208 protein-coding genes, 5 tRNA genes and 2 pseudogenes (1 of these 215 running past the window's edge) are annotated in these 227,856 nt (G+C 72.5%); 70 read left to right on the top strand and 145 right to left on the bottom strand.

Annotated elements, in window-relative coordinates; all coding sequences use genetic code 11:
• Window positions 1-550: the 3' portion of an RDD family protein gene (locus ACFVHB_RS01360; RefSeq protein ID WP_380314160.1), read on the top strand. It extends 197 nt beyond the left edge of the window; 550 of the gene's 747 nt are visible here — the last part of the coding sequence; the start codon falls outside the window, past its left edge; the stop codon is at window positions 548-550.
• Between the two features lie 112 nt (window positions 551-662).
• On the opposite strand, the gene purH is transcribed toward ACFVHB_RS01360, so the two are convergent.
• Window positions 663-2,243: a bifunctional phosphoribosylaminoimidazolecarboxamide formyltransferase/IMP cyclohydrolase gene (gene purH / locus ACFVHB_RS01355; protein ID WP_380314159.1), complete on the bottom strand. Its 1,581-nt coding sequence runs from the start codon at window positions 2,241-2,243 to the stop codon at window positions 663-665.
• On the bottom strand, window positions 2,240-2,899 hold the full coding sequence (gene purN, locus ACFVHB_RS01350) for a phosphoribosylglycinamide formyltransferase (RefSeq protein ID WP_380314158.1): 660 nt from the start codon (window positions 2,897-2,899) through the stop codon (window positions 2,240-2,242). The genes purH and purN overlap by 4 nt, the downstream gene beginning before the upstream one ends.
• A gap of 367 nt (window positions 2,900-3,266) precedes the next feature.
• Here purN and ACFVHB_RS01345 point away from each other — a divergent pair, with 367 nt between their 5' ends.
• Window positions 3,267-3,908: a hypothetical protein gene (locus ACFVHB_RS01345; protein WP_380314157.1), complete on the top strand. Its 642-nt coding sequence runs from the start codon at window positions 3,267-3,269 to the stop codon at window positions 3,906-3,908.
• Window positions 3,909-3,974: 66 nt separating this feature from the next.
• Here the strand turns inward: ACFVHB_RS01345 and ACFVHB_RS01340 are convergent, their stop codons facing one another.
• Window positions 3,975-5,525: a DUF6350 family protein gene (locus tag ACFVHB_RS01340; RefSeq protein ID WP_380314156.1), complete on the bottom strand. Its 1,551-nt coding sequence runs from the start codon at window positions 5,523-5,525 to the stop codon at window positions 3,975-3,977.
• Between the two features lie 135 nt (window positions 5,526-5,660).
• Here ACFVHB_RS01340 and ACFVHB_RS01335 point away from each other — a divergent pair, with 135 nt between their 5' ends.
• On the top strand, window positions 5,661-7,736 hold the full coding sequence (locus ACFVHB_RS01335) for a LuxR C-terminal-related transcriptional regulator (RefSeq protein WP_380314155.1): 2,076 nt from the start codon (window positions 5,661-5,663) through the stop codon (window positions 7,734-7,736).
• A gap of 72 nt (window positions 7,737-7,808) precedes the next feature.
• Here the strand turns inward: ACFVHB_RS01335 and sucD are convergent, their stop codons facing one another.
• The 5 genes from sucD to ACFVHB_RS01310 all read right to left on the bottom strand — a co-directional run bounded on the left by sucD (window position 7,809) and on the right by ACFVHB_RS01310 (window position 14,951).
• Window positions 7,809-8,690, bottom strand: a complete 882-nt coding sequence (gene sucD / locus ACFVHB_RS01330) for a succinate--CoA ligase subunit alpha (protein ID WP_238862938.1) — start codon at window positions 8,688-8,690, stop codon at window positions 7,809-7,811.
• A gap of 19 nt (window positions 8,691-8,709) precedes the next feature.
• Window positions 8,710-9,882 carry an ADP-forming succinate--CoA ligase subunit beta gene (gene sucC / locus ACFVHB_RS01325; RefSeq protein ID WP_380314154.1) on the bottom strand — a complete coding sequence of 391 codons (1,173 nt, stop codon included), beginning with the start codon at window positions 9,880-9,882 and terminating at the stop codon, window positions 8,710-8,712.
• A 406-nt stretch (window positions 9,883-10,288) separates the two neighbouring features.
• On the bottom strand, window positions 10,289-11,464 hold the full coding sequence (locus tag ACFVHB_RS01320) for a VWA domain-containing protein (RefSeq protein ID WP_380314153.1): 1,176 nt from the start codon (window positions 11,462-11,464) through the stop codon (window positions 10,289-10,291).
• A 27-nt stretch (window positions 11,465-11,491) separates the two neighbouring features.
• Window positions 11,492-13,825: a DUF5682 family protein gene (locus tag ACFVHB_RS01315; RefSeq protein WP_380314152.1), complete on the bottom strand. Its 2,334-nt coding sequence runs from the start codon at window positions 13,823-13,825 to the stop codon at window positions 11,492-11,494.
• 43 nt (window positions 13,826-13,868) lie between these two features.
• A complete protein-coding gene (locus ACFVHB_RS01310) occupies window positions 13,869-14,951 on the bottom strand; it encodes an AAA family ATPase (protein WP_380314151.1) in 1,083 nt (360 codons plus the stop codon).
• Between the two features lie 178 nt (window positions 14,952-15,129).
• Between ACFVHB_RS01310 and ACFVHB_RS01305 the strand changes: the two genes are divergently transcribed.
• A complete protein-coding gene (locus ACFVHB_RS01305; RefSeq protein ID WP_380314150.1) occupies window positions 15,130-16,437 on the top strand; it encodes an SWIM zinc finger family protein in 1,308 nt (435 codons plus the stop codon).
• A 38-nt stretch (window positions 16,438-16,475) separates the two neighbouring features.
• Entirely contained in the window at window positions 16,476-18,071 is a 1,596-nt protein-coding gene (locus ACFVHB_RS01300; RefSeq protein WP_380314149.1) for a DUF5691 domain-containing protein, read from the top strand.
• Window positions 18,072-18,147: 76 nt separating this feature from the next.
• On the opposite strand, the gene ACFVHB_RS01295 is transcribed toward ACFVHB_RS01300, so the two are convergent.
• On the bottom strand, window positions 18,148-18,555 hold the full coding sequence (locus tag ACFVHB_RS01295; protein ID WP_380314148.1) for a cobalamin B12-binding domain-containing protein: 408 nt from the start codon (window positions 18,553-18,555) through the stop codon (window positions 18,148-18,150).
• Between the two features lie 313 nt (window positions 18,556-18,868).
• On the opposite strand from ACFVHB_RS01295, the gene ACFVHB_RS01290 reads away from it, so the two are divergent.
• On the top strand, window positions 18,869-19,663 hold the full coding sequence (locus ACFVHB_RS01290) for a M23 family metallopeptidase (protein WP_380314147.1): 795 nt from the start codon (window positions 18,869-18,871) through the stop codon (window positions 19,661-19,663).
• Window positions 19,664-19,679: 16 nt separating this feature from the next.
• Here ACFVHB_RS01290 and pcrA read toward each other — a convergent pair whose 3' ends face one another.
• From pcrA to ACFVHB_RS01275, 3 genes are all read right to left on the bottom strand, one after another.
• Entirely contained in the window at window positions 19,680-22,322 is a 2,643-nt protein-coding gene (gene pcrA / locus ACFVHB_RS01285; protein WP_380314146.1) for a DNA helicase PcrA, read from the bottom strand.
• Window positions 22,323-22,423: 101 nt separating this feature from the next.
• Window positions 22,424-23,101, bottom strand: a complete 678-nt coding sequence (locus ACFVHB_RS01280; protein WP_380314145.1) for a LuxR C-terminal-related transcriptional regulator — start codon at window positions 23,099-23,101, stop codon at window positions 22,424-22,426.
• Entirely contained in the window at window positions 23,094-24,557 is a 1,464-nt protein-coding gene (locus ACFVHB_RS01275) for a PspC domain-containing protein (protein WP_380314144.1), read from the bottom strand. Before ACFVHB_RS01275 ends, ACFVHB_RS01280 begins: the two co-directional genes overlap by 8 nt.
• Before the next feature lie 133 nt (window positions 24,558-24,690).
• On the opposite strand from ACFVHB_RS01275, the gene ACFVHB_RS01270 reads away from it, so the two are divergent.
• Entirely contained in the window at window positions 24,691-26,148 is a 1,458-nt protein-coding gene (locus tag ACFVHB_RS01270; RefSeq protein WP_380314143.1) for a PspC domain-containing protein, read from the top strand.
• Window positions 26,145-26,354: a hypothetical protein gene (locus ACFVHB_RS01265; protein WP_380314142.1), complete on the top strand. Its 210-nt coding sequence runs from the start codon at window positions 26,145-26,147 to the stop codon at window positions 26,352-26,354. The genes ACFVHB_RS01270 and ACFVHB_RS01265 overlap by 4 nt, the downstream gene beginning before the upstream one ends.
• Before the next feature lie 159 nt (window positions 26,355-26,513).
• Here the strand turns inward: ACFVHB_RS01265 and ACFVHB_RS01260 are convergent, their stop codons facing one another.
• From ACFVHB_RS01260 to ACFVHB_RS01230, 7 genes are all read right to left on the bottom strand, one after another.
• Window positions 26,514-27,602 carry a ubiquinol-cytochrome c reductase iron-sulfur subunit gene (locus ACFVHB_RS01260; protein ID WP_380314141.1) on the bottom strand — a complete coding sequence of 363 codons (1,089 nt, stop codon included), beginning with the start codon at window positions 27,600-27,602 and terminating at the stop codon, window positions 26,514-26,516.
• A gap of 196 nt (window positions 27,603-27,798) precedes the next feature.
• Window positions 27,799-29,394, bottom strand: coding sequence for a glutamine-hydrolyzing GMP synthase (gene guaA, locus ACFVHB_RS01255; RefSeq protein ID WP_380314140.1), 1,596 nt, complete (start codon window positions 29,392-29,394; stop codon window positions 27,799-27,801).
• Window positions 29,395-30,465: 1,071 nt separating this feature from the next.
• The gene (locus ACFVHB_RS01250; RefSeq protein WP_380314139.1) at window positions 30,466-32,247 is read right to left on the bottom strand and encodes a hypothetical protein; all 1,782 of its coding nucleotides are present in this window, start codon (window positions 32,245-32,247) and stop codon (window positions 30,466-30,468) included.
• Between the two features lie 120 nt (window positions 32,248-32,367).
• Window positions 32,368-34,185, bottom strand: coding sequence for a GMC oxidoreductase (locus tag ACFVHB_RS01245; protein ID WP_380314138.1), 1,818 nt, complete (start codon window positions 34,183-34,185; stop codon window positions 32,368-32,370).
• Between the two features lie 136 nt (window positions 34,186-34,321).
• A complete protein-coding gene (locus ACFVHB_RS01240; RefSeq protein ID WP_380314137.1) occupies window positions 34,322-35,953 on the bottom strand; it encodes a succinic semialdehyde dehydrogenase in 1,632 nt (543 codons plus the stop codon).
• A 128-nt stretch (window positions 35,954-36,081) separates the two neighbouring features.
• A complete protein-coding gene (locus ACFVHB_RS01235) occupies window positions 36,082-37,803 on the bottom strand; it encodes a protein kinase (protein WP_380314136.1) in 1,722 nt (573 codons plus the stop codon).
• 172 nt (window positions 37,804-37,975) lie between these two features.
• Window positions 37,976-39,070, bottom strand: a complete 1,095-nt coding sequence (locus tag ACFVHB_RS01230) for a protein kinase (protein WP_380314135.1) — start codon at window positions 39,068-39,070, stop codon at window positions 37,976-37,978.
• 58 nt (window positions 39,071-39,128) lie between these two features.
• On the opposite strand from ACFVHB_RS01230, the gene ACFVHB_RS01225 reads away from it, so the two are divergent.
• Complete coding sequence (locus ACFVHB_RS01225) at window positions 39,129-39,665, top strand: SHOCT domain-containing protein (protein ID WP_380314134.1); 537 nt, start codon at window positions 39,129-39,131, stop codon at window positions 39,663-39,665.
• A 29-nt stretch (window positions 39,666-39,694) separates the two neighbouring features.
• Here the strand turns inward: ACFVHB_RS01225 and ACFVHB_RS01220 are convergent, their stop codons facing one another.
• Entirely contained in the window at window positions 39,695-41,671 is a 1,977-nt protein-coding gene (locus ACFVHB_RS01220; RefSeq protein ID WP_380314133.1) for a serine/threonine-protein kinase, read from the bottom strand.
• 253 nt (window positions 41,672-41,924) lie between these two features.
• On the opposite strand from ACFVHB_RS01220, the gene ACFVHB_RS01215 reads away from it, so the two are divergent.
• The gene (locus ACFVHB_RS01215) at window positions 41,925-42,488 is read left to right on the top strand and encodes a hypothetical protein (protein WP_380314132.1); all 564 of its coding nucleotides are present in this window, start codon (window positions 41,925-41,927) and stop codon (window positions 42,486-42,488) included.
• 53 nt (window positions 42,489-42,541) lie between these two features.
• Here the strand turns inward: ACFVHB_RS01215 and ACFVHB_RS01210 are convergent, their stop codons facing one another.
• The 4 genes from ACFVHB_RS01210 to ACFVHB_RS01195 all read right to left on the bottom strand — a co-directional run bounded on the left by ACFVHB_RS01210 (window position 42,542) and on the right by ACFVHB_RS01195 (window position 47,361).
• A complete protein-coding gene (locus ACFVHB_RS01210; RefSeq protein ID WP_380314131.1) occupies window positions 42,542-43,669 on the bottom strand; it encodes a GuaB3 family IMP dehydrogenase-related protein in 1,128 nt (375 codons plus the stop codon).
• Between the two features lie 204 nt (window positions 43,670-43,873).
• On the bottom strand, window positions 43,874-45,391 hold the full coding sequence (guaB, locus tag ACFVHB_RS01205) for an IMP dehydrogenase (RefSeq protein WP_380314130.1): 1,518 nt from the start codon (window positions 45,389-45,391) through the stop codon (window positions 43,874-43,876).
• A 252-nt stretch (window positions 45,392-45,643) separates the two neighbouring features.
• Window positions 45,644-46,228 carry an RNA polymerase sigma factor ShbA gene (shbA, locus tag ACFVHB_RS01200; protein ID WP_380314258.1) on the bottom strand — a complete coding sequence of 195 codons (585 nt, stop codon included), beginning with the start codon at window positions 46,226-46,228 and terminating at the stop codon, window positions 45,644-45,646.
• Between the two features lie 521 nt (window positions 46,229-46,749).
• Window positions 46,750-47,361 carry a response regulator transcription factor gene (locus tag ACFVHB_RS01195; RefSeq protein ID WP_014136228.1) on the bottom strand — a complete coding sequence of 204 codons (612 nt, stop codon included), beginning with the start codon at window positions 47,359-47,361 and terminating at the stop codon, window positions 46,750-46,752.
• A 554-nt stretch (window positions 47,362-47,915) separates the two neighbouring features.
• On the opposite strand from ACFVHB_RS01195, the gene ACFVHB_RS01190 reads away from it, so the two are divergent.
• Window positions 47,916-48,242, top strand: coding sequence for a WhiB family transcriptional regulator (locus tag ACFVHB_RS01190; RefSeq protein ID WP_360187126.1), 327 nt, complete (start codon window positions 47,916-47,918; stop codon window positions 48,240-48,242).
• A 74-nt stretch (window positions 48,243-48,316) separates the two neighbouring features.
• Here the strand turns inward: ACFVHB_RS01190 and ACFVHB_RS01185 are convergent, their stop codons facing one another.
• The 3 genes from ACFVHB_RS01185 to groES form a co-directional block, all read right to left on the bottom strand.
• A complete protein-coding gene (locus ACFVHB_RS01185) occupies window positions 48,317-49,327 on the bottom strand; it encodes a LysR substrate-binding domain-containing protein (protein ID WP_380314129.1) in 1,011 nt (336 codons plus the stop codon).
• A gap of 167 nt (window positions 49,328-49,494) precedes the next feature.
• Window positions 49,495-51,129 carry a chaperonin GroEL gene (gene groL / locus ACFVHB_RS01180; protein WP_380314128.1) on the bottom strand — a complete coding sequence of 545 codons (1,635 nt, stop codon included), beginning with the start codon at window positions 51,127-51,129 and terminating at the stop codon, window positions 49,495-49,497.
• A gap of 116 nt (window positions 51,130-51,245) precedes the next feature.
• Window positions 51,246-51,551: a co-chaperone GroES gene (gene groES / locus ACFVHB_RS01175; RefSeq protein ID WP_014136232.1), complete on the bottom strand. Its 306-nt coding sequence runs from the start codon at window positions 51,549-51,551 to the stop codon at window positions 51,246-51,248.
• A 301-nt stretch (window positions 51,552-51,852) separates the two neighbouring features.
• On the opposite strand from groES, the gene ACFVHB_RS01170 reads away from it, so the two are divergent.
• Window positions 51,853-53,049, top strand: a complete 1,197-nt coding sequence (locus ACFVHB_RS01170) for a methyltransferase domain-containing protein (RefSeq protein ID WP_380314127.1) — start codon at window positions 51,853-51,855, stop codon at window positions 53,047-53,049.
• 24 nt (window positions 53,050-53,073) lie between these two features.
• Here the strand turns inward: ACFVHB_RS01170 and ACFVHB_RS01165 are convergent, their stop codons facing one another.
• From ACFVHB_RS01165 to tsaB, 5 genes are all read right to left on the bottom strand, one after another.
• Complete coding sequence (locus ACFVHB_RS01165; protein WP_380314126.1) at window positions 53,074-53,949, bottom strand: polysaccharide deacetylase family protein; 876 nt, start codon at window positions 53,947-53,949, stop codon at window positions 53,074-53,076.
• 127 nt (window positions 53,950-54,076) lie between these two features.
• Window positions 54,077-54,349, bottom strand: coding sequence for a hypothetical protein (locus ACFVHB_RS01160; RefSeq protein ID WP_380314125.1), 273 nt, complete (start codon window positions 54,347-54,349; stop codon window positions 54,077-54,079).
• A gap of 2 nt (window positions 54,350-54,351) precedes the next feature.
• The gene (gene tsaD, locus ACFVHB_RS01155; protein WP_380314124.1) at window positions 54,352-55,455 is read right to left on the bottom strand and encodes a tRNA (adenosine(37)-N6)-threonylcarbamoyltransferase complex transferase subunit TsaD; all 1,104 of its coding nucleotides are present in this window, start codon (window positions 55,453-55,455) and stop codon (window positions 54,352-54,354) included.
• Window positions 55,448-55,927: a ribosomal protein S18-alanine N-acetyltransferase gene (gene rimI / locus ACFVHB_RS01150; RefSeq protein ID WP_380314257.1), complete on the bottom strand. Its 480-nt coding sequence runs from the start codon at window positions 55,925-55,927 to the stop codon at window positions 55,448-55,450. The genes tsaD and rimI overlap by 8 nt, the downstream gene beginning before the upstream one ends.
• Before the next feature lie 131 nt (window positions 55,928-56,058).
• Window positions 56,059-56,715: a tRNA (adenosine(37)-N6)-threonylcarbamoyltransferase complex dimerization subunit type 1 TsaB gene (gene tsaB, locus ACFVHB_RS01145; protein WP_380314123.1), complete on the bottom strand. Its 657-nt coding sequence runs from the start codon at window positions 56,713-56,715 to the stop codon at window positions 56,059-56,061.
• 289 nt (window positions 56,716-57,004) lie between these two features.
• Here tsaB and ACFVHB_RS01140 point away from each other — a divergent pair, with 289 nt between their 5' ends.
• The gene (locus ACFVHB_RS01140; RefSeq protein ID WP_380314256.1) at window positions 57,005-57,577 is read left to right on the top strand and encodes a hypothetical protein; all 573 of its coding nucleotides are present in this window, start codon (window positions 57,005-57,007) and stop codon (window positions 57,575-57,577) included.
• A gap of 180 nt (window positions 57,578-57,757) precedes the next feature.
• Here ACFVHB_RS01140 and ACFVHB_RS01135 read toward each other — a convergent pair whose 3' ends face one another.
• Together ACFVHB_RS01135 and tsaE are read right to left on the bottom strand one after the other, a co-directional pair.
• On the bottom strand, window positions 57,758-57,967 hold the full coding sequence (locus ACFVHB_RS01135; RefSeq protein WP_380314122.1) for a hypothetical protein: 210 nt from the start codon (window positions 57,965-57,967) through the stop codon (window positions 57,758-57,760).
• A 129-nt stretch (window positions 57,968-58,096) separates the two neighbouring features.
• Window positions 58,097-58,594, bottom strand: a complete 498-nt coding sequence (gene tsaE, locus ACFVHB_RS01130) for a tRNA (adenosine(37)-N6)-threonylcarbamoyltransferase complex ATPase subunit type 1 TsaE (RefSeq protein ID WP_380314121.1) — start codon at window positions 58,592-58,594, stop codon at window positions 58,097-58,099.
• A 304-nt stretch (window positions 58,595-58,898) separates the two neighbouring features.
• Here tsaE and ACFVHB_RS01125 point away from each other — a divergent pair, with 304 nt between their 5' ends.
• Complete coding sequence (locus ACFVHB_RS01125; protein ID WP_380314120.1) at window positions 58,899-59,267, top strand: hypothetical protein; 369 nt, start codon at window positions 58,899-58,901, stop codon at window positions 59,265-59,267.
• 13 nt (window positions 59,268-59,280) lie between these two features.
• Here the strand turns inward: ACFVHB_RS01125 and ACFVHB_RS01120 are convergent, their stop codons facing one another.
• Window positions 59,281-59,682: an Imm7 family immunity protein gene (locus tag ACFVHB_RS01120; RefSeq protein ID WP_380314119.1), complete on the bottom strand. Its 402-nt coding sequence runs from the start codon at window positions 59,680-59,682 to the stop codon at window positions 59,281-59,283.
• Window positions 59,683-60,026: 344 nt separating this feature from the next.
• On the opposite strand from ACFVHB_RS01120, the gene ACFVHB_RS01115 reads away from it, so the two are divergent.
• Window positions 60,027-60,203: an LAETG motif-containing sortase-dependent surface protein gene (locus ACFVHB_RS01115; RefSeq protein WP_380314118.1), complete on the top strand. Its 177-nt coding sequence runs from the start codon at window positions 60,027-60,029 to the stop codon at window positions 60,201-60,203.
• Window positions 60,204-60,279: 76 nt separating this feature from the next.
• On the opposite strand, the gene ACFVHB_RS01110 is transcribed toward ACFVHB_RS01115, so the two are convergent.
• From ACFVHB_RS01110 to ACFVHB_RS01095, 4 genes and pseudogenes are all read right to left on the bottom strand, one after another.
• The gene (locus ACFVHB_RS01110) at window positions 60,280-61,767 is read right to left on the bottom strand and encodes an alpha/beta fold hydrolase (RefSeq protein ID WP_380314117.1); all 1,488 of its coding nucleotides are present in this window, start codon (window positions 61,765-61,767) and stop codon (window positions 60,280-60,282) included.
• 191 nt (window positions 61,768-61,958) lie between these two features.
• Window positions 61,959-63,125, bottom strand: a pseudogene (gene alr / locus ACFVHB_RS01105) (alanine racemase); the annotation flags it as partial.
• 264 nt (window positions 63,126-63,389) lie between these two features.
• Window positions 63,390-64,922 (bottom strand): NAD(P)H-hydrate dehydratase, encoded by a 1,533-nt coding sequence (locus tag ACFVHB_RS01100; protein ID WP_380314116.1) that lies wholly within the window; start codon window positions 64,920-64,922, stop codon window positions 63,390-63,392.
• A 9-nt stretch (window positions 64,923-64,931) separates the two neighbouring features.
• A pseudogene (locus tag ACFVHB_RS01095) lies at window positions 64,932-65,039 on the bottom strand (holo-ACP synthase); the annotation flags it as partial.
• A 122-nt stretch (window positions 65,040-65,161) separates the two neighbouring features.
• Between ACFVHB_RS01095 and ACFVHB_RS01090 the strand changes: the two are divergent.
• Window positions 65,162-65,719 (top strand): Uma2 family endonuclease, encoded by a 558-nt coding sequence (locus ACFVHB_RS01090; protein ID WP_380314115.1) that lies wholly within the window; start codon window positions 65,162-65,164, stop codon window positions 65,717-65,719.
• 115 nt (window positions 65,720-65,834) lie between these two features.
• Here the strand turns inward: ACFVHB_RS01090 and glmS are convergent, their stop codons facing one another.
• Window positions 65,835-67,691, bottom strand: a complete 1,857-nt coding sequence (glmS, locus tag ACFVHB_RS01085; protein ID WP_380314114.1) for a glutamine--fructose-6-phosphate transaminase (isomerizing) — start codon at window positions 67,689-67,691, stop codon at window positions 65,835-65,837.
• 99 nt (window positions 67,692-67,790) lie between these two features.
• Here glmS and coaA point away from each other — a divergent pair, with 99 nt between their 5' ends.
• Entirely contained in the window at window positions 67,791-68,786 is a 996-nt protein-coding gene (coaA, locus tag ACFVHB_RS01080; RefSeq protein WP_380314113.1) for a type I pantothenate kinase, read from the top strand.
• Window positions 68,787-68,923: 137 nt separating this feature from the next.
• Here the strand turns inward: coaA and glmM are convergent, their stop codons facing one another.
• From glmM to rfbB, 41 genes are all read right to left on the bottom strand, one after another.
• Complete coding sequence (gene glmM / locus ACFVHB_RS01075) at window positions 68,924-70,288, bottom strand: phosphoglucosamine mutase (RefSeq protein WP_380314112.1); 1,365 nt, start codon at window positions 70,286-70,288, stop codon at window positions 68,924-68,926.
• Window positions 70,289-70,467: 179 nt separating this feature from the next.
• Window positions 70,468-70,968, bottom strand: coding sequence for a 30S ribosomal protein S9 (rpsI, locus tag ACFVHB_RS01070; protein ID WP_380314111.1), 501 nt, complete (start codon window positions 70,966-70,968; stop codon window positions 70,468-70,470).
• 46 nt (window positions 70,969-71,014) lie between these two features.
• Window positions 71,015-71,458, bottom strand: coding sequence for a 50S ribosomal protein L13 (gene rplM, locus ACFVHB_RS01065; protein ID WP_030263432.1), 444 nt, complete (start codon window positions 71,456-71,458; stop codon window positions 71,015-71,017).
• A gap of 209 nt (window positions 71,459-71,667) precedes the next feature.
• The gene (locus ACFVHB_RS01060; RefSeq protein WP_380314110.1) at window positions 71,668-73,326 is read right to left on the bottom strand and encodes an ABC-F family ATP-binding cassette domain-containing protein; all 1,659 of its coding nucleotides are present in this window, start codon (window positions 73,324-73,326) and stop codon (window positions 71,668-71,670) included.
• Between the two features lie 75 nt (window positions 73,327-73,401).
• Entirely contained in the window at window positions 73,402-74,304 is a 903-nt protein-coding gene (truA, locus tag ACFVHB_RS01055; protein WP_380314109.1) for a tRNA pseudouridine(38-40) synthase TruA, read from the bottom strand.
• An 81-nt stretch (window positions 74,305-74,385) separates the two neighbouring features.
• On the bottom strand, window positions 74,386-74,880 hold the full coding sequence (gene rplQ / locus ACFVHB_RS01050; protein WP_380314108.1) for a 50S ribosomal protein L17: 495 nt from the start codon (window positions 74,878-74,880) through the stop codon (window positions 74,386-74,388).
• 127 nt (window positions 74,881-75,007) lie between these two features.
• Window positions 75,008-76,030 carry a DNA-directed RNA polymerase subunit alpha gene (locus tag ACFVHB_RS01045; RefSeq protein WP_030055844.1) on the bottom strand — a complete coding sequence of 341 codons (1,023 nt, stop codon included), beginning with the start codon at window positions 76,028-76,030 and terminating at the stop codon, window positions 75,008-75,010.
• Window positions 76,031-76,160: 130 nt separating this feature from the next.
• Complete coding sequence (gene rpsK / locus ACFVHB_RS01040) at window positions 76,161-76,568, bottom strand: 30S ribosomal protein S11 (RefSeq protein ID WP_014136257.1); 408 nt, start codon at window positions 76,566-76,568, stop codon at window positions 76,161-76,163.
• A 72-nt stretch (window positions 76,569-76,640) separates the two neighbouring features.
• Window positions 76,641-77,021 (bottom strand): 30S ribosomal protein S13, encoded by a 381-nt coding sequence (gene rpsM / locus ACFVHB_RS01035; protein ID WP_097237495.1) that lies wholly within the window; start codon window positions 77,019-77,021, stop codon window positions 76,641-76,643.
• A 177-nt stretch (window positions 77,022-77,198) separates the two neighbouring features.
• The gene (rpmJ, locus tag ACFVHB_RS01030; RefSeq protein WP_003956441.1) at window positions 77,199-77,312 is read right to left on the bottom strand and encodes a 50S ribosomal protein L36; all 114 of its coding nucleotides are present in this window, start codon (window positions 77,310-77,312) and stop codon (window positions 77,199-77,201) included.
• A gap of 32 nt (window positions 77,313-77,344) precedes the next feature.
• Window positions 77,345-77,566 carry a translation initiation factor IF-1 gene (gene infA / locus ACFVHB_RS01025; RefSeq protein ID WP_003956442.1) on the bottom strand — a complete coding sequence of 74 codons (222 nt, stop codon included), beginning with the start codon at window positions 77,564-77,566 and terminating at the stop codon, window positions 77,345-77,347.
• A 183-nt stretch (window positions 77,567-77,749) separates the two neighbouring features.
• On the bottom strand, window positions 77,750-78,175 hold the full coding sequence (gene mscL, locus ACFVHB_RS01020) for a large conductance mechanosensitive channel protein MscL (RefSeq protein ID WP_380314107.1): 426 nt from the start codon (window positions 78,173-78,175) through the stop codon (window positions 77,750-77,752).
• Window positions 78,176-78,303: 128 nt separating this feature from the next.
• A complete protein-coding gene (gene map, locus ACFVHB_RS01015; RefSeq protein ID WP_380314106.1) occupies window positions 78,304-79,143 on the bottom strand; it encodes a type I methionyl aminopeptidase in 840 nt (279 codons plus the stop codon).
• Window positions 79,144-79,273: 130 nt separating this feature from the next.
• Window positions 79,274-79,927, bottom strand: a complete 654-nt coding sequence (locus ACFVHB_RS01010; protein ID WP_380314105.1) for an adenylate kinase — start codon at window positions 79,925-79,927, stop codon at window positions 79,274-79,276.
• Window positions 79,927-81,237, bottom strand: a complete 1,311-nt coding sequence (secY, locus tag ACFVHB_RS01005; RefSeq protein WP_380314104.1) for a preprotein translocase subunit SecY — start codon at window positions 81,235-81,237, stop codon at window positions 79,927-79,929. The genes ACFVHB_RS01010 and secY overlap by 1 nt, the downstream gene beginning before the upstream one ends.
• 330 nt (window positions 81,238-81,567) lie before the next feature.
• Window positions 81,568-82,020, bottom strand: a complete 453-nt coding sequence (rplO, locus tag ACFVHB_RS01000) for a 50S ribosomal protein L15 (RefSeq protein ID WP_380314103.1) — start codon at window positions 82,018-82,020, stop codon at window positions 81,568-81,570.
• A 2-nt stretch (window positions 82,021-82,022) separates the two neighbouring features.
• Complete coding sequence (gene rpmD / locus ACFVHB_RS00995; protein WP_109451325.1) at window positions 82,023-82,205, bottom strand: 50S ribosomal protein L30; 183 nt, start codon at window positions 82,203-82,205, stop codon at window positions 82,023-82,025.
• Window positions 82,205-82,825 carry a 30S ribosomal protein S5 gene (gene rpsE / locus ACFVHB_RS00990; RefSeq protein WP_380314102.1) on the bottom strand — a complete coding sequence of 207 codons (621 nt, stop codon included), beginning with the start codon at window positions 82,823-82,825 and terminating at the stop codon, window positions 82,205-82,207. Before rpsE ends, rpmD begins: the two co-directional genes overlap by 1 nt.
• A gap of 48 nt (window positions 82,826-82,873) precedes the next feature.
• Window positions 82,874-83,257: a 50S ribosomal protein L18 gene (rplR, locus tag ACFVHB_RS00985; protein ID WP_030280785.1), complete on the bottom strand. Its 384-nt coding sequence runs from the start codon at window positions 83,255-83,257 to the stop codon at window positions 82,874-82,876.
• A gap of 3 nt (window positions 83,258-83,260) precedes the next feature.
• Window positions 83,261-83,800, bottom strand: a complete 540-nt coding sequence (gene rplF, locus ACFVHB_RS00980) for a 50S ribosomal protein L6 (protein WP_380314101.1) — start codon at window positions 83,798-83,800, stop codon at window positions 83,261-83,263.
• Window positions 83,801-83,822: 22 nt separating this feature from the next.
• Window positions 83,823-84,230, bottom strand: coding sequence for a 30S ribosomal protein S8 (rpsH, locus tag ACFVHB_RS00975; RefSeq protein ID WP_238862988.1), 408 nt, complete (start codon window positions 84,228-84,230; stop codon window positions 83,823-83,825).
• 258 nt (window positions 84,231-84,488) lie between these two features.
• On the bottom strand, window positions 84,489-84,674 hold the full coding sequence (locus ACFVHB_RS00970; protein WP_030393303.1) for a type Z 30S ribosomal protein S14: 186 nt from the start codon (window positions 84,672-84,674) through the stop codon (window positions 84,489-84,491).
• 4 nt (window positions 84,675-84,678) lie between these two features.
• Entirely contained in the window at window positions 84,679-85,248 is a 570-nt protein-coding gene (rplE, locus tag ACFVHB_RS00965; protein ID WP_380314100.1) for a 50S ribosomal protein L5, read from the bottom strand.
• Window positions 85,248-85,559 carry a 50S ribosomal protein L24 gene (rplX, locus tag ACFVHB_RS00960; RefSeq protein ID WP_100892787.1) on the bottom strand — a complete coding sequence of 104 codons (312 nt, stop codon included), beginning with the start codon at window positions 85,557-85,559 and terminating at the stop codon, window positions 85,248-85,250. The genes rplE and rplX overlap by 1 nt, the downstream gene beginning before the upstream one ends.
• A 15-nt stretch (window positions 85,560-85,574) precedes the next feature.
• Window positions 85,575-85,946, bottom strand: a complete 372-nt coding sequence (gene rplN / locus ACFVHB_RS00955) for a 50S ribosomal protein L14 (RefSeq protein ID WP_030232481.1) — start codon at window positions 85,944-85,946, stop codon at window positions 85,575-85,577.
• Between the two features lie 102 nt (window positions 85,947-86,048).
• On the bottom strand, window positions 86,049-86,321 hold the full coding sequence (gene rpsQ / locus ACFVHB_RS00950; protein WP_110670527.1) for a 30S ribosomal protein S17: 273 nt from the start codon (window positions 86,319-86,321) through the stop codon (window positions 86,049-86,051).
• Window positions 86,321-86,545: a 50S ribosomal protein L29 gene (gene rpmC / locus ACFVHB_RS00945; RefSeq protein WP_209414070.1), complete on the bottom strand. Its 225-nt coding sequence runs from the start codon at window positions 86,543-86,545 to the stop codon at window positions 86,321-86,323. The genes rpsQ and rpmC overlap by 1 nt, the downstream gene beginning before the upstream one ends.
• Complete coding sequence (gene rplP, locus ACFVHB_RS00940) at window positions 86,545-86,964, bottom strand: 50S ribosomal protein L16 (protein ID WP_030300385.1); 420 nt, start codon at window positions 86,962-86,964, stop codon at window positions 86,545-86,547. The genes rpmC and rplP overlap by 1 nt, the downstream gene beginning before the upstream one ends.
• 5 nt (window positions 86,965-86,969) lie before the next feature.
• Entirely contained in the window at window positions 86,970-87,791 is an 822-nt protein-coding gene (rpsC, locus tag ACFVHB_RS00935) for a 30S ribosomal protein S3 (RefSeq protein WP_209414069.1), read from the bottom strand.
• Window positions 87,791-88,138 carry a 50S ribosomal protein L22 gene (gene rplV / locus ACFVHB_RS00930; protein ID WP_030232471.1) on the bottom strand — a complete coding sequence of 116 codons (348 nt, stop codon included), beginning with the start codon at window positions 88,136-88,138 and terminating at the stop codon, window positions 87,791-87,793. The genes rpsC and rplV overlap by 1 nt, the downstream gene beginning before the upstream one ends.
• A 57-nt stretch (window positions 88,139-88,195) precedes the next feature.
• Complete coding sequence (gene rpsS, locus ACFVHB_RS00925) at window positions 88,196-88,477, bottom strand: 30S ribosomal protein S19 (protein WP_035848164.1); 282 nt, start codon at window positions 88,475-88,477, stop codon at window positions 88,196-88,198.
• Between the two features lie 11 nt (window positions 88,478-88,488).
• Complete coding sequence (gene rplB, locus ACFVHB_RS00920) at window positions 88,489-89,325, bottom strand: 50S ribosomal protein L2 (RefSeq protein ID WP_380314099.1); 837 nt, start codon at window positions 89,323-89,325, stop codon at window positions 88,489-88,491.
• A 46-nt stretch (window positions 89,326-89,371) separates the two neighbouring features.
• Window positions 89,372-89,689: a 50S ribosomal protein L23 gene (rplW, locus tag ACFVHB_RS00915; protein ID WP_030280768.1), complete on the bottom strand. Its 318-nt coding sequence runs from the start codon at window positions 89,687-89,689 to the stop codon at window positions 89,372-89,374.
• A complete protein-coding gene (rplD, locus tag ACFVHB_RS00910) occupies window positions 89,689-90,366 on the bottom strand; it encodes a 50S ribosomal protein L4 (RefSeq protein WP_380314098.1) in 678 nt (225 codons plus the stop codon). The genes rplW and rplD overlap by 1 nt, the downstream gene beginning before the upstream one ends.
• Before the next feature lie 4 nt (window positions 90,367-90,370).
• Entirely contained in the window at window positions 90,371-91,018 is a 648-nt protein-coding gene (gene rplC, locus ACFVHB_RS00905) for a 50S ribosomal protein L3 (RefSeq protein WP_030263524.1), read from the bottom strand.
• 14 nt (window positions 91,019-91,032) lie between these two features.
• Window positions 91,033-91,341 (bottom strand): 30S ribosomal protein S10, encoded by a 309-nt coding sequence (gene rpsJ, locus ACFVHB_RS00900; protein WP_012785157.1) that lies wholly within the window; start codon window positions 91,339-91,341, stop codon window positions 91,033-91,035.
• 491 nt (window positions 91,342-91,832) lie between these two features.
• Complete coding sequence (locus ACFVHB_RS00895) at window positions 91,833-93,647, bottom strand: phospholipid carrier-dependent glycosyltransferase (RefSeq protein ID WP_380314097.1); 1,815 nt, start codon at window positions 93,645-93,647, stop codon at window positions 91,833-91,835.
• 286 nt (window positions 93,648-93,933) lie between these two features.
• The gene (locus ACFVHB_RS00890) at window positions 93,934-94,713 is read right to left on the bottom strand and encodes a glycosyltransferase family 2 protein (protein ID WP_380314096.1); all 780 of its coding nucleotides are present in this window, start codon (window positions 94,711-94,713) and stop codon (window positions 93,934-93,936) included.
• The gene (locus tag ACFVHB_RS00885) at window positions 94,710-95,111 is read right to left on the bottom strand and encodes a DUF2304 family protein (protein WP_380314095.1); all 402 of its coding nucleotides are present in this window, start codon (window positions 95,109-95,111) and stop codon (window positions 94,710-94,712) included. The genes ACFVHB_RS00890 and ACFVHB_RS00885 overlap by 4 nt, the downstream gene beginning before the upstream one ends.
• Before the next feature lie 109 nt (window positions 95,112-95,220).
• Window positions 95,221-96,537, bottom strand: a complete 1,317-nt coding sequence (locus tag ACFVHB_RS00880; RefSeq protein WP_380314094.1) for a lipopolysaccharide biosynthesis protein — start codon at window positions 96,535-96,537, stop codon at window positions 95,221-95,223.
• Entirely contained in the window at window positions 96,534-97,508 is a 975-nt protein-coding gene (gene rfbB, locus ACFVHB_RS00875) for a dTDP-glucose 4,6-dehydratase (RefSeq protein WP_380314093.1), read from the bottom strand. The genes ACFVHB_RS00880 and rfbB overlap by 4 nt, the downstream gene beginning before the upstream one ends.
• An 82-nt stretch (window positions 97,509-97,590) precedes the next feature.
• Here rfbB and rfbA point away from each other — a divergent pair, with 82 nt between their 5' ends.
• The 5 genes from rfbA (at window position 97,591) to ACFVHB_RS00850 (ending at window position 102,377) form a co-directional block, all read left to right on the top strand.
• Window positions 97,591-98,466, top strand: coding sequence for a glucose-1-phosphate thymidylyltransferase RfbA (rfbA, locus tag ACFVHB_RS00870; RefSeq protein WP_380314092.1), 876 nt, complete (start codon window positions 97,591-97,593; stop codon window positions 98,464-98,466).
• Window positions 98,463-99,065 carry a dTDP-4-dehydrorhamnose 3,5-epimerase gene (gene rfbC / locus ACFVHB_RS00865; protein ID WP_380314091.1) on the top strand — a complete coding sequence of 201 codons (603 nt, stop codon included), beginning with the start codon at window positions 98,463-98,465 and terminating at the stop codon, window positions 99,063-99,065. The genes rfbA and rfbC overlap by 4 nt, the downstream gene beginning before the upstream one ends.
• A 167-nt stretch (window positions 99,066-99,232) precedes the next feature.
• On the top strand, window positions 99,233-100,135 hold the full coding sequence (locus ACFVHB_RS00860; protein WP_380314090.1) for a glycosyltransferase family 2 protein: 903 nt from the start codon (window positions 99,233-99,235) through the stop codon (window positions 100,133-100,135).
• Between the two features lie 27 nt (window positions 100,136-100,162).
• Window positions 100,163-101,119 carry an NAD-dependent epimerase/dehydratase family protein gene (locus ACFVHB_RS00855; protein WP_380314089.1) on the top strand — a complete coding sequence of 319 codons (957 nt, stop codon included), beginning with the start codon at window positions 100,163-100,165 and terminating at the stop codon, window positions 101,117-101,119.
• Between the two features lie 49 nt (window positions 101,120-101,168).
• The gene (locus ACFVHB_RS00850; protein WP_380314088.1) at window positions 101,169-102,377 is read left to right on the top strand and encodes an acyltransferase family protein; all 1,209 of its coding nucleotides are present in this window, start codon (window positions 101,169-101,171) and stop codon (window positions 102,375-102,377) included.
• Here ACFVHB_RS00850 and ACFVHB_RS00845 read toward each other — a convergent pair.
• The 9 genes from ACFVHB_RS00845 to ACFVHB_RS00805 form a co-directional block, all read right to left on the bottom strand.
• The gene (locus ACFVHB_RS00845) at window positions 102,367-102,816 is read right to left on the bottom strand and encodes a GtrA family protein (protein WP_380314087.1); all 450 of its coding nucleotides are present in this window, start codon (window positions 102,814-102,816) and stop codon (window positions 102,367-102,369) included. The genes ACFVHB_RS00850 and ACFVHB_RS00845 overlap by 11 nt on opposite strands.
• Window positions 102,817-102,847: 31 nt before the next feature.
• A complete protein-coding gene (locus ACFVHB_RS00840; protein WP_380314086.1) occupies window positions 102,848-105,256 on the bottom strand; it encodes a hypothetical protein in 2,409 nt (802 codons plus the stop codon).
• Window positions 105,257-105,354: 98 nt separating this feature from the next.
• Window positions 105,355-106,368, bottom strand: coding sequence for a glycosyltransferase (locus ACFVHB_RS00835; protein ID WP_380314085.1), 1,014 nt, complete (start codon window positions 106,366-106,368; stop codon window positions 105,355-105,357).
• A gap of 205 nt (window positions 106,369-106,573) precedes the next feature.
• Entirely contained in the window at window positions 106,574-107,767 is a 1,194-nt protein-coding gene (locus tag ACFVHB_RS00830; RefSeq protein WP_380314084.1) for an acyltransferase family protein, read from the bottom strand.
• Between the two features lie 207 nt (window positions 107,768-107,974).
• On the bottom strand, window positions 107,975-109,168 hold the full coding sequence (gene tuf, locus ACFVHB_RS00825; RefSeq protein WP_380314083.1) for an elongation factor Tu: 1,194 nt from the start codon (window positions 109,166-109,168) through the stop codon (window positions 107,975-107,977).
• 234 nt (window positions 109,169-109,402) lie between these two features.
• The gene (gene fusA / locus ACFVHB_RS00820) at window positions 109,403-111,508 is read right to left on the bottom strand and encodes an elongation factor G (protein WP_380314082.1); all 2,106 of its coding nucleotides are present in this window, start codon (window positions 111,506-111,508) and stop codon (window positions 109,403-109,405) included.
• Window positions 111,509-111,547: 39 nt separating this feature from the next.
• A complete protein-coding gene (gene rpsG / locus ACFVHB_RS00815; protein ID WP_030055803.1) occupies window positions 111,548-112,018 on the bottom strand; it encodes a 30S ribosomal protein S7 in 471 nt (156 codons plus the stop codon).
• A gap of 2 nt (window positions 112,019-112,020) precedes the next feature.
• On the bottom strand, window positions 112,021-112,392 hold the full coding sequence (rpsL, locus tag ACFVHB_RS00810) for a 30S ribosomal protein S12 (RefSeq protein WP_014144289.1): 372 nt from the start codon (window positions 112,390-112,392) through the stop codon (window positions 112,021-112,023).
• Between the two features lie 420 nt (window positions 112,393-112,812).
• The gene (locus ACFVHB_RS00805; protein WP_380314081.1) at window positions 112,813-113,439 is read right to left on the bottom strand and encodes a DUF1707 and DUF4190 domain-containing protein; all 627 of its coding nucleotides are present in this window, start codon (window positions 113,437-113,439) and stop codon (window positions 112,813-112,815) included.
• Window positions 113,440-113,687: 248 nt separating this feature from the next.
• On the opposite strand from ACFVHB_RS00805, the gene ACFVHB_RS00800 reads away from it, so the two are divergent.
• From ACFVHB_RS00800 to ACFVHB_RS00785, 4 genes are all read left to right on the top strand, one after another.
• Window positions 113,688-114,554: an ABC transporter ATP-binding protein gene (locus ACFVHB_RS00800; protein WP_380314080.1), complete on the top strand. Its 867-nt coding sequence runs from the start codon at window positions 113,688-113,690 to the stop codon at window positions 114,552-114,554.
• Window positions 114,551-116,200 carry a transporter gene (locus tag ACFVHB_RS00795; protein ID WP_380314079.1) on the top strand — a complete coding sequence of 550 codons (1,650 nt, stop codon included), beginning with the start codon at window positions 114,551-114,553 and terminating at the stop codon, window positions 116,198-116,200. The genes ACFVHB_RS00800 and ACFVHB_RS00795 overlap by 4 nt, the downstream gene beginning before the upstream one ends.
• Window positions 116,201-116,449: 249 nt before the next feature.
• Window positions 116,450-117,754 (top strand): DUF2786 domain-containing protein, encoded by a 1,305-nt coding sequence (locus ACFVHB_RS00790; protein WP_380314078.1) that lies wholly within the window; start codon window positions 116,450-116,452, stop codon window positions 117,752-117,754.
• Between the two features lie 77 nt (window positions 117,755-117,831).
• The gene (locus tag ACFVHB_RS00785) at window positions 117,832-118,932 is read left to right on the top strand and encodes an ADP-ribosylglycohydrolase family protein (RefSeq protein ID WP_380314077.1); all 1,101 of its coding nucleotides are present in this window, start codon (window positions 117,832-117,834) and stop codon (window positions 118,930-118,932) included.
• A gap of 66 nt (window positions 118,933-118,998) precedes the next feature.
• On the opposite strand, the gene ACFVHB_RS00780 is transcribed toward ACFVHB_RS00785, so the two are convergent.
• From ACFVHB_RS00780 to ACFVHB_RS00675, 22 genes are all read right to left on the bottom strand, one after another.
• Window positions 118,999-120,342, bottom strand: a complete 1,344-nt coding sequence (locus tag ACFVHB_RS00780; RefSeq protein ID WP_380314076.1) for a serpin family protein — start codon at window positions 120,340-120,342, stop codon at window positions 118,999-119,001.
• 54 nt (window positions 120,343-120,396) lie between these two features.
• Window positions 120,397-121,395, bottom strand: coding sequence for an ADP-ribosylglycohydrolase family protein (locus tag ACFVHB_RS00775; RefSeq protein ID WP_380314075.1), 999 nt, complete (start codon window positions 121,393-121,395; stop codon window positions 120,397-120,399).
• Between the two features lie 21 nt (window positions 121,396-121,416).
• Window positions 121,417-122,628 (bottom strand): cytochrome P450, encoded by a 1,212-nt coding sequence (locus tag ACFVHB_RS00770; protein WP_380314074.1) that lies wholly within the window; start codon window positions 122,626-122,628, stop codon window positions 121,417-121,419.
• 98 nt (window positions 122,629-122,726) lie between these two features.
• Window positions 122,727-123,467 carry an NAD-dependent deacetylase gene (locus ACFVHB_RS00765; protein WP_380314073.1) on the bottom strand — a complete coding sequence of 247 codons (741 nt, stop codon included), beginning with the start codon at window positions 123,465-123,467 and terminating at the stop codon, window positions 122,727-122,729.
• A 171-nt stretch (window positions 123,468-123,638) separates the two neighbouring features.
• Window positions 123,639-124,274: a hypothetical protein gene (locus ACFVHB_RS00760; protein ID WP_380314072.1), complete on the bottom strand. Its 636-nt coding sequence runs from the start codon at window positions 124,272-124,274 to the stop codon at window positions 123,639-123,641.
• 167 nt (window positions 124,275-124,441) lie between these two features.
• Window positions 124,442-125,122 (bottom strand): response regulator, encoded by a 681-nt coding sequence (locus ACFVHB_RS00755; RefSeq protein ID WP_380314071.1) that lies wholly within the window; start codon window positions 125,120-125,122, stop codon window positions 124,442-124,444.
• Entirely contained in the window at window positions 125,119-126,312 is a 1,194-nt protein-coding gene (locus ACFVHB_RS00750) for a sensor histidine kinase (RefSeq protein WP_380314070.1), read from the bottom strand. The genes ACFVHB_RS00755 and ACFVHB_RS00750 overlap by 4 nt, the downstream gene beginning before the upstream one ends.
• Window positions 126,313-126,394: 82 nt before the next feature.
• The gene (locus ACFVHB_RS00745) at window positions 126,395-127,066 is read right to left on the bottom strand and encodes a DUF4097 family beta strand repeat-containing protein (protein ID WP_380314069.1); all 672 of its coding nucleotides are present in this window, start codon (window positions 127,064-127,066) and stop codon (window positions 126,395-126,397) included.
• Window positions 127,067-127,265: 199 nt separating this feature from the next.
• Window positions 127,266-127,339, bottom strand: a tRNA-Met gene (locus ACFVHB_RS00740).
• Between the two features lie 158 nt (window positions 127,340-127,497).
• Entirely contained in the window at window positions 127,498-131,391 is a 3,894-nt protein-coding gene (locus ACFVHB_RS00735; RefSeq protein WP_380314068.1) for a DNA-directed RNA polymerase subunit beta', read from the bottom strand.
• A 101-nt stretch (window positions 131,392-131,492) separates the two neighbouring features.
• Window positions 131,493-134,969, bottom strand: a complete 3,477-nt coding sequence (gene rpoB / locus ACFVHB_RS00730) for a DNA-directed RNA polymerase subunit beta (RefSeq protein WP_380314067.1) — start codon at window positions 134,967-134,969, stop codon at window positions 131,493-131,495.
• Between the two features lie 737 nt (window positions 134,970-135,706).
• Window positions 135,707-136,090, bottom strand: a complete 384-nt coding sequence (gene rplL, locus ACFVHB_RS00725; protein ID WP_380314066.1) for a 50S ribosomal protein L7/L12 — start codon at window positions 136,088-136,090, stop codon at window positions 135,707-135,709.
• An 88-nt stretch (window positions 136,091-136,178) separates the two neighbouring features.
• The gene (gene rplJ, locus ACFVHB_RS00720; RefSeq protein WP_380314065.1) at window positions 136,179-136,742 is read right to left on the bottom strand and encodes a 50S ribosomal protein L10; all 564 of its coding nucleotides are present in this window, start codon (window positions 136,740-136,742) and stop codon (window positions 136,179-136,181) included.
• 359 nt (window positions 136,743-137,101) lie between these two features.
• Window positions 137,102-137,962 (bottom strand): hypothetical protein, encoded by an 861-nt coding sequence (locus ACFVHB_RS00715; RefSeq protein ID WP_380314064.1) that lies wholly within the window; start codon window positions 137,960-137,962, stop codon window positions 137,102-137,104.
• An 81-nt stretch (window positions 137,963-138,043) separates the two neighbouring features.
• Window positions 138,044-138,988 (bottom strand): hypothetical protein, encoded by a 945-nt coding sequence (locus tag ACFVHB_RS00710; RefSeq protein ID WP_380314063.1) that lies wholly within the window; start codon window positions 138,986-138,988, stop codon window positions 138,044-138,046.
• Between the two features lie 70 nt (window positions 138,989-139,058).
• Complete coding sequence (locus tag ACFVHB_RS00705) at window positions 139,059-139,880, bottom strand: hypothetical protein (RefSeq protein WP_380314062.1); 822 nt, start codon at window positions 139,878-139,880, stop codon at window positions 139,059-139,061.
• Window positions 139,881-139,975: 95 nt separating this feature from the next.
• Window positions 139,976-140,761: a hypothetical protein gene (locus ACFVHB_RS00700; protein WP_380314061.1), complete on the bottom strand. Its 786-nt coding sequence runs from the start codon at window positions 140,759-140,761 to the stop codon at window positions 139,976-139,978.
• Window positions 140,762-140,953: 192 nt separating this feature from the next.
• A complete protein-coding gene (gene rplA, locus ACFVHB_RS00695; protein ID WP_380314060.1) occupies window positions 140,954-141,676 on the bottom strand; it encodes a 50S ribosomal protein L1 in 723 nt (240 codons plus the stop codon).
• A gap of 104 nt (window positions 141,677-141,780) precedes the next feature.
• On the bottom strand, window positions 141,781-142,215 hold the full coding sequence (gene rplK, locus ACFVHB_RS00690) for a 50S ribosomal protein L11 (protein ID WP_153461023.1): 435 nt from the start codon (window positions 142,213-142,215) through the stop codon (window positions 141,781-141,783).
• A gap of 166 nt (window positions 142,216-142,381) precedes the next feature.
• The gene (nusG, locus tag ACFVHB_RS00685) at window positions 142,382-143,275 is read right to left on the bottom strand and encodes a transcription termination/antitermination protein NusG (protein ID WP_380314059.1); all 894 of its coding nucleotides are present in this window, start codon (window positions 143,273-143,275) and stop codon (window positions 142,382-142,384) included.
• Window positions 143,276-143,487: 212 nt separating this feature from the next.
• Window positions 143,488-143,826 carry a preprotein translocase subunit SecE gene (secE, locus tag ACFVHB_RS00680; protein ID WP_380314058.1) on the bottom strand — a complete coding sequence of 113 codons (339 nt, stop codon included), beginning with the start codon at window positions 143,824-143,826 and terminating at the stop codon, window positions 143,488-143,490.
• A gap of 149 nt (window positions 143,827-143,975) precedes the next feature.
• Window positions 143,976-144,048, bottom strand: a tRNA-Trp gene (locus tag ACFVHB_RS00675).
• A 285-nt stretch (window positions 144,049-144,333) separates the two neighbouring features.
• On the opposite strand from ACFVHB_RS00675, the gene ACFVHB_RS00670 reads away from it, so the two are divergent.
• Together ACFVHB_RS00670 and ACFVHB_RS00665 are read left to right on the top strand one after the other, a co-directional pair.
• A complete protein-coding gene (locus ACFVHB_RS00670; protein ID WP_380314057.1) occupies window positions 144,334-145,581 on the top strand; it encodes a pyridoxal phosphate-dependent aminotransferase in 1,248 nt (415 codons plus the stop codon).
• A 96-nt stretch (window positions 145,582-145,677) separates the two neighbouring features.
• The gene (locus ACFVHB_RS00665; protein ID WP_380314056.1) at window positions 145,678-146,721 is read left to right on the top strand and encodes an adenosine deaminase; all 1,044 of its coding nucleotides are present in this window, start codon (window positions 145,678-145,680) and stop codon (window positions 146,719-146,721) included.
• Here the strand turns inward: ACFVHB_RS00665 and ACFVHB_RS00660 are convergent.
• The 6 genes from ACFVHB_RS00660 to ACFVHB_RS00635 form a co-directional block, all read right to left on the bottom strand.
• On the bottom strand, window positions 146,711-147,757 hold the full coding sequence (locus ACFVHB_RS00660) for a UDP-N-acetylmuramate dehydrogenase (RefSeq protein ID WP_380314255.1): 1,047 nt from the start codon (window positions 147,755-147,757) through the stop codon (window positions 146,711-146,713). The genes ACFVHB_RS00665 and ACFVHB_RS00660 overlap by 11 nt on opposite strands.
• A 42-nt stretch (window positions 147,758-147,799) precedes the next feature.
• Window positions 147,800-148,222 (bottom strand): MaoC family dehydratase, encoded by a 423-nt coding sequence (locus ACFVHB_RS00655; protein ID WP_380314055.1) that lies wholly within the window; start codon window positions 148,220-148,222, stop codon window positions 147,800-147,802.
• A 4-nt stretch (window positions 148,223-148,226) separates the two neighbouring features.
• A complete protein-coding gene (locus ACFVHB_RS00650; protein WP_380314054.1) occupies window positions 148,227-148,685 on the bottom strand; it encodes a MaoC family dehydratase N-terminal domain-containing protein in 459 nt (152 codons plus the stop codon).
• A gap of 118 nt (window positions 148,686-148,803) precedes the next feature.
• Window positions 148,804-148,968 carry a 50S ribosomal protein L33 gene (gene rpmG, locus ACFVHB_RS00645; protein WP_006604855.1) on the bottom strand — a complete coding sequence of 55 codons (165 nt, stop codon included), beginning with the start codon at window positions 148,966-148,968 and terminating at the stop codon, window positions 148,804-148,806.
• 83 nt (window positions 148,969-149,051) lie between these two features.
• A tRNA-Met gene (locus ACFVHB_RS00640) sits at window positions 149,052-149,124 on the bottom strand.
• A 43-nt stretch (window positions 149,125-149,167) separates the two neighbouring features.
• Window positions 149,168-149,240: transfer RNA gene (locus tag ACFVHB_RS00635), tRNA-Thr, on the bottom strand.
• 285 nt (window positions 149,241-149,525) lie between these two features.
• Between ACFVHB_RS00635 and ACFVHB_RS00630 the strand changes: the two genes are divergently transcribed.
• Window positions 149,526-150,797, top strand: coding sequence for a hydrolase (locus ACFVHB_RS00630; protein WP_380314053.1), 1,272 nt, complete (start codon window positions 149,526-149,528; stop codon window positions 150,795-150,797).
• Window positions 150,798-150,913: 116 nt separating this feature from the next.
• Here ACFVHB_RS00630 and ACFVHB_RS00625 read toward each other — a convergent pair whose 3' ends face one another.
• From ACFVHB_RS00625 to ACFVHB_RS00595, 7 genes are all read right to left on the bottom strand, one after another.
• Window positions 150,914-151,591, bottom strand: a complete 678-nt coding sequence (locus ACFVHB_RS00625; RefSeq protein ID WP_380314052.1) for a response regulator — start codon at window positions 151,589-151,591, stop codon at window positions 150,914-150,916.
• Complete coding sequence (locus ACFVHB_RS00620) at window positions 151,584-154,145, bottom strand: ATP-binding protein (RefSeq protein WP_380314051.1); 2,562 nt, start codon at window positions 154,143-154,145, stop codon at window positions 151,584-151,586. The genes ACFVHB_RS00625 and ACFVHB_RS00620 overlap by 8 nt, the downstream gene beginning before the upstream one ends.
• 113 nt (window positions 154,146-154,258) lie before the next feature.
• Entirely contained in the window at window positions 154,259-154,888 is a 630-nt protein-coding gene (gene kdpC / locus ACFVHB_RS00615) for a K(+)-transporting ATPase subunit C (protein WP_380314050.1), read from the bottom strand.
• Between the two features lie 24 nt (window positions 154,889-154,912).
• The gene (gene kdpB / locus ACFVHB_RS00610) at window positions 154,913-157,033 is read right to left on the bottom strand and encodes a potassium-transporting ATPase subunit KdpB (RefSeq protein WP_380314049.1); all 2,121 of its coding nucleotides are present in this window, start codon (window positions 157,031-157,033) and stop codon (window positions 154,913-154,915) included.
• Window positions 157,033-158,694 (bottom strand): potassium-transporting ATPase subunit KdpA, encoded by a 1,662-nt coding sequence (kdpA, locus tag ACFVHB_RS00605; protein ID WP_380314048.1) that lies wholly within the window; start codon window positions 158,692-158,694, stop codon window positions 157,033-157,035. Before kdpA ends, kdpB begins: the two co-directional genes overlap by 1 nt.
• 1 nt (window position 158,695) lies before the next feature.
• Window positions 158,696-158,785 (bottom strand): K(+)-transporting ATPase subunit F, encoded by a 90-nt coding sequence (gene kdpF / locus ACFVHB_RS00600; protein WP_097237446.1) that lies wholly within the window; start codon window positions 158,783-158,785, stop codon window positions 158,696-158,698.
• 409 nt (window positions 158,786-159,194) lie between these two features.
• Window positions 159,195-161,189: an APC family permease gene (locus ACFVHB_RS00595; protein ID WP_380314254.1), complete on the bottom strand. Its 1,995-nt coding sequence runs from the start codon at window positions 161,187-161,189 to the stop codon at window positions 159,195-159,197.
• A 545-nt stretch (window positions 161,190-161,734) separates the two neighbouring features.
• Between ACFVHB_RS00595 and ACFVHB_RS00590 the strand changes: the two genes are divergently transcribed.
• On the top strand, window positions 161,735-162,400 hold the full coding sequence (locus ACFVHB_RS00590; protein WP_380314047.1) for an HAD family hydrolase: 666 nt from the start codon (window positions 161,735-161,737) through the stop codon (window positions 162,398-162,400).
• 1,184 nt (window positions 162,401-163,584) lie between these two features.
• On the opposite strand, the gene ACFVHB_RS00585 is transcribed toward ACFVHB_RS00590, so the two are convergent.
• The 4 genes from ACFVHB_RS00585 to ACFVHB_RS00570 all read right to left on the bottom strand — a co-directional run bounded on the left by ACFVHB_RS00585 (window position 163,585) and on the right by ACFVHB_RS00570 (window position 166,319).
• On the bottom strand, window positions 163,585-164,358 hold the full coding sequence (locus ACFVHB_RS00585; RefSeq protein WP_380314046.1) for a hypothetical protein: 774 nt from the start codon (window positions 164,356-164,358) through the stop codon (window positions 163,585-163,587).
• Window positions 164,359-164,604: 246 nt separating this feature from the next.
• Window positions 164,605-165,291, bottom strand: coding sequence for an HAD family hydrolase (locus ACFVHB_RS00580; protein ID WP_380314045.1), 687 nt, complete (start codon window positions 165,289-165,291; stop codon window positions 164,605-164,607).
• Window positions 165,288-165,953 carry a GntR family transcriptional regulator gene (locus ACFVHB_RS00575; RefSeq protein WP_380314044.1) on the bottom strand — a complete coding sequence of 222 codons (666 nt, stop codon included), beginning with the start codon at window positions 165,951-165,953 and terminating at the stop codon, window positions 165,288-165,290. The genes ACFVHB_RS00580 and ACFVHB_RS00575 overlap by 4 nt, the downstream gene beginning before the upstream one ends.
• A 285-nt stretch (window positions 165,954-166,238) precedes the next feature.
• A tRNA-Tyr gene (locus ACFVHB_RS00570) sits at window positions 166,239-166,319 on the bottom strand.
• Between the two features lie 217 nt (window positions 166,320-166,536).
• Here ACFVHB_RS00570 and ACFVHB_RS00565 point away from each other — a divergent pair.
• Window positions 166,537-167,025, top strand: a complete 489-nt coding sequence (locus ACFVHB_RS00565; RefSeq protein WP_380314043.1) for a YajQ family cyclic di-GMP-binding protein — start codon at window positions 166,537-166,539, stop codon at window positions 167,023-167,025.
• Between the two features lie 25 nt (window positions 167,026-167,050).
• On the opposite strand, the gene ACFVHB_RS00560 is transcribed toward ACFVHB_RS00565, so the two are convergent.
• The gene (locus ACFVHB_RS00560) at window positions 167,051-168,370 is read right to left on the bottom strand and encodes a tyrosine-type recombinase/integrase (RefSeq protein WP_380314042.1); all 1,320 of its coding nucleotides are present in this window, start codon (window positions 168,368-168,370) and stop codon (window positions 167,051-167,053) included.
• Between the two features lie 599 nt (window positions 168,371-168,969).
• Between ACFVHB_RS00560 and ACFVHB_RS00555 the strand changes: the two genes are divergently transcribed.
• The 6 genes from ACFVHB_RS00555 (at window position 168,970) to ACFVHB_RS00530 (ending at window position 175,282) form a co-directional block, all read left to right on the top strand.
• Window positions 168,970-169,182 carry a helix-turn-helix transcriptional regulator gene (locus tag ACFVHB_RS00555; RefSeq protein ID WP_380314041.1) on the top strand — a complete coding sequence of 71 codons (213 nt, stop codon included), beginning with the start codon at window positions 168,970-168,972 and terminating at the stop codon, window positions 169,180-169,182.
• Window positions 169,183-169,475: 293 nt separating this feature from the next.
• Window positions 169,476-170,684 (top strand): DUF3631 domain-containing protein, encoded by a 1,209-nt coding sequence (locus ACFVHB_RS00550; protein WP_380314040.1) that lies wholly within the window; start codon window positions 169,476-169,478, stop codon window positions 170,682-170,684.
• Window positions 170,685-170,730: 46 nt separating this feature from the next.
• The gene (locus ACFVHB_RS00545) at window positions 170,731-171,987 is read left to right on the top strand and encodes a DUF2637 domain-containing protein (protein WP_380314039.1); all 1,257 of its coding nucleotides are present in this window, start codon (window positions 170,731-170,733) and stop codon (window positions 171,985-171,987) included.
• Between the two features lie 69 nt (window positions 171,988-172,056).
• Window positions 172,057-172,977 carry a DUF1778 domain-containing protein gene (locus ACFVHB_RS00540; protein ID WP_380314038.1) on the top strand — a complete coding sequence of 307 codons (921 nt, stop codon included), beginning with the start codon at window positions 172,057-172,059 and terminating at the stop codon, window positions 172,975-172,977.
• Entirely contained in the window at window positions 172,967-174,721 is a 1,755-nt protein-coding gene (locus tag ACFVHB_RS00535; protein ID WP_380314037.1) for a relaxase/mobilization nuclease domain-containing protein, read from the top strand. The genes ACFVHB_RS00540 and ACFVHB_RS00535 overlap by 11 nt, the downstream gene beginning before the upstream one ends.
• Before the next feature lie 201 nt (window positions 174,722-174,922).
• Complete coding sequence (locus tag ACFVHB_RS00530; RefSeq protein ID WP_380314036.1) at window positions 174,923-175,282, top strand: hypothetical protein; 360 nt, start codon at window positions 174,923-174,925, stop codon at window positions 175,280-175,282.
• Between the two features lie 216 nt (window positions 175,283-175,498).
• Here ACFVHB_RS00530 and ACFVHB_RS00525 read toward each other — a convergent pair whose 3' ends face one another.
• Entirely contained in the window at window positions 175,499-176,083 is a 585-nt protein-coding gene (locus ACFVHB_RS00525) for a helix-turn-helix domain-containing protein (protein WP_380314035.1), read from the bottom strand.
• Window positions 176,084-176,200: 117 nt separating this feature from the next.
• Here ACFVHB_RS00525 and ACFVHB_RS00520 point away from each other — a divergent pair, with 117 nt between their 5' ends.
• The 3 genes from ACFVHB_RS00520 (at window position 176,201) to ACFVHB_RS00510 (ending at window position 179,226) form a co-directional block, all read left to right on the top strand.
• Window positions 176,201-177,037 carry an EamA family transporter gene (locus ACFVHB_RS00520; RefSeq protein ID WP_380314034.1) on the top strand — a complete coding sequence of 279 codons (837 nt, stop codon included), beginning with the start codon at window positions 176,201-176,203 and terminating at the stop codon, window positions 177,035-177,037.
• Between the two features lie 99 nt (window positions 177,038-177,136).
• On the top strand, window positions 177,137-177,832 hold the full coding sequence (locus ACFVHB_RS00515) for a B3/4 domain-containing protein (protein ID WP_380314033.1): 696 nt from the start codon (window positions 177,137-177,139) through the stop codon (window positions 177,830-177,832).
• A gap of 437 nt (window positions 177,833-178,269) precedes the next feature.
• The gene (locus ACFVHB_RS00510) at window positions 178,270-179,226 is read left to right on the top strand and encodes a hypothetical protein (RefSeq protein ID WP_380314032.1); all 957 of its coding nucleotides are present in this window, start codon (window positions 178,270-178,272) and stop codon (window positions 179,224-179,226) included.
• Between the two features lie 69 nt (window positions 179,227-179,295).
• Here the strand turns inward: ACFVHB_RS00510 and ACFVHB_RS00505 are convergent, their stop codons facing one another.
• A complete protein-coding gene (locus ACFVHB_RS00505; RefSeq protein ID WP_380314031.1) occupies window positions 179,296-180,381 on the bottom strand; it encodes a UDP-N-acetylmuramate dehydrogenase in 1,086 nt (361 codons plus the stop codon).
• A 31-nt stretch (window positions 180,382-180,412) separates the two neighbouring features.
• Complete coding sequence (locus ACFVHB_RS00500; protein WP_380314030.1) at window positions 180,413-181,744, bottom strand: hypothetical protein; 1,332 nt, start codon at window positions 181,742-181,744, stop codon at window positions 180,413-180,415.
• Window positions 181,745-182,052: 308 nt separating this feature from the next.
• Here ACFVHB_RS00500 and ACFVHB_RS00495 point away from each other — a divergent pair, with 308 nt between their 5' ends.
• The 10 genes from ACFVHB_RS00495 to ACFVHB_RS00450 all read left to right on the top strand — a co-directional run bounded on the left by ACFVHB_RS00495 (window position 182,053) and on the right by ACFVHB_RS00450 (window position 190,386).
• Window positions 182,053-182,265 (top strand): hypothetical protein, encoded by a 213-nt coding sequence (locus ACFVHB_RS00495; protein WP_380314029.1) that lies wholly within the window; start codon window positions 182,053-182,055, stop codon window positions 182,263-182,265.
• Between the two features lie 54 nt (window positions 182,266-182,319).
• Window positions 182,320-183,312 (top strand): NAD-dependent epimerase/dehydratase family protein, encoded by a 993-nt coding sequence (locus ACFVHB_RS00490; RefSeq protein ID WP_380314028.1) that lies wholly within the window; start codon window positions 182,320-182,322, stop codon window positions 183,310-183,312.
• 33 nt (window positions 183,313-183,345) lie between these two features.
• Window positions 183,346-184,314, top strand: coding sequence for a thymidylate synthase (locus tag ACFVHB_RS00485; protein WP_380314027.1), 969 nt, complete (start codon window positions 183,346-183,348; stop codon window positions 184,312-184,314).
• 5 nt (window positions 184,315-184,319) lie between these two features.
• Window positions 184,320-186,038, top strand: a complete 1,719-nt coding sequence (locus ACFVHB_RS00480) for a carbamoyltransferase (protein ID WP_380314026.1) — start codon at window positions 184,320-184,322, stop codon at window positions 186,036-186,038.
• The gene (locus ACFVHB_RS00475) at window positions 186,035-187,090 is read left to right on the top strand and encodes a hypothetical protein (protein WP_380314025.1); all 1,056 of its coding nucleotides are present in this window, start codon (window positions 186,035-186,037) and stop codon (window positions 187,088-187,090) included. The genes ACFVHB_RS00480 and ACFVHB_RS00475 overlap by 4 nt, the downstream gene beginning before the upstream one ends.
• Before the next feature lie 78 nt (window positions 187,091-187,168).
• A complete protein-coding gene (locus ACFVHB_RS00470; RefSeq protein ID WP_380314024.1) occupies window positions 187,169-187,678 on the top strand; it encodes a topology modulation protein in 510 nt (169 codons plus the stop codon).
• A gap of 37 nt (window positions 187,679-187,715) precedes the next feature.
• Window positions 187,716-188,516 (top strand): class I SAM-dependent methyltransferase, encoded by an 801-nt coding sequence (locus ACFVHB_RS00465; RefSeq protein ID WP_380314023.1) that lies wholly within the window; start codon window positions 187,716-187,718, stop codon window positions 188,514-188,516.
• A complete protein-coding gene (locus ACFVHB_RS00460) occupies window positions 188,513-189,292 on the top strand; it encodes an aminoglycoside phosphotransferase family protein (RefSeq protein WP_380314022.1) in 780 nt (259 codons plus the stop codon). Before ACFVHB_RS00465 ends, ACFVHB_RS00460 begins: the two co-directional genes overlap by 4 nt.
• Window positions 189,289-189,765: an NUDIX domain-containing protein gene (locus ACFVHB_RS00455; protein WP_380314021.1), complete on the top strand. Its 477-nt coding sequence runs from the start codon at window positions 189,289-189,291 to the stop codon at window positions 189,763-189,765. The genes ACFVHB_RS00460 and ACFVHB_RS00455 overlap by 4 nt, the downstream gene beginning before the upstream one ends.
• A 147-nt stretch (window positions 189,766-189,912) precedes the next feature.
• Window positions 189,913-190,386 (top strand): NUDIX domain-containing protein, encoded by a 474-nt coding sequence (locus ACFVHB_RS00450; protein ID WP_380314020.1) that lies wholly within the window; start codon window positions 189,913-189,915, stop codon window positions 190,384-190,386.
• Window positions 190,387-190,562: 176 nt separating this feature from the next.
• On the opposite strand, the gene ACFVHB_RS00445 is transcribed toward ACFVHB_RS00450, so the two are convergent.
• Entirely contained in the window at window positions 190,563-191,660 is a 1,098-nt protein-coding gene (locus ACFVHB_RS00445) for a hypothetical protein (protein WP_380314019.1), read from the bottom strand.
• Window positions 191,661-192,091: 431 nt separating this feature from the next.
• Here ACFVHB_RS00445 and ACFVHB_RS00440 point away from each other — a divergent pair, with 431 nt between their 5' ends.
• Entirely contained in the window at window positions 192,092-192,799 is a 708-nt protein-coding gene (locus ACFVHB_RS00440; protein WP_380314018.1) for a hypothetical protein, read from the top strand.
• Window positions 192,800-193,090: 291 nt separating this feature from the next.
• On the opposite strand, the gene ACFVHB_RS00435 is transcribed toward ACFVHB_RS00440, so the two are convergent.
• Together ACFVHB_RS00435 and ACFVHB_RS00430 are read right to left on the bottom strand one after the other, a co-directional pair.
• Complete coding sequence (locus tag ACFVHB_RS00435; RefSeq protein WP_380314017.1) at window positions 193,091-193,813, bottom strand: hypothetical protein; 723 nt, start codon at window positions 193,811-193,813, stop codon at window positions 193,091-193,093.
• Between the two features lie 150 nt (window positions 193,814-193,963).
• On the bottom strand, window positions 193,964-194,455 hold the full coding sequence (locus tag ACFVHB_RS00430; protein ID WP_380314016.1) for a hypothetical protein: 492 nt from the start codon (window positions 194,453-194,455) through the stop codon (window positions 193,964-193,966).
• Between the two features lie 541 nt (window positions 194,456-194,996).
• On the opposite strand from ACFVHB_RS00430, the gene ACFVHB_RS00425 reads away from it, so the two are divergent.
• The 4 genes from ACFVHB_RS00425 to mug all read left to right on the top strand — a co-directional run bounded on the left by ACFVHB_RS00425 (window position 194,997) and on the right by mug (window position 199,401).
• A complete protein-coding gene (locus tag ACFVHB_RS00425) occupies window positions 194,997-196,349 on the top strand; it encodes a dipeptidase (RefSeq protein ID WP_380314015.1) in 1,353 nt (450 codons plus the stop codon).
• 79 nt (window positions 196,350-196,428) lie between these two features.
• Window positions 196,429-197,547, top strand: coding sequence for a M24 family metallopeptidase (locus tag ACFVHB_RS00420; RefSeq protein ID WP_380314014.1), 1,119 nt, complete (start codon window positions 196,429-196,431; stop codon window positions 197,545-197,547).
• A gap of 199 nt (window positions 197,548-197,746) precedes the next feature.
• A complete protein-coding gene (locus tag ACFVHB_RS00415; RefSeq protein WP_380314013.1) occupies window positions 197,747-198,742 on the top strand; it encodes a phosphatase PAP2 family protein in 996 nt (331 codons plus the stop codon).
• A 119-nt stretch (window positions 198,743-198,861) separates the two neighbouring features.
• A complete protein-coding gene (gene mug, locus ACFVHB_RS00410) occupies window positions 198,862-199,401 on the top strand; it encodes a G/U mismatch-specific DNA glycosylase (RefSeq protein ID WP_380314253.1) in 540 nt (179 codons plus the stop codon).
• A gap of 213 nt (window positions 199,402-199,614) precedes the next feature.
• Here the strand turns inward: mug and ACFVHB_RS00405 are convergent, their stop codons facing one another.
• Complete coding sequence (locus ACFVHB_RS00405; RefSeq protein WP_380314012.1) at window positions 199,615-200,550, bottom strand: LysR family transcriptional regulator; 936 nt, start codon at window positions 200,548-200,550, stop codon at window positions 199,615-199,617.
• Between the two features lie 34 nt (window positions 200,551-200,584).
• Between ACFVHB_RS00405 and ACFVHB_RS00400 the strand changes: the two genes are divergently transcribed.
• Window positions 200,585-201,694: an NADP-dependent oxidoreductase gene (locus tag ACFVHB_RS00400; protein ID WP_380314011.1), complete on the top strand. Its 1,110-nt coding sequence runs from the start codon at window positions 200,585-200,587 to the stop codon at window positions 201,692-201,694.
• A gap of 122 nt (window positions 201,695-201,816) precedes the next feature.
• The gene (locus ACFVHB_RS00395; protein WP_380314010.1) at window positions 201,817-202,938 is read left to right on the top strand and encodes a DUF5677 domain-containing protein; all 1,122 of its coding nucleotides are present in this window, start codon (window positions 201,817-201,819) and stop codon (window positions 202,936-202,938) included.
• A 56-nt stretch (window positions 202,939-202,994) separates the two neighbouring features.
• Here the strand turns inward: ACFVHB_RS00395 and ACFVHB_RS00390 are convergent, their stop codons facing one another.
• The 6 genes from ACFVHB_RS00390 to ACFVHB_RS00365 all read right to left on the bottom strand — a co-directional run bounded on the left by ACFVHB_RS00390 (window position 202,995) and on the right by ACFVHB_RS00365 (window position 210,382).
• Complete coding sequence (locus ACFVHB_RS00390) at window positions 202,995-203,396, bottom strand: YccF domain-containing protein (RefSeq protein WP_380314009.1); 402 nt, start codon at window positions 203,394-203,396, stop codon at window positions 202,995-202,997.
• 91 nt (window positions 203,397-203,487) lie between these two features.
• Window positions 203,488-204,072: a hypothetical protein gene (locus ACFVHB_RS00385; RefSeq protein ID WP_380314008.1), complete on the bottom strand. Its 585-nt coding sequence runs from the start codon at window positions 204,070-204,072 to the stop codon at window positions 203,488-203,490.
• Entirely contained in the window at window positions 204,069-205,196 is a 1,128-nt protein-coding gene (locus tag ACFVHB_RS00380) for a hypothetical protein (RefSeq protein ID WP_380314007.1), read from the bottom strand. Before ACFVHB_RS00380 ends, ACFVHB_RS00385 begins: the two co-directional genes overlap by 4 nt.
• 74 nt (window positions 205,197-205,270) lie before the next feature.
• Window positions 205,271-208,126 (bottom strand): hypothetical protein, encoded by a 2,856-nt coding sequence (locus ACFVHB_RS00375; RefSeq protein ID WP_380314006.1) that lies wholly within the window; start codon window positions 208,124-208,126, stop codon window positions 205,271-205,273.
• Entirely contained in the window at window positions 208,123-209,217 is a 1,095-nt protein-coding gene (locus ACFVHB_RS00370) for a hypothetical protein (protein ID WP_380314005.1), read from the bottom strand. The genes ACFVHB_RS00375 and ACFVHB_RS00370 overlap by 4 nt, the downstream gene beginning before the upstream one ends.
• Before the next feature lie 73 nt (window positions 209,218-209,290).
• On the bottom strand, window positions 209,291-210,382 hold the full coding sequence (locus ACFVHB_RS00365; RefSeq protein ID WP_380314004.1) for a hypothetical protein: 1,092 nt from the start codon (window positions 210,380-210,382) through the stop codon (window positions 209,291-209,293).
• Window positions 210,383-210,626: 244 nt separating this feature from the next.
• Between ACFVHB_RS00365 and ACFVHB_RS00360 the strand changes: the two genes are divergently transcribed.
• From ACFVHB_RS00360 to ACFVHB_RS00300, 13 genes are all read left to right on the top strand, one after another.
• A complete protein-coding gene (locus tag ACFVHB_RS00360) occupies window positions 210,627-211,508 on the top strand; it encodes a CHAT domain-containing protein (RefSeq protein ID WP_380314003.1) in 882 nt (293 codons plus the stop codon).
• Window positions 211,505-212,170 (top strand): hypothetical protein, encoded by a 666-nt coding sequence (locus tag ACFVHB_RS00355; protein WP_380314002.1) that lies wholly within the window; start codon window positions 211,505-211,507, stop codon window positions 212,168-212,170. Before ACFVHB_RS00360 ends, ACFVHB_RS00355 begins: the two co-directional genes overlap by 4 nt.
• A gap of 1 nt (window position 212,171) precedes the next feature.
• Window positions 212,172-213,206, top strand: coding sequence for a HesA/MoeB/ThiF family protein (locus tag ACFVHB_RS00350; RefSeq protein ID WP_380314001.1), 1,035 nt, complete (start codon window positions 212,172-212,174; stop codon window positions 213,204-213,206).
• Window positions 213,203-214,747: an effector-associated domain EAD1-containing protein gene (locus tag ACFVHB_RS00345; RefSeq protein ID WP_380314000.1), complete on the top strand. Its 1,545-nt coding sequence runs from the start codon at window positions 213,203-213,205 to the stop codon at window positions 214,745-214,747. The genes ACFVHB_RS00350 and ACFVHB_RS00345 overlap by 4 nt, the downstream gene beginning before the upstream one ends.
• Window positions 214,737-215,807 carry a JAB N-terminal domain-containing protein gene (locus ACFVHB_RS00340; RefSeq protein ID WP_380313999.1) on the top strand — a complete coding sequence of 357 codons (1,071 nt, stop codon included), beginning with the start codon at window positions 214,737-214,739 and terminating at the stop codon, window positions 215,805-215,807. Before ACFVHB_RS00345 ends, ACFVHB_RS00340 begins: the two co-directional genes overlap by 11 nt.
• Complete coding sequence (locus ACFVHB_RS00335; RefSeq protein ID WP_380313998.1) at window positions 215,797-216,606, top strand: hypothetical protein; 810 nt, start codon at window positions 215,797-215,799, stop codon at window positions 216,604-216,606. Before ACFVHB_RS00340 ends, ACFVHB_RS00335 begins: the two co-directional genes overlap by 11 nt.
• Window positions 216,603-218,468 carry an AAA family ATPase gene (locus ACFVHB_RS00330; protein WP_380313997.1) on the top strand — a complete coding sequence of 622 codons (1,866 nt, stop codon included), beginning with the start codon at window positions 216,603-216,605 and terminating at the stop codon, window positions 218,466-218,468. Before ACFVHB_RS00335 ends, ACFVHB_RS00330 begins: the two co-directional genes overlap by 4 nt.
• Before the next feature lie 22 nt (window positions 218,469-218,490).
• A complete protein-coding gene (locus ACFVHB_RS00325) occupies window positions 218,491-219,678 on the top strand; it encodes an AAA family ATPase (protein WP_380313996.1) in 1,188 nt (395 codons plus the stop codon).
• Between the two features lie 34 nt (window positions 219,679-219,712).
• Entirely contained in the window at window positions 219,713-220,507 is a 795-nt protein-coding gene (locus tag ACFVHB_RS00320) for a hypothetical protein (protein ID WP_380313995.1), read from the top strand.
• Between the two features lie 4 nt (window positions 220,508-220,511).
• Window positions 220,512-220,775: a hypothetical protein gene (locus ACFVHB_RS00315; RefSeq protein ID WP_380313994.1), complete on the top strand. Its 264-nt coding sequence runs from the start codon at window positions 220,512-220,514 to the stop codon at window positions 220,773-220,775.
• Window positions 220,772-221,428: a hypothetical protein gene (locus tag ACFVHB_RS00310; RefSeq protein ID WP_380313993.1), complete on the top strand. Its 657-nt coding sequence runs from the start codon at window positions 220,772-220,774 to the stop codon at window positions 221,426-221,428. Before ACFVHB_RS00315 ends, ACFVHB_RS00310 begins: the two co-directional genes overlap by 4 nt.
• A gap of 100 nt (window positions 221,429-221,528) precedes the next feature.
• Window positions 221,529-223,184 (top strand): hypothetical protein, encoded by a 1,656-nt coding sequence (locus ACFVHB_RS00305; protein ID WP_380313992.1) that lies wholly within the window; start codon window positions 221,529-221,531, stop codon window positions 223,182-223,184.
• Window positions 223,181-226,336: a WD40 repeat domain-containing protein gene (locus ACFVHB_RS00300; protein WP_380313991.1), complete on the top strand. Its 3,156-nt coding sequence runs from the start codon at window positions 223,181-223,183 to the stop codon at window positions 226,334-226,336. Before ACFVHB_RS00305 ends, ACFVHB_RS00300 begins: the two co-directional genes overlap by 4 nt.
• 111 nt (window positions 226,337-226,447) lie before the next feature.
• On the opposite strand, the gene ACFVHB_RS00295 is transcribed toward ACFVHB_RS00300, so the two are convergent.
• Together ACFVHB_RS00295 and ACFVHB_RS00290 are read right to left on the bottom strand one after the other, a co-directional pair.
• Window positions 226,448-226,693, bottom strand: coding sequence for a radical SAM-modified peptide, FtsH ternary system-associated (locus ACFVHB_RS00295; protein ID WP_380313990.1), 246 nt, complete (start codon window positions 226,691-226,693; stop codon window positions 226,448-226,450).
• A 5-nt stretch (window positions 226,694-226,698) separates the two neighbouring features.
• The gene (locus ACFVHB_RS00290) at window positions 226,699-227,598 is read right to left on the bottom strand and encodes a radical SAM protein (RefSeq protein ID WP_380313989.1); all 900 of its coding nucleotides are present in this window, start codon (window positions 227,596-227,598) and stop codon (window positions 226,699-226,701) included.
• Window positions 227,599-227,856 lie beyond the last annotated feature (258 nt).

Raw genomic sequence — 227,856 nt, 5'->3', positions numbered from 1 at the left:
CTACATCAACATCGCCAACCTGGGCACGGTGAAGATCGCCACCATGGGCCAGCGGTTCCTGGCCCGCCTGATCGACGGCCTCGCGATCGGCGCGGTCATCACGCTCATCATGGCGCTCGGGCTGGCCAGCGCGCTCGGCATCGCCAAGGACCAGAAGGACTGCAGCTCCCTCTTCAGCTACAGCGGCTCCAACTCGGCCTACTACGACTGCGTGCGCGACAACCAGGACGCCGCCAGCGGCTTCTTCGTCACCATGATGGTGATGCTCGGCGTCCTCTCGGTCTTCAACCTGCTGTACGAGTGGCTGATGGTCTCGTTCGCGGGCGCCACGCTCGGCAAGCTGGCCATGGGCCTGCGCGTGGTCAAGGAGAGCGACGGCCAGGTCCCCGGCCTGGGCGGCGGCTTCATCCGCTTCATCATCCCGATCGTCGGCGCGTTCCTCTGCTACATCGGCGCCGCGCTGGTCTACCTGTCCCCGTTCTTCGACAACTCCGGGAAGCTGCAGGGCTGGCACGACCGTGCCGCCGGCACCGTGGTGATCAAGAAGTAACGCACCGGACGCAAGCCGAACGGCCCGGCCCCCCGCGGGGAGCCGGGCCGTTCTGCCGTTCCGTCACACCCGCACCGTCACGGGCGTCACGGGTGCGGGTGGCACGCGGGCGTCAGTGGAAGAAGTGGCGGGTGCCGGTGAAGTACATGGTCACGCCGGCCGCGGCGGCGGCCGCGATCACCTCTTCGTCCCGGATCGAACCACCGGGCTGCACCACGGCCTTGACGCCGCCGTCGATCAGGATCTGCAGGCCGTCCGCGAACGGGAAGAACGCGTCGGAGGCCGCGTACGAGCCCTCGGCCCGCTCGCCGGCCCGCTCGACCGCGAGCTTCGCCGAGTCGACCCGGTTGACCTGGCCCATGCCGACGCCCACCGAGGCGCCGCCCTTGGCCAGCAGGATCGCGTTGGACTTGACGGCCCGGCAGGCCCGCCAGGCGAAGGCCAGCTCGGCCAGCCCCTCCTCGGAGAGCGCCTCACCGGTCGCCAGCGTCCAGGTCGCCGGGTCGTCGCCCTCGGCGTGCACCCGGTCGGCCTCCTGGAGCAGCACGCCGCCGGAGATCGGGCGCAGCTCCTGGCGGTTGGCCGGCGCCTCGGGGGCGAGCAGCACGCGCAGGTTCTTCTTGCGGGCGAGCACCTCGACGGCGCCGTCCTCGTATCCCGGGGCCACCACGACCTCGGTGAAGATCGGGGCGATCTGCTCGGCCAGCTCGACGGTGACCGGGCGGTTGACCGCGATCACGCCGCCGTACGCGGAGACCGGGTCGCACTCGTGCGCCTTGCGGTGCGCCTCGGCGACGTCGGCGCCGGTCGCGATGCCGCACGGGTTGGCGTGCTTGATGATCGCGACGGCCGGCTCGGCGTGGTCGTACGCGGCGCGGCGGGCGGCGTCGGTGTCGACGTAGTTGTTGTACGACATCTCCTTGCCGTGCAGCTGCTCGGCGCCGGCCAGGCCGCCCGTGCCGTCGACGTAGAGCGCGGCGCCCTGGTGCGGGTTCTCGCCGTAGCGCAGCACGTTCTGGCGCTCCCAGGTGGCGCCCAGGAACTCCGGGAACCGCTCGTCGCTCGGCGCGTAGCCGGCCTCGAACCAGGAGGCGACGGCCACGTCGTACGCGGCGGTGTGCGCGAACGCCGCACCGGCCAGGCGCTTGCGGGTGGCCAGGTCGAAGCCGCCCTCCTGGGCGGCCTTCAGCACGTCGCCGTAGCGGGCCGGGTCGACCACGACGGCGACCGACGGGTGGTTCTTGGCGGCGGCGCGGACCATGCTCGGGCCGCCGATGTCGATCTGCTCGACGCACTCGTCCGGGGTGGCGCCGGAGGCGACGGTGGCCTTGAACGGGTAGAGGTTCACCACGACCAGGTCGAAGGGCTCGACGCCCAGCTCGGCCAGCTGCTCGCGGTGCGACTCCAGGCGCAGGTCGGCGAGGACGCCGGCGTGCACGCGCGGGTGCAGCGTCTTCACGCGGCCGTCCAGGCACTCCGGGAAGCCGGTCAGCTCGGAGACCTCGGTCACCGGCACGCCGGCGGCGGCGATCCGGCCGGCGGTGGAGCCGGTGGAGACGATGGCGACCCCGGCGGCGTGCAGGCCCTGGGCCAGCTCCTCCAGACCGGTCTTGTCGTACACGCTGATCAGCGCGCGACGGATCGGACGGACGTTCTCGGAGACGGGGGGCGTGGTGCTGGGGGCGGCGCTCATGCCGGGATCCATACCTTTCGGTCCTCGATGCGGTGACCTTCGCGGGCCAGCCGGCCCACGACGTCGACGAGCAGCTTGCGCTCGACAGTCTTGATGCGCTCGTGCAGCGCTTCGCCGCCATCGGCGTGGTCGGCGTCGACGACCTCGACGACGCCCTGCGCGATGATCGGCCCGGTGTCCACACCGGCGTCGACCAGGTGGACGGTGCAGCCGGTCACCTTCACCCCGTACGCGAGCGCGTCGGTGACGCCGTGGGCGCCGGGGAAGGCGGGCAGCAGTGCGGGGTGGGTGTTGACGATCCGTCCGGCGAAGGCGCCGATGAAGCCGGGGCCGAGGATCTTCATGAAGCCGGCCGTGACCACGAGGTCCGGCTCGTACCCGGCGACGGAGTCGGTCAGCGCACGGTCCCAGTCGGCCCGCGCGGGGTAGTCCTTCACCCGGTGCACGAAGACCGGCAGGCCGGCGCGCTCGGCGCGCTCCAGGCCGGCGATGCCGTCGCGGTCCGCGCCGACGGCGACGATCTCGGCGCCGAAGGCCGGGTCGGCGGTGGCGTCGATCAGCGCCTGCAGGTTGGTGCCGGAGCCGGAGACCAGCACCACCAGGCGGGCCGGTCCGGGCGTGCGGGGCGGGAAGAGCTGAGCGGGGGCGGCGGCCACTGCGCGATTCTCCGTAGGTCGGGCGCCGCCCGCTGGTACGTCCACCGGCGGTGGGGCCACTACGAACGGCAGGTCGAGCGAGGGGGAACACCAGGAGAACCCGCCGCGACGCGGGCCCCGGGGAACCTCTGTGAGCTGCTGACCGTCACCACGATAACGGCTGGTCGGACGGCCTCCGAAACGGCCTGTGGGCGCTACGCGCGTAGTTGAGACGGGGATCTCCCCGGACGCGGGCCGGAGCCCGGGCGGCCCGGACCGGACACCCGCCCGTCCCGGTCCGCGGGCCGCAGGGGTGCCCGCGGGCGGCTGCGGGATCATAGGGTGGCGCGGGCGTCCGCCCCACCGACCGAGAAGGAATGGCTGAACCATGAGCAGCGGTGACGACACCGGCGAGCGCAACCCCTTCGCGCCGCCGCCGGCGGATGCCCCGGACCAGCCGTGGCGGCCGCGCAACCCCGGACCGGCCGGCGGACCGGACGCGCCCGACGGCGAGGGCGGCCAGGACGAGCGCCCGCAGGTCCCGCCGCCGCACCCGTGGAGCCCCGGCTACCAGGGCGGCGGCTGGCACCCCCGGCCGCCGGCCCCGCAGCCGCCCCGGCTCGACCCGAACGACCCCGCCCAGCGCAAGGCCCGCAACGCGGCGCTGGCCGGCATGGCCGCGCTGGTCTGCGCGTTCGCCGCGCTGCACTACGTCGCGCTGTTCGTCGGCGCGCTCGCCATCGTCTGGGGCGTCGGCGCGATGCGCACGCCCCGGCCGGCCGGCGGGCGGACGGCCGCCACCGGTACCGCGCCCGCCGTCGCCGAGCCCAACCCGCTCACCCCGGCGGCGCTCGCCGGCGTGCTCACCGGCGCGATGACGGTGGTCTTCGTGTCCTCTGTGATCGGGCTCAGCCTGTACTACAACGACTACGTCACCTGCGTCCGGGACTCGCTCACCGCCACCGGGGCGGACAACTGCGACAAGCTCGCGCCGAAGTGGTACGTGGACGTCATGAGGAACGGCGAGTAGCCGGCCGGTCCTCGGCCCGGCCGGGGCCGGCTTCTCCGGCTTCTCCGGCTTCTCCGGTTCTGACTCCTACTCCGCGTCCGACTCCGCTTCCGACTCCGCCCCCGCTTCCGCCGCCGGCCGGCCGAGCCGGAGCACCACCGCGTAGGCGCGGGCGCGCAGCAGCAGTGCGCTCCGGCGCGCATGGCCGACGAGCGCCGCGTGCGCGGCCGCGAGGCGGGCGGCGGCGGCGCTCGACGGGAGCAGCGTCCGTGCGGCGGCGCCGGCCGCTTCGTCGGTGCGGGTGGCCTCACCGGTGCCGGTCCGGGCGGGCGCCGACCCGCGCAGCGCCCGGTACCGGGCCAGCAGCGCACCCGGCACGCCCACCGCGGTGACCCAGCCCGCGGCCGCCAGGCCCGTCCGCCACGGCACCGGGCCCAGCTCCGCCATCCGGCCGCGGGCCAGCGCTCCCCCGGACAGCCCGCCGAGCACCGCGGCCGCCGCCCCGGTCAGCAGCGCCGCCGCCAGCACGGCGACGGCCGTCGCCACCGGGTGCCAGGGGGCGGCCGGGCCGTCCCGGTCCCCGCCCTCGCCACCCCCGCGGCCGGCCGCCGCCCGCCCCAGCAGCAGCCCCGGAACCGCCCCGGCCAGCGCCGGCAGCAGGCAGGCCGCCCACCGCCAGCCGCCCGCCCCCGGCTCCGCCACCAGCGCGAACAGCGGGAACTCCGGCATCCGCCCGAGGACCGCTCCGGCGGGCGCCACCGTCGTCCCCGCCCCCACCGCGAACCCCGGCCCCAGCGCGTACGCGGCGCCCCAGACCACCGCGTTCGGCAGCAGCGCCGCGCACAGCAGCAGCAGTCCGGTCACCGCGGCCGGGCCGGCCGTGAGCGCGGCCGTCGCCCGCCCGGTGCCGGCCACCGCGGCCAGCACCGCCGCCACGGCGACCACCAGCGCCCCGGCCCCCAGCAACCCCGCGCCGGCCGCCAGCGCGGCGGTCCGGACCGCCGCCGCACCCCCGTCCGGCCGAGCCCACGGCGGCACCCGGTCCAGCGCCCGGCCGAGCGCCTGCCCGAGGGGCCCGTCGAGCACCTGCTCCAGCACCCGCCACCGAGGTCCCGGCCGGGCCCCGGCCGCCGTCCGGGCCCCGGCCGCCGTCGCGGCGGCGGCCAGCGCTGCCACCACCAGCACGTCCGGCAGCACCCGTGCCCGGAACAGGCCGGCGCCCGAACAGTGCGCCACCACCGCACCCGCCACCGCGCAGTAGCCGCACCACACCGCCGAGGGGCCGCTCCAGCGCGGCCGCAGACCGCGGCGGGCCACCACCCGGCCGCCGGCCCGGTACAGCTGCACCGCCGCCAGCACACCGAGCAGCAGCGGCGTGACCGTCAGCGGGGCCTCCTCGGCTCCGCGCAGCACCGGGGCGCCGTGACCGAGCAGCCAGAGCGCGCCCGCCAGCCGGACGGCCCCCGCCGCACCGTCGTCCGCGTACGGGGTCACCACCCAGAGCCCGAGCACCGGCACGGCGACCACCGCGAGGCCGAGCAGCGCCGTCCGCACTCCGGTGAGCACGTCGGCGAGGACCGACCGGGTGCCCAGTTCCCTCGGCAGTTCCACGATCGGACGGCCCATCAGCTGCGTCATGCGCCTCATGGTGCCAAGGCGACTCGCCATGCTCCGTGAAGAGGCAAACCGCCGTCGTGTCCCAGATTATTGGCTTATGCGCATTTTCAGACCCTGCCTTCCCGCCGCCGTCCCCACCCCCGGCCGGAGCGTCTGATGAGCACGCCGCCGACCGCCGAGCGCCCCACCGGCGCGCCCGCCTCCGCCCCGGCTTCCCCGGCCTCCCCCGCGCCCCCCGGGGAGGGCCGGTCCACGCCGCCGGGCCGCTCCGGGAAGGGCCGGGCCGGACGCGGCCGGACCACCGGGGAACCCGGGGCGGGGCGGGGCGGCGGCCCCACCGCGCCCGCCGCGCCCACCGGCCCGGGCCCGTCCACCGCGCCCGCCGCTCCCACCGGCGCCGGCCGGGACGAGGCGGCCCGGCTGATCCGGCAGCTGACGCCGCGTGAGGCCCAGGCCCTGGCCCACCTCGCGGCCGACCGGGACCTCGACGAGTCCGCGGCCGCACTCGGCGTCACCCCCGCCACCCTGCGCCGCTACCAGCACCGGGCCCTGCGCAAGCTCGGTACCCGGACCCGCACCGAGATCGCCGCCTTCGCCGCCCTGCTGAGCCCCGCTCAGACCGCCCCGGACGGCACCGCCACGCCCGCACCGGACGCCGCCCGCACCGGGGCGCCGGAGCCCCCGGCCGAGCCGGCCCGAGGTGGCGGACGCGCCGCCCGGCCCGGTACCGCGAAACCGGACGGGACGACGCGGCGTCGGAGGACCACGGCCACCCCGGCGCCGGACACCACCGAGGCCCGCCACGCCCGCCCGCGCCGTGCGGTACCGGGGCCGCCGGACGGACACCCCGGCACCACCGCAGCCGCCACCGCCACCACCGCAGCCGCCGCCACCGCCACCGCACCGGACCGGCCGGAGGCCGCCGAACCGGTCGACGGACCGCGCGAGCGCCCTCGGCCGAAGCCCGCGGAGCCGGCTCCGCCGAACGGCCACGCCAAGGCCGCCGCCACGCCGCCCGAGGAACGCACCGGGCCCCCGACGCCCGCCACACCACCCGCCGACCGCCGCCGGCAGCGGGAGAGACCGGCGCCGCCGGACCGCCGCCCGGGCACCCCCGCCGCACCGCCCCCGCAGGGCGGGCGGCCGGGCGGCGGCGCGCCCCGGACGGCCCCCGTCCGGGAGGGCGCCGAGCCCCCGGCCCGGACGGCGGCCCCCGCCTTCGGGGAGCTGTACGAGGCCGCCCACACCCGCCTCGTGCAGCAGGTCTTCCTCCTCACCGCCTGCAAGCACCGCTCCGTGCACTGCGTCCAGCGGGCGTTCGGCGAGGCGCGGCGGCGGTGGGACGAGGTCGCCGTGGAGCCGGATCCGGAGGGCTGGGTACGGGCCCGGGCCTTCGAGGCGGCGCTGTCGCCCTGGCACCGGGGCGGGCCGCGCCGGGCGCACGTCTGGCGGCTGCCGCACCGCCGGATCAAGGTGCGCCCGGCCGACGAGTCGCAGGCGGTGCTGCCGGACCACGACCGACTCACCGACCGCGACCGCGCGCTGCTCAAGGCGCTCAAGCGGCTCTCCCGCCCGCAGCGCCGGGCGCTCGTGCTGCACGACGGCCTGGGGCTGCCCGCCGCCGCGGTGGCCGTCGAGGTGGAGTCGACCGTCGCGGCCGCGGAGGGACGGGTCTGGGCGGCCCGGACGGCGCTGACGCAGTGGGTGCCGGAGCTGGCCGGACCGGATCCGACGGCGGACGGCTTCGCGGACCGGCTGAGCGGGCTGCTGCACCGGGCTGCCGTCCGCGGCTGCCCGCAGCCGCACCGGGCGCCGGTGCCGCTGCTGCGCGCCCGGTACGGGCTGGCCGGCGCGACCCGGACCGGGGCGGCGGCGCTGCTCACGCTGGCGGTCGCGGGGGCCGTGGGGGCGACGCTGGCCGGGGGCGGGCCGAGCGCGCTGTTCCGGCCCGGGGACGACCTGGTCCCGGTGGTCTGCGGCGCGACCGCGAACGGCGCCGCCGTCCCCGCGCCCCCGGATGCCCCGCCGACGGGGGTGCGCAGCCTCTGGTGCAGCCCGACGCCGGGCGTCGAGGCGGTCGTGCTGGACCCGCCACCGCCCCGGCCCGCCCGTCCGGGGGAGCTGCCGGGTGCCGGGCGGGCCGCCGAGGCCCTGCCGCCGCGCGGCCCGGCCGCGACCGGTCCGGTGTCCTGCACCCGTTGGGCCCTGCACCCCTGCGCGACCGACGGCTAGGGCCTGGCCCCGGGGAGAACGCGAGCGCCCCCGCCCGGAGTCCGGGCGGGGGCGCTCGACGAGCGGGTGGCGTCAGCCGATCAGCTCGCGCGCCAGGCGGGCGGTCTCGGACGGCGTCTTGCCGACCTTGACACCGGCGGCCTCCAGGGCCTCCTTCTTCGCCTGGGCGGTGCCCGAGGAGCCGGAGACGATGGCGCCGGCGTGGCCCATGGTCTTGCCCTCGGGGGCGGTGAAGCCCGCGACGTAGCCGACGACCGGCTTGGTGACGTGCTCGGCGATGTAGGCCGCGGCACGCTCCTCGGCGTCGCCGCCGATCTCACCGATCATGACGATGAGCTCGGTCTCCGGGTCCTCCTGGAACGCCTTGAGGGCGTCGATGTGGGTGGTGCCGATGACCGGGTCACCGCCGATGCCCACGGCCGAGGAGAAGCCGATGTCGCGCAGCTCGTACATGAGCTGGTAGGTCAGGGTGCCGGACTTCGAGACCAGACCGATCTTGCCGGAGCTGGTGATGTCGGCCGGGATGATGCCGGCGTTCGACTGTCCGGGGCTGATCAGGCCGGGGCAGTTCGGGCCGATGATCCGGGTCTTGTTGCCCTTCGAACCGGCGTACGCCCAGAAGGCGGCGGTGTCGTGCACCGGGACGCCCTCGGTGATGACGACGGCCAGGCCGATCTCGGCGTCGATGGCCTCGACGACGGCGTCCTTGGTGAACTTCGGCGGCACGAAGATGACGGTGACGTCGGCACCGGTCTTCTCCATGGCCTCGGCGACGGTGCCGAAGACGGGCACCTCGGTGCCGTCGACGTCGACCGTGGTGCCGGCCTTGCGCGGGTTCACGCCGCCGACGATCTGGGTGCCGGAGGCGAGCATGCGGCGGGTGTGCTTCATGCCCTCGGAGCCGGTCATGCCCTGGACGATGACCTTGCTGTCCTTGGTAAGGAAGATAGCCATGGTGTGAAAGTCCCCTTCCTTACTTGTTGGCCAGCTCGGCGGCGCGGTCGGCCGCACCGTCCATGGTGTCCACCTGCTCGACCAGCGGGTGGTTGGCGTCGGTCAGGATCTGACGACCCAGCTCGGCGTTGTTGCCGTCGAGGCGGACGACCAGCGGCTTGGTGACCGCCTCGCCCTTCGACTCGAGCAGGGCCAGCGCCTGGACGATGCCGTTCGCGACGGCGTCGCACGCGGTGATGCCGCCGAAGACGTTGACGAAGACGGCCTTGACGTCCTCGTCGCCGAGGATGATCTCCAGGCCGTTGGCCATCACCTCGGCGGAGGCGCCGCCACCGATGTCGAGGAAGTTGGCGGGCTTGACGCCGCCGTGCTTCTCGCCCGCGTAGGCGACCACGTCGAGGGTGCTCATGACGAGGCCCGCGCCGTTGCCGATGATGCCGACCTGGCCCTCGAGCTTGACGTAGTTCAGGCCCTTGGCCTTCGCCGCCGCCTCGAGCGGGTTGGCGGCGGCCTTGTCCTCGAGCGCCTCGTGCTCGGGCTGACGGAACTCGGCGTTCTCGTCCAGGGAGACCTTGCCGTCGAGCGCGATGATCTTGCCCTCGCCGGACTTGATCAGCGGGTTGACCTCGACGAGGAGGGCGTCCTCCTCGATGAAGACCTTCCACAGCTTCTGCAGGACCTCGGCGACCTGGTCGGCGACCTCGGCCGGGAACTTCGCCGCGGCGACGATCTCGGCGGCCTTCTCCGGGGTGCAGCCCTCGTTGGCGTCGACCGGGATCTTCGCGAGCGCGTCGGGGTTCTGCTCGGCGACGACCTCGATCTCCACGCCGCCCTCGACGCTGGCCATGGCCAGGAAGGTGCGGTTGGTGCGGTCCAGCAGGAACGAGACGTAGTACTCGTCCTTGATGTCCGCGGTCTGGGCCAGCATCACCTTGTGAACGGTGTGGCCCTTGATGTCCATGCCGAGGATCTGCTCGGCCTTGGCGACGGCGTCCGCCGGGTCGGCGGCGAGCTTCACGCCACCGGCCTTGCCTCGGCCACCCACCTTCACCTGAGCCTTGACGACGGCACGGCCGCCGAAGCGCTCGGCGATGGCGCGAGCCGCTTCGGGGGTCTCGATGACATCGCCGTCAAGCACGGGCACGCCGTGCTTGGCGAAGAGGTCCCTCGCCTGGTACTCGAACAGGTCCACGTGTTTGTCCTTGTTCGTGGTCGCGGATTGTGTCTCTACGAGCGTGCCACGGCAGGATCTTCGCTGCGGGTCGTCGGGGCGGTGCGGGTACGCAGAGATACGGCCTTGCGGCCCACACAGCCACGGGCGCACACGTCAATCAACACGCGCGTCACGTCCGTCTGGCAGGTTATCCCCGGACGACGGGAGTGTTTCGCCCGGGACCGGCCCGTCTTGGGTGAGAACCGTCACAGACAGCCTACGGCCGCGGCTCGCCCGGCCGGCCCCGCGGGCGGGCGGATCAGGGCTGCGGGGCGGCCCGGTTCCCCCGTCCGGGTGAACCCGCGGGCCGGGGGTCCACGCGCCTCCGGCCCGCCGGGGGGGTAGCGCTCCGCCTGGGGTCCACGCGCCTCCGGCCCGCCGGGGGTCAGCGCTCCGCCTGCTCCGGCACCGGGATCGGCCGCTTCTCGATCGCCGCCGCCATGATCTCCGGGAACGCGTCGGGGGTGCAGGCGAACGCCGGGGCGCCGAGCGCGGCCAGCGCCGCGGCGTGCGCGTGGTCGTAGGCGGGGGCGCCCTCGTCGGAGAGCGCGAGCAGCGCGATGAACTGGACGCCGGCCGCCTTCATCGCCGCCACCCGCTTGAGCATCTCGTCCCGGATGCCGCCCTCGTAGAGGTCGCTGATCAGCACCACGATCGTCTCGGACGGTCGGGTGATCCTCGACTGGCAGTAGGCGAGCGCCCGGTTGATGTCGGTGCCGCCGCCGAGCTGCGTGGCGAACAGGACGTCCACCGGGTCGGTGAGCTGCTCGGTGAGGTCGACCACCGAGGTGTCGAAGACGACCAGCCGGGTGTCCAGGGACCTCATCGAGGCGAGCACCGCCCCGAACACCGCCGAGTGCACCACCGAGGGGGCCATCGAGCCGGACTGGTCGATGCAGAGGATGACGTCCTTCTTCACCGCGCGCTGGGCCCGGGCGTAGCCGACCAGCCGCTCGGGGACGACGGTGCCGTGCTCGGGCAGGTAGTTCTTCAGGTTGGCCCGGACGGTGCGGTCCCAGTCGATGTCGCGGTGGCGCGGGCGGTTCACCCTGGCGCTGCGGTCCAGCGCGCCGCCCAGGGTGGCCCGGGTGCGGTCGGCGAGCCGGCGCTCCAGCTCGGCGACCACCTTGCCGACCACGGCGCGGGCGGTCTCCCGGGTGGTCTCGGGCAGTGCGTGCTTGAGCGAGAGCAGGGTGCCGACCAGGTGGACGTCGGGCTCGACGGCTTCGAGCATCTCCGGCTCCAGCAGCAGCCGGTCCAGCCCGAGCCGGGTGACGGCGTCCTGCTGCATCAACTGGACGACGGTGGTCGGGAAGTACTCGCGGATGTCGCCCAGCCAGCGCGCCACCTGGGGCGCCGAGCCGCCCAGGCCGGCGCCGCGGCGGCCGGCCCGCCCGGCCCGGCCCTCCTCCGGCGCCCCGCGGTACAGCGCGGCGAGCGCGCCGTCCATCGCGGCGTCCCGGCCGCGCAGCGTGCAGCCGGTGCCGTCCGCCTCGCCGCCGAGCACCAGCCGCCAGCGGCGCAGCCGTTCGTCGGCGGCGGGGGTGGGGGTCACTGCCATTGGATGCTCCTTCTGCACGAGGGGTGGTCAGGTGTCGCGGCGATCGGCCTGTTCGGGGATCCGGGCCGGGACCGCGGGGTGGAGCGGGGCGGCGGGGTGGACCGGGCCGCCCGGCAGGCCCAGCAGGGTGGCGACCACCGGCAGGGCGGCGTCGGCGCGGGCCCGGTCCAGCTCGGGGCCGCCGCGCTCGTCCGCGGCCGGTTCGCCGCCGAGCGGGCCGGCCGCGACCCGGCTGCCGATGGTGCTCCGGACGCCCGCCTCCAGTGCGGAGAAGGTCCGGCGCAGCAGCGGCAGCACGTCGGTGAAGGCCTCGGCCGGTACCGCCGTCAGCCAGCCGTCGAGCAGGCCCAGCAGGCGGGGGTCGTGGAGCAGCAGGGCACCGCCGCCGGTGAGGAAGCCCTCGACCCAGCCGGCCGCGTCCGCCGGGGCGTTGGCGGCCGAGAGGACCAGGCCCATCCGGCGCCCGGCCTCCTCGGAGTCGAGCCGGGCGTCGTCCAGCAGCAGCCGGACGGCACGGCCGCGCAGCAGGCCCGGGACGCCGGTGGCCGGGCCGCCGGCGGGTTCGCGGCGGGCGAGGGACCGAAGGGTGGCGGCCCAGCGGTCGGCGAGGTCGCCGTCCGGGGCCAGCAGACCGATGGCGCCGTGCACCTCGTCCAGGTGACCGCGCATCGCCGCGGCGCCGGCCGCGTCCAGCCCGGTGCAGGCGGGCGGCAGGCCGACGCAGATCCGGTCGGCGAGGCCGGCCGCGACCTCGCCGAGCGCGCCGTGGTCGGTGCCGCGGACGTCGCCGTAGCGCAGCGCGCGGACGAGTGCGGGGAGCGCGCGGGCCAGGTGCGCCACGTCGGTGTCCAGCGCGGCGCGGTCGGCGAGCACCCGCATCACCGCGGGCAGGGCGCCGCCGAGGCCGGCGAGCAGGCAGGTCTCCACCAGGCCGGTGAGCTCGGCGAGTTCCGCCGCGGCCCGCGCCGTGCCGACGGCCTTGCCGGTGGCCGCGTCCTCGACCGTGGTGCCCCACTGGGCCGCCTCGGCGATCCGGACCGCGAACTCGGGCTGCCAACAGAGCCGCCAGCTCTCCCGGAAGGTGCCGGTCGAGTTCACCGCGGACCGGCTGGGCACGCCCCAGTCGATGCCGAGCAGCCGCAGCCGGTGCAACAGCCGGGAGCGGGCCGCGTCGGTCTCCTTGCGCAGGTCCAGGTCGAGCTCGCGCGGTTCGGCGTCCGGCTTCAGGCGCAGTGAGCGCTGCAGCCGGGTGACGTCCCGCTGGAGGGGCACCGCGGGGGCGCCGTCCGGGACCTCGCCCAGCGCGTCGCCGATCACCAGCCGGTCCCGCACCAGGGCCAGGGCGACGTCCGAGCCGTCGCACATCACCGAGCGGACGGCGTCCAGCGTCTCGGTCAGGCCGGCCAGCGGGCGGCCGCGCATCACCGCGAGCGTCCGGGCCAGCCGGACGGACTCGATGACGTGGGCGGAGGAGACCGGGTGGTCCTCGGCCCGGAGCAGCTCGGCCGCCCTGGTCAGCCACTTGGGCAGCGGGTCGCCGGGCTCGGTGAACAGGTGGTGGTACCAGCCCGGGGAGACGATCCCGGCGCCGTAGCCGCTGGCCTGGGCGAGCCGGCGGTGCGTCCACGGCACCCAGGTGATGTCGGTCCTCACCTTCTTCGGCAGGCCGGTCAGCAGCGCCCGGTCGTGCGCGACGGTCGGCATGGCGGCCAGCGCGGGGACGTGGAAGGCGCCGCAGACCACGGCGATCCGCCGGTGCCCGGCCCGCCGGGCGGCCCGGATCTGCTGGCGCATGTACGCCTCCCGCAGGTCGTCCCGCCGGCCGGCGCCGCCGGTCACGCCCTCCTCGCGCAGCGCCGTCATCGCCTCGGCGACCGCGGCGAACGGGGCGAGCGCGTCGGCACCGGGCGAGCGGTGCTCGATGACGTCCTCCCACCAGCGCTCGGGGTCGTCGTGGCCGGCCGCCTCGGCGAGCAGCCCGATCGGATCGGCCGGGTGCTCCGCGCCGGCACCCCCGTCGGCGTCCGCGTCGTCCGGGGCGAGGCCGTAGGCGGCCGGCAGGTCGATGAAGCGCACCGGCAGGCCGGCGTCCAGCGCGTAGCGGATCGCCACCCACTCCGGGGAGAACTCGGCGTACGGCCAGAAGGCGGCCCGGGCCGGGTCGTCCACGGCGTGGGCGAGCAGGGCGACCGGCGGCACCATCTCCTTCTCCGCCGCCAGCCCGACGATCGGGTCGGCCTCCGGCGGGCCCTCGATCAGCACCGCGTCCGGCTTCAACGACTCCAGCGCGGCGGCCACCGCGCGGGCCGAACCGGGGCCGTGGTGCCGGACCCCGAGCAGCGTGACCTCCGACGAACCCATGCGTCCTCCCTCCTCGAACCTCGAACCTCGAACTGCAGTGGAATCAGCGGGCGTTCTCGCGGGCGGCCCGGTAGAAGTCCTTCCAGCCGTCGCGCTCCCGGACCACGCCCTCGACGTACTCGTGCCACACCACCCGGTCGGCCGCCTGGTCCCGGACGACGGCGCCGACCACGCCGGCGGCGACGTCGCCGGCCCGCAGCACGCCGTCCCCGAAGTGCGCGGCCAGTGCCATCCCGTTGGTCACCACCGAGATCGCCTCCGCCGTCGACAGGGTGCCGCTCGGCGACTTGAGCTTCGTCCGGCCGTCGACCGTGACGCCGCTCCGCAGCTCGCGGAAGACGGTGACCACGCGGCGGATCTCCTCGGCGCCGCCGGGCAGTTCGGGCAGCTCCAGCGAGCGGCCGAGCTGGTCGACCCGGCGGGTGACGATGTCGACCTCCTCCTCCAGCGAGCCGGGCAGCGGCAGGACGACGGTGTTGAACCGCCGGCGCAGGGCGCTGGACAGCTCGTTCACGCCGCGGTCCCGGTCGTTGGCGGTGGCGATCAGGTTGAAGCCCCGCACCGCCTGCGTCTCGGCGCCCAACTCCGGTATCGGCAGGGTCTTCTCCGACAGGATGGTGATCAGGCTGTCCTGCACGTCGGCCGGGATGCGGGTCAGCTCCTCGACCCGGGCGATCTTGCCGTCCGCCATCGCCCGCATCAGCGGCGACGGCACCAGCGCCTCCCGGCTCGGCCCGTTGGTGAGCAGCTGCGCGTAGTTCCACCCGTACCGGACGGCCTCCTCCGGAGTGCCGGCCGTGCCCTGCACCAGCAGCGTCGAGTCCCCGCTGATCGCGGCCGCGAGGTGCTCCGACACCCAGGTCTTCGCCGTCCCCGGCACACCGAGCAGCAGCAGCGCCCGGTCCGTCGCCAGCGTGGTCACGGCGACCTCGACGACGCGGCGCGGCCCGATGTACTTGGGCGTGATCACGGTGCCGTCCGGCAGTTCGCCGCCGAGCAGGTAGGTGGCGACGGCCCACGGGGACAGCCGCCAGCGCTCGGGGCGCGGACGGTCGTCGTGCGCGGCCAGTGCGGCCAGCTCGGCGGCGAAGGCGTCCTCCGCGTGCTGTCGCAGAACGTCGGTCATGGAAGGGCTCCTTCGGGTCGGCCGCCGGACACGGCTGTGGCGGGCGGCGAGGTGATCGGGGGGAGCCAGGTCGGCGTCCCGGCCTGCGACGACCACCCTGCACCGGGCCACTGACAATCCTGACCGGACCTCAGTTCGACCACCGGGACTGTCAGTCCCCACGCCTACCGTCGTCGGCATGGAGGAACGCTGGAGCACCGAACACGTCCTGTCCCTGGCGCCCGACGCCGCCTCGCAGAAGGCCGCGGGCAAGCTGTCCTCGCCCGCCCCCTGGTCGGCCACGGGCACCGACGGCAGCGCGCTCTGGGGCGAGTGCAAGGGCAGCGGGAAGACGCCGTACCGCACGGTGGTCGAGCTGGCCGCGCCCGCCTACCAGTGCAGCTGCCCGAGCCGGAAGTTCCCGTGCAAGCACGCGCTCGGGCTGCTGCTGCTCTGGAGCGGCACCCCCGGGGCCGTCCCGGCCGGCGAGCCGACCGACTGGGCGTCGGAGTGGCTCACCGCCCGGCGGGAGCGCGCCGAGCAGCGCGCCGCCAGGCCCGACCCGCCCGCCGACCCGGCCGCCGCCCGCCGGCGCGCCGAGAAGCGTTCCGCCCGGGTCGCGGCGGGCGCCGCCGAGCTGCGGCTGCGGCTGACCGACCGGATCCGCCACGGCCTGGCCGACCAGTCCACCGCCGGCCGCTGGGAGGAGGTCGCCGCCCGCATGGTCGACGCGCAGGCGCCCGGCCTCGCCACGCGCGTCCGCGAGCTCGACGCCACGCCCCAGCACCGCCTCCTGGAGGAGTACGCCATGCTCCACCTGCTCGCCACCGCCGCCACCCGGGTCGACGAACTGCCCGCCCCGCTGGCCGCCACCGTCCGGGCCCGGGTCGGCTACACCACCGACACCGCCGAGCTGCTGGCCGGCCCGACCGTCCGCGACCGCTGGCACGTCCTCGGCAGCCGCGACACCTCGGACGACCGCCTCACCACCCGCCGGGTCTGGCTCCGCGGGGCCAAGACCGGCCGCCCCGCCCTCCTGCTCGCCTTCGGCCGCCCCGGCCAGGCCCCCGACCTCGCCGTGCCCACCGGCCACGTGCTGGAGGCCGAACTCGCCTTCCACCCCGGCGCGCGGCCGCTGCGCGCCGCCCTCGGCACCCGCTACGGCGCCCCCGAGCCCGGCCCCGCCGCGCCGCCGCCCGGCCTCAGCCCCGCCGAGGCCGTCGCCGCGTACGGCACCGCCGTCGCCGACGACCCCTGGCTCGACTCCTGGCCCACCGTCCTCACCGACGTCGTCCCCGTCCTGACGCCCGAGGGCTGGCACCTCACCGACGGCCGGCACACCCTCCCGGTGCGCCGCGCCGCCACCTCCGAGGCGGCCCTGTGGCGGCTCGCCGCCGTCTCCACCGGCCGCCCGCTCACCGTCTTCGGCGAACACGGCCACCAGGGCTTCGCCCCGGTCACCGCCTGGGCCGCCGACCACCGCCCGATCGGCCTCAGCACCCCCTGACACCCGGCCAGCGCCCCCACCACAACTCAGGAGCCCACGTGCCCGACCCCTGGGAGTCCCTCCACACGACCGCCCTCCTGGGCACCGACCGCCGCCCCCTCCCGCCGCCGGACCGGGCCGGCGACTCCCCCGCCCACCAGGCCGTCGACCGCACCGACCCGGCCACCGCCCTGCTCGAACTCGCCGCCCTGGAGACGGTCCGCCGCCGCGCGGGCGCCCTGCCCGCGCCCGCCACCGGGCCGCTCGCCGATCCGGCCCCCGAGGACGGGCGCCCCGAACTCCCCGCCCCCGCCGCCCGGCGGCTCTCGCTGCTGCTCGGCACCCGCGGCAGCGGCGCCGCCGCCACCCTGGCCAACCTCCCCGAGCTGCTGCCGCAGTGGCTCGTCACCGCCCGGGCCCGCGGCCACCGCCCGCCCGCCGTGCTCGTCCCGGCCCTGCTCGACGCCGCCCGCGCCCGCAGCGAGCTGCGCCCCGACGCGGTCGCGCTGGCCGGCCCGCTCGGCCGCTGGCTGGCCGCCCGGAACCCCGACTGGCGCTTCGTGCTGCGCACCACCGCCGAGACCCCCACCGGGGCGGCCGCGCCCGGAGACGACCACCTCTGGCACGAGGGCCTGTTCGCCGAACGGGTCACCCACCTCACCCTGCTCCGCCGCACCGATCCGGCCGCCGGTCTCGCCCTGCTGAGGAGCACCTGGCCCACCGAACGCGCCGAGGACCGCCTGCTCTTCCTGGACGCCCTGCAGGAGGGTCTCTCCCTCGCCGACGAGCCCTTCCTGGAGGCCGCCCTCGGGGACCGCAGCAAGAACGTCCGCGCCACCGCCGCCGAGCTGCTCTCCACGCTCCCCGGCTCGACGCTGGCCGGCCGGATGGCCGAGCGCGCCCGCGCCGCCGTCCGCCTCTCCGAGCGCGGCACCCACCTGCTGGTCACCCCGCCCGCCGAGTGCGACGCGGCCATGCAGCGGGACGGCATACCGCTCAAGTCCCCCACCGGGCGCGGCGAACGGGCCTGGTGGTTCGGCGAGGTGATCGCCGCCGCGCCGCTCCCGCTCTGGCAGGCGTCCACCGGGCTGAGCCCCGACCGGCTGCTCGCCCTGCGGGTCGGCGACAGCATCGACGAGACCGACAGCAGCTGGGCCGACGACCTGCGCGAGGCCTGGGCCAGGGCCGCCGTCCGCCAGCAGGACGCCGAGTGGGCCCGGGCGCTGCTCGGCCCGCCGCCCGCCCCCGCGCCGGACCACCGCCGGGCCCGCCCGCCGCGGGCCACCGGCGCCCCCGCCAAGCTGCTCTCGGTCCTGCCGCCGGAGGAGCGCGCCGCCTGGACGGCCGCGTTCATCGAGGTGCACGGCCTCGGCGAGGCCTTCCAGTTGCTCGGCGCCTGCGCGACCCCGTGGACCCCGCCGCTGTCCACCGCCGTGGTCGCCGCCCTCGCCCGGGCGGCCGCCTCCGGCGCCTACCCGTGGAGCCACAGCGGGGTGCTCGGGATGACGGAGCGCGCGCTCGCCCCGGAGACCGCCGCCGCGGTCGAGGCCCTGGCCGCCGACACCGCGCCCGCCACCGCCTGGGCCGAGACCTTCGCCCGGCTGGCCGGCACGCTGCGCTTCCGCGAGGCGATGCTCGCCGAGCTCGGCGCCTGAGCGCCCCGGGCCCGGTCCCGGAAAACGGCCGGGCCGGTACGGGGGCGTGTCCCCGTACCGGCCCGGTGGCACGTCCTCAGCTCGCGGCGCGCAGGTTCGCCTCGACCCAGGCCACCACGTCCCGGGTCGGCGTGCCCGGGGTGAAGATGTCCGCGACGCCCATCGCCTTGAGCTCGACGATGTCCTCGTCCGGGATGATCCCGCCGCAGAAGACCTTGATGTCCTCCGCCTCGCGCTCCTTCAGCAGCTCCAGCACCCGCGCGCAGAGCGTCATGTGCGCGCCGGAGAGGACCGACAGCCCGATGCCGTCCGCGTCCTCCTGGATCGCGGTGTCGACGATCTGCTCGGGCGTCTGGTGCAGGCCGGTGTAGATGACCTCCATACCGGCGTCGCGCAGGGCGCGCGCGATGACCTTGGCGCCGCGGTCGTGACCGTCGAGCCCGGGCTTGGCGACCACCACACGGATCGGCCCTGACACACCCATCACTGCCTCCTGGACTTCGTCGTCCACCACCCCAGACCTCGTCGGGCACGGGCGCGGTTAACCAGCAATAACAAACCTGAGGGGAGGTTAGCGTCACCCGGCCCCACTGGCCGTGCCGCCCCTCAAGAGGAGGGGAAAATCACAGCTCCACCCCTTGCTACCAGTGGGTATACCCCGGCGGATCCGCCCGCAGCCCGCCGACTCCCCTCTTGACATCCGGACTTTTGTCCGGATGTCGGCGTTGCGGCTACAGTCTCGGCAGTTTTCCCTCGCCCGATGACGTGCCCGAGGCCAACCGAGGAGGCAGCCCCCGATGGCTCCCGACGCCGCCGCCCGCCCGACCCGGGCGGAGCTGCGCCTCGCCGCCCGCGAACAGTCGCGCGCCCAGCGCCGCGGCGCCGCCAAGGCCGCCACCCGGGCGGCGCTGCTGCGCGTCGCCCTGCCCTCGGTGGCCGCGCTCGGGGTGGCCGCGGCGGCCGCCGTCACCGTCCAGGGCGAGGCCGACCAGCAGCGCGCCCAGGCGGCCGGCCTGGTGCCGCGGCAGGCCGCAGCCGCCGACACGCCGGACAACACTCCCGCCCGGGCCGCCGCCCAGCAGGCCCTCGCCACCGGCGACGCCGGCCAGGCCTCCCGCGGCGACGCCCGCGAGCCGCTCTCCGGTGCCCAGCCCGCCGACGCCGCGGCCGCCCAGCCGAGCGCCGAACCGGCCGCGCCGAAGGTGGTCATGCCGGTGGCCCAGCACGGCCTGGGCGAGCTGTTCGGCGAGGCCGGCACCCACTGGGCCAACCGCCACACCGGCATCGACTTCCCGGTGGACGGCGGCTCCCAGGTCATGGCCGTCACCGACGGCACGATCCGCACGCAGTGGAACCCGGCGTACGGCTACATGTCGATACTGAAGATGTCCGACGGCACCGAGGCCTGGTACTGCCACCTGCGGGCGTACAAGGTCCGCAAGGGCCCGGTGAAGCAGGGCGACGTCATCGCCTTCGTCGGCAGCAGCGGCAACAGCACCGGACCGCACCTGCACTTCGAGATCCGCCCGCCCGGCAGCGGGCCGGTCGACCCGCTGCCGTGGTTCCTCTCGAACGGGCTCGACCCCCGCTAGGGCTTCTCCGCCGCCGCTAGAGCTTCTCCACCGGCGCGTACCGCAGCAGCAGCTGCTTGCGCCCCTCCGTCCCGAAGTCGACGGTGGCCTGCGCCTTGTCCCCGACGCCGGTGGTGGCCACCACCGTGCCCAGCCCGAAGGTGTCGTGGGTGACCCGGTCGCCGACCGCCAGCGCGACGACCTCCCGCTCGACCGCCGCGCCGCTCCGCCGCGCCGACTGCCCCCAGCCCGCCTTCGGCGCGGCCGCCGCCGCACCGCGCGCGGAACCACCGCGCGAAGAGCCGCCGGAGGACCTCCCGCCGCCCCAGGACGAGCCGGACGACCCCGAGGAGTACCCGCGCGAGGCCGGCACCGCGACGGCGCCGGTCCGCTTCCACTGCACCAGCGCCTCCGGGATCTCCTCCAGGAACCGCGAGGCCGGGTTGTACGAGGGCTGCCCCCAGGCGCTGCGCAGCACCGAGCGGGTCAGGTAGAGCCGCTCCCGCGCCCGGGTGAGCCCGACGTACGCGAGCCGCCGCTCCTCCTCCAGCTCCTTGACCTGGTTGAGCGCCCGCATGTGCGGGAAGATCCCGTCCTCCATGCCGGTCAGGAAGACCACCGGGAACTCCAGGCCCTTGGCGGTGTGCAGGGTCATCATCGTGATGACGCCCTGCCCCTCGGCGTCCTCGTCCGGGATCTGGTCGGAGTCGGCGACGAGCGCGACCCGCTCCAGGAAGTCGGCCAGCGAGCCGACCGGCGGCGCGCCCTCCTCGTCGGCGTCCGGCCGCTCGCCCGGGTCCTGCTCGTACTCGAGGGCGACGGAGGCGAGCTCCTGCAGGTTCTCCACCCGGGTCTCGTCCTGCGGATCGGTCGAGGACTGCAGCTCGGCGAGGTAGCCGGTCTCCTCCAGCACCGCCTCCAGCACCGCGGCCGGCCCGGCGCCCGACTCGACGACCTGCCGCAGCCCGGCCATCAGCTGGTTGAACTTCTTCACCGCGTTCGCCGAGCGCGCGGCCATCCCGTACGCCTCGTCGACCCGCAGCAGCGCCTGCGCGAAGGAGATCCGCTCGCGCGAGGCCAGCGCGTCGATCATCGCCTCGGCCCGCTCGCCGATGCCGCGCTTGGGCACGTTGAGGATCCGGCGCAGCGGCACGGTGTCCTCCGGGTTGGAGAGCACCCGCAGGTACGCCAGGACGTCCCGGACCTCCTTGCGCTCGTAGAAGCGCACCCCGCCGACCACCTTGTACGGCAGGCCGACCCGGATGAACACCTCCTCGAACACGCGGGACTGCGCGTTGGTCCGGTAGAAGATCGCGACGTCGCCGGGCTTGGCGTCGCCCGCGTCGGTCAGCCGGTCGATCTCGTCGGCGATGAACTGGGCCTCGCCGTGCTCGTCGTCCGCGACGTAGCCGACGACCTTCTCGCCGTGGTCGCCGGCCGTCCAGAGCTTCTTCTCCCGCCGGTTGGCGTTGCGCTCGATGACGGCGTTGGCGGCGCTCAGGATGGTCTGGGTGGAGCGGTAGTTCTGCTCCAGCAGGATGGTGGTCGCGTTCGGGTAGTCCTCCTCGAACTGGAGGATGTTGCGGATCGTCGCGCCGCGGAAGGCGTAGATCGACTGGTCCGCGTCACCCACCACGCACAGCTCGGCCGGCGGTACCTCGGCGAGGTGCGCGGCGGCCGGGTTCACGAACTCCCCGTCCGCGGTGCGCTTCGGCGCGGCCGCGACCGAGCCCCCGCTCAGCTCGCGCACCAGCATGTACTGGGCGTGGTTGGTGTCCTGGTACTCGTCCACCAGGATGTGCCGGAACCGCCGCCGGTAGTGCTCCGCGACGTCGGGGAAGGCCTGCAGCAGGTTCACCGTCGTCATGATGATGTCGTCGAAGTCGAGCGCGTTGGCCTCGCGCAGCCGCCGCTGGTAGAGGAAGTACGCCTCGGCGAGCTTCTTCTCCATCGGGTTGGCGGCCTGGTCGGCGAAGGTCTCCTCGTCGATCAGCTCGTTCTTCAGGTTGCTGATCTTCGCGGTGAAGGACTTCGGCGGGAACTGCTTCGGGTCGAGGTCGAGGTCCCGGCAGACCAGGGACATCAGCCGCTGCGAGTCCGCCGAGTCGTAGATCGAGAACGACGAGGTGAAGCCGAGCAGCTTGGACTCGCGGCGCAGGATCCGCACGCAGGCGCTGTGGAAGGTGGAGACCCACATCGCCCGGGCCCGCGGGCCGACCAGCTGCTCGACGCGCTCGCGCATCTCGCCGGCCGCCTTGTTGGTGAAGGTGATCGCCAGGATCTCGCCCGGCTGCACCCCGCGGGCGCCCAGCAGGTGGGCGATCCGGTGGGTCAGCACCCGCGTCTTGCCGGAGCCGGCGCCGGCCACGATGAGCAGCGGCGAGCCCGCGTGCAGCACCGCCTCGCGCTGCGGGTCGTTCATCCCCTCCAGCAGCTGTGCCGGGTCGACCACGGTGCGGGCGGCGCCGTTGCGGTACCAGGCGTCCCGCTCGGCCTCGGCGGCGTGGTCCGTGTGGAACAGCCCCTCGGGGATCGCCTCCTCGTACGCGTCGTACGGGACGTCGTCCTCGAACGGCGGCGGCTCCTCGTCGATGGGCGCGGCGGCGGGCTGCTGCTTCGACCCGGCGGCGGCGGGTGCCTCGAAGCCGGGGAGCGGGAGGTCGTCAAAGAGGCTACTCATGGCACATCGAGTCTATGGCCCCGCACCGACAAGCCCGCCCGGCCGCGGAGGACCGGACGGGCGGTGGGCCGGGCGGGGCCCCGCGGGCGGTGGCCCGCCGGTCAGACCAGGCGGCGGGCGGTGGCCCAGCGGGTCAGCTCGTGCCGGTTGCTCAGCTGGAGCTTGCGCAGCACCGCCGAGACGTGGCTCTCCACCGTCTTCACCGAGATGAACAGCTGCTTGGCGATCTCCTTGTACGCGTAGCCGCGCGCGATCAGCCGCAGCACCTCGCGCTCGCGCTGGGTCAGCCGGTCGAGGTCCTCGTCCACCGGCGGGGTGTCGGTGGCGGCGAAGGCGTCCAGCACGAAGCCGGCCAGCCGGGGCGAGAACACCGCGTCGCCGTCCCCGATCCGGAAGATCGCGTCGACCAGGTCGGTGCCGGTGATGGTCTTGGTGACGTAGCCGCGCGCACCGCCGCGGATCACGCCGATCACGTCTTCGGCGGCGTCGGAGACCGACAGCGCCAGGAACTTCACTCCTCCCGGCTCCCCCATCAGCCCGGCCGAGCGGCGCAGCACCTCGACCCCGCCGCCGCCGGGCAGGTGGACGTCGAGCAGCACCACGTCGGGCCGCGTCTCGGCCACCACCCGGACCGCCGACTCGACGTCGTCGGCCTCGCCGACCACGTCGATGCCGGTCGCCTCGGTGCGCCCGATCTCGGCCCGCACCCCCGTCCGGAACATCCGGTGGTCGTCGACCAGCACGACCCGCGCGGTACGGTCCGGCGCTGCCTCAGTCATTCGTTCTCTCCATCTCCAGCTCGACCTCGGTGCCGCCGTCCGGCGCGGGCCGCACCCGTGCGGTGCCGCCGTTGCGCTTCATCCGGCCGAGGATCGACTCGCGAACGCCCATCCGGTCCTCGGGCACCGTGTCGGGGTCGAAGCCGGGTCCGTGGTCGCGGACGAACACCATCACGGTCCTCCCCTCGACCTCGGCGTAGACCTGGACCGGTCCCCCGCCACCGTACTTGGCCGCGTTGACGGTCGCCTCCCTCGCGGCCTGCATCTGGGCCGCGATCCGCTCGTCCATCGGGCAGTCGCCGACGATCACCAGCTCGACCGGGACGCCGTGCCGGTCCTCGACCTCGGCGACCACCGCGCGCAGGCTCTCCGCCATGGTGTCCGGCGCCTCCTCGGCGGCGGCCTCCGGGCGGTAGAGCCACAGCCGCAGCTCGCGCTCCTGGGCCCGGGCGAGCCGGAGCACCTCCTTCGGGTCCTCGGCCCGGCGCTGGATCAGGGTGAGCGTGTGCAGCACCGAGTCGTGGACGTGCGCGGCGATCTCGGCCCGCTCCTGGGCGCGGATGCGGGCGGTCCGCTCGGCGCCGAGGTCCTGCCACATCCGCAGCGCGTACGGGCCGACCAGCACCAGCACGCCGGCCAGCACCGCGAGCGAGGCCTCGATGACCGAGCCGATGGTCGAGCCGCTGCCCTGCATGGCGAGGAAGGCGATGGTGCCGGCCACCACCAGCAGCACGCCCGCGCCCACCCGGGTGTAGGCCCCGCGCCGCCGCTCGCCCTCCTCCAGGCCGAACCAGCGCTGCCAGCGGGAGTCGTCGGCCTGCCGCCAGACCAGCGCGACGCCGACGCCGACGGCCAGCAGCGGCCAGGTGTACGGCCGGGCGGTCTGCACGCCGAGCGCGTTCAGCAGGGCGATCAGCCCGATCACGACCATGACGAGCGCGGCGAGCTGCCACAGCCCGCCCTGGCGCTTGGCGGCCGCCGGGAGCGCCGTCCCCCCGTCGGGCACGGCGGGCTCGCCCTGGAGGGCGTGCTGCAGCAGCTCGCGCAGCCGGCCGATCCGGCCGCGCCGGCCCTTGCTCAGCTCCGCGCCGGAGGCGCCGGAGGCCTGCCACGAGCCGGCCGGCACGAAGGCCCCGTTGACGTACACCCAGCGGGCGCCGCCGCGCTGCGCGGGCTCGCCGATGCCGATCGGCACCACGAACCAGAACGCCGCGTACAGCAGCGCGCCGATCCCCTGGGCGAAGAAGAGCAGCACGAAGGCGATCCGGACCCAGCGGACCGGGAGCCCCAGGTGCACCGCGAGCCCGTGCGCGACGCCGCCGAGCATCCGTCCCTGCGGGCTCCGGTAGAGCCGGCGGTACGGGGGCCGCTCGTCGCCGGGGACGGTCGGATCGGCGCCCGCGGCGGGCGGGGCGTCGGGGACGAGCGGACGGGGATCGGTACCGGGGGCTGCCACGCCACCGATGGTTCCACGCGCCCGGTCCCGGGCGCATCAGGGTCGGTCCCTACCCGTTCTCAGGGACAACTCAGGGTACGGACAGGGCCGGGACCGGTTGGGCGGGCGTCCGGGAGCCACCAGGATGGGGGGCATGACCGAAGACCACCGCATCCGGGCGGCCGGGCCGAGCGCCCCGCCGGCGCCGGACCGCCCCCCGCTGAACCGGACCGAGCACCACCGCGTGGTCGCCGGCGTCTGCGGCGGCCTGGGCCGGCACCTGGACATCGACCCGGTGGTCTTCCGCGTGGTGACGGTGGTGCTCTGCCTCTCCGGGGGCCTCGGCCTCTTCCTGTACGGGCTGGCCTGGCTGATCATCCCGACCGAGCCGGTCGCGGACGGCAAGGGCGGCGGCCGGCCCGGCCGGACCGAGCTCCAGCGGGTGCTCACCGGCCGGGTGGACGGCCAGTCGGTCGGCGCGGTGCTGCTGACCGTGATCGGCACCGGCGTCTTCTTCGCCTCGATGGGCGACGGCGACCAGCTGTTCCCGATGCTGCTGCTCGGGGCGCTGGTCTTCCTGGCGGTCCGCTACGACCCGGAGCGCCACCACAACCGGCAGCGCGGGCGCCGGCGCGGCCGGGACCACCACCGGCACGGCCCGTACGACCGCGCCTTCCCCGAGTCCGAGCCGGCCGCCCCGGCCTACTCCTGGTCGCCGACCGATCCGGACGGGACGGCGGCCCGCGAGCGGCACGCCCGGGAGCGGGCGGCCGGCACGGTGCCGGCCGACACTCCGCACGCGGGCCCGAGCGGCTACCTCTGGGACCCGCGCCACCCCGAGCGCAACCCGTACGGCGAGGCGGGCGCCGCCCCGCACGGCGCCACCGCGACGCCGCCCGGCGGCCCGGCCCAGCCGTGGTGGCAGCGCACCGACCTCCCGCAGGGCGACCCGCTGCGCAAGGGCGGCCCGGCCGCCCCGCCCCGGCCGCCGGTGGTGGTGCGCCACCGCGAGCGCTCCCCGCTCGGCGTGATCGGGCTGATGCTGGCGGTGGGCGCGGCCAGCGCGGTCTGGTCGGCGTCGGCCCACGGCGACGCCAAGGTGACCGGCACCGTCCTGGCGACCGCCCTGCTGGTCGTCGGGCTGACGCTGCTGGTCGGCGCGAAGTTCGGCCGCGCCCACAAGCTCGTCGTGCCGGGCCTGCTGCTCACCCTGGCGCTCGCGTTCGCCCACGGATCGTCGTACTCGGTCAGTGACGCGGTCGGCGACCGCGACTGGAAGGCCGTCTCGGCGGCCGAGCTGGAGTCGCGGTACGCGCTCGGGCTCGGCGACGCCCGGCTGGACCTCGGCCGGCTCGACCCGGCCGGCGCCACCCTGTACAGCACCGTCGAACTCGGCGCCGGCCAGCTGACCGTCGTGGTGCCGCCGGACGTGACGGTGAACCTGCGGACCACGGCCGGCCTGGGCAACGTCACGGTGCCCGGGGAGGACGAGGTCAGCGGTCACAGCTCCCGCAGCTTCCGGCTGACCCCGGTGAACGGTCAGGCATCCAAGGGCACGCTCGACCTGAAGCTGACGGTCGGGCTCGGCGACATCAAGGTGGTCCAGTCGTGAGGAAGCACCAGCTCGATCTCTTCTCGCTGATCGCAGGGGGGTTGTTCACCGTGATCGCGGTGCTCTACCTGGTGGCGGCGGTGAACGACCTCTCGGTCAACGGGCGGATCGTCATCCCGGTGACCTTCATCGTGCTCGGCCTGGCCGGCCTGGCCGGTGCGGTCGCGGCGGTGGCCCGGCGCGGCCGCACCGACTCCGAGGGCTGAGCGGGGCCGGCGCCGCGTCGGGCCCCGCGGCGCCGCCCGGCGCTGCGGCGGGGCTCAGCGCGATGGGGCTCAGCGCGGCGGGGCTCAGCGCGGCGGGGCTCAGCGCGGCGGGGCTCAGCGCGGCGGGGCTCAGCGCGGCGGGGCTCAGCGCGGCGGGGCTCAGCTCTGCAGCGGCCCGAGGTTCAGCTTGTCGCCGTCCTTGGTGACGGCGTACTTGGGCAGCGGCTTGGTGGCCGGGCCGTTGACCACCGCGCCGGTGGCCGCGTCGAACCGGGAGCCGTGGCAGGGGCAGTACAGCTGACCGTTCTTCGGGGCGTCGACGGCGCAGCCGGAGTGCGTGCAGACCGCGGAGAAGGCGCAGTACTGGCCGGCCTTGGGCTGGACGATGTAGACCGCGTCCCCGGTGGCCGGGTCCTTGACCTGGGCCGAGCCGCCGACCGGGACGCTCGCCGCGGCCACCGAGACCGGCGGCCCGGCCGGCGTCCTCCCGGCGGGGGCCGGGGCGGCGGACGGGCCGGCGGACGGGCCGATCGCCTTCTTGTCCCGCCCGAAGGTGGCGGTCAGCGAGCCGGTGAGCAGCCCGGCGCCGCCGATGGCGACGGCCGCGATGCCGCCGTCGACCAGCGACCGCCGGCGGACGTGGTCCTCGCGCAGCCCCCGCGCGCGGTCCCGGGCGGCCCGCCGGGCCAGGTAGCCGTCCAGCGAGAGGTACGGGGTGCCGGCCAGCACCAGCGGGGTCCAGGCCATCAGGTAGGCGAGGTCGTTGCCGAGGTAGTACGGCGAGACGTTCCAGCTGACGGTCAGCCAGAGGCTCAGGTTGATCAGGGCGCCGCCGAGGGCCGCGAGCCGGCCCCAGAGGCCGAGCAGGGTGCCCAGGCCGACCGCCAGCTCGCCGAAGGCGACGGCCAGCGCGAACAGGGTCGGCGCGTCGAGGGCCGGGCCGAGCAGGAAGGAGATCGGGCTGGAGCCCTTGACCGCCTGGGTCTGCGAGACGAAGGAGGCCGGGTCGGCGGCGCCCGCCAGGTAGTGGTTGTCGGCGAGCTTGTCGAGCGCCGCGTAGACGAAGGTGACGCCGAGGAAGAGCCGCAGCGGCAGCAGCGCGTACCGCGAGGCCAGGGCCCTGCGCCGGGCCGCCCGCTCGGCTCTGCCGTCCGGGTCGGTGCCGTTCGCCACCGCACCGCTGCCCGCCACCGCTCCGCCGGTCTCCACGGAGCCACCGGCCTCCACGGGGCTGCTGACCTCCGTCATCCCTCACACCTTCCCTCGCGGCCTGCCAGCTCCTGACAGGTCCGGTCCGCATTCTGCACGGTTGTGAGCGCTTTCGGTGGGAGGTCCCACCCGGTGGGCCCGGTGCACCGCGAACGGCCGCGCCGCCGTTCCCCTGTATACGGGAACGACGGCGCGGCCGTTCAACACCGGTTCGGTCAGAACCGGCCGGGAGTGATCACTCCCACTCGATCGTGCCCGGCGGCTTGCTGGTGCAGTCCAGCACCACGCGGTTGACGTCGCGGACCTCGTTGGTGATCCGGGTGGAGATCTTCGCCAGCACCTCGTACGGCAGGCGCGACCAGTCGGCCGTCATGGCGTCCTCGGAGGACACCGGGCGCAGCACGATCGGGTGGCCGTAGGTGCGGCCGTCGCCCTGGACGCCGACGCTGCGGACGTCCGCCAGCAGCACGACCGGGCACTGCCAGATCTCGCGGTCCAGGCCGGCCGCGGTCAGCTCCTCGCGGGCGATGGCGTCGGCCTCGCGCAGCAGGTCCAGGCGTTCCTTGGTGACCTCGCCGACGATCCGGATGCCCAGGCCCGGGCCCGGGAACGGCTGGCGCTGGACGATCTCCTCCGGCAGGCCGAGCTCCTGGCCGACCATCCGGACCTCGTCCTTGAACAGCTTGCGCAGCGGCTCGACCAGCTGGAACTGCAGGTCCTCGGGCAGGCCGCCGACGTTGTGGTGGGACTTGATGTTGGCGGTGCCGGTACCGCCGCCGGACTCCACCACGTCCGGGTACAGGGTGCCCTGGACCAGGAACTCCACCGACTCGCCGTGCTCGCCGGCCTCGGCGATGATCTCCGCCTGGGCCTGCTCGAAGACCCGGATGAACTCGCGGCCGATGATCTTGCGCTTCTCCTCGGGGTCGCTGACCCCCTTCAGCGCGGTGAGGAAGCGCTCCTGCGCGTCGACGACCTTCAGCTGGACGCCGGTGGCCGCGACGAAGTCCTTCTCGACCTGCTCGGTCTCGCCCTTGCGCATCAGGCCGTGGTCGACGTAGACGCAGGTCAGCTGGTCGCCGATGGCCTTGTTGACCAGGGCGGCCGCGACCGCGGAGTCCACGCCGCCGGAGAGACCGCAGATGGCCCGCTTGTCACCGACCTGGGCGCGGATCAGCGCGACCTGCTCGTCGACCACGTTGCCGGTGGTCCAGGTCGGCGCGATGCCGGCGCCGCGGTAGAGGAAGTGCTCCAGGATCTGCTGGCCGTGGTCGGAGTGCAGCACCTCGGGGTGGTACTGGACGCCGTAGAGCCGGGCCGCGTCGTTCTCGAAGGCCGCGACCGGCACCACGTCGGTGGAGGCGGTGACGGTGAAGCCCTCGGGCGCGGCGGAGCAGGCGTCGCCGTGCGACATCCACACCGAGTGCTGCGCCGGAACGCCCTCGAACAGGGTCGAGCCGGTACGGGTGACGGTCAGCGGGGTGCGGCCGTACTCGCGGGCGCCGGTGTTGTCGACGGTGCCGCCGAGCGTCTTGGCCATCAGCTGGAAGCCGTAGCACATGCCGAAGACCGGCACGCCGGCCTCGAAGATCGCGCGGTCGAGCTGCGGCGCGCCCTCCTCGTAGACCGACGACGGACCGCCGGAGAGGATGATCGCCTTCGGGTTCTTGGCGAGCATCTCGGCGACCGGCATGCTGCTCGGCACGATCTCGCTGTAGACCCGGGCCTCACGCACCCGGCGGGCGATGAGCTGGGCGTACTGGGCACCGAAGTCGACGACCAGGACGGTGTCGGTCTCGGGTGCGGACTGGTCGGGAATAGCAGAGGACACAGACGGCCTTCCGGCAGCGGTACGAAAGGTGTCGCGCCGCGCTTCCTCCGAGGGGCGGCGGCGGGCGACGAGCGGGGGTCTGCCACCGAGTCTACCGGGCGGGCCGGTTTCACTCGTCTGCCCGTCCAAAAGACCGTGACCGCGCGGGCCGCCGGTTCGTTGCTTCTGACGACCGTACGGCCGCGCCGCGCCCGCCAGGCGCGCCGCCTCCGCCCCGGCAGGGGCGCCGCACGTACGGGCGTGCAGGACCACGCGTGGAGCTCACCCCAGTCCACCGGCGCGCGTGGCGCCGCCGCGGCCCGGCCCCGCCGGGAGCGGGGCGCCGTGGGACCGTGCGCGGGTGCAGCGGCCGGCAAAGCAGGGGACAGCGACCCCGGCCGCGACTGGACCAAGGAGGTGGGGCGGCCGGCCCCCGGGGACGCCCGGAGGCCGGCCGCCGCACCCCGGCGCGACCCAGGCGCACACCGTTCACCGTCCCGCGCCGCTACGCGCGTCCCCGTGCGCTCCGGCCGCCACCACTACACACCGTGATCATCGAACCGGCCCGCCCCGGCCTCCCCGCCGAGCCCCGGGCGGCTCCGGAGCGAGCTCACCGCACCGGCCGGGCCGAAAATGGACTGTGCCGAATCATGCCGAATCGGTTGCAGAGCAAGCCCTCCGTCCAGCACGATGCTGCGTGGAAGAGGTTCTCCCGGTGGCCGAAGGCCGGCCATGGAGGCTCGTCCCGGTGCCACCGACACCTGCGGTGACAACGATTATCACCTCACGCTCCGTGAGCGAAGGCCCGGCGCAGGCATGCGCGCCGGCCCGCCGCACCGCGAGCGTGCGCGCCCCGCGCGACCGGCCCACCCATGCCGGTGCCGTGGTGGCGCGGTCCCCCGAAGCTAACCGACAGGACGGCGCTCCTCCCCCGGCGCCGTCAACCCAGCACCGGCGCAGCCCTGACGCCGTGTGCTGAGCGACAAAGGGCCCCGTTCCCCCGCGGGGCCCTTTGCCCTGTCCGGGGGCGCGCACCCGGTCGGCCCGCGCCCCCGGGTAGCCCGGGTCCGCGGGAGCCAGGGTCCGCGGGTCCTACGGCTGCTTGCGCCAGACGCTCGGGTCGACCGGGGGTTCCCCTCCGGCCCCCGGCGCGGCGGCACCGGGCGGCAGCGGCGGCTCGTCCGAGCCGACCACCTCGCTCACCGCCGGGGCGACACCCGGCCCAGGCGGGTACGGCTCGGCCCCCACCCCCGGCTCCGGCGCCCCGCCCGCGAGGACGACGCCGTCGGACGGCCCGCCCTGCGGCGGCACCGCGCCGGCCGGAACCCCGGCCGGGACGCCCGCAGGAGCCCCGGCCGGGGTCCTGAGCACGGCGGCCAGCAGGGGCGGCACCGCCAGCGCGCCGACCGCCACCCACACCACGTTGGCCGCCAGCAGGGTGCCGAAGGCCAGGCCGGCCGAGAACTCCCGGCCGGCGTCCGACCGCGAGCCCCAGCCACCGCCGCCCGGGGCGCTCGTCGTCGCCGCGAAGCCCGCCACCGTCATCAGCAGGGTGAACCCGGCGGCGGAGACCACGGCGAGCCGGATCCGGTCCGCCGCGTCCAGCCGGCGACGGTGCGCCGTCCAGCCCAGGTAGAGCGCCGCGGCCACCGCGAGCAGCAGGGTCCAGCGCCAGTCCGCGGTCTCGCCGTGCAGGTCGAAGAGCGAGAACTCCTCGTCCGGGCCGCCCGAACCGCTGCCCCGGCCGTAGCCGTCGTAGCCGTCGTCGTAGCGGCGGGCGCCGTCGTGCGACCGGACGCTCGCCCCCGACCCCAGGCCGAGCAGGACCAGGCCGAGGTTCGGCAGGAAGGCCACCGAGACACCGGTCGCCCAGCTCTCGTCCTGCACGGCGACCAGCACGAAGCCGACCAGCGAGGCCAGCCCCACCGAGACGGCCGCCGCCCGGCCCGCGGCCAGCCCGGCCACCGCCCAGCCGCGCACCGCCCGGTTGCGCCACGCCGCCCAGCGCAGCGCGTCCGTCCCGTACACGGCGAAGGCGAGCAGCCCGCCCAGCAGGGCGCTCCAGCCGACCGCCTCCAGCCAGCCGGATCCGGAGCCGTACTCCAGACCGCGGGAGTACCGGCCGTAGCCCGACCCCCGGCCACCGTCCGGGTACCAGGTCGCTCCGCTGGCGAGGCCGATCAGCAGGGTCACGGCGGCCACCACCAGGGCGGTGCGGAGCGCCTCGCCCGCCGCCTGCCCGCGGGTCGGCGCACCGGTGCGGGCCCGCCGGAGGCGGACGCCGGCCCGCAGGCCGAGCCAGAGCGCGAACAGCCAGAGCACGGTGACCGTCATCGGCACCGTCCGCACCTGGAGCTCCCCGGCGGCCCGGGTGAACACCCCGCCGGTGCCGGTCATGCCCATCCTGAAGGGCGCGCCGAGCGCGGCCAGGGACATCGCCAGGGCGGTGCCGAACCGGTCACCGAAGCCGGGCGACTCGAGGAACTCGAGGTCGTAGTCGTCCGGGATCGCCGCGAACAGCGCCGCGAGCAACAGCACGGCGGTCGGCGCGATCACCGCCTTGAGCGCCGGGCGCCAGTCCGCGCCGGTGAGCCACCGCAGCGCGGCGGGCTGCCCGGCCGCCGGGTCGTACGGCGTGCCGGTGCCCCAACTGCCCACCGCGGGCGGGACGGCGGGCTGCGGGAAACCCGGCGCGGTCGGCGGCGCGTAGCCGGGCGCGGTCGGCGGCGGGGGCGGCACCGGGGCGACGTACGGCGCGGCGGCGGGAACCGGCGGGGCTCCCGCCGGCGGGGGCGGTGCCAGCGGCCGCCCGCACGAGGCGCAGCCGAGCGCCCCGTCCGCCGAAGCCGCGCCGCACGATGCGCAAATGGCCATGGACCGTGTTCCCCCCGTGAGAATGCAAGCCCCTGGTCCCCCAGGAAGCCCGTTTATCCCATCGTGCGCGGACGGCTGTCAACCGGGCCGGCCACGGCCCCGACCGGAGTCGACGGAGCCTCAGGAGTCCTTCGGGTCAAGCTTCTTCGGCACCTCGGGGACGGCCAGCAGCGGCAGCCGCAGCGCGCCGAAGGCGCCCTCCGGCACCGCCGGGCGCACCGGCGCGACCGGCGCCACCCGCCGGTACGCCTCGCCCGGGGCCGGGCGCCGGTCCTCCTCGCCCTTGTTCGGCCACATCGACAGGGCCCGCTCGGCCTGCGCCGTGATGGTGAGCGAGGGGTTCACCCCGAGGTTGGCGGAGACCGCCGAGCCGTCCACCACGCTGATCCCGGGGTGGCCGTAGAGCCGGTGGTACGGGTCGACCACACCGGTGTCGGCGGAGTCCCCGATCGGGCAGCCGCCGAGGAAGTGGGCGGTCATCGGGATGTCGAAGATCTCGCCGACGGTGCTCCCCGCGAAGCCGTTGATCTCGTCGGCCAGCGCCTGGGCGCCCTGCTCGGCGGCCGGGATCCAGGTGGGGTTGGGCTCGCCGTGGCCCTGGGTGGAGGTCAGCCGGCTCTTGCCGAGCGCGCCCTTCTTCAGCGAGACGGTGATCGAGTTGTCCAGCGACTGCATCACCAGGCCGATGATCGTCCGCTCCGACCAGCGGTGCTGGTTCATCGAGCGGGCGAAGGTCACCGGGTGCCGCACCGAGTTGCCCAGGTAGCGCAGCCAGCGCGGGCCCCGGCCGGCCCCCTTGACCTGCGCGATCGACAGCGCGCCCATCGCGTTGGAGCCCTTGCCGTAGCGGACCGGCTCGATGTGGGTGTTCGCGTCCGGGTGGATCGAGGAGGTGATCGCGACGCCCTTGGTGAAGTCCGCCCGGGTGCCGTACCGCCGGTCGGTGGTCTGCGCGCCCACCAGCGCCTCGGAGTTGGTCCGGGTCAGCTCGCCGAGCCGGCCGGAGATCCGCGGCAGGTGGCCGCCGTCGCGCATCCGGTGCAGCAGCGACTGGGTGCCGTAGGTGCCGGCCGCGACCACCACGCGGGCCGCGGTGATGGTCCGCGCCCCCGCCTTCACCGGGTCGGTGGTGGAGCGGGCGTCGGTCCGGCGGACGTCCACCTTGAAGCCCTGCGTCCCGTCGGCCGCGGCGTACTCGCGGATCCGGGCCACCGTGGTGAGCGGGTGGATCTCCGCGCCGAGGCGCTCGGCCAGGTGGAGGTAGTTCTCGGTGAGCATGTTCTTGGCGCCGTGCCGGCAGCCGGTCATGCACTCGCCGCACTCCACGCAGGCCCGCCGGGCGGGGCCGGCCCCGCCGAAGTACGGGTCCGCGATCTCGTCGCCGGGCGCCGCCTTGGCGCAGCCGTCGGAATCCTTGCCGTCGCCGAAGAAGACCCCGACCGGGGCCATGTGGAAGGTGTCGCCGACGCCCATCCGCTCGGCGGCCGCCCTGAGGTGGACGTCGGACGGGGTGACGGTCGGGTTGAGCCGGACGCCGAGCATCCGCTGCGCCTGGTCGTAGAACGGCGCCAGCTCCTCCTGCCAGTCGGTGATGTGTGCCCACTGGCGGTCCTCGAAGAACGGCTTCGGCGGCACGTACAGGGTGTTGGCGTAGTTCAGCGAACCGCCGCCGACCCCGGCACCGGCCAGGATCAGCACGTTGGCCAGCAGGTGGATCCGCTGAATGCCGTACAGGCCGAGCTTCGGCGCCCACAGGTACTTGGCGAGGTCCCAGGAGTTCCTGGGCAGTTCGTCGCGCTCGAACCGGCGGCCGGCCTCCAGCACGGCGACCCGGTAGCCCTTCTCGGCCAGCCGCAGCGCGGAGACCGAACCACCGAAGCCCGAGCCGATCACGACCACGTCGTAGTCGAACTCCGCCTCATCGCGGGACCCCACCATGTGCCACTGCTCCTTCGGGAACTACGGGAACTACCGGAACTTCGAGAATTTCGGGGCCTCGGGACTCCGGGAAGAGGGAGAAGACCCGGGTCGACGGACCGGCCGGGCGGCCGTCCCGACGGACGGCCGGGCCGGACTACCTGAACCGCAGCGCCTTCAGCACCCGCAGGCCGCCGGTGAACACCGCGGCGAACTGCCGGTCGTCCAGCCCGAACGAGGGCGCGAGCGGCATCAGCCGCTGGCTGGCGATGGTCTGCGCCTCGGTGAAGCGCAGCAGCCCCTCGGCGCCGTGCCGCCGGCCGAGCCCGGACTCGCCCATGCCGCCCATCGGCGAGGCGACCGAGCCGTACGCGGCCGCGTAGGCCTCGTTGACGTTGACCGTGCCGGTGCGCAGCCGGGCCGCGACCGCCCGGCCGCGCCGCAGGTCCTTCGTCCAGACGCTGGAGTTGAGGCCGTACGGGGTCGAGTTGGCGGCGGCCACCGCCTCGTCCTCGGTGTCGAAGCGGTAGACCGAGACCACCGGGCCGAAGGTCTCCTCGGCGCAGACCGCCATCTCCGGGGTGACGCCGTCCAGGATGGTCGGCTCGTAGAAGAACGGGCCGAGGTCGGGCCGGGCCCGGCCGCCCGCGACCACGGTGGCGCCGGCCTTGACCGCCTCGTCCACGTGCCGGGTGGTGGCGTCCAGTTGCCGGCCGGAGACCAGCGATCCCATGTCCGCGCCGTACGCGAGGCCGCCGCCGAGGCGCAGCGCGCGGGTGCGCTCGGCGAACTTCGCCAGGAACTCGTCCGCCACCGAGCGGTGCACCAGCAGTCGTTCGATCGAGATGCAGAGCTGGCCGGCCGAGGAGAAGCAGGCCCGGACGGCGCCCTCGGCGGCCCGGTCGAGGTCGGCGTCGGCGAGCACCAGCAGGGCGTTCTTGCCGCCGAGTTCGAGCGAGGCGCCGACCAGCCGGGCGGCGGCGCGCTGGGCCACCTCGCGGCCGGTGCGGGTGGAGCCGGTGAACGAGACGTAGTCGGCGTGTTCGACCACGGCCGGGCCGATCACGGGGCCGTCGCCGATCACGATCTGCCACAGGTCGGCCGGCAGCCCGGCCTCGACCAGCAGCTCGCGGGCCCAGAGCGCGGTCAGCGCGGTCTGCGTGTCCGGCTTGTTGACCACGGCGTTGCCGGCCACGAAGGCGGGCAACGCGTCGCCGATGGAGAGCTCCAGCGGGTAGTTCCACGGCGAGATGTGCCCGACCACGCCCTTGGGGCGGCGGGCCTCGATCGTCTGGGTGAGCACCGGCAGCGCGCCGCCGCGCCGCTTGTCGCGCAGGTGGCCGTGCGCGGCGCGGCCGTAGTGCCGGGCGGCCATGGCGACCGCCAGCACCTCCTCGAAGGCGTGCAGCCGGGCCTTGCCGGTCTCGGCCTGGATCAGGTCGAGCACCTCGTCCTGGCGCTTGAGCAGCAGGTCGTGGAAGCGCAGCAGGACGGCGGCGCGCCGGCGCACCGGCAGGGCGGCCCAGGCGGGCTGGGCGCGGCGGGCCAGCTGGTAGGCGACCTCGACGTCGGCGGGGGTGGACCGCGGCAGGGCGGCCAGCCGCTCGCCGGTCAGCGGGGCGACGGTCTCCACCAGGCTGGGTTCACCGGTGGCGGTGATGCCGCCGGCCAGGCGGGCGACCAGCGACGACGGGACGGCCGCGGCGACGGTGCGGCCGCCGCCGGGGGCGGCGGGGTTGCCGGTCGCGGGGTGCTCGGTGGCCACTGCGTCTGCTGTGAGGTCCGACATACGGCGCAGCCTAGGCGCTCGACGGCCGGTTCGGTACCCGTCGGTAACAACAATCTCCCGCCGCCGGGCGGAAGCGGTCGCCCCGTCGTCAGCGGGCCGGCGCGGCCGTCAGCGGGCCGGCACGGCCGTCATCGGGTCGGCGTGAAGTAGTGGAGCACCGCGTTGAACCGCTGCTCGGCCTCGTTCCACTCGTTGCCGCGCTCCGGACTGGACGAGTAGATCGCGTAGCTGGTGCCGTCGTCGTCGATGAACTCGGCCTCGACCGCCCGCCGCCGGCCGCCCTCCTTGGCGGCGTAGCTGAACTCCCAGACCGCGGCCTCGTGGCCGTTCACGGCGACGCCGGTCATCTTGTGCTGCTTGTAGTCCTTCAGCGTCTTGGAGACGGTGGTCTCCATCTGCCGCATGTGGTCCAGCGGCTTGACCGACTGGCCGACGGTGACCGCGAACTGCAGGTAGTGCGCCTTGTTGTCGGGGCTGTAGTAGATCTGGTTGTCGGGCGTGGCGGTGCGCTGCCAGGGCGGGTTGCCCGAGGGCAGCGGGAAGCGGAAGCCGGCCGGGTCGTCGACCCAGTGGTAGCCGCTGGGCGCCGCCGGCTCGGGGCTCACGTCGTTGGTCGGCTCCGGGCTGACCGTCGGGGTGGGGTCGGCCACCGGGGTGCCGGGGTGCCGGGTGGCCAGGAAGGTCGCCCCGGCGGCCACCACGGCGACGGCCAGCGCGACCATGGCGATCCGGAGCGCGTTGCGGCGCCCGGCCGGTCCACGCGCGGGCGCGCCGGCGTGCGTGACCGGCGCGACCTGCCCGGTGGACGCCCCCGCGAGCGCGACGGGCGCGGGCGCGGGCGGGACGTCCGCCACGGTGGCCGGCGGCCAGGGCTGCGGCACGGTCGGTCCGGTCGGCGGCTCCTGCGCCTCGGTCCGGGCCGGGCCGGACGGCTCCCCGGTGCGGTCGACCACCGGCACCGACTGGGTCGGCGTCTTCACCGGCGCGACCGGCTTGAAGCCGATGGTGTGCCCGGCCTGCACCTCGGCCAGCATCCGGGCCGCCTCGTCCGCGCTCGGCCGGTCGGCCGGGTCCTTGGCCATCAGCGCGGCCAGCACGGGTCCCAGCGCGCCGGCCCGGCGCGACTGCGGCAGCGGGTCGGCGACCACGGCGGCCAGCGTGGTGATCGGCGAGTCCCGGCGGAACGGCGACTGGCCCTCCACCGCGGCGTACAGCGTCGCGCCGAGGCCCCACAGGTCGGAGGCCGGGCCCGGCCGCTCGCCCTGGGCGCGCTCGGGCGCCAGGTAGTCCGGCGAGCCGACCAGGTCACCGGGCCGGGTCAGCTCGGTCGAGCCCTCGTACTTCGCGATGCCGAAGTCCAGCAGCACCACCCGCCCGGTCCCGCGCTCCAGCAGCACGTTGGCCGGCTTCACGTCCCGGTGCAGCACGCCCAGCTGGTGGCCGCGGTGCAGGGCGGCCAGCACCTGGCTGCCGACCTCGGCGGCGGCGCGCGGCTGCAGCGTGCCGTCCTGGCTGATCACGTCGGCCAGCGAACGGCCGTCGACCAGCTCCATCACGATCCACGGCCGGCCGTCGTGCTCCAGCACGTCGTGCACGGTGATCACGCCGGGGTGCTTGATCCGGGCGGCCGCGCTGGCCTCCCGCTTCATCCGGGCGTGCAGGATCTGCAGGTCCTCCTCGGGGAGGTGGCTGACGGTCAGCTCCTTGACCGCGACCTCGCGGTCCAGCATCCGGTCCCAGGCCCGCCAGACGGTACCCATGCCGCCCCGGCCCAGCCGGTCGCCCAGCTCGTAGCGTCCGGCCAGCAGCCGCTCCGCCTCGGCCGCCTCCGGCCGGTCCTGCACGCCCATCGGCGACCGCTCCCCCTCATCCACCTGCCGTCACCGCGACGGAGGGCCCGGTGCAGACCACTTTTCGAACAGATCCCACGCACACATTAGGCGCACTGCCCGCACCCCGGTAATCTCCCCCGCCCGCCGGACCGGCGGCACCGGTCGGCCGGGCACCGTCAGCCTGCGAACATCAGCCCGCGAACAGCACCACGGCCGCCACCCCGAGCACCAGCAGCAGGAAGACCCCGCCGACCAGCACCGGCCCGAGCAGCGCCGGAGGTATCAGCGGCCTCCGGTCCGGCCCCGGCCCGGCGGCCGCCCCCACCGCCTCCCCGGACGGCCCGCCCCGGCCGCGCCGGCGCGGTGTCAGCGGCACCAGCGGCGCCTCCGGCCGCAGCGCCAGCGCCCGCGCCGTCCGCTCCTCGTCGGCCGGCTCCGGCGCGCCCACCAGCAGGTCCGCCAGCTCCCGCCGGATCCCGGCCGCGGTCGGCCGCAGCGACGGGTCCGGCTGCAGCAGCCGCTCCACCAGCGGCGCCAGCGGCCCGCACACCGTCGAGGGCTCCCGCCGGCCGTCGCGCACCGCCGTCACCAGTTCCGGCACGTCCCGGTCCGGGAACGGCGAGCGGCCGGTCACCAGCCGCTGGATCAGCACGCCCAGCGCCCAGCAGTCACCCGCCGGGCCGCCGTCCAGCGGCCAGCGCTCCGCCACCGGACCGACCAGGGTGGCCCGCACCTCGTACCGGCGGCGCCCGCCGGGCCCGCCCAGCTCCTCGGCCAGCGCCTCCTCGGCCACCCCCGGGAGCAGACCGCCCAGCATCGCCGCGCCGTCCTCGCAGACCAGCACCGAACCCGCGGTCAGATTGCCGTGCGTGAGCCCCGCCTCGTGCAGGGCCCGCAGCGCGCCGGCCAGGTCGGCCGCCAGCTCGGCGGCCCGGTACGGCGGCACCGGCCCGGCTTCGGCCAGCTCGGCCAGCGGCACCCCGGCCGGCTCCTCCTCGACCGTCCAGAGCAACTCGCCGTCGGCGAACACGCCCGTCCCCTGGAGCAGCCTGGGGTGCACCGGAGCCGCGGCCCCGGCCGCCGCCACCCGGCGGACCAGCCGCTCGGCCTGCTCGGGCACCGGCTCGTCCGGGTCCTGACCGCTGGTCAGCACCGCGGGCAGCTCCAGCCCGTGCAACCGGACGACGTCACCGGTCCGCTCGTCCACGGCGAGGGCGCGCAGTGGATCCGGACGGTCCGTCAGCCGGTAACGCCCCGCCAGCACCTGACCCGGGCCCGCTCGCATGCGTGTTCCTCTCGCTCGCGCCCCAGCCTAGTCGGCGTGCCGCATTAGGCTCGGTCCCATGGACTGGACCGATCTGATCGATGCGGCCTTCGACGTGGCCGGCAACAGCAGCAGTGACACCCGGGCCACGGCCCTGCGCACCGTCGAGGCGAGCGTCGCACCCGACGAGAAGCCGGTCGCGTCGACGGCCGGGCGACACCCCGACCACTTCCGCAAGGGCGTGCTGGTCCTCACCACCCACCGGCTGCTCTTCCTCAAGGACGGCAAGCCGCCCGTCCCGGTTCCGCTGTCCGCGGTGACCGACGCGACCGTCACGAAGACCCGGATCAACGGAGAGGTGCTGCTGGTGGTCGCCCTCACCGGCTCGCACCGGTTCGAGGACGTGGTCAAGGCCGAGGTGTTCGCCGAGCAGGTGCGGGCGGCCGCCCGGCTGGCCCGCAACGCCGCCCAGCGGGAGCAGGCCGCGCCGGCCGCCGCGCCCGCCGCCTCCGGTGCCGAACTGCTGGACCAGCTGGAGCGGCTGGCCGCCCTGCACGCCTCCGGCGCGCTCACCCCCGAGGAGTTCAGCCGCGCCAAGCAGCGCCTGATCGGCTGAACGCCCCGCGCCCGGGGTGCCCGAGGTGCCTAGGGCGCGGGCTGGAAGGTGCTGAACACGACGTCCCGGACGCTCGCCTGCGCACCCCAGTCCGCGTCCGGCACGATCCAGTAGATCGAGTAGCCGTACTTGGCCGGGGTGCCGGTGACGAAGCCCCGGTTGAGCGAGTGCATCTTGGGCGTGCCGTTGGTCCACTCCCAGTCGGCCGCGTTGGTCCACTGCCGGTAGGTGATCGCCGAAAGGTTCACCCGTTGGTAGTTGCTGACCTGGCCGCGCACCGAGGGCTCGGACTCCTGCCAGTCGGCGACGGCACTCGGGCCGGGCGTGGTGGTCCACTCGATCCGCAGCTGGCTGCCGTTGCCGCCCTTGAAGATGCGACGGTTGGAGTCCGAGCCGGCGGGCTGCAGCCAGTCCGGCAGCGCCACCGAGAAGCCGGACGGGTCCTTGTACTCGTGGAACCCGGCGGGCACGGCCGGAGCGGCCGGAGCGGCAGGGGTCGTCGCGGCGGGGGCCGACGGGGTCGCGGCCGGGGCGGCCGGCTGCGTGGGCGGGGTCTGGGCCGGGGCCGCCGCGCTGCTGGGCGCGGCCGCCGGGGCACTGGCCCCCGGGGAGCCCGTGGCCGGGGCGCCCGCCGAGGTGGCCGGAGCCGCCGGGGCCGTCGCGGCCTGGCTCTCGGTGGCGCCGGCGGCGGAGGTGGTGGCCGCCACCGGGCCGCTGCTGCCCGCGCCCTTGGTCGGGTGGTCGTCCGAGCCGCCGAGGGCCTGCACCACCGCGACCACCCCGGCGATCAGCACCAGCACCAGCACCGCGGTCACCACGGCCAGCCGCCGCCGGCCCGTGCGCGGGTCCGCGCCGGCCGCCTGGGTCGCGCCGAGCGTCCATTCGCTGGTCACCGGCCGGATCGGCTCGGCCGCGGGCGCACCGCCCTCGGCCCGCGGCTTCGCGACGGCCGCCGCCCCGGCGGTCCCGGCGCTCCCGTCCGTCCCGTCGGTGCCCGTGGTCCCGGCGTCCGCGGCCCGGCTGCCGACCCGGACGGTGCCGAGCAGCCCGCCGACCGGCCGCTTCGCCGTCGGCCCGGCCGGGGCCTGCGGTGCCTCGTCCGCCGCCTTCGCCGTGGACTCGCCCGACGCCTTCACCGGCATCGCGTGCTCGGTGGTCGACTCCGCCCGCGCGGTGGCGTCGGCCACCACCCGCTTCAGCATCGACCGGGTCTGCGAGGCGTCCAGCCGCTCGGCCGGGTCCTTCGCCAGCAGCCCCTCGATCACCGGCAGCAGCGGCCCGGCGTTCAGGGGCGGGCTGAGCTCCTCGGTCATCACCGCGGTCAGGGTGGCCAGCGCCGAGCCCCGGTCGTACGGGGGCCGGCACTCGACCATGGCGTACAGCGTGCCGCCCAGCGACCAGAGGTCGGCCGGCGGACCGGGCTTCTGCCCGCGGGCCCGCTCCGGGGATATGTACGAGGGCGCGCCGACCAGCATGCCGGTGGAGGTCACCGAGGCGTCCCCCTCCACGCTGGCGATGCCGAAGTCGGTGAGCACCACCCGGCCGTCCTCGCCGATCAGCACGTTGGACGGCTTCACGTCCCGGTGCAGGATGCCGAGCGCGTGCGCGGCGCTGAGCACGCCCAGCACGTCGAGCGCGATCTCGGCGGCCCGGGCGGGCGCCAGCGGGCCGTCCTCCTTGATCACGTCGGCCAGCGAGCGGGACTCGACCAGCTCCATGACGATCCACGGCCGGTCGTCCTCCTCGACCACGTCGAAGACGGTGACCGCCGAGTTGTGCCGGATCCGCGCCGTCGCCTTGGCCTCGCGCAGCGTCCGGACGATCAGCCGGTGCTTCTCGTCCTCCTCCACGCTGCCGTTCATCCGCAGTTCCTTGACCGCGACGATCCGGCCGAGCATCTCGTCCTCGGCGCGCCAGACGGTACCCATACCGCCGCGCCCGAGCACCGCGTCCAACCGGTAGCGTCCGGCCAGGAGGCGGCCGGTGGAACCCTGCGCCTGGGTCATTCGGAACGTTCCCCCATGTGGTGCTGGCCGGTCGAGGTGACTGCGCGTCGGCCCGACGCCGGGCCAGAACGCCAAGCCTCCATCATCCCCTGTCCCGTGGGCCCTCGACCACCCGGCCCCCGGCCACCCTGGTACCGGTCCTGGCCGGACCCGGCGCTCCGTGCCCGATCTGTGATCGAAAACCCTGTCGGATCGTCCCGACACGCTGCTAACGTTCGGCAGCTCACAGTCTTTCCGGGGGGATTCGACGCCCATGACCGCACCCGAACCGGGCGCTGACGGCCAGTCGGGACGGCCACGAACGGCACAGCACTTCTCGCTGGCGCCCGAACCCGAGGCACCCGAGGGTTACGTCGCCCCCGGCATGCCCGGCACACCGGTGGCCGGCTACCACCCGGAACCCGCCGGAGGGCCCGCCCGGCACCGCCGGACCGGCGTCGCCGTGACGGCCGCCGTCGCCGCGATGCTGGCCGGCGCGCTCGCGTACGGCGCCGCCGCGGCCCGGGTCGAGGGCGCCATCGGCTGGCTGGCCATCGCGCTGGCCGCGGCCGTCGCCTGGCCGCTCGGCCGGCTCGGCGGCCGCAACCGCCTGCTGCCCCCGCTGGGCGCGTTGCTGGCGGCCGGGGCGCTCTTCCTCGGCCAGCTGCTCGGCCGGACGCTGCGTCTGCACCGGCTGGACGGCACCCCGTTCGGCGACCTGCTCGGCGACGCCCTGCCGCTCTGGCGCGCCGACCGGCACCCGGTGGACCTCGCCTTCTACGGCATCGCCGTGATCGGCGGCTTCCTGCTCACCCGCCGCACCGCCTCGCCGCAATAGCCGGAGCCCCCGCCGGACGGGGTCCGACGGGGGCTCTGACGGGTCCGTGCGGCTCAGCGGTGGTCGAGCGCCGGGTTGACCGTGACCTCGACCCGCTGGAACTCCTTGAGCTCCGTGTAACCGGTGGTGGCCATCGCACGGCGCAGCGCGCCGAACAGGTTCATGGTGCCGTCGGGGGTGTGCGACGGGCCGGTGAGGATCTCCTCGGTGGTGCCGACGGTGCCGAGGTCCACCCGCTTGCCGCGCGGCAGCTCCTCGTGCACGGCCTCCATGCCCCAGTGGAAGCCCTTGCCGGGCGCGTCGGTGGCGCGGGCCAGCGCGGCACCGATCATCACCGCGTCGGCGCCGCAGGCGACGGCCTTCGGGATGTCACCGCTGTAGCCGACGCCGCCGTCCGCGATCACGTGCACGTAGCGGCCGCCGGACTCGTCCATGTAGTCGCGGCGGGCGGCGGCCACGTCGGCGACGGCGGTGGCCATCGGCACCTGGATGCCGAGCACGTTGCGGGTGGTGTGGGCGGCGCCGCCGCCGAAGCCGACCAGCACGCCGGCGGCACCGGTGCGCATCAGGTGCAGCGCGGCGGTGTAGGTGGCGCAACCGCCGACGATCACCGGGACGTCCAGCTCGTAGATGAACTGCTTGAGGTTGAGCGGCTCGGCGGCACTGGAGACGTGCTCGGCCGAGACGGTGGTGCCGCGGATGACGAAGACGTCGACGCCGGCGTCCACGACGGCCTTGGAGAACTCGGCGGTGCGCTGCGGGGAGAGCGCGGCGGCGGTGACCACGCCGGAGTCGCGGACCTCCTGGATCCGCTGCTTGATCAGCTCGGCCTTGATCGGCGCGGCGTAGATCTCCTGCAGCCGGCGGGTGGCGGCGGCCTCGTCGGTGATCGAGGCGATCTCGTCCAGCAGCGGCTGCGGGTCCTCGTAACGGGTCCAGAGGCCTTCCAGGTTCAGCACGCCCAGACCGCCGAGGCGGCCGATCGCGATGGCCTGCTGCGGCGAGACCACGCTGTCCATCGGGGCGGCCAGGAACGGCAGCTCGAAGCGGTAGGCGTCGATCTGCCAGGCGATCGAGACCTCCTTCGGGTCACGCGTACGGCGGCTGGGGACGACGGCGATGTCGTCGAAGGCGTACGCCCGGCGGCCGCGCTTGCCTCGCCCGATCTCGATCTCAGTCACTTCGAGCCCTTCTGGTTTGTTGCTCATGCCCGCCGGGTCACCCCGGCCGCCCCCAGTATCCCGCACCACCTGCGCCTCGCGCGCTCGCCTCCAGGGCGTGGACGCGGTGCCTCCGGCCCGGCGCGCCGCGCCCCGACGGCCGGGGTGCGGACACGCGGAGAGGCCCGCCACCCCCGGGGTGACGGGCCTCTGCCGAGCGTGCGGTCAGCCGCGGCTGGTGTAGTTCGGCGCCTCGACGGTCATCTGGATGTCGTGCGGGTGGCTCTCCTTGAGGCCCGCCGAGGTGATCCGGACGAAGCGGCCCTTGCTCTCCATCTCGGCGATGGTGGCGGCACCGACGTAGCCCATGGTCTGGCGCAGACCGCCGACCAGCTGGAACAGCACGGCCGACAGCGGACCGCGGTAGGGCACCTGGCCCTCGATGCCCTCGGCGATCAGCTTCTCGTCGGAGGTGACCTCGCCCTGGAAGTAGCGGTCCTTGGAGAAGGACTTCGCCTGGCCGCGGGACTGCATCGCGCCCAGCGAGCCCATGCCGCGGTAGGACTTGAACTGCTTGCCGTTGATGAACAGCAGCTCGCCCGGGGACTCCTCGCAGCCGGCCAGCAGGGAGCCCAGCATCACGGTGTCGGCACCGGCGGCGAGCGCCTTGCCGATGTCGCCGGAGTACTGCAGGCCGCCGTCGCCGATGACCGGAACGCCGGCCGCCCGGCAGGCCTGGGCGGCCTCGTAGATCGCGGTGACCTGCGGGACGCCGATGCCGGCGACCACGCGGGTGGTGCAGATGGAGCCGGGGCCGACGCCGACCTTGACGCCGTCCACGCCGGCGTCGATCAGCGCCTGGGCACCGTCGCGGGTGGCGACGTTGCCGCCGACCACGTCGACCCGGACGGCCGACTTGATCTTCTCGATCCAGGCCAGCGCGTTGTGGCTGTGCCCGTGCGAGGTGTCCACGACCAGGAAGTCGACGCCCGCCTCGACCAGGGCCTGGGCCCGGTCGAACGCCTCGGCGCTGGCGCCCACGGCGGCACCGACCAGCAGACGGCCCTCGGCGTCCTTGGCGGCGTTCGGGTACTTCTCGGCCTTGACGAAGTCCTTGACGGTGATCAGGCCCTTGATCCGGCCCTCGTCGTCGACCAGCGGCAGCTTCTCGATCTTGTGGCGGCGGAGCAGCGCCATCGCGTCCTCGCCGGAGATGCCGACCTTGCCGGTGATCAGCGGCATCGGGGTCATGATCTCGCGGACCTGGCGGCTGCGGTCCGACTCGAAGGCCATGTCGCGGTTGGTGACGATGCCGAGCAGCTTGCCCGCCTCGTCCGCGATCGGCACGCCGCTGATCCGGAACTTGGCGCAGAGCGCGTCGGCCTCGGCCAGGGTGGTCTCCGGGCCGACCGTGATCGGGTCGGTGACCATGCCGGACTCGGAGCGCTTCACCAGGTCGACCTGGTTGACCTGGTCCTCGACCGACAGGTTGCGGTGCAGGACGCCGACGCCGCCCTGGCGGGCCATCGCGATGGCCATCCGCGACTCGGTGACCTTGTCCATCGCCGCGGAGAGCAGCGGGATGTTGACGCGCACGTTCCGGGAGACCCGCGAGGAGGTGTCGACCTGGTTCGGCAGCACCTCGGAGGCCCCGGGCAGCAGCAGCACGTCGTCGTACGTGAGCCCGAGCATCGCGAACTTCTCGGGTACGCCTGCGGCGTTGACGCCATTGTTAATGGGCATTTCGGGGGTACCTTCCGTGGCCGGCCTAATCCGCTCGCGCCCTGAGGGTGGGGGCGCTGTCGTCGCTCACTCGCTCAGACCGCCGAAAGCTCGATGCTATTGGAGGAACCTCCAAGGAAACCCCACTCGCACCGTGGAAACTTTGGCGACCCGCCCAGGCGCCGATACCCCATGGTACTGGCACCGCGAATGTGACCTCGTGTGCCCTTGACAACACCCGGCACCCCCGGCTCATTCCGGCCGGGGCAGCGGTCAGGAGGACTCCTCCGCGAGCGCCCGCAGCCGGCTGAGCGCGCGGTGCTGGGCGACCCGCACGGCACCGGGGGACATCCCCAGCACCTCGCCGGTCTCCTCCGCCGACAGCCCGGCGGCCACCCGCAGCAGCACCAGCTCGCGCTGACGAGCCGGCAGGTTGGAGAGCAGCTCCTTGGCCCAGGCGGCGTCACTGCTGAGCAGCGCCCGCTCCTCGGGCCCGAGCGCCTCGTCCGGCACCTCCGGCAGGTCGTCCGGCGGGATCACCGTCGAGCCGGGCCCGCGCATCGCGGCCCGCTGCAGGTCGGCGATCTTGTGGGCGGCGATGCCGTAGACGAAGGCCTCGAACGGCCGGCCCTGGTCCCGGTAGCGCGGCAGCGCGCAGAGCACCGCCACGCAGACCTCCTGGGCGACGTCGTCCACGTGGTGCCGGGCGCCGCCGGGCAGCCGGACCAGCCGGCCGCGACAGTAGCGCAGGGCCAGCGGGTGGACGTAGGCGAGCAGCGCGTCGATCGCCGGGCCCTCGCCGCGCACGGCGGCCGCGACCAGCTCGCCGACCAGCGGGGAGCCGCCGGTGCCGAGCACCGGTGCCCGGCCGGGGCCGATCCCGCCGACGGCCGCCTCGCGGACGGCCGTGTCCACGCCGGCGACGTGGTCGCCGTGGTCCGGCCCGCCGTCACCGGGATCCGCGTACGACGGATCGTGGCCCGGGCCGGAGGGCTCGGCCTCCACCGGGTCCGCCTCGCCGGTAGTACCGGCAACGTCGTCGCGCATCGGTCCATGGTGCCTGGTCGAGCGGGAAAACGCGGCACCGCGTCCGGAGTTGTGCACCGGAACGTTATGCGCTGCGACGCCGAGCGCCGCGCCGGCGCGCACCACCGGCCCCTCCTGCACCGTGCCGCCTCCCGCCCCGCCGCTGTCGGTGGTGGTCCCGTCCGTCGCGCCGTCCGCCGAGTGTCCTGCGGCTGCGTGGTTCGCCGCAGTGCCTGTCCGCTGGTCCCCGAGGTGCTCCACCACTCCATGGTGCAACCTCGGGACCGTAACGTCACACGCCCCTGCGGGAGGAATCGCGAGCAGCCCGCCGAGGCCGGCGGGGCCGCCGGTGGTCAGCGGACCAGGCCCCACCGGAAGCCCAGGGCCACCGCGTGCGCGCGGTCCGAGGCGCCGAGCTTCTTGAACAGCCGCCGGGCGTGGGTCTTGACGGTGTCCTCGGAGAGGAACAGCTCGCGGCCGATCTCGGCGTTGCTGCGGCCGTGGCTCATGCCCTCCAGCACCTGGATCTCACGCGCCGTCAGCGTCGGCGCGGCACCCATGTCGGGGCTGCGCAGCCGGCGCGGGGCGAGCCGCCAGGTCGGGTCGGCGAGGGCCTGGGTGACGGTGGCCCGCAGCTCGGCGCGCGAGGCGTCCTTGTGCAGGTACCCGCGGGCGCCGGCGGCCACGGCGAGGGCGACGCCGTCGAGGTCCTCGGCGACGGTGAGCATGATGATCCGCGCGCCCGGGTCGGCGGACAGCAGCCGCCGGACGGTCTCGACGCCGCCGAGCCCGGGCATCCGGACGTCCATCAGAACGAGATCGGAGCGGTCGGCCACCCAGCGGCGGAGGACCTCCTCCCCGTTCGTCGCGGTGGTGACCCGGTCGACGCCGGGTACGGTCGCGACCGCGCGGCGAAGCGCCTCGCGGGCGAGCGGGGAATCGTCGCAAACGAGAACGGAAGTCATGACCGTCGTCCTCCGCAGCTGATCCGCGTCACGTTGAGCCTCCTGGCTGGTACGAATCTCTCCGACACGGCCGATTGGCGACGGACTCCGTGCCGATCGCCTGAACTTCCCCGCGATCGTTCCCGACGTCCGGCGCCCGCTAACCGCCTCCGCACTTCCAACGACCGTCACTCGAATGAGTTACGGCCTTCAGGGCCATCTCCACCACTGTACGTGGCCGACCCGTTACCGATCAGCCGCATCGCGGTGCACACGCCGCACTTTTGTGCAGCTCGCGCGCGGTCGGCGTACGACCCGCACACCGGCGCCGAGTGCCGCGCGCCCGTCGGCCACCCGATTGCCACGACTGCGCCCGCCGGACTCCATGCCCACTTTGCCCGTTTTTATAGCTTTCGTATGGTCATTGACTGTTGTGCCACTCTGTGGGTGACTTGTCCATGGAGTTGCCGTAAGTCATATTTCCAGGTGTCCACACCAGCGCATCGAAGCCCGCCGTGCCGGCCAGTCCGCTGGCGGCCGGCCCCCGGCCGACGAGCCTCTGAAGGGAATGAGCCATGGCAGATTTCTCCCGCCTCCCCGGTCCCAACGCCGACCTCTGGGACTGGCAGCTCTCCGCGGCCTGCCGCGGCGTGGACAGCTCGCTCTTCTTCCACCCCGAGGGCGAGCGCGGGGCCGCGCGAAGTTCGCGCGAGGCCAGCGCCAAGGAGGTCTGCATGCGATGCCCGGTACGGACCGAGTGCGCCGCGCACGCGCTGGCGGTCCGGGAGCCTTACGGCGTCTGGGGAGGCCTGACCGAGGACGAGCGCGAGGAGATGATGGGCCGCTCGCGCAACCGCCTGGTGGAGGTGCCGCTGACCGCGCCGACGGGGCTGCAGCGCTAATCGCCGGGCCGCGCCACGCCGTGGAGAAACGTTTCTTCGCGGCGCTTCGGGCCGCCCGGGCGGGTGATCCGGGGTCAGCGCCCCGCGGCCGCACCCGCCAGCCGCTCCAGCATCAGCGCCACGGCCGGCACCTCGGCCAGGTCCGGCAGGGTCAGCGCGACCACCTGCCGCACCGCCGGCGCCCCCGCTGCGGTCCGCACCGGCACCGCCGACACACCGTCATGGCGCACCGATTCCAGCGCCAGCCCCGGCAGCACCGCCACCCCGAGCCCGGCCGCCACCAGGCCGACCACCGCCGGGTAGTCGTCGGTCGCGAAGTCGATCCGGGGCTCGAAGCCCGCCCCCGCGCACAGCTCCACCAGGTGCCCCCGGCACTGCGGGCAGCCGGCGATCCACTGCTCCCCGGCCAGCTCGGCCAGCTCCACCGGACCGTCCCCGCCGGCCCGGCCGGCCAGCGGGTGCGCGGCCGGCAGCAGGCCCACCAGCGGGTCGTCCAGCAGCGGGGTGACCACGAGGTCGGACCAGTCGGCGCCGGCGCTGAGCTGCTGCGCCTCCAGGTTGGCCTCGGCCCGCGCCTCCCGCGGCGTGCCGTGGGCGGGCGCGGGGGCCGCCGGGGCGCCGCCGGGGGCCTGCGGGTAGCGGAAGGCCAGCGCGACCTCGCACTCGCCGGCGCGCAGCATCGCCAGCGACTCCGGCGGCTCCGCCTCGACCAGCGACACGCGCACCCCCGGATGGCTGTCCCGCAGCCGGGCGACGGCGGGCGGCACCAGGGTGGAACTGGCGGTGGGGAAGGACACCAGCCGCACCCGTCCGGCCCGCAGCCCGGCGATCGCCGCCACCTCCTCCTCGGCGGCGGAGAGGCCGGCCAGGATGCCGGTGGCGTGCTTGAGCAGCACCCGCCCGGCCTCGCTCAGCTGCATGCCGCGCCCCGAGCGGACCACCAGCGGGGTGTCGACGGACTTCTCCAGGGCCTTCATCTGCTGGCTGATGGCGGGCTGCGTGCAGCCCAGCTCGCGGGCGGCGGCGGAGAAGGAGCCGGTGCGGGCGACGGCACGCAGGACGCGCAGGTGGCGGGCCTCGATCATGCCTCAGTTATAAGGCAAGCTTTGCCGTCCGCAAAATTCTCCTGATAACTGAAGCCCCAAGCGCAGCGTACGCCGAACCGCCGCGGAACGCCGGGAGGCCCGGCCCGCACCCCATCGGGGCGCGGACCGGGCCTCCGGCTGCCGAGCGGTTCGGCGGACGCCAGGCGTCAGTGGGAGTGGCCGTGCCCGCCGTGCGAGTGGCCGTGACCGTTGTCGGCCTCCTCCTCCTTCTTCTCCACCACGAGGGTCTCGGTGGTGAGCAGCAGGGAGGCGATCGAGGCGGCGTTCTCCAGCGCGGAGCGGGTCACCTTGACCGGGTCGATGACGCCGGCCTTGACCAGGTCGCCGTACTCGCCGGTGGCGGCGTTGTAGCCCTGGCCGGTCTCCAGCTCGGAGACCTTGGAGGTGATGACGTAACCCTCCAGGCCCGCGTTCTGGGCGATCCAGCGCAGCGGCTCGTGCAGCGCCTTGCGGACGACCGCGACACCGGTCGCCTCGTCGCCCGACAGGCCCAGGCCGCCGTCCAGCACCTTGGCGGCGTGGACCAGGGAGGCGCCGCCGCCGGCGACGATGCCCTCCTCGACCGCGGCGCGGGTCGCCGAGATGGCGTCCTCCAGGCGGTGCTTGCGCTCCTTCAGCTCCACCTCGGTGGCGGCGCCGACCTTGATGACGCAGACGCCGCCGGCCAGCTTGGCCAGGCGCTCCTGCAGCTTCTCGCGGTCCCAGTCGGAGTCGGTGTTGGCGATCTCGCCCTTGATCTGGGCCACGCGGCCGGCCACGGCCTCGGCGTCGCCGGCACCCTCGACGATGGTGGTCTCGTCCTTGGTGATGGTCACGCGGCGGGCGGTGCCCAGCACGTCCAGACCGGCCTGGTCGAGCTTGAGGCCGACCTCCTCGGAGATGACCGTGCCGCCGGTCAGGGTGGCCAGGTCGCCCAGGATCGCCTTGCGGCGGTCACCGAAGCCCGGGGCCTTGACGGCGACCGCGTTGAAGGTGCCGCGGATCTTGTTCACCACGAGGGTGGACAGCGCCTCGCCGTCGACGTCCTCGGCGATGATCAGCAGCGGCTTGGAGGAGCCGCCCTGCAGGATCTTCTCCAGCAGCGGCAGGAGCTCCTGGATGGAGGAGATCTTGCCCTGGTTGATCAGGATGTACGGGTCCTCCAGGACCGCCTCCTGCCGCTCCGCGTCGGTGACGAAGTACGGCGACAGGTAGCCCTTGTCGAACTGCATGCCCTCGGTGAAGTCCAGCTCCACGCCGAAGGTGTTCGACTCCTCGACGGTGATGACACCGTCCTTGCCGACCTTGTCGATCGCCTCGGCGATCAGCTCGCCGACCTGGGTGTCCTGCGCGGAGAGGGACGCGACGGCGGCGACGTCGTCCTTGCCCTCGATCTCGCGGGCGACGGACAGCAGGTGCTCGGAGACGGCGGCGACGGCCTTGTCGATGCCCTTCTTCAGGGCGGCCGGGCCGGCACCGGCGGCGACGTTGCGCAGACCCTCGTTGACCAGGGCCTGGGCCAGCACGGTGGCGGTGGTGGTGCCGTCACCCGCGACGTCGTTGGTCTTGGTGGCGACCTCCTTGACGAGCTGCGCGCCAAGGTTCTCGTACGGGTCGTCCAGCTCGACCTCACGGGCGATGGTGACACCGTCGTTGGTGATGGTCGGGGCGCCGAACTTCTTGTCGATGACGACGTTGCGGCCCTTGGGGCCGATGGTCACCTTGACGGTGTCGGCCAGCTTGTTGACACCGCGCTCCAGCGAGCGGCGGGCGTCCTCGTCGAACTGCAGGATCTTCGCCATGTTCCCTATTCCCTCGGGGCTGCGGCCGGCGGGACGGCCGCTCGACTACGTGAACCAACAACCACGCCCCGGGCCCCTGTCACTTGGGACACGGATCCGGGGCGGGCTGGAACGTCTTACTTCTCGATGATCGCGAGGACGTCGCGGGCCGAGAGGACGAGGTACTCCTCGCCCTGGTACTTCACCTCGGTGCCGCCGTACTTCGAGTACAGGACGATGTCACCGACGGCGACGTCGAGCGGCAGACGCTGGCCGTCCTCGAAGCGGCCCGGGCCGACGGCCAGGACGACGCCCTCCTGGGGCTTCTCCTTGGCGGTGTCCGGGATAACCAGGCCGGAGGCCGTGGTGGTCTCGGCGTCGAGCGGCTGGACCACGATGCGGTCCTCGAGCGGCTTGATGGCAACCTTGCTGCTGGTGGTCACGTCCGAGCTCCCCTTCGGAGATTACGGGGTTTTCTAACGGGTAGGTGGCGAACCTGCGGGCCTGCCGTCGCGGGGGTCAGACACGCGTCATCGCGTTAGCACTCCCCATGGGGAGAGTGCCAAGGACGACCATAGGCCGCGGTTAGCACTCAGTCAACCAGAGTGCCAACGGCACGCCCGCGCGTCCCGCGGTACGGGCGAGTGGCCGCACTCGTGTGCGACGACGGGCCAGCGGGGCGGCCGCCTTCCCACCGCCCACCGCCCGCCGCCGTCCCGGGCCCGCGGCGGGCCACCCCGGGCCGTGAACGGCGAGAATGGCCCTGTGGACACCGAGAACCTGCAGCCCCTGCTGACCCCCCGGGGGCAGTCCCTGCTCGCCGAACTGCGCGAGTTCGCGCCCGAGGAGGAGCTGGCGCTGGCCACCCGGCTGCGACGGGAGCACCCCGCGGAGCTGGTGTCGGCGGCGTTCGGGCAGGCGCGGCTGCGGCAGCGGGCGCGGGCCAAGTTCGGCGCGGACGCCGACCTCATGTACTTCACGCCCAACGGGGTCGAGCAGTCCACCCGCCGCAGCGTCGCCGAGTGGCGGGCCCGGCGCTTCGCCGGACTGGGCGTGAAGCGGCTGGCCGACCTCTGCTGCGGGATCGGCGGGGACGTGCTGGCGCTGGCCCGGGCCGGCATCGAGGTGCTGGCCGTCGACAAGGACCCGGCCGCCTGCGCGGCCACCGCCGCCAACGCCGCCGCGCTGGGCCTGGCCGAGCTGGTCGAGGTGCGCTGCGCGGACGTGGCCGAGGTGGACGTCACCGGCTTCGACGCGGTCTTCACCGACCCGGCCCGGCGGACCTCGCGCGGCCGGGTGTTCGACCCCGAGGCGTACGCCCCGCCGCTCTCCTGGGCGATCGAGGCCGGCCGGCGCACACCCGTCGGCGCGCTGAAGGTCGCCCCGGGCATCCCGCACGAGGCCGTGCCGGCGGACGCCGAGGCCGAGTGGGTCTCCGACCACGGCGACGTCAAGGAGGCGGTGCTCTGGTTCGGCACCCGCGCCGACCGCCCGCACCGGGCCACCCTGCTCCCCCAGCAGGCCAGTCTCGCCGGCGGCGACCTGCCCGACCCGCCGGCCGGCCCGGTCGGCCGCTACCTGTACGAGCCGGACGGCGCGGTGATCCGGGCCCACCTGGTCGCCGAGGTCGCCGAGCAGGTGAACGGCCGGCTGATCGACCCGAAGATCGCCTACCTGACCTCGGACGAGCTGGTCGCCACCCCGTACGCGCACGCCTTCGAACTCACCGACGTGCTGCCGTTCCACATCAAGAAGCTCAAGGCGCTGCTGCGCGAGCGCGGCGTCGGCACGGTGGTGATCAAGAAGCGCGGGATGGCGATCACCCCGGAGGAGCTGCGCCGCCAGCTGAAGCCGAGCGGCCCGAACACCGTCACGGTGATCCTCAGCCGCACCGACCACGGGCCGCTGATGATGCTCGGGCAGCCCGTGCGGGCCTCCTAGGCTCGTCGCGCCCCGGACCCGTCGTCAGGACGCGGGCGCCTGGATGTAGTCCTCCAGGCGGCCCACCGCGAAGCCCTGCTCCTGGATCCGGGCCAGCAGGTCGCCGAACATCTGGGTCATCGTCGCGCCCTTGAGCTCCTTCGGGCCGCGGAAGTGGGCGAGGATGATGTCGCCGGGCCTCAGCTTCTTGTCCGCCGCCTGGTACTGCATGTCGTGGATCTGCATCGACTCGCGCCAGAGCACGATCGCGCGCGGCCCGCACTGCTGCACCGAGCCGTTCAGGGTCGGCGTGTTGGCACCGTCCCCGAACGGCGGGCGGAACAGCAGCGGCGCGGCGCCGTACTGCTGGGTGAGCGCCGACTGCGCGTCGCAGATCTCGGACTTCTGCTTCTCCGGCGGGATCTTGCTCATCACCGGGTGGTCCACGGTGTGGTTCTGGACGTGGTTGCCGAGCGCCTGGAGCGGCTTGAAGTAGCCGTAGTTGTCCTTGACGATGTCCCGGGTCAGGAACATCGAGACCGGCACCTTGAGGTCGGTCAGCATCTCGACGAACTTCGGGTCCTTCTCGGCACCGTCGTCGATGGTGATGAAGACGACCTTGTCGGTGGTCTTCACCTCGCTGAACACCGGTACCGGGCTGGTCCGTTCGAGCTTGACCGGCTTGTCGGCCGGGGCCGCGGGGGCGGCCGGCAGCGGCTTGAGGTTCCACTTCGCCCAGGCCGCCGCGTCCCCGGCGGCGGGGGCGGCGGCGGGCGTGGCCGCCGGGGCCTTGCCGGCCGGGGCCGCCCCGGGGCCGGAGGGCTGCACCGCGGCCGGGGGCGTGCTGCCGGCGGAGCCCGGCTTGCCGTCGCCGCCACCGCCGCAGCCGGTGGCGGCCGCCAGCAGGGCCAGTGCCCCCACCGCGTACGTCCTCGTCCTGCCCCGCCCGTACCTCGCCACCGCGCCCGCTCCCCGGTCCCGTCCAGCCTTCTCTCAGCTATGCACGGTAGCGGTCGGGTGATCGGTTCCCGATCAGGCCCGTGAGCGGCTACTCCACATGCTCGCTGACGAAGGACCAGCGGTGCACCGGACGGCCGATCAGCTCCGCGGGCGGTTCGGCGACCGGCACCGGCTCGCCCGTCCACCAGGTGATCAGCAGCACCCGGTCGCCCGGCCCGCCGAACAGCTCGGTGCGGACCAGGCCGGCCGAACCGCGCAGCGCGGGCAGTGCCGTCCCGCGCACCCAGGCGGCCAGCTCGGCGCCGCGCCCCTCGGCGGCCCGGGCCTCCCACATCGCGGCGGTGGTGGTCCCCTCCGGCACGGTCACTTCTCCCCGGCCAGTGCCTGGTACGCCTGGCCGTGGAAGTCGCCGTGCCCGGCCGTCACCGCCGGCACGTGGACGTCGGTGACGGGCAGCGAGGAGTCGGCCGACAGGTCGAAGGAGGAGGGCGCGCGGTCGCGCCAGACCATCTCGGCACCGAGCGCGGCGACCATCGCGCCGTTGTCGGTGCACAGGCCCGGACGCGGCACCCGCAGCCGGATGCCGGCCCTGTCGCAGCGCTGCTGGGCCATCTCGCGCAGCCGCGAGTTGGCCGCCACCCCGCCGCCGATCATCAGGTGGTCGACGCCGTTGTCCTTGCACGCCTTGACGGCCTTGCGGGTCAGGACGTCGGTGACCGCCTCCTGGAACGAGGCCGCGACGTCGGCGATCGGCACGTCCTCACCGGCCCGGCGCTTCGCCTCCACCCAGCGGGCGACGGCGGTCTTCAGGCCGGAGAAGGAGAAGTCGTACTCCGGGTCCTTCGGGCCGGTCAGGCCGCGCGGGAAGGCGATCGCCTTGCGGTCGCCCTCGCGGGCGGTCCGGTCGACCACCGGGCCGCCGGGGAAGCCCAGGCCGAGCACCCGGGCCACCTTGTCGAAGGCCTCGCCGGCCGCGTCGTCGATGGTCGCGCCGAGCGGGCGGACGTCGGTGGTGATGTCCTCGCTGAGCAGCAGCGAGGAGTGCCCGCCGGAGACCAGCAGCGCCATCGTCGGCGACGGCAGCCGGCCGTGCTCCAGCTGGTCCACGCAGATGTGCGAGGCGAGGTGGTTGACCCCGTACAGCGGCTTGTCCAGCGCCCACGCGTACGCCTTGGCGGCGCTGACGCCCACCAGCAGCGCGCCCGCCAGGCCGGGGCCGGCGGTGACGGCGATGCCGTCCAGGTCGGTGGCCTTGATGCCGGCGGTGTCCAGCGCGCGCTGGATGGTCGGGACCATCGCCTCCAGGTGCGCGCGGCTGGCGATCTCCGGGACGACGCCGCCGAACCGGGCGTGGTCGTTGACGCTGGAGGCCACCGCGTCGGCGAGCAGGGTGGTGCCCCGGACGATGCCGACGCCGGTCTCGTCGCAGGAGGTCTCGATGCCGAGGACGAGCGGTTCGTCAGCCATTTCGGGTTTCCTTCAGGTCCTTCGGTTCGATGCTTGGGTGGTCGAGGCGCATCACCAGCGCGTCGACGTTGGCCGGCTGGTAGTAGCCGCGCCGGATGCCGACCGGTTCGAAGCCGAACCGCTCGTACAGCCGCTGGGCGCGCGGGTTGTCCACCCGCACCTCCAGCAGCAGCTCCGCGCAGCCGCGCCGGGCGGCCTCCCGGATCAGGTCGGTCAGCAGCGCCGCGCCGAGGCCGGCGCCCTGGAGGCGGTGGTCGACGGCGATGGTCTGCACGTCGCCCTCGCCGGCGACCACCATCAGCCCGGCGTAGCCGACGACGGCGCCGTCGTCGGTGGTGGCGACGGTGTAGTGGCGGGTGCCGCCCGGGTGCGTCTCGGCCAGCTCGGACCAGTACATCCCGGGGGACCAGGCGTCCTCCGGGAAGAGCTCCAGCTCCAGCTCCATCACCGGTGCGATGTCCCACCAGCGCATCGGGCGCAGGGTGACGGTGGTCACGGCACCGTCCGGGCCGCCCGGGTTGTCGGCGCTGCTCGGACTGTCGGCGCTGGTCGGACTGTCGGCGCTGCTCGGACCGGTCATGCCGGTCACGCCGGTCGGGCCGGTCACGCCGGGAGCACCGCCTTGTAGCCGGCCGGCACCTGGGCGTCCGGGCGGCGCAGGTAGAGCGGCACGTTGGGCAGCAGCTCGCGCCCGGCGGCCAGCTCGCCGGCGGCGAAGTCGGCCAGGGCGCCGGCGGAGACGTGCTCCGGTCCGTGCGCGCCGGGGAAGGTGTCCGGGTAGAGCAGCGCGCCCGCGCCGACCGCGCGCGGCCGCGGCCTCAGCTCGGCCGGGCGGTCCACCGCCGGGCCCTCGGTGCGGCGGCCGTCGGCGTCGTACGAGGCCCAGTAGACCTCCTTGCGGCGCGCGTCGGTGGCCACCGTGAACGGCTCGCCGGCCAGGCCCGCGGTGCGGGCCGCGTGGGCGATCGCGTCCAGGGTGCAGACGCCGTGCACCGGCACGCCGAGCGCGTGGCCGAGCGCGGCGGCGGTGACCAGGCCGACCCGCAGTCCGGTGTACGGGCCGGGACCGACGCCCACCGCGATGCCGGTCAACCGGTGCTTGTCGACGCCGGCCGTCCGCAGCACCCGGTCGATGGCGGGCAGGAGCAGTTCGCCGTGGCGCCTGGCGTCGACCTGGTCGGTCTCGGCGAGGACGGCCGTGCCGTCGTGGACGGCGGCGGTGACGGCGGGGGTAGCGGTGTCGAACGCGAGCAGCAGCACGGGTCAAGGTTAGACCGGTCGGCGGGGAGGACGGCCGCCGGTCTTGCCGCACCCGGCCCCGCCCGGGGTCCACTCCGGCTCGGTGACCGGTTCCGCCCCGGTTCTGCTCCGGTTCCGCCCTCTGTGGGGCCCGGTCCGGCTCCGGTCCGGCTCCGGTCTTGCTCCGGCCGATCGACTACGCGTCCGGGTTCGGAACACACGTCCTACGTCGTGCGGGTCCGGGCCGACGGACCTGGCACGATGGGGCCCGACGGGTTTTGGGACGGCGGTGGGAGCACACGTGGCGAAGATGGGTCCTGGAGTGGTGGTCACGGGGCTGACCCTGGGGGCCCTGGCGGTGGTGAGCCTGCTGGCCTTCCAGGCCAGCGGCGCACAGGAGCGCGCAGGCGGCGCCCGGCCCAGTGCCAGCGTCTCCGCGTCGTCGAGCGGACCGGTCGCCTCGGCCACCCCCACCGCCTCGGCCACCCCGACCGTCCCGGCGCTGCCCGCCACCTCGGGCACCGGGCTGCGGGTCGTCTACTCGGTCGGCAGCCACCACGTCTGGCTGGTCGACCCCAAGAAGAACCCGCAGGTGGTGGCCGCCTACGCGGTGACCCCCGGCTCGGTGGAGCCGGCCCCCGGCAGCTACCCGGTCTACAGCCGGACCCCGACCACCACGGGCACCGACGGCCGGCAGATCGAGCACGTGGTGCGCTTCGCCCAGCAGAACGGCGTGGTGTTCGGCTTCAGCGCGGCCGTGGACGGCGCCACGCCGACCGCCGACCCCAAGACCAAGACCGGCGGCATCCGCAGCAGCCGCCAGGACGGCCAGCTGCTCTGGGACTTCGCGCCGAACGGCACCAAGGTGGTCGTGATCGCCTGACCGGCGGTCGTTCCACGGCGCCCGTCGTGACGGCGGGCGCCGGCGCCCAGGTGTCTCCGGGGCTCAGGTGCCACCGGTGCTCAGCTGTCGCCGGTGCCCGGGTGCCACCGGCGCTCGGACGGTGCCGGTGACGTCGATGACCAGGTGACCAGGTGATCACGTGGTCACGTGGTCAGGTGATCAGGCGGCGCGCGGGGTGTCTGCCACCGGTTCGGCGGGCGCGCCGGAGTCCTCGGCGTTCTCGCGGCGTTCGGGCGGGGTGGAGACCGCCTCGGCGGCCGCGCAGGCGGCCAGCAGGGCTCGCATCGGCTCGCCCTGGACACTGCGGGCGGGCTCTCCGGCCCCGGCGCCGCGCGGCGCGCGCTCCGGGGCGGGGGTGGTGCTCGACATGGCGCCTCCCTAGTTAGGCAGACCTAACCGCAGCACCCATCCCATCACGCCCGGTCCCCCGCCCGCAACACTTTGCCGACAGCCTGTCGGCAAAGGCCGGTGCGGGGCCCGCCCCGGCCGCGGGCCGGATCAGGCGAGCCCGGCCAGCTCCACCCCGGCCCAGCGCGGGCCGATCCCGGTCAGCGCCACCCGGCGCGGGTCCTCGTCGTCCCCCTCCGCCGTGGCTCCGAGGGCCCGCTCGATCCGGACCTCCAGCCGGTCGTCGGACAGCCGCTCGACCTTGCCCTCGCCCCACTCGACCACCACCACCGACTCCGGCAGCGACACGTCCAGGTCGAGGTCCTCCATCTCGTCCAGGTCCCCGCCCAGCCGGTACGCGTCCACGTGCACCAGCGCCGGCCCGCCGACCAGCGACGGGTGGACCCGGGCGATCACGAAGGTCGGCGAGGTGACCGCACCGCGCACCTGCAGCCCCTCCCCCAGTCCCCGGGTCAGCGTGGTCTTCCCGGCGCCCAGCTCGCCGGAGAGCAGCACGAGGTCCCCCGGCCGCAGCAGCGCGGCCAGCTCCCTTCCGAGCCGGCCCATCCGCTCGGGAGTGGCGACGGTGAGAGTGGCGTGCGAGCCCATGCGCGATTCAAGCCCTTCGGTACGTGCCGTACGGCGGCGCTCCGACCACCGGGCGCCCCCGCTACGGTGCCACATCCCCGCCCGCCCGCGCTCCGGCCCCGGGCCCGGCGGGTGGCTCGGGGTGGGCGGCACGAGGTCGGCCACGGGACGGCCATGGCTCGTCCCGGTGTGACCCGGTTTGCCGATCACCGCTCTGACCAGCGACGACCCCGATCGCCGGAGGCTCCCGGGCTCCGGCTGGCGTCCTCCCCCGTTCCCCGTCCGGACCGGCCACGGCCCCCGCTGCCCCGCGCCGCCCCCACCGGTGGTCAAGAACTGCCCGAACTGCGGAAACGAGTTCACCCACGAGGCCCGGGTACGCCAGGTCTACTGCTCGCCGCGCTGCCGCCGCGATGCGGAGAAGACCCGCGACCGCGAGCGCGACGAACGGCGGGCCCGCCGCCTCGGCGAACCCCTGCCCAACCGCCCCGCGATCGCCGCCGGCCCCGCGATGCCCGCGCTGCCGCCAGCGCCTCGACCCTCGCCGGCGACAGGCTCGCGCCCCCCCACGATCCGCAACTGCCCGCACTGCGACCAGCCCGTCACCATCGTCGCCCTGCTGGCCACCCTGGACGCCGCCCGACCGACCATCCCGCAACCGACCAACGACGTCGTCCCCCTGCCCAGGGTCTGACCGACCTCACGTCCTACCCCGGGAACGGGTCCTCCAGCACCGGGACGCAGGGTGACAGCAGCGAATCCGCGTGCTCGCTCACCTGCCCGCGGACCATCCTGATGACGAGGACCTCGTTCTCGTGACCGGGGTCCTCGTCATCGCGCACATGCAGCAGACCATAGGAACCCGGCGCCCGCTCACCGACCTCGCGGAAGAACGCCGGGATCTCCGCGTCACGGTGGTTCGCAAAGCCGCCGAAGTGAACGAACACCTCCCCGTTCATCCACCGCAGATCAAGCAGATAACGGCTGTCGATCTCCCGGATGCGCTCCTCGATGCCCCCGACGACCAGCCGGAAACGGTCGTCGTCGTGCTCCTCATCGTCAGCACCGGCGTTCTCCAGAACCTTGATCCAGCCGTGGTACTCGAACATGCGCTGGAGCCTACTGAGCAGTTGATCAGCGCCCCACTCGATTCCCGCTCACCCGAGGCCCCACGTTGTTCAACCGTCAGCCACGGGAGGAACCGGGGCAACACTGGCCGGGTTTGGTTTCAAAGAGCCTCATCAGCCCTCGGCCACCGGGTCCGCCACCGCCACCGCCTCCGCCTCGGCCTCGGCCACGACGCCGGCTTCGGCTTCGGCGACCGGCTCGCGTCCGGCACGCCGAGCGCCCCGGCCGCCCCCACCGGCTCCGCCAAGCCCGCTCCGGCCACCTCCGCGAGCACCGCTGCCGCGTCGCCCCGGCCGCGATCAAGGCCCCGGCGCCGTCCGCCGCGGTGGTCACCCAGGCCAAGGCGAAGGCCGCCAAGCGCCCGTCCGCCGGGCCGAACCTGGCGACCACCGGTGCCGACGACAACACCACGGCCATCGCCGCGGGCGGCGCCGTCGTCCTGGCCGCCGGCGTCGGCACGCTGGTCGTGCTGCGCCGCCGCACGGCCGACGCGGACGCCTGACACCCGCGGACGCGGTAGCGCGTCCGGTACGCCGGTGGCCCGGGCCCTCTTCGCGAGGGTCCGGGCCGCCGGGCGTTCAGACCAGTTCGCGGACGGAGGGCGGCAGCGGGGCCGCCCGCCGGAAGTCGACCGCCTGCTTGAGCAGGGCGGCCAGCCGCCGGTCGACCAGGTCGGGGCGCTCCAGCATCACCAGGTGGCCGGCGTCCTCGATCAGGACCAGTTCGGCGCCCGGCAGCTGCTCGGCCATCGCCTCGCTGTGGCCGGGCGGGGTCAGCAGGTCCTTGGTGCCGGCCAGCACGAGGGTGGGGATGCCGCGCAGGGCGGCCAGGGCGGCGGACTTCTCGTGCACGCCGAAGACCGGGTAGAACTCGGCCACCACGTCGATCGGGGTAGCGTCCAGCAACTGCTCGGCGAACCGGACCACGCCCGGGTCGACGTCCTTCCCGCCGAACGAGAACTTCCGGTAGAAGACGGCGCTGACGTCCGCCCCCAGCCGGCGCGTCGCCTCCACCAGCTCCACCTGACGGCCGAGCAGCTTCATCACGCCCGGCGCGACCTTCTTGAACAGCTTGGCCCCGGCCGCCGGCAGGCCGAGGGTGACGGCGTCCCAGTTGCCCGCCAGGGTGCCGACCAGGGCGACCGCGGCGACCCGCTCCCGGAACAGCTCCGGGTGCTGGTCGGCCAGCGCCATCACCGTCATGCCGCCCATCGAGTGGCCGACCAGGACCAGCGGCCCGGTCGGCGCCACGGCGTCGATCACGGCCTTGAGGTCCCGGCCCAGCTGGTCGATGCTCGCGGGCTCGCCGGCCAGGTAGGAGCGGGAGCGCTCGGAGCGGCCGTGGCTGCGCTGGTCCCAGAAGACCAGCCGCATGCCCTCGCGCAGGGCGGCGCGCTGGAAGTGCCAGCTGTCCTGGTTGAGGCAGTAGCCGTGGCAGAAGACCACGGTCAGCGGCTCGCCGTCGAGGGGCGCGGTGGCGGGCGCGACGGGCGCGGTGGCGGTGGGCGCGGTGGTGACGGCGGTCGCCGTGGCGGTGGGCGCGGTGCCGCCGTCCCCGGTGGCGTCCGGACGGCGGCGGGCGAACCAGCCGCGCCGGACGGCCGCCGGGCCGCCGCCCGCGGACTCCGCCCGCGCTTCGGGGCCGAGCCGCGAGTCCGGTCCGGGCTGCGAGTCCCCGGGCTGCGAGTCCCCGGGCTGCGGCGCGGGCTCCGGTGCCCGTCCTGGTGCCGGTGCCGGTGCCGACCGCGGTGCCGGGGAGAGCGGCCGGACGGACTCGGGCCAGCCCGGGCCGTCCAGCTCGACGTACAGCTCGGTGCCGTCGGCGGCGGTCACCGTGCAGGGGCGGCCGCGCAGCGAGCCGTACGGCGCGTTGGCGTCCAGTTCGGCGCGGGCCCGGCGGCGGGTCGCCCGGCTGACCGTCAGCCGCTCGATCGCCACGCCGGCGGCCGCGCCGGCCGCGACCACGCCGACCGAGATCCCGATCAGGCCCGCCCGGCTCACCCCGGACGCCGCGCCCGCCGCCTTGGCCACCGCCGCCACCGGGTCGGGGCCCGCCTCCTCGCTCATCCGAGTGCGCCGTCGACGAGCGTGCCTTGGACGAGCGTGCCTTGGACGAGCGTGCCTTCGACGAGTGCGCCCTCTACGTGGGCGCTCGGCGCCAGCCCGTCCGGCGCGAGCGCGCCCAGCGCGAGCGATCCCGCCGTCGGCACGCCCTGGGCGAGCGGTCCGCCGACGAGCGGCTCCTCGGCGATGCCGCCGAGGTAGCGGCGCGGCACCCGGGCGCCGATCCGGGTCACGATCTCGTACGCGATGGTGCCGGCGGCGCGGCCCCAGTCCTCGGCGGTCGGCTCGCCCCGCTCGCCGTTGCCGAACAGCAGCACCTCGTCGCCGACGGCCGGGGTGTCCCCGCCGAGGTCGACGACGAACTGGTCCATCGCCACCCGGCCGGCCACCGTCCGCCACTTGCCCCCGATCTGCACCGGGCCGGCGCCGCTGGCGTGCCGGGGGACGCCGTCGCCGTAGCCGACCGGGACGAGGCCCAGGGTGGTCGGGCCGGGCGTGGTGTAGTGGTGGCCGTAGCTGACGCCGTGCCCGCCGGGGACGTGCTTGACCAGCGCCAGCCGGGCGGTCAGGGCCATCACCGGGCGCAGTCCGAAGTCGGCGGGCGCGCCGACCTCCGGGACGGGCGAGAGCCCGTACATCGCCAGCCCGGTGCGCACCATGTCGTAGTGCGACTGCGGGAGCAGCAGGGTGGCCGGCGAGTTGGCGAGGTGCCGGACCTCGGGGCGCAGCCCGGCGGCCTCGGCGTGGGCCAGCGCCTCGCGGAAGGCGTCCAGCTGCGCCTGGATGGAGGGGTGGCCGGGCTCGTCGGCCGCGGCGAAGTGCGACCAGACGCCGACGACCGTGAGCAGGCCCTCCGCCTCGGCACGCCGGGCGGCGGCGACCAGCTCGGGCCAGTCGTGCGGCTGGCAGCCGTTGCGGCCGAGCCCGGTGTCGGCCTTCAGGTGCACCCGGGCCGGCATGCCGGTCGCCCGGACCGCGGCCAGCAGCTCGTCCAGCGCCCACTGCCCGCTCACCGAGACGTCGACGTCGGCGAGCAGCGCCTCCCGCCAGGGGCCGCCGGGCGTCCAGAGCCAGCAGACGATGCGGGCCTGGTCGGGACGGATCCCGGCGGCGCGCAGCGCCAGCGCCTCCTGCGGGAGCGCCGTGCCGAGCCAGCCGATGCCTGCGGCGACCGCCTCGCGGGCACAGCGGACCGCGCCGTGGCCGTAGGCGTCCGCCTTGACCGTGGCCATCACCGTGGCGGCGCCCACGCGCTCGCGCAGCGCGGCGAGGTTGCCGCGCAGGGCGGCCAGATCAATGGTCGCCTCGGCACGTACGCCGTCGGTGAGGGTGGCCGTGCCGGTCGTCTTCGCAGTTGTCATCAGGGTCAGTCTCCCAGACGTCCCGGAGTCCCCGCCGAACGGGCTGTCGGCGCGGCGGCCCCCACCCCTTCCCCACGGTTACGGACGCCCACGAAGCACCACCGGTTCCATCACCCGCCGGAGTGGGAAGTCGGCCCGGCCGACTTCCCACTCCCGCCCGCCCCAGGCCGCCGGGAGCACAGCCGGGGAACGCCGTAGCCCGACGGAAATTCTGTAGACCGGTCGGTCGATTCCTCGATTCTGTAGACCGGTCGGTCCATTCCTCTATTCAGTAGACCGGTCGGTCCATTCCTCGGCGCCTTCCGCCGAGGCCCGGACGTCGCGCCAGACCGCCGGAAGGGCGTCGGCCACCTGGAGCGCCGTCACCGGGGCGCCCCCGGTGCCCGCGGCGCCCGGGGAGCCCGCCGCGTGGCGGCCGGCCAGGCCGTGCAGGTAGGCGGCCACCGAGGCGGCGTCCAGCACCGGGAGGCCGGCCGCGAGGAGGGAGCCGGCCAGGCCGGCCAGGACGTCGCCGCTGCCGGCCGTGGCCAGCCAGGAGGTGCCGGTCGGGTTGACCCGCGCCGCGCCGCCCGGGTCGGCGACCACCGTGGTGGAGCCCTTCAGCAGCACCGTCGCCCGGTACGCCGCCGCGAGCCGCCGCGCGGTGGCCAGCCGGGCGGCGGCGAGTTCGCCGGCGGCCTGCGGGGCGGTGCCGTCCACCCCCGCCAGCAGCCGGGCCGCCTCGCCGGTGTGCGGGGTGAGCAGCGTGGGCGCCGTCCGCCCGGCGAGCGCGCCCGGGCCGAGCCGGCCCAGCTCGGTCAGCCCGTCGGCGTCCACCAGCACCGGCACGTCGCCCGCCAGCGCCTCCGCGAGCGACTGCCGCGCCCCCTCGCCGCCGCCGGGGCCGACCACCCAGGCCTGCACCCGTCCCGCGCCGGCCGGTCCGCCCTCGGTGACCAGCGTCTCCGGGAACCGCCGCACCACCTCCTCGGCCGCCGTCCCGACGTACCGCACCGCGCCCGCGCCGCCGTGCAGCGCCCCGGCGACGGCGAGCAGCGCCGCCCCGGGATAGGTCGCCGACCCGGCCGCGACGCCGACGACGCCGCGCCGGTACTTGTCGCTCTCCACGCCCGGCACCGGCAGCAGCGCGGCCACGTCCGCGTGCTGCAACGCCGTCACCCCGGCCGGCGGCAGGTCCAGCCCGATCCCCACCAACTGCACCGCGCCCGCGTACGAGGCGCCCGGGTCGATCAGCAGTCCCGGCTTGTACGTTCCGAAGCAGACCGTGACGTCCGCCCGCAGGGCCTCCCCCGGCACCTCGCCGGTGTCGGCGTCCACCCCGCTCGGCACGTCCACGGCCACCACCACCCCGCGCCGTCCGGCCCGCGCGTAGGCCTGCGCCTCCGGGCGCAGCCCGCCCCGGCCGCCGATGCCGACGATGCCGTCCAGCACCAGGTCCGCGCGCGAGAACTCGGCCAGGCCGACTTCCCGCTCCGGCGTCGACCGACCGCCCGCCGCCCGCAGGGCCGCCAGCCCGCCGGCGTGGGCGCGTTGCGGGGAGAGCAGCACCGCCGTCACCCGCGCACCGCGCCGGGCCAGCGCGGCGCCGGCGTACAGCGCGTCACCCCCGTTGTCGCCGCTGCCCGCGAGCACCACCACCCGGCTGCCGTAGACCCGGCCGCGACGTCTCGTCAGCAGCTTGGCGCAGGTGGCGGCGAGCCCGGCGGCGGCCCGTTGCATCAGGGTGCCCTCGGGCAGCCGGGACATCAGTTCGGCCTCGGCGGCCCGGACCTGTTCGACACGGTGAGCGCGGCGCATGGAAAGCCCTTAACCCTCGGCGATGACTACCGCCGACGCTACGCCCGCGTCATGGCCGAGCGACACGTGCCACGAGAGGACGCAAGGTTCGGCGGTCGGCGCGACGCTCCCGGTGATCGCCTGCTGCTCCTCCGGCTTTGCGGCACACTTTCGCGTGACACCCACTTCGATCCCCCTCGGGTGCCGGTCCGTACGCCTACCGCGTCGCCCGGCACGGACCACCAGGAGGGAGAAGGGCCATGGTCGCCATGCCGGCAGTCGAGCGCCCCACCGGCCCGGAGGAGGTCCTCCAGGCCTTCCTGGAGCTGGACACGCCACCGGGCTTCAAGGCCGAACTGATCGAAGGGGACATCGTCGTGACGCCACCGCCTGACGGCGAACACGCGACTGCGTTCTCGCTGCTCAACCGACAGTTCATGCGCAAGGCCGAGATCGAGTTCGACCTCTCCGGGAACAAGGGACTGATCGTGCCGACGGGTCGGTTCATCCCCGACGGCACCATCAGCCCGGTCGGCCACTTCCTGAATGCCGGTTCCTGGGCGGACGCGACCGGCGTGCTCCTGGTCTTCGAGGTGACCTCGACCAACCCGGTCAAGGACCGTGACCACAAGCGCCGGGGCTACGCCTCCGCCGGCATCCCCCGCTACCTCCTGGTCGACCGCGGCAAGGGCCTGGTCACGCTGTTCACGGAACCGCAGGCGGGCGACTACACGGCTCGCAACGAGGTCCCCTTCGGCAAGCCCCTCGACCTCCCCGCGCCGTTCTCGTTCACGCTCGACACGGCCCCCCTGCGGTAGCACGGCCCCCCGCGGCAACACGGTGCCCCCGCGGCAACACGCCCCACTGCGACAACACGGTGCCCCCGCGGTAGGACGCAGCCACCGCGGGGGCACCGGCACCGGGCCGTACCGGCTACTCGACGGTGACCGACTTCGCCAGGTTGCGCGGCTGGTCGACCTCGTGGCCCTTGGCCGTGGCCAGCTCGCAGGCGAAGACCTGCAGCGGGACCGTGGAGACCAGCGGCTGGAGCAGGGTCGGGGTCGCCGGGATGCGGATCAGGTGATCCGCGTACGGGACGACCGCCTCGTCACCCTCCTCCGCGATCACGATGGTCCGCGCGCCGCGGGCCCGGATCTCCTGGATGTTGGAGACGATCTTGTCGTGCAGGATCGACCGCCCGCGCGGCGAGGGCACGACCACCACGACCGGCAGCCCCTCCTCGATCAGCGCGATCGGCCCGTGCTTCAGCTCGCCCGCCGCGAAGCCCTCGGCGTGCATGTACGCCAGCTCCTTGAGCTTGAGCGCGCCCTCCAGCGCCACCGGGAAGCCGACGTGGCGGCCGAGGAACAGCACCGACCGGGCGTCGGCCAGCGAGCGGGCCAGCTCGCGCACCGGCTCCATGGTCTCCAGCACCTGCTCCACCTGCTTCGGCGCGTCGCCGAGCTCGCGGATGATGGTGAAGATCTCGTCGCCCCACTTGGTGCCGCGCACCTGGCCGAGGTAGAGCGCGACCAGGTAGCAGGCCACCAGCTGGGTCAGGAACGCCTTGGTGGACGCGACGGCGACCTCCGGGCCGGCGTGCGTGTACAGCACCGCGTCCGACTCGCGCGGGATGGTGGAGCCGTTGGTGTTGCAGATGGCCAGCACCTTGGCGCCCTGCTCGCGCGCGTGGCGCAGCGCCATCAGGGTGTCCATGGTCTCGCCGGACTGCGAGATGGCGATGACCAGCGTGCCCGGGCCCATGATCGGGTCGCGGTAGCGGAACTCCGAGGCGACCTCGACCTCGCAGGGGATGCGGGTCCAGTGCTCGATCGCGTACTTGGCGATCATGCCCGCGTGGAACGCGGTGCCGCAGGCGACGATGACGACCTTGTCGACCGAGCGCAGGTCCGCGTCGGAGATCCGCAGCTCGTCCAGGGTGAGCCGGCCGTCCGTGCCGATCCGGCCGAGCAGGGTGTCGGCGACGGCCTTCGGCTGCTCGGCGATCTCCTTGAGCATGAAGTAGTCGTAGCCGCCCTTCTCGGCGGCCGAGGCGTCCCAGTCGACGTGGTACTCGCGCACGTCGGCCGGGGTGCCGTCGAAGTTGGTCACCGTCACGCCGTCGCGGCGCAGCTCGACCACCTGGTCCTGGCCCAGCTCGATCGCCTCGCGGGTGTGCGCGATGAACGCGGCGACGTCCGAGGCGAGGAAGTTCTCGCCCTCGCCGCGCCCGACCACCAGGGGCGAGTTGCGGCGGGCGCCGACCACCACGTCCGGAGCGTCGGCGTGCACGGCGACCAGGGTGAAGGCGCCGTCCAGGCGGCGGCAGACCACCCGCATCGCCTCGGCCAGGTCGCCCTCGTACACCTCGCCCAGCAGGTGCGCGACGACCTCGGTGTCGGTCTCCGAACGCAGCGTGTGGCCGCGCTCGGCCAGCTCCGCCCGCAGCTGGGCGAAGTTCTCGATGATGCCGTTGTGGACGACGGCGACCCGGGTCGCGTCGTCCAGGTGGGGGTGGGCGTTGGCGTCCGTCGGACCGCCGTGGGTGGCCCAGCGGGTGTGACCGATGCCGGTGGTGCCGCCGGGAAGAGGGGTCTCGGCGAGCGACTTCTGCAGGTTGGCGAGCTTGCCGGCCCGCTTGTCGGTGGCCAGGCTCCACTGCCCGTCGGAGCCCTGCACCTGCACCGCGACACCGGCCGAGTCGTAGCCCCGGTACTCCAGCCGCTGCAGGCCGGCGATTACTACATCAAGAGCGGGCTGAGCGCCCACGTATCCAACGATTCCGCACATGCGTGCCAGCATAAGGGCGCTCAGGATGCCCCATTCGCACAGTTCGCCCACAGCGCGTGACCGACACCACAACCGCCCTGAACGCCGCTACGGCCCACAATGGACCATGTGCTGACCGAACTCTGTACGCGGGGCGCCACCACGCCCGGCCCGTCACCGTCCCCCTACGTGGACCTCAGCCGGGCCGAGTGGAGCGCACTGCGCGAGCGTACGCCGCTGCCGCTGACCGCGGAGGAGGTGGAGCGGCTGCGCGGCCTGGGCACGGCCCTCGACCTGGACGAGGTCCGTGACGTCTACCTGCCGCTGTCCCGGCTGCTGAACCTCTACATCCACGCCACGCACGAGCTGCGCGGCGCGCTGGGGACCTTCCTGGACACCCCGGACACCGAGCGCACCCGGACCCCGTTCATCATCGGCGTGGCCGGCTCGGTCGCGGTCGGCAAGTCCACCAGCGCCCGCCTGCTGCAGGCCCTGCTGGCCCGCTGGCCCGAGCACCCCCGGGTCGAACTGGTCACCACCGACGGCTTCCTGCTCCCCAACGCGGAGCTGCGCCGGCGCGGCCTGATGGCCCGCAAGGGCTTCCCCGAGTCGTACGACCGCCGCGCCCTGATGCGCTTCGTCGCGGACGTGAAGGCCGGCAAGGAACGGGTGACCGCGCCGGTCTACTCGCACCTGGTGTACGACATCGTGCCGGGCGAGCGGCTCACCGTGGAGCGCCCCGACATCCTGATCGTCGAGGGCCTGAACGTGCTCCAGCCGGCCCTGCCCGGCACCGACGGCCGGACCCGCCTCGCGGTGGCCGACTACTTCGACTTCTCGATCTACGTCGACGCCCGCACCGACGACATCGAGAGCTGGTACCTGGACCGCTTCCGCAAGCTCCGGCAGACCGCGTTCCAGGACCCGAACTCCTACTTCCGCCGCTTCACCGAGGTGCCGGAGGAGGAGGCGATGGAGTACGGCCGCCAGGTCTGGCGCACCATCAACAAGCCCAACCTGCTGGAGAACGTGCTCCCCACCCGGGGCCGCGCCACGCTGATCCTGCAGAAGGGCCAGGACCACAAGGTCCGCCGGGCGCTGCTGCGCAAGCTCTGACCGGGCCGCGCGAGCTTCGCCCCGGCCGCGCGACCTTCGCCCCGGGCCGCGCGAGCCCTGACCGGGCGTCAAGGAGAACGGGAGAAGGCCCCCGCCGGACGAATCCGGCGGAGGCCTTCCGCGTGCACGCGGCGGGGTCAGCCCAGGTACGTCCGGACGGCCTCGGCCAGCCGCTCGGCGACGGCCTTGGCCTGCACCTGGTCGGCGGCCTCCACCATCACCCGGACCAGCGGCTCGGTGCCGGACGGGCGCAGCAGCACCCGGCCGGTGGAGCCCAGCTCGGCCTCCGCCTCGGCGACCGCGGCGGCCAGCTCCGCACTGCTCTTCACCCGGGACTTGTCGACGCCCTTGACGTTGATCAGCAGCTGCGGCAGCCGGGTCATCACGGCGGCCAGGTCGGCCAGCGGCTGCTTGGTGGCGGCCAGCCGGGCACCCAGCATCAGACCGGTCAGGGTGCCGTCGCCGGTGGTCGCGTGGTCCAGCAGGATGACGTGGCCGGACTGCTCGCCGCCCAGGGCGAAGCCGTGCTCCTTCATCGCCTCCAGCACGTAGCGGTCGCCGACCCCGGTCTGCACCAGGTCGATGCCCTCGCGCTCCATCGCCAGCTTGAAGCCCAGGTTGGACATCACGGTGGCGACGGCCGTGTTGCGGCGCAGCGTGCCGGCCTCCTTCATGGCGACGGCCAGGATCGCGATGATCTGGTCGCCGTCGACCTCGTTGCCGTCCGCGTCGGCGGCGAGGCAGCGGTCGGCGTCGCCGTCGAGCGCGATGCCGAGGTCGGCGCGGTGCTCCTTCATGGCGGTCCGCAGCCGGTCCAGGTGGGTGGAGCCGACGCCGTCGTTGATGTTGAGGCCGGTGGGCTCGGCCCCCAGGGTGTGGACGACCTCGGCGCCGGCCCGGGCGAAGGCCTCGGGGGCGACGTAGGCGGCCGCGCCGTGGGCGCCGTCGATGACGACCCGGATGCCGTCCAGGCGGTTGGGCAGCACGCCGATCAGGTGGGCGACGTACTTGTCGAAGCCCTCGGTGTACTCGCGGACCCGGCCGACGGCGGCACCGGTCGGGCGCTTCCACTCGTCGCTGCCGACCGAGTACGTCCGGTAGTGCGCCTCGATGGCGTCCTCGATCCGGTCGTCCAGCTTGTGGCCGCCGCGGGCGAGGAACTTGATGCCGTTGTCCGGCATGGCGTTGTGGCTGGCGGAGAGCATCACGCCGAAGTCGGCGCCGAGCGCGCCGGTCAGGTAGGCGACCGCCGGGGTGGGCAGCACGCCGACCCGCAGTACGTCGACGCCCGCGCTCGCCAGGCCGGCGATGACCGCGGCCTCCAGGAACTCGCCCGAGGCCCGGGGGTCGCGGCCGACCACCGCGACCGGCCGGTGGCCGTCGAAGGCCCCGGCCTCACCGAGCACGTGCGCCGCCGCGACCGACAGCCCGAGCGCCAGCTCGGCCGTCAGCCCCTCGTTGGCCACGCCGCGTACGCCGTCCGTACCGAAGAGTCGTCCCACTTGTTCCCGTCCTCCATCGCCGCCGCCGGCCGTGTCCGGCAGCCCCATCCGATCGAATCCCAGGCCGTCCGCACCACGGCCGGGGAGCACGACGCCCCGGAGTACACGGGGTACTCCGGGGCGTGAGAGCGCAACCGGGGGTGTGCACCACCAGGGCGGTACACACCCCTGGGGCGCGATTAGCGCTTGCTGTACTGCGGCGCCTTGCGGGCCTTCTTCAGACCGGCCTTCTTGCGCTCGACGGCGCGGGCGTCACGGGTCAGGAAGCCGGCCTTCTTGAGGGCGCCGCGGTTGTTGTCCACGTCGGCCTCGTTCAGGGCACGGGCCACGCCGAGGCGCAGCGCGTAGGCCTGGCCGGAAACGCCGCCACCCGAGATGCGGGCGACGACGTCGTAACGACCGTCGAGCTCCAGCAGCTTGAAGGGCTCGTTCACGGTCTGCTGGTGCACCTTGTTGGGGAAGTAGTTCTCCAGGGTGCGACCGTTGATCTTCCACTGCCCGGTGCCGGGGACGATGCGCACGCGGGCGATCGCCTCCTTGCGACGGCCGAGGCCGGCGCCCGGGGTGGCCTCGCCGAAACGGCCGGCCAGCGACTCGGAGGTGTAGCTCTCCTCGGAGGTGTACTCGCCCTCGACGGCCTCGTCGAAGTCGACCTCAAGGGTTTCAGTGGTCTCGGCCACGGTGTTCCTCAGCTCTTTTCAGTGTTGGGGGGCTTGGTGGCCGGAATTACTGCGCGACCTGGGTGATCTCGAACGGCACCGGCTGCTGGGCAGCGTGCGGGTGCTGGTCGCCCGAGTAGACCTTGAGCTTCGAGAGCATCTGGCGGCCCAGGCTGTTCTTGGGGATCATGCCCTTGATGGCCTTCTCGACGGCCTTCTCCGGGTTCTTGTCCAGGAGGTCGTCGTAGCGGACCGAGCGGAGACCGCCCGGGAAACCGCTGTGGCGGTAGGCCATCTTCTGGGTCTTCTTGTTACCCGACAGGTGCACCTTGTCCGCGTTGATGATGATGACGAAGTCACCCGTGTCAACGTGCGGCGCGTAGATCGCCTTGTGCTTGCCCCGGAGGAGGTTGGCGGCCTGGGAAGCCAGGCGGCCGAGCACGACGTCGGTCGCGTCGATGACGTGCCACTGACGCTGGACGTCGCCGGGCTTGGGGCTGTACGTACGCACGGTCGTAGCCTCTGCTTTTCAGTGAGTGAGTCCTGACAGGAGCACCCGGTCGAGGCATCAGCCTGGCCGCCTTGGACGCAATTCAAGGAGGGCCGCTGGGTGGTCGACCTGGTATCTCCGGCGTACCGACCTCTCACGTGAGATAGAGCGAGCCAATACGCACAACAAGCACCCAGCCTACCGGGCGGCCCCGGACGGGTCAAAAACGGTCAGCGCTCGCGCTCGACCCGGGTCACGTCCCAGACCGGCTCGGGCGACTCGTAGACCCGGCCGTCCGCGCCGAACACCAGGAACCGGTCGAAGCTCCTGGCGAACCAGCGGTCGTGCGTCACACAGAGCACCGTGCCGTCGAAGGCCTCCAGCCCGGCCTGCAGCGCCTCGGCGCTCTCCAGGTCCAGGTTGTCGGTCGGCTCGTCCAGCAGCAGCGCCGTGACGCCGGAGAGTTCGAGCTTGAGGATCATCAGCCGGGCCTGCTGCCCGCCGGACAGCGACTCGAACTTCTGCTCCTCCTGCCGGTCCAGCTCGTACCGGCGCAGCGCGCCCATCGCGGCGCCGCGGCTCAGCGCGTGCTCCTCCTCGATGATCGAGCGGACGGTGCGGCCGAGCAGCTCGGGGTGGGCGTGGGTCTGCCGGAAGTGCCCCGGCACCACCCGGGCGCCGAGCTTCCAGCCGCCGGTGTGCGCGACCGAGGCGTCTCCGGCGAGCAGCCGCAGGAAGTGCGACTTGCCGGAGCCGTTGGAGCCCAGCACGGCCACCCGCTCGCCGTAGAAGACCTCCAGGTCGAAGGGCTTCATCAGGCCGGTGAGCTCCAGCTGCTCCATGGTGAACGCGCGCACGCCCGTCCGGCCGCCCTTGAGCCGCATGGTGATGGTCTGCTCGCGCGGCGGCGTCTCCGGCGGGCCGGCGTCCTCGAACTTCTTCAGCCGCGTCTGCGCGGCCGAGTAGCGGGAGGCCATCTCGTGGCTGACCGAGGCGGCCTGGCGCAGGGTGACGACCAGCTTCTTCAGCTTGGCGTGCTCCTCGTCCCAGCGGCGGCGCAGCTCCTCGAAGCGCTCGAAGCGGGCCTTGCGGGCCTCGTGGAAGGTGTCGAAGCCGCCGCCGTGCACCCAGACGCTGGAGCCGGCCGCGCCGGACTCGACGCTGATGATCTTCTCGGCGGTCCGGGAGAGCAGCTCGCGGTCGTGCGAGATGTACAGCACCGTCTTCGAGGTGGCCCTGATGGCCTCCTCCAGCCAGCGCTTGCCCGGGACGTCGAGGTAGTTGTCCGGCTCGTCCAGCAGCAGCACCTCTTCGGGGCCGCGCAGCAGCGCCTCCAGTACCAGGCGCTTCTGCTCGCCGCCGGAGAGCGTGTTCAGGCCGCGCCACTGCGCCTTCTCGAACGGCATGCCGAGGGCCGCCATGGTGCAGACGTCCCAGTCGGTCTCGTAGTCGTAGCCGCCGACGTCGGCCCAGTCGGAGAGCGCCTGGGCGTAGGCCATCTGCGTCTTCTCGTCGTCCTGGGCGATCATCGCCAGCTCGGCGGCGTCGACCGCGCGGGCGGCGACGGCGATCCGCTCGGGGGCGACGGAGACCAGCAGGTCCCGGACGGAGGCGTCGGCGGGCAGGGCGCCCGGCGTCTCGTTCTGGTCCTCGCGGCCGGTGGTGCCGACGAACTGGCGCATCACGCCGAGCCCGCCGCTGATCGTCACCGAGCCGCCGTGCGGCTGGATGTCGCCCGCGATCATGCGCAGCAGCGTGGTCTTGCCGGCGCCGTTGGCACCCACCAGGGCCACCGCGGCGCCCTCGCCGACCCGGAAGGACGCGTCGTCGAACAGCACCCGCCCGTCCGGCAGGTAGTACTCAAGGTGCGAAATCTCGACGTGTCCCATGCGGGAGATTGTCCCAAGCGGCCGCCCAGGACCAAAACGGATTACGGGCGGCGACGGATCACGGGCGGCGACGGATCACGGGCGGCCCGGCAGGGTCCGGATCCGCCGCGCGGCCCGGCTGCGCTCGGCGAGCTGGTCGTCGGCCGGGTAGCCGACCTCCTCCAGCGTCAGCCCGTACGGCCGGATCACGTTGACCGCGGAGTTGCGCACCCCGCCGGCCAGCACCTCGCCGGGAAACTCCACCGGCCGGTGGCCGTCGCCGACCAGCAGCATGGCCCCGACCAGCGCCCGCACCATGTTGTGGCAGAAGGCGTCGGCCCGGACGGTCGCGACCGCCAGCGAGCCCTCCTGGGCGGCGTAGCCGTCCACCGGGACGCGGTCCCAGTGCAGCTCCAGCAGGGTGCGGATGGTGGTCGCACCCTCGCGCTTCTTGCAGTACGCGGCGAAGTCGTGCTCGCCCAGCAGCAGCTCGGCGGCGGCGTTCATCCGGTCGATGTCCAGCGGCCGGTCGTGCCAGAGCACGTGGCCGCGCAGCAGCGGGTCCACCCCACCGGGGTGGTCGGCGACCCGGTAGGCGTAGCGGCGCCAGATCGCGGAGAAGCGGGCGTCGAAGCCGGCCGGCGCCTCGCCGACCCGGTAGATCCGGACGTCCCCGGGCAGCCGCCCGGCCAGCCGGCGCAGCAGCTTCTCGCGGTGCTCGGCCCAGAGCCCGGCCGGCAGGTCGACGTGCGCGACCTGGCCGCGGGCGTGCACGCCGGCGTCGGTGCGGCCCGCCACGGTCAGCGGGTAGAGCTCCGAGCTGCGGGTGACGACCTGCAGGGCGGTCTCGATCTCCTCCTGCACCGTCCGCCGGCCGCCCTTCTGGCGGGCCCAGCCGGAGAACTCGGCGCCGTGGTAGGCGAGGTCCAGCCGGACCCGGACGTACCCGTCCGCCGGACCGTCCTTCACCGGCGGCTGCTCGGCGCAATCGTTGACCACTGCTCTCCACTCCCTGGACATGAGGAACGGGCCCGCTCCCCCACGGATGGGGAAGCGGGCCCGCGACAACACCTAGCGGTGTCAGGCCTGCTCGGCGGCCTCGGTCTCGGCGGCCTCGGGGGCCTCCTCGACCTTGGTCTCCTCAGCCTTGGCGTCGGCCTCCTTGACGGCGCGCTTGGTGGCGGCCTCGGCCTCGCCGACGGCGGTCTGCGCGACGGTCAGCGCCTCGACCAGCTCGATCACGGCCATCGGGGCGTTGTCGCCACGACGGGGACCGATCTTGGTGATGCGGGTGTAGCCACCCGGGCGGTTCTCGTAGCGCGGCGCGATCTCGGTGAAGAGGGTGTGCAGCACCGACACGTCGGTGATGGTCTTGCGCACCAGGCGACGGTTGTGGATGTCGCCCTTCTTCGCCTTGGTGATCAGCTTCTCCGCCAGCGGGCGCAGGCGGCGGGCCTTGGCCTCGGTGGTGGTGATGCGGCCGTACTGGAACAGCTCACGGGCCAGACCGGCGAGCAGCAGCGGCTCGTGGTGCGGGCCGCCGCCGAGGCGGGCACCCTTGGTGGGACGCGGCATGGAATTACTCCTCGAATCTCCGACTGCGGCCGTACCAGGTACCGCAGCGGGCGTACGGGCACTGTGCCCGCACGACTTTCACGACGACGGGGGCGGTTCCGGGGAACCGCCCCCGCGGTCAGGCCTTTCAGTACTGCTCGGTCTCCGCGTAACCCGCGTCGTCCAGGTCGTCGGCGCCGAAGGCGTCGGCGGCGGCGGTCGGGTCGAACCCGGGCGGGCTGTCCTTGAGGGCCAGGCCCATGCCGGCCAGCTTCGCCTTGACCTCGTCGATCGACTTCGCACCAAAGTTGCGGATGTCGAGCAGGTCGGCCTCGGAGCGGGCGACGAGCTCACCCACGGTGTGGATGCCCTCGCGCTTGAGGCAGTTGTAGGACCGAACGGTGAGCTCCAGCTCCTCGATCGGCAGCGCCAGGTCGGCGGCCAGGGCGGCGTCCGTCGGGGACGGGCCCATGTCGATGCCCTCGGCGTCGATGTTCAGCTCGCGGGCGAGGCCGAACAGCTCCACCAGGGTCTTGCCGGCCGAGGCCATGGCGTCACGCGGGCGCATGGCGGGCTTGGTCTCGACGTCGACGATCAGCTTGTCGAAGTCGGTCCGCTGCTCGACACGGGTGGCCTCGACCTTGTAGGTGACCTTCAGCACGGGGCTGTAGATCGAGTCGACCGGGATGCGGCCGATCTCCTGGCCGGAGGCCTTGTTCTGGACGGCGGAGACGTAGCCGCGACCGCGCTCGACGGTCAGCTCCATCTCCAGCTTGCCCTTGCCGTTCAGGGTGGCGAGGACGAGCTCGGGGTTGTGCACCTCGACACCGGCCGGCGGCGCGATGTCGGCGGCGGTGACCACACCCGGGCCCTGCTTGCGCAGGTACATCACGACCGGCTCGTCGTGCTCCGAGGAGACGACCAGCTGCTTGATGTTGAGGATGAGGTCGGTGACGTCCTCCTTGACGCCCGGCACGGTGGTGAACTCGTGCAGGACACCGTCGATGCGGATGCTGGTGACAGCGGCACCCGGGATCGAGGAAAGGAGCGTGCGGCGCAGGGAGTTGCCGAGGGTGTAGCCGAAGCCCGGCTCCAGCGGCTCGATCACGAACCGCGAGCGGAACTCGTCGACGACCTCTTCGGTCAGCGAGGGACGCTGAGCGATAAGCATGAGGGGTGTTCCTCCAGTTGTCTTCGGCACCCACTATTTGATGCCGACAGGACCAAGCGTACGGGGTCCCGCGAAGAACGGGACCCCGTACGAGGTTCAAAGCGTTACCCGCGTGCCCGAAGGCGCTGCGTCAGACGCGGCGGCGCTTCGGCGGACGGCAGCCGTTGTGCGGGGTGGGGGTGACGTCCTGGATCGAGCCGACCTCCAGGCCGGTGGCCTGGAGCGAACGGATCGCGGTCTCGCGGCCGGAGCCCGGACCCTTCACGAAGACGTCGACCTTGCGCATGCCGTGCTCCTGCGCGCGACGGGCAGCGGCCTCGGCGGCCATCTGCGCGGCGAACGGGGTGGACTTGCGCGAGCCCTTGAAGCCGACGTGGCCGGCGGAGGCCCAGGAGATCACGTTGCCCGACGGGTCGGTGATCGAAACGATGGTGTTGTTGAACGTGCTCTTGATGTGCGCGTGGCCGTGAGCGACGTTCTTCTTTTCCTTGCGGCGGATCTTCTTCGCGCCGGCAGCCTGACGACCCTTGGGGGGCATAAGTCTGTTCTCCTACTGAGGTGGTCGGTCCGCTGACCCGCGGGCCGGAGGGATGTCCGGTTACGGGACGGACTACTTCTTGCCCGGCTTCTTCTTGCCGGCAATCGCGCGACGCGGGCCCTTGCGGGTACGCGCGTTGGTGTGGGTGCGCTGACCGCGGACCGGCAGGCCACGGCGGTGACGCAGACCCTCGTAGCAGCCGATCTCGACCTTGCGGCGGATGTCGGCGGCCACCTCACGGCGGAGGTCACCCTCGACCGTGTAGTTGGCGTCGATGTACTGGCTCAGCTTGACGAGGTCTTCCTCGGAGATGTCGCGAACGCGGACATCCGGGTTGACGCCGGTCTCGGCCAGGGTCTGCTGGGCGCGGGTACGGCCGATGCCGTACACGTAGGTGAGGGCGATCTCGATCCGCTTCTCACGGGGGAGATCAACGCCGGCGAGGCGTGCCATTCAAGGCTCCTGTGGTTCTTCAGAGGTCTGGCGTGCCACCTACTCCGACACCTCACGGTGAGGGAGCCCCGGCCTCTGACCGGGGGCGGCAGTCCGTCCCTCGGGGGGACGGATCGGGTGACCCGCTTATGACGTTTTCGCGTCGCGCGAAGTACTACGAGAAATGCTGGGGAGAGATCAGCCCTGGCGCTGCTTGTGGCGCAGGTTGTCGCAGATCACCATGACCCGGCCGTGACGGCGGATCACCTTGCACTTGTCGCAGATCTTCTTGACGCTCGGCTTGACCTTCATGTTCAGGTTCTCCGGGTCTAGATCTGACGTTCTTACTTGTAGCGGTAGACGATCCGGCCGCGCGTGAGGTCGTAGGGGCTGAGCTCCACGACGACCCGGTCGTCCGGCAGGATGCGGATGTAGTGCATGCGCATCTTGCCGCTGATGTGCGCGAGGACCTTGTGACCGTTCTGCAGCTCGACCTTGAACATCGCGTTCGGAAGAGACTCGATCACGGTGCCCTCGATCTCAATGGCGCCTTGCTTCTTAGCCATGAACTGCGAGATCCACCTTCCGGGACCGGCTACCGTATGCGGCACGCTCGTGCGAACCTGGGTTCACCCCGACCCCCGTGAGGGAAGAGGGCGTGCTGAAGCACGCTACGAGTGAGCCGACGGTCCATCCTACGCCAGCCCGTGGGATGCGCCAAAACCGGGGCCGGGGCGTGGCCGAACGGGTCAGCGCGGGGCGCCGACCCGGAGCGGCTCGACGTGCGAGGTGCAGGCCGAGCAGCGGCGGGCCTCCTCCGGGATCTCGGTCAGGCACTCCGGGCAGGGCCGCTTCGGGGTCTTCGGCTTCTTCGGCAGGTAGCGCGCGGTCGCCTTGGTCACCGGCAGCACGATGCAGAAGTACAGCACCGCGGCGGTCATGAAGAACGCGATCAGCACGTTGAGGAACTGCCCGTACGGGAAGGTGACGCCCGCCACCGTCGCCCGGTACGAGCTGAAGTCGCCGGCCGCACCGACCACCACGCCCACCAGCGGGGTGAGGAACGCCGACACGAAGCCGGTCACCACCGCGGTGAAGGCGGCACCGATGACCACACCGACGGCCATGTCCACCACGTTGCCGCGCATCATGAAGTCGCGGAATCCCTTGAGCACTGTGCTCTCTCCTGCTCGCTCGAAGCCGGTCCGGCTGCTGTCGCCACTGCCAGCCGATAAAAATAGGACAAAGGCCCTGGAGGTCCAAACCTCCAGGGCCCTGATCCGGCGTCAGCCGCGCGGTCCTGCTACGCGAGCGGGTCCGGAGCGGCGGTGATGCCCAGCTTGGCGAGTTCGGCCTTGCCGCCGTCGAAGGCGGTCAGGACCAGCGGGCCCTGCTCGGTGACCGCCACCGAGTGCTCCCAGTGCGAGGCCCAGGTGCCGTCGTTGGTCACGACGGTCCAGTCGTCCTCCAGCACGGTGGTGTGCGGGGTGCCCAGCGAGACCATCGGCTCGATCGCCAGCACGGTGCCGGGGATCAGCTTCGGGCCCTTGCCGCGGCCGCGCTCGACGTAGTTCAGCACGTGCGGCTCCATGTGCATCGCGGTGCCGATGCCGTGGCCGCCGTAACCCTCGGTGATGCCCCACTTGCCCTTCGGCGGCAGCGGCTGGCGGCGGATGTAGCCCTCGATCGCCTTGGAGACGTCGACCAGGCGGTTGCCCTTCTTCATCTGGGCGATGCCGGCCCACATCGATCCCTCGGTGACCCGGCTCAGCATCTCGACCTCGGGGCGGACCTCGCCGACCGCGACGGTGATCGCCGAGTCGCCGTGCCAGCCGTCCAGGATGGCGCCGCAGTCGATCGAGATGACGTCGCCCTCCTGCAGCACCCGGTCGCCGGGGATGCCGTGCACGACCTCGTTGTTCACCGAGGCGCAGATCACGCCGGGGAACCAGAGGCCGCCGTGGTGGGCCCGGAAGTTCGAGGTGGCGCCGTGGTCGGTGATGACCTTGTCGGCGATGTCGTTGAGCTCCTGGGTGGTCACCCCCGGAGCGACCGCCTCGCGGCAGGCCTTCAGCGCCTCGGCGACGACCAGCCCGGCCGCTCGCATCTTCGCGATCTGCTCGGGGGTCTTGATCTCCACCATCTGGTCACGCCTTCCTTGGGTTCCCGCCCGGTCCTTGCCGCGCGGCCGTGCACTCGTTCCACCGTACGACGCCGTACGGCCGCGCTGCCCCGGGAGGGGGAGCGCGGCCGTACGGACGTCGCCGAGACTGTCAGCTGCTCTGCTTCAGCGCCTCGATCGCGCGCTGCGTGACCTCGTCCACCTTGCCGAGGGCCGGGATCGTCTCGATCAGGCCCTGCTGGCGGTAGTAGTCGATGATCGGCTCGGTCTCCGTGTGGTAGACCTCCAGGCGCGTGCGCACCTTCTCCTCGGTGTCGTCCGAGCGCTGGTACAGCTCGCCGCCGCACTCGTCGCAGACGCCCTCGGTCTTCGGCGGGTTGTAGTCCACGTGGAACACGTGGCCGCCGTCGTTGCGGCAGAGCCGGCGGCCGGCGATGCGCTTGACGACCTCGTCCTCGGGGACCTCCAGGTCCAGCACGCCGTCCAGCTTGATGCCCTGCTCGACGAGGAACTCGTCCAGGGCCTTGGCCTGGCCCAGGTTGCGGGGGAAGCCGTCCAGCAGGAAGCCCTTGGCGGCGTCCGGCTGGAGCATGCGGTCCTTGGCCATCCCGATGGTGACCTCATCCGGCACCAGGCGACCCGCGTCCATGTAGCTCTTGGCCTCGAGCCCCAGCGGGGTGCCCTGACCAATGTTGGCGCGGAACAGGTCGCCGGTGGAGATGTGGGGGATGGACAGGGTCTTGGCGAGCAGGTGCGCCTGAGTACCCTTCCCGGCCCCGGGAGGCCCGACGAGGACGATACGCATCAGCGGAGGAACCCTTCGTAATTGCGCTGCTGGAGCTGGCTCTCGATCTGCTTGACAGTTTCGAGTCCGACGCCGACGACGATGAGAACGCTGGTGCCGCCGAACGGGAAGTTGGTCTGCTGTCCGAAGGCGACCAGGGCGATCATCGGGATCAACGCGATCAGGCCCAGGTAGAGCGAACCCGGCCACGTGATACGGGTGAGCACGTAGTTCAGGTACTCGGCCGTCGGCCGACCGGCCCGGATACCCGGGATGAACCCACCATACTTCTTCATATTGTCGGCAACTTCTTCGGGGTTGAAGGAGATGGCGACGTAGAAGAAGGCGAAGAAGACGATCAGCAGGAAGTAGGTGGCCATGTAGATCGGGTGGTCACCCTTGACGAAGTTCGTCCGGATCCACACCGCCCAGCTCGCCTGGCTGTTGGTCAGCTGCACCACCAGAGCGGGGATGTACAGCAGCGACGAGGCGAAGATGACCGGGATGACACCGGCCTGGTTCACCTTGAGCGGGATGTAGGTCGAGGTGCCGCCGAACGCCCGCCGGCCGATCATCCGCTTCGCGTACTGGACCGGGATCCGGCGCTGCGCCTGCTCCACGAAGATGACCAGCATCACAACGATGATGCCGACCGCGACCACGGAGAGGAACTCGACCCAGCCGTCGCCGATGGTGCCGGACTGCTTGATCGCCCACATCGAGGACGGGAACTGCGCCGCGATCGAGGTGAAGATCAGCAGCGACATACCGTTGCCGATGCCGCGGTCGGTGATCAGCTCGCCCAGCCACATGATGAAGGTGGTGCCCGCGGTCATGGTCAGGACCATGACGGCGATCCGGAACACGCTGGTGTCCGGCACGATCTGGTTGGCGTAGACGCAGCCCGAGAACAGCGCACCGCTGGAGGCCGTGGCGACGATGCCGGTGCCCTGGAGCACGGCGAGCGCGATGGTCAGGTACCGGGTGTACTGCGTGATCTTCGCGGTACCGGCCTGGCCCTCCTTCTTCAGCGCCTCGAGCCGCGGGATCACGACGGTGAGGAGCTGGAGGATGATGCTGGCCGTGATGTACGGCATGATGCCGAGCGCGAAGATCGTCAGCTGGAGGAGCGCGCCACCGCTGAACAGGTTGACGAGCCCGAACAGGCCGCTGTTCTTGGTCTCCTTCACACAGGCGTTGACCGCCTGGAAATCGACCCCCGGAACGGGGATGTGCGATCCCAGCCGGAACAGCACCATGATGCCCAGCGTGAACAGCAGCTTCTTGCGCAGGTCGGGCGTCTGGAACGCCCGCGCGAACGCACTGAGCACGGTGCCTCCTGCGCCTCCCGCGCGTCGTCGGCGGGAGGGTCGGTCCTGAATGGGGAGTTTGCGGTTCGGGCCCCCGTACAGACGGCACAGGCGAGCCTACGCGCAGCCTACAAGGGAACTCCACGGACTCTAACAGTGCGCGGCCACTCGAAAGAAGCGCGTACGGCCCCTCCCCCACTCACGGGGTACGGGATGCCCGGGTTTGCCACACAAAAGAACGAGGCCCGCACCCACCTGGGGAGAGGCGGCGGAAAGCGGGCCCGGCCGAGGAAAAGGCACGGGCCCCGCGCCTCCCGGAGGAGGTGCGGGGCCCGTGTGGAGTCAGCGGGCTCAGACGAGCTCGGTGACGGTACCGCCGGCGGCGGTGATCTTCTCGGCGGCGGAGCCGGAGACGGCGTCGACCGTCACCTGCAGCGCGACCGAGATCTCGCCGGTGCCGAGCACCTTGACGAGGGAGTTCTTGCGAACCGCGCCCTTGGCGACCAGGTCCTCGACAGTGACCTCGCCACCCTGCGGGTAGAGCTCGGCCAGCTTGTCCAGGTTGACGACCTGGAAGGTCACCTTGAACGGGTTCTTGAAGCCCTTCAGCTTCGGCAGGCGCATGTGGAGCGGCATCTGGCCACCCTCGAAGCGCTGCGGAACCTGGTAGCGGGCCTTGGTGCCCTTGGTACCACGACCGGCGGTCTTACCCTTGGAGCCCTCACCACGACCCACGCGGATCTTGTCGGTCTTGGCACCCGGGGCGGGACGCAGGTTGTGGATCTTGATCGGCTGGTCGGCCATGATCAGTCCACCTCCTCAACCGTCACCAGGTGACGGACCGTGTGGGCCATCCCGCGGATCTCGGGACGGTCCTCCTTCACCACGACGTCGTGCAGGCGCTTGAGACCAAGCGAGCGCAGGGTGTCACGGTGGTTCTGCTTGCTACCGATGTAGGACTTGGTCTGCGTGATCTTCAGGCGAGCCATCAGGCGCTCACCCCGGCAGCACGAGCCCGCAGCAGAGCGGCGGGAGCGACGTCCTCCAGCGGCAGGCCACGACGCGCGGCGATCTCCTCGGGGCGCACGAGGCCCTTCAGAGCGGCCACGGTGGCGTGCACGATGTTGATCGCGTTGTCCGAGCCGAGCGACTTCGACAGGATGTCGTGGATGCCGGCGCACTCCAGGACGGCACGCACCGGACCACCGGCGATAACACCGGTACCGGGGGCGGCCGGCTTCAGCAGCACGACGCCGGCGGCCTTCTCGCCCTGAACGGGGTGCGGGATGGTGCCCTGGATACGGGGAACCTTGAAGAAGTTCTTCTTGGCCTCCTCAACGCCCTTGGCGATGGCGGCCGGAACCTCCTTCGCCTTCCCGTAACCGACACCCACGGTGCCCTCGCCATCGCCCACCACGACCAGCGCGGTGAAGGAGAAGCGACGACCACCCTTGACAACCTTGGCGACACGGTTGATCGCGACGACGCGCTCGACGTAAGCGGTCTTCTCGACAACCTGGGCGCTGCCCCGGTCGTCACGCTTACGGTCGCGCCGCTCGCCACCGGTGCCGCCACCGGCGCCGCTACCGCGGCGCTGGGGTCCAGCCATTGGAATTACCTCTCTCGTTTACGTCCGTCGACAGAGCCGACGAGCGGCTTAGAAGTCGAGCCCGGCCTCACGGGCCGCGTCCGCCAGGGCGGCGATGCGGCCGGCGTACCGGTTGCCCGCGCGGTCGAAGACGACCGACTCGATGCCGGCGGCCTTGGCGCGCTCGGCGACCAGGCTTCCGACCTTCTTGGCCAGCTCGGTCTTGTCGCCCTCGGCGCCCTTGATGGACACGTCGAGGGTGGACGCCGACGCCAGGGTGTGACCCTTGGCGTCGTCGATGACCTGGGCGACCATGTGACGGTTCGAGCGCGTCACGACGAGACGCGGACGCACCTCGGTGCCGACGACGCGCTTGCGAACGCGGATCGCGCGGCGCTTGCGAGCGGCGCTCTTGTAGGCGTTGCCCTTGCCGATCTTGACAGAGACACTCATCGCTTACTTACCACTCTTTCCGACCTTGCGGCGGATGACCTCGCCCGCGTACTTGACGCCCTTGGCCTTGTACGGGTCGGGCTTGCGCAGCTTGCGGATGTTCGCGGCGACCTCGCCGACCTTCTGCTTGTCGATGCCGTCCACGTGGAACTTGGTGGGCGACTCGACGACGAAGGTGATGCCCTCCGGCGCCGGGACCAGGATCGGGTGGCTGTAGCCGAGCGAGAACTCCATGTCGGAGCCCTTCGCCGCGACGCGGTAACCAACACCGCTGATCTCCAGCGACTTGCGGTAGCCTGCGGTCACGCCGGTGATCATGTTCGCCACCAGCGTGCGGGTCAGGCCGTGCAGGGCCTTCGACTGACGCTCGTCGTTCGGGCGGGTGACGAGCAGCGTGCCGTCCTCGCCCTTGCCGATCTCGATCGGCGCGGCGACGACGTGGGTGAGGGAGCCCTTCGGGCCCTTCACCGAGACCGCCTGGCCATCGATGGTGACGTCCACGCCGGCGGGAACCGGGATGGGCAGCCGTCCAATGCGCGACATTGCTGTACCTCCGTTTCCCGAATTACCAGACGTAGGCGAGAACTTCTCCGCCTACGCCCTTCTTGGCAGCCTGCTTGTCCGTGAGGAGACCCGAGGACGTGGAGATGATCGCCACGCCCAGGCCGCCGAGGACCTTCGGCAGGTTGGTGGACTTTGCGTAGACCCGCAGGCCCGGCTTGCTGATCCGCTTGATGCCAGCGATCGAGCGCTCGCGGTTGGGGCCGAACTTGAGCTCGATGGTCAGCTTCTTGCCGACCTCGCCCTCAGCGGGCTCCTCAACCTTGTAGGAGGAGATGTACCCCTCCTGCTGCAGGATCTCGGCGACGTGCGCCTTGATCTTGCTGGCCGGCATCGCCACGGAGTCGTGGTACGCCGAGTTAGCGTTACGCAGACGCGTGAGCATGTCTGCGATGGGGTCGGTCATGGTCATGATGGCCTCAGGCCTCTCTCGCCGTGGTTTCTCCGCGCAAGGTCCCCCGTACTCCTGCGGAGTACGGGGCACAGACGCAGGGGACCTACGACGTAGTAAGACTGGGTGCGAGCCCTCCGAAGAGGGTCAGGGTCGCTATGGAACGACCGTGACAGGGGGCCCGACCCCACTACCTTACGGGATTCCGTACGGGAGCCCAAAAGCGGGCGATGTGGGGTCGGGCACCTCTGCTTCGCTTGGTGCGCCTAAAGCTCTGGCTTACCAGGAGCTCTTGGTCACGCCCGGCAGCTCGCCGCGGTGCGCCATCTCACGGAGGCAGACACGGCAGAGGCCGAACTTGCGGTACACCGAGTGCGGACGGCCGCAGCGCTGGCACCGGGTGTAGGCCCGGACGCCGAACTTCGGCTTCCGCTCGGCCTTCGCGATGAGGGACTTCTTCGCCATTGGCTCACGCCTCCTTGAACGGGAAGCCCAGAGCGCGCAGGAGCGCCCGGCCCTCGTCGTCGGTCTGAGCGGTGGTCACGACGGTGATGTCCATACCGCGCTGACGGTCGACCTTGTCCTGGTCGATCTCGTGGAACATAACCTGCTCGGTCAGACCGAAGGTGTAGTTGCCACGGCCGTCGAACTGCTTCGGGGAGAGGCCACGGAAGTCACGGATACGCGGCAGGGCCAGCGTCACCAGACGGTCCAGGAACTCCCACATGCGGTCACCGCGCAGGGTGACGTGGGTGCCGATCGGCTGGCCCTCGCGCAGCTTGAACTGCGCGATGGACTTGCGAGCCTTGGTCACGGCCGGCTTCTGACCGGTGATCGCGGTCAGGTCGCGGATCGCGCCCTCGATCAGCTTGCTGTCACGGGCGGCCTCGCCGACACCCATGTTGACCACGACCTTGACCAGGCCGGGGATCAGCATGACGTTCTCGTACGAGAACTGCTCCTGCAGCTGGCCCTTGATCTCGGAGTTGTAACGCTCCTTGAGGCGGGGGGCCACCTTCTCAACAGTCGTCTCAGACATCAGATGTCCTCACCGGTCCGCTTGGCAACGCGGATCTTGTTGCCCTCGTCGTCGAAGCGGTAGCCAACGCGGGTGACGACCTTCTTGCCGTCCTTCTCCACGACCAGCTGGACGTTGGAGACGTGCACCGGGGCCTCGACGGTGACGATGCCACCCTGAGTACCCGGGCCCGGCTTGGTGTGCTTCTTGACCCGGTTCACACCCTCGACCAGGACCTTGTTCTCAGCCGGCAGGGCCTGGATGACCTTGCCCTGCTTGCCCTTGTCCTTGCCGGTGATGACCTGAACCAGGTCACCCTTCTTGATCTTCATGCTGTTCGCCATGGGTCAGAGCACCTCCGGCGCCAGCGAGATGATCTTCATGAACTTCTTGTCGCGCAGCTCGCGGCCCACCGGGCCGAAGATGCGGGTACCACGGGGGTCACCCTCGGTGTTCTTCAGAACGACCGCGGCGTTCTCGTCGAAGCGGATGTACGAGCCATCCGGACGACGACGCTCCTTGACGGTGCGGACGACGACGCACTTGACGACGTCACCCTTCTTCACCGAACCGCCGGGGATCGCGTCCTTGACGGTCGCGACGATGACGTCCCCGATGCCGGCGTAGCGGCGACCGGAGCCACCGAGAACACGGATGCAAAGGATCTCCTTCGCACCAGTGTTGTCGGCAACACGCAGTCGCGACTCCTGCTGGATCACAGCTTTCTCCTGATCGTCAACGAGAGTCGACGGGCCGGCCGCTGCTCACACCGGCGTCCCGGGGGGACCCGCTGCACATACGGCCGTACCTCATCGGCTTCGTTACTTGGCCTTCTCGAGGATCTCGACGACGCGCCAGCGCTTCGTCGCGGACAGCGGGCGGGTCTCCGCGAGGAGGACCCGGTCACCGATGCCGCACGCGTTCTGCTCGTCGTGCGCCTTCAGCTTGTTCGTACGGCGGATGACCTTGCCGTACAGAGCGTGCTTGACGCGGTCCTCGACGGCGACGACGACGGTCTTGTCCATCTTGTCGCTGACGACGAGACCCTCGCGGGTCTTGCGGAAACCGCGCGTCTCGTTGGTGTTCTCAGTCATCAGGCGTTCTCCACCGTCTCGATGCCCAGCTCGCGCTCGCGCATCAGGGTGTAGATCCGCGCGATGTCCTTACGGACGAGCTTCAGCCGTCCGTGGTTGTCGAGCTGCCCGGTCGCCGCCTGGAAGCGGAGGTTGAACAGCTCCTCCTTGGCCTCACGCAGCTTGGCAACGAGAGCCTCGTTGTCCAGCTGGCGGAGGTCAGCAGCCTTGGTAGCGGCCGACATCAGCTCTCACCGTCCTCGCGCCGGACGATCCGGCACTTCATCGGCAGCTTGTGCGCGGCGCGGGTGAGCGCCTCGCGAGCAACCTTCTCGTTCGGGTACGACAGCTCGAACATGACCCGACCCGGGTGCACGTTCGCGATCCACCACTCCGGCGAACCCTTACCGGAACCCATGCGGGTCTCGGCCGGCTTCTTGGTCAGCGGACGGTCCGGGTAGATGTTGATCCAGACCTTGCCGCCACGGCGGATGTGACGGGTGATCGCGATACGAGCGGACTCGATCTGACGGTTCGTCACGTAGGCCGGGGTCACGGCCTGGATGCCGAACTGGCCGAACGCCAGCTCGGTGCCACCCTTGGAGGCGCCACGGCGCTTCGGGTGGTGCTGCTTGCGGTGCTTGACCCGACGGGGGATCAGCATGTGGGTCAGGCCTCCGTTCCGGTGTTCTCAGCAGCCGGAGCCTCGGTCACCGGGGCCGCGGGGGCCTCGGCGGCCGGACGACGGCCACGGCCACCGCGCTCGCCACCACGGCGCTCGCCACCGCGGGCGGGACGACCACCCTCGGGACGGGCCGGGCGGTTGCCCGAGCGGGCAGCGGCGTTCTCAGCGCGGACCTCGGCGATGTTCTTGACGTCGCCCTTGTAGATCCAGACCTTCACGCCGATGCGGCCGAAGGTCGTCTTGGCCTCGAAGAAGCCGTAGTCGACGTTCGCGCGCAGGGTGTGCAGCGGCACACGGCCCTCGCGGTAGAACTCCGAACGGCTCATCTCGGCGCCGCCGAGACGACCGGAGCACTGGACCTTGATGCCCTTGGCGCCGGACTTCATGGTGCCCTGCATCGACTTGCGCATGGCACGACGGAAGGAGACGCGGGAGGACAGCTGCTCCGCGACGCCCTGAGCCACGAGCTGGGCGTCCAGCTCGGGGTTCTTGACCTCGAGGATGTTCAGCTGGACCTGCTTGCCGGTCAGCTTCTCGAGGTCGCCGCGGATGCGGTCGGCCTCGGTGCCACGGCGGCCGATGACGATGCCGGGGCGGGCGGTGTGGATGTCGACGCGGACGCGGTCGCGGGTGCGCTCGATCTCGACCTTGGAGATGCCGGCGCGCTCCATGCCCTTCGTCATCATGCGACGAATGGCGACGTCTTCCTTGACGTAGTCCTTGTACAGCTTGTCGGCGTACCAGCGGGACTTGAAGTCCGTGCTGATGCCGAGGCGGAACCCGTGCGGGTTAACCTTCTGGCCCATTACCGGGTCCCTTCCTTGCTGCTGACGACCACGGTGATGTGGCTGGTCCGCTTGCGGATCCGGTAGGCACGGCCCTGGGCGCGCGGACGGAACCGCTTCAGGGTCGGGCCCTCGTCAACGTACGCCTCAGAGATGTAGAGGTCGTCCACGTTGGAGTGGTTGTAGTTGTGCGCGGCGTTGGCGATGGCGCTGTCGAGCACCTTGCCGACCGGCACGGTGGCGGCCTGCGGAGCGAAACGCAGGACGGCCTGGGCCTCCGTGGCGTTCAGGCCACGGATGAGGTCCACCACGCGGCGGGCCTTCATGGGCGTGACGCGGATGTACCGCGCCTGGGCCCTGGCTTCCATGGTTGTCCCCTTAATGGAGTAAGTCATTGAGTCGTTCTGGCGGTGAAGCTCAGGCGACTAGCGACGCTTCGACTTGCGGTCGTCCTTGACGTGGCCGCGGAAGGTGCGGGTCGGAGCGAACTCGCCCAGCTTGTGGCCGACCATCGACTCGGTGACGAACACCGGGACGTGCTTGCGACCATCGTGAACCGCGATCGTGTGGCCGAGCATGCTCGGGGAGATCACGGAGCGACGGGACCAGGTCTTGATGACGTTCTGGGTACCCGCCTCGTTCTGAGCGTCCACCTTCTTGATGAGGTGGCCGTCGATGAAGGGGCCCTTCTTGAGACTGCGCGGCATCTGACCTGCTCCTAGCGCTTCTTGTTGGTCTTGCGGCGGCGCACGATGAGCTTGTCCGACGCCTTGTTCGGGCGACGGGTACGGCCCTCGGGCTTACCCCACGGCGAGACCGGGTGGCGACCACCGGAGGTCTTACCCTCACCACCACCGTGCGGGTGGTCGATCGGGTTCATGGCCACACCACGCACGGTCGGGCGGACGCCCTTCCAGCGCATACGGCCGGCCTTGCCCCAGTTGATGTTCGACTGCTCGGCGTTGCCGACCTCGCCGACGGTGGCGCGGCAGCGCGCGTCCACCAGGCGGATCTCACCGGAGGGCATGCGCAGGTGCGCCATCTTGCCCTCACGCGCCAGCAGCTGGATGCCGGAGCCGGCCGAGCGGGCCAGCTTGGCACCGCCGCCGGGACGCAGCTCCACCGCGTGGATGGTGGTACCGACCGGGATGTTGCGCAGCGGCAGGTTGTTGCCCGGCTTGATGTCGGCCGCGGGGCCGTTCTCGATCCGGTCACCCTGCGCGATGCCGCGCGGCGCGATGATGTAGCGCTTCTCGCCGTCCGCGTAGTGCAGGAGCGCGATGCGCGCGGTGCGGTTCGGGTCGTACTCGATGTGCGCGACCTTGGCCGGCACGCCGTCCTTGTCGTGACGACGGAAGTCGATCACGCGGTAGGCGCGCTTGTGACCGCCACCCTGGTGGCGAGCGGTGACACGACCGGCGTTGTTACGGCCGCCCTTGCTGTGCAGGGGGCGAACCAGCGACTTCTCCGGCGTGGACCGCGTGATTTCTACGAAGTCGGCCACGCTGGAGCCACGACGGCCCGGCGTAGTCGGCTTGTACTTGCGGATGCCCATTTGGCTCTCTCGTCCTCGTCCTAATCGACGATCACGATCTCCTTGTTCAGGAGACCGGACCACCGAAGATGTCGATGCGGTTGCCCTCGGCCAGCGTCACGATGGCGCGCTTGGTGTCCTTGCGCTTGCCAAAGCCCGTCTTGGAGCGCTTGCGCTTGCCCTGACGGTTGATCGTGTTGACAGCCTCGACCTTGACCGAGAAGACCGCCTCGACGGCCTGCTTGATCTGGGTCTTGTTGGCGCCCGGCGACACGATGAACGTGTACTTGTTCTCGTCGAGAAGGCTGTAGCTCTTCTCGGAGATGACCGGCTTCACCAGGACGTCACGGGGGTCCGTGAACGTCTTGCTCGTAACGTCGCTCATCAGGCGGCGCTCCCTTCGAGCTCGCCCTCAGCGGCAACGGCCTTGGCGGACGCGGCCGGACCGGCCACGAAACGCTCGAAGGCGGCCTGGGTGAAGACCACATCGTCGGAGACGAGCACGTCGTAGGTGTTCAGCTGACCGGCGTCCAGGATGTGCACGTTCGGCAGGTTGCGAGCGGACTTGAGGCCCAGCTCGTCCGCACGCTCGACGACCAGGAGGACGTTCTTGCGGTCGGTGATCTTGCCGAACAGGCTCTTGGCGGCCTTGGTCGACGGCGCCTCGGTCGCGGTCACGCCGGTGACGACGTGGATGCGGTTGTGGCGGGCCCGGTCGGTGAGCGCACCGCGCAGGGCGGCGGCGATCATCTTCTTCGGGGTCCGCTGCGAGTAGTCGCGCGGCACGGGACCGTGCACGACGCCACCGCCGGCGAACTGCGGCGCACGGGTCGAGCCCTGACGGGCGCGGCCGGTGCCCTTCTGGCGGTACGGCTTCTTGCCGCCACCGCGGACCTCGCCACGAGTCTTGGTCTTGTGGGTGCCCTGACGGGCCGCAGCGAGCTGCGCCACGACGACCTGGTGCATCAGCGGAACGCTGACCTTCGCGTCGAAGATCTCGGCCGGCAGCTCGATGCTGCCGGTCTTGTCGCCAGCCGGCGACAGGATGTCAATGGTGCTCATTTCCTCACAGCCCCTTCGCCGCGGTGCGGACGAGGACGAGGCCGCCGTTCGGGCCCGGGACGGCGCCCTTGATGAGCAGCAGGCCCTTCTCCGCGTCGACCGCGTGCACGGTCAGGTTCTGGGTGGTCACACGCTCGTGACCCATCCGACCGGCCATGCGCAGGCCCTTGAACACGCGGCCCGGGGTGGCGCAGCCACCGATGGAACCGGGCGAACGGTGCTTGCGCTGGGTGCCGTGACCGGCGCCGAGACCCTTGAAGTTGTGACGCTTCATGACACCGGCGAAGCCCTTGCCCTTGGAGGTGCCGGTCACGTCGACCTTGACACCCGCCTCGAACAGCTCGGCGGTGATCTCCTGGCCCAGGGTGTACTCGGACGCGTCCGAGGTACGCAGCTCGACCAGGTGGCGGCGCGGGGTGACACCGGCCTTGGCGAAGTGGCCCGCGAGGGGCTTGTTCACCTTGCGGGGGTCGATCTCGCCGAAGCCGATCTGGACGGCGTCGTAGCCGGCCGGGCTGTCGGCGGTGTGGACCTGGGTCACGACATTCGGCCCGGCCTTGACGACGGTCACCGGAACGATCCGGTTGTTCTCGTCCCAGACCTGGGTCATGCCGAGCTTCTCGCCCAGGATGCCCTTAATCTGCTTAGCCATCTTCGGTGCGCCTCTCAGAGCTTGATCTCGATGTCGACACCAGCCGGCAGGTCGAGACGCATGAGCGAGTCAACCGTCTTCGGCGTGGGGTCGAGGATGTCGATCAGACGCTTGTGAGTACGCATCTCGAAGTGCTCGCGCGAGTCCTTGTACTTGTGCGGCGAGCGGATGACGCAGTACACGTTCTTCTCAGTGGGCAGCGGCACCGGGCCCGCGACCTGCGCACCAGTACGAATCACCGTCTCGACGATCTTCTTCGCCGAGGAGTCGATGACCTCGTGGTCGTAGGCCTTGAGCCGGATGCGGATCTTCTGTCCCGCCATGGCTACTCAGTAGTCCTTTGTGTCGTCTGCTGCTTCTACGGCCGGATTCATCCAGGTGGACTGTGTCCGGTGGCCCCTCCGGGTGGTTACCTCCGACCCCCGCGCTCGGGCGTGTCGCCCTCCCGCTTGCAAAAAATCCGACACGAGGTCGCCCTCCTGCGGATTTCCCACGGGGTCGGTGAGGTCTTGCACCCACCAGGCGCCGGGTCGAGGCCCCGCCCACGCTTCCCGGAAGATTCCCGTACGTCCGCCCCGCAGCTGCCGCGGTGTCGACTTCACACCACTGCATTCACACACTTCACGTGAACACATGAACGGCCATCACGGGAACGACGAGTACATGGGACTCGCTTCCGGTCCTCCCGGCGGGAGGCGCGCAGCATCGGCACTCAACCGAGCAACTTGGACATACTGCCACATGGAGCAGCCCGAAAGCGAATCGGGGCCGGTGAGGTCTCCCTCACCGGCCCCGATCGGGCGGGCCCGCGAGATCAGCGCTTGCGCCAGATCGTGAAGCCCTGCTGCTTGTTCACCCGGTCCACGTACCACTCGGCCGGGTGGTCCTTCCAGTAGGAGTCCGAGGCCTTGCCCTCCTCCGGCGCCGGGGTGACGATCGCGGTCGCCTCCTTCGGCATCGGCTGCCAGCGCGGGTCGAGGTACCAGACCCGGCCCTGGTAGATCTCGTAGCTCTGGGCCATCCGCAGGCTCCAGTCCATGTCCCAGGCGATCACCAGGTTGTCCTTGGGCTTGATGCCCGCGGCCTTGGTGAAGCCGGTCGCCAGCGGCTTGCGCCACTTGGAGTGCGGGTAGCTGACCTGCTCGGTGATGGTCGCGGTGGCGAACCCGGCGAACAGCGCGAGCGAGAGGCCCACGGCCCACAGCACCCGGCGCCCGCCGGCCAGCCGGAGCAGCACGACGGCGCCCAGGACGATCAGCGCGGCGGCCGAGGAGCGCATCATGTTCAGCCTGGTCCAGTCGGCCGCCAGGAAGTTCACGTCCGGCAGGCCCCAGCCGACGAAGACCTGGGTGGTGAGCAGCGATCCGGCCGACCAGATGACCAGCTCGGCGAAGAGCAGGGTGAGCCCGATCGCGCCGGCCACGGCGTAGCCGAGGTTGCGGCCGCGGAAGCGGCACAGGACGGCGGCGCCGGCCACGAAGGCCGCCGGGACGAGGTAGGCCACGTAGCGCGCGTACACCCAGTTGTCGATCCGGGCGTCGTCCGGCAGGGCCGCGGCGGCGGCCAGCGCGGTGCCGAAGAGCAGCGCCACCATGACGCCGCCGACGATCCGGTGCGGGCGCGCGAAGCGGCCGCTGAAGACGGCGAACAGGCAGGTGGCGATGGCCAGGCCGCCGATGCCCCAGGTGGAGGCGATGAAGTACCAGACCTGGCCGACGGTCCGGGTCAGCGTGCGCTGGAGTATGTCGGGGTTCTTCAGCCCCTCGATCAGGTAGTTGCCCACCTGGCTCGGCGGCACCTGGAACTGCCGGTTCAGCCACCAGGAGAGCGCCTTCACGAACCCCAGGCCGACGGCGAGCGCGCCCAGGCCCGCGACCGTGGCCCGCCACGGGGCCCAGCGGAACGCCAGGACGCCGACGAACACCACCGCGGTCACGGCCACCACGACACCGCCGCGGTCGTGCGTCGCCATCGTGTACGCCGCGGCCGCGCCCGTCCCGGCCGCGTACCAGGCCCGGTGCTTCGCGGGGCCGTCGCCGAGCCAGCCGTGCATGCAGAGCAGCCAGGCGAGTATCAGCACCGGCAGCACCGTGTCCGACATGACGAACTCGGAGTAGAAGATCACCGGCGGCAGCAGGGCGGTGACGCCGGCGAAGACGTACGCGAGCAGGCGGCGCAGGCCCAGCCGGCGCAGCGCGAGGTAGGCCAGCGGGAAGACCAGCGCGTTCAGCAGCGCGTTGATCCCCATGACCAGGTGGTACGCCATGACCGGGTCGTCGGAGATCCGCATCGCCGGGGAGATCAGCAGCGGGTAGCCGCCCGGGATCACCACGCCGATCGGCATCTCGGTGGTCGGCCGCCCGGCCAGCACCCGGGCCAGGACGAGGTACGAGTCCTCGTCCGCGTGCACCGAGGGGTAGCTCAGGTGCCGGACGAGGAAGAGCCGGAAGAGCACCTCGACGGCGTATCCGGCGAGCAGCGCGGCCGGCCAGAACCAGCGCCGGCCACGGGCCCGCTCGAACCACTGCACCGCCCGGGCAGCCAGACCCTCGGGCCGCGTCGCCGCCGGCCGTCTGCCCCCCTGGATACCGTCCCGGTGCTCCTCGACGGTCTCTGCTGAAGTCTGCACTGAACTCCGACTCTTCCCCTGGCTAATCCGGCTCTGAGATGGATCCGGCAGGCCGCCCGGCCCGTTCGATTCGTGACAGTCACGCTAACAACCCGCGGAGGAACGGCCGCCGCTCACCCCGCGGCACACCGAAAAACCGGCCTTCGATTCCCCGCAGGCCGGTTCCATAGCACACTCCGCACGGCGATCAGCCTAGCGGCACGCCGAGAACGTGCCCGTACGTGCCTCCGGCGGCCGGCCCGAAGGGGCCGACCGCCGGAGGCACGTCGTTCGCTCCGCGCGCCGGTCAGGCCTTGCCGACCAGCTCGCGCCGGTTCGCCGCCGCCGCCCGGGTGGCGGGCTCGATGGCCTTGAGGTGCTCGGGCATGCGGCGGATCATCGCGAGCAGCAGCACCAGGCCGGCCCGGGCGAGGTAGATGGTCGCCTTGATCGGGGACGCGCTCGGCGTGCCCGTGGTCCGCTCGCGCATCGCGACCGGGACCTGCCGGATCACGAAGCCGCAGCGGGCCGCGCCGACCATGCTCTCGATGGTGTCGCCCAGGTACTCGACCGGGTACCACTGCGAGAAGAACTCGATCATGGGCTTGTTGCAGGCCTTGAAGCCCGAGGTGGTGTCGGTGAGGCGGGTCCGGGCGACCCGCGACAGCACCACCGAGAGCAGCTTCATCGCCCAGGCGCGCGGGCCGCGCACCTTGTACGAGCCCTCGCCCGCGAAGCGGGCGCCGATGACCAGGTCCGCCTCGTCCAGCTTGGCGATCAGGGTCGGCACGTACGAGGGGTCGTGCTGGCCGTCGGCGTCGCACTGCAGCGCGATGTCGTAGTCGTGCAGGTGCGCGTACCGGTAGCCGAACCGCATGGCGCCGCCGACGCCGAGGTTGTACGGCAGCTGGGCGACCTTGGAGCCGGCCGCGGCGGCGACCGCCGCGGTGTCGTCGACGGAGCCGTCGTCCACGACCAGGGTGTCCACCCCGGGGAGCTTCTGCTGGATCTCGTGGAGGATCTTGGGAAGGCCCTCCGCCTCGTTCCAGGCAGGCAGGATGATCAGTACCCGCTTGCCGTCGATCATGCCGTCACCCCGGTGTCCGTCGACTTACTGGCGTCGTTGCTGCTGCGTGCGATCGGGTAGCCGTGGTGCTCGGCCAGGTGGGCCCGCATCATGGCGACGTCCTCGGCCAGCGTGCGGGTCTCCGCCTCCAGCCGGGAGGCCTCCCAGCTCAGGTGCAGCGACACCAGCAGGACCAGCACGAAGCCCGCGAACAGGACGAGGCTCACGCCGGACGCGATGCCGAGCCGGCGCGCGGTCGAGTCCAGGATCGTGGGGAAGAACCCGAGCGGCGCCACGACGACGCCGATCGCGAGCCAGATTGCCGCGTACTTCTCCCGGAGTTGCTGCCGGCGCAGCAACTCCAGGATGTAGACGAGCACCAGCACGCCGGTGATCGAAGTGATGACGGTGAGATGCACGACTGGATGCGCCTTTCAGCGGCGTGGCGTGGCCAAGGGAGAACACATATTAAGGGCGGGGCGTGAACGGACCGCCTCCGCCGGTTGTGCCGGACCCCACGAGGGAGTGTCAGACCTCGGACGACTGACGCGTCGCCACAGGTGCCCGCTCGTCCGCCACGGAGTCGGCCGGAGCGGCCATCGAACGGGCCAGCGCCCATAGCATGGCAGCCGCGCTGACCGCCGCACCAGCCAGGTAGGCCAGTTCGACGCGGGCCGCGATGCCGCCGGGCGCCAGGGTGACGACGACCAGCACCGCGGAGCCCGCCAGCCAGGAGAGCAGCTGCCGCTGGTGCCGCCCGAGCGAGAGCAGGGCCTGGCCGAAGACGGTGGCCAGCATGTAGCAGAGGGTGCCGAGCGCCAGCCAGAGGAAGTCCACCGGGCCGAGGACGTCCTGCGCCTTGAAGAACAGCCGGATCGCCCAGGGGCCGAGGACCACCGTCGGCAGCCCGGCGGCCGTGCACATCAGCACGACGATGCCGCCGGTGCGCAGCAGGACCTTGCGGAACTCGGCGTGGTTGCCCGCCGCCGCCGCGCCCGACAGCGAGGAGACCAGCGAGGCCTGGATCGCCGCGTAGGCGAAGAGCGGCACCCGGGCCAGCACCACCGCGTTCAGCAGCGCGGCGATCAGCGCCTTGGAGGACGGTGACAGCAGGCCGACGCTCACCACGGCGGCGTTGACCATGAGCTGCGCCAGCAGCGTCGAGCCGGTCAGCAGGCCGAGCCCGGTGACGAGCTCGCGCCAGACCGGGGCCGGGCCGCCGCGGCGGTCGGCCAGGACGGAGCGCATCCCGATCACCGAGGCCGCGAGCGGGGACACGACCAGGATCAGCGCGAAGGCGAACGCCGAGTGCGCGCCGAACACGGGGATCAGGGCGGCGAGGCCGATCCGCAGCCCGCCGTCGACGGCGAGCTGCGTCCCGTAGGCCCCGAACCGGCCCAGGCCGGCCAGCGCCCCGCGGGCCACCGAGCTGATCGCCAGGCCCACCAGGGCGCCGCCCAGCCCGGCGACCAGGCCGAGGTCGCCGGAGAAGAAGCGGTCCGCGATCGGCCGCGCGGCGGCCGCGACCCCGGCCAGCACCAGGGCCAGCACCACGGTGGTGACCAGCAGGACCCGCCGGATGGCCGGCCCCGGACCGTGGCCGGCCACGTCGCGGGCGGCCACCAGCCGGGTCAGCTCCAGCTCGACCGGCGAGAACAGCCCGTACCCGACGGACATGACCACGGTCCAGAGCATCGAGACGCCCGCGACCTGGGTGGTGTCCAAGCTGTGCCCGGCCAGGGCCAGGAAGATGTACGAGGAGACACCGAGGACCACGGTGCCCCCCGCGACGAGCCGCACGCCCGGGGGCAGCGCCCCCAGCAGCTTGGCCACCGGGTTCGTCATCGCAGCGCGGCCTTGGCCTTCAGCGGCTCCCACCAGGCGCGGTTCTCGCGGTACCAGGCGATGGTCGCGGCGAGGCCGTCCTCGAAGCGGACCTGCGGCTCGTAGCCGAGCTCCTCGCGGATCTTGCTGATGTCGATCGAGTAGCGCAGGTCGTGGCCCTTGCGGTCGGCGACGTAGTCGACCATGTCCCAGCCGGCTCCGGCGGCTTCGAGCAGCAGGCCGGTGAGCTCCTTGTTGGTGGCCTCGGTGCCGCCGCCGATGTTGTAGACCTCGCCGGCGCGGCCGTTGCGCATCACCAGCTCGATGCCCCGGCAGTGGTCCGAGACGTGCAGCCAGTCACGGACGTTGCCACCGTCGCCGTACAGCGGCACCTTCTTGCCGTCGATCAGGTTGGTGGTGAAGAGCGGGATGACCTTCTCGGGGAACTGGTAGTGCCCGTAGTTGTTGGAGCAGCGGGTCACCACGACGTCCATGCCGTGGGTGCGGTGGTACGCCAGCGCCAGCAGGTCGGAGGAGGCCTTGGAGGCGGAGTACGGGGAGTTCGGGGCCAGCGGCCAGGTCTCGGTCCAGGAGCCCTCGCTGATCGAGCCGTACACCTCGTCGGTGGAGATGTGCACGAAGCGGCCGACGCCGTGCTTGCGGGCGGCGTCCAGCAGGACCTGGGTGCCGACCACGTTGGTCAGCACGAAGGGGCCGGCGCCCGCGATCGAGCGGTCCACGTGGGACTCGGCCGCGAAGTGGACGACGACGTCGTGGCCCGGCATGACCTGGTCGACGGCGTCGACGTCGCAGATGTCACCCCGGACGAAGGAGTAGCCGCTGTGGTCCGCCACCGACGCCAGGTTGGCCTCGACGCCCGAGTAGGTGAGCTTGTCGAAGACCGTGATCCGGTCAGTGGTGTCGGCGCCCAGCAGCTGGCGGACGAATTCAGAACCGATGAAGCCGGCACCGCCGGTCACGAGGATGCGCATAGTGCGGGCAGTCTACCGGTGCCCTCCGGAGCGATCGCCCCGGGTCAACGACCGGCTCCGCACCTCACATAAGCTGCGGGGCATGCGTGGAATCCTCTTGGCGGGCGGCACCGGGTCACGACTGTGGCCGCTGACCCGAGCAGTCTCGAAGCAGCTCCTCCCCGTCTTCGACAAGCCGATGATCTACTACCCGCTGTCGACCCTGGTCATGGCCGGTATCAGCGAGATCCTGATCATTACCACCCCGCAGGACCAGGAGCAGTTCCAGCGCCTGCTCGGCGACGGCTCCCAGTTCGGCCTCAAGCTCGAGTACGCCGTCCAGGAGAAGCCGGAGGGCATCGCCCAGGCCTTCGTGCTCGGCGCCGACTTCATCGGTGACGAGCCGGTCGCGCTGATCCTCGGCGACAACATCTTCCACGGCAGCGGCCTCGGCACCCGCCTCGCGCAGCGCACCGCGCCGCAGGGCGGCATGGTCTTCGCCTACCCGGTGGCCGACCCGACCGCGTACGGCGTGGTCGAGTTCGACGAGAACGGCCAGGTCATCTCCATCGAGGAGAAGCCGACCCAGCCCAAGTCGCGCTACGCCGTGCCCGGCCTGTACTTCTACGACAACCGCGTCGTCAAGATCGCGGCGGGCCTCACGCCGAGCGCCCGCGGCGAGCTGGAGATCACCGCGGTCAACGAGGAGTACCTCAAGACCGGTGAGCTGCACGTCACCATCCTCGACCGCGGTACCGCGTGGCTTGACACCGGCACCTTCGTCTCGATGGTGCAGGCCTCCGAGTTCGTCCGGGTCATCGAGGAGCGCCAGGGCTTCAAGATCGGCTGCATCGAGGAGGCCGCCTGGCGGGCGGGCCTGATCGACGACGCCCAGCTGCGCGAGCTCGCCGAACCGCTGTGCAAGAGCGGCTACGGCGACTACCTGCTCGCCCTGCTCGACGAGGAGACGGCCCGGTGAAGTTCCGCGAGCTCTCCTCCCTCCCCGGCGTGTTCGAGGTCACCCCGCAGCAGCACGGCGACCCGCGCGGCCTGTTCATGGAGTGGTACCGCTTCGACCGGCTCGAAGAGGTCGTCGGCCACCCGCTGCGGCTCGCCCAGGGCAACCTCTCGGTGTCGGCCAAGGACGTCGTCCGCGGCATCCACTTCGCCGACGTCCCGCCCGGCCAGGCCAAGTACGTCAGCTGCGTGCGCGGCGCCGTCCTCGACGTGATCGTGGACCTGCGGGTCGGCTCCCCGGCCTTCGGCCGCTGGGAGTTCGTCCGGCTCGACGACGTCGAGCGCAAGGCCGTCTACATCCCCGAGGGCTTCGGCCACGGCTTCTGCGCGCTCACCGACGACGCCACGCTGTCGTACGTCTGCTCCGAGCCCTACAACCCGACCGGTGAGCACGCCGTGCACCCGCTCGACCCGGACCTCGGCATCGAGTGGCCCACCGAGGCCCCCCAGCTGTCCGCCCGCGACGCCGCCGCCCCCTCGCTGGCCGACGCGATCGCCACCGGTCTGCTGCCGGACTACGAGAAGTGCCTCGCCTTCACCGAGGGCCTGCGCACCCGCTGAGACGCCCCGATGCCCGGGTCCACCGCCCTCCGGCGGGGGCCCGGGCATCGTCGTCCCGGCCGCGCCGCGGCCCGGCGACCGCCCTGGACGGGCTCAGTATGATGGGCCAGCCGCAGGGTCTCTCCCCTGCTCCCGGCCCCGACCAGACCAGCGGATGTGCCCCCACCATGACCACTCTGGAAATCCTGCTTCCGTACTACGGCGACGTCGCACTGATGCAGGCCGCGGTCCGCAGCGTGCTGGCGCAGACCGACCCGGACTGGCGGCTGACCGTCGTCGACGACGGCCGCGAGCCCGGAGTGCCGGAGTGGTTCGCCGAACTCGGCGACGACCGGGTGCGGTACTTCCGCAACGAGCGGAACCTCGGCGTCACCGGCAACTACCGCAAGTGCCTGGGCATGGCCGAGTACGAGTACATGATGTTCATGGGCACGGACGACATCATGCTGCCCAACTACGTCGCCACCATCCGCTCGATCCTGGCCCAGTACCCCGGCGTCGCGATGATCCAGCCGGGCGTCCAGGTGATCGACAGCGACGGCAGGCCCAGCAGCTCGCTCGCCGACGAGGCCAAGCGCCGGATCTACGCGCCGAGGCAGCACGGCCGCGTGCTGATGGGCGGCGAGGAGCTCGCCGTCAGCCTGCTCAAGGGCAACTGGCTCTACTTCCCGTCGATCTGCTGGCGCACCGAGGCCGTCCGGAGCACGGGCTTCCGCGACAACCTGGAGATCATCCAGGACCTCGCGCTGGTCATCGACCTGCTCCAGGCCGGCGAGCAGATGGTCGTCGACGACGTGCGGGCCTTCCAGTACCGCCGGCACGCGGTCAGCATCTCCTCCTCGTCCGCCTTCAGCGGCACCCGCTTCACCGAGGCCCGCCGCTACTTCCTGGACGTCGCCGACCGCCTCGAAGCGCACGGCTGGCCGAAGGCCGCCCGCGCCTCCCGGGTGCACCTGTCCGCCCGGATCCACGCGCTCACCCTGGTCCCGGGAGCGGTGCGCGCCGGCCAGTGGGGCGGGGCGAAGACCCTCCTGCGCAACGCCACCAGCACGGCCAGCCGCCCCCGCTGACCCCCTCTCACCCCTGGAGTCCCCGCAATGACCGCAGCGCACACGGCCCCGGCCCGGGTGGCCGTCCTCGGCGGCACCGGCTTCATCGGCCGGGTGCTCGGCGCCCGCCTCCTGGCGCAGGGCGTCGAGGTCGTCAGCCTCGCCCGCAAGGCCCCGGCCGTCCCGGCGCCCGGCCGCTTCGTCGCCTTCGACCTCTCGGCCGACTCCCCGGCCGACCTCACCGCCCTGCTCGACCGCGAGCGGATCGACACCGTGGTCAACGCGGCCGGCGGCATGTGGGGGCTCACCGACGAGCAGATGTACCAGGCCAACGTGGTCCTGACCGAGCGGCTGATCGAGGCCGTGGGCGCCATGGCCGCCCCCGCCCGGCTGGTCCACCTCGGCACCGTGCACGAGTACGGCATGGCCCCGATCGGCGTCAGCCAGCGCGAGAGCGACCCGGCCGCCCCGGTGATGGAGTACGGCAAGCTCAAGCTGGCCGCGACCGAGGCCGTGGTCCGCGCCATCGAGGCCGGCCGCCTGAAGGGCGTCTCGCTGCGGCTCGGCAACGTGGTCGGCGCCGGCCAGCCCGGCCACAGCCTGCTCGGCGTGATGGCCGCCAAGCTGGACGACGCCCGCCGGGCCGGCGGGACCGCGCAGCTCTCGCTGCAGCCGCTCACCGCCCAGCGCGACTTCGTCGACCTGACCGACACCCTCGACGCCGTGCTGCTCGCCGCCACCGCGCGCGACCTCCCGCCGGTGATCAACGTCGGCACCGGCGCCGCCTCCTCCGCCCGGCTCCTGGTCGAGCTGCTGATCGAGGAGAGCGGCGTTCCCGCCGAGATCACCGAGGTCCCCGCGCCCGACGGCGCCGGCCCGGAGACCGAGTGGCAGCAGATGGACATCACGGTCGCCCGGGAGCAGCTCGGCTGGGAGCCCCGGCGCAGCCTGCGCGAGGCCGTCCGCGACCTCTGGCAGGCCCAGGTCTCGGCATCGCAGCAGTAATCCGCCGGACGGGGGCCGGCCACCACCGCACGGTGGCGTCCGCACGCGAGTGCGGGCGCCGCCCCGGCCCGACCATCCGGGGGTAGCCATCAGAGCGACCGTCCTGCTCCGCCCGCGCGGCAGCCTCGCGGAACTCACGCACGGCCGGAGCAACGGCTTCGGAGCACTACGGCTGCTGCTCGCGGCCGCCGTGGTCGTCTCGCACGTCTTCCCCATCGGCTGGGGACACCCCGATCCGCTCTGGCTCTGGAGCGGCCGGCAGACCGACCTCGGCAAGGCGGCCGTCCTCGGCTTCTTCGCCCTCTCCGGTTTCATGATCACCGAGAGCGCCCGGCGGCTGCCCGCCGGCCGCTACGCCTGGCACCGGCTGCTGCGCATCGTCCCGGGCCTCTGCGGCTCGCTGCTGTTCTGCGCCGTCGTCCTGATGCCCGCGCTCTACCGCTGGCAGCACGGCTCCCTGGACGGCTTCTGGAGCCGCCCGGACGGCCCCGCGAGCTATCTGACCAGTCTCGGCAGCACGTCGCCGAACACCGGCTGGGACGTGTCGGGGGTGATCGCCGAGGGCGTCCGGCGCGGCACCAACTTCGACCTGAGCCTCAACGGCGCCCTCTGGTCGCTCAAGTACGAGCTGCTCTGCTACCTCGTGGCCGGAGTGCTCGCCGCGCTCGGCCTGCTGCGCCGCCGGCCGGTCGTCCTCCTGGCGGCGCTCGCGCTCTGGGCGCTGATCGCCTCGGGGGCCACCGACCTCCCGCCCGGGGTGCCGCCGGCCGGCGGCCCCGGGGTGGCCCTCCCCGCGGCCGGCCAGCTCTCCGCGCACCTCGCCGCCAACCTCGGCCTGGCCTTCCTGCTCGGCGCCGCGCTCCGGCTCCACGCCGAGCGGATCCCGGTCGACGACGCCCTGGCCCTCGCCGCCGCGCTGACCACCGCCGCCTCACTCCGCTGGGGCGGATTCGCGGTACTGGGCCAACCCGCCCTGGTCTACCTGCTGTTCTGGGCGGCGGCCCGGCTCCCCCAGCGGTACCGGGCGATCGGCGGCCGCAACGACTACTCGTACGGCGTGTACATCTACGGCTTCCCGGTCGAGCAGGCGCTGGCCCTGGTCGGCGCCGCCCGCCTCGGCCCGCTCGGCTTCCTCGCCTGCGCGCTCGCCGCGACCGCGGTCCTCGCCGCCCTGTCGTGGCACGTCGTCGAGGAGCCGGCCCTGCGGCTGCGCCACCGCGCCCGGCCGCAGCCGCGGCCCCACCCGGTCAGTCCTTGAAGACCCAGATCTTCATGAGCACGAACCGCGCCACGGTGGCCAGGCCGTTCGCCACGATCAGGCCGCCGACCTCGACGACCTTCGAGGCGTCCGGCGCGGCCAGGTCGAGCAGTGCCAGCACCCCGGCGCTCAGGCCCAGCCCGATCAGGAACGCCACCGCGCCCTGCAGCTGGTGCTTGACGGCCCCCTCGCTGCCGGTGATGCCGAAGGTGAAGCGGCGGTTGGCCGCGGTGTTGGCGACCGCGCTCACGGCCAGCGCGATGAGGTTCGCCGCCTGCGGATTCACGAACCAGCGCGCGGCCACGTACAGGCCCAGGTAGAACAGCGTGCTCAGCACGCCGATCACCAGGAACGACGGGATCTGGCGCTTGACCGTGCCGGCCGGCTGAGCCGCCTGCCGGTCCGGCGCGGCCGCGGGCGGCTTCTCTGTGGAGACCATCTTCGGGATGCCCAATGCTTCGGTCGTCGGGTCAGGAAATCTCGTACACGGCCATCCGGCCGTTGTCGAAGACCTGCTTGGCGAGGGTCTTCAGCGCCGGGGACTCCGGCCCCGTCTTGCGGTTGACCACCACGTACCGGACGTGGTGCCGCTCCCGCAGCCGGCCGAGGATCTCGGCCGTCGGGTGGTACACGGCGTCGTCGTTCAGCTGGAGCAGCGGCTGGTCCCAGAAGGTGCCGGACTTCTCCGACATCAGGCGCGGCGAGTAGGCCCAGCCCTCCACCAGCACCGAGCGCTCGGAGTAGGCGCTCAGGTAGAAGGACAGGGAGTTCCAGCAGTTCTCGCCGGGGACGGCGTAGTCGCTCTCCGACCGGCAGTGGGTGTTGGTGACCAGGACGTCGGCCGGGTCACTGTGCGAACGCACCCAGCGCGCGGCCTCGACCTGGGTCGCGGGCAGCGGCCAGGCGCCGTCCCACGGGACCTCCCGCGACTGCTGGACGTCGAGCAGCAGCGCCGGGGCACCCGCCACGAGGGCCCCGGTGAGCAGGACGACCCCGCCGCGCCGCCGCAGCCCGGGCAGCACCCGGCCGGCCGCCCACCAGAGCAGGCCGCAGACCGCGGCGATGCCGGCCAGCGCGGCCGCCGCGGCCAGCGCCGGGACGAGGGCCGTGTAGGACTCGGTGCCCTTGGCGTCGCCGACCGCCTTGAGCGCGAAGGACGCCCAGTCGCCCGCGTGGTGCTGGATCGCGTAGGTGAGCACGAGCACGAAGGCGAGCGCACCGGCACCGAGCGCGGCCTTCGCGGGGGCCGGCAGCGCCGCCCGCTCGAAGACCTCGCAGTAGCCCCAGGCCGACAACAGCACGCCGAAGGAGAGCCCCGCCAGGGTGAAGTAGCTGGCGTTGAAGCCGTTGACCACCAGGTACACGGCCGGGCCGGCGAGCGCCCCGCCGAGCAGGAACCACTGGGACTGCTCCAGCCGGAGCCGGCGGCGCCAGACCAGCGGGATCATCCCGGCCATCCGGAGCTGGTGGTTGAGCAGGTAGGCGACCAGGGTCGCGGCCACCACCACGCTCTGGGTCACCGCGGTCCGGGAGTGCTGGGGATCGGCCCAGTACCGCTCGATGTTGCCGAAGGGCACCACTTCGAGGCCGTAGCTCTCGAACCGGAACAGCACCGCCGTGGCGAAGACCTGGGCGCCCGCGACGATCGCGCCGAGACCGACGATGGTCCACGGGACGCGCCGCGTCCCGATCAGCACCATGACGCCGGCGAAGGCCAGCCCGGCCAGCGTCACCGGCAGCGAGCTCGCCTTGGCCGCGCTCGACGCCACCGCGAACAGGGCGGTGAGCACGAGGGCACCGCGACCGAGCGCCGGGATCCGGGCGATCCGTCCCGCGTCGTCGCCCTCCTCGGCGCCGCGACCGCGCAGCGCGTCGCCGACCACGCCGATCAGCGCCATCAGCAGGGGCTGGCTGTACGTCAGCGAGAGGCTCGCCCAGGACATCAGCGGGACCGCCGGCGCCCCGAAGGTCCAGTGGCCGACGTTGTTGGGGTAGACCGCGTTGAACTCGCCCACGGCGAAGATCAGCAGGGCGGCGACCGGACCGGCCCACGGACGGCCCGTCAGCCGGTGCGCCACCACGGCGGTGATCACCATGGCGAGGGCGGCCAGCGCCGGCACCATCAGCCGCATCTGGACCACCGGCAGGTCGATGTGCCCGACCAGGTCGGTCATCGCCATGTGGACGAAGGTGAACCAGTGGTAGTGCAGCGGCTCGCCGGCGGCCTGCGGGAAGGTCAGCGGGAAGTTGTGCTTGGCGTTCCCGGCGAGCGACAGCAGGTACGGCAGGTCGATGTACTGACGCGTGGTCTCGGTGTCCGGCATGACCGGGTTCCGGCTGAGGAACACGGCGTACATATACGCGCTGGTGACGGCGACCGTACCGGCGACCGACCAGGACCAGCCGGGCGAGGTCCGGCGGTAGCCGCGCGGGAACCAGTGCCGGCGCAGCCGGGGCACCGCGGCGAACGGGATCACGACCGCCAGCGGCCAGGCCGTGGCCACCGACTGCAGGCCGAGGCCCACCAGCACGGACCAGGCGACCAGCTCCAGCACGAGGCCGACCACGGCACCGAACGCGAGGTCCTCGACCAGCGTGTGCGGGCGCCGGCGCAGGACGCGGAAGACCAGCGTGCCGGGGAGCAGCACGCCCCACAGCACGTAGAAGGTGTAGCGCGCGATGTCGCCGGGCGCGGTGTCCGCGGCCGACAGCAGGCCGACCAGGAAGAGGTAGGCCGCGACCGCGGGCAGGAACCGCAGGAGCCGGCCACCCGCTCCGAGCGGGGCGCCGTCCGCGTCCGGCACGGAGCTGCCGCCGCGCCGCTCCTCGGGCGCGGCCGGCGCCCCCAGGGCGGGTGCGGTGCTGTCAGTGGTCCCCATCGCTCTTCTTCTCCTGCGGCTGTGCGTCGGCTGCCTGGCTGGCTGCGGCAAGGCGGTCCGTCCCGCGGCGGTCGGCCGCCGCGGGACGGACCGGGGGGTCACACCGCGTACTCGGAGACCTTCGACGTCTTCGCGCCGGCGTCCTCGGCGGAGTCGTAGCCCACGAAGTAGGCCGGGCGCGCCTGGGCCGCCGAGTAGATCCGCCCGACGTACTCACCGAGCAGACCGATGCAGACCAGCTGGACGGCGCCGAGGAAGAGCATGCCGATGAACAGCGAGGACCAGCCCGGCACGGTCTTGCCGAGGGCGTACTCGACCGTGGTGTAAATGCCCAGGCAGAAGCAGAGCACGAAGCTCACCAGGCCGAGCCAGGTGGCGAGCCGCAGCGGGGTGGCGGAGAAGTTGGTGATGCTGTCGATGGCCAGGCGGACCATCTTGGACAGCGGGTAGTGGGTGCTGCCGGCCACCCGCTCCTCGCGGACGTAGACGACCTCGCCGCTGGGGAAGCCCAGCCACGGCACCAGCAGGCGGTAGACCGGCTGGTGCTCCGGCATCGCCTTCAGCGCCTCCACCGCGGCCCGGCTGAGCAGCCGGAAGTCGCCGGCCTGGTTCGGCATCTTCTTGCCGACGAGCTTGCGCATCAGCCAGTAGTAGGCGCCGGCGGTGCGCCGCTTGAAGAAGGTGTCGGTGCCGCGGTCGCCGCGCACGCCGTAGACGATGTCGAGGTTCCGCTCGCGGGCGAGCGAGAGCATCTCGGGGATCTTCTCCGGCGGGTCCTGCAGGTCGGCGTCGATCGAGACCACGTAGTCGCCGAAGGCCCGGTGGATGCCGGCGGTCAGGGCCGCCTGGTGCCCGGAGTTGCGGGCGAAGCGGACGATCCGGAACTCCGGCCAGTCCTGGTGGATCTTCTGCATGATGGCCGGGGTGGCGTCGGTGCTGCCGTCGTCGATGCCGACGACCTCGTAGTCGATCCCCAGGTCGTCCAGGATCGGACGCAGGCGTTCGACCGTCAACGGCAGGGCCTCCTGCTCGTTGTAGATCGGCATCACGACCGACAACAGCGGCGCCGGCGGGGCTGCCACCTGCTCGGCCGATACAGCTGCGTTGAACATCAGTTGTCGCCTGTCCCTTATGTCTTTGAGAACGATCGATCGATGCCGGATCCTGCGCCGGGTCGTCCGGCCGACCGAACTGGTGGATGCGAGGAGATGTGCGCGGCCGGTGTCGGCCGGATGATCGCGGCCAGGCTAGCAGCAGGCTTTTACCGCTGCATGAATGCTTCTTGGGCTACGCATTCACCCGGCTCTCATGCCTCTGTCAGTGCTTCACCGGGGCGGGCTCGTCCGAGACCCGGCGCAGGGTCGCCATCGAACGGTCCAGTGCGTTCTTGAGGATCCGCGAGACCGGCTTCTCGACCAGCCGGTGGATCAGCCAGGCCGCCACCAGGACCACGGCCAGAGTGGTGGCCAGCGCCGCCTTGACGCCGAAGTCCTTGGTGAGCAGGTAGTGGATCAGCGTCCAGCCGATCTCCTGGTGGATCAGGTAGAGCGGGTAGGTGAGCGCCCCGGCGATCGTCAGCCACTTCCACTGCACCCAGTCGAACAGGCCCAGCGCCGCGCCCAGGACGAGGGCGAAGGCGGCGGTCACCGCGGCGGCCATGACGTTCCAGGACAGCGGGTGACCGAGGACGTTGACGTAGATCTCCTGGATGGAGCCGAGGCGGGTCAGCGCGAGTATCCAGGAGAAGCCCACGATCCCCCAGAGCAGCAGGTTCTGACCGAAGCGGTACATCAGGAACATGCCGACGCCGGCGATGAAGAACGGCGACTCGTTCGGCATGGCGAGGGTGCTCAGCAGGGGGATCTGCGCCTGCGGGGCGAGCACCGCCAGGATCGTCCAGATCCCGCAGAACGCCACGACCTTGCGGTACGTGAGGCCGGTCGCCACGACGATGGCGAACAGCAGGTAGAACCGCATCTCGACCCAGAGCGTCCAGTAGACGCCGTCCACGTGCCGCATTCCGAGCGGCGTCTGAAGCATGGTCAGGTTGCCGAGGATGGTGCTGGCGTTGAGTCCGTCGCCCGCGCCGGAACGCGCGAACTGCTTGAGGTTGAGCACCACCAGGCTGGTCAGCGCGATGCCGGCCCAGTAGCCGGGGTAGAGGCGCACGACCCGGGAGACGAAGAACTCCCCGGGGCGCTTGCCCCAGCAGCTCATGCAGATCACGAAGCCGCTGATGACGAAGAACAGCTCCACGCCCAGCCAGCCGTAGGCCGCCATCCGGTTCACCAGCGGCAGGACCTCCTTCGGCGTGACGCCCTGCCACACTCCGGAGATGCCGACGTAGGCCGTCCAGTGGAAGGAGAGCACGCTCAGGGCGGCGAACAGGCGCATCCCGTCGAGCGCGTAGAGCCGGGGCCGCTTCGTCCGGCCGTCGGGCGACGAACCCCCGCGGGCGGCCGAGCGACGCCGGAGGAGCGAGGGCTTCGTGAGAAGCGGGGCAGAGGTCATTCCGGAGCGCTTTCGGCGAGTGGGGCGGAGAGGCCTCGGTCAGCCACGCTCTGGCGACGGCTGCGGGTGGCTCAGTCTATCCGGCGGTCACGCGCCCTACACACACGGCCCCGCCGCTTCCAGCCGACACGCCGAAGGGCCCCGCACACCGGAGTGTGCGGGGCCCTTCGGGTCGCCTGGTGGAGCAGGCAGGTCCAGCTCGTCAGATTACTTGACGATCTTGGTGACCTGGCCGGCGCCGACGGTGCGGCCACCCTCACGGATGGCGAACTTCAGGCCCTCCTCCATGGCGATCGGCTGGATCAGCACGACCGACATGGCGGTGTTGTCGCCCGGCATGACCATCTCGGTGCCCTCGGGGAGGGTCACGACGCCGGTCACGTCCGTGGTACGGAAGTAGAACTGCGGGCGGTAGTTGTTGAAGAACGGGGTGTGGCGGCCACCCTCGTCCTTCGACAGGATGTAGGCCTGGGCCTCGAACTCGGTGTGCGGGGTGACCGAACCCGGCTTGATGATGACCTGGCCGCGCTCGACGTCCTCGCGCTTGATGCCACGGAGCAGCAGACCGACGTTCTCACCGGCCTGGCCCTCGTCGAGCAGCTTGCGGAACATCTCGATGCCGGTGACCGTGGTGGTGGTCTTGGCGTCCTTGATGCCGATGATGTCGACGGTCTCGTTGACCTTGAGGATACCGCGCTCGATACGACCGGTGACGACGGTGCCACGACCGGTGATCGTGAAGACGTCCTCGATCGGCATCAGGAACGGCTGGTCCACGGCGCGAGCCGGGGTGGGGATGTTCTCGTCCACCGCGTGCATCAGGCCGAGGAGCTTCTCGCCCCACTCCTTGTCGCCCTCCAGCGCCTTCAGCGCGGAGACGCGGACGACCGGCAGGTCGTCGCCCGGGAACTCGTACTCGGAGAGGAGCTCACGGACCTCGAGCTCGACGAGCTCCAGGATCTCCTCGTCGTCCACCATGTCGGCCTTGTTCAGGGCGACGACGATGTAGGGGACGCCGACCTGGCGGGCCAGGAGGACGTGCTCCTTGGTCTGCGGCATCGGGCCGTCGGTGGCGGCGACGACGAGGATCGCACCGTCCATCTGGGCCGCACCGGTGATCATGTTCTTGATGTAGTCCGCGTGACCCGGGCAGTCAACGTGGGCGTAGTGACGCGCCTCGGTCTGGTACTCGACGTGCGCGATCGAGATGGTGATACCGCGCTGCCGCTCCTCCGGCGCCTTGTCGATCTGGTCGAACGGCGTGAAGGGGTTGATCTCCGGGTACGCGTCGTGCAGCACCTTGGTGATGGCCGCGGTAAGGGTCGTCTTACCGTGGTCGATGTGACCGATGGTGCCGATGTTGACGTGGGGCTTCGTCCGCTCGAACTTCGCCTTCGCCACTGCAGTCCTCCTGAGGACAGTTCTGTACGCCGTGCTGACGTCAGTTGGTCTTTGATCGGGTTGGGTACGGGGTGCCGGAGCACCCCATGCCGTCCCGCGGGTGGGGGCCGGAGGCCCCCGGGAGAATCCGACCGGATCCTCCCGGGTTGCCTCCTAATAGCCTAAGGGTTCGCAATCGTCCCGAATGTCGGGACGTACTGCGGCCTCGGGTAAGGGGCCGGCTGGTGCCGGTCCTTACTCGCCCTTGGCCTTGGCGATGATGTCGTCCGCCACGTTCCGCGGAACCTCGGCGTACGAGTCGAACTGCATCGAGTAGCTCGCGCGACCGGAGGTCTTGCTGCGCAGGTCACCGACGTAGCCGAACATCTCGGAGAGGGGCACCAGCGCCGAAACGACGCGGGCACCGTGACGCTCGTCCATGGACCGGATCTGGCCACGACGGGCGTTGATGTCGCCGATGACCTCGCCCATGTAGTCCTCGGGCGTGGTGACCTCGACGGCCATCATCGGCTCCAGGAGGGCCGGGGAGGCCTTCTTGGCGCCTTCCTTGAAGGCCATCGAGCCGGCGATCTTGAACGCGAGCTCGGAGGAGTCGACGTCGTGCGACGCACCGTCGATCAGCGTGACGCGGACACCCTGCAGCGGGTAGCCGGCGAGCACGCCGAACTCCATGGCCTCCTGGCAACCGGCGTCGACCGAGGGGATGTACTCCTTCGGAACGCGGCCACCGGTGACCTTGTTCACGAACTCGTAGCCCTCGCCGGACTCGATCGGCTCGATCGCGATCTGGATCTTCGCGAACTGGCCGGAGCCACCGGTCTGCTTCTTGTGCGTGTAGTCGATCCGCTCGACGGCCTTGCGGATCGTCTCGCGGTACGCGACCTGCGGCTTGCCGACGTTGGCCTCGACCTTGAACTCACGGCGCATGCGGTCGACCAGCACCTCGAGGTGCAGCTCGCCCATGCCCGCGATGATGGTCTGGCCGGTCTCCTCGTCCGTGTTGACCTGGAAGGAGGGGTCCTCCTCCGCGAGACGCTGGATGGCGACACCCAGCTTCTCCTGGTCACCCTTGGACTTGGGCTCGATCGCGACGCGGATGACCGGGGCCGGGAAGTCCATGGACTCCAGGATGACCGGGTTCTTCTCGTCGGACAGCGTCTCACCGGTGGTGGTCTGCTTCAGGCCCATGACGGCGATGATGTCGCCGGCGCCCACCGAGTCGATCTCCTCACGCTTGTTCGCGTGCATGCGGTAGATCTTGCCGATGCGCTCCTTCTTGCCCTTGACGGCGTTCAGCACCGAGGTGCCGGACTCCAGGCGGCCCGAGTAGACCCGGACGAAGGTGAGCTTGCCGAGGTGCGGGTCCGACATGATCTTGAACGCGAGCGCGGCGAGCGGCTCGTCGTCCGAGGCCTTGCGGGAGATCTTGACCTCGTCGTCGCCGGGCTTGGTGCCCTCGATGGACTCGATGTCCAGCGGCGACGGCAGGTACTTGACGACCGCGTCGAGCAGGGGCTGGACGCCCTTGTTCTTGAACGCGGTACCGCAGAAGATCGGCGTGAAGTCCGAGTTCAGCGTGCCCTTGCGGATCGCGGCGTACAGCAGCTCCTCGGGGACGTCCTCGCCCTCCATGGCGAGCTCCATCACCTCGTCGCTCACGTTGGAGACGACGTCGAGCAGCTTCTCGCGGTACTCCTCGGCCTGCTCCTGCAGCTCGGCCGGGATGTCGACGATGTCGTACATCTCGCCCTTGGCGGCCTCGGCCGACCAGACCAGCGCCTTCATGCGGACAAGGTCGACAACGCCCTTGAAGTCCGCCTCGGCACCGATCGGGAGCTGCATCACCAGCGGGGTCGCGCCGAGGCGGTCCACGATGGTGTCGACGCAGAAGAAGAAGTTCGCGCCCGTGCGGTCCAGCTTGTTGATGAAGCAGATGCGCGGAACGCCGTAGCGGTCAGCCTGCCGCCACACGGTCTCGGACTGGGGCTCGACACCGGCGACACCGTCGAACACCGTCACGGCACCGTCGAGGACGCGCAGCGAACGCTCCACCTCGACGGTGAAGTCGACGTGACCCGGGGTGTCGATGATGTTGATGGTGTTGTCGACGCCGTCGACCGTCCAGTGACAGGTCGTCGCGGCCGACGTGATCGTGATGCCGCGCTCCTGCTCCTGCTCCATCCAGTCCATGGTGGCAGCGCCATCGTGGACCTCACCGATCTTGTACGAGACACCGGTGTAGAACAGGATCCGCTCGGTGGTGGTGGTCTTGCCCGCGTCGATGTGCGCCATGATCCCGATGTTGCGGACCCTGGCGAGGTCAAGGGAGGTTGCAGCCATGGTGGCTCGTTCTCTCTCTGTCTAGTGACGGGGTACGGACTACCAGCGGTAGTGCGCGAAGGCCTTGTTGGACTCGGCCATCTTGTGGGTGTCCTCGCGACGCTTCACGGAAGCGCCCAGGCCGTTGCTGGCGTCGAGGATCTCGTTCATCAGGCGCTCGGTCATGGTCTTCTCGCGGCGGGCGCGGGAGTAACCGACCATCCAGCGCAGCGCCAGGGTGCTGGCGCGGCCCGGACGGACCTCGACCGGAACCTGGTAGGTCGCGCCACCGACACGGCGGGACTTGACCTCGAGGGCCGGCTTGACGTTCTCCAGCGCGCGCTTCAGCGTGACGACCGGGTCCGAGCCGGTCTTCTCACGGACGCCCTCGAGGGCGCCGTAGACGATCCGCTCGGCGGTGGAGCGCTTGCCGTGCAGCAGGATCTTGTTGACCAGCTGGGTGACGACCGGGGAGCCGTAAACCGGGTCGATGATGACCGGGCGCTTCGGGGCGGGGCCCTTACGAGGCATTCTTACTTCTCCTTCTTGGCGCCGTAGCGGCTGCGGGCCTGCTTGCGGTTCTTGACACCCTGGGTGTCGAGCGAACCGCGGATGATCTTGTAGCGGACACCAGGAAGGTCCTTCACACGACCACCGCGCACCAGCACGATGGAGTGCTCCTGCAGGTTGTGGCCCTCGCCCGGGATGTAAGCGGTGACCTCGATCCCGCTGGTGAGGCGCACACGGGCGACCTTGCGAAGCGCCGAGTTCGGCTTCTTCGGGGTGGTCGTGTACACACGCGTGCAGACCCCACGGCGCTGCGGGGAGCCCTTCAGCGCGGGAGTCTTGTTCTTCTCGACCTTGTCCTGCCGGCCCTTTCGGACCAGCTGCTGGATCGTAGGCACCGTTTCTCCGTTTTCTGTGTGCCAAGGCTTGGTGGAACTAACCTGCGGTGTTCCCGTCGCACACGGCCCCGTGGTCGACCCACGCGGTCGGGTGTGTTGGGTTTATTCCGGCACGGAATCCCATGGGCTGCTGTACAGCGACGGCGCTCACGCGCGGCGCGCCGAAAAGGCGCTCCGGCTTGGCGCGGCGACCGGTGTGCATGCACGCACAAGGACCCGGGGACACCCCAGGCACAAGGTCAGAGCGTACCTAGCGCATCCGGCGCGGTCAAAACAAATGCAACGCCGCAGGTCGCGGCCGTCGACCGGGTGTCGCCCGGGTGTCCCGCGCGCGGCCGCCCGGTGTCGGACCGTCCTCCTGCCGCTCTACCACACCCGGACGGCCGCCGCCACCGGAGCGGGCCCGGACGGGGGCGGACGTCAGGCCGGCCCCCCGGAGGCGGCGACCAGGAGGAGCATGAACAGGCCCCAGATCGCGCACTCCACGTAGCCGATGACCAGCCCGACGGTCGCCATCGCGTCGCCGTCCTCCTTGCGCTCCCGCAGCTGGCTCTTGGCGACGTGGCCCGCGACCACCGCGAGCGGACCCAGTCCGAACAGGCTGAACACCAGGGACGTCACGGCGGCGGCGTTGGTCGGCCGCGGCGGCGGCACCAGGACCGGCGGCGGCAGGAAGGTCTGCGGCACCGGCGGGCCGGCGAGCGTCATCGGCGTCACCATCGGCCCGGAGGGCAGGTCGGCCACCAGCCGGGCGAGCTCGCCGTACGTCTGCGCGGCGCTCGCCGCCTCGAAGCGCTGGCCGTACTCGTCGGCCGTGAGCCGGCCCTCGGCGAACGCGGCCTTCAGCACGTCGACCGTGCGGTCCCGGTCGGTGTGCGCCGCCCGCATCTGCGACTGGTGCAGCGGCCCGGCCGGCTGCGGGCCGAAGGACTGGGGTGCGAAGGACGGGGATGCGGACGGCCACGACCTGTTGTACGGCGCGGGCGACGCCTGTGGAGGCCGGCCCCCGTAGCCGGGGTCCTGCTCGCCCCACGGCTGACCGCCCATCCGCCACCTCCGACACCCGACGAGCACTCGCGCTCACTGACTCTCATAGTGCAGGACGATCCGGGGTGCTGAGTAGTTGCCGGTTTCGGCGACCGGCTCGGGACGCGCCGCGGAGCCCGCCCGGCCCCGTCCGTTCTCACCCGTTCGGCCCAGACGCGCCGAAGATCATCAAGGGGGGCGACAGCCGCCGGTGGGCGATGGCAGGCTGTCGCCCGGACCACCCGTACCGATCAGTAGAGAAGGCCGCCATGCAGGCGTCAGCGCCGCCGTCCCCCGCCCCCGCGCCCGGCACCCGATCGGCGGTGAGCATCCAAGGGCTGTGGAAGCACTTCGGCAGCCAGGCCGCGGTGGCCGGACTGAGCCTGGAACTGCCGGCCGGCGCGTTCATCGGACTGGTCGGCCCGAACGGCGCCGGCAAGACCACCACCCTGTCGATGGTCACCGGCCTGCTCCGGCCCGACCAGGGCACCGTGCTGATCCACGGCGCCGACGTCTGGCGCGACCCGGTCGCGGTCAAGGCCCGGATCGGCATCCTGCCCGAGGGCCTGCGGATGTTCGAACGGCTCAGCGGCCGCGAGCTGCTGCAGTACAACGGCCGGCTGCGCGGACTGCCCGGCGCCGAGGTGGACCGCCGCGCCGAGGAGCTGCTGACCGTCCTGGACCTCGCCGGCGACGCCGACAAGCTGGTCGCCGACTACTCCACCGGCATGCGCAAGAAGATCGGCCTCGCGGCCGCGCTGCTGCACAACCCCGACGTGCTCTTCCTGGACGAACCCTTCGAGGGCGTCGACCCGGTCTCCGCCCAGACCATCCGCGGAGTGCTCAAGCGGTACGCCGCGGCCGGCTCCACCGTCGTCTTCTCCAGCCACGTCATGGAACTGGTCGAGCAGCTCTGCGACTGGGTCGCCGTGGTCAACGCCGGCCAGGTGATCGCCCAGGGCCCCCTGGACGCCGTCCGCGGCGACCGCAGCCTGCACGAGGCCTTCCTCGGCCTGATCGGCGTGCGGGAGGACGACGGCGCCGCGCTCGGCTGGCTCGGCGCCGGCCGGGCCGACGGCGCGCCCGCCGGCGACGGACACCCCGACGGTGACCGGCTCGGGGGCGAGCAGCGGTGAGCACCCCCCAGGCCACCGGCGCCCACCCCGCCGCCACCCCGGTGCCCGACGGCCGGACGGTGGTCCGCGCGCTCGTCGCGCTCAAGCTCCGGCTGCTCCGCAACGGGCTTAGGCGCAGCCCCGGCCGGACCGCCGTCTACGTCGTCGGCGCCGTCGTCGGGCTGCTGTTCGCCGGCCTGATAGCTCTCGCCATGGCGCTGCTCAACGGACACAGCGGCGCCCGTGCCGCCGGGGACGCCGGCGTGATGCTGGCCGGCGTGCTCGCGATCGGCTGGGCCGCGCTGCCGCTCTTCCTCTTCACCAGCGACGAGAGCTCCGACCCGACCCGGCTCACCATGCTGCCGCTGCGCCCCGGACCATTGCTGCGCGGCTCGGTGCTGGCCGCGCTGATCGGGCCCGGCCCGCTGGTCTCGCTGGTGCTGGTCACCGGCGCGGCGCTGTCCGGCGCGGACGGCGCCGCCTCCGCGGTGGCCGCCGTGGTCGGCGTCCCGCTGGCCGTGGTCAGCCTGGTGACGCTCTCCCGCTCGGTCGCCGCCGGCAACGCCCGGCTGCTCTCCAGCCGGCGCGGCAAGGACTTCGCGATCTTCGGCGGCCTGCTCTTCGCCCTGCTGGTCCAGATCGCCAACCTCGGCTCGCAGAGCGTCTTCGGCCGGCCCGGCGCCGAGCTCGACCTCGGCCCGCTCGCACCGGTCGCCTCGGTGCTGCGCTGGGTGCCGCCGGTCAGCGCGGTGGACGCCGCCCGCACCGCCGGCGAGGGCCGCTACGGGCTGGCACTGCTCCAGCTCGCCGCCACCGCCGCGCTGCTGGTGCTGCTCCTGCGCTGGTGGCGGGCCAGCCTCCAGCAGCTGATGGTCACCGCGGACGCCTCCACCCTGGAGGTGGCGCGCGGCGTGCAGTCCTCCCGCGGCTGGGGCTTCCTGCCCGCGGGCCGGACCGGCGCGGTGATGCAGCGCCACCTCCGCTACGCCTGGCGGGAGCCGCGGGCCAAGGCCGCCGTCTTCACCAGCATCGGGATGACCGTGGTGCTCTGCGTGCTGTCGGTGGTCCAGGGCTGGTCCAGCGTCTACCTGATCGCGGCGACCGGGATGTTCCTCGGCCTGCAGATGCTCAACCTGTTCGGCATGGACGGCTCGGCGTTCTGGATGGTCGCCGCCACCCTGCTCACCCCCGCCGACGCCCGGGACGAACTGCGCGGCCGGGCCTACGCGGTGCTCTCGTACGCGGTGCCGGTCACCCTCGTGCTGGCGTTGGCGCTGGCCGCCTTCACCGGCGACTGGGCCGGCCTGGCCCCCGCGCTCGGCGTGGCGTTCACCCTGCTGGGCAGCGCCATCGCGATCGGCGCGGTGCTCAGCGTGCTGGCGCCGTACACCATGCCGGCCGACAACAACCCGATGCGCAACGCGGCGCCCGGCCAGGCCGGCCTGGTGATGCTGAACAGCTTCGGCTCGATGTTCGGCGCCGCGCTGCTCAGCACCCCGGTGGCCGGCTACCTCGGCTGGGCCCTGATCACCGACGGCCCCGCCTGGCCGCTCCTACTCGCCGGCCCGCTCTACGGCGCGCTGGTCGCCTTCCTCGGCATCCGCCTCGCGGCCGGCCGCCTGCTGGAACGCGTCCCGGAGATCCTCGCCAAGACCGTCGAACGCTGACCACGCGCGCGCCGCTCGGAGCGCCCGGCCCCGGAGCGCCCGGCCCCCACCACGGGGCCCGGGCGCTCCGGCATGCCCGAGCCACGTCCCTCCCCGGCCCACCCCGGCACCACCGCCCACTCCCGCGTCCCTCACCCCGCCCGACCGCCGGCCCGGCGGACGTCTCCCCCGGCTCCGCCGCGCGCTCCGGCATCATGGGCGGGAGGCTGTCCTGACCGCAGGGCGGGTACGAGGAGAGCGGGCGACACCGTGGGCAAGGGCAGGCGGCAGGGGCGGACCGGGGCGGACGAGAGCGCCGGGCCGCTGCTGGAGCGGGCGGTGGGGGCGGTGCTGACCGCGCCGGACGAGACGCTGGACCTCGCCCTGGACACCGGGGCCTCGCTGCTGGCGGCCTCCCCCGCCCAGTGGCCGGCGGTGAGCCGGGCGCTGCTCGGGTACGCGGACACCGCGGTCGGCCGGTGCTGGTCGGCGGGGTGGCGCCCGGCCGACCTGGTCCGGGTGGTGCGGCGGGAGCTGAAGCCGGTGCACCTGGCGCTCGCGGTCGACCTGATCGCCGCCGAGGGGCGCCGGCACCCGGCGGCGACGCTCGACCGACGCTGGCAGGAGCAGTTGCGCGAGCTGGAGGCGTCGGTCTGGTGGCAGGGCGACGAGGCGTACCTCGCCGCCTTCGCCCACCGGCACCGGCTGGACCGCTTCGCGCTGGCCACCGCGGTGCTGGAGCTGCTGCGGTCCTGGGGCCGGCTGCCCCCGGTCGCCCCGGTCGGCCCGGCCCCCGGGCAGGGGCCCCGGGTGGAGCGGCGGGCGCGGGGGCCGGTGCCGGGCGAGCCGCGGATGCTGTCCCGGATCCGGGCGCTGCTGGCGAAGGCCGAGTCCACCGACTTCCCGGAGGAGGCGGAGGCGCTCACCGCCAAGGCCCAGCAGCTGATGGCGCAGCACAGCATCGACGAGGCGCTGCTGGCCGTCGCCGGCACGGACCGGAACGCCCCGGCGGCGCTGCGGATCGGCGTGGACAACCCGTACGAGGGCCCCAAGACGATGCTGCTGGACGCGGTGGCGGCGGCCAACCGGTGCCGGGTGGTCTGGGCCAAGGAGTTCGGCTTCTGCACGATCATCGGCTTCGACGGTGACCTGGACGGCGTCGAACTGCTGTACACCTCGCTTCTGGTGCAGGCCACGCACGCGATGAACCGGGCCGGCTCGCGCCAGCACCTGGACGGCGCCTCCCGCACCAAGGCCTTCCGGCACTCCTTCCTGGTGGCGTACGCCGCCCGGATCCGCGAGCGGCTCGCCGCCGCCACCGAGCGGGCGACGAGCGACGCGGCGGCCGGCCGTCACCTGCGCGAGGACGGCACCGAGGAGCAGCTGGTGCCGGACGAGCGGCTGCTGCCCGCGCTGGCGGCCCGGACCGAGGCGGTGGACCAGGAGGTCGGGCGGATGTTCCCGAAGCTGGTCTCGCAGCGGGTCCGGGTGAGCGACGGCGAGGGCTGGGCGGCCGGCCGCGCGGCCGCCGACCGGGCCGCCCTGCACGGCCGGGCCGGCGAGATCCGGCCCTGAGACCCGGGCCGGGGAGATCCGGAGTCGGCGGGCGGGCCTGATAGAACGGACTCCGGGACGAACGAGGGGGAGCGACGGTGACCGAGCCTGGATACCCGGACCGGGTGCGCGGGGCGCTGCTCGGTGGGGCGGTCGGCGACGCCCTGGGCTGGCCGGTGGAGTTCCAGCAGCTGCACCAGATCCGGCAGCAGTACGGCCCGGCCGGGGTGACCGGCCTGCCGTCCGGCGGCCGGATCGCCGAGGTCACCGACGACACCCAGATGACGCTGTTCACCGCCGAGGGCCTGATCCGCGGCTTCGTCCGGGGCTGGTCGGGCGGCGGCGGCTCGGTGCCGGAGGCCGTCCACGGCGCCTACCGGCGCTGGCTGCTCACCCAGAGCCAGGGCGCGCCGGACCAGCAGCCGCTGGCCCGCCCGTACGACGGCTGGCTGCTGCGGCAGCCCTTCCTGTACGCGCGGCGGGCGCCGGGCAACGCCTGCCTCACCGGGGTGTCGTACCACCCGGCGTTCCAGGCGCCGGCGCCGGTCGGGCAGCCGGGGCCGATCAACGCCCACTCCAAGGGCTGCGGCACGGTGATGCGCTCGGCGCCGTTCGGGCTGGCCCGGCTGGGCGCGGAGCAGTCGTTCGGGCTGGCCGCGCAGTGCGCGCAGCTCACCCACGGGCACCCGACCGGCTACCTGGCGGCGGGCGCGTTCGCCGCCCTGGTCGAGCGGCTGGCGAACGGGGTCGAGCCGTGGACGGCGGTCGGGCTGACCGTCGAGCAGGTCCGGGACCTGCCGGGTTCCAAGGAGACCGTGCAGGCGCTGGCCCGGGCGGTGCGGGTGGCCGAGGAGTCCGAGCCGTCGGCGGAGGCGGTGGAGCGGGTCGGGCTCGGCTGGATCGCCGAGGAGTGCCTGGCCATCGCGGTGTACTGCCTGCTGGCCACCGCCTCCGGCCCGGACCCGGCCCGGACGGCGCTGCTGCTCTCGGTGAACCACTCCGGGGACAGCGACTCCACCGGTGCGGTCTGCGGCAACCTGGTCGGCGCGGCGTTCGGCGCCGCCGCCCTCCCGGCCGCCTGGACCGAGGCGGTGGAGGGCAACGAGACGCTGCTGCGGGTGGCGGACGACCTGCTGGTGCTGTTCGGCAGCCGGGATCCGGCCCATCCGGCGCTCGGCGGCCGCTACCCCGCCTGGTAGCCGCGCCGGACCGGCCGGTAAGCCGGCCGGTCCGTGGCAAGCTGGCCGCCCGGCCGTACCCGGTGCTCAGCGGGCCTGCGGGTCGGTGACCTGGCCGAGGAAGAGCGGCCGGCCGGTGCCGGTGTCCCGGATCAGGAAGAGGAACGGCCGGTCGATGTGCAGCTGGACGGGCCGCTTCGGCGCGGCCGCCCCCGCCACCCCGATGCTGACGCCGCTGCCGGCCGCGGCCACGGTGCCCTCCTCGTCCACCTCGATGGTGGCCTTCTGCACCACGGCGCCGATCTTCAGCCGTTCGGACGTGCCGGGCCCGGGGATGCCGCCGAGGTCGGCGTCGTCGAAGGCGGCGTTGACGCCGAGCGCGCGCAGCGTCGGCGTCAGCTCGTTGGCCGTGTCGAAGTGGAAGCGCGGCAGGGTGAGGTCGACCGACCGTTCGGCGAGCGAGTCCAGGATCAGCTTGAGCTGGGCCTGGTCCAGGCCCTTGGCGAAGGCCGCGAAGCCGCCCTGCGCGGGGACCAGCAGGTCCATCGCCAGCCCGCCGTCGGCGTACGGGAGTTCGACGGCCTGCCAGGGCTCGCCGAGGATGCCGCCGGAGCCCTCGGCGTAGCGGAACATGCCGGCCTGGGCCATCGTGCTGACGGCGGGGGTGGAACCGTCGAGCCGGTGGAACGGCCGGTCGGAGGTCTCCGCGGCCTTGAACGGGGAGGCCCACTTCGCCTTGAGGTGGAGCGCGTCGGTGAGCGCCAGCCGGGTGTCCGCGTTGATCATGTTCGGGCCGAAGAGGTCCTTGATCCGGCCCTCGGTCGCCTTCTCGACGGCCGCGTTGACGGCCTTGCGGGCGCCCTCCGGGTCCTTGCGGAAGTCGGTGGTGTGCACGCCGGTGTCGAAGGCGGCGGCGAGGGTGGCCAGGTAGCCCTGGTCGAGCGGGAAGCCCTGCTGCGCCCAGAGGTCGTCGGACTGCCGCAGGGTGAGCCCGTCGGTGGGCGGGATGCGGTGGTTCAGGGCGCCGGTGGCGAGGGCGTACTGCTGCGGGGTGAGCTCGGTGTGCAGAGCCTTGGCGAGCTCGTCGGCGGTGGCGCCGCGGGCGCCGGGCAGCACCATGGCGAGCGCGGTGGCCAGGCCGGACGGCGAGAGCACCACGTTGCGGCCGGCCCGGTCGGGCGCGGCGGTGAGGGTGTGCAGCAGGTCCAGGCCGAAGGCGTCGGTGGCGGCCGCGGTGGCGGCGACCTGCGCCGGGTCGGCAGCCGGCGGCGAGGCGGTCACCGAGGCCCGGACGACGGCGGGCGCGGCGGCGCCGGTGGAGCCGCAGCCGCTGAGCAGCGGTGCGGCGAGGGCCGCGGTGAGCGTCGCGGTGAGAAGCAGGACCGCGGGGCGGCGGGCGGGGGACCGGGTTCCGTGCGTGCGGCTCGTCATGGCGGTTCGACGTGGCGGGCCACCGGCCGGTTCCACCCGTCCGCCCCGGGGGGCTCAGTCCCAGAGCGCCCCGAGCTCCAGCAGCTCGTCCCGGTACTCGATCCGCTCCACCCAGTCCGCCGGCCAGGCCTCCCCGCCGTGGTGGGCGCCGGCGAAGGCGCCGGTCAGACAGGCGATCGAGTCGGAGTCGCCGGAGGAGTACGCGGCGCGGCGGACGGCGGCCACCGGGTCGTCCGGCAGCAGCAGGAAGCAGAGCAGCCCGGTGGCGAGCGCCTCCTCGGCGATCCAGCCCTCGCCGGTGGCCAGGCACGGGTCGGCCTCGACGTCCGGCGCGGCGAGCGCGGCGGCCAGCCGGTCGAGCACGCGGAGGCACTCGTCCCAGCCGCGGGCGATGAAGGACTCCGGGGAGTGGTCGTGGGCGTGCGCCGCGAGGTCGCCGAGCCAGAACTCGTCGTAGCGGGTGCGGCTGGCCAGCGCGTACGCGCGCAGGACGGGGAGCAGCCCGGCGGGCGGCAGCCCCTCGGCGAGCTTGCGGACGGCGTACGCGGTGAGGTCGCTGGCCGCGAGCGCGGTGGGGTGGCCGTGGGTGAGCCCGGACTGCAGCTGGGCCGCGCCGGCCAGCTGCCGGGTGTCGAGCTCGCGGACCAGGCCGATCGGGGCGACCCGCATGTTGGCGCCGCAGCCCTTGGAGCCGACGTCGCTCGCCTCCTGCCAGCGGCGGCCGTGGGAGAGCCGCTCGCAGGAGCGCATGCAGGTGCCGCCGGGGGCGCGGTTGTTCTCCGGCGAGCGCCACCAGTCCACGTACTCCGCGCGGACCGGAGGCTCCAGCCGCAGCGGGTCGAGCGGCCCGCGCTCCAGGGCGGTGCGCAGGCCGCGGCCGAGGGCGAGCGCCATCTGGGTGTCGTCGGTGACGAGGGCCTTCTCGGGAAGCGGGAGCCGCCGCCAGTCCGGGCCCTCGTACGCGGCGATCACGTCGATCGTGCGGAACTCGGTCAGCCGCCCGAGGGCGTCCCCGATCGCCAGCCCCAGCAGTGCCCCCGTCGCCTTGCCCATTCCCGGCTCCCCCCGGCCCTCTCAGACCTCGACCAGCAGTTCCTTTAGCCCCCGGATCACGTAGCCCGGGCGCCATTCGGGCTCGCGGACCGGCCGCAGGCCCGGCGCCCGGCGCAGCAGCGCGCCGAACGACTCGGTGAGCTCCAGTCTGGCAAGCGGGGCGCCGAGACAGAAGTGGATTCCGGCGCCGAAGGTGAGGTGCGGGTTGTCGGTGCGGCCGAGGTCGAGCCGGTCCGGGTCGGCGAAGCGCTCGGGGTCGCGGTTGGCGGAGCCGAAGAGCAGGGCGACCTCGGAGCCGCGCGGGACGGTGACCCCGCGGACCTCGATGTCCTCCAGCACCCAGCGCTCGAACAGCTGCAGCGGCGTGTCCCAGCGCATCAACTCCTCGACGGCGGTGGGCAGCAGGCCGTCGACGTCGCCGCGCAGCCGGGCCAGCTCGGCCGGGTTGCGGAACAGCGCCCACCAGCCGTTGCCGGTGGTGTTGACGGTCGCCTCGTGGCCGGCGTTGAGCAGCAGCACGCAGGTGGAGATCATCTCCTGCTCGCTGAGCGCGTCGGAGCCGTCCTGGGCCTGGATCAGCGCGCTGATCAGGTCCTCGCCGGGGGCGGCCCGGCGCTCGCGGATCAGCGCCCGCAGGTAGTCGGAGAACTCGATGCTCGCGGTGACGGCCCGGCGGGCGGCCTCCTCGGTCGGGTTGAGCTCGTACATGCCGGTGATGTCGGCGGACCACGGGCGCAGCAGGTGCCGGTCGGACTCGGGGACGCCGAGCATCTCGGCGATCACCGCGACCGGCAGCGGCTCGGCGACGGCGGTGATCAGGTCACCGCCGCCGGCCGCGAGCAGGCCGTCGACCAGTTCGCCGGCGAGCCGCCGCACGGTCGGCCGCAGCCCCTCGACCATGCGCGGGGTGAAGGCCTTGGAGACCAGCCGCCGGATCCGGGTGTGGTCCGGCGCCTCCAGGTCGAGCAGTCCGTGGTCGTTCAGCGTGTGGAACGGCTCGTGCGCCGGGTCGGGGGCGGGCCGCCCGAACTCCTCGTGGGTGAAGCGGTGGGTGTACGTCCGCCCGAGCCGCCGGTCCCGCAGCAGCGCGCTGACGTCCTCGTGCCGGGAGACCAGCCACTGGCCGCTGGGCTCGTAGTACGTCACCGGCGCGTGCTCGCGCAGCTCGGCGTACGCGTCGTACGGGTGGGCCACGAACGCCGCCGACCAGGGGTCGAACTTCGCCGTCGTCATCGCTCGATCAACTCCTGGCCGTGAGGGGGTAGCCGGGGTGATCATCGTACGCACGCGGCCTGTCCGTTTTAAGAGTCCCCGGCTTCCGAGTGCACGGCTCAGGAGTGTTCGGCCAGCAGCCGCCGCACCAGCGCCGGGAGGGCGGTGGAGATCGGCTCGCGGATCACCTCGGCCGCCGCCGCGTCGAACGGCGTGGGCTCGCCGTTCACCACGATCAGACGGGCGCCGGACTCCAGGGCGATCTGCGGGAGCGAGGCCACCGGGTAGACCTGGAGGCTGGTGCCGACGGCGATGAAGAGGTCGCAGTTCTTGGCGATCGCGTCGGCCTGCCGCAGCACCACCGGGTCCAGCGCCTCGCCGAACATCACCGTGCGGGGCTTGAGCACCCCGCCGCAGGCCCGGCAGTCGGGATCCGGCTCCCCCGCGGCGACGCGCTCCAGCGCCTCCGCCATCGACCCCACCTCCCGGCACGCCACGCACTGCACCTCCCGTGCGGTGCCGTGCAGTTCGAGCACCTTGCGGGCCGTCAGCCCGGCCCGCTGGTGCAGGCCGTCGACGTTCTGGGTGAGCACCCGGACCGGCAGCCCGCCGCGCTCCAGCTCGACCAGGGCGCGGTGGCCGGCGTTGGGCTCGGCGGCGAGCGCGCCCGCGTCCCGGCGCAGCAGCCAGGCGCGGCGGCGGACCTCCGGATCGGCCAGGTAGGGGCCGATGGTGACCAGCCGTTGGGCCTGCGGGTCGCGCTGCCAGAGGCCGTTCGGGCCGCGGTAGTCGGGGATGCCGGAGTCGGTGGAGATGCCGGCGCCGGTGAGCACGGCGATCAGCGGGCGCTTCGCGTTCATGACCCGGACGCTACGGGCCGGGGCGGCCGGGCCGCCACCGGAATTCCGGCTGCGCCGCGTCGACTCCCGACGCGCCCCGACCCGGGCAGGACCGGCCTTTGATCGCCCGGACCGGAGGGGGCCCCGCCCGGACCGGAGGGGCCCGCGGTGCCGCCCACCGCGGCCCGGCGGTCAGGACGCGCCGAGCCGCGCGGCGCGCCCGGCCGGCCCGCCGAAGCCGGCCAGCGGGGCCAGCGCCGCCAGGTAGAGCACCGCGGCCGCCGGGATCAGGGCCAGGTCGGCCGCCGCCAGCACGGTGCCGGCCAGCACCAGCACCGGGCTCCACCGGCGCAGCGTGCGCGCCCGCCCCGTGGAGGCGGCCACCAGCAGCGCCAGCAGGCCGACGTAGAAGAGCAGCGGGCCGACCGAGTAGAACGCCGGCAGCACCCCCGGCCGGCTCTGGATGTCGTCGAACAGCCGGTGCTGGTCCGCCTTGTCGACGGCCACCGCCCCGACGTACAGGTCGATGCCGATCTGCCCCAGCGACGCCGCCAGGCCCGCGAAGGCCACCCCCGCGGCCGTGTCCGCCGTCAGCCGGCCCGCCGCGCCGCTCGGCGCGAGCCGCCCGCGCAGCGCCGCGAGCACCACGCCGAAGAGCAGCAGCCCCGCGAACATCAGGCTGTGGCCGACCATCCAGCCGGGGCCCGGGTCCCGGGAGCCGTCCAGCAGCCGGATGCCGCCGTACAGCGCCATCAGGGCGGGGCCGCCGACTACGGCGAGCGGGGTGAGGCGGTCGAGCTTCGAGGTCAGGTCGAGCTTCGAGGTCATGGTCTGCTCCGTCTGCGAGGTCCGTACCGACACCGCAGATGCTGTCCGCCGCGGGCCTCGTCGCGGATCGCCCGCACCGGCGAACCACCGCACTCCCCCGCAAGGGGGAGGCCCGCACGGGGGAGGCCCGCACGGGGAGCCCCGCACGGGCCTCCCGGCCGGGGCCCTCAGCCCTCCCCCGCGACGACCGCCCCCGCCTCGTACGCGAACACCACCGCGTGCACCCGGTCCCGCAGCCCCAGCTTGCTCAGCACATTGCTGACGTGCGTCTTCACCGTGTGCTCGCTCACCACCAGCTCGGCCGCGATCTCCGCGTTGGAGAGCCCGCGCGCCAGCAGCCGCAAGGTCTCCCGCTCCCGCGCGGTCAGCTGCTCCAGCAGCCGGGACGACGCCCGCACCGCCCGCTCGGGGGAGCCGGGCCGGCGCGCGGCGAACTCGCCGATCAGCCGCCTGGTCACGGACGGCGCCAGCAGCGCCTCGCCGGAGGCCACCATCCGCACCCCGTGCGCCAGGTCGTCCCGCCGGACGTCCTTCAGCAGGAACCCGCTCGCCCCCGCGTACAGCGCGTCGAACACGTAGTCGTCGATGTCGAAGGTGGTCAGCATGATCACCTTGGTGTCCGGGTACTCGGCGCAGACCCGGCGGGCCGCCTCCAGACCGTCCATCACCGGCATCCGGACGTCGAGCAGCAGCACGTCGGGACGGTGCTCGCGGACCGCCTCGACCGCCTCGGCGCCGTCGCAGGCCTCCGCGACCACCTCGATGTCCGGCTGCGCGTCCAGGATCATCCCGAACCCGGCCCGCACCAGCTCCTGGTCGTCCGCGACCACGACCCGTATCGGCGTCATCCGCCCACCCTCTCCGCCAGGCCCGCTGCGCCCAACGGCAGCCGGGCGCTCACCAGGAAACCCCTGCCCCGCGGTCCGGGCCCGGCCTCGGCCCGTCCGCCGCAGGCCGCCGCCCGCTCCCGGATGCCGACCAGACCCCGCCCGCCGGACCAGTCGCTCACCGCCCGGTCGGCCCGCAGCCGCACCCCGCGCCCGTCGTCGGACACCAGCACCGCCAGCTCCTCCCCCGCCCGGACCACCCGCACCGAGGCCCGCGAGGCACCGGAGTGCTTCACGGTGTTGGTCAGCGCCTCCTGCACGATCCGGTACGCCGCCGCCTGCACCTCGGCCGGCACCGGCCCGCCGCGGTCGTCGCCGTCCAGCTCCAGCTCGACCCGCAGCCCGGCCCCGCGCACCCGCTCGGCGAGCGCGGTCAGTTCGGCCAGTCGCGGCTGCGGCGCCAGCTCCGGCGCCGCGCCGTCCTCCTTCAGCACCCCGAGCACCCGGCGCAGCTGCACCATCGCGTCGCGGCCCGTGTCGGCGATGGTGTCGAACGCCCGGACCGCCCGCTCGGGATCGCCGTGCACCACCAGCGGCCCGGCCTCGGCCTGGATCACCATCAGCGAGACGGCGTGCGCCAGGATGTCGTGCATCTCCCGGGCGATCCGGGACCGCTCCTCGGCCACCGCCCGCGCCGCGTCACTGGCCGCCCGCCGCCCGGCCTCCTCGGCCCGCTCGGTCTCCGCCCGCGCCAGCCGGCGCAGCTCGCGCACCAGCGAGCCGAAGACGAAGGTGCCGATGGTCAGCAGCAGGCTGAAGAACGCGCCGTTCACCGAGTGCGTGCCCAGGATGTTGGAGACCACCAGGACCCCCAGCAGCAGCCCGCGCTGCCAGTCCGCGGCCCGGTCCGCCACCGTGTAGATGGTGACCACCGCGTACACCGGGATCTGCGGCATCACCGAGTGGGCGAGCACCGACACCGGAACCGACGCCAGTCCACTGAGCGCGGCCACCGCCAGCGGCGCCCGGCGCCGCCAGGGCAGCGGCAGGGCGGTGCCGAGCGTCATCGCATAGACCCACCAGGGCCAGTCCGTGTCGTCGTTCCAGACCGACCAGACCGACACCGCGAACGAGAACAGCGCCAGCGGGACGTCCAGCAGGTACGGACTGCCCCCGGCCAGCCGGGTCCACCAGCGCGCCACTCGTCCCACGTTCGTCCCTCCCCCGGACACCGGGAGGTCACTCCCGCGGAGAAGATCATGCCCCACCGGCAGGACGGCCGGCACGCCGTGCTCACCCGTTCCCGACCGTGACACCGCCCGTCCCGGTCCGGGCCAGGATGCTGCGCGGCGCCCCCGGCTGCCGCGGCACCGCCACCTCCACCCCGCCCGTCCCGGCGCTCGCGTCCACCGCGTAGGCGTCCCCGGCCGGCACCCGCAGCCGGACCCCGCCGGTCTCGGTCCGGGCCTCGACCTTCCCCGGCGCGGCGGCGAAGGACGCCTCGATCCCGCCGGTCCCGGACCGCAGCAGCGCCGTCGGCGAGGTCAGCCCGCTCGCCTCCACCCCGCCGGTGGAGACCGTCGCCTCGACCTCGCCCGCCAGCCCGCTCAGCCGCACCCCGCCGGTCTCGGCCGTCACCCGGACCTTCGTCCCGGCCGGCACGTCGATCTCGTAGCCGATCCCGCACTCGTCGCAGTCGTAGGTCAGCGTCAGCGTGCCGTCCTTCAGCTCGTGGCTGCTGCGCGGCGCCTCGCCGTCGAAGCTCTGGTGCTCGGTGACCTTCGCCCCGCTGCCGGCTCCGCCGCGCACGGTGACCCCGCCGGTGTGCCCCTCGACCACCAGCACCCGCACCGGCTCGGTCACCGCGTACGAGACGTCCCGCCGCTCGTCGTCGTCCCAGACGCATCCCGACATCCCGAGCAGCACCGCGCCCGTGATCGCCGCCGCCCCCAGTGCCCGCCTCATCCTCGGCTCCCCTCCACGTCCGTCCGTTCCGACGCCGAAGAGCCTCCCTCGCCCCGCCCCGCCGCCGCCTCGCCCGGACGGGCGGTTTCCCCGCCTCCCCCGCCCGGGGGAGCCGGAGCCGGTGAGGCGCCCCGCGGCGGCCGGGCCCGGGAACGCCGAAGGGCCCGGAGGCGAGATGCCTCCGGGCCCTTCGATGCAGTAGCGGGGACAGGATTTGAACCTGCGACCTCTGGGTTATGAGCCCAGCGAGCTACCGAGCTGCTCCACCCCGCGTCGGTGAACACGACCCTACGCGACTTCGCCCGAGAAGCCCAATCGATTGATCCGACGGCACCGGAGACAGCGCGGAACGCCCCCGCGGACGGAGCCGGGAACGCCGCAGGGCGGCCACCCCGGATGGGGTGACCGCCCTGCGATCGGTGACGCGCGACTCAGCCGGTGTACGGGCCGTAGTCGTAGTCGTCCAGCGGGACCGCCTGGCCGGAGCCGGCGCCGAAGGGCGACAGGTCGTAGTCGTCGTAGCCGACGGCCGAGTACATGGCGGCCTTGGCCTCCTCGGTCGGCTCGACCCGGATGTTGCGGTAGCGGGGCAGACCCGTACCGGCCGGGATGAGCTTACCGAGGATGACGTTCTCCTTGAGGCCCAGCAGCGGGTCCGACTTGGCGTGGATCGCCGCGTCGGTGAGGACCCGGGTCGTCTCCTGGAAGGAGGCGGCCGACAGCCAGGACTCGGTGGCCAGCGAGGCCTTGGTGATACCCATCAGCTGCGGACGGCCGGAGGCGGGGTGACCGCCCTCGGAGACCACGCGACGGTTCTCCTGCTCGAAGCGGCCGCGCTCGACGAGCTCGCCCGGGAGCAGCTCGGCGTCGCCCGACTCGATGATCGTCACGCGGCGGAGCATCTGCCGGATGATGATCTCGATGTGCTTGTCGTGGATCGACACGCCCTGCGAGTTGTAGACCTTCTGGACCTCGGCGACCAGGTGGACCTGGACGGCACGCTGGCCCATGATCCGCAGCACGTCGTGCGGGTTGGTGGCACCCATGGTCAGCTTCTGGCCGACCTCGACCGCCTCGCCCTCGCTGACGAGCAGCTTCACGCGCTTCGAGACCGGGTAGGCGATCTCGTCGCTGCCGTCGTCCGGCGTGATGACCAGCTTGCGGGTCTTCTCGGTGTCCTCGATGCGGACGCGGCCGGCGGCCTCCGAGATCGGGGCCACACCCTTGGGGGTACGGGCCTCGAAGAGCTCGACGACACGCGGCAGACCCTGGGTGATGTCGTCACCCGCCACACCACCGGTGTGGAAGGTACGCATGGTCAGCTGGGTACCGGGCTCACCGATGGACTGGGCGGCGATGATGCCGACCGCCTCACCGATGTCGACCAGCTTGCCGGTGGCCAGCGAGCGCCCGTAGCACATGGCACAGGTGCCGACGGCCGACTCACAGGTCAGGATCGAGCGGGTCTTGACCTCGGCGATGCCGTGGCGGATCAGCTCGTCGATCAGCACGTCACCGAGGTCGGTGTTGGCGGTGGCGAGGAGCTTGCCGTCCACCGTGATGTCCTCGGCGAGCATGCGGGCGTACACGCTGGTCTCGACGTCGTCGGCCTTGCGCAGCACGCCGTCGGCGCCCACGGAACCGATCGCCAGCTTCAGGCCGCGCTCGGTGCCGCAGTCCTCCTCGCGAATGATGACGTCCTGGGAGACGTCGACCAGACGACGGGTGAGGTAGCCGGAGTCGGCGGTACGGAGGGCGGTGTCGGCCAGACCCTTACGGGCACCGTGGGTGGAGATGAAGTACTCCAGCACGGAGAGACCCTCACGGAACGACGCCTTGATGGGTCGCGGAATGGTCTCGTTCTTGGCGTTCGACACCAGACCACGCATACCGGCGATCTGGCGCATCTGCATCATGTTCCCTCGGGCGCCCGAGTCGACCATCATGAAGATGGGGTTCGTCTTCGGGAAGTTCGCGGACATGGCGTCCGCGACCTCGTTGGTCGCCTGGGTCCAGATGCCGACGAGCTCCTGCTTGCGCTCGTCGTTGGTGATCAGACCGCGCTCGTACTGCTTCTGGACCTTCTCCGCCTTCGCCTCGAAGCCCTCCAGGATCTGGGGCTTGCTCGGCGGGACGATGACGTCCGAGATCGAGACGGTGACACCCGAGCGGGTCGACCAGTGGAAGCCGGCCGCCTTCAGGTTGTCCAGGGTCGCCGCGACGACGACCTTGGGGTAGCGCTCCGCCAGGTCGTTGACGATCGCGGAGAGCTGCTTCTTGCCCACCTCGTAGTCGACGAACGGGTAGTCCTCGGGCAGCAGCTCGTTGAAGAGCGCGCGGCCCAGGGTGGTGTTCAGGCGGAAGGACTCGCCCTCGAACCAGGTCGGCTGACCGTCCTCGTCCACCGGCGCGGTCCAGCCGCGGGGCGGGACGGTGCCGATCGGCAGGCGCAGCTCGATCGGGGCCTGGACGTCCAGCTCGCGGGCGTCGAAGGCCATGATCGCCTCGGCGGTCGACGAGAAGGAGCGGCCGGCGCCCTTCACGTTCTCGCGGTCCGAGGTCAGGAAGAACAGACCGAGCACCATGTCCTGGGTCGGCATGGTGACGGGGCGACCGTCGGCCGGCTTCAGGATGTTGTTCGAGGACAGCATCAGGATGCGGGCCTCGGCCTGCGCCTCCGCGGAGAGCGGCAGGTGGACGGCCATCTGGTCACCGTCGAAGTCCGCGTTGAACGCGGTGCAGACGAGCGGGTGGATCTGGATGGCCTTGCCCTCGACCAGCTGCGGCTCGAAGGCCTGGATGCCGAGGCGGTGCAGGGTGGGTGCACGGTTCAGCAGCACCGGGTGCTCGGCGATGACCTCTTCGAGCACGTCCCACACGACCGGGCGGGCGCGCTCGACCATGCGCTTGGCCGACTTGATGTTCTGCGCGTGGTTCAGGTCGACCAGGCGCTTCATCACGAACGGCTTGAAGAGCTCCAGCGCCATGGCCTTGGGCAGACCGCACTGGTGCAGCTTGAGCTGCGGGCCGACGACGATGACCGAACGGGCCGAGTAGTCGACGCGCTTGCCGAGCAGGTTCTGGCGGAAACGACCCTGCTTGCCCTTCAGCATGTCGCTGAGGGACTTCAGCGGACGGTTGCCGGGGCCCGTGACCGGGCGGCCGCGACGACCGTTGTCGAACAGGGCGTCGACCGCCTCCTGGAGCATGCGCTTCTCGTTGTTCACGATGATCTCGGGCGCGCCGAGGTCGAGAAGCCGCTTCAGGCGGTTGTTGCGGTTGATGACGCGGCGGTACAGGTCGTTCAGGTCGGAGGTCGCGAAGCGGCCACCGTCCAGCTGCACCATCGGACGCAGGTCCGGCGGGATGACCGGGACGCAGTCCAGCACCATGCCGTTGGGCTTGTTGGTGGTCTGCAGGAACGCCGAGACGACCTTGAGGCGCTTCAGCGCACGGGTCTTCTTCTGGCCCTTGCCGGTGCGGATGATCTCGCGCAGGCGCTCGGACTCCTCCGCCAGGTCGAAGGTCTCCAGGCGGTCCTTGAGGGCCGCCGCGCCCATCGAGCCGGAGAAGTAGGTGCCGAAGCGGTCGCGCAGCTCGCGGTAGAGCAGCTCGTCGCCCTCGAGGTCCTGGACCTTGAGGTTCTTGAAGCGGGCCCACACCTCGTCGAGGCGGTCGAGCTCGCGCTGCGCGCGGTCGCGCAGCTGCTTCATCTCGCGCTCGGCGCCCTCGCGCACCTTGCGGCGCACGTCGGCCTTGGCGCCCTCGGCCTCCAGCTCGGCCAGGTCGGTCTCGGCCTTCTTGGCGCGGGCCTCGAGGTCGGCGTCGCGGCGGTTCTCGATCTGCTGGCGCTCGACCGAGACGTGCGCCTCCAGGGACGGGAGGTCGCGCTGGCGACGCTCGTCGTCCACCCAGGTGATCATGTAGGCGGCGAAGTAGATGACCTTCTCGAGGTCCTTCGGCGCCAGGTCGAGCAGGTAGCCCAGACGGGACGGGACACCCTTGAAGTACCAGATGTGGGTGACCGGGGCGGCCAGCTCGATGTGGCCCATCCGCTCGCGGCGCACCTTGGCGCGGGTCACCTCGACGCCGCAGCGCTCGCAGATGATGCCCTTGAAGCGGACGCGCTTGTACTTACCGCAGTAGCACTCCCAGTCCCGGGTCGGGCCGAAGATCTTCTCGCAGAAGAGGCCGTCCTTTTCGGGCTTCAGGGTGCGGTAGTTGATGGTCTCCGGCTTCTTGACCTCGCCGTGCGACCACTGGCGGATGTCGTCGGCGGTGGCCAGGCCGATGCGGAGCTCGTCGAAGAAGTTGACGTCAAGCACTGGTCGTCAAGCCCTCTTTCGTAAGTCGAGAGTCGTTCGTGTGGTCTGAGGGGGGCCTGGGGGCGGGCCGGCTGCTCAGCGGGCAGCCGGCCCAACCTCCGTCAGACCTCTTCGACGCTGCTCGGCTCGCGCCGGGACAGGTCGATGCCGAGCTCCTCGGCGGCGCGGAACACGTCCTCGTCGGAGTCCCGCATCTCGATGGACTGGCCGTCCGAGGACAGCACCTCCACGTTGAGGCAGAGCGACTGCATTTCCTTGATGAGGACCTTGAAGGACTCGGGAATGCCGGGCTCGGGGATGTTCTCGCCCTTGACGATGGCCTCGTAGACCTTCACACGGCCGAGAACGTCGTCGGACTTGATGGTGAGCAGCTCCTGCAGCGCGTACGCGGCGCCGTACGCCTCAAGGGCCCACACCTCCATCTCACCGAAGCGCTGACCACCGAACTGCGCCTTACCACCGAGCGGCTGCTGGGTGATCATCGAGTACGGGCCGGTCGAGCGGGCGTGCAGCTTGTCGTCGACCAGGTGGTGCAGCTTGAGGATGTACATGTAGCCGACCGAGATCGGCATCGGGAACGGCTCGCCGGAGCGGCCGTCGAACAGCTGGGCCTTGCCGGTGGAGTTCACCAGGCGCTCACCGTCACGGGTGAGGGTGGTGTTGTCCAGCAGACCGGTGATCTCGTCCTCGCGGGCGCCGTCGAAGACCGGGGTGGCGAGGTTGGTGCCGCCCTCGACGGTGTCGGCGCCGATCGCCTGCAGGCGCTGGGCCCACTCGTCGGCGAGGCCGGAGACGTCCCAGCCCTGCTTGGCGAGCCACCCGAGGTGGATCTCCAGGACCTGTCCCGGGTTCATTCGGGACGGGACGCCCAGCGGGTTGAGGATGATGTCGACCGGGGTGCCGTCGGCGAGGAACGGCATGTCCTCGACCGGCAGGATCTTGGAGATGACACCCTTGTTGCCGTGGCGGCCGGCGAGCTTGTCACCGTTGGTGATCTTGCGCTTCTGGGCCACGTAGACGCGGACCAGCTGGTTCACGCCCGGGGGCAGCTCGTCGCCCTCTTCGCGGTCGAAGACGCGGACGCCGATGACCTTGCCGGACTCACCGTGCGGCACCTTCAGCGAGGTGTCGCGGACCTCACGGGCCTTCTCACCGAAGATCGCGCGGAGCAGGCGCTCCTCCGGGGTCAGCTCGGTCTCACCCTTCGGGGTGACCTTGCCGACCAGGATGTCGCCGGTGACGACGTCGGCGCCGATGCGGATGATGCCGCGCTCGTCGAGGTCGGCGAGGACCTCCTCGGAGACGTTCGGGATGTCCCGGGTGATCTCCTCGGGGCCGAGCTTGGTGTCACGGGCGTCGACCTCGTGCTCCTCGATGTGGATCGAGGAGAGGACGTCGTCCTGCACGAGGCGCTGCGACAGGATGATCGCGTCCTCGTAGTTGTGACCCTCCCACGACATGAACGCCACGAGCAGGTTCTTGCCGAGGGCCATCTCGCCCTCGTCGGTGCACGGGCCGTCGGCCAGGACCTGGCCGGCCTCGACCCGGGCGCCCTCGTCCACGAGCACCTTCTGGTTGAAGGAGGTGCCCTGGTTCGAGCGGGTGAACTTGGCGGCGCGGTACGTGGTGTACGTGCCGTCGTCGTTGGCCACGGTGACGTAGTCGGCCGAGACCTCCTGGACGACACCGGCCTTCTCGGCGGTGATGACGTCGGCGGCGTCGACGGCGCAGCGGTACTCCATGCCGGTACCGACCAGCGGAGCCTCGCTCTTCAGCAGCGGCACCGCCTGGCGCATCATGTTCGAGCCCATGAGCGCGCGGTTGGCGTCGTCGTGCTCGAGGAACGGGATCATGGCGGTCGCGACCGACACCATCTGGCGCGGCGAGACGTCCATGTAGTCGATCTCGGTGCCCGGGATGTAGTCGATCTCGCCACCACGGCGGCGGACCAGGACGCGCGGCTCGGCGAAGTGCAGGTCCGCGGTCAGCGGCGCGTTCGCCTGGGCGATGACGTAGCGGTCCTCCTCGTCGGCGGTCAGGTAGTCCACCTGCTCGGTGACCACACCGTCGACGACCTTGCGGTACGGGGTCTCGATGAAGCCGAAGGCGTTGACCCGGCCGTACGAGGCCAGCGACCCGATCAGACCGATGTTCGGGCCTTCCGGGGTCTCGATCGGACACATGCGGCCGTAGTGCGAGGGGTGCACGTCACGGACCTCGAAGCCGGCGCGCTCACGGGAGAGACCACCGGGACCGAGGGCGGACAGACGACGCTTGTGGGTCAGGCCCGACAGCGGGTTCGTCTGGTCCATGAACTGCGACAGCTGGCTGGTGCCGAAGAACTCCTTGATGGAGGCGACGACCGGCCGGATGTTGATCAGGGTCTGCGGCGTGATCGCCTCGACGTCCTGGGTGGTCATGCGCTCGCGCACGACGCGCTCCATGCGGGCGAGACCCGTACGGACCTGGTTCTGGATGAGCTCGCCGACGTTGCGCAGGCGGCGGTTGCCGAAGTGGTCGATGTCGTCGACCTCGACCACGATGTCGCGGCCCTCGTCGTCACGCCACTCGGTCTCGCCCGCGTGCAGCTTCACCAGGTACTTGATCGCACCGATGATGTCCGGCTCGGTGAGCACGCCGGAGTCCAGCGACTCGGCGTTGCCCAGCTTGCGGTTGACCTTGTAGCGGCCGACCTTCGCGAGGTCGTAGCGCTTCGGGTTGAAGTAGAGGTTCTCCAGCAGCGTCTGCGCGGCCTCACGCGTCGGCGGCTCGCCCGGGCGCAGCTTGCGGTAGATGTCCAGCAGCGCGTCGTCCTGGCCCTGGGTGTGGTCCTTCTCCAGGGTGGCGCGCATCGACTCGTACTCGCCGAACTCCTCGAGAATCATCTCGTTGGTCCAGCCGAGCGCCTTGAGCAGCACGGTGACGGACTGCTTGCGCTTGCGGTCGATGCGGACGCCGACCATGTCGCGCTTGTCGATCTCCATCTCCAGCCAGGCACCACGCGAGGGGATGACCTTGCAGGAGTAGATGTCCTTGTCGGACACCTTGTCCAGGGTGGAGTCGAAGTACACACCCGGGGAGCGGACCAGCTGCGAGACGACGACACGCTCGGTGCCGTTGATCACGAACGTGCCCTTGTGGGTCATGAGCGGGAAGTCGCCCATGAAGACCGTCTGAGACTTGATCTCACCGGTCTCGTTGTTGGTGAACTCGGCCGTGACGAAGAGCGGAGCCGCGTACGTGAAGTCGCGGTCCTTGCACTCGTCAATGGAGTTCTTCGGCGGCTCGAAACGGTGGTCGCGGAAGGTCAGCGACATCGACCCGCTGAAGTCCTCGATCGGCGAGATCTCCTCGAAGATCTCCTCCAGACCGGACTTCGTGGGGACGTCCTGACCACTCTCCAGGGCCGCCTCGACCCGGGCCTTCCAGGCCGCGTTGCCGAGCAGCCAGTCAAAGCTCTCGGTCTGCAGGGCCAGGAGGTTCGGGACCTCAAGGGGCTCCTTGATCTTCGCGAACGAGACGCGGAGCGGGGCGGTGGATGCGGCGGAATTGTTCGAGGCGTTGCGCGGCGCGGCCAAGAGGGGGGTCCTTCCGAGGGCTCGGAGCTCACTACGCGCGTACCAGCCGGGCCTGCTTGGGCTTGGTCCCGCCTCCCTCGCCACTGGCTCTGCCGTGGGTGGAACCCCAGGTCAGAGCCGCTTTGCGGAGGCGATGCCAGACCCCTTCAGGGCAACGCAAACTCCGGGCGACGAGTCACGGAGCAGCTAACAGGCAGCGCAAAGGGACAGTGTAGCCAAACGGCACACTGCTGTCCAGCTCTGATTCGGAAACCGAATCGGAGACTCCTCCCGGTAGCCGGCGGGCGCGGACGCCCACCGGGTACTGCACTGGCCCGGGAACTCCCGGGCCTCCACAACTCACGTGGAGTCACTTCCCGCCGGAGGCGCTGGTTATGCATCCAGCGGCAAACCAACCGGGCGGGCTCGCGCCTTGAGAATCGCGCGCCGCGCCTGGTTCGTCAAGGGCCCGCCTCCGGCGCGGACCTCGACCCGTTCATCGCCGCTGACCCGCCCGGCGTTACAGAAGCCGTGGTGAGGGCCACTCTCGATGACAGCGATCACCATACCCGTCCGCACCGACGGTGCCGAGTGCGCTCTCGGCCACACGGCCCCGTCGGACCCGTCCGCGCGGCCGGGCCCGGGTACGCGAAGAGGCCGGGCCGACCACCCGCAAGGGTGATCGGCCCGGCCTCGGAGCTCCGGCCCCCTCAGAGGGGGCGCAGGGGCACCTCCCGGCCGCTAGGGCCGGGGGAGAGTCACTTGACGGTGACCTTGGCGCCGGCACCCTCGAGGGCGGCCTTGGCCTTCTCGGCAACGTCCTTGGCAACCTTCTCCAGGACCTTGGCACCAGCGGTGTCAACGAGGTCCTTGGCCTCCTTCAGGCCGAGGGAGGTCAGGGTGCGCACCTCCTTGATGACCTGGATCTTCTTGTCGCCGGCGGCGTCGAGGATGACGTCGAACTCGTCCTGCTCCTCAGCGGCCTCGGTCGGGGCGCCCGGGCCGGCAACGGCGGCAACGGCGACCGGAGCGGCAGCGGTGACGTCGAACTTGTCCTCGAAGGCCTTCACGAAGGCGGCGAGCTCGATGAGGGTGAGCTCCTCGAACTGCGCGAGCAGCTCGTCCTGGGTCAGCTTCGCCATGATGGCGTCCTTCCACTAAATCGGCAGGTGGTGCCGTATGTACGGGTTGGGCGGGCACGGGCCCGCAGCGAGGCGTGAGCCTGCGGAATTACTCCGCGGCCTCGTCCTCGGCGGCGGGAGCCGGCGTACCGGCACCGCCCTGCTCGACCTTGTCGCGCAGCGCGTCCACGGTGCGGACGAGCTTCGACGGCAGGGCCTGGAAGAGCGCGGCAGCCTGGGACTGCTTGGCCTTCAGGGCACCCGCCAGCTTGGCGAGCAGCACCTCGCGGGACTCGAGGTCCGCGAGCTTCTTGATGTCATCGGCGGACAGTGCCTTGCCGTCAAGGACACCGCCCTTGATGACGAGAGCGGGGTTGTCCTTGGCGAAGTCACGCAGAGCCTTCGCCGACTCCACCGGGTCACCGGTGACGAAGGCAACAGCCGTCGGACCGGCGAACAGGTCGTCGAGCTCAGTGATCCCGACCTCGTTGGCCGCGATCTTGGTCAGCGTGTTCTTCACCACGGCGTACTGGGCGTTCTCACCCAGCGAGCGACGCAGGGTCTTGACCTGCTTCACCGTAAGACCGCGGTACTCGGTCAGCACGGCCGCGTTCGAGCCACGGAACATCTCCGTGATCTCGGCGACGGCAGCAGCCTTGTCGGGCCTAGCCATAGGCGTACGCCTCCTTCCGTGATGTCGAAGTCGGGCCGACCGCAAGAGTCGACCATTCGCGCCGCGGACCACCGAACGGAAGGAAAGCTCCTGCGGAAAAGCAGATGAGCCCCGGTGCGCAGGCGCACGGGGCTCAGCACGACCTCGACAGGCCCACGCGCGAACACGGGGGACCCGGAAGTCCAAGCTCCAAACAATCCTGCGCGGGCTGCCTGCGACGAAGCGCAGATCCTTCGGTCGCGTACCTCTCGCGAGAGCACGGCGACAACCAGCGGTCTTTGGCTCGGCAACAATAACCGGCCTCCGCCGTCCGGGGCAAATCGCCCGCCCCCGCCGGTCCCGCTCCGGCCCTCCGCCGGTCAGCGGGCCAGCGGGGAGACGCCGCGGGTGCCCGCGTCCACGGCGTCCGCCTCGGCCGGTGCCTGCACCGACAGGGCGCCGGCGGGCTCGGAGTAGAGCACCGAGTCGTCCGCCCGGCCGCTCTCCCCGGTGCCGGTCCGCTGCAGCTTGACCAGCTGGTCCTTGTCGTTGAGCCAGAGGTCCAGGGTCAATGAGACCGACCCGCCGGGGGCGAGCGCGGCGCGCAGGCCCTCCCGGCGGGTCTGGCTCAGCTGGGACTGCGCGGCCGCGTAGCGCTCGGCGTTGGTGGTGACCCGGTAGTGCTCGACCGCCGAGTCCTCGAACTTCTCCTCGCCGACGTACTGCGCCTCCACCCCGTCCGCGGTCGCGGCGGCCAGCGCCTCGACCGGGTTGAGCAGGTCGATCAGCCCCGCGTACGGGATCTCCCGGTGGCCGTCCGCGCCCGGCGGGCCGGAGAACCGCTCCCAGTGCCGGCCGCCGAGCCGGGCCGCGGTGGCGGCGTCGCCGCCCTGGTACGCCACGGTGTCCACCACGATCAGCTGCTCGGCCTCGGCCGGGGTGGACCGTTTCACCTGCAGCGCGGTCTTCGGCAGCCAGAACAGCGGGCCGGAGCCGGCGTCCGCCCCCAGCCGGTAGCTGACCCTGGCCCGGCGGGCGGTCTGCATGGCGAGCTGGGCGGAGAGCAGGACCCCGTGCGGGGAGCGGTCGGTCGGCTTGGCCGGGCCGGTCGGCGAGGCACTGGTCGGCGTCGGCGTGCCGGACGGCGCGGGCGGTGCGTCACCGCCCCCGCCGCAGGCCGTCAGGCCGCCCGCCAGCAGCGCCGCGGCGACCGCCGCGGCCAGCCGCTGCCGCACCGCCATGCCGCTCCCCTTCCGTCCCGTCCGTACGGTCTGTCCCGCCCGTTCCGTCTGCTCCGAGTCACCTTGCCACCAGTCGGCCGGTCAGGTGGTGGCGCCCCCCTTGCCGGCCTTGAGGTCGGCGAGTTCCGCGACGTCGGAGGGGTCGGGCGCCTCGGTCGGGACCTTGGTGCCGTAGTCCGCGTAGGTGACGGTGACCTTGAACGGGCCGGCCTTGGTCTCGGCCTGCTCGGTCCGCTTGACCACCAGGTTGTCGGCGTCCACCCAGACGTCGACCGTCTCGCTGGTGATGCCGGCGGTGCTGAGGTTCTTCTTCAGCTTCTCGGCCTGCTCGGCGGTCAGCCCGCGGCCGGTCGCGGCGGCCAGGTCGGCCACGGCGAGCTCACCGGTGTAGTGCGTGGTCTGCTTGCCGCCGACGGTCTCCTGGCCGGCCTCGCTGACCTTGCCCGAGGCGATCAGGGTGCGGACGCCCTCGACCGGGTCGGCGTTCTTCAGCTGGTCGCCGCCGATCGCGCCCTGCTGGCCCAGGTCCGCGTAGCTGTAGTGCAGCCAGTGCTTGCCGTCCAGCTCCGTCACCGCCTGCCCGCCGACCCGCAGGTACATCCCGTCCTTGAGGTAGCGGGCCGTCATGGTGCTGCCGCCGGTGAGGGCGGAGAGCTTCTTGCCGGCCGGGGTGCCGGACATGTCCATCCGCAGCTCGCCCTGGAGGCCCTCGGCCCAGGAGACCGTCCCGGTGGCCGTGATCTGACCGCCGGCGAGGCTGATCTCCTCGGTGATCTTCGCGGAGGTCTGCGAGCCGGTCTTCTCGGTGACCAGCTTGAGGTAGGCGGCCGGGGTCAGCTTCGCCGGCGGCTCCTTGGTCGGCTCGGCCGTCGGGGTCGGCGCGGCGGTGGTCGGCTGCGCGGCGGCGGCCGTGGTCGGCGCGGCGGGCGCGGCGTCGGTCTTCTTCGCGTCGTTGTCGCACGCGGTCGCCGTCAGGGCCAGCGCGGCCACGACGACGGCTATGGCGGTGTTGCGGGTTCGAGCCATGATTCCCCCTCCGAGGGGCTCCGGGACGCACGGTGTGCCCGGGGATGACGAGGCGGCGGGCCTTCCGGGCTCAGCCGCCGAGGATCTTGGAGAAGTCCGCGCCGCTGCCGACCTCGGCGGCGGCGGGCGCTTCGATCCGGGGAGCGGAGCCGAGGCCCGAGTACGTCACGGTGACGGCCTGCTTCTCGCCGGCCTTGTCGCCGTACTCCCTGAGCTGCACCAGCTCCTGCTTCGCGTTGATCCAGAAGTCGACGGTCAGCGTGTTGCCGCTCACCGCGAGCGTCTGCTGGACGGCGGCGCGCTGGTCGGCGCCGAGCGCGGCCAGGGCCTCGGTGATCTTGGCGGCGTCCTCGACCGCGTGGTAGTGCGTGGTCTGCGCCCCGCCGACGGTCTCCGGCCCGACCTTGGCCGGACTGCCGGTCTGGGCCGCCACCGTCAGCTGGAGGACCGGATTGGTCACCTGGGCGGTGGTGAGGAACATCCCGGCCATCGGGCCGATGAGCTTGTCCTTCGGCCCGACCTTCGCCCAGTGCTTGCCACCGGCCCCGGCCGTCTTCTCGGCGCTGCCCAGGTAGACGTCGTCGCCGAGCACCCGGACCTTCGTCGTCGCCTTGCCCCGACCGGTCAGGTCGAGGTCGGTCCCCTGCTTCCACTGGGCGGCGCCGGCCATCGTGTCCTCGGGCAGCACCAGCTCGACGCTGCCGTTGCCGAACTTCTGCATCACCAGGGCCGAGGCGGCCAGCGCGGCCTTCGGGTCCAGTTCGAGCGCCTTGCCGGGGGCGGCGTCGCCCGCGGCCTTGGTGCCGGCCTTGCCGTCGCTGCCGCAGGCCGTCAGCCCGCTCACCAGGACGGCCGCCGTGACGGCGACGGAAGCGAGGCGCAGAGTACGCATGAAGAAACCCCCCGTTGGGACCTGATTCTCAGGTCGTCCCCGGGAGACTCTAACGAATCGCCGAGCGCGCGCCCCACCGGATATCCCCGGTCCGGTCACCCCGTCGCGGCCGGGCTCTCCGCGGGCGTTCCGGGGTCGGAGACGTCGGTCGTGGTGACCACGGTTCCGGCGCTGCCCTGGACGGTGGCGCGGAGCCGGACCAGCCGGTCGCCGGGCGCCACCCAGAAGTCGTAGCCGATCGCGGCGACCCCGTGCTGCTGGTACCAGCCGGCCAGCACGGCCCGCCGCTCCGGGGCCAGGCCCTCGTCGGCGGCGAGGAACTCGGCGACCGGCGCCGAGCCCCGGTAGTGCGCGACCGTGGTGCCGGCCAGCTGCTCGCCGCCGAGCGGGGTGAGCTTCCCGGCCAGCGCCATCGAGTGCGCCGGGCCGCCCGGGTTGGCGACCAGCCCGCTCAGCCAGCCGCCCGCGTAGGCCGCGCCGGGGGCCCGCGGGTCCAGCGACTCGGCGGCGGCCCGGTCCGCGCGCTTCGCCGGCCCCCCGTCGTACGCGAGCTCCAGCGATCCGTCCTGGGCCCGCAGCCGGGCGGTGCCCTGCTCGTCGGTGACGGTCAGGTCGGCGGTGTCCCCGGCGCCCCAGGCGACGGTGCCGGTGGCGGTGCGCCGCCCGGCCGGGCCCTCCTCGACCACCTGGACGCGGGCGCCGCCGGAGTCGTCCAGGGTCTGGGCGGCCGAGAGCAGCACCTGCTTGGGCGGCCGGACGGTCGCCGCCGCGTCGGCCGGCGTGCGGTCCCCCGAGACGGCCAGCAGGCTGCAGGCGGTGAGACAGCCGGCGAGCAGCAGCAGGGCCGCCCCCCAGGCGGCGGGGCGAAGGGCGGGCGGCACGGCACACTCCGGCGGTCACACAATCACACGATCGGACCGGCTGAGCGTACGACGAGCCGCGCCGCGCGTCCTCCCCGTCCCGGTCTCGATCCGGACACGACGACGGGCCCGCACCCCCCGTGAAGGGGGTACGGGCCCGTCGTGCGGACTGCGGCTGCGCCCAGGACGCGGCTACCGGTCGGAGCTCAGGGCTCAGACGGCGGCCGGGTCCTCCTCGACCAGGAGGTTGCGGGTGCGGTTCGGGTCGACCGGGATGCCGGGGCCCATGGTGGTGGTGAAGGCGGTCTTCTTGATGTACCGGCCCTTCGCGGCGGACGGCTTGGCGCGGAGCACCTCGTCCAGCGCGGCGGCGTAGTTCTCGACCAGCTGCTCGTCGGTGAAGGAGGCCTTACCGATGATGAAGTGCAGGTTCGAGTGCTTGTCGACGCGGAACTCGATCTTGCCGCCCTTGATGTCGTTGACAGCCTTGGCGACATCCGGGGTGACGGTGCCGGTCTTCGGGTTCGGCATCAGACCACGGGGACCGAGCACGCGGCCGAGGCGGCCGACCTTGCCCATGAGGTCCGGGGTGGCGACGACGGCGTCGAAGTCCAGCTTGCCCTTCGCGACCTCGTCGATGAGCTCGTCGGCACCGACGATGTCGGCACCCGCAGCACGCGCGGCCTCGGCACGCTCGCCGGTCGCGAAGACCAGGACCCGAGCGGTCTTACCGGTGCCGTGCGGGAGGATCACGGTGCTGCGGACCATCTGGTCGGCCTTGCGCGGGTCGACACCCAGACGCATGGCGACCTCGACGGTGCCGTCGAACTTGGTGGTGCTGGTCGCCTTGGCGAGGCGGACGGCCTCGAGGGGGGCGTAGAGGCGCTCGCGGTCGACCTGAGCGTCCGCGGCCTTCAGAGCCTTGCTGCGCTTCACTGCTGCTCCTGAATGGTGATTGGAGTTGTGGTAGTCAACGGGCCTGCGCAGGCCCTACCACGGGGACGGCTGAAACATCGTTTCCCTGGCGGGAAGGGGGGAGCTCAGCCCTCGACGGTGATGCCCATCGACCGGGCGGTGCCGGCGATGATCTTCTCCGCCGCGTCCAGGTCGTTGGCGTTGAGGTCGGGCATCTTGGTGGTGGCGATCTCGCGGACCTGGGCGCTGGTGAGCTTGGCGACCTTGGTCTTGTGCGGCTCGCTGGAGCCCTTCTCGACACCGGCGGCCTTCAGGATGAGGCGCGCGGCCGGCGGCGTCTTCGTGATGAAGGTGAAGGAGCGGTCCTCGTAGACCGTGATCTCCACCGGCACGATCATGCCGCGCTGCGACTCGGTCGCGGCGTTGTAGGCCTTGCAGAACTCCATGATGTTGACGCCGTGCTGACCCAGCGCGGGGCCGACCGGCGGCGCCGGGTTGGCCGCACCGGCGTTGATCTGGAGCTTGATAAGCCCCGTGACCTTCTTCTTCTTGGGAGGCATTTCTCTCCGGGTCCTTCCGAGAGGTGATTGCTGGTGCGTGCGGAACCGGGGCGACACCCGGCCGCCAGCACACACATCGGACCAGGCTAACGTCTCAGCGCCGCTGGACCAAAACGGATTCGGGGCGGAGCCGTCGGCCCCGCCCCGGATCCGGAAACCGTTGGGACTAGTTCTTCTGGATCTGGTCGAAGGAGAGCTCGACCGGGGTCTCCCGGCCGAAGATCTCGACCAGGCCCTTGACCTTCTTCGAGTCGGGGTTGATCTCGTTGATGGTCGCCTGCAGGGTGGCGAACGGGCCGTCGGTGACGGTGACCGAGTCGCCGACCTCGAAGTCGAGCACCTGGACCTCGACCGGGCGGACCGGCGAGGCCTTGCCGGCCTCCTTGGCCGCCTGGCGCTCGACGTCCGGGGCGAGCATCTTGACGACCTCGTCCAGGGTCAGCGGGTACGGGTCGTAGGCGTTGCCGACGAAGCCGGTGACACCGGGGGTGTTGCGCACGACGCCCCAGGACTCCGGGGTGAGGTCCATGCGCACCAGGACGTAGCCGGGGAGCTTGTTCTGGCGGATGGTCTTGCGGTCGCCGTTCTTGATCTGGACGACCTCCTCCTGCGGCACCTCGGCCTGGAAGATGTACTCCTCGACGTTCAGCGAGACCGCGCGCTGCTCCAGGTTCTGCTTCACGCGGTTCTCGTAGCCGGCGTAGGTGTGGATCACGTACCACTCGCCCGGCATGAAGCGCAGGTCCTCGCGGAACTTGGCGACCGGGTCGACCTCGACGGCGGGCTCGGCCTCGACCTCGACGGCCTCGGCCCCGGCCTCGTCCGCGGTCTCCTCGGCGGCGAACTCCTCGTCGGACTCCACGTGCAGCGCGGCCTCCTCGGCGGGCTCGCCGGCCTCGGCCTCGTCGAAGGCCTCGACCTCGTCCTCGTCGCTGTCCGAGGCGTCCACGATCTGCTCGGCGGACTCGGCGTCGTCAGCCAGCTCGGCCGCGTCCAGCTCGGCGGCGACATCCGCCTCGCGGACGGTCTCGTCGGCGTCGTACAGGGGGGACTCAGACACGGTGGCTGCTTCTTTCCTGGAGATGGTGAAGGTGGCGCGCTCCGGGGCCGCTCCGGCGGGGCACCGCTCGCGCGGGTGCCAGGAGCTGCCTCGGAGACTTCAACAGTACCGAGTCAACGGTAGCGGCCGCGTACGTCCGGCGCCGACAGCTCGACCCGGGCCGAAGAATCGGCCCGGGTCGGGAAGCTGTTTCGAAGGTGGGGTGGGCTCGGTCAGCCGAAGATCCAGAGGCTGAGCTTCGAGAACCCGTAGTCGAGGCCGGCCACGAAGGCCATCACGACCACGACGAACACGACCACCACGGTGGTGTAGTTGACCAGCTCGCTGCGGGTGGGCCAGACGACCTTGCGCAGCTCGGCGATGATCTGGCGGTAGAACAGCGCGAGCCGGGCGAAGAAGCCCTTCTTGGCCCGCTTGCCGGACTTCTTCTCGCCCTTGCCCCGCTTGCGGTCGCGGCGCGACTCGTCGGCGGGCGTGGTCTCGGCAGCGCCGTCGGCACCCTCGGGGTTGCCGCTCTCAGGCGTTGCGGTGGAGCCCGTGGTCTCCGTCACTCGTCCTCACCTGAATCCGGGTCCTGCCGAGCATCACCTGCGTACCCGATCGGGCACGAGCGGCCGGCTAAAGCGGTGCTGTTCGGTGCCCTCTCCGCATCAAGCCCGCTCGCTCTGTGGAGCGAACGGGCTGAATACGGATCAAGCAGCAGGGCAAGAGGGACTTGAACCCCCAACCGCCGGTTTTGGAGACCGGTGCTCTACCAATTGAGCTATTGCCCTACGGGGCCTTGCGGCTCCGGTAGCGACCACCAACCTACCGCATCTCCCGCCGCCGCATGCACAGGCGGTGGAAGCTTCGGCTTCTCGGTGGCCGTCGAGGAGTGAGTGTACGTGGTCGAGGGGTGTTTGGTCGAACCTCTTATCCACCGGTCGGGCACCCGACCGGCCACGACCGGCCCCGCGGCGCGCCCGCGGGCGGTCCCCGACCCGCCGCCATCCGGACGAGCCCGTACATATCGTGGAACCCCCATGCCCGGTCCGTCCCGGTTCTGCGACCATGCAGGCATGAGCGCTTCCACCCCGCAGCCCGACAGTTCCGTCCGCCCCGCCGACCGCCGCGTGTCCGCCCGGATCGGCGCGATCGCCGAGTCCGCGACCCTCGCCGTGGACGCCAAGGCCAAGGCCCTCAAGGCGGCCGGCCGGCCGGTGATCGGCTTCGGCGCCGGCGAGCCGGACTTCCCCACCCCGGACTACATCGTCGAGGCGGCCGTCGAGGCCTGCCGCGACCCCAGGAACCACCGCTACACCCCGGCCGGCGGCCTGCCCGAGCTGAAGGCCGCGATCGCCGCCAAGACGCTGCGCGACTCCGGCTACGAGGTGGACGCCTCCCAGGTCCTGGTGACCAACGGCGGCAAGCAGGCCATCTACGAGGCCTTCGCCGCGATCCTCGACCCGGGCGACGAGGTCATCGTCCCGGCCCCGTACTGGACCACCTACCCGGAGTCGATCCAGCTGGCCGGCGGTGTCCCGGTCGAGGTCGTGACCGACGAGACCACCGGCTACAAGGTCTCGGTCGAGCAGCTGGAGGCCGCCCGCACCGAGAACACCAAGGTGGTGCTCTTCGTCTCGCCGTCCAACCCGACCGGCGCGGTCTACACCCGGGCCGAGGCCGAGGCGATCGGCCGCTGGGCGCTGGAGCACGGCCTGTGGGTGCTCACCGACGAGATCTACGAGCACCTGGTCTACGGCGACGCCGAGTTCACCTCGCTGCCGGCCCTGCTGCCCGAGCTGGCCGACAAGTGCGTCGTGGTCAACGGTGTCGCCAAGACCTACGCGATGACCGGCTGGCGGGTGGGCTGGGTGATCGGCCCCAAGGACGTCGTCAAGGCCGCGACCAACCTGCAGTCGCACGCCACCTCGAACGTCTCCAACGTCGCCCAGCGGGCCGCGCTCGCCGCCGTCGCCGGCGACCTCTCCGCCGTGCACGAGATGCGCACCGCCTTCGACCGGCGCCGCCGGACCATCGTGAAGATGCTCAACGAGATCGAGGGCGTCGTCTGCCCCGAGCCCGAGGGCGCGTTCTACGTGTACCCGTCCGTCAAGGGCCTGCTGGGCAAGGAGATCCGCGGGCAGCGTCCGCAGACCTCCTCCGAGCTGGCCGCGCTGATCCTGGACGAGGCCGAGGTCGCGGTCGTCCCCGGTGAGGCCTTCGGCACCCCGGGCTACCTGCGCCTGTCGTACGCGCTCGGCGACGCCGACCTGGTCGAGGGCGTCGCCCGGATCCAGAAGCTGCTCGGCGAGGCGACCGCCTGACGGCACCCGCCCCGCACGGACCGCCCCCTTTCACCCCTTCGGGGGACGCGAAGGGGGCGGTTCCCGTATCGGGGCCCGATGCGGCAGGATCGGCGAATGGAACGCCTGCTGAATCCGCGAGACGTCAGGGACCTCCCGAAGGCCCACCTGCACCTGCACTTCACCGGCTCGATGCGCCCGGCCACCCTGCTGGAACTGGCCGACAAGCACGGCGTCCGGCTGCCGGAGGCGCTCAGCTCCGGGGAGCCGCCCAAACTGCGGGCCACCGACGAACGCGGCTGGTTCCGCTTCCAGCGCCTCTACGACACCGCCCGGTCCGTCCTGCGGGACGAGTCCGACATCCGCCGCCTGGTGCTGGAGACCGCCGAGGACGAGCGCCGGGACGGCTCCCGCTGGCTGGAGATCCAGGTCGACCCGACCTCGTACGCGCCCCGGCTCGGCGGTCTGATCCCCGCGCTGGAGCTGATCCTGGACGCCGTGGAGCACGCCTCCGAGGCCACCGGCGTCGGCATCCGGGTGCTGGTCGCGGCCAACCGGATGAAGTCCCCGATGGACGCCCGGACGCTGGCCCGGCTCGCCGTCCGGTACGCCGACCGGGGCGTGGTCGGCTTCGGCCTCTCGAACGACGAGCGGCGCGGCCTCGCCCGGGACTTCGACCGGGCCTTCGACATCGCCCGCAAGGGCGGGCTGCTGGCCGCCCCGCACGGCGGCGAGCTGGCCGGCCCGGAGTCCGTCCGGGACTGCCTGGACGACCTCGGTGCGGGCCGGATCGGCCACGGCGTCCGGGCCGCCGAGGACCCGCGGCTGATGCAGCGGTTGGCCGACCGTCAGGTCACCTGCGAGGTCTGCCCCTCGTCCAACGTCTCGCTCGGCGTCTACGAGCGCGCCGAGGACGTGCCGCTGCGCCGGCTGTTCGACGCGGGCGTGCCACTCGCCCTGGGGGCCGACGACCCGCTGCTGTTCGGCACCCGGCTGGCCGCCCAGTACGACCTGGCCCGCGACGTGCTCGGCTTCGCCGACGCGGAGCTCGCCGAGCTGGCCCGCCAGTCCGTCCGCGGCTCGCGCGCGCCGGAGAGCACCCGGAAGGAGCTGCTGGCGGACATCGACGCCTGGCTGCTGGACGGGTCGGCTACAGCTTGACGCCCACCATCACCGGCTCGTTCACCAGCTCCACCCCGAACGCCGCCCGGACGCCGTCGCGGATCTCCCGGGCCAGCGCCAGCAGGTCCTCGGCGGTGGCCGCGCCGCGGTTGGTCAGGGCCAGGGTGTGCTTGGTGGAGAGGGTCGCCGGGCCGCTGCCGTAGCCCTTGCCGAAGCCGGCCTTGTCGATCAGCCAGGCGGCCGAGGTCTTGGTGCAGCCGTCCGGCGCCGGGTAGGCGGGGGCGGTGAGCTCGCGCTCGGCGACCAGGGCCAGGAAGGCGGCGTACTGCTCGGCGGTGAGCACCGGGTTGGTGAAGAAGGAGCCCGCCGACCAGGTGTCGTGGTCGTCCGGGTTCAGCACCATGCCCTTGCCCGAGCGCAGCAGCAGCACGGCGTTCCAGGCGCTGCGGACGTCGACCCGCTCGCCCTGCTCGACGCCCAGGTGGCGGGCCGTCTCGGCGTAGGCCACCGGGGTGGAGAGCCCGCCGTTGTCCTGGAGGCCGAAGCGGACCCGCAGCACGACGTAGCGGTCCGGGTCGGCCTTGAAGCGGCTGTGCCGGTAGGAGAAGGCGCACTCGGCGTTGGAGAGGGTGACGACCTCGCCGCCCCGGCGGTCGTAGGCGACCACCTCGGTGATGGACTGCGCCACCTCCTGGCCGTACGCGCCGACGTTCTGCACCGGCGTGGCGCCGGCCGAGCCGGGGATGCCGGCCAGGAACTCGATGCCGGCCAGGCCGTGCTCCAGCACGGTCGTGGTCACCGCGTCGGCCCAGACCTCGCCGGCGGCCAGCTCCAGGACGGTGCCGTCCAGGGCGAAGCCCCGGGTGGCGATCCGCAGCACGGTGCCGGGGAAGCCGGCGTCGCCGATCACCAGGTTGGAGCCGCCGCCGAGGACCAGCAGCGGCTCGCCGGCCGCGTCGGCCTCGCGGACGGCGGCGATCACGTCCTCGTCGGCGGTCGCGGTCACCAGCCGGCGGGCCGGGCCGCCGAGCCGGAGGGTGGTCAGCGGGGCGAGGGGGGCGTCGAGTTCTACCAGCACGCCCCCCAGCGTACGGGGAGCCCGTACGCCGCCCGCCGCTCAGGCCAGCCGGACGACGGCCTTGGACATGCCCAGGACCTTCTGGCCGGCGTAGGTCGCCACCAGGTCGACCTGGACCTTGCGGTCGTCCAGCAGCTTCGCCACCTTGCCGGTGACCTCGATCACGGAGCCGACGCCGTCGTTGGGCACCGGCACCGGACGGGTGAAGCGGACGCCGTACTCGACCACCGCGCCCGGGTCGCCGACCCAGTCGGTGACCACCCGGATCGCCTCGGCCATGGTGAACATGCCGTGCGCGATGACGTCCGGCAGGCCGACCTCCTTGGCGAACGTCTCGTTCCAGTGGATCGGGTTGAAGTCGCCGGAGGCGCCCGCGTACTGCACCAGGGTGGCGCGCGTCACGGGGAAGGACTGCGCGGGCAGCTCGGTGCCGGCCGCGACCTCGTCGTAGCTGATCGCCATGGCGTTACTCCCCCGCCTCGTCGGCGGCCCGGGCCACCAGGGTCATGACCGACGTCACCACGTGCTCGCCGCTCGCGTCCGTCACCTCGCCGCGCACGGTGAGCACGTCGTTGCCGGCCAGCGACTTGATGTTGTCGATGGTCACCGCGACCGAGAGCCGGTCGCCGGCCCGCACCGGGCGGGTGTAGGCGAACTTCTGGTCGCCGTGCACCACCCGGCTGTAGTCCAGGCCCAGCTCGGGGTCCTGGACCACCTGGGCGGCGGCCCGGAAGGTGAGCACGAACGGGAAGGTCGGCGGGGCGATGACGTCCTGGTGGCCGAGCGCCTTGGCCGCCTCCGGGTCGGTGTACGCCGGGTTCGCGTCGCCCACGGCGACCGCGAACTCGCGGATCTTCTCCCGGCCGACCTCGTACGGCTCGGTGGGCGGGTAGGTCCGCCCGATGAAGGAGGGGTCGAGTGCCACGGGCAACTCCTCGAACAGTCCGGTGGATGACGGAAAAGACTCCGGGCCGCACCCAGCGAGGGGTGCGGCCCGGAGTCGGAGACCTGAATTCACACAGGCCCGGCGCCCTGCGACAGGGTCAGCGGGTCTCGCGGTGCGCGGTGTGCGAGTTGCAGCGGGGGCAGTGCTTCTTCATCTCAAGACGGTCCGGGTCGTTGCGCCGGTTCTTCTTGGTGATGTAGTTCCGCTCCTTGCACTCCACGCAGGCCAGCGTGATCTTCGGGCGGACGTCGGTGGCAGCCACGGGAGTGCCTTCCTTGGACAATGAATAAGAACACAACAAGAGTAGCCGACCGGGAGTGCGATCTCCCGACCGACTACGCGGGGTAGCGGTGACCGGACTTGAACCGGTGACACAGCGATTATGAGCCGCTTGCTCTACCAACTGAGCTACACCGCCACAGTGATCCGGAGCACAGCCGAAGCTGACTCCTTTTCACCAGAGCCCCCATGCGGAATCGAACCGCAGACCTTCTCCTTACCATGGAGACGCTCTACCGACTGAGCTATAGGGGCGAACGAGGAAGACATTACACGGTCCGCGCCCAGAGGTGAAATCCGTATCCCGACGCGAAGACCGCAGGTCGGCGGCGCGGACGGGCGAACGATCGAAGGCCGGGTGTTCGACCGGCCCCCGACGACGCGGCCCGACCCGATACGACTAATGCCCGCCTCCCGGCGGCCCACGCCCGCGCGCCATAGGCTCGTCGCTCATTGACCGGGACGGGCCGCCCATCGGGACGGGCCGCCCACCGGGACCGGCCCCGGCCGGGACGGGCCAGCGCGAGAAGGAGCCGGGCGATGGACAGCGCAGCCGCCGACGGGCCGCACTCCGGGCCCGGCCCGGCGGCCAACCCGCTCGGGCACGGCCCCGTCCTGCTGCTCACCGACGCCCGGCTCGCCGACGGCCGGGTGGTGGACGTCCGGATCAGCGGCGACCGGATCCAGGCCGTCGGCACCGCCGGCAGCCTCGGCCCGCTGCCCGCCCTGCCCGGCGCCCCCACCGCCACCACCGGCGCCCGGATCGACCTCCGGGGCTACCTGCTGCTGCCGGCCCCGGCCGAGCCGCACGCCCACTACGACGTGGCCTTCGCCGCCGCCCTGCCCGCCCCGCCGCCGGAGACCGCCGCCGACCTCACCCGGCGGGTCACCGAGGCGGCGCTCACCTCGCTCGGCTACGGCGCCACCGCGCAGCGCACCCACGTCCGGATCGGCGACGTGCACGGGCTGCGCCGGCTGGAGGCGGTGCTCACCGCCCGGCAGGCGCTGCGCGGCCTCGCCGAGCTGCAGGCGGTCGCGATGCCCCGGCTGCTCACCGGCCGGGCCGGCGCGGACGGCCGGGCCCAGCTGCGCGACGCGCTCAAGCTGGGCGCCACGGCGGCCGGCGGCTGTCCCGAGCTGGACCCGGACCCGGCGGGCTACGTCCAGGTGCTGCTGGACGCCGCCCGGGAGGCGGACTGCCCGGTCGACCTGCACACCACGGCCGCCGAGCCGGCGCAGCTGGCCCGGCTGGCGGGCGCGCTCGCGCCGCTGCGGCCCCGGGTGGTGCTCGGCCCGTGCGGGGCGCTGGCGCCGGGCGCGTCCACGGTGCTGGCCTCCAGCGGCGTCCGGGTGGTCTGCCTGCCGCAGAACGGCTGCTGCGCCGGCCTGGAGGGCCGGGCCCCCGTGCTGCGGCCGGAGCTGCTGCGCGAGCTGGTGGACGCGCGGGTGCCGCTCGCGGCGGGCGGCGGCGCGCTGCGCGACCCGGCCAACCCGGTGGGCCGGGCGGATCCGCTGGAGGCCGCGTACCTGCTGGCGGCGAGCGGGGTGCTGGGGCCGGAGGCGGCGTACGACGCGGTGGCGAACCAGGCGCGGGCGGCGCTCGGGCTGCCGCCCGTCCGGGTGGACGCCGGGTTCCCGGCGGAGCTGCTGGCGGTGCGCGGGGACAGCCTGGCGGGGGCGCTCGCGGGCGGGCACAGCCGGCTGGTGGTGCACAGCGGACGGGTGGTCAGCCGGACCAGTGCGGTGCGGGAGTTCGCCGACACGGTGGTGCTGGCGCTGCCCCGGCAGTCGGGGGGCCTGGACGGGAGCTGAGGGCCTTCCGGACGCGGTGTCGACCTGACGTGCTGCCGGGCCGGACGGGGTGCCGGGACGGACGTGACGCCCTGCCAGGCCGGACGGGTGACAGGGGCGCGCGGGCTGACCGGAGCTCAGGGCTCGTAGCGGTAGCCGATGCCGGGCTCGGTGATCAGGTGGCGCGGGCGGCCCGGGTCGCGTTCCAGCTTGCGCCGCAGGCCGGCCAGGTAGACCCGCAGGTAGTTGCCGCGCCCCTCCTGCGCCGGGCCCCAGACCTCGCGCAGGATCTGCCGGCCGGGCACCAGCCGGCCGGGGTTGGCCAGCAGCAGGGTGAGGATCCGCCACTCGGTGGGGGTCAGCCGGACCGGGCCGCCCGGGCCGGTCACCGTGGTGGCGGCGAGGTCCACCGTGTGGTCGCCGATCACCGGCAGGGCCGGGGCGGGCCCGCCGCCCGGCGGCCGGCGCAGGACGGCGCGCAGCCGGGCCAGCAGCTCCTCCATCAGGAAGGGCTTGGTGAGGTAGTCGTCGGCGCCGGCGTCCAGCGCGTCCACCTTGTCGGCGGCGCCGGAGCGGCCGGAGAGCACGATGATCGGCACCGCGCTGCGGCTGCGCAGGCCGCGGATGACCTCCATGCCGTCCAGGTCGGGCAGGCCGAGGTCGAGCAGGACGGCGTCGGGTGCGGTGTGCGCGGCGCGGTCCAGCGCCTCGCCGCCGCTGGCGGCCGTCCGGACGGCGTACCGGCGGGCGCTGAGGTTGATCCGCAGGGTGCGCAGCAGCGCGGGCTCGTCGTCGACGATCAGGATTTCACTCATGCGGGTGCACCTCTCCCGGGTGCGCGGCGGGCAGGGTGAGCAGCATCGTGGTGCCGCCGCCGGGGGTGTCCTCGACCTCCAGGCCGCCGCCCATGGCCTCGGCGAGGCCGCGGGAGAGCGCGAGTCCGAGGCCGACGCCGGTGGTGTTGTCGGTGTCGCCGAGGCGTTGGAAGGGCAGGAAGACGCGGTCGCGGTCCTCGGGGGCGATGCCGGGGCCGCGGTCGATGACGCGGACCTCGACCCGTTCGGCGTGGTGGCTGGCGGTGACCAGGACGGGCGCGCCGGGGGCGTTGTGCCGCAGCGCGTTGGTGATGACGTTGGCCAGGACGCGTTCCAGCAGCGGCGGGTCGACCAGCACGCCGGGCACGCCCTCGTCGATCTCGAACCTCAGGTCGAGCCGTTGGACGGGTGCGTACGGGTCGGGGAGGGTGTCCAGCGCCCGGGGAAGGATCTCGTCCAGGTGGGTCTCGGCGAGGTGGAGGGTGAGGGCGCCGGCCTGGAGGCGGCTCATGTCGAGCAGGTTGTCCACCAAACGAGTGAGCTTGACCAGGGACTCGTCGGCGGTGGCGAGCAGTTCGGCCCGGTCCTCGGGCGAGAACTCGACGTCGGGGCTGCGCAGCGAGCCGACCGAGGCGAGGGCGGCGGCGAGCGGGGTGCGCAGGTCGTGGCTGACGGCGGCGAGCAGGGCGGTGCGCATCCGGTCGGCGGCCTTGATCGGCTCGACCTCGGCGGCGACCACGGCGAGCCGGTCGCGTTCCAGGGCGGCGCCGACGTGGGCGGCGAAGGCGGTCAGGACCCGCTGGTCGGCGGCGGGCAGCCGGCGGCCGGTGAGCACGAGCACGGCGTCGGAGCCGACCGGAACCTCGGTGGACTCGGCGGGCCGTCCGGGCTCCGGCTCGCCCTCGCCCTCGCTGGCGGCCAGCACCTCGCCGCCGGTGCGGTCCAGCAGGGCGACGGAGTCCATGCCGAAGGCGGTGCGGGACTTCTCCAGCAGGGCGGGCAGGGCGTCGGCGCCGCGCAGCACGCTGCCGGCCAGCGTGGAGAGGGTCTCGGCCTCGGCGGTGGCCCGGGCGGCCCGGGTGGTGAGCCGGCCCGCGTGGTCGACCACGGTGGAGACGGTGAGGGCGACGGCGGCGAAGACGATCAGGGCGACCAGGTTGTTGGTCTCGCCGATGGTCAGGGTGTGGACGGGCGGGATGAAGAAGTAGTTGAGCAGGACCGAGGCGACCAGGGAGGCCAGCAGGGCGGAGGTGGCGCCGCCGAGCAGGGCGACGACGACCACGCCGAGCTGGAAGATCAGCGCGTCGGTGGTGAGGTTCACCGTCCCGTGGAACCGCGAGAGGACGGCGGTGAGCAGCCAGGGCAGGACGAGCCCGGCCGCGTAGCCGGCGATGGTGCGGCGCCTGGAGTGGCGGCGGCCGAGGGAGGGCAGCCGGCCGCGGCCGGTGAACTCGTGGGTGACCATGTGGACGTCGATGTCCTCGGAGGCGTCCACGGTGGTCTCGCCGATGCCGGGGCCGGTGAGGAAGCGGGTGATCCGGCCGCGCCGGCTGGTGCCGAGGACGAGCTGGGTGGCGTCGTGGGCGCGGGCGAAGGCCAGCAGGGACGTGGGGATGTCGTCGCCGACGACCACGTGGTAGCTGCCGCCGAGGGTCTCGACCAGCTGCCGCTGCTGGGCGAGCGCGCCGGACGAGGCGCCGGCCAGGCCGTCGCTGCGGGTGACGTGGACGGCGAGCAGGTCACCGCCGGCGGTCCGGTCCGCGATGCGCGCCGCCCGGCGGATCAGCGTCTCGCCCTCGGGGCCGCCGGTGAGGGCGACCACGACGCGTTCGCGGGTCTCCCAGACGCGGTCGATGTCGTGGCTGGCGCGGTAGTCGCGCAGGCCCTCGTCGACCCGCCCGGCCACCCAGAGCAGGGCCAGCTCGCGCAGGGCCGTGAGGTTGCCGACCCGGAAGTAGTTGGAGAGCGCGGCGTCCACCTTCTCCGCCCCGTAGACGTTGCCGTGGGCCATCCGGCGGCGCAGCGCCTGGGGGGCCATGTCGACGAGTTCGATCTGGTCGGCCCGGCGCACCACCTCGTCCGGGACGGTCTCGCGCTGGGGGATGCCGGTGATCTTCTGGACGACGTCGTTCAGCGACTCCAGGTGCTGGACGTTGACGGTGGTGATGACGTCGATCCCGGCGTCGAGCAGTTCCTCGACGTCCTGCCAGCGCTTGGCGTTGCGCCCGCCGGGGATGTTGGTGTGGGCGAGCTCGTCCACCAGCACCACCGAGGGGCGGCGGGCGAGCACGGCGTCGAGGTCCATCTCCTCGAAGTCCGCGCCGCGGTGGGCGCGCCGGACCCGCGGCAGGATCTCCAGGCCGGTGAGCATGGACTCGGTGCGGCGGCGCCCGTGGCACTCGATGTAACCGACGACGACGTCCGCGCCGCGTTCCCGTCTGCGCCCGGCCTCGTCCAGCATCCGGTAGGTCTTGCCGACACCGGGGGCGGAACCGAGGTACACCCTCAGCCGGCCGCGGCGGCGGCCGGTGCCGGGGGTGAGGTCGCGGGCCATGGGCGCTGCTCTTTCGTCTTCGTACGAGGGTCGGGGCGCACGTCGGCCGACCCGGGCGCGGGGTGGTGCCCCGGCCCGGGTCGGCCCGTCTCATGGATCCAGCCGGCCGGCCGTCACTTCTGTTCCGCCAAGGCGGCGTTGAGCAGGACGACGTTGACGCCCTCCTCGCCGAGGAAGCCGAGCGAGCGGCCCTCGGTGTACTCGTCGACCAGCTTGTTCAGCTGCTCCGGAGAGACGTCGCCCCGGGCCTCGGCGACCCGCTTGACCTGCTCCTTGGCGTACGCCACCGAGATGTGCGGGTCGAGGCCGGATCCGGAGGCGGTGACCGCGTCCACCGGGACGCTCGCCGGGTCGACGCCGTCGAACGCGGCGACGGCCTTCCGGCGGCCCTCGATCGTTCCGGCCAGATCCTCGCTGCCGGGGCCCAGGTTGGAGGCGCCGGAGCTCCTCGGGTCGTGGGCGCCGGGCCGGGGCTGGAACCACTTCGGGTCCGGCACGGCCTGCTCGTCGGGGTCGGCCGGGTCCTTCTTCGGCAGGTCGTAGTTCTGGCCCAGCAGGCTGGAACCGATTTCCTTGCCGTCCGCGGTCCTCACGATCGAGCCGTCGGCCTTGTCGTCGAGGACGGCCCGGCCGAGGCCGGTGACCAGCAGCGGGTAGGCGAGGCCGAGGATCACCGTCATCACCAGCAGCATCCGCAGCGCGGTGAGGTGCGTGCGCACGGTGGTGGGCAGGGGCTTGGACATGATGCGCTTCCTCCTTTCCGTGGGTCAGCTCAGGCCGGGGACGAACTGGACGACCAGGTCGATCAGCTTGATCCCGACGAAGGGGACGACCAGACCGCCGAGGCCGTACAGCCCGAGGTTGCGGCGCAACAGCGAACTGGCGTCGGACGGGCGGTACTTCACGCCCTTCAGGGCAAGCGGGATGAGGCCGATGATGACCAGGGCGTTGAAGACGATCGCCGAGGTGATCGCGGACTGCGGGCTGTGCAGGCCCATGATGTTGAGCTTGTCCAGGCCGGGGTAGACCGCCGCGAACATCGCCGGGATGATCGCGAAGTACTTCGCGACGTCGTTGGCGATCGAGAAGGTGGTCAACGCGCCCCGGGTGATCAGCAGCTGCTTGCCGATCTCGACGATCTCGATCAGCTTGGTCGGGTTGGAGTCCAGGTCGACCATGTTGCCGGCCTCCTTGGCCGCCATGGTCCCGGTGTTCATCGCGACGCCGACGTCGGCCTGGGCGAGGGCGGGGGCGTCGTTGGTGCCGTCGCCGGTCATCGCGACCAGCTTGCCGCCGGCCTGCTCCTTCTTGATCAGGGCCATCTTGTCCTCGGGAGTGGCCTCGGCGAGGAAGTCGTCCACGCCCGCCTCCTCCGCGATCGCCTTGGCGGTCAGCGGGTTGTCACCGGTGATCATGATGGTCCTGATGCCCATCCGGCGCAGTTCGTCGAACCGCTCCCGCATGCCCTCCTTCACCACGTCCTTGAGGTGGATCACCCCGAGCACGCGGGCGGGCTCCTCGCCCTTCTTCGTCGCCACGACCAGCGGGGTGCCGCCGGCCGCCGAGATGCCGTCGACCAGGGTGGAGACCTCGTCGGTGACGGTGCCGCCGTTGCCGGTGACCCAGGCGGTGACGGCGGCGGCCGCGCCCTTGCGGACCTGGTGGACGCCCGCCGGCTCGTCGAGGTCGACGCCGGACATCCGGGTCTGCGCGGTGAACGGCACCCAGGTGGCGTGCGTCAACTCGCCCTGGGCGCGGGCCCGCAGGCCGTACCCGGTCTTGGCGAGGACGACGATCGAGCGGCCCTCCGGCGTCTCGTCGGCGAGCGAGGAGAGCTGGGCGGCGTCGGCGAGCTCCTCGGTGGGGACGCCGCCGGCGGAGAGGAACTCGGCGGCCTGGCGGTTGCCGAGGGTGATGGTGCCGGTCTTGTCGAGCAGCAGGGTGTTGACGTCGCCGGCGGCCTCGACCGCGCGGCCGGACATCGCCAGCACGTTGCGCTGCACCAGCCGGTCCATTCCCGCGATGCCGATCGCGGACAGCAGCGCGCCGATGGTGGTCGGGATGAGCGCCACGATCAGGGCGACCAGCACGATCATCGACTGCGGGGCGCCGGCGTAGGCGGCCATCGGCCGCAGGGTCACCACGGCGACCAGGAAGACGACGGTCAGCGAGGCCAGCAGGATGTTCAGCGCGATCTCGTTCGGCGTCTTCTGCCGGGCCGCGCCCTCGACCAGGGCGATCATCCGGTCGATGAAGGTCTTGCCCGGCTCGGACGAGATCCTCACCACGATCCGGTCGGACAGCACCTTGGTGCCGCCGGTCACGGCGGAGCGGTCGCCGCCCGACTCGCGGATGACCGGCGCGGACTCACCGGTGATCGCCGACTCGTCGACGGACGCGACGCCCTCGACCACGTCACCGTCGCCCGGGATGGTCTGCCCGGCCTCGACCACCACGTGGTCGCCCAGCCGCAGCGCGGTGCCGGAGACCTCCTCCTCGGCCCGCGACGCCGGCCAGTCGGTGAGGCGGCGGGCCACGGTGTCGGTCTTGGTCTTGCGCAGCGTGTCGGCCTGCGCCTTCCCACGGCCCTCGGCGACGGCCTCCGCCAGGTTGGCGAAGACCGTGGTCAGCCAGAGCCAGAGGGTGATCGACCAGGCGAACACCGACGGGTCGGCGATCGCGGCGACGGTGGTGACCACCGAGCCGACCTCGACCACGAACATCACCGGGTTCCTGACCATCACCCGGGGGTCGAGCTTCCTCACCGCGTCGGGCAGGGACGAGACGATCAGCTTCGGGTCCAGCAGCCCGCCGGAGACTCTGTGCGGCGCCGCCTCGGCGGGCGCCTCCGGCGACGGGGCCGGCTTGTCGGTAAGGGTGGACGACATCAGGAGAGACCTTCCGCGATCGGCCCGAGAGCCAGGGCCGGGAAGTAGGTGAGACCGACGACGATCAGGACGACGCCCGACAGCAGGCCCACGAACAGCGGCTTGTGAGTGGGCAGGGTGCCCGGGGTGGCGGGAACGGGCTGCTGCCGCGCGAGCGCGCCGGCGAGCGCCAGGACGAACACCATCGGCAGGAACCGGCCGAACACCATCGCCAGACCCAGCGCCGTGTCGTACCAGTCGGTGTTCACGGTGATCCCCGCGAACGCCGAGCCGTTGTTGTTGGCGGCCGAGGTGAACGCGTACAGCACCTCGGAGAACCCGTGCGCACCGGAGTTGAGCATCCCGGCCCGCTCGCCCGGCAGCGCCATCGCCACACCGGTGCCGACCAGCACGATCGTCGGCGTGGTCAGGATGTACAGGGAGGCGAACTTCATCTCCCGCCCGCCCAGCTTCTTGCCCAGGTACTCCGGGGTCCGCCCGACCATCAGACCGGCCACGAACACCGCCACGATCGCCAGCACCAGCATCCCGTACAGGCCCGAACCCACCCCGCCGGGCGCGATCTCGCCCAGCATCATGTTGAACATCGTGATCCCGCCGCCGAACGGCGTGAACGAGTCGTGGAAGGAGTTCACCGCACCCGTCGACGTCAGCGTCGTCGAGGCCGCGAACAGGCTGGACGCCGCGATGCCGAACCGCTGCTCCTTGCCCTCCATCGCCGCGCCGGCGCTCTGCAGGGCGGCACCCGAGTGCCGCGCCTCGAAGAAGGTGATCAGCGCGACCGACGCGACCCAGAAGATCGCCATGACGGACGCGACGGCGTACCCCTGACGGTCGTCCCCCACCATTCGGCCGAACGCCCGCGGCAGCGCGAACGGGATCAGCAGGATCAGGAAGACCTCCAGGAAGTTGCTCAGCCCGGTCGGGTTTTCGAACGGGTGCGCCGAGTTGGCGTTGAAGAACCCGCCGCCGTTGGTCCCCAGCAGCTTGATGACCTCCTGCGAGGCCACCGGCCCGCCCGGAATCGACTGCGGGTCGCCGACCAGCGTGGCCACCTCGCGGAAGCCGTGGAAGTTCTGCACCACACCGGTCGCGACCAGCGCCAGCGCGAACACCACCGAGATCGGCAGCAGCAGCCGCAGGCTCACCCGGGTCAGGTCGACCCAGAAGTTGCCCAGCCGGTCGGTCCTGTTGCGGTGGAAGCCGCGGATCAGCGCCGCCACGATCGCGATGCCGACGGCCGCGGAGACGAAGTTCTGCACCGCCAGCCCCGCCATCTGCACCAGGTGCCCCATCGCGGCCTCACCGCTGTAGGACTGCCAGTTGGTGTTGGCGACGAAGGAGATCGCGGTGTTCCACGCCTGGTGGCCCGCCATCTGCTCGACCCCGAGGTTCAGCGGCAGGTGGCCCTGCAGCCGGATCAGGCCGTACAGGAAGAGGACGGAGACGGCCGAGAAGGCCAGCACCGACCGCAGGTACACCGGCCAGCGCTGGTCGGCGTCGCCGTCCACGCCGATCACCCGGTACAGGCGGCGCTCGACTCTGAGGTGCTTCGAGGAGGTCAGGATGCGGGCGATGTAGTCGCCCAGGGGGCGGTAGCACAGGGCCAGGGCGCCCACCAGGGCGAGGACCTGCAGCCAGCCCGCGAGAGTGGAGCCCATGTCAGAACTTCTCCGGGTAGATCAGCGCCACGACGAGGTACCCGACGAGGGCGACGGCGACGATGAGACCAGCGATGTTCTCGGCGCTCACAGCTTCTCCACCCCCCGCGCGATCAGGGCGATGACGCCGAACACGGCGACCGTGACGGCGACGTAGATGAGATCGGACATGGGCTCCACCACAGTGGTTCGGAGGTGGCCGCGGCTCGCCCCTGCGGGCCTCGTCGCGGCACCGGCGGCGGGCCGGCAAAGCCAGCCAAGCGCCCGCACGGGGCGTCACGGCCGTTCTTGACGCCCTCCATACGGCGCCCGTTCGATTGTTGACGGCCTCCATACGGCGGTCTCGGCACCGGGTCTCCGCACTGGTTGTCCGCACCGGTTGTCCGCGCCGGGTCTCCGCGCCGTGCGTCCGCGCCGGGCCTCCGCGCCGTGCGTCCGCGCGCGCGGCGAGGCCCCGGACAGCGGGCGCTGTCCGGGGCCTCGGCGTCGCTCACGGCCCGTCAGGCGTTCTCGGGCGCCGGCAGCTTCTCGTACTCCGACCTCGGCGTCGGCTCGCCGCGTCGCACCGCGCCGGGAGCGCGGCGGGACGGGTGGTGCGCCTTGGTGGACGAGGTGAGCTGCCACGGCACGCTGATCACCATCACGCCCGCGGTGAACAGCAGCCGGCTCTTCAGCCAGAGCGCCGACTGGTTGTGCAGCAGGTGCTCCCACCAGTGCCCGACCACGTACTCGGGGATGAACACCGCCACCGCCTCGCGCGGGTTGGTGCGGCGGTACTCGCGGACGTACTGGACGACCGGCTTGGTGATCTCCCGGTAGGGCGAGTCCAGCACCGTCAACGGCACCTGGACGCGCAGCTCGTCCCACTGCCGTTCCAGCTCCTGGGTGGCGTCCCGCTCCACCGCGACGGTCAGCGCCTCCAGCGAGTCCGGCCGGAACGCCTCGGCGTAGCCGAGCGCCCGCAGGGTGGGCTTGTGCAGCTTGGAGACCAGCACGATGCCGTGCACCCTGGACGGCCGCACCGACTCGGCGTTCGGGTCGTCCACCGCCAGTTCCTCGGCCACGCTGTCGTAGTGCCGGCGGATGCCGCGCATCATCACCCAGAGCACGATCGCCGCGACCACGGCCAGCCACGCCCCCTGGGTGAACTTGGTCAGCAGCACGATGACCAGCACCAGCGCCGTGGTGACCGCGCCGAAGGCGTTGATCACCCGGGAGCGCTGGGCCGAGCCGCGGACGGCCGGGTCGGTCTCGTCGGCGAGCACCCGGTTCCAGTGCTTCACCATGCCGATCTGGGAGAGCGTGAAGGAGGTGAAGACGCCCAGGATGTAGAGGTGGATCAGGTTGGTGACGTCCGCGTCGTACAGCCAGAGCAGTCCGCCGGCCACCACCGCGAGCGCGATGATGCCGTTCGAGAAGGCCAGGCGGTCGCCGCGGGTGTGCATCTGCCGGGGCAGGTAGCGGTGCTCGGCCAGGATCGAGGCCAGCAGCGGGAAGCCGTTGAACGCGGTGTTGGCCGCCAGGATCAGCACCAGCGCGGTGACGGCCTGGATGAAGTAGAAGAGGACGCTCTGGTCCCCGCCGAAGATCGCGGCCGCCAGCTGGGCGATCACGGTCTGCTGCGGCGCGGTGTGGCAGTCCCCGGGGAAGCCGGTCAGCTGGCAGGCGTCGTCGGTGATGTGCACCTTCGACATCAGGGCCAGCGCGGTGATGCCGACGAACATGACCACGGCCGTGGTGCCCATCACGGCCATCGTGGCGGCGGCGTTCTTCGACTTGGGCGCCCGGAAGGCCGGCACGCCGTTGGAGATCGCCTCGACGCCGGTCAGCGCGGTGCAGCCGGAGGCGAAGGCCCGCAGACCCAGCATCAGCAGGCCGAGGCCGGCCAGGGTGTCCTTGCCGTCCGTCGGCAGGATCCCGTACGAGGCGCTGGCCGCCACCGGGGTGTCCCCGAAGGCCGCCTTGATCAGGCCGGTGACCACCATCAGCAGGATTCCGCCGATGAACAGGTACGTCGGCGCCGCGAAGGCCTTGCCGGACTCCCGGACGCCGCGCAGGTTCATCGCCGCCAGCAGCACGACGAAGCCGACGGCCAGCTCGACCCGGTGGTCGGCCAGCGAGGGCAGCGCCGAGATGATGTTGTCGACGCCGGAGGCCACCGACACCGCGACGGTCATCACGTAGTCGACCAGCAGCGACGCCGCCACCACCAGGCCGGAGTTGGCGCCCAGGTTGCGGGACACCACCTCGTACGAGCCGCCGCCGCTCGGGTAGGCGTGCACGACCTGGCGGTACGACATCACGACGACCGCCATCAGCGCGACCACACCGGCCGCGACCCACGGGGTCAGGTACAGGAAGGCGGTGCCACCGACGGTGAGCACCAGCAGGATCTCCTGGGTCGCGTAGGCGACCGAGGAGAGCGGGTCGGAAGCGAAGATCGGCAGCGCCAGCCGCTTGGGGAGCAGCGTCTCGCCCAGCTCCTCGCTGCGCATGGCTCTGCCGATCACTAGGCGCTTGAGCGCCTGGGGCACGTTGAACACATGGGCGAGCGTAAGGGCGCCGGACGGGCGCGCAATGGGCCGCGGCGGAGTGTCCGGAGCGCTCGGCACGCCCGACGGGCGGGATGTTCTCGCAGGTCGGAGCCGCTAAGGGCGGGGCGGGGCGGACCGCTGGCGGCGCTTCGGGGGGCGTTGAGGGGGGCCGTTAAGACATCGTCAAGATATGACGATCGATTCGGACATATAGCCGCTTTTACGGATGACTCGGGCGGCCTTCCGGTACGCCCCTTCCCCGGAGAGGGGGTGCGGGCGGGGGTGCGGGCGGGGGCGGGCGGGCCGCTGTCCCGGCGGGCGCCGGTTGGGAAGACGATCAGCTCGGACGAAGGACTCCCGGCGCATGCTGGCACGCCCGGGACCACTCGGCGGCGAGGCTGAACGACCCTGCCCGCCCCCCACCGACCACTCTGCTGCCTCAGCAGAGCAATTGCAAGCTATGCGCAATAGTGCCTGCGGGTGCCGCAGTCGATTACCCTCCGGACATGATCGACCACCCTGCGCCACTACTCCTCATCGACCTCGACCACACGCTCGTCGAACGCGACGGCGACGCGGACGCCTGGACCGCCCCCTTCTGCACCGCCCACGGCCTCCCGGCCGAAGCCGCCCCCACCGTCCTCGACCTCTTCCGCGCCGACCGCTCCCCCGCCGGCTTCGCCCGGATCGCCGCCCACTACGGCCTCCCGCACACCGGGCAGGACCTCTGGGACGGCCACGTCGCCCAGGAGGCCGCCCGCACCCACCTGATCCCCGGCGTCCCGGCCGCCCTCGCCGCCCTCCGCGAGGCCGGCTGGACCATCGCCGTGGTCACCAACGGCTCCACCGCCGTCCAGCGCGCCAAACTCGCCCGCACCGGCCTGCTCCCCGCCGTCGACGCCGTCTGCGTCTCCGAGGAGGCCGGCGCCCGCAAGCCCGCCCCCGAGATCTTCCACCTCGCCGCCGCCCGCCTGGGCCGCACCCTCACCCCCGACACCTGGATGGTCGGCAACAACCCCGCCACCGACATCCAGGGCGCCCACGCCGCCGGCCTCCGCTCCATCTGGATCACCCCGACCCCGGCCCCGCCACTCCCCCCGTCCCACCCCACCCCGACCCACACCGCCCCCGACACCCCCGCCGCGGCCGCCCTCCTCCTCGCCACCCCCTGAAAACAGAACCGGCCCGAACAGCGTTTCCGCTGTTCGGGCCGGCCTGGTAATCCAGTGGCTGGTGCAGGGTTCGAACCTGCGTAGCTTGCGCGACAGCCTTACAGGCCGCTGGCCAGGAACGCTCCGACCTGCGGACTCTTGATCACGGACCGAATCCGGTCCGCGCCTGGTCCGGATCACGCTCTCGGTGACCTCTACCGACTCCCCCCAGCGAGCGTGTGAAGGTCTGCGGCTAGACAGCGACCTCCGCTGTCGACGGTGTCCCGCGAGCGGCCGCGCAACTGGCAGGCCGGGAGATGCCAGGCGACCATAACGGGTATGGATGTAGGGAGCTTCCTCGGTGGCACCCTCGGCGGCTTGATTGGAGCACTTGGCACCGGTTGCTCGGTGTGGTGGACTTCGCAACGAAGTGCCGACGCTGCTCGTCACGAGTCAGCCCGCCGTGCAGCGGCCGAGCTTCTCGAAGCCACTCTGGACTGCCGACAGCTGCTCAACACGATGCTCCATGCACCGTCCCATGGTGAGCGCTTGGCGGAGTCGTGGCCCATGCTCGATCACATGGAGAGGGTTACCGCCCTTTACGCACCGCAGCTGACGGATGAAGCTCTTCGACGCCAGGTCGAACAACTACGCCTCGCTTGCCGGGCTGCTGCTTTCGCACCGGAAGAAAACTCTCAGCAGGCAGTTGCCCTCGCGCGGCGTTGTCAGTTCAAGGTGCGGAACAGCCTGCAATTCTATCTGCGGAGCACGCCGCGAACACGAACAAGACGAGACGGCCCCGATCCTGCAAGCGGGTTGGCTGGCGAGGTGGGGTGAGCCCCTAGCCTCTGACCAACCCGCTGGCCGACCAGAGCTTGCTGGGCATGCAACGAGTGGCGTGCGGTTGACAACTCCTGCGCGAGGGTCGATCGTCAGACATATAGGCTGCCTGGGCAGGTGATTCTGATGGAAACTCTCGAATTAGGTGACATTTCTCTTGGGTCTACTCAAGTCCCACTGCAGGATGTCATGGATAGGCGACGGGTGTGGCTGGCGGCGGCCGTCATAGGGGCACTAGTGGTTATTCTAGTACTAGGTATGTATCACCCCGGTCAGACGATAGAGGACACGCTAGCGCTGGCGTCGCCAATATCTGGGATTGCTGGGATAGCTGCCGCCTACCTCTATGATCGAAAATCTTAGCCCTACCGGACGGTGCGGATGAGAACTTCTCGGGCGCGCCCCCGTTTTGACTCAAGAACGATCCGAGTGCCATCCTTAGACTCATTGAGCAGAAATCGATATACGGCGATCGCGCGGCGAATATAATCCGCCACCGAAGCGCCTTCCGCTCTGGCGGCTTCTTCCAGGTCGTCGAGATCTTTCCGAGTCAGATTCATAGAGATCTCCACGCGGGCAGTTTCATGGAAACGCCCAGTCGAGTCGGCCCCAGGGTTCGCCAACTCGGCCTCCACGTGGGATTCACTAGGTGATTGTTCAGGCGACTCCAGGTCCCCAGGCTCCTCCCCGCGTTCCTCACTCGAGGATGCCAGCTTAGAAGAAATACCACTCGGCCAGCTAGGGTCGTCAGCCAATACAACTTTAGCAAGGCTCACAATCAAGGGCTGATTTGCCATCCGCTGCATGAGGTCCTGCCTCCCAGCCTTGGCGACTCCTTTCGCGATCGCGTGATCTTGAATATTCCTGGAGAGCTCCTCGACCAATTGCCGCAGGGGTTCAGCTCCATTGATGAGTGAATTTGCACGCCCCTCTTGGAAATCCTGCTGCTTGAGGAGGTTCGCTTCATTGACGATCTCTTCGCTAGCCCCAATTGCTAGCTTCGCCTGCTCCGTGATCTCCGAAATATCGCTGCTGGCTGCAGCGGCGGCTGCAGCCTCAGTTATTCGTCGAGCATGCCGGGCAGCCCTAATCCAATAACCCGGTTGATGCTTCGCTTGCGGTTCAGACGGAGGCGGCATCTAAACTCTCCTTGATGGGAACCTTCAAAGCAGCGCATACGGTGTCCATACCCAAGATGGGGCAGGATAGTCCGATTGTCCATCTGGATCGCCACGTAGGCGAAAGATGGCGAGTCAAACCCAGTGCAGTGGCGTACCACCCAAGGGCCGTCGTGTCTTCTCTATGCGCTAAGAATGCTCGGGCTGGTGATGCGCCGGGCCGCCCCTGGGCCACTGGCCAGCCTCTGCTTGATCAGAACTCGGACATCACGTCAGAGCGTCCGCGATGTACTCCATCGAGTCCACGACCATCACGGCGCCGGCGGCGGCTAGCTTGGCATCCTTTCCCGGCTTGTTGGCGTAGCCGATCGTCGGGATGCCTGCGGCGGCCCCGGCCTCGACGTCGCGGGCCGCGTCGCCGATGAAGATGCAGTGCTCCGGCCCGGTGCCCGCGGCTTCCATGGCTTCGAGCAGGAGACGCGGGTTCGGCTTCATGGACGAGGGGTCGCCCGGGGCGCGTCCGAAGACGCCGGCCACGTAGTCGCTGAGGCCGTGCTCGGCGAGGTAGGCCGTGATGGCCGCGCCCGAGTTGTTGCTGACCACGGAGACCAAGCGACCGGAGCGGACAGCAGTGCGCAGAACCGATTCTCCGCCCGGGGTCGGGCGGGCTACCCGAACAGCTTCGGTCTCCAGCGCGGCCAGTGCGGCGTCCGTGCTGTCCGTGAGATCGGGGCGGGCCTCTGAGACCAGCCGGAGCAGGGCTAGCGGGTCGCTCTCCTCCTCCGCCCCAGCCGGGGCCTGCTCGCCGGTGGCGAGCAGGCCCTCACGGAGTCGCCGAGCGACCTCCGCAGCGGGAAGGCCGGCGAAGACCGAGCACACCGGGCCGTCGAAGTCGAGGAGCACGTGCTTCACCGGCCGCAGCACGTCGGCGAGTTGCTGAGGGGCGGTGGTCATGGCTGCCGCTCGTAGGCGATCGTGCTCCACGCGCTGTCGAACCACATCTGAGCCTGCTGGACGTACTGCGACCCGAGCGAGGCATCATCCGGGCCGGCAGCGTGGTGGAACAGGGTGGTGTCCTTGCCGGTCACGTCGTAGAAGGTATGGGCCGTGTCGTCGATCTCCACGGTGCGCTCGCGGAGCGGATAGAAGCCGAAGAACGCCTCCGCCCGGTTCAGGATGTAGAGCTTGAACAGTCTGGACGCCCGGTGCACCTTGACCTGGACGCTCGCCTTCTGGACCAGGCCCAGCTCAGCCAGCATCTCCACCGAGTGGGCGATACCGCCGGCGTTCGTCAGGGCGATGTTGCGCGCGCGCTCCCGGAGGGCTTCCTCGTCCTGGAGCCCGTCGACCAGGACCGGCACGGCCATCGGCGCCGTGGTGTCCGGCAGCAGCAGTCGGCTCCTGGCGGACTCCAGCGCCAGCCAGCCAGAGCGGACCTTGTCGAGCGGTTCCTGCAGCGCGTTGTGCAGTGTCTGGCTGGAGAACCCGGCGAAGTCGAGGGTCGCCTGCTGCTGCTCGAAGGCGCGCCCGTACGACGCACGGCACGCCGGGATCTCGCTCTGGCTGGCCTCCGGGGTGCCGGTGGCCGAGTGCGCCCGGCGGGCTGGGCACAGCATCGCCGTCCTGCTCCGCGTCTACGCCAAGTGCATCCACGGTGACGAGGACCACGCCAGCCGGCTGATCACTGAGCGGCTCCAGCGGCGGGCTGCGCCCTCATCGGAAGCCGAGGGCTCCTGATCCTGGTCCGCCCCTGGTCCGGAACCGCTGGTCAGGACTGGGATCCGGGCGGAATGAGGTGAGACAAAGCACGCAAAACGACCATCCGGCGTGACCGGTGTTCGAGCACAACGAAACAGGCCCTGATCTGCGTTTCCGCAGATCAGGGCCTGTTTTCTATCCTGTGGCTGGTGCAGGGTTCGAACCTGCGTAGCTTGCGCGACAGATTTACAGTCTGCTCCCTTTGGCCGCTCGGGCAACCAGCCAGGATTGGTGTCTCCCCGGGCGCTTGCCCCGTTCGACGTCGTAAACGATACCTGATGTCGGGGGGTGGTTCGCCACTCGGTTGACCGCGTGACGATCACGGGGTGCCGCGTGGCCGTCGCGGGCGGGGGTGGGGCGGGGCTGGATAGGCTGGGACGGCGGGCGTCCGGTGGGGCGGGCCGTGCCAGTGAAGCCAGAGCATCAAGGAGACCAACACCCATGGCCGACTCCAGTTTCGACATCGTCTCGAAGGTCGAGTGGCAGGAGGTCGACAACGCGATCAACCAGACCTCCCGCGAGATCGCCACCCGCTTCGACTTCAAGAACGTCGGCGCCGAGATCAGCCGCTCCGGCGAAACGATCGAGATGAAGGCCAACGGCGAGGAGCGGGTGAAGGCCGTGCTGGACGTGCTGCAGAGCAAGTTCATCAAGCGCGGTCTGTCGCTGAAGGCCCTGGACGCCAAGGAGCCGCAGCTGTCCGGCAAGGAGTACAAGATCTTCGCGAACGTGAAGGAGGGCATCTCCCAGGACGATGCCAAGAAGGTTGCGAAGATCATCCGCGACGAGGGCCCGAAGGGCGTGAAGGCCCAGGTGCAGGGCGACGAGCTGCGCGTCAGCTCGAAGAGCCGGGACGACCTGCAGGCCGTGCAGGCGCTGCTCAAGGGCAAGGACCTCGACTTCGCGATCCAGTTCGTGAACTACCGCTAGTCGACCCCGCTGACCAGCGGAAACGCTAGCTTTTCGGCCCGGGAGGGCACATCGAGGGCACAATGCGGAAGACAGCCTCGATCGCAGCCCTTGTTGTGTCCTCCTCGTCCGGCCACAGGTGCGTGTAGGTGTTGAGCGTGATCGACGGCTTGGCGTGGCCGAGCCGCTTCTGCACCGTCTTCACGCTCTCGCGGTGCTTGATCAGCACCGAGGCGTAGAAGTGCCGGAGGTCGTGCATCGTGGCGTCGTCCGGCACCCGACGGAGCGTCGGCTCCGCGTCGGTCGGCCGGCCACGGCGTTCCCAGCTTTTGAGCGCACCCTCGTACTGCTTCCGCAGGGCCTTGTCGGCCACCCGCACGAGGGTCTCCCACACCGACGCCCAGGCCGCACGGCGGATCGCCTCGCCGCGCTCGTTGGTGAAGACGAGCAGCGCCTTCCGCCGCTTCCACTTGGAGGGGCGCGGGTCGGTGCGGTCCTCGATATCGACCCGGCGAGCCGGGTACTTCTCCAGATGCGCCGCCAGCGCGTCCATCGCGGGCTTGGCCACCGGGACCGTCCGGTAGCTCTCGTGGGTCTTGGGCGGCGCAAGGTACGGCTCGCCCCGATCAGGGCCGACCACTTGCTGCTTCACCTGGACCGTGCCGCGCTTGAAGTCGATGTGCTCCAGCTCGAGTCCGAACAGCTCGCCCTGACGCAGTCCCGAGGCCGCCGCCAGTAGCAGCAGCACCCGGTACCAGCCAGGAGCAGCATCGACCAGGGCAGCCACGACCTCGACGGCGAGCGGGACGATCTCCGTGCGCGGCGGAGGTGGCAGCTTCACCCCCTTCGTCGGGTTGAACGGGATCTGGCGGTCGAGCTCCGCTACACGAAAGATCGCGGTCACGTAGCTGTAGTGCACCCGCAGGGTCGACGGCGCCAGGACCTTCGAGCGGTCCTTGACCCACGCCTGGATCTCCGAGGTCTTGAAGCCCGCGATGGCCCCGTCGCCGAGGATCGGGTAGATGTGCAGGCGAAGCGCCCGGTCGACGCGCTCTACGGTGCTCGACCCGTGGACGGCGCTCGCGCGCCACCGCTCGCCGACCTCGCGGAACGTCTCCTTGCCGAGGGTGGGGTCGATGTAGGCCCCGCGGTTGAGGTCGTTGTCGAGGCGCGAAGCCTCTGCGTCGGCGTCGGCCCGCCGGGCGAAGTTGAGCTTGCGCTGCTCGCCGCTGGGGTCGCGGTAGCGGACCTGCCATCGCTTGCCCTTGCCGTGGTCGGCGGTGGGGTACTTGCCCTTGTGCTCACAGCAGGGCTTGTCGGTGGGGCGGGGGTGGGTCTTGTGCCAGGTGTCGTAAACGGTCGCCATTCGGCTCCTTGGGTCGGGGCAGGGGGAATTCCGGCCTTTGGCCGGCAGTCGAGTGGAGGTGGCGGCGAGAAGGTCTGGCCATCGAATGGACCGCGCAGGCAGGAGCGATCTCAGTGCCTGCTCTTGGCGGGGTGTTGGATATTGATCGAGCGGCGGCCGATTGTCAAGTGCGAGTTTCCCGTACAGCGATTTTCGTGCCCGATAGTGTCCGATCGTGCCGGATCGTCCCAGGATTCCAGCAGCGCATTCGCGTGGCCGGCGCGATCGTGACGCCGATCCGCAGCAAGACGCGGTCGAGCTTGCACATGGCGTGCCGTAGAGCCGTGGAGGCTGGGCGGACCTCTGTCCTCGGAGGCGGTCGGTGAGCCGATCCGGGGCCGTTTTAGGTTGCGAGCCGGGTCGCATGGAGAATGCTTCGCACGTCGCCCCGCCGGGCAGGCCACGACTCCGCCCGGGGTCGCAGGATGGCGGGCTGGGGTCCTTTTTAGGTTTCCGGCCGGGCCGCGCGCAGACTTCTCTTCGCGCGGAAACGCACCTGCTCTCGCGGGCCTTCGCCGACCTGCCCGAATTCCCCTTATCCCCTACCCTCCGGAGACCTCTTGTCCAAGATTTCCCGTGCCACCGCTGATCGCCGTCCGCTGGCCAGTGCCGAGGAGCTCGCCGCGTACCTCGGTGTCCCGCTGGGGACCGTCTACGCCTGGCGCCACCGCTGCCAGGGCCCGACGGCGATCAAGGTCGGCCGGCACCTGCGTTACCGCTGGACGGAGGTGGAAGCCTGGCTCGACAGCCAGAGCGCCGACCAGGCCGCCTGATCGCATCCGCCTCACCGCATCTGAGCCGAGGAGCGCTCCTGTCTGCCGTCGGCTGACTTGCCGCCGTGCGGTGGATCTTGGCTCCGCGCAGTCGTACCGTCCTCGCCGCAACCCCGGTTCGCAATCTCGAATGGCGAGGCGGCATTCCTTCCTTGCCCCCTGAGCGGTGCGGCGGTTCGCCGCCGCACCGCAGTCTGGAGTCCCCCATCACCCCCACGTCCAACCTGCCCAACCTGCCTGTTCTGGCGGCCTCGTGGCCGCCGGTTGCCCAGCCGGGTCACCCCGGCGTTCACGTGTCCGACCAGCCGGTGTCGGAGTCCATCGCTGGTGAAGAGCCGGCCACCGTCGGCAGCGAGACCGGCAACCTGCCGAGCTCCACCGCGGTTCCGGGCATGCCGGAGTCGCCGGGTGCCGTACTGCTGACTGAGTTGCACACCCACATCCGCCGGTACGCGGTCCTGCCGTCAACGGAGGCCCTGGACGCGGTCACGCTGTGGGCTGCCGCGACGCACCTGCAGGCGGTGTGGCACCACGCGCCGCGCCTGGCGATCGTGGCTCCCGCCCGCCGGTGCGGCAAGTCCCGCCTGCTCGACGTCCTGGTCGAGACCGTCCACGACCCGCTGATCACCGTCAACACCAGCGCGGCGGCCATCTACCGCACGATCAGCGACCGGCCCCGCACCCTGCTGGTCGACGAGGTCGACACCATCTTCGGCAACCCCAGGACCGCCGAGAAGTACGAGGACATCCGTGGCCTGCTGAACGCCGGCCACCAGCGCAACCGCCCGGTCACCCGAGCTGTTGGCAACGACCACCAGGCCCGGGAGTTCGAGACCTTCGCCATGGCCGCCCTGGCCGGGATCGGCGATCTGCCGGACACGATCATGGACCGGTCGATCGTGATCCGCATGCGCCGCCGTGCCGACGGCGAGGTCGTCGCGCCGCTGCGCGACCGCCGAGACGGTGTCCTCCTTCGGGAGACCCGCGCGAAACTCTCCCTGTGGGCAGGCCAGGTGGCCGAGCAGGCTCAGGTGCTGGAGCCGGACATGCCGGTCGAGGACCGGGCCGCCGACACCTGGGAGCCCCTGATCGCGGTCGCCGACCTTGCCGGCGGCTCCTGGCCGCGCCGGGCCCGCCAGGCGTGCGTGCGCATGGTGGCTGCGGAGGAGGTGATCGAGGAGGACAGCTGCGGCGGAGCGAGGATCCTCGCCGACATCCGCCGGATCTTCTTCGCCCACGGCGACCCGGACACCCTGGCCACGACCGCCCTCCTCGCGTCGCTGAACGACGACCCCGAGGCACCGTGGGCCGAGCACGGACGCGGCGGCCTCACCGCCCGCGCGCTCTCCGGACTGCTGAAGGACTACCAGATCTCCTCCGCCAACATCCGCCTGCCCGACGGCACCCAGCGCAAGGGCTACACCTTCAACAAGTTCGCCGACTCCTGGCGCCGCTACTGCCCCAAGGTCCACCCGCTCCCGCCCCGCGCACCGGCTGCCTGATTCCACCCGCCAGAAGCGGTAGGTCCCGTCCCCACCGTTGCATCCCATGTCTCGCACAGCGCAGCCGGGACGGCATTCCCCACCCGCCATCACACCTTCCGTATCGCACCCGCTTGCCGCCGGAGCCGGCGTACACCGCAGCGACGGCGTGTGGGACGGCACCACCAGCTCGACCCGCCAACCGGGACAAGGGCCGTGGACGCCCAAGACGGATGCAACGGCCCACCGCCACCAACCTCGACCGCCCCCAAGGAGGACCACCACCCATATGCCCACCACGGACCGCGCCGCCGCCCGCACCAACCGTGTAACCGTCTGGGATTTCGCCGCGATTGGCCTGCTCGCTGCTGTCGGCTTCGCCCTCTCCTACGACGCCCTGCGCCAGATGGCCCTTGCCATCCACATCCGCGACCAGCTCGCCTACCTGTTCCCGCTCATCATCGACGGGTTCGTTGCGTACAGCGTCCGCGCCCTTCTCCTCCTCCGCACCGCCCCGCTCACCGCCCGCGCGTACGTCTGGCTACTGTTTGGCACCTCCACTGCCGCCAGCATCTGGGCCAACACCCTCCACGCCGTCCGACTCAACCAGCAGGCCCTCGCCACCGGCGGGCCCCTGCACCTGAGCGACACGGCAGTCGGCGTCCTGTCCGCCATCTCCCCGCTCGCGCTCGCTGGAGCCGTCCACCTCGGCATCCACACCACCCGCCACATCCGGCCCGCTGTCCAACCGAACGGCGAGCCGGTGGTCCGCAATCCGGTCCCCGCCCCCTCTTCTGGCACCGGACGGTCTCCGGACGACGGACGGTCCGCCGGACCGGACCAGACCGTGGAGGCTCGACGAACCGGACCGAACCGGACCGTGGACGAGGCCGCCGGACTGCTGCAGCATGCGGACGGACCGGACGGAGAGGGGCGTCTGGAACCGGACCCGGACCCGGACGGGCAATTCCGCTCAGGTCGTCTGTCCGCAGGCGAGGACCTCCCGTGGACAGACCCAGACCGCGCGGAGCACGCCCGGACCGACGACACCGTGGACCACGAAGCCGCAGGCCAGGGGCCGAGCGGAATTGCCGGGCAGGTTCCGGAGCCCCGGCCCGTCGGCCGACCGGCAGGCGCATCGCTGGACGAGCTGGCCGGCATCGCCGTCCGAGCGTGGACGGACACCGGGAGGCTGAGCCGGTCCGTCGTCCGGGACGCGGTCCGCGCACAGGGCCTCACGCTGTCCGACGAACGCCTCACCGCGGTCATGAAGATGGTCCGTCCGGACGAACCGGACGGCGACGGTCCCGCCGCCGGCATCTGATCCCCACACTTCCGCTCACCCCGGGTGCCTCGCCGGCACCGTCGCACGAGGCACCCGGATCCCCTCTCCGTGATCTGGACCAGGTCCAGTCCGATCCCACCCACAGTCCCCACCCGTTCCCAGGAGCCTCCTCTGACGATCCACCAGTCCGACCCCCAGCACACCGGCAGCCCCGATGACGGTCTGGAAGCGCTCCTCAACTCGCCTGCTCCCAACGGCGATCCGCAGCAGGCGTCCGAACTGACCGCCGCTGGCGGAGCAAGCTGGGGCAAAGTCCACATCGCCGTTGGCGACGCGGACTTTGCGCTTGACCCCGCCCCAGGGGTGGCGGGGCAGGACCGGCACGAGGGCGCGCCGGACCAGGAGGTCGTGACCGAGGGCGGCCACGACCAGGACCAGATCTCCGAGCCCAACGCCGAGCCGCTGCCGAGCGACGACTCCGAGCGTGCCGACGCCGACGTTCGTATCGTTCGTGAAGCGCCGACCGTGACCACCGCCGAGTTCATCCACCTCGGCGTTCCGGAACTCGACCGCACTCCCCTTCCGGTGGACGAGTGCATCGCTGCGCTGGCCGAGCGGATGTACCGGCCGCGTTCCGGAACCAAGCGCACCCTTCAGCTCACCTGCTCCGTGGAGCCGGCCGAGCGGGACCTGATCGACATCGCCGCCGCCAGGCTCGGACGCTCGCGCTCCGCGTTCCTGGCGGACTCGGCACTGAGCGTCGCACAGGAAGTGGTGAAGACCGGCCGCCCCGACGGCTTCGTCCCCCTGCCCGACCGGGAGGCCGTCGACAAGCTCACCCAGGCGGTCGGCACCCACCAGCGGGCGATCGACCGGGCCGGCAACAACCTCAACCAGCTCATGGCCGAGATCTACCTCGGTCCGATCCCCGAGCGCGCCATGAAGGTCCTGGACGCCCTCGGCGCCTGCGCGGCCGAGGCCCGCCTCGCCTACCAGCGCGTGGCTCCGGGAGGCCGCCGTGGTGCCTGACGTCTCCACCGGCGCGCGCACCCGCGGCCTGCTCTCCTACCTCTTCGGCCCCGGCCGCCGCGACGAGCACTCCGACCCGCACATCGTCGCCGCCTTCGCCATGCCCGGCCTGCCCGACCCCGGCCGCGCGCCCCTCGACCAGCACCACCAGCTCCTGGACCAGCTGGCCGACTACCTCGACCAGCCCGTCCGCGCCCGCGAGATGCGTACGGGCAAGCCGGTGCCGCAGCACGTGTGGCACTGCCCGGTCCGCACCGCGCCCGGCGACCGCTACCTCACCGACGCCGAGTGGGCCGAGGTCGCCCGCCGGATCGTCAACGCCACCGGCATCGCCCCCGACGGCGACGACAAGGGCTGCCGGTGGATCGCCGTACGCCACGCCGACGACCACATCCACATCATGGCCACCACCGTCCGCGAGGACGGCCGCCGGCCCCGCAACAAGCGCGACGGCCGGCGCGCCCAGGCCGAGTGCCGCAAGATCGAGAAGGAACTCGGCCTGCGGCAGCTCAACCCCGGCGACGGCACCGCAGCGCCGATGCCGACCAGCGCCGAACAGGCCAAGGCCCAGCGCGCCGGACATGAGCAGACCGCGAAGGAGTGGCTGCGGGAGCAGGCCCAGGCCGTCGCCGCAGCCGTCCGCGACGAGCAGGAGTACTTCTCCACCCTCACCGCCCTCGGCATCCACATCCGCTACCGCATCGGCCCCGAGACTGGCGACGTCCTCGGCTACAGCCTCGCCCGCCCCGGCGACGTCAACGCCCAGGGCGAGCCCGTCTACTTCGGCGGCTCCAAGCTCTCCCCCGACCTGTCCATCAACCGCCTGCGCGAACGCCTCACCGCCCAGCAACCCACCGCGCCCGAGCGGCCGGCGGTCGAGCCCAACCGGTGGCGGCAGGCGGAAACGGCCCTCGTCGGCACGGTCCGCTTCGCCTTCGCCGGACAGAACAGCGCCGACGAGGACGCGGGTGTCGACGGCCAAGACGGCGCCATCCAGGCCCAGGCCGCCGCGTTCGGCGAACTCCTCCACACCGCCGCCCTCACCGCCCCCGTCCACACCCGCGCTGAACTACGGGCCGCCGCAACCGCGTTCAACCGCGCCACCCGATCCAAGATCCGTGCCGAACACCAGCAGGCCGCCGCCCTGCGCTCGGCCGCCAAGGAACTCCTCTACGCCGCGGGCTCCGGCAAGGACGGCGCCGCAGCCGCAGCCCTGCTGTCCACCGCCGTGTTCGTCCTGATCGCCATCGCCCGCTGGCACGAGAGTCGAGGTCACCAGCAGCAGGCCGCAGCCGCCCAGCAGTCCCTCGTCCACCTGCGAGCCGCCTACCGGCAGACGGCCGAACCCGTCATCGCCGACCTCACCCGCCGAACCCCCACCGCCAAGACCACCGACCGCTTCGCCGCCCACGTCCAGACTGCCGTCCCCGACCACGCCCAGCGCATCCTCGCCGACCCCTCCTGGCCCGCCCTGGCCACCGCCCTCGCCCAGGCCGAAACCTCCGGCCAACCACCCCACCGCGCCCTCACCGACGCCGCCCGGCAACGGGAGTTGACCACCGCCGACCGCCCCGCCGAAGTCCTCCTCTGGCGCCTCCGGCACGCCACCGCCGACCGCATCGACCAACGCGCCCACATCGCACGCGCCCGCACCGGAGGCCGGACCACGATGACACCCTCGCCCCCGGTACCCACCACGCCGACCGGCACCAGGGCCGCCAACGATCCCACCCGCCGACGCTGACCACCGAAGGAACCGAATGCCCCGAGCCCCGCCCAGCATCACGAGGCACGACCGCAAGCTTCCCGACGTCCGGGACTTCGCCGCCCGCACGGGCGTGCGGATCATCTGATCGGCATCGGCCCCAACTGCGCCTACTGACGCCGTCAGGTGTCGATGTGATGTCGTCTTCGGCGGTCGGGAACATCCCGGCCGCCGCACGTCTTGTGGTGTCGCTGGAACCGTCACCGGACGAAGGGCACCACGCTGATCAACCGCCGCCACGACGAGAACGCCCACCGCCCCACCACCATCCGCGCTGTCCCCCACCCCGACGAACTCGACGCCCGCGGCATCCCGATCACCTGCCCCCACTGCCGGGCCCACCGCGACTGGCTCCTCCTCAACGTCCGCCAGCTGGTCTTCGTCCGCTGCCGGTGCGCGCACGAGTGGCATGAGCCCGACCTCACCCTCGCCTTCTTCGAGCAGCACTTCACCACCCCCGAAGACGAGTGGGACGACTTCAACACCGCCATGGTCAGCCTCGGCTACGACGGGCTCCTGGCCGGAACGACCTGGAACTAACGGGTCGAATTGCATCTGCTGCAACAACTCGGAGCGAACCATCGGCGGCTAACGTGCAGCTCAGCTGGGGTTGGGCTTCCGGGCTCGCGCGCCAGCTGCGCGGCTGATCTGCGCCGAGTAGCCGATGCAACGATGTTGCGCCAGATGCAACATGGGGCGGCCGGTGGCCTTCCTAGGCTCACCACTCTCGGTGTCGGTCGGCAGCGCGGGTTGCGGTCAGGCCGTGGCCGCAGGAGCGGGTGGCAGGTGGACCGTCATGATCAGGTGGCAGGTTTCGGTGCCCGCGCCTCGGTAGGCGTGGGGGGCGTCGCCGTCGAAGGTGGCGGTCTGGCCGGCTTCGACGGCGTGCTCGGTGCCGTCGACGACCAGGATCATCCGGCCGGAGGTGACGCTGACGGTCTCCACGACTCCGGCCTGGTGGGGGTGGCTGGGGTACTCCTCGCCCGGTTCGAGCTGCCAGCGCCAGACCTCGACCGGAGCCGGGCCCGATGTGGTCAGCACGAGCCGGGCCTCGCTGCCCTGTTCGCCGGTCCATAGCGGCGCCACCGTGTCGGCGGCCACGACGCGGACGCGGCCCTCGGGTCGCCCCTGCATCAGGTCGGACACCGAGATGCCGAGGGTGTCGGCGAGGCGGACCAGGGTGGCCAGATTGGGGTTGCCCTGGGCCTTCTCCAGTCCCACCAGGGCGCCCTTGCTGACCTGGGCACGCCGGCTGAGCTCGTCCAGGGAAAGGCCCGCGCGCAAGCGGGCCGCCTTGACGTTGTGCGCGACCGTCCGCAGGGCCTCGGCGGTCTCGGCCATCTGATCACCATCCTCACAGTCGAGCATTTGAATGCACCGCACGGTCGTTCCGTTGGCATCGACTGGTCGGTTCGTTGTACCGTCGAGTCGTTCCATTGAAATGGTAAGGGATGTGCTGTGATCGCTCTGCTGCTGGCTCTCGGGAGTTCACTCGCGTACGGGTGCGCCGACTTCCTCGGCGGCCTCGGCGCCCGCAAGGCCCATGTACTGCGGACCGTGCTGATCGCGGCCCCTGCCTCTCTGGCAGTCGAACTGCTGCTGTGGCCGTTCCTCGGCGCCTCGTTCAGCACGGGGGCCCTCGGCTGGGGCGCCGCCTCGGGTGTCGCGTCCGCTGCCGCGTTCGCCCTGCTCTACCGCACCCTGGCGATCGGCCCGATGAACGTGCTGTCGCCGGTGACCGCGCTGGTGTCCGCCGCGCTGCCCGTCGCGGTTGGCCTGCTGCAAGGCGAGCACCTCGGCATCGCCGGCCTGGCAGGTCTGCCGCTCGCGCTGGTGGCGGTGGTGCTGGTCAGCGCCGGAGGCGGCACCGCCTCCTCACGTCCCTCCCGTACCGCGCTGCTGCTGGCCTTCGGCGCGGGCGCCGCCATCGCCCTCCAGCTGATCTTCCTGCACCAGGCCCCGGCCAACAGCGGAGTCGCTCCGCTGATCGTAGGCCGGGCCATCTCCTCGGCCGTCACCCTGGCCGCAGCCGGGCTGATGCGCCACCGGCTGGGCCCGGAGCGGCCCGCGTACGCGATGTCGGCGGCCGCCGGGGTACTGGACTCGGTGGCGAACCTGCTGTTCCTGCTCGCCGCCCGCAGCGGGGACCTCGCCGTCGTCGCCGTGATCACCGCCCTCTACCCGGCCGGCACGGTCCTGCTCGCCCGCGGTGTCCTCGCCGAGCGCGTCCACCGCGGCCAGCTCATCGGCCTGGGCACCGCTGCCGTCGCCGTCAGCCTCCTCGCCCTCACCTGACATCCCCAGCGCCGCACGCCAGCAGCAGCGCCTCCTGGACCGCATCGGCCCCTGGAAGCCCTGACCCACCCGCCCAGACGCACGAAACGGAAACCGCCCATGACCGCCTTCCGCCTCGACCCCGCCGTCGCGGCTGCCCACCCGGACACCCTCATCGCCGTGGTCAGCGCCACCGGTCTGCGCGGCCACGAACCCTGGCCCCGCACCGACACCGCCGTGCAGCAACTGGAACAGCAACTCGCCGACGGCACCTGGCAGCCCGCAGACGAGAGTGACCCCCGCATCGAGGCATGGCACACCGCCTACCGCTCCTTCGGTACCAACCCCCGCCGCGTCCGCCCCAGCGTCGACGCCCTCGGCCGCCGCCTCGCCAAGAAGGGCAGCCTGCCGCGCATCAACCCGGCCGTCGACTCCTACAACGCCGTCTCCGTGCGCCACGGCCTGCCCGCCGGAGCCTTCGACCTCGACCACGTCGCCGGCGACGTCGTCATCCGCCACGCGGACGGCACCGAATCCTTCACCCCGCTCGGCGAACCCGACACCGTCGAACACCCCAACCCCGGCGAGATCATCTACAGCGACACCACCGGAGTCCTGACCCGCCACTGGAACCACCGCGACGCCCACCGCACCCGTGTCACCCAGGACACGACCCACGTCGTCTTCGTCCTCGAAACCCTCCACGCCAACCGCGACGGCCATCACCTCAAAGCCGCTGCCCACGAACTGCAGGACCTTCTCGCCCCGCACGCCGCGCACACCGCCCTGCACTACCTCGGGCCCGCAGCAGTCTGAGGTAGTGCAGCCAGCACCGGCAGCCCGCGAGCAGCCCGTGCAGTGATCGGCGCCGGCTGGAATACGACGCACCTTGAATACTGACGCTTCACCAATCTGAGCTGAACAACACGGGGAGACCGCCGCCGACGGTCGGCGGCGGTCTCCCCGCCGGGACGAGCAACCGCAGCAGTTCCCCGCGCCCTCGACGCAGGACCGCGACGGGATTGGTCGTAGAAGGGCTTGCACAAGTTCCCGGCTCGTGGCTCGCCGGAGCAGGTCCAGGGAGAATCGCCAACTGGCCCGCTCGTAAAGGCTGCAGGATGTGATCGTGATCGCTCACGATCGTGTCGATCTTCGAGCGGTACGTGTGCTACGTTCCGTGATCCAATCGAAAATAGGCGACCCCGGCGGTGCTGTCACACCCCGGGGTCCGGCACCAGGAGCTGTCACTCCCAATGCGTGTCCATCGTAGCGCCCACGTGCGCAACTTCACCGTGCTGCCCAACTGCCTCCTGCAGTACCGGCAGCTGTCCTACACCGCCCGCGGCCTGCTCGCGGACCTCCTCTCCCGCCCCGACGGCTGGCGCGAGGACGGCCGACACATGGCCGACACCAGCCCCCAGGGACGCGGCGCCATCCGCAAGGCCCTGAAGGAGCTCGCCGACGCCGGCTTCTACCGCGTCGAGAAGATCCGCATGCCCGACGGCACCATTCGCACCGAGACCCACGTCTACGACACCCCGCAGCTCGCGCTGCCGGGTGCCACCCGTCCGGTCTCCGGTGAAGCGACCAGCGGCCGTGCTGACGCCCTTCTTGAAAGTAACCGGTACCAAGAACCCACCCTCCCCGCCGAGCCCGTCGTCGGCCAGCTGGCCGACGACGAGGCGGACGCGGAGCCGGGAGGGCGGGAGGAGGACCACCAGGACGCCAAGGACGCTCCGGCTGTGCCGGACGAACAGGTCCGTAAGGCGGTCGCAACGCTGTTCCGGGTGATCCGTCCCGAGCCGCGTCTGCACGTCGGCGAAGCCGAAGCGCGCACGCTCGCACCCCTGGTCGCCCAGTGGCTGGAACGCGGCGCGACCCACACCGACCTTGCCGCCGCCCTGCTGCCTGGCCTGCCCACCCCGCTGCACTCCGCAACAGCAGTGCTCCGCAACCGCCTGGAGCGCAAGATGCCACCCGTCCAGGCCCCTGTGCGCCCCGCAGCGGCCCGGTACGCGGAGTGCGCCAAGTGCCACGACCCGGTGCCGCGGCCGGGCATCTGCCGCCCTTGTGCGGGCCTTGAAACCCGCACGTCCGTCGCCAGAGGCGACGAAGCCGTGACTCGCAGCGGCGCCGCCCGGGCTCGCGCAGCCCTACGCGCCGCGAAGAGCGTCGGCGCGAACCTCGCCGGACTGGCCACCGTCGGTTAGCGAGCACCGGGCCTTGCGGCAGACCCCAGGCGAGCTCTGCCGGGTGGTCGTCCGGACTGACCAGCCGCGTCAGAGGGCTGCTGCAGCGAGCGCGCTCTGCTTGAGGCGGAGGTATGCGGGTTCGTCGCCGAAGAGGTCAGGCTCGGGGGTCAACTGGATTCCCGTGACCTCCTGCACGCTCTCGGCGACCGTCCGGGCGGCCTCGGCGAACGCGCCGGCGGTGGCGTGGCCTTCCGCGACGAGCGTGAAGTGCTTGGTCGACATCCGGATGCCCGGGGCGATGGGCTGGCCGAGGGCGAACCCAGCGGCCTTGATCAGCCAGCTGGCGCTGACCCTGGTAAGGCCGTCGGGGAAGGTGTTCACGGGTGCCTGCTCGACCCGGAGCTTCTCGGCCTGCTTCTCGTCGACGACCGGGCTGAGGAAGACGCTGCCGACATTGCGGTTGTCGCTGTCTCCGGGGTCGAGGACCATGCCCTTGCTGCGGCGCACGCTCAGCACGGCGGCAGCAGCGTCGGCAAGGAGGACCGGCGTTCCCTTGGGGACGTCGAGGACCCTGGCGACCATCCCGTACGTGATCGGGGTACTCAGCTCGGACCGCCGGAGCCGGAACGTCACCGTGAGGAGCGTCCAGCGGGTGGAGTGCTTGAAGATGCTGGTGCGATGGCCCAGTCGGCAGTCCTCGGCTGAGAGCGTGACCTCGCGGCCGGTGACCCAGTCCCAGGCGGTGACGCGCACGAGGACGTCCGCGACTTCCTGCCCGTAGGCGCCGACGTTCTGGACCGGCGTGGCTCCCACCGTGCCGGGGATGCCGATCAGCGTCTCCATGCCGGTCAGGCCGTTGGAGATGGTCTCCTCGACGAGGTCCTGGAGCATGTGGCCAGCCTGGACGGTGACGGTGACCGCCTCACTGTCGTCACCGCGCTCGAACACCACGCCCTGGGTGGCCATGCGTACGACGGGCACGCCGCACCCGGCGTCGGCCACGAGGATGTTGCTGCCGCCTCCGAGGACCAAGGGCCGGGCGCCCTCCCGACGGGCCAGGCCAACGACGTCGGGGAAGTCGGCGGGGTCGGTCAGCTCGGCGAGGACTACGGCGTTGCCGCCGATGCCGAGCGTGGTGAGCGGAGCCAGCGGGACCTGTGTGCGGACGTACATGCGGTTCCTCGGGTGCGTGCGGAAGTCCAGGCTACGCGGCCAGGACGGCGCCGATCTCGTCTGTGACGTCGCGCGCCAATGGGCTGTCGGAGTGCTCGAACTCGTGGCGTAGGCCGGCCATCCGCTGTCTGGCACGGCCGGAGTCGAGGTACGAGCGGAGATCGAGGGCCTGGCGGGTGGCCTCGGCGGCGCCGTCGAGGTCTTGCCGCCGCAGCCGGGCTTCTGCCAGGGACATCGTGTGCAGCAGCCGGTTCCGGGGCTGCTCGTCACCGAACAGCTGCAGGCCACGCAACAGGTGGCGTTCGGCGACCTCGGGACGGCCGAGCTCGAGCCATGCGCGGCCGGCGTCGGCGGCCAGGACAGCCGGTGTCACCCAGTAGGCCCACGCGGGTGTGCCGCTGTCTGCTGCGGACTCGACCAGGGCAGCCGCCTCGTCGAGGGTCCGAGCGCAGTCGTCCAGGTGGCCCAGCTGGGCATGGGCACGGGCCTGCCTGGTGGCGAGGAGGGCGTGGACTGCGCCGCCGGGTGCGCCTCCGACGCCCTGACGGGCGATCTTGATCAGGCGAAGCGCCTCGTCGTGCGCACTGCGCCAGGTGGCCTGGTAGCTCAGGCAGGAGACGATGTTCGCCCCGAGCGCGCGGTTGTTGGCCGTGTGCGCGGCGCGGAGTCCGAAGAGGAGGTAGCGCTGGCCGAGGGCGTTGCGACCGAGGTCGCAGGCGAGCCAGCCGGCCAGCTGGGCGAGTTCGGCGAGCACGCTGTGGAGGCGCTGCCCTATGGCCGGATCGTAGGTGCCGTTGCGGGCCAAGTGTGCAGCCCAGTTCAGGTCTTGGGTGATCCAGTCCAGCACCAGCGGGCCGCCCTGGGCATCGTCGAGCCGACGGAGCTGGGCGACGCGGTCAGCGAGGACGTCGATCGCCTGGGGGCTGATCGCCTCGCCAATGGGCCGCCCTGCGACCGGCTCGTCCGGTGTCGTCAGCCAGTCGACGGCCGGGCCGATGAGTCCCTGACCGGACAAGGGCGGCGACACACCGAGGCCGGGACGGAGGGGGCCCGCCGTGAACGCTCCGAGTCCCTCCCAGGTACCGCCCTGCGACCACGGCTGCTGCAGCCAGCCGTCGGCACCAGGCGCGGTGGCTTTCGCCGGCCACAGGGCCTCGGCGGTGATCGTCTCCCTCAGGTGGTGCGAGAGGATCGACGCGACGATCTGCGGAAGCGAGCCGCGGGGCGTGGAGCCCTTGAGCCAGCCGTAGGGCGCTTTCGGGCTGATGCTGTTCGGGCGCACGCGGTTGATCTCACGTGCCAGTTTGTCGGGCGACCAGCCGAGTCGCTTGAGGCAGTCGCCGAGAACAGACCCTTCGTCCACAGGTGACCTCGAAGTCCGATGCGGCTGACAGGTTCGACGCCAACGTACAGCAGCCCTCGGTCCCGCCCTCCGCCGTTGGGCGAATCTGACCATTCTGACCAACACCTGACCTGACTGACCATCACCAGCCCTTCCCGGTCCGAGTTGCGGTGCGTGATGGTTTCGACACGCCCCGGCCGCCAAGGCAGCGAGCCTCGCCACCGGCCAACCGTTGGGCAGCACACCTTGATCTGCGCGCATCTCACGTCGTTCGCACTCGACCGCCGTGGCCCTTCGGGTCCGCGCACGGAACTTCGGAGGAGAAGGTGATGATCCACATCTTGGGCGGGACGCCGGGCAGACGACGCCGCAACGCGGCCCGTGACCCGATCGGCTCGGCTCTCACCGGCCTATGGGCCCTCGGCCACGTCCTGTGCCTCGCCCTGCTCGGGGCTGCCGTCCAGCACCAGCTCGCCGCATCGGCCCTCAGCCACACCACGGCGCTCGACGGCACCCACCCGCGCACGCTGCACACGTCCTGACCGTCCGGCGCCGTCGATCCAGACACCAACGACAAGACCCTTGGGGGGACTTCAATGCAGCACGAGACAACACCAGGACGCGCCCCGTCCCGGGCGGTCGTCACCGGAGCCGCCGGCTTCATCGGCTCGCACCTGGTCGACGCCCTCCTTGGCGAGGGTGCCACCGTCATCGGCGTGGACCGCCGTGACCCCCGCAGCGACCTCGGTGCGGCGGCGAACCTGGCGGGTGCCCTCGACCACCCCGGCTTCACCTTCGTCGCCGCCGACTTGAGGACCTGCCCGCTCACGGCACTGTTCCTGCAGGCCGACGCGGTTTTCCACCTCGCGGCACTGCCAGGCGTCCGCAGCTCCTGGGGCGATCGGTTTGCCGAGTACACCGCTTGCAACGTCTTCGCCACCGAGCGCGTGCTGGCCGCCTGCGAGGACGTCCGCGTTCCCCGGCTGGTCTACGCGTCCTCCTCCAGCGTCTACGGGACCACGAGCGGCGGCGCGACCGGCGAGGAGACCGTGCCGAACCCCGAGTCGCCGTACGCGATCAGCAAGCTCGCCGGCGAACAGCTCTGCCTGGCCCACGCGGGCAAGGCCACCTCCACCGTCACCGCGGTGGCACTTCGCCTGTTCACGGTCTACGGCCCTCGCCAGCGCGATGACATGCTGATCGGCCGCGCACTCACGGCGGCGCTCGGCGGACCCGCCCTGAACCTCTACGGCGAGGGCAGCCAGTGCCGGGACTTCACCTACGTCGGGGACGTGGTCCGAGCCGCCATCGCCGCCGCGACCGCCCCGATCGGCACGACGGTCCTCAACATCGGTACCGGCGTTACCACCACCGTGCTGAACGTGCTGGCCGCCGTCGAGGAGCTGACCGGCCGCCCCGTGCCGGTCAACCGGCTACCCGCCCAGGCCGGCGACGTCGAGGCCACCCTCGCCGACAACTCCCGGGCGGTGGACCTCCTGGGCTGGAAGCCCCGCACCGCCCTCACCCAGGGCGTCTCGCGCCAGCTCGCCCACCTCAACGCCAACTCCCCGCAGCCCGTGGGCGCCTGAACGATCCTGCCCCGTCGTTTCACCGGAGGAATTGTGTTCGTCACCACCGCGGACAGCGCGAACGCGCTGTTCACCCGTGCCGGCAAGGCCATCCTGAGCCAGGGCCGCAGCGTCGCGCCGCGCGGCATGGCCACCGCCGAGCTCATGGGCGCCTACCTCAAGCTGACCAACCCGGCCGCCCGGATGGTCCACCTCGGCCCTTACCGGGTACTGAACCCCGCGTTCGCCGCCGCCGAGACCGTGTGGATCCTCTCCGGCTCCAGCGCCGACTGGATCCACGACTTCAACAGCCGCCTGGCCGGCCTCACCGACCACGGCGCCCTCCAGGGTGCCTACGGTCCGCGCCTGCGGCGCTGGCATGGGCAGTTGGACCAGCTCGACTACGTGCGCCGCCAGCTGACCCGGGACAACGAGAGCCGCCGCGCCGTCGTCCAGATCTTCGACCCCGGCCGCGACACTGCCGGCCACAAGGACGTGCCCTGCACCCTCGGATACCGCTTCTACCTGCGGGAGGGCCGCCTGGAGATGCACACCAGCATGCGGAGCCAGGACGTGTGGCTCGGCCTGCCGTACGACCTGATCACCACCACCGTCCTGCACGAGCTGATGGCCGGATGGCTCGGCGCCGAGGTCGGCGACTACCACCATCACGTCGACTCCCTGCACCTGTACGCCCAGCACCAGGACACGGCCTGGAGCCTCGCCGCCGACGCGCCCGCCTCACCCGAGTGGCAGCCGCTCGGCATCCCGTGGGATGACTTCGACCTGATGCTGAAGCAGGTCACGGTGGGTGAGGCCGTCGGCCACCCGGTCTGGGACGGCTTCGCCGCCGTCCTGGCGAGCTACCGGCTGTGGAAGGCCGGTCGCCGCGACGAGGCCCGTGCCAGGGCCGCCGAGGCGACCGGGCCGCTGCCCGAGACCCTGGCGCTCTGGTACGACCAGCGCGAGCAGAGGATCCCGCTCGCGGCCATGCCCATCCCGGCGATCCCAGTGAAGAGGTGACCAACGTGGCCGCGAACCGCAACATCGTGCTGGGCCTGTGCTCCTACACCCACGACTCTGCCGCCGCCCTGCTCGTCGACGGCCGACTCGTCGGCTTCGTCGAGGAAGAGAGGCTCAGCGCCGTCAAGCACGACAAGAGCTACCCGGCCAAGGCCGTGGAGTGGCTCCTCGACGAAGCGGGCCTGACCATCGCCGACATCGGCACCGTCGCGTACAACTTCACCCCGCACCACTACCTCCGGGCAATCCCCTCCGCCCTCGCTCACACCCTGCGACCGGCGACGGCCGCCAGGGCCCTGCCCCGGGCCCGCTCGTTCACCCAGGTCGCCGCCAACACCCGCCGACGCCTTGCCCGCCTGGCCGACATCTTCCCGGACGCCGAGGTGCAGCCCGTCCTGCACCACCGCGCCCACGGGCTGTACGCCTTCGCCGCCTCCGGCTACGAGGAGGCCGCCATCCTGGTGGTGGACAGCCTCGGCGAGACCCAGACCACCACCATCGGCCATGCGCGGCAGAGCGCGGCCGGCTGCTCATACCGGATCGTCCACGCGCTCGACGACCCCGCTTCCCTCGGCTACCTGTACGGCGCCGTCACCGAGCATCTCGGCTGGCGGCGCGGGGACGAGGAGGGCACCGTCATGGCGTTGGCCGCCCTCGGCGACCCGAAGCGGTTCCGCTCGCTGTTCGCCAAGGCCGTCCGGCTCACCACCAACGGCTTCGCCCTCGATCACCGGCTGATCGGCCTGCGGGTCATGGACCGCCGCTACCCGCGGCTGACCGCAGCCTTCACCGCGCTCACCTGCCCGCCCCGCCGACCGGAAGAGGAAGTCGCCCCGGTCCACGCCGACCTCGCCGCCGCTCTCCAGGAACGCACCGAGCAGGTGATGCTGCACCTGGCGCGGATCGCCCGCGAACGCACGAGTGCCCGGCTGCTGTGCGTGGGCGGCGGGGTGGCGATGAACTGCGTCAGCATCGGGAAGATCATCGCCTCCGGGCTGTTCGACGAGGTCGCCGTGCCGCCCGCGCCCGGTGACTCCGGCACCGCGATCGGCGCCGCTGCTACGGTCCACCTCGACCGGCACGGTGACCTCCCGACCGGGCTGGCGCGGGCCTGCTACCTCGGCCCGTCCTTCCCCGGCCTGGAGCTGCCGGCCGAGCCACGGCCGGGGATGACCGCCCAGCGCCTGGACGACCCGGTCGGCTTCGCGGCCCGCGAGCTGGCCAAGGGCACGATCATCGGCCTGTTCCAGGGTGAGCTGGAGGCAGGCCCGCGTGCTCTCGGGCACCGTTCGATCCTCGCCTCGCCGCTGCGGCCCGGCGTCGCCGACCGGCTCAACGCCACGGTGAAGTTCCGCGAGCCGTTCCGGCCGTTCGCCCCCGTGGTCCTGGCCGACAAGGCCGCCGACTACTTCACCCTCGGCCAAGAGGCCCCGTTCATGTCCATGGCCTCCCCGGTCACCGACCTGGCCCGCGAGACGATCCCGGCGATCATCCACGCCAACGGCACTGCCCGGGTGCAGACCCTCGCGTCCAGGGACAACCCGCTCCTGGCCGACATCCTGACCGCCTTCGCCGAGCTCACCGGCGTGCCGGTCCTGATCAACACCTCCCTGAACGTGAAGGGCAAGCCGATCTGCGGCACCCCGGAGATGGCGCTGGACTGCCTGGCCGAGTCCGGGCTGGACGCGCTCCTCATCGAGGACTGGTGGGTGACCAAGGCATGAGGATCGGCTACAGCCACTGGGGCTTCCTCGGCTCCGGGATCACCGATACCCCCGACGGCGGGCGAAGCCACCGCCGCACCCTGGTGGACGGCCTGATCGCCGCTGGACACGAGATCGTCTTCCTCCAGACCAACCGCGATCTCGCCGAGGCCGGCACCGACCTCACCGCCACCTACCGATGGGACGGCGGCCTGCCCGAGATCGACGCCCTGTTCCTGGAGTGGCGCTGGCCGATCCCCGGCCGCAACACCACCGCCTGCGGCACCGAGGGGCACACCTGCGACCTGCACCGGCAGCAGGAACTCCTCGACCACTACACCCACCGGCTCGCCGTCCGCACGGTGCTGTGGGACAAGGACCAGCAGTTGCCCGCTAACGACCCGTTGCGGACTGTTCGGCATCTGCAGGTGTGCGAGCCGGCCCTGTACCCGTCGCCGGGAGCGGCCAGCCTGCTCTTCCCGGTCGCCGACGACGCCCTCGACCGGGCCTACCCGGCCACCCTCGCGGCCGAGAAGCGCCTGCTGCCACTCGTCTACATCGGCAACCAGTACGACCGCGACACCGCCTTCGAGGAGTTCTTCGCCCCGGCCGCCGCCCAACTGCCTCACCGGGTGGCCGGGAAGTGGAACAGCACCGCCCGCTGGCCGCATGTGAACTTCACCGGCCGTATCCCCTTCGACGAGGTCACCCCCACCTACCGCTCCGCGGTGGCCACCGTGCTCCTCGCCCCGGACCGGTACGCGAGGACCGGCCAGTTCACCCAGCGACTCTTCGAGGCCGTCCTCGCCGGCTGTCTGCCGCTGGCCCCGCGCACCCTGCGGGCCGCCGAGACGGTCGTCCCGCGCAAGCTGGTCGTCACAAGCGCGGCCGACGTCGTGGCCACCGTCACCGCGCTCGCCCGGATCGCGGGCAGCCAGGCCCACGCCGACCTGATCGCCCGGTGCCTCGACCGGCTCGACCCGTTCCGCCTCACCCGCCAGCTCCGCACCCTCACCGCCGCACTGACCGGCACAGCCATCCCACCCCTGCTGCTCGAAGGAGACCGCGCATGACCACGCTGGAGATCTCGTCCGAGTGGCCCGAAGAAGTCCGGGTCCGAGCCGCCGCACGGCTCGCTAGCCTGTAGCGGCATGGACAGGATCGCCATCATGGGCTGCGGCGGCAGCGGCAAGACCGTCGTCGGACGCCAGCTCGCCGAACTGATCAATGCCCCTCTGACCCACCTCGACGGCGTCTACTACGACGCCGACTGGAACCCGCTGCCGCAGGAGAAGTTCGCTGCTCTCCAGGAGGAACTCGTCGCCCGGCCCCGCTGGGTGATCGACGGGAACTACGCCTCCACCCTCCCGATCCGCCTCAAGCGGGCCGACACCGTCATCTTCCTCGACATCCCCCCGATCATCTGTCTGCTCGGCATCCTGCAGCGACGCCGGCGCTACCGCGGCGGACAGCACACCTCCCATGGCGTCTTCGACCGCATCACCTGGGGCTTCATCCGCTACATCCTCGGCTACCGGCGCCAGATGCGGCCCAAGGTCCGCGCGCTGATCGCCGAGCACGCCGGCCACGCCCGCGTCGTCACCCTCACCAGCCGCCGGGCCGCCCGCCGCTTCGTCGCCACCGTCCCTCCACAGACATGACCTGACCCACTTCGCACCGGGAAGGCTCCACCTGTCCATGACCGCCAACCCGTTCCTCGACACCGACCGCGTCCGCCACGACCTGTACGCCGACGCGGGCCGCATCGCCCAGCGCACCGGCGCGCTGTCCCGCGCCAAGACGGCCGGTCCCCACCCCGCCACCGTCATCGCCGACCTCGCCGCCACCGGCCTGCGCGGTACCGTCCTCGACATCGGCTGCGGACGCGGCACGACCACGCTCGCCCTCGCCGAGCGGCTCGACCCGCCGAGGCTCATCGCCTTCGACCAGTCCACCGCCCTCCTCGCCGAGGCCCGGAGCCGGCTCACCGGCCGCCTGGGCGTGGAGTTCCTGCGCGGCGACTTCCATGCCATCGACCTGCCCAACTCCTCCGTGGCCGTCGCGTTGGCCGCGTTCTGCCTCTACCACTCGCCCCGGCCGGCGACAGTGATCGCCGAGATCGCCCGCTGCCTGGCGCCCGGCGGGCTGTCGATCACCGTCACCAAATCGCCCGACAGCTACCGCACGCTGGACGAGGTGATCGCCACCAGCGGCCTCGACCCCGAAGCCACCAGTCGGCCGAGCCTGTACGAGACCTTCCACAGCCACAACCAGGCCGACATCGTCGCCACCTGCCTCGACGTGCAGCAGGTCGTCCACCACGAACACCGCTTCCGCTTCACCGACGCCGACCACATCGCGGAGTACGCAGCCACCAACCCGAAGTACCAACTCGGTGGCGACGTCGCGCAGATCGCCCGCCGGCTTCGGGAGACCGTCGGCAACGGCCCGCTGGAGACCACCTCCACCGTCACCTACGTCGTGGCCGCCCGCCGATGAAGACCTTCACCAAGACATACCTGAGCTCCCAGGCCCAGCAGCAATCCCTGGCCCACCACAGGTGGATCGCCCGTGCCAACCCCGACGTGCGCATCCCCCGGATCGTCCAAGTCCGCCCCACCGAGACCGACTTCGAACACCTCGAAGGACGACACGGCGGACCCGACGACCTGGTGGCCCTGGCCAACCTCCTCGGACACCAGCACACCGCCGCTCACACCCGCGAGCTGCACGCAGCCCGCCTCGACACGCCGTACACCCACGACACCATCACCATCACCGGCTTCGCCGACGGCCGCCGCGAACGCCTCCACCAACTCCTGGCCTCCGGCACCGTGCCGGAGCCGGCCATGACGCCCGAGGCCGCCGACGACTGGCTGAAGCGGGCCGCGACCATGCCGGCCGCCTTCTACAAGGACGCCAACCCCCGCAACTTCCTCATCGTCGGCGCCGACGTGGCCGTCATCGACTTCGACTCCCTCACCCTCGCGCCATTCGGCTACGACCTCGCCAAGCTCGTCGTCAGCACCACCATGACCACCGGTCCGCTGCCCGAGGACACCATCCGCCAGGCCGTGGACACCTACAACCACCATCCCCGCCGGCACGGCCTGCCCGGATGCTCCTGGCGCGAGTTCGCCGCATGGTGCGAGTTCCACCACATCCTCACCACGCCCTACCTCGGCACCAACGGCTACCGGTTCAGCTGGCACACCACCAGACCATCCTGGACCACCGACGTCCTCCGGCACCTCGACAAGGAGTCCGCACCGTGACGCACAACAGCGTGATGAACAGCCGGAACTCGGTCTGCGTGATCGTCCACGACAAGAGAACCGACACGATCGCCGCCGTGCACTACGCCGCCCGCAACTGGTCCCCACACCCCGCCTGGACCGTCCCCGGCGGCAAGGCCGAGCCGGGCGAAGCCCTCGACGAGGCCGCCGCCCGCGAACTCAAGGAGGAGACCGGCCTGCTCGTCGACCCGGCGGACCTCGAACTCGTCCACGTCATTCACGTCGAACAGGGCTGGGACCAGGCCGGCCAGTTCGTCCTCTTCGTCTTCGCCACCGACAAGTGGACCGGCGAGCTCACCAACACCGAACCCGACAAGCACCTCACCGCCCGCTGGGTTCCCGCCGGCCACCTCCCGGAACCGGCCTTCCCCACGGCCACACAGGCGCTCACCGCATACCTCGCCGGCGGTCCCGCCTTCTCGCGCTACGGCTGGGAGCCGACAGCGGCGTGACGACACGGCTGGGTGGGCTCGTCGATAAACCCCTCGACGAGCCCACCCAGCCGTGCCCGCCGAGAAACTGGCCGCCGAGCAGGACCGCTACCACTTCATCCGTCGGCACCCGGCGACCGCCTCGGTCCGCTGGCTACAGTCGTCACCATGAACGACTCCCAGCCCCACGAGGTCGTAGCCCAGCCCCGCACGGCCGCCGGCGTGCTCTTCTTCGACGAGGACGACCGCGTCCTCCTCGTGAAGCCGACCTACAAGCCCGGCTGGGAGATCCCCGGCGGCTACCTGCACGCAGGCGAAACCCCGAGCGAAGGGGCCGCCCGGGAGGTCAAGGAGGAGCTCGGCATCACCCCACCGATCGGCCGACTCCTCGTCGCCGACTGGGCACCCCACCCCACCGAGGGCGACAAGCTCCTCTTCGTTTTCGACGGAGGCATCCTCACGGCCGACGAGCTCGCACACATCACCGTCGACCAGGTGGAGATCGGCGAGTACGCCTTCCACACCACTGATCAGCTCGACGCGCTTCTAATCCCCCGCCTCGCCCGCCGCGTTCACGCCGCCTGCGCTTCCAAGGTCCAGTCCGAAACCATCTACTTGGAACACGGCAAGACCCGCCCGTAGTCCGACACCTCGCGGCACGACATGGAGCCCTCCCCCGTTTCCGTCAGCGAATATGGATCCATTGCCCTTACCGTGTTGGACATTGGCCACCCGCGCCCTGTCAAACAAGGCGGATGAGTTCGGCAGACCGCGACCACTCGGTGACACCATCTGGCCAACTGGAGGATTTTCTCATTCTAATGCTCCCTAAGCCGCTTCAAGAAGACCTGAACAAGCTTGTCCAGTTCTGCATCATCGCTCGTCTCTTCGACGAGGATTCGCTCGATATGGACGATTCCGCTATTTCTCCAGTGCCTGTCGCGGGTACTGTCGGCGGCTCGCCGACCTGAGTGCTGCGGGCCGTCCACCTCAATAATTCCTACACGCCCCCCGCGCGCCACCAGGAAATCCGGAGTCCAGGTGTTGCCTGCACCGACTCGCCCAGCCGGAAGCGGGAAGATAGAAATTGTCGCGTCGGGAGGAAGAACCGCCTGCGCGCGCTTCAGTGCCTCGTAGACGCGCACCTCCTCCAGTGAATCGAAGACACATCCGTCTCGCATGATCGCAGGCTTCACTGCCCGAGATCGAGATCGTATGGCTTGATTGGATACCGCACCGCCAGCAAGCCGCCGCTGTAGCTCCTGCCTCCAGTCTGACCCGATCGACGGCAAGGCAGGTATTACCGAAATCCCATGCACATCCTCCAGCCCATTGCGGTACGCAACTCGCTCGAAGACCGGCGCAATCGACTCAAGCATCGCATCTGTGAATCTCGGCACCAAGAATGGAGGCACGACAAGGTGCGCTTCCTCATAGTCGCCGAAGGAATTTCCAGGAGCAAGCTCAACGCCCTCCACATCCAGCAGGAGAGCTGCAGCCTGCGATTTTCCCTGCTCATGCATCAAGAAGGCCGTCTGTGCCAGGATTTTCTCCATCTGCGGAGATAGGGGCGACCCGACCGGCTGCTGAACAGCTTCTCCAGCTTCCATCGCCGACTCCACAGTGGCCTCCGAGGGAGACTCCGCGACAGGAGATCCGTGAGTTGCGAGAAGAACCTCTGGAAGATAACCGGTCACGGCCTGCACTGATTGCTGCAGAATCTCGATGCCGCCCGAGTTGAGGAAGCTGTCGCGGGCGCTGTCGCTAGCGATCTGCAAGATCAGCTTCGATTCATCGAACGACGTTGGCGTCGCATTCTGAGCCAGGAGGATCCACGTGAAGCGCCTGCGCTCCTTCACCGCCCCCAGGATCGCAGACCAACGGCCCAACAAGCCGGCCCCACCGTCGACGCTCACGGACACGCTGCCTCCCCAGCTCTCGGCTGCAACCAGAGTAGGGCCTGTTGCCGACAACTCGCCTTCATGGAAGGGCGATAGGCGACCCGGAGCCGCCCCTGCGAGCATGAGTGGCAGGTAGAGAGCCAGCGGAAGGCGTCGAGGTACCCGCAGTGGGGGGCCGCGCCTCGGCGACGACCACCTCGCCCCGGCCACCTACCGGGCCTCGATCCAGCGGCGGGCGCACTCCGCCGGGAGTTGAAGTTGCATCAGTGAGCCACGCGTAGGCCAGCGTCATGACCCCGGGTCTGATCTGACGGAGCGCCAATGATACGCGGCGGTCCCCTATGCTGCCCGCCATGACCGCACCCGCACCCGCACAGTCCGGCCGCATAGCCCGCTGGCGTGCAATGCGCCTTCAACGCTCCGAGCAACTACGCAGAGCCGGCAGGTTGACCACGCGCACCCGCGCACTCCTCTTCTCCGTCGGGGCCAGCATGATCGGGGCTGGCGGCACGGCTGTCTTCATGAAGGATGTCGAGGCGGGCCCAACCGCCCTCATCACCATCGGCGCCGTCCTTGTGGTCCTGAGTGCCATGGGCCGGCAGCTCTCCTCCATGAACCTCAAGGAGGGCAGCTTTGACCTGGCTGACGTCAAAGATCAAGTGAATGGGGCCGACAGCCCCGAGCAGGTCGTGGAGGCCATCGTCTCGGCCCCGGCCCCCGTGCAGAATCAGCTCCTCCAGCAGGACACCGCCATCACCGACATGAGCGAAGCTGCCTACGAGAGGGTGATCGCGGACCTGCTGACCGGCTACTTCGGCGATGCCGTTCAGCGCGACGTCCCGATCGGGTCGACCCGCGCCGACATCGTCGTGACCCTCGACGGGAAGCGGGCCGTGGTCGAAACCCGGCTCGGGAACCCTGGACGCCCCATGCCCCCCGAGCTCCTGCGGCGCCTCCTACGGCAGGACTACCTCACGGATGACAGCGTGCACGCTGTCATCATCGTCAGCGCCAGCGAACCAGGCCTTTACGCCCTCGGGCGGGAGCGCGATCGTGCGGTGCATGCTGGCAAGAACTTCGCCTTCACCTCGTGGGCCGGACGCGAGCACAACCAATCCCTCAAGCAGGCCATCGAGGATCAGCTCCGCGGCTGATCCTGGTGGTCGGTCCTCGCCACCGCCATCACCTCCGTCCACCACTTGGGAAACGGCCCTTCGCTGCTCTCCGTGGGGGGGCACATCTAGGGCACATGCGGGCGGAAAACGGCGCTGACCAGTGAAAACTCGTGACATGAGTTTTCCCAGGTCAGCGCCATGATCGCCGCAAACTCGCAGGTCAGCGCAGTGCTTATGCAGTACGTGAACTACCGCTGATCCCGGCGGCAGGTGCGGTGCGGCCCCGGTCCCGGGTTCGGGGCCGGGGCCTCCTGCTGTCGGGCGGCCGGGTCAGCCGGCGGCCGGGCGGGGGTGGACGGCGCCGGAGCGGGCCGCGGCGGCGTCGGCGAGGGACTGGACCTGCGCCTTGAGGGACTTGAGGGAGTCGAGCTGCTCCGAGAGGGCCGGTGCGGTGGTGCCGGGGAGCGCCGGCGGGGACGGGACGGTCACCGGCGGTGTCGGCAACTGGCCGAGCAGGCCCTGCAGGACGGCCTGCAGCGAGCCGACCAGCTGCTGCACGACGCCGAGCGGGAGGGCGGCCGTCAGGGAGGAGATCAGGCCGGTGACCGTGTTGACGAGGCTGCCGACCGTTCCGAGGAGGGCGCCCGGGTCGGGGGTCGCGGGCAGCGCCGGAACGTCCGGCAGGGCCGGCAGCTCGGGCAGTGCGGGAAGTTCGGGGGCGTCGGGCAGTTCGGGGGCGTCGGGCACCGGGGCGGCCACCGGGGGCACGGTGACGGGCAGCGGCACGTCGGCCGGACGAGCGGTCGGGCGCGCGGCCTGGCCGGGGGCTGCGGGCAGCGCCGGGGCCGCAGCGGCGAGCGGGACGGCGGACAGGGCGGACGCGCCCGGCAGGCCCGGGTGGCCCGGGAGACCTGGCAGGCTCGGGACGGTGGTGGATAAGGGGGACGTTCGGGGGGCCGCGGCGCCGTTGCCGACGGCGGTGGCGGACGCCGTGGCGACCGGGGTCAGCACGAGGGCTGCGGTCAGCACGGCGGCCATCCGGGTGGCACGCATGGGTGGGGCTTCCTCTCGGTGTGAAACGGGCGAGATCGCCTGATCACACGTTGGGGCAGGCCTGTTGGGCCGGCCACCGCACGTACGCCGAACGGTGACGACACCCCGGGAGGGCCGGGAAGAGGACGGCTGGGGCCGGGGGACGGCGGGTCAGCCGGCCGCCCCCCACCCGGCGGTGCTGGAGTGGGCGGCCAGGCCGACGGCCTCGAACTCGTCGGTGCAGCCGGCGTCCACGCGGGCGCCGATCCGGCGCAGGGCGCGGGAGATGGGGCTGCCCTCGGGCGGGAGGGGCGCGAACTCGGCGCTGAGGAGCGGGCCGAGGTCGAGCCGGCCGTCGGCCCAGACGGCGGCGCGCTGGGTGCCGGAGCCGCCGAAGTAGTCGGCCTCCACGCAGGCGATCGGGCCGGCCTTGGACCAGGCGGCGATCCGCAGCTCCAGCCCGGCCGGGAACCAGGCGAAGCCGGCGCCGCAGCCCGGCGCCCCTTCACTGCCGCCGAGTTGGGGCGCGGACAGGAAGGCGGGGGTGGCCGGGATCAGGGCGAGCCCCTGGGACAGGGGGCTGAGGCGGGCGGCCGGCACCTCGGCGGCGGCCACCGCGAGCAGCTCCGCTGATCCGATCAGCGCCTGAAGTTCGTAGGGCATTCAGTCATCCTGAACCACGGCACTGACAGTGCGCCCGCGATTTACGATTCCGTGGCTGGAAGGGAATCGCCCCGAGAGGGGCCTTCCGGCCGGAGGCCGTGGAGCGGGGCGAGGACGGTCGCCCCCGCCCGCGTCCTCCCCGTCGGCCGACAGCCCCTCGGACCGCCCCGGACCACTCCTCAGGTAAGCCGAACCTCTGCCCCGCGCCCCTGACACCCGATCACCCGTGCGGGTGCACGCCACATGCGGCGCCCCGGGCGGCCGGGTGAACTGGCGAGGACGGCGGCGCCGTCTGGACGGACACGGCGGACACGGCGGACCCGGCGGACGTGACGGCGGACGCGGCGGACGCGGCGGACAGGGCGCAGTGGAGGTACGGCGGGTCCAACGGTCCGGGCGGGCCAGGCCGGCGGGCGGTGCTCTCGGACCGGACGGTTCCGCCGGACCGTTCCGCCGGACCGTTCCGCCGGACGGTTCCGCCGGAAGCCGCCGCGCCGCCGGAGGCCGCAGCACCGCCGCCCACCCCTCAGGAGCCGTCCCCATGACCGACGAACTCGCCCGCCGGATCGCCGCGCTGATGCCCCTGGCCAAGGCCGACCTGGCCGAGCTGGTCGCCATCCCCTCCGTGGCCGACCCCCACCGGTACCCGCCCCAGAAGTGCCGCGAGGCCGCCGCCTGGGTCGCCGCCGTTTTCACCGACGCCGGGCTGCGCGACGTCCACCTGGAGGAGACCCCGGACGGCAGCCACGCCGTGATCGGCCACCGCCCGCCCCCGCCCGGCGCGCCGACCGTCCTGCTCCACTGCCACTACGACGTCCTGCCGCCGCTCGACGACGCCGCCTGGACGTCCCCGCCGTTCGAACTCACCGAGCGGGACGGCCGCTGGTACGGGCGGGGCGCGGCCGACTGCAAGGGCAACATCGTCATGCACCTCACGGCACTGCGGGCGCTCGGCGACGACCTCCCGGTCGGCGTCAAGTTCGTCGCCGAGGGCTCCGCGGAACAGGGCACCGGCGGCCTGGAGGCGTACGTGCCCCCGCACGCCGGCGAGCTGCACGCCGACGCCCTGCTGGTCTGCGACACCGGCAACGCGGCGGTCGGCGTGCCCGCCGCGACCACCTCGCTGCGCGGGATCGCCGACCTGGTCGTCACCGTCTCCACGCTGAAGGGCGACCTGCCCTCCGGCATGTTCGGCGGTCCGGCCCCGGACGCGCTCGCCGCGCTGATCCGGGCGCTCGACTCGCTGCGCGACGCCGACGGCGGCACCCGGATCAACGGGCTGGACTGCGACGGCAGCTGGAGCGGAGTCGGGTACGACGAGGAGCGGTTCCGGACCGACGCCGGGGTCCTGGAGGGCGTCCGGCTGACCGGCTCCGGCACCGTCGCCGACCGGCTCTGGGCCCGGCCCGCCGTCACCGTGCTCGGCGTCGACTGCCCGCCGGTGGTCGGCTCGGCCGCCACCGTCCCGGCCACCGCCCGGGCCCGGGTCAGCCTGCGGGTACCGCCCGGCACGGACGCCCGGGCCGCGCAGGACGCGCTCACCGCGCACCTGGAGGCCGCCGTGCCGTGGGGCGCGCACGTCCGGGTCGAGCCGGAGGGCGTCGGTCCGCCGTTCCGCGCCGCCACCGGCGGGCCGGCGTACGCGGCGCTCGGCAAGGCCATGCGGGAGGTCTACGGCAGGCCGATGTCCTTCCTCGGGCAGGGCGGCTCGATCCCGCTCTGCGACGTCCTCGCCCGCACCTACCCCGACGCGGAGATCATCCTGATCGGCGTCGCGGAGCCGCGCTGCCGCGTCCACGCGCCCGACGAGAGCGTCGACCCGGGCGAGATCGAGCACATGGCCCACGTCGAGGCGCTGTTCCTGCGGCACTACGCCGACTCCGGCCGGACGTGATAGAGCGTCACCACCGGGAAGACCCGACGAGCCTGCACACCGGGCCGCGCTCTGTCGACACAGGAAGGCGGGAGACACCGTGCCACGACCGTTCACCACCGAGGACTACTCCGCCCGGCTGGCCCGGGCCGCCGCCGACGCCTCCGCCGCCGGGCTCGCCGGCCTGGTCGTCGCGCCCGGCCCCGACCTGTTCCACCTCACCGGCTACCGGCCCACCGCGATCACCGAGCGGCTGACCGCCCTCGTGCTCTCCGCCGGACGCGAACCCGCCCTGATCGTCCCCAAGCTGGAACGCCCGGACGCCGAGAAGGCGCCCGGCGCCCCCGCCCTGCGGCTGCTCGACTGGACCGACGGCGAGGACCCGTACGCCACCGCCGTCCCGCTGCTCGACCCGGCCGGGCGGTACGGCGTCTCCGACAACGCCTGGGCCATGCACCTGCTCGGCCTCCAGGCCGCCCTGCCCGGCACCGGTTGGACCTCGCTCACCGAGGCGCTGCCGATGCTGCGGGCGGTCAAGGACGCCGAGGAGCTGGACCGCCTGGCCGCGGCCGGCGGCGCCGCCGACGCCGCGTACCGGGGCATCCTGGAGGTCGAGTTCGCCGGCCGGCGGGAGACGGACGTCGCCGCCGACCTCGGCGCGCTGCTCATCCAGTACGGCCACAGCCAGGTCGACTTCACCGTGGTCGGCTCCGGCCCCAACGGCGCCAACCCGCACCACGAGGCCGGCGACCGCGTCATCCGGCCGGGCGACACCGTCGTCCTGGACTTCGGCGGGCTCAAGGACGGCTACGGCTCCGACACCACCCGGACCGTGCACGTCGGCGCGGACGTCCCGGCCGAGGTGCGGAAGGTGCACGACGTCGTCCGGCGGGCGCAGCAGACCGCGTTCGAGGCCGTCCGGCCAGGGGTGAGCTGCCAGGAGATCGACCGGATCGCCCGCCGGGTGATCACCGAGGCCGGCTACGGCGAGTACTTCATCCACCGCACCGGCCACGGCATCGGCATCACCACGCACGAGCCGCCGTACCTGGTCGAGGGCGAGGAGCGGCCGCTCGTCCCCGGCATGTGCTTCTCGATCGAGCCCGGGATCTACCTGCCCGGCCGGTTCGGGGTGCGGATCGAGGACATCGTGACGGTGACCGAGCAGGGCGGGCGGCGGTTCAACAACACCCCGCACGAGCTGGGCATCGTCTCGTAGGCGCGCCGCGGGTCCGTCGTGCCCGCGGGCCGGGTGCGGATGGCACACGGATCGGGCGCGGATCGGGCGCGGGCCGGGCGCGGATCGGGCGCGGGCCGGGCGTGGCGTTCGGCCGACCGGTGGCTTTCTGAGTCTTTGCTGGGCGGCCGAACGTTCGCGTGAAGAGTTCTCCAAGAATGCCTTGCTAGCTTCGGCCGGCATGACCAAACTGCTCCGCCCGGCGCCGTCCCCACCCGCGCGCGCCGGGCGGCTGCGCCCGGTACGCCGGCCGTTGCCCGGTGCGCGCATCCGCACCCTGGCCCGGCTCCGGCTGCTGGCGTGGCCGCTCTACCTCCTCGCCCTGCTCCGGTACCTGCACGAGTACGGGCTGCCGTACGCCAACGACGTGGTGTTCCTGTGGCTGATCGGCGCGCTGCTGGCCGCCGCCGTGCACAGCGGCCACGGGCCGCGCGGCTTCCTGCTGGTATTGCGGGACTGGGTGCCGGTGATGGCCGTCGTCTGGACGTACTCGCTGCTGCGCGGCTACGGCGCGCACACCCCGTGGCGCCCGTACCTGTGGCCGCAGCTGCGTGCCGACGAACTGCTCGGGTTCGGCGAGACCTGGACCGTCCGGCTCCAGCACGCGCTGTACACGCCCGGCTCGCCGCACTGGTACGACTACGCGGCGGTCACCGTCTACCTGTCGCACTTCTTCCTGGTCTTCGTGGTGCTGGCGGTGCTCTGGCGCCGCCGCCGCGACCGGTTCCGACACCTGCTCACCTGCTACCTGGCGCTGACCTTCGCCGGCTTCGCGACGTACCTGCTCTACCCCGCCGTGCCGCCGTGGCTCGCCGCCCAGCAGGGCCACCTGCCGGAGCTGACCCGGGTGGTGTCGGACGTGCTCACCGACAGCGGGCTGCCCCGGGCCGGGTCGGTCTTCGAGAACGGCAGCCGGTTCGCCAACGACGTCGCCGCGATGCCCTCGCTGCACTCCGCGTACCCGGCGATGCTGCTGTTCTTCTTCTGGCCGACCGCCGGACGGTGGCTGCGGGCAGTGCTCGTCGGGTACCCGCTCGCCATGGCGTTCACCCTGGTGTACGGCGCCGAGCACTTCATCGTGGACGTGCTGGCCGGCTGGTCGTACGCGGCGGTGGTGGTGTTCGGCGTGGGGTGGCTGCGGGCGCGGCGGCGGGCGACCGTCAGACTGGGCGGGTGAAGCCCGCCAAGCAGCCCCAGGAGCCGGAGAAGCCCGCCGCCCACGCGGCCGGGGCGGTGAAGCCGGTGAAGCCGGCGGCGTCCGCAGAGCCTGCGACGTCGGTGAAGCCGGCGAAGCCCGTGAAGCCGACCGCCGAGCAGTTGCTCGCCGCCCGCGACACCACCATCCCGGACGTCGTCGCCCCCGGGCTGCGGGTGCTGTTCTGCGGCATCAACCCGGGGCTCTGGTCCGGCGCCACCGGCCACCACTTCGCCCGCCCGGGCAACCGCTTCTGGCCCGCCCTGCACCGCTCCGGATTCACCCCGCGCCAGCTCCGCCCGGACGAGCAGGCCGAGCTGCTCGACCTCGGACTCGGCATCACCAACGTCGCCCCGCGGGCCACCGCCAAGGCGGACGAGCTCACCGCCGACGAGCTGCGCGAGGGCGGCGCCGCGCTCACCGAGCGGGTGCTGCGGCTGCGCCCGCGCGTTCTCGCCGTCCTCGGGATCGGCGCGTACCGGACGGCCTTCGGGCGGCGGACGGCGGCCGTCGGGCCGCAGCCGGAGGGCATCGGGGAGACCGAGGTCTGGGTGCTGCCGAACCCGAGCGGGCTCAACGCGCACTACACGCTGGACGGGCTCGCGGAGGAGTTCCGGCGGCTGCGGGAGGCCCTCGGGTAGCGGCTGCTCGGGCGCGGGTTCGGGGCCTGACCCGGGCGCGGTTCGCGCGCGGAGGACCGGCGGCGGCGCGACTGCCGTGCCGCCTCGGGGTCGACCACCGTGCCGCAGGCCGCCCCCCTGCCGACGCCACGGTCCCGACAGCCCGGCATCGGCGACCCCGCCCACGGCCCCGCGTCAGCGGCACCGCGCCAGCGGCCCCGTGCGGCGTTCCGCTCAGGCCGCCGAGAGCCCCTCCGGCAGGGCGAGCGCGCGCAGTTCGCGGATCAGCGCCCGGACCGCCGCCGTGCCGGCGAGCTCGGGGGTGGTCACGTACCCGACGGAGCGGCTGGGCGGACGCGGGCCGAGGTCGGTGACGGCCAGCCCGGGCGGGGCTCCCAGCAGGGCGGTCCGGGGCATGATCGCCATGCCGAGCCCCTGGGAGACCAGCGAGACGGCGACGGTGTCGTCCTCGACGTCGATGGTCGCGGGCGGGATCCAGTCCTGCCGGTCCCACCAGTCCCTGGTGTACGAGCCGCAGTTCTCGTCCCAGTCGACCAGCGGCAGCCCGCGCGGCGCCGGGTGTCCGGCCGGGTGCGCCAGCGCGTAGGTCTCCTGGAAGAGGCGCACCGCGATCAGCCCGGGGACGGGCGGCGGCCCGTCCCCGTCCCCGGTGAGCGTGGCGAGTCCGAGGTCGGCACGGCCGTCGGCGACCTCGCCGGACGTGCCCCGGCCGATCTCGCGGACGATCCGGACCTGCGGGGTCAGCCCGGGGTGGCGGGCGGTGAGCCGGGCCAGCACGGGCGGCAGCAGGTGGGCGGCGACGCTGCGGAAGGCCGCGATCCGCAGGGTCCCGGTGACCTCGCCGGAGGCGTCCCCGGCGCCGGCCGCACGGATCTCGGGGCCCATCGTCTCCAGCAGCCGCAGGATCCGCCGGGCGTACGCGACGGCCCGCGCGCCGGCGGCCGTGGGGCGTGCGCCGTGGCGCCCGCGGTCGAAGAGCACCGCGCCGAGCTTCCGTTCGCAGGCGCGCACGGCGTGCGAGACGGCGGACTGGGTCGTGCCCAGGCGTACCGCGGCCGCCGTGAAGCCGTGCTCCTCCTCGACGGCGACCAGGATGCGCAGCTCCTGCGGGGCGAGGTCGGGCGCGGCGTCCCGGGCGGGTGCGGTCATCCCCCGAATCTACCGGCATCCATCGATCCGGCTCATGGAACCCGGCCATCCATCGACGCGGACCCCTGCCCGGCACCCCGCCGCCCTTCCTACGGTGATCACGTCCTTCCCCCTCCCGATCACCGGAGTCACCGTGTCCCGCCCCACCGCCCTCGCCGTCCACCTGGTCTCCCGCCCCACCGGCGCACCCACCGCCGCGAACTTCGCCTTCGTGGAGGAGGCCGTTCCGGCGCTCGCCGAGGGCCAGGCGCTGGTCGAGAACATCTACCAGTCCGTCGACCCGTACATGCGCGAGGAGATGGACGAGGGCGGCTGGGCGCTCCACGCCCCGCTGGAGGGCCGCACGCTCGGCCGGGTGGTCGAGTCCCGCACCCCGGCCCTCCCGGTCGGCGCGCTGGTCCACCACCGGCGGGCCTGGCGCACCCACTCCGTCGTCGGCGCGGCCGAGGCCTGGGTCGTACCGGACTTCGACGGCGTCCCGCTCAGCGCCCACCTGAGCGTCCTCGGAGGCACCGGCCTGTCGGCGTGGGTCGGTCTGACCAGGGTCGCCCGGCTCCAGCCCGGCGAGACGATCTTCATCTCGGCGGCCGCCGGCGGTGTCGGCAGCGCCGCCGGGCAGCTCGCGCGGCTGCTCGGCGCCGGCCGGATCGTCGGCAGCGCCGGCTCGGCCGCCAAGGTGAAGCACCTCACCGAGCGCCTCGGCTTCGACGCCGCCTTCGACCACCACGACGGCCCGATCGCCGACCGGCTCCGCGAGGCGGCCCCCGGCGGCCTGGACGTCTACCTCGACAACGTCGGCGGCGACCACCTCGAAGGCGCCATCGCCGCCCTGCGCGACCACGGCCGGATCGCCTGGTGCGGCGCCGTCGCCCAGTACAACCACCTGCAGGACCCGCCCGCCGCCCCGCGCAACCTGTACGACGTGGTCGGCAAGAGCCTGCGGCTGGAGGGCTTCCTGGTCCGCAACCACCTCGACGCCCGCCCCGAGCTGTACGACTTCCTCGTCCCGCACCTGCGCTCGGGCGCGGTCGTGCCGGACGAGACCGTCGTCCGCGGCTTCGAGAACGTCGTGGACGCCTTCCTCGGCATGCTCCGGGGCGCCAACACCGGCAAGATGATCGTCCAGCTCACCGACGCGCCGTGACGGCTGGCGGGCGGCCGCGTCCGTCCCGGACCGGAAATGCGTTGAGGGGCCGGTCCGCCCGCCACCACAATGCCGGCACCGGAAGGCATCACCGAGGCATCACCGAGCGGGGAGAGGCAGCCATGGAACACGACGACTCGGAATTCCTCGCCATCTCCGCCCGCCGCTTCAACCGGCTCGTCTCCGAAGGCGCGGCCACCGCCGAGGAGTTCGACGGGGTCGCCGAGTTCCGGGCCACGATCTCGGCCCTCCCCTCGATCGCGCCGGACCGGCACGCGTGGGCCGCCCGCTGCTCGTCGGTCCGCACCGACCGCCGCCGCTCCACCGGCGCGTCGGTCCGGCGGAGCGTCCTCCGGCACTACGGCCGCGCGCTCGGCTCCTTCGACCGCGCCCTGGGGGCGGCGGAGTTCGTCAACGGGGCGCTGATCGAGGCCGTGCGGGACTGGATGGACGAACAGGGCGGCACCGGCCCGGAAGCACTGCTCGGGATCGAGCGCTTCCCCAGCGGGGTCCTGCTCAAGTCCCTGGTCCTCACCGGGCTCCACTCCCAGATGGTCCAACTGGGCGCGGAGGTCGCGCACCTGCTGCGGGGCGGCCACCCCGAAGGGGCGACCTCACGGGTCAGGACGCTGTACGAGACCGTTCTGAAGACGGTGCTGATCTGCTCCGACCAGTCGCCCGGCGGGTACGAACTCGCCGAGCGCTACTACGTCTCCTCGCTGGTCGAGGCGAACGGCAAGGAGCGCCTCGCCAACGGCCCGATCGACGAGGACGCACGCGAACTGCGCGACGCGGCCGTCGCCGCCTGGGGGCCCCAGTTCTTCTCCACCGAGCACAACTGGGCCGCACCCGCCACCGGTGACCCGTTGAAGAAGCGCGTCACCTTCTCGGACATCGAGGAGTGCCTCGGTGCGGGACCGGTCTCCCACATCTACAAGGAGGCCAACCGGGACGTCCACGCCGGGCCGACCAAGGTCATCAACGCGGCGGACTTCAGCGTCCCGTACCTCTACGACTCGCGTCCGGCGTTCGACGTCGGCGCGACGGGGCGGGCCGGTCACGCCGCGGCGTTCCTGATCGCCGAAGGGACGCTCGAGGTCCTGCGCCGGGTGACCTCCGACCTCCGGCAGTGGGACGCGGCGCTCGCGGCCTCGGAGTTCCTGCGCCTGGTCTCGGCCGCCGGCACGGAGTTCCACCGGGCGGGGACGGCCGGACGCGGCCTCCCGCGCCCGGAGCCCGCCTGACGGGGTTTGCCCGGGGCGTTTGCCCGACGGGGCCCGCCCGGCCAGGGCCGGGGGCCTCAGCGGCCGACCCAGGGCTCGTCGGTCGAGACGATCTCGCGGCCCAGCGGCGTCAGCGAGACGGGGATCAGCTTGAGGTTCGCCCAGCCGAACGGGATCCCGATGATCGACAGGAACAGCGGGATGCTCGTGACCAGGTGCATCAGCGCCAGCCACCAGCCGGCGAACACCAGCCAGATCACGTTGCCGACGCACGACGGCGCTCCCGCGTCCGCCCGCTCCACCGCCGTCCGCCCGAACGGCCAGATCACGAAGCCGGCCAGGCGGAAGGAGGCGATGCCGAAGGGGATGGTGACGATCAGGATGAAACAGATGATTCCCGCGATCGCGTAGCCGATCGCCATCCAGATGCCGCAGAAGATCAGCCAGAGGACGTTCAGGACGAGGTCGATCACCTTCATGGGGGGCACCCTCTCACGGTGGGCTGTCGGCGCCTACGACCGATCATCCCCGCCGGCGGGCGTGTCTACGCGGGGCGGCGGGTGGTGAGGTTCAGCGGTCGGAGGTGCGGCAGCGCGGGGGGAGGGAGGTGTCGCCGTTGGCATCGGCCAGGAAGAAGACGTCGACGTCGACCACGTCGGAGGCGCTGTCGCCGGTCCAGTAGCCCCGCTTCGGGGCCTTGCCGAAGACGGCGGGGAGCCTGCCGTTGAGGACGTCGTTGACCTTCCGGGCGGCGTCCTGGCCGACGTTGACGTCGGGGGCGTGGCCGAAGGACAGGACGAAGCCGGCCGTGCGCTGCTCGACACCGGCCGCCCGGAGCTGGGTGTCGAGCTGGCTCGCGACCTGGTCGGCCCCGCTGCCGCCGAGGGTGGAGTAGCCGACGTTGACGGTGAAGCGGCAGGGCTGGATCACCAGGCCGCGCTCGGCGGGCCTGGTCGGGGACGGGGACGGGGCGGCGGACGTGGTCGTCGGGCCGGGGAGCGACGCGGACGGGGTGGCCGAGGCCTCCGGCCGGGGGGCGGGCAGGGCGCTGAGGGCCACCACGAGGAGCACCAGGAGCAGGTCCGCGAAGAGCCAGCCGGCCAGCAGGATCGTCCGGCCGCCGCCGGGGGGACCGGGGCGGCGGGCGGCGCTCACAGCAGGCCTCCCGGTGCGGTGCCCGGACCGGGGACGCCGTCGGCGTGCCGGCCGCCCCACGGGCTGTCGCGGGAGTCGATCCGCTCCACCAGCTGCCAGATGCTCCGGGTGGAGTCGATCAGGTACTCGGTGCGCTCGGTGAAGACCTGGACGGACTCGCCGAGCGTCTGGGCGAGGTCGCGGACGGCGGCGACGGCGAGGTCGTGACGGTGGATCTCGTCGCCGGAGATCTCCTGGGTCCGGCGCAGCTCGGCGACGAGGTTCTCCAGCGCCGCGCGGAGCCTGAGCTCGTCGCGGGCCAGCTCCTCCCGCAGCGCGAGGAAGGCCTCGAAGGTCCGGCTCGGCGTGGTGAGCGACTCGGCGGCCCGGGTCAGGCCGGCCGCGGCCGTGTTCCAGCTGTCGAGGGCGCCCTGGAGCCGGGAGGCCGGCCCGGAGTCGAGGGCCGCGGTGATCTCCTCGGCGGTGCGGCGCAGCGCGGACTCCAGCTGGGTGGTGCTGGCCGCGACGCGTTCGGCGACGCCGTGCAGCCGGCGGACGTCGATCGGGGCGGTCGGCGCCGGCAGCCGGGTGGAGAGCAGGAAGGTGGCCAACGCGAGGTCGGCGGAGAGGAGTTGGCGGCGGCGGTCGACCGCTGGGCCGGTCCGGCGCGAGCGGAGCAGGTGCACGACGAGGGTGAGCACCACGACGGCCGCGATCAGCAGGACGATCTGGAAGGCGGCGTCCCCCAGGGTGGCGGTGGTGGCCTCGGTCGATCCGGCCGCGGGGAAGCCCTTGGTCCAGGCGAGCAGGAACTGGTCGCCGCCCGAGCTGTCGCGGTAGGTGGAGAGGGCGCTGCCCAGGCGCCACCACATCAGGCCGATGGGCGCGAACACGAGCACGTCCCGCAGCACGCTCAGCCAGCCCTCCACCCCGTGCCACTGGCGGGTGGGCGGGTCCGGCAGCAGGACCTCCGCCGGGTAGGCGCGGACCAGGTCGACGCCGGCCAGGGCGGCTCCGCCGGCTGCGAGTTCGTCGGCGAGGAGGTCGACGACGGGGATGCCGCCGACGCCGGGCGACGCCGTCCGCCGGATCCGTCCGGCGATGCCGCCCAGCTCGGACCGGACATCAGGTGCGGGCGTTGACACGGAGGTGCCTCTCTCTTCGGGGCCGCGCGGGCCTCAGGGTCTCGCGGGCCGGCGGCCGTGCCGGGTCCGGGGCGTCACAGCCGTCCCATCAGGGAGGCGACCACCAGCATGAGCAGGACGACCACGGCGGCGGCGCCCAGGACGAGGACGACCACGGCGAAGGTGTCCGGCCTGGCGCGGCCGCTCACCGGACGGCGGCCGCGAACGCGGTCGTGGTCGTGGTCGTGGTCGTGACGGTGGCCGCGAGCGTGGCCGTGATCGCGGTCGGGACGGTGGTCGCGGTCGTGGTCGTGGTCGTGACGGTGGCCGCGGTCGCGGTCAGGGCGGTGGCCGCGGTCGCGGTCAGGGCGGTGGCCGCGGTCGCGGTCGCGTTCGCGATGGTGGTCGCGGCCGGGACGCCGGTCCGGCCGGGCTTCCGGCGAGGGTGTGGCAGCGGGCGCCTCCGACGGCGACGGCGCTGGCGGTGCCGACGGCGGTGGGGGCGATGAGGGGGCCGGCGGGCCGGCGGGTCTCTGCGGGGGTGACCCGGGCTGCCGGCGGGCGTCGAGCTTCCTCTGCTTCTCGTCCGCCCGTGCGGCGCGCCGCTCCGCCTTGCGCTCGGCGCGTGTCGGGCGCCGGCCGGGGTCCCGGTCCGGGCCGGCCGGTGCCTCCGCCGGGGGTGCGGGGTACTTCGCCGGCTCGGACGGGTGGGCCGGCCGGGGCAGGTACCCGGAGCCGGACGACGACTGCCCGTACGAAGGATGCGCGGGGCCGGGCGTGCCGGACGCCACGGGCCGCTGGGCCGCCTCGGGCCGGCGATCCGGACCGGGCGACGCACCGCCCGTCGGCGCGGGACCGGCCGGCCGCCCCAGGACGGGCCGCCGCCACCCCTCGGCGGGCAGCAGGCCGTGGTCCCGGAAGTAGCGGTCGGCCGCCTCCCGGGCGACCCGGTCCTGCGCCGCGCCCTCCCGGGCGAGCGACCGCAGGGCGGCGAGCACCGCCGGGGTGGACCGGCTCCCCGCCTCGCGCAGCAGCCAGACCACGGCGTCCTCGTCCAGCGGCTGCCCGAAGGCCGCCCGGAACAGTTCGCGGTGGCAGTCGAGTTGGCGGTTCCGGTCGTGCCCCGCGATCCGGGGCACCTCGTCGGTCAGCAGGTACCCGCCGCGCAGCTGCTCCTGGACGGCGCGGAAGTCGTGGAACGCCTGGGTCGGGCCGCCGTGCGCGAGCGCCTGGTCCACCCGGTCCGGCAGTACCTCCGTCAGCAGCCAGCGGGCGGCCGCGGGGTCGCGCTGGTGGGCGCGGTCGACGGCGAACCGGATCAGCCGGCCGGAGGAGGTGGCGGCCAACACCCTTTCCCCGGTGAGCAGTCGGGTGTCGACCCCGATGACCAGGGCGCGGGCCAGCAGCCGGGCGTGGGCCGGCACGTCCAGGTCCAGGCCGCCGCGCGGCGCGAGGTCGAGCACGATCCGGGCCACCACCGCCGGGGAGGGGCCGTCCGCCCGGACCCGGCCGACCAGGGTCCGGACGTGCCCGGACAGGTCGTCGTCCAGCGGCGCGGTGAGTCCGGCGCGGACCGCCTCGTACTCGATCACCGAGCGCAGCTGCGGGTGGCGCCCCGAGCGCTGGCTGGTCCGGCTCCAGCGGCTCAGCAGCCGTTCGAGCAACTCGGCCGGGCGCTCGCGCAGTTCCGCCCGGATCGACTCGACCAGCTCCTGCGGGTAGCCGGACGACCTGCCCCGGTGCTCGAGGGCGAGCGACTGCAGGGCCGTGTCGTCCAGCAGCGGGTCGACCAGGCCGCCGGGGTCGGCGATCCGGCCGTCGCGGACCGGCACCGAGCGGCGCCACACCTCGGCGTCGCCGAGCGAGCGCAGCGGGGCGCCCGGCCGGAGCCGGGCCACCGCCCGCCACCCGGAGCGCTGGTAGAGCTCGACCAACAGGCGGGCGAAAACGGCGAGTTCGGCCTGGGCGCCGACCGCGGCGGGGGGCGGGCCGCCGAGTTCGAGGCGGCGCCGGTCCGGGATGTACATCGACCGCTTCGGCGGGCCGACCAGGAAGACCATCCGCGGCTGGTGCCGGCCGATGTCGGTGGTCTCCCGGCTGGCGAAGGTCCACGGGCGGGCCGGGTCCTCGCCGAGGATGTCGACCAGGGCCGTCATCAGGCCGAGGGCCTGCGAGGACGAGGCGACGGCCCGGGCGGCAGCGGCGGTGGCGGTGGCGGTGGCAGGAGTAGCGGGAGTGGCGGCGGTGGTGGGAGTGGCGGCGGTGGTGGCCGCCGGGTCGTCGGCGCGAGCGGTATCGGCGGTGCCCTCGGAGTCACCGGTGCGGGCAGCCCCGGCGGTGGCGGGGGTCACCGCACGCTCCTCCCGGGCGGCTTCCGCGCGCCCCGCACCGGACGCGATCACCGAGAAGTCGGCCTCCGGCTCGCCCAGCACCCGGGCGAGCAGCGCCGCCAGCTCGGCCGCCGGCAGCGCGGCCGCGGCCTCCCGGAGCCGCGCGAGGCCGTCGTCCGCGTGCTCCCGCAGCTCGTCCCCGTCCAGGACCGGCAGCCTGGTCCCGGCCGCCGGCAGTGCGTTCGCCCAGCCCGGCCAGGCCGCGAGGCCGAGCGCCGTCCTGGCGTCGAACAGCTCCGGGGTGCCGACCAGCACATGGGTCAGGGTCGCGCCGGGGCGGCCCAGGATGTTCGAGGCGGGCAGCTTGCGCAGGACGGCCGCCTCGCCGTCGAGGACGAGGTACGCCAGGCTGGCCTCGCCGGCGTTCTCCCCGGCCGCCTCGTGGGTCGCCCAGACGTGCTCCAGCCGCTCGGCCCAGCGGTCGATGGTGGCCGGTCCGGAGTGCGCGATCGGCCGCACCCCGGCGTTGCCGCCGGAGTCCCGCTCCGCCCAGCCGTAGAGGATCTGGTGCACCGGCCGCCCGGGAGCACGGCCGGCCGCGCCGGTCTCGGTCGCGTTCACCGCTCCCACCTCCGCCCCGCCGGGCGGAGCTTGTCGCGCTCCAGGACGCCGCTCATCGCCAGCAGGCTGAGCAGGGGCTTGAGCGCCCGCCGTGGTTTGAGGAGTTCCAGCGGGAAGGTCTCGCTCTCGCCCTCCCGGACGGCCTTAGTGCCGGTCGCGGTGGCGAAGTGAAGGGTGGCGTCGGCGCAGCGCACGAAGGGGGCCAGCCAGCCGGCGGCGTCGACGGTCCACAGGAAGGCGTAGGCGTCCTCGCTCTCCTCCTCCACCGTGCTGAGGTCGAACTCCTCCAGGTCGTCCCGGCCGCCCGGCGTGAACCAGCGGCCCACCAGGTGTTCGGTGTGCCGCAGCAGGTCGCACTTGCCGATCACCACGACGGCCGGGACCGGCACGAAGGCGCTGCCCTCGAAGCCGCGGATCCGGGCGAGCTTGTCGAGCACGATCCCGAAGGAGGGATCGCCGGTGACCGAGCCCCCGGTCCCTCCCAGATGACGGATCCGGGCCGGGTCCACCACGAAGATGAGCCCGTTGACGGCTCCGAGGAAGGGGGTCTCGGACTCGTGCGAGGCGAGCCACTCGCCCGACACGTCGAAGAAGGCGAGGGCGGTTTCCTTGCCCGTCGACCGGTTGTGGACCCAGAACGCGTCGGTGAACTCGGGCGGGGCGGGCCTGGTCCCGAGCAGCCCCTGCCCGTTGTCCAGGAAGGGGCGGACCTGTTCGCGCATGTACTGGTCGTGCAGGGCGAGGTCGAGCGCGCCGACCGACAGCCCGATCCGGGCCATCCGCGCCGCGTCGCAGAACATGCCGATCATGGCGGCCAGCAGGTGCGTCTTGCCGCTCGCGGACTCCCCCACCATGCCGATCACCAACGGCTCGCCGAAGTCCCCGTAGCGGCCGGGCAGGGCGTGCTGGGAGGAGCCGGCCGAACCGGGGCACATCCGGTAGACGTTGAGCCGCCGGTGGTTCCACTGGATGTCGTCCTCGTCCGGGCGGCGTTCCAGGCGCTCGTAGGTGCCGGCCGGGGTCATCACGACCTCCTCGGCGGCCGACCAGTCGATCAGACGGAGACAGATCGGGCATCTGACCGTGGTCACGCCCTCCCCTTTCGTGTGCTGCGGGTCGTTCGTGGAGCGCGGGTCGTTCGCGGGGCACGGGCGGGGCCGGGCGTCATCGGATCACCAGGACGGCCACGGCCGCCGCCGCCAGCAGGACGACGGCCACGGCGCCGCCCACCACCTTGGGGCCGAGGTCCAGGAAGCGGTCGAGCGGCTTGCGGCGGACCGCCCCGGCGTACGGCGGCCGAGGGCCCCCGGGCACGCCGCCGACGTACGCCGGCCGAGGGCCTCCGGGCACGCCGTACGACGGGTGGGGCGGCCCGAACGTCCCGGGGAGGCCCCGCTCCCCGTCCGCCGGGTACCGCCTTCGCGCCTGGCGCGGCGGGGGCGGGCCCGGCGGGGGCGGGACGGCGGCCACCGCGGTGCGGAACGCCTGTTGCTGGCGCCGGATCTCGCGGAAGTCGGCGCGGGCCTGCTGCTCCCGCTGGGCCAGGCTGGTGCGGGGAACCGGACCGGGCTCGTCCCGGGTTTGCCGCGGGCGGCGGGAGCGCAGCGTGGCCGCGGTGGGACGCTGCCGGGAGTCCTCGACGAAGACGCCGTCGAGCAGCGTGCGCAGTGCGGTGTCCTGCAGGCTTGCCCGGTGTGCCAATTGCGCGGCCGGGCCGAGCTCCTCGCCGGTGGCGAGCCGGAAGATCAGGGCGCCGGCCGCGTAGACGTCGTCCCGGCAGTCGGTGCAGCCGTGGCCGGCCGCCTGGTCCGGGCAGCGCCACGGGTCCGCCCCCACCGGACCGCCGCGCGGCGTACCCTCGTCGGTCATCGAGCCGAGGTCACGGAACTGGATCCGCGAGCCCTTCCAGAGGACGCTGTCGGCGCTGATCGCCCGGTGGACCAGGCGGTGTTCGCGCAGCACGGCGAGGGCGTTCAGCAGCGCATCGATCAGGTCACCCAACTCACCGGGCCGTAACGGAAGTTCGCGGTCGCGGGCGGACAGCGGGGGCAGGTCGCTCTCGGCGATCAGGAGTTGCGGCGCGTACGCCTCGGTCCGGTAGCCCAGCACCCGGACCAGCTCCGCCGGATACTTGCTCTCCCCGAGTCGCCTGATCAACTGCCGTGACACCCGCAGGGACTGGGCCAGCTGCCGGCGCGCCTCGTCGGTGAAGGCGACCAGGAGCACCACCCGCCTGCCGCCCTGATGGACGAGCACCCCGGTGCGCTCGCGGAAGCCGTTCCGAACCTGTTCGCCCGCTTCGAACTCGACTTCGAAGACCCCCGGCCGGCCATGCCCCGGCCCTCCGCACTCGATCAACTCAAGCCGTTCGGCCACTCCCCGCCCCCAGGCATGCTCGGGCCCCGCGGTCTCGTCCGAGACCGGTACTGAAAGTACACCTCCAGCCCCACTTTCCTGCGTAGGATTCGGCATCAACTCATAACGTTCGATGGGAGGGTGATTGATCATCAGCAACCAGTGGGACCTCGTCCGCCGGGAGCGGGGATTCGCCCTCCTGGGGGAGCTGTTCGCCGGCCAGACCGCCTGCCAGCACCTCCTGGACGACGTGGGCGTCGGCCTGGCCGACGTGCCCGCGTTCGGCCCGCTGACGCCGGCCGACTGGTGGCGGCAGGTCTGCCGACTGGTGGCGAACGGCCGCTTCGAGCACGTCGACCTGGCCCGGCTGCTGGCCGCCGCCGCGGACCAGTTCCCCGCCAGCGAGCCGCTGCGCCGCCTGGCCGGCCTGCTGGCCGACGCCGACCGGCCCGGCGCCGGCCCCGGCCGGCCGCTACGCATCCTCTGTCTGCTGGCCGGCCCGGTCGGCGAGCCCGCGCTGCGCCTCGGTGAGGAGCTGCGCCGGATCATGCGGGCCGTCGACGCCTCGGCCGGCCGGCTGGAGCTCACCGTGCAGCCGGCCGCCCGGATCGCCGACCTGCTGCCACTGCTCCGGCGGGCCCGCCCCGACCTCCTGCACTTCGCCGGCCACGGCACCGCGCTCGACGGCCTGGTCTTCGAGGACGCCGAGGGCCTGCCGGCCACGCTGCCGATCGAGGCGCTCGCCGGGGCGCTGGCGGCCTTCGGCCGGCTGGAGTGCGTCCTGCTCAGCTGCTGCTGGTCGGCCGGCCACTCGGGCGTGCTGGCCGCCCGCAGCCGCCTGGCCATCGGCAGCGAGGCCGAGCTCGGCGACCGCGCGGCCGTGGAGTTCAGCGCCGGCTTCTACGACGCGCTGGCCGCCGGGAGCACCCCGGCGCGGGCGTACGCCGAGGCCGTGGCCGCCGTCCGGCTGCTCGGCCTGCCGACGGACGGACTGCACCGGTACCCGACGGAGGAGGAGCCCGAGTGACGACGCCGCAGAGCCCCGACGACACGGCCGCGGCCGGCGTCCCCCCGGGCGGCCGGCCACCCGAGGACGGCGTCAAGGCGGCCTTCAACCTCGGCGAGCTCCGTGGCAGACAGCCCGGTTCCTCCGGGGTTGACGGCCCGGCACCCACCGGGCGGGAGTCGCCCTGGGTACGAACCTGGCGGCCGCCCGGCGCGACCCGGCGCCACCCCTGCCTGGTCTGCGGGCACACCTTCCGCCGGGGCGACCAGGTGTACCTGCGCTACGACGCCGAGCACCGGCTGGTCGAAGTCACCCATCACATGCCCCACCTGCCGTGCAGCGGCCTGGTCCAGCAGGCGACGCAGACCGACGCGCAGGCTGCGGCGGACTTCTTCCGCGGAGTCGACCTCGGCGACCCGCTGCCGGACGAGGTGCACGTCACCCGGCTGATGCCCGATGACCCCGTGCTGTCCGGGCCGGAGCACGCCCGCTGCTTCGTCTGCGCGCACAGCCTGCGCCCGTTCGAGTCGGTGGTGATCTGTCCCTGCGATCCCGCCGACCCCGGCTGCCGGACCAGCGCCCACCAGGACCCGGCCCGCGGCCTCACCTGCTTCGAGGACTGGCAGCCCGGGCTGGAGGTCACCCGGTGCCCGATGAACTTCCAGCTGAGAAAACGGGGTTGAGGTGGAAAGGTTCGCCCGCCAGCGGCTCGTTCCGGGCTGGGACCAGGACCGCCTGGGCCGGTCCCGGGTAATCATCTGCGGCGTCGGCGCGCTGGGCAACGAGGTGGCCCGGCTGCTCGCCCTGGCCGGGGTCGGCTGCCTGCTGCTCTGCGACCCCGACGTGGTGGCCGAGTCGAACCTCAGCCGCACTCCGCTGTTCCGGCCCGCCGACATCGGCCGGCCCAAGGCGGAGGCGGCCGTCCCCGAACTCCTCGCCCTGAACCCCGGGATCCGGCTGATACCCCGGACGGCCGCCCTGGCGGAGGGCATCGGACTCGCCGAACTGCGGGACGCCGACCTGGTGGTGAGCTGTCTGGACAGCATCGCCTCCCGGGTCCAGCTGGCCGGCCGGTGCAACCAGGTCGGGGTGGACCTGCTCGACGGCGGAACCAATGCCTGGGGCGGCGAGGTCCGCTACTACCGGACCGGGGAGCACTGTTACGGATGCGGCCTGACGCCGCACCAGCGCGCGGTCGAGGACGACCCGTGGAGCTGCGGCGCCGCGGCCCGGACCACCGTGGCCGGCGCCACCGCGCCCGTCTCGGCCCTGATCGGCTCCTGGCTGGCGACCACGGCGGTCCGGCTGCTGCTCCTGCTGGAGACGGAGCCGGGGATCCTCCGGGTGGACGCCGCCGGCCGCCAGGCCGGCCCGGTATCCGTCCGGCGCGATCCGGACTGCCCGCTGCACCGCCGGATCCCGCCCGAGGCGGTGCGGCCGGTGCCGCTCACCCACCGCGCCTCGGTGGCCGAGCTGCTCGCCGTCACCGCCCCCGGGGAGACCCCGCTGACCTGGGCGCCGCTGCGGATCCCGGGACAGCGGGCGGCCGATGCCGCCACCGGGTCCACCAAGCTCGCGGACGCGCCGCCGCAGGCTCGGCTCGCGGACGTCGCGGTGGCCCCGCGCGAGATCCTGCCCGTGCTCGGCCGAGGCCCCGATGGAGCTCGCACGGTCCGCTATCTGGAACTGTCTGGCGATGAGGAGGAGGCGTCCCGGTGACGGACGAGCAGAGAGAGAGCAACCGCAAGGCCCTGATCAACCTGCTGGCCCTCCTCTACCGCGAGGAGGGCCGGGCGACGGCCGTACTGGACGACATCGGCTGGCCGCCCAACCTGCCGGCCTGGAGCGGCGCCAACGGCCCCGCATCCGCCTGGCGCGTGGTCGTCGAGAATCTCGAACGCGGGGTCCTGGAGCACGGGATGGTCCTCCTGATGACGCGGGCCCGGGAGGACTTTCCCGGCAATCCCGATGTCCGGCGTCATCTGCACCGGCTCCGGGCCGAACAGGCCGCCCAGGAGGCCGAGGAGGAGCGCTTCCAACACCCAGGTCCGGCAGCTGCCCACCGCTCGGACGACTCCGGCGGCCGGCACCGGACGGTGGAGTTCTCCGGCAGCTCCAACCACCTGAGCCTGCTGAAGCTGGTGCGCGACCTGGTCGACCCCCAGGCCACCCAGATTTACGCCGGCGGCCAGCACTCCGCCGTCGCCGTCGCGGCGATGCCGCCCGGCCGGCTGGGGGAGCTGCGCGAACGGGCCCGGGCCGTCGACCCGAACGTGGAGACCTACTACGGCGACTACGACTTCCAGCCTGCTCTGCTGACCGTGGAGATCCAGGGCCCCGACCGGCAGCTCTTCCGCATGTCGCACGTCCCCAACACGGCGCTGCCACGCGATATCGTGCCCGCGGTCTGGTCCCAGTACCGGGACGAGCAGTCCCGCACCCCGCAGGGCGCGCCGGTGCGCAGCGTGATCGACCACCGGGACGCCAACGGCGAGGTCCACCGGCTGAACCCGGACATCCCGCTGCACCAGCAGAACATCCGCACCGGGGCCCGGCTGGAGCTGTCCGCCGAGTCCACCGCGGGCGTGGACCTCGAAATGCGGCTGGAGATGAGCCAGATCGCGTGGGACGACATCGCCCAGTTCGCCGCCGAGCACCCCGAGTTCCGGCTGATCGGCACCGACAACGACGACGTCCCGGAGATCTTCACCGTGGCGCTGGACGTCACCAGCTTCGCGCTGCCGGAGGCGCTCGCGTTCGCCGAACCGACGCCCGACAGGCCCTTCCTCCAGCCCGAGTTGATCCACCACCACAAGCTGGAGATCCGGCTGCCCAGCGAGTTCCCGGTCCGGCCGCCGACCGTGATCTGGCTGACCCCGATCTACCACCCCAACATCCGGCGGGCCGCCGTCGGGCCGCGCATCGTCTGCCTCGGCCCGCTGAGCGAGGACTACAAGCCCTCGAACAGCCTGTACGACCTCTGCCAGCACCTGGTCGACATCGCGCGCTACCACAACTACGGAATCCTGTCGGACAACAGCGTGGCGTTCGACGACGAGAGCCTGATCATCGAGCTGATCCAGAACGGCACCTACTTCGACCGGGGCGCGGCGTTCTGGGCCTTCTCCGACGACGGCCAGGCGCAGATCAAGGCCATCGGAGGCAGGACCCTGGAGGACCGGGCCGGGCTGGTCCCGCCGGACCGGCCGCCGATGCCACTGCAGATCGTCCCACTGGAGGAGGTCGACGATGAGCAGTGACCCGAGCGGCGGTTCGGCCATGATCGTCCTGTACAAGGGCCGGACCTTCGAGCGCGCCGCGTCCGTCCCGCTCAGCGGGATGGTCGTCGCCGCCCTGGAGTCGCACCTGCCCGCCCTGCAGTCGCCGGCCCGGCTCTCCGTCCGCCTGCGGTTCCTCGCCCGCCCCGACCCGAGGGTGATCGAGGGGCCGCCGGTCCTGCACAACCTGCGCAGCCAGATCGGCCAGATCCACGTCGAGATCGGCTCCCAGGGCCGGCCGATCGTCAGGGAGGTGTTCAGCGTCCGGTCGCTGCTGGGCCCGCTGCTGCTGCGGACCGTCTCGCAGCTGGACCCGCGGGCCGAGGTCTGGGGCTTCTGCCTGGAGCACCCCCGGCTCGACCGGTACGACCTGCACCGCCCGACCCCGCCGGTCGAGGGCAGCATGGAGATCGACCTGCGGGACACCCGGCCCGGCCTGACGGTCAGCACGGTCGAGGCCGATCCCGTGCCGCTCGCCGTGCCCGACGACTTCGGCATCGACCCGGCCCGGGTCGGGCGGGTCGGCATCCTGCTCGGGCACGAGCTCCGCGAGCGGCTGGCGACGATGCCGCTGTCCTCCCGCCTGGAGGAGGGCGGGTTCCTGCTCGGCCGGCCGCACCGGCTCGCCCCGTCGGACGGCACGCCGCCCGGCCAGGAGCGCTACCTGCTGGAGGTGTCGGCGATCACCCCGGCCGAGCACTCGGGCGCCTCGGTCTCCCACTTCACCTTCACCGGCGACTCGTTCCGGGAGCTGAACCGGCGGCTCACCGAGTCCGAGCGGGACGAGCAGCTCGTCGGCTGGTACCACACCCACCTGTTCAGCGGCCGCAAGTCCGGGCTGTCGAGCATCGACGTGGACATGCACCACGGGACCTTCCGACAGCCCTGGCAGGTCGCGGCGTTGATCAATCTGACCTCCGAGGAGCGGCTGCTGCGCTTCTACCGGTGGGCCGACCAGGAGATGCGGGAATGCGCAGTGTGGGTGGGCGATGAGCGCGGCCGATACCGCTTTGCGGGTACTTCTCTGGACTATGCGGCCTGACCCGGCCGCCCTTCCCGAGGGCCGGCTGCGGCACCCGCTCGACCTCGCCGACCCCGACCCGGACACCGCCTCCCTCACCGCCACCCTGGCGGCCCGGACGGCCGCCCGGCTGCGGCTGGACCGGCTGGCCGGGGCGGAACGCCGGCCGGTGGGAGTCGGCGCCGTCCTGGCGGCCGCCGCCGTGGGCGGCCGGGCCGAGCCGGCCGCCGGCGCGCTGCTCGACGCGGTGCCGCCGCCCGCCTCGTTCTGGGACGTACTGGCCTGCCACGGGGTGGCCGGACCGGTGCTCGGCCTGCACCACGGGCAGCTGGATCCGCGGTTCGCCGAGGCCCTGCTGGACGTCTCGCCGCTCACCGGGGTGCTGGACCGGCCCGGCGGGCGCACCCAGGCGGCGGCCGAGGAACTGCTGATCGACGTCCTGCTGCCGGACCGGCAGGGCCGCCGCACCGTCGCCTCGGTCTGGGCCGAGCCGCCCGCCTCGCCGGCCCAGGCGCTGTGGCGCGGCACGATGCTGGACCGGCTGCGCCTGGCCGACACCGCGTTCGTGCTGAACGTCTACGAGACCGCGATGCTGCTGCACCGCCCCGGTCACCTGGCCCGGGTCGAGGACGCCCGCGCCGCCCTCGTCCCGCCCGCCGACCTGGACCGGGCCCGGCCGGTCGCCCGCTGGTGGTCGGCGCTGGCCAAGCTGGAACGCTCGCGACGGCGCCTGCTGCGCGAACGCCCGGGACTCCACCCCGACTACCTCGCCGGTGTCCGCCTGCACTGGCAGCTGACCCGCCTGGAGGCCCTGCGGTGAGCCGAATCCGCCCCCTGCCCGTGGTGGTGCCCGACGAGGACGCGCTGCGCGCCCTGCGCCGCCTGCCGGGCACCACCCCGGTGGCCGAGGCCCTCGGCACGGGCCCGTACCTGCTGCTCGCCCCGCTCCGCGCCGAATGGGCCGGACTCCCGCTGACCGCCGTGCGGCTGGAACCGGCGCTGCGCCACGAGCTGGCCGACGGCACCCCGGTCTACCTGCCGCCCCCGCCCGCCGGGCCCGGGCACCGGCCGGGGCTGTCCGCGGAACCCGAGCCCGCCCCGGGCGGCGAGGACGCCGGACCGCCACCGCCGGACCGCCCGCAGAGCCTCGACGAGGCCACCGCCAGCCGGATCGCGCACCGCGCCGACATCGCCCGGGTCGCCTCGCTGCTGCGGGCCGGGCTGTCCGTCCTGGTGGTCGCCGAGAAGTCGGTGGTGCCGCACCTGTGGCGGGAGATGGCGCAGCGGGCCGCGCTGCGGCCGGCCCTGCTGGAGCAGGAGGAGCGGGAGGAGGAGTCCGCGCAGCCCGAGGGCCTGGTGCCGGTCCAGCAGAACCAGCGGCAGCGGCTGCTCGCCCGGCTGCGCACGCTGACCCGCACCCTCAAGTCCGACCAGGTGCTGGTGGTGCAGCACCTGGACCTGCTCGCGGGCGGGACGGACGGCACGCTGTCCGGCGAGTCCCGGGAGCTCACCGGCCTGGTGCACGCGGCGCCCGAGCAGATCATGCTGGCCTTCGTCGCCCCGTCGCTCTCGGTGCCGGAGGTGCTGGCGGAGCGCTTCAGCGCCCGGGTGGTGATCACCGGCACGCCCCGGACCGTGCCCGACCCGGAGACCGGCGAGGAGGTCCCGCTCGGGGTCGCGCTGGTGACGGCTGAGGAGGCCGAGCGGTTCCCCGGCTTCGACGCCGGGGACTTCTACAAGCACGTCGCCGGGATGAACCCGGTGCTGCTGCGGCAGGCGATGCGGTACGCCATGGAGGCCCATCCGGAGGGTACGGCCACGCCCCGCACGCTCTACCGGACCATCCGGGAGTTCAAGGCCCAGCTGTCGACCAGCTTCGAGGTGCCGGACGTCGGCTGGGAGGACATCGCCGGCTACGCCCACGTCAAGGCCGAGATCCAGCAGGCCGTGGACATCATCATGGGCCACCACCAGGTGCCCCCGAAGTACGAGGCGCTGCGCGGTCGGCTGATCCCCAAGGGCTTCATCTTCCACGGCCCGCCGGGCACCGGGAAGACGCTGTTCGCCAAGGCGATCGCCAACCGGATGGGCGGGACCATCCTGGTGGTCTCCGGGCCCGAGGTCACCGACAAGTACGTCGGCGAGAGCGAGCGCCGGGTCCGCGAGATCTTCGCCGACGCGCGCCGCAACGCGCCCGCGGTGATCGTCTTCGACGAGTTCGACTCGATCGCGGCCCGCCGCTCCGGCACCAACGACGGTGCCTCGCGGGCCGGCAACGCGCTGGTCGCCCAGATCCTCACCGAGATGGACGGCTTCCGCCCCGACGTGCCGGTGCTGGTGATCGGCACCACCAACCGGCTGGACATGATCGACGAGGCGCTGCTGCGCCCCAGCCGGTTCCAGAGCATCGACATCGGCCTGCCGGACGACGAGACCCGGCTGGCCATGGTGCGGCTGCACGCGGGCAAGTTCGGGATCGACGTCGGCCGCGGGGTGGACCTGCTGGTCGCCGACGCGATGCGCCGGCGCAACGGTGACGACATCCACTCGGTGTTCCGGGACGCGTTCGTCGCCGCGCACTTCCAGAACCCGCCCGTCCCGCCGGACGCCGAGCAGTTGGGGCTGATCGTGGGCCGGCTCCAGCGGTCGATCCGGTCGCGGCGGATGGCGGGGCATTCGTGAGCCACGGTCGAGGGGGAAGAGCATGACGTGGGGTCCGGAGATCCTCGGGACCGTCCAGGACCTGGACTACGCCCGCCGCGAGCTGGGTCGGCGGTTCGTCGGCCGGGAGCGGGCGATCGAGCTGCTGCAGCTGGCGGTGGTGTGCCGGGAGCACGCCCTGCTGCTCGGGGCGACCGGCACCGCGAAGAGCGCGCTGATCGCGGCCCTGGCCCGGCAGATCGAGGCGAGCCGGTTCAGCTACCTGCTGACCAGGTTCACCGAGCCGGCCGAGCTGTTCGGCGCGCTGGACTTCGGCGCGTTCCAGCAGGGCACCTACCGGGTGCTGACCGAGCGCATGCTGCCGCAGTCCGAACTGGTCTTCCTGGACGAGGTGTTCCAGGGCAGCAGCGCCATCCTCAACACCCTGCTGACGCTCCTCAACGAACGGCGCTTCCACAACGGCGCCGAGGTCTGCCGGACGCCGCTGGTCACCCTGCTGGGCGCGTCCAACGAGATACCGGAGGACCCGGGGCTGAAGGCCTTCGCCGACCGGTTCCTGCTCCGGCTGGAGGTGGCGCCGGTCGGGGGGAACCGGCTGGACGACCTGCTCGCGGTGGGCTGGGAGCACGAGCGGGAACGCGCGGAGGACCTGCACCCCCGGCACCGGGAGGAGGGGGCCCGGCCGGCCCGGGCGGCCGGCGACCTGTCCGCCGTGGTCTCGATGCGCAGCCTCGCCGCACTGACCCGCGCGCTGTTCGAGGTCCGCCTGGACGAGGTGCTGCCGGTCCACCACGAGCTGGTCCAGGAGCTGCTGGTCCAGGGCGTCGAGCTGTCCGACCGGCGGCTGGTGCGGAGCCTGAAGCTGGTCGCCGGCGCCGCCCTGCTCCGCGGGGCCGACTCCGCCACCCCGGCCGACCTGTGGCCGCTGGCCCACATCTGGACCGACCCGGCGGACCGGGCGGTCGTCGAGCAGTCCGTGCACGCCGCGGTCGAGCGGCACGGCGGAGCAGGGCGGGAGCGGGTCGCCGGGGCGGCGGAGCTCCTGGCGGACGCCCGGGCGATCGCCGACCCGCTGCTGGAGCGGCCGCCCGCCAACGACGACGTGATCATCGCGGTGCTGCGGCAACTCAACGAGCTGCGTAACGATCTGACACTCCATCATCACCAGGACGGCACCGCCCTGCACGAACTGTCGCGTATCATCGCATCGGTCAACGGCCTGCTGCCGTGAGCGGCTTGACCGCCCGACACCCCTAGGGGGCTTCATGTGCAACCCTCGAAGAATCGAAGTCCGGGCCACCAGCACCCTGAGCCGGACCTGGCAGGAAACCCTCACCAGAACCGCCAGCGCGACCGTCGACGTCACCGGTGAGGCGCGGCTGCGCCAGCCGTTCGGCACCCTCCTCGGCAGCCCGCTGCGGCACGCCTTCGAGCAGGCCCTGGGCGCGGACCCGCGGTGGACCTGGTCGGACGGGGCCTACCGGCTCGCACTGGAGGACGGCGAGGTCGCCTACCACCCCGGGACCGGCGAGATCGAGATGACCGCCCGCCGGTCCGGGCTGGCCGAGGCGCGGGGCAGCGCCTCCCGGACGGTCTCCGGCCGGATCACCGCCAACACCGACGCGACCGCGTCCGGCACCTACTACGGCGACGGGTGGGCCGGCCAGACCGAGGCGTACGTCAGGTCGCAGCTGCACTCCAAGCTGCAGAAGGAGTCCGACCGCAAGGCCGAGCAGGAGGCGGACCAGCAGGAAATCCGGGCGCGCGACCGGGGCCGGAGCCAACTCGCCGACCAGCAGGGGGAGATCGACGAGCTGGCGGCGGACGACGCACGGCGCAACCTCGGCGCCGTGGCCGAACGGGCCCGCGCCGGACTGGACCGGCAGGCCTCCGAACAGCTCGCCGAGACCCGGGACACCTACCTGCGCCCGGTCAACCTGGTCCTCAGGACGGCCTACCGGGACACCATCGAGGCCTACGCCAGGGCCCACGGGGCGCAGAACCTGTCCGTGGACGAGGACGGCGACGGGCTCGTCATCGAGTTCGAGATCGAGGGCTGACGCCATGCGCGTGAAGGTGTCCTTCCGGTACAACGCCGCCACCGGCCTGGTCGAGGAGTTCCGAGTGGACGACCTCGACCAGACCGGGGAGGAGGACCACGACGAGCTGCACGAGGACATCGCGCTCAGGCTCGGCCAGTTGCTCGACCGGGTCCCCGTCATCCACGAGATCCTGCCCGAGCAGGATGCGGCGGCGATCCCGCAGGAGACCGGCGGCGAGCAGCCCGAGGAGATCACGGTCGTGCGGCCGGAGCGTCGGGTCCTGTGACCAACCGAACGGTCCTGCTGGAGCGGGCCGCCCAGTGCTACGTCGCCGTCGGCCACTTCGCCCAGGCCGCCGACTGCCGGGAGCGTGCCGGCCACCTGCTGGCCGCGGCCGCGCTCTGGGAGCGGGCCGGGGACCCGGCACGGGCGGCCGACTGCTGGCGCAGGGTCGGCCGCCCGCTCAGGGCCGCCGAATGCCTGGAGGCGCTCGGGAAGCACGCCGAGGCGGCCGAGTGCCACCGGGAGGCGGGCGACGCCCTGACCGGCGGCTGGCTGCTCGTCACCCGGGCCGGGCAGCCGGCCGCCGGCGAGCGGATGCTGCGCTCGGCCACCGTCGGCCAGGAGGGCGAGCAGGTACGGCTCGACCTCGCCCTGGCCCTCGCCAGGGCCCTCGGCGAGGGCGGCACCGACGGCCTGATCCGCGCCGTCGACGCCCTGCTCGACCGGCTGCCCGGCCTGCCGCCCGAGCAGCAGCGGCGCGCCGAGCAGTGGGCCGTGACCGCGGCCGAGCGGATCGACCGCCCCGACCTGGGCGCCACGGTGTTCACCAGCTCCTACCTGGCCCGGGTGCCCGGCGTGGTGGAGCGCTGGCAGGAGTGGGCGGTCCGGGTGCTGGGCGGCACCGCCGGCGTGCCGGCCGAACCGCTCGCGCACTGACGGGAGGCCGGGGCACGGGCGCCCGGCCCACCCGCGCACGGCCGTCCCACCGGCCGGAACAGCGCACCAACCGGAGCCCGAGGCAGGCAGGAAAGGCCCAGTGACCAGCAGAGTCGGCAAGTGGTGGTTCCGCGACCGGAACGCGCAGTCCCGCCCGACCGGAACGGGCGACAGCCGCACCGTCCGGCCGCTCGAGGTGGACCAGATCGACCTGCCGCACCAGCCTCCGCCGCACCGCTACGTCATCGACGAGCGGCCCGCTCAGCCCGTACCGCCACCACCACCGCCCCGCACGCCCGAACCCGACGAGCCGGCCGAGGCGCCGGTCCACTCCGCCACCGTCCGCTCCGCCACCGTCCGCTTCGCCTCCCCGCGCGCCGCGCTCGGCTACCTGGCCGAGATCGTCGACCTGCGCGTCCCGCCGATCGAGGTCTCCGCCCGGGACGGCTCGGTCCTGTTCCACCTCGACCCGGTGCTGCTCTCCAGCGCCCCGCTGGCCGTCCGGTACGGCGGCGAGGTGTACGAGGGCGGATGGGTGCCCGGCCCGGCCGGTGACTGGCGGCCGGCGGGCCCGGCCGACCTCGCGGTGCACGCCCCGCCCGGGCGGCTGCCGGAGGCGCTCGACGACGTCAGCGTCCTGGTCAGCGGCCCGCTCGGCCGCTGGGTGCTCCGGCACAGCATGCGGCGCGGCGTGCCCGCCGGGTTCATGGCCGTCGACCGGGTGGACGAGCGCGGCACGGTGACCGACCGCAGCTGGCTGCTGGTGCGCCTGCGGTCCCCGCACGGGCCGGTGCCGGCCGCGCTGCTGGCCTCCCTCCTCCGGCTGCCCGACACCGTGGTCTGCCGCCGGGCCAGCCCCGACGGGCGGCTCCTGATCGACGTCCGGCTGCGCCTCCCGCTCGACGACCGGCACCTGCTGGACGCCCTGCCCGAGGACGTCCGCCAGGTGCTGCCCGCCGCCGGCCCGGCCTGGTACTGGTCACCGGCCGGGATCGAGTCCGAGGCCGCGCTGCTGGCCGTGCCCGAGCACCGCCCGGTCGCCGCCGCGCCGCCCGCCGGCGGCACCCGGGCCGTCCCCGGGAGCGGCGCGCCGATGACCGTCCGGGTCGTGGCCAGCCCCGCCGCCGCCACCGTCCGGACCGACGCCGTCCTGGTCGAGGACGACGAACTCGACCTGCTGCGCCACTTCCTGCTCGGCCGGCCGCTGCACGAGAGCGCCTTCCTCGTCTTCGGCCCCGGCCGGCACCTGGTCAGCGCCGCGCCCGGACTGGCCCGCGGACTGCCGTTCGGCATACCGCTGCGACACGTCGGCCCCGGCGGCCTGTACGTGGAGAGCGGCTGCGCCCTCTCCCCGCCGCTCCCCCCGTCCGCCCGCGAGGAGGTGTTCGGGCTGCGGCCGGACACCGTCACCGTCCTCGGCCGCGGCGGGGCCTGGCGGCTCGACGCCCGGCCCGTCCCGGCCTGGACGCTCTGGCTGCCCGAGCCGCCCGCCTTCGTCGCCGGCGTCTCCGACACCGCCCGGGAGATCCTCCGGCGGCTCGGCGAGGAGGAGACCGAGGAACCCGCCCCGGAGGCCGCCGGGCCCGGCACCGGGGAGGCCCGTCGCCGGCTGCTCCAGGAGGCCGCCGAGCTGACCCTCCAGCGCGAGTACCGGGCCGCCGCGGAACGGCTGGAGGCCGTCGGGCACTTCCTCCAGGCCGCGCAGATGTACGAGCGGGCGGCCGACGCGCAGCGGCCCGGGGAGCGGTTCCGGTGAGCACGCCCGGCGCGCAGCGGGGCACCGCGTGGACGGCCCGGCGGCTGCTCACCGTGCCCGTCCCGGACTGCCGGCTGCTCACCCTCTCCCCGGACGGCTCCGGCCTGGTCCTGCTGGACGGCACGGCGGTGCGCCGGGTGGACGACCGCGCCCGGCCGCTGTGGGAGGTGCCGTGGAGCGGCCCGGCACCGGACCGCGGCGCCACCGCTGCGGCCTGGACCCCGGAGGGCGACCGGCTCTTCCTGCTCGGCGGCGGGCGGCTGCTCTCCCTCGACGCGGACACCGGGACGCTGCTGCCGCTCCCGCCGGCCCTGCTCGACACCGCCTCGGCGACCGCCCTCGCGGTGTCCGGGGACGGCCGCACCCTCGCCGTGGGCCACCGTTCGGGCGACGTCCTGGTCTGGGACCTCGGCACCGGGGAGACCGTCGAGCTCTACGGCCTCGACCCGGTGGTCGCCGTCCACTGGCGCCCCCGCACCACCCAGCTCTACGTCGCCACCCCGTCCTCGGTCCAGCTCTGGGAACCGCTCGACCAGACCATGAGCGGCACCGTGGGCCCCCGCCACCACGGCCTGGGCCGGCTGGCCTGCGCCCCCGACGACCGGTACCTCGCGGTCGAGGAGCAGGGCCGGGTCGTCCTGGTCGACCCGGTGACCCACGCCGAGCTCGCCGGCCGCCCGCTCGACCGGCGCTGCGGCGCGCTCGCGTTCACGGACGACGGCACGCTGCTCGCCCTCGCCGCCCCGGGTGAGCGGCTGAGGCTGTTCGACTCCCACCTCGAACCGCGCGGGTCCGTCCCCGGCGACGTCCAGGGCCCCGCCGAACTCAGCCTCTCCGCCACCGGGTTGATCGCCGCCCGGCTGGACGACGGCGCGGTCGCCGTCTGGGAGCCGCCGGACGCCGCGCCCCGGCGGCGGCACCACCTGGCCCGCAGGTCGGCCGTCCGCCGGTGGGCCAACGCGATGGGCGCCACCGTGGGCAAGGTCTCCGCGACCGTCGACCGGAGCCGGCTGCTGGTCCGGCCGCTGCACGTGCCCGGCGCGGGCGACGGCTGCGCCACCCCGGTGCTGGCCTGGTCCCCGGCCGGCGACACCTGCTGGTACGAGTCCGGGCCCGGCACCCTCAGCGAGTTCCGGCCGGGCGACGGGACCGTCCTGCGGACCGTGGCCCTCCCGGGCCCCGCGACGGGCTGGTCCGACGCCGAGGCGCTCGGCCCGGACTCCCTCCTGCTGGCCCCGCCCGGCCGGGGCGGCCGGCAGCAACTGCTGGACCTCACCACCGGCGAGGCCGTCGCAGAACTGCCCGGAGGCCCGGCGGTGGCCGCCGACCCCACCGGCGCGCTCCGCTGGGCAACGCCCGAATCCGGCCGCCGGCCGCGGGAGCTGCTCGTCCACGACCTGACCGCGGGCGAGCCGCACACCCGGCGGCTGCCGGTCGACGGCGGGGTGGGCCGCCCCGCCTGGTCCCCGGACGGGCGCCGGCTCGCCGCCGGGGCCGACGGCCGGGTGCTGGTCTGGGAGCGGACCGGCTCCGGCGGCTGGCAGCGGGTCAAGGTCCTGGCCTGGCCCACCGGGCCGGTCGCGGTCGGCCGGGTGGCGTGGTCCCCCGACGGGCTGCGGCTGGCCGCGGCCCCGGGCAGCGGACAGGGCCCGGTCGCGGTGTGGAACACCGCCGACTGGGCGCTCACCGGCACCTTCGGCGTCGCCGGCGGCCCGGAGTGGGCACCGGCGCTGTCCTGGTACACGGACTCCCGGCTGCTGGCCTTCCCCTCGGCCGAGCAGGACGCCGCGATCGAGATCTGGGACGCCCGGACCGGCCGGCACGTGCGGACCCTGCTCCCGCCCGAGGGGGTCGGCAGCCACGTCTGGACGGTCCGCTGGTCCCCGACCGGCGACCGGCTCGCCACCGGCCACCACTCGGGCGCGGTCGTGCTCTGGGAGATCGCCGACGAGCGGCCGGGCGAACCCGACGGCGAGCCGCTGCCGCACTCCGAGGACCGGCTCGCCCGCCTGGGCGCCGCCGCCGGGCGGCTGGCCACCGGCACCCCGCTCTCCCTGCTGTCCGAGCTGCTCACCCTGGTCGGCGGCGCCGAACCCCCGCCGGGGCTGCTGCCGCTGGCCGGCCTGCGCGGCCTGCAGTCCCTGCGCGAACTCGGCTGGCCTCCCGCGGCGTTGCCCGGTCTCGTGCTGCTGCTGGTCTCCGGCCTGCCGCCGGCCGCCGCCTACCTGGCCCCGACCGACGCGGGCCCGGCCGAGCTCTCCGCCGCCCTGGGCCGGGCGTTGGTCGGCGCGACGGTCCAGCCCCGCCCGCCGGCCCCGCCGCTGACCGAGCTGACCGCGGCTGTCCAGGCCGTCGACGAACGCCTGTTGGGCCTGTTGCGCATCCTCGGGCCGGAGGCGGTCGCCGCCGATCCGACCCTCCCGGTCCGGGTCCGCGACTTCCGGATGACGCTGATCCCCCCGGGCCCGACCCAGCGGGTCCTGCTCGGCCTGCGGCTGCTGGAGGGCGAGCGCGGCCCGGCCACCGGCCGCGGCCCGACCGGCCGTTCCGGCCTGGCCCGGCACGGCGCCCCCAGCCGCCTGCTGCCCACCCAACTCGCCCTGCCCGAGGAGCTGTTGCGGCTGCGCCACAGCCGCAGCGAACTGCTCTTCCGGACCAGCCACGGCCTGATCCCACCCGACCCGCGCGGCGTGGTGCTGGTCCTGGACGACACTCCGGCCACGCACGGTGCGATCGGCTCGGTGCTGCGGCTCTCCGCACACCTGCTGGCCACCGCCGCGCTGCGCCGGGGCCGCCCCTGCGCCCTGGTCCGGATGGCCACCCCCTGGCAGCACCGGACGCTGGCCCGCCCGGAGGACCTGGTGCACCTCTGGGAGAGCGGGCCGCTCGCCACCGCCCAACCCGAGGCGTCCCTGCACACCGCCGCGGCGGCGGCCGGGCAGCTGGCCACCGGGCTCGGCGGGGCACCGCGGACGATCGTGCTGACCCACCCGTACCTGGTGTTCCCGCCCCGTCCCGGGCTGCGCGAGCTGCGCGTGCACTACCCCGGCCTGCCGGTGCGGGACACGGCCTGGCTCCGCTGGACGCTGCCGCCCGACCCGACGCCGGCCCAGCTGCGCGACGTCCTCACCGAGCTGCTCGTCGAGCCCTGAGCCGGGCCCGAGCGGACGCGGGACCGGGCCCCGAACGGACGCGGGACCGGGTCCCGAACGGACGCGGGACCGGGTCCCGAACGGGCCGGGGGCCCGGCGGGGGAACAGCGCTCAGCCGCAGAGCATCTGCTGGATCTCGTCCGGGCCGAGCCCCTGGAAGAGCGCGTCGATCAGCTCCGGCCGGAACGCGTCCCCGGTCAGCCGGACGCCGTCCGCGTCGGCCTCGATCCGGATCCGGACCAGCCGCCCCTCGGGGTGCCGCTCGTACTCCTCCGGCTGGATCAGGTCGGGGATGTGCTCCACCATCCGGTACGCGGGACCCTCCTGCCCGCCCTCCGCTTCCTCTTCCTCGATCACGGACCTCACCACCTTCCGTCCACCGGGGTGCCGCACGACGGGCAGGCACCCGACTCGATCCGGTTCCGCTCCAGCGACCAGACGCCCCGCTCCACCAGCACCTCGCGGCAGTGCGGGCACCTGGTCGCCCGGCCGTCCGCGCCGAGGGCGCGCTCCACGTAGACGTGGCGCAGCCCGGCCTCCCGGCCCACCCGTACGCCCGCGGCGAGTTCGGCGGGCGAGGTCGGGGCGTGGCCGGTCCGCCGGTAGGCGGGCGAGACCCGGCCCAGGTGCCACGGGACGCCCGGCCCGAGCGCGGCGACGGCTTCGGCGATCGGCCGCAGCTCCTCCGGCGTGGCGCTGATGCCGGGGATCAGCGGGGTCGACACCTCCAGCCACACGCCGCGCCCCTGCAGGCCGCGCAGCGTCTCCAGGACCGGTCCTACCCGGGCGCCGGTCAGCTCCAGGTGGCGCGCCTCGTCCACCGTCTTGAGGTCCACGTTGACCGCCGCCACCGCGCCGGCCGCCAGCTCGACGGCCTCCGGGGTGAGGAAGCCGTTGCTCTTCCAGAGCACCGGAACGCCCAGCGGGCGCCCGGATTCGGCCAGAGCCAGGGTCAGTTCGAGGGCCAGCGACGGTTCTGTGTAGGACAGCGCCACCGCGGCCCGCTCGGCCGCGGCGGCCGCCACCACGGCCGCCGCGTCGACCGGTTCGCCGGTCCACCGCACGCCGGGGTCGCGGCCGTACTGGGACACCCGGTGGTTGATGCAGTAGTCGCAGCGGAAGGTGCAGCCGGGCGCGGCCAGGGTCAGGCAGCGGCTCCCCGGGCGGTAGTGGAACAGCGGTTTGCGCTCCACCGCGTCGAGGTGGCGCACCGTGGTCGCGAAGGTCGCGGTCTCCAGCTCCGCACCGCTGCGCCGGCGCACCCCGCACGGGCCTGATTCACCGTCAGCAAGCGCGCAGCGCAGGGGACACAGCAGGCACTGGACTCGGTCGCCGCGAGGGCGGTGGAGCACCGCCGGCCTCCATTCCATGGACGGCAGCGTAGCGGCGGCGCCCGCGCGACGGCCCGCTTTCGGCCAATCCCTGCGCCCCCGGGGCCCGGGGGGTGGAAAACACCCCGCCCCCCCCCCCCGGGGGGGGGATAAAAAGGTCGAAAAACCCAGGCGCCCGGACCCCCCCCG

The organism is Kitasatospora sp. NPDC127111 (assembly GCF_042677465.1).
Taxonomy (GTDB): Bacteria; Actinomycetota; Actinomycetes; order Streptomycetales; family Streptomycetaceae; genus Kitasatospora.
Note: the sequence above shows the minus strand (reverse complement) of the source record. Positions and strands in the feature narration are given on the sequence as shown.

Coding starts and splice junctions, on each gene's coding strand:
- purH (WP_380314159.1), bottom strand. CDS start 2,243: ATGAGCGCCGCCCCCAGCACCACGCCCCCCGTCTCCGAGAACGTCCGT.
- ACFVHB_RS01345 (WP_380314157.1), top strand. CDS start 3,267: ATGAGCAGCGGTGACGACACCGGCGAGCGCAACCCCTTCGCGCCGCCG.
- ACFVHB_RS01340 (WP_380314156.1), bottom strand. CDS start 5,525: ATGACGCAGCTGATGGGCCGTCCGATCGTGGAACTGCCGAGGGAACTG.
- ACFVHB_RS01335 (WP_380314155.1), top strand. CDS start 5,661: ATGAGCACGCCGCCGACCGCCGAGCGCCCCACCGGCGCGCCCGCCTCC.
- sucD (WP_238862938.1), bottom strand. CDS start 8,690: ATGGCTATCTTCCTTACCAAGGACAGCAAGGTCATCGTCCAGGGCATG.
- ACFVHB_RS01320 (WP_380314153.1), bottom strand. CDS start 11,464: ATGGCAGTGACCCCCACCCCCGCCGCCGACGAACGGCTGCGCCGCTGG.
- ACFVHB_RS01315 (WP_380314152.1), bottom strand. CDS start 13,825: ATGGGTTCGTCGGAGGTCACGCTGCTCGGGGTCCGGCACCACGGCCCC.
- ACFVHB_RS01310 (WP_380314151.1), bottom strand. CDS start 14,951: ATGACCGACGTTCTGCGACAGCACGCGGAGGACGCCTTCGCCGCCGAG.
- ACFVHB_RS01305 (WP_380314150.1), top strand. CDS start 15,130: ATGGAGGAACGCTGGAGCACCGAACACGTCCTGTCCCTGGCGCCCGAC.
- ACFVHB_RS01295 (WP_380314148.1), bottom strand. CDS start 18,555: ATGGGTGTGTCAGGGCCGATCCGTGTGGTGGTCGCCAAGCCCGGGCTC.
- ACFVHB_RS01290 (WP_380314147.1), top strand. CDS start 18,869: ATGGCTCCCGACGCCGCCGCCCGCCCGACCCGGGCGGAGCTGCGCCTC.
- pcrA (WP_380314146.1), bottom strand. CDS start 22,322: ATGAGTAGCCTCTTTGACGACCTCCCGCTCCCCGGCTTCGAGGCACCC.
- ACFVHB_RS01280 (WP_380314145.1), bottom strand. CDS start 23,101: ATGACTGAGGCAGCGCCGGACCGTACCGCGCGGGTCGTGCTGGTCGAC.
- ACFVHB_RS01270 (WP_380314143.1), top strand. CDS start 24,691: ATGACCGAAGACCACCGCATCCGGGCGGCCGGGCCGAGCGCCCCGCCG.
- ACFVHB_RS01260 (WP_380314141.1), bottom strand. CDS start 27,602: ATGACGGAGGTCAGCAGCCCCGTGGAGGCCGGTGGCTCCGTGGAGACC.
- ACFVHB_RS01250 (WP_380314139.1), bottom strand. CDS start 32,247: ATGGCCATTTGCGCATCGTGCGGCGCGGCTTCGGCGGACGGGGCGCTC.
- ACFVHB_RS01245 (WP_380314138.1), bottom strand. CDS start 34,185: ATGGTGGGGTCCCGCGATGAGGCGGAGTTCGACTACGACGTGGTCGTG.
- ACFVHB_RS01240 (WP_380314137.1), bottom strand. CDS start 35,953: ATGTCGGACCTCACAGCAGACGCAGTGGCCACCGAGCACCCCGCGACC.
- ACFVHB_RS01235 (WP_380314136.1), bottom strand. CDS start 37,803: ATGGGCGTGCAGGACCGGCCGGAGGCGGCCGAGGCGGAGCGGCTGCTG.
- ACFVHB_RS01230 (WP_380314135.1), bottom strand. CDS start 39,070: ATGCGAGCGGGCCCGGGTCAGGTGCTGGCGGGGCGTTACCGGCTGACG.
- ACFVHB_RS01225 (WP_380314134.1), top strand. CDS start 39,129: ATGGACTGGACCGATCTGATCGATGCGGCCTTCGACGTGGCCGGCAAC.
- ACFVHB_RS01220 (WP_380314133.1), bottom strand. CDS start 41,671: ATGACCCAGGCGCAGGGTTCCACCGGCCGCCTCCTGGCCGGACGCTAC.
- ACFVHB_RS01215 (WP_380314132.1), top strand. CDS start 41,925: ATGACCGCACCCGAACCGGGCGCTGACGGCCAGTCGGGACGGCCACGA.
- guaB (WP_380314130.1), bottom strand. CDS start 45,391: ATGCCCATTAACAATGGCGTCAACGCCGCAGGCGTACCCGAGAAGTTC.
- ACFVHB_RS01195 (WP_014136228.1), bottom strand. CDS start 47,361: ATGACTTCCGTTCTCGTTTGCGACGATTCCCCGCTCGCCCGCGAGGCG.
- ACFVHB_RS01190 (WP_360187126.1), top strand. CDS start 47,916: ATGGCAGATTTCTCCCGCCTCCCCGGTCCCAACGCCGACCTCTGGGAC.
- ACFVHB_RS01185 (WP_380314129.1), bottom strand. CDS start 49,327: ATGATCGAGGCCCGCCACCTGCGCGTCCTGCGTGCCGTCGCCCGCACC.
- groL (WP_380314128.1), bottom strand. CDS start 51,129: ATGGCGAAGATCCTGCAGTTCGACGAGGACGCCCGCCGCTCGCTGGAG.
- tsaD (WP_380314124.1), bottom strand. CDS start 55,455: ATGGCTGACGAACCGCTCGTCCTCGGCATCGAGACCTCCTGCGACGAG.
- rimI (WP_380314257.1), bottom strand. CDS start 55,927: ATGCGCTGGTGGGACATCGCACCGGTGATGGAGCTGGAGCTGGAGCTC.
- ACFVHB_RS01140 (WP_380314256.1), top strand. CDS start 57,005: ATGGGTCCTGGAGTGGTGGTCACGGGGCTGACCCTGGGGGCCCTGGCG.
- ACFVHB_RS01135 (WP_380314122.1), bottom strand. CDS start 57,967: ATGTCGAGCACCACCCCCGCCCCGGAGCGCGCGCCGCGCGGCGCCGGG.
- tsaE (WP_380314121.1), bottom strand. CDS start 58,594: ATGGGCTCGCACGCCACTCTCACCGTCGCCACTCCCGAGCGGATGGGC.
- ACFVHB_RS01120 (WP_380314119.1), bottom strand. CDS start 59,682: ATGTTCGAGTACCACGGCTGGATCAAGGTTCTGGAGAACGCCGGTGCT.
- ACFVHB_RS01110 (WP_380314117.1), bottom strand. CDS start 61,767: ATGAGCGAGGAGGCGGGCCCCGACCCGGTGGCGGCGGTGGCCAAGGCG.
- ACFVHB_RS01100 (WP_380314116.1), bottom strand. CDS start 64,922: ATGCGCCGCGCTCACCGTGTCGAACAGGTCCGGGCCGCCGAGGCCGAA.
- ACFVHB_RS01090 (WP_380314115.1), top strand. CDS start 65,162: ATGGTCGCCATGCCGGCAGTCGAGCGCCCCACCGGCCCGGAGGAGGTC.
- glmS (WP_380314114.1), bottom strand. CDS start 67,691: ATGTGCGGAATCGTTGGATACGTGGGCGCTCAGCCCGCTCTTGATGTA.
- coaA (WP_380314113.1), top strand. CDS start 67,791: ATGGACCATGTGCTGACCGAACTCTGTACGCGGGGCGCCACCACGCCC.
- ACFVHB_RS01060 (WP_380314110.1), bottom strand. CDS start 73,326: ATGGGACACGTCGAGATTTCGCACCTTGAGTACTACCTGCCGGACGGG.
- rplQ (WP_380314108.1), bottom strand. CDS start 74,880: ATGCCGCGTCCCACCAAGGGTGCCCGCCTCGGCGGCGGCCCGCACCAC.
- ACFVHB_RS01045 (WP_030055844.1), bottom strand. CDS start 76,030: ATGCTTATCGCTCAGCGTCCCTCGCTGACCGAAGAGGTCGTCGACGAG.
- rpsK (WP_014136257.1), bottom strand. CDS start 76,568: ATGCCCCCCAAGGGTCGTCAGGCTGCCGGCGCGAAGAAGATCCGCCGC.
- rpsM (WP_097237495.1), bottom strand. CDS start 77,021: ATGGCACGCCTCGCCGGCGTTGATCTCCCCCGTGAGAAGCGGATCGAG.
- rpmJ (WP_003956441.1), bottom strand. CDS start 77,312: ATGAAGGTCAAGCCGAGCGTCAAGAAGATCTGCGACAAGTGCAAGGTG.
- infA (WP_003956442.1), bottom strand. CDS start 77,566: ATGGCTAAGAAGCAAGGCGCCATTGAGATCGAGGGCACCGTGATCGAG.
- map (WP_380314106.1), bottom strand. CDS start 79,143: ATGGTGGAGATCAAGACCCCCGAGCAGATCGCGAAGATGCGAGCGGCC.
- ACFVHB_RS01010 (WP_380314105.1), bottom strand. CDS start 79,927: ATGCGTATCGTCCTCGTCGGGCCTCCCGGGGCCGGGAAGGGTACTCAG.
- rplO (WP_380314103.1), bottom strand. CDS start 82,020: ATGGCCGACCAGCCGATCAAGATCCACAACCTGCGTCCCGCCCCGGGT.
- rpmD (WP_109451325.1), bottom strand. CDS start 82,205: ATGGCTCGCCTGAAGATCACGCAGACCAAGTCCTACATCGGTAGCAAG.
- rpsE (WP_380314102.1), bottom strand. CDS start 82,825: ATGGCTGGACCCCAGCGCCGCGGTAGCGGCGCCGGTGGCGGCACCGGT.
- rplR (WP_030280785.1), bottom strand. CDS start 83,257: ATGAGTGTCTCTGTCAAGATCGGCAAGGGCAACGCCTACAAGAGCGCC.
- rplF (WP_380314101.1), bottom strand. CDS start 83,800: ATGTCGCGCATTGGACGGCTGCCCATCCCGGTTCCCGCCGGCGTGGAC.
- rpsH (WP_238862988.1), bottom strand. CDS start 84,230: ATGACCATGACCGACCCCATCGCAGACATGCTCACGCGTCTGCGTAAC.
- ACFVHB_RS00970 (WP_030393303.1), bottom strand. CDS start 84,674: ATGGCGAAGAAGTCCCTCATCGCGAAGGCCGAGCGGAAGCCGAAGTTC.
- rplE (WP_380314100.1), bottom strand. CDS start 85,248: ATGTCTGAGACGACTGTTGAGAAGGTGGCCCCCCGCCTCAAGGAGCGT.
- rplX (WP_100892787.1), bottom strand. CDS start 85,559: ATGAAGATCAAGAAGGGTGACCTGGTTCAGGTCATCACCGGCAAGGAC.
- rpsQ (WP_110670527.1), bottom strand. CDS start 86,321: ATGACTGAGAACACCAACGAGACGCGCGGTTTCCGCAAGACCCGCGAG.
- rpmC (WP_209414070.1), bottom strand. CDS start 86,545: ATGTCGGCCGCTACCAAGGCTGCTGACCTCCGCCAGCTGGACAACGAG.
- rplP (WP_030300385.1), bottom strand. CDS start 86,964: ATGCTGATCCCCCGTCGGGTCAAGCACCGCAAGCAGCACCACCCGAAG.
- rpsC (WP_209414069.1), bottom strand. CDS start 87,791: ATGGGCCAGAAGGTTAACCCGCACGGGTTCCGCCTCGGCATCAGCACG.
- rplV (WP_030232471.1), bottom strand. CDS start 88,138: ATGGAAGCCAGGGCCCAGGCGCGGTACATCCGCGTCACGCCCATGAAG.
- rpsS (WP_035848164.1), bottom strand. CDS start 88,477: ATGCCGCGCAGTCTCAAGAAGGGCCCCTTCATCGACGGCCACCTCATC.
- rplB (WP_380314099.1), bottom strand. CDS start 89,325: ATGGGCATCCGCAAGTACAAGCCGACTACGCCGGGCCGTCGTGGCTCC.
- rplW (WP_030280768.1), bottom strand. CDS start 89,689: ATGAGCGACGTTACGAGCAAGACGTTCACGGACCCCCGTGACGTCCTG.
- rplD (WP_380314098.1), bottom strand. CDS start 90,366: ATGAGCACCATTGACATCCTGTCGCCGGCTGGCGACAAGACCGGCAGC.
- rplC (WP_030263524.1), bottom strand. CDS start 91,018: ATGGCTAAGCAGATTAAGGGCATCCTGGGCGAGAAGCTCGGCATGACC.
- rpsJ (WP_012785157.1), bottom strand. CDS start 91,341: ATGGCGGGACAGAAGATCCGCATCCGGCTCAAGGCCTACGACCACGAG.
- ACFVHB_RS00890 (WP_380314096.1), bottom strand. CDS start 94,713: ATGATCGACGGCAAGCGGGTACTGATCATCCTGCCTGCCTGGAACGAG.
- ACFVHB_RS00880 (WP_380314094.1), bottom strand. CDS start 96,537: ATGACGAACCCGGTGGCCAAGCTGCTGGGGGCGCTGCCCCCGGGCGTG.
- rfbB (WP_380314093.1), bottom strand. CDS start 97,508: ATGCGCATCCTCGTGACCGGCGGTGCCGGCTTCATCGGTTCTGAATTC.
- rfbA (WP_380314092.1), top strand. CDS start 97,591: ATGCGTGGAATCCTCTTGGCGGGCGGCACCGGGTCACGACTGTGGCCG.
- ACFVHB_RS00860 (WP_380314090.1), top strand. CDS start 99,233: ATGACCACTCTGGAAATCCTGCTTCCGTACTACGGCGACGTCGCACTG.
- ACFVHB_RS00855 (WP_380314089.1), top strand. CDS start 100,163: ATGACCGCAGCGCACACGGCCCCGGCCCGGGTGGCCGTCCTCGGCGGC.
- ACFVHB_RS00845 (WP_380314087.1), bottom strand. CDS start 102,816: ATGGTCTCCACAGAGAAGCCGCCCGCGGCCGCGCCGGACCGGCAGGCG.
- ACFVHB_RS00840 (WP_380314086.1), bottom strand. CDS start 105,256: ATGGGGACCACTGACAGCACCGCACCCGCCCTGGGGGCGCCGGCCGCG.
- ACFVHB_RS00835 (WP_380314085.1), bottom strand. CDS start 106,368: ATGTTCAACGCAGCTGTATCGGCCGAGCAGGTGGCAGCCCCGCCGGCG.
- ACFVHB_RS00830 (WP_380314084.1), bottom strand. CDS start 107,767: ATGACCTCTGCCCCGCTTCTCACGAAGCCCTCGCTCCTCCGGCGTCGC.
- fusA (WP_380314082.1), bottom strand. CDS start 111,508: ATGGCTGCAACCTCCCTTGACCTCGCCAGGGTCCGCAACATCGGGATC.
- rpsG (WP_030055803.1), bottom strand. CDS start 112,018: ATGCCTCGTAAGGGCCCCGCCCCGAAGCGCCCGGTCATCATCGACCCG.
- ACFVHB_RS00805 (WP_380314081.1), bottom strand. CDS start 113,439: ATGGGCGGTCAGCCGTGGGGCGAGCAGGACCCCGGCTACGGGGGCCGG.
- ACFVHB_RS00800 (WP_380314080.1), top strand. CDS start 113,688: ATGCAGGCGTCAGCGCCGCCGTCCCCCGCCCCCGCGCCCGGCACCCGA.
- ACFVHB_RS00780 (WP_380314076.1), bottom strand. CDS start 120,342: ATGACGAGCCGCACGCACGGAACCCGGTCCCCCGCCCGCCGCCCCGCG.
- ACFVHB_RS00775 (WP_380314075.1), bottom strand. CDS start 121,395: ATGGGCAAGGCGACGGGGGCACTGCTGGGGCTGGCGATCGGGGACGCC.
- ACFVHB_RS00770 (WP_380314074.1), bottom strand. CDS start 122,628: ATGACGACGGCGAAGTTCGACCCCTGGTCGGCGGCGTTCGTGGCCCAC.
- ACFVHB_RS00765 (WP_380314073.1), bottom strand. CDS start 123,467: ATGAACGCGAAGCGCCCGCTGATCGCCGTGCTCACCGGCGCCGGCATC.
- ACFVHB_RS00760 (WP_380314072.1), bottom strand. CDS start 124,274: ATGACCTCGAAGCTCGACCTGACCTCGAAGCTCGACCGCCTCACCCCG.
- ACFVHB_RS00755 (WP_380314071.1), bottom strand. CDS start 125,122: ATGACGCCGATACGGGTCGTGGTCGCGGACGACCAGGAGCTGGTGCGG.
- ACFVHB_RS00745 (WP_380314069.1), bottom strand. CDS start 127,066: ATGAGGCGGGCACTGGGGGCGGCGGCGATCACGGGCGCGGTGCTGCTC.
- rplL (WP_380314066.1), bottom strand. CDS start 136,090: ATGGCGAAGCTGACCCAGGACGAGCTGCTCGCGCAGTTCGAGGAGCTC.
- rplJ (WP_380314065.1), bottom strand. CDS start 136,742: ATGGCTAGGCCCGACAAGGCTGCTGCCGTCGCCGAGATCACGGAGATG.
- ACFVHB_RS00715 (WP_380314064.1), bottom strand. CDS start 137,962: ATGGCGGTGCGGCAGCGGCTGGCCGCGGCGGTCGCCGCGGCGCTGCTG.
- ACFVHB_RS00710 (WP_380314063.1), bottom strand. CDS start 138,988: ATGGCTCGAACCCGCAACACCGCCATAGCCGTCGTCGTGGCCGCGCTG.
- ACFVHB_RS00705 (WP_380314062.1), bottom strand. CDS start 139,880: ATGCGTACTCTGCGCCTCGCTTCCGTCGCCGTCACGGCGGCCGTCCTG.
- rplK (WP_153461023.1), bottom strand. CDS start 142,215: ATGCCTCCCAAGAAGAAGAAGGTCACGGGGCTTATCAAGCTCCAGATC.
- ACFVHB_RS00670 (WP_380314057.1), top strand. CDS start 144,334: ATGAGCGCTTCCACCCCGCAGCCCGACAGTTCCGTCCGCCCCGCCGAC.
- ACFVHB_RS00665 (WP_380314056.1), top strand. CDS start 145,678: ATGGAACGCCTGCTGAATCCGCGAGACGTCAGGGACCTCCCGAAGGCC.
- ACFVHB_RS00655 (WP_380314055.1), bottom strand. CDS start 148,222: ATGGCGATCAGCTACGACGAGGTCGCGGCCGGCACCGAGCTGCCCGCG.
- ACFVHB_RS00630 (WP_380314053.1), top strand. CDS start 149,526: ATGGACAGCGCAGCCGCCGACGGGCCGCACTCCGGGCCCGGCCCGGCG.
- ACFVHB_RS00625 (WP_380314052.1), bottom strand. CDS start 151,591: ATGAGTGAAATCCTGATCGTCGACGACGAGCCCGCGCTGCTGCGCACC.
- ACFVHB_RS00620 (WP_380314051.1), bottom strand. CDS start 154,145: ATGGCCCGCGACCTCACCCCCGGCACCGGCCGCCGCCGCGGCCGGCTG.
- kdpC (WP_380314050.1), bottom strand. CDS start 154,888: ATGTCCAAGCCCCTGCCCACCACCGTGCGCACGCACCTCACCGCGCTG.
- kdpB (WP_380314049.1), bottom strand. CDS start 157,033: ATGTCGTCCACCCTTACCGACAAGCCGGCCCCGTCGCCGGAGGCGCCC.
- kdpA (WP_380314048.1), bottom strand. CDS start 158,694: ATGGGCTCCACTCTCGCGGGCTGGCTGCAGGTCCTCGCCCTGGTGGGC.
- ACFVHB_RS00595 (WP_380314254.1), bottom strand. CDS start 161,189: ATGCGCAGCGAGGAGCTGGGCGAGACGCTGCTCCCCAAGCGGCTGGCG.
- ACFVHB_RS00590 (WP_380314047.1), top strand. CDS start 161,735: ATGATCGACCACCCTGCGCCACTACTCCTCATCGACCTCGACCACACG.
- ACFVHB_RS00585 (WP_380314046.1), bottom strand. CDS start 164,358: ATGCCGCCTCCGTCTGAACCGCAAGCGAAGCATCAACCGGGTTATTGG.
- ACFVHB_RS00580 (WP_380314045.1), bottom strand. CDS start 165,291: ATGACCACCGCCCCTCAGCAACTCGCCGACGTGCTGCGGCCGGTGAAG.
- ACFVHB_RS00575 (WP_380314044.1), bottom strand. CDS start 165,953: ATGCTGTGCCCAGCCCGCCGGGCGCACTCGGCCACCGGCACCCCGGAG.
- ACFVHB_RS00565 (WP_380314043.1), top strand. CDS start 166,537: ATGGCCGACTCCAGTTTCGACATCGTCTCGAAGGTCGAGTGGCAGGAG.
- ACFVHB_RS00560 (WP_380314042.1), bottom strand. CDS start 168,370: ATGGCGACCGTTTACGACACCTGGCACAAGACCCACCCCCGCCCCACC.
- ACFVHB_RS00545 (WP_380314039.1), top strand. CDS start 170,731: ATGTCTCGCACAGCGCAGCCGGGACGGCATTCCCCACCCGCCATCACA.
- ACFVHB_RS00525 (WP_380314035.1), bottom strand. CDS start 176,083: ATGGCCGAGACCGCCGAGGCCCTGCGGACGGTCGCGCACAACGTCAAG.
- ACFVHB_RS00515 (WP_380314033.1), top strand. CDS start 177,137: ATGACCGCCTTCCGCCTCGACCCCGCCGTCGCGGCTGCCCACCCGGAC.
- ACFVHB_RS00510 (WP_380314032.1), top strand. CDS start 178,270: ATGCGTGTCCATCGTAGCGCCCACGTGCGCAACTTCACCGTGCTGCCC.
- ACFVHB_RS00505 (WP_380314031.1), bottom strand. CDS start 180,381: ATGTACGTCCGCACACAGGTCCCGCTGGCTCCGCTCACCACGCTCGGC.
- ACFVHB_RS00495 (WP_380314029.1), top strand. CDS start 182,053: ATGATCCACATCTTGGGCGGGACGCCGGGCAGACGACGCCGCAACGCG.
- ACFVHB_RS00490 (WP_380314028.1), top strand. CDS start 182,320: ATGCAGCACGAGACAACACCAGGACGCGCCCCGTCCCGGGCGGTCGTC.
- ACFVHB_RS00475 (WP_380314025.1), top strand. CDS start 186,035: ATGAGGATCGGCTACAGCCACTGGGGCTTCCTCGGCTCCGGGATCACC.
- ACFVHB_RS00470 (WP_380314024.1), top strand. CDS start 187,169: ATGGACAGGATCGCCATCATGGGCTGCGGCGGCAGCGGCAAGACCGTC.
- ACFVHB_RS00465 (WP_380314023.1), top strand. CDS start 187,716: ATGACCGCCAACCCGTTCCTCGACACCGACCGCGTCCGCCACGACCTG.
- ACFVHB_RS00460 (WP_380314022.1), top strand. CDS start 188,513: ATGAAGACCTTCACCAAGACATACCTGAGCTCCCAGGCCCAGCAGCAA.
- ACFVHB_RS00450 (WP_380314020.1), top strand. CDS start 189,913: ATGAACGACTCCCAGCCCCACGAGGTCGTAGCCCAGCCCCGCACGGCC.
- ACFVHB_RS00435 (WP_380314017.1), bottom strand. CDS start 193,813: ATGCGTGCCACCCGGATGGCCGCCGTGCTGACCGCAGCCCTCGTGCTG.
- ACFVHB_RS00430 (WP_380314016.1), bottom strand. CDS start 194,455: ATGCCCTACGAACTTCAGGCGCTGATCGGATCAGCGGAGCTGCTCGCG.
- ACFVHB_RS00425 (WP_380314015.1), top strand. CDS start 194,997: ATGACCGACGAACTCGCCCGCCGGATCGCCGCGCTGATGCCCCTGGCC.
- ACFVHB_RS00415 (WP_380314013.1), top strand. CDS start 197,747: ATGACCAAACTGCTCCGCCCGGCGCCGTCCCCACCCGCGCGCGCCGGG.
- ACFVHB_RS00405 (WP_380314012.1), bottom strand. CDS start 200,550: ATGACCGCACCCGCCCGGGACGCCGCGCCCGACCTCGCCCCGCAGGAG.
- ACFVHB_RS00400 (WP_380314011.1), top strand. CDS start 200,585: ATGGAACCCGGCCATCCATCGACGCGGACCCCTGCCCGGCACCCCGCC.
- ACFVHB_RS00395 (WP_380314010.1), top strand. CDS start 201,817: ATGGAACACGACGACTCGGAATTCCTCGCCATCTCCGCCCGCCGCTTC.
- ACFVHB_RS00390 (WP_380314009.1), bottom strand. CDS start 203,396: ATGAAGGTGATCGACCTCGTCCTGAACGTCCTCTGGCTGATCTTCTGC.
- ACFVHB_RS00340 (WP_380313999.1), top strand. CDS start 214,737: ATGAGCAGTGACCCGAGCGGCGGTTCGGCCATGATCGTCCTGTACAAG.
- ACFVHB_RS00335 (WP_380313998.1), top strand. CDS start 215,797: ATGCGGCCTGACCCGGCCGCCCTTCCCGAGGGCCGGCTGCGGCACCCG.
- ACFVHB_RS00325 (WP_380313996.1), top strand. CDS start 218,491: ATGACGTGGGGTCCGGAGATCCTCGGGACCGTCCAGGACCTGGACTAC.
- ACFVHB_RS00320 (WP_380313995.1), top strand. CDS start 219,713: ATGTGCAACCCTCGAAGAATCGAAGTCCGGGCCACCAGCACCCTGAGC.
- ACFVHB_RS00315 (WP_380313994.1), top strand. CDS start 220,512: ATGCGCGTGAAGGTGTCCTTCCGGTACAACGCCGCCACCGGCCTGGTC.